Source organism: Citrobacter sp. Cb004 (assembly GCF_030337065.1).
Taxonomy (GTDB): Bacteria; Pseudomonadota; Gammaproteobacteria; order Enterobacterales; family Enterobacteriaceae; genus Citrobacter; species Citrobacter braakii.
On the sequence record NZ_JAOWCH010000070.1, the window covers coordinates 283,818 to 514,503 of the forward strand.

Annotated in this window: 221 protein-coding genes, 4 tRNA genes and 2 pseudogenes (2 of these 227 only partly in view); 88 read left to right on the forward strand and 139 right to left on the reverse strand. The window is 53.2% G+C overall.

Features of this window, described 5'->3' with window-relative positions:
• The 8 genes from OGV65_RS22730 to OGV65_RS22765 form a co-directional block, all read right to left on the reverse strand.
• Window positions 1-302 carry the 5' portion of a phage protein NinX family protein gene (locus tag OGV65_RS22730; RefSeq protein WP_286455468.1) on the reverse strand. Its footprint begins 103 nt before the window's first position, so the window shows 302 of its 405 coding nt (coding positions 1-302); it begins with the start codon at window positions 300-302; its stop codon lies off the left edge, out of view.
• A gap of 70 nt (window positions 303-372) precedes the next feature.
• Complete coding sequence (locus OGV65_RS22735) at window positions 373-615, reverse strand: hypothetical protein (protein ID WP_286455469.1); 243 nt, start codon at window positions 613-615, stop codon at window positions 373-375.
• Window positions 612-1,022, reverse strand: coding sequence for a hypothetical protein (locus OGV65_RS22740; RefSeq protein WP_286455470.1), 411 nt, complete (start codon window positions 1,020-1,022; stop codon window positions 612-614). The genes OGV65_RS22735 and OGV65_RS22740 overlap by 4 nt, the downstream gene beginning before the upstream one ends.
• Entirely contained in the window at window positions 1,019-1,870 is an 852-nt protein-coding gene (locus tag OGV65_RS22745) for an ATP-binding protein (protein WP_129397286.1), read from the reverse strand. The genes OGV65_RS22740 and OGV65_RS22745 overlap by 4 nt, the downstream gene beginning before the upstream one ends.
• Before the next feature lie 2 nt (window positions 1,871-1,872).
• Window positions 1,873-2,760, reverse strand: coding sequence for a hypothetical protein (locus OGV65_RS22750; protein WP_286455471.1), 888 nt, complete (start codon window positions 2,758-2,760; stop codon window positions 1,873-1,875).
• Complete coding sequence (locus OGV65_RS22755; protein ID WP_286455472.1) at window positions 2,753-3,358, reverse strand: GIY-YIG nuclease family protein; 606 nt, start codon at window positions 3,356-3,358, stop codon at window positions 2,753-2,755. Before OGV65_RS22755 ends, OGV65_RS22750 begins: the two co-directional genes overlap by 8 nt.
• Before the next feature lie 33 nt (window positions 3,359-3,391).
• Window positions 3,392-3,691 (reverse strand): CII family transcriptional regulator, encoded by a 300-nt coding sequence (locus OGV65_RS22760; RefSeq protein ID WP_049040445.1) that lies wholly within the window; start codon window positions 3,689-3,691, stop codon window positions 3,392-3,394.
• A 120-nt stretch (window positions 3,692-3,811) separates the two neighbouring features.
• Window positions 3,812-4,024, reverse strand: a complete 213-nt coding sequence (locus OGV65_RS22765; protein WP_048224852.1) for a helix-turn-helix domain-containing protein — start codon at window positions 4,022-4,024, stop codon at window positions 3,812-3,814.
• 97 nt (window positions 4,025-4,121) lie between these two features.
• Between OGV65_RS22765 and OGV65_RS22770 the strand changes: the two genes are divergently transcribed.
• From OGV65_RS22770 to OGV65_RS22870, 21 genes and pseudogenes are all read left to right on the forward strand, one after another.
• The gene (locus OGV65_RS22770; RefSeq protein ID WP_101701389.1) at window positions 4,122-4,811 is read left to right on the forward strand and encodes an XRE family transcriptional regulator; all 690 of its coding nucleotides are present in this window, start codon (window positions 4,122-4,124) and stop codon (window positions 4,809-4,811) included.
• Window positions 4,812-5,252: 441 nt separating this feature from the next.
• Window positions 5,253-5,576: an antitermination protein N gene (locus OGV65_RS22775; RefSeq protein ID WP_286455473.1), complete on the forward strand. Its 324-nt coding sequence runs from the start codon at window positions 5,253-5,255 to the stop codon at window positions 5,574-5,576.
• 41 nt (window positions 5,577-5,617) lie between these two features.
• Entirely contained in the window at window positions 5,618-6,061 is a 444-nt protein-coding gene (locus OGV65_RS22780) for a hypothetical protein (RefSeq protein WP_286455474.1), read from the forward strand.
• A gap of 52 nt (window positions 6,062-6,113) precedes the next feature.
• Window positions 6,114-6,308 carry a hypothetical protein gene (locus OGV65_RS22785; protein WP_286455475.1) on the forward strand — a complete coding sequence of 65 codons (195 nt, stop codon included), beginning with the start codon at window positions 6,114-6,116 and terminating at the stop codon, window positions 6,306-6,308.
• Window positions 6,309-6,363: 55 nt separating this feature from the next.
• Window positions 6,364-6,522 (forward strand): hypothetical protein, encoded by a 159-nt coding sequence (locus tag OGV65_RS22790; protein ID WP_286455476.1) that lies wholly within the window; start codon window positions 6,364-6,366, stop codon window positions 6,520-6,522.
• Window positions 6,523-6,691: 169 nt separating this feature from the next.
• Window positions 6,692-6,946: a DUF7446 family protein gene (locus OGV65_RS22795; protein WP_286455477.1), complete on the forward strand. Its 255-nt coding sequence runs from the start codon at window positions 6,692-6,694 to the stop codon at window positions 6,944-6,946.
• Window positions 6,943-7,101, forward strand: coding sequence for a hypothetical protein (locus OGV65_RS22800; protein WP_185655151.1), 159 nt, complete (start codon window positions 6,943-6,945; stop codon window positions 7,099-7,101). The genes OGV65_RS22795 and OGV65_RS22800 overlap by 4 nt, the downstream gene beginning before the upstream one ends.
• Window positions 7,098-7,304, forward strand: a complete 207-nt coding sequence (locus tag OGV65_RS22805; RefSeq protein WP_047500189.1) for a phage encoded cell division inhibitor protein — start codon at window positions 7,098-7,100, stop codon at window positions 7,302-7,304. The genes OGV65_RS22800 and OGV65_RS22805 overlap by 4 nt, the downstream gene beginning before the upstream one ends.
• 9 nt (window positions 7,305-7,313) lie before the next feature.
• On the forward strand, window positions 7,314-7,517 hold the full coding sequence (locus OGV65_RS22810; RefSeq protein WP_286455478.1) for a hypothetical protein: 204 nt from the start codon (window positions 7,314-7,316) through the stop codon (window positions 7,515-7,517).
• A 93-nt stretch (window positions 7,518-7,610) separates the two neighbouring features.
• Window positions 7,611-7,907 (forward strand): host-nuclease inhibitor Gam family protein, encoded by a 297-nt coding sequence (locus OGV65_RS22815; protein ID WP_286455479.1) that lies wholly within the window; start codon window positions 7,611-7,613, stop codon window positions 7,905-7,907.
• Window positions 7,908-7,909: 2 nt separating this feature from the next.
• Window positions 7,910-8,099 (forward strand): annotated as a pseudogene (locus OGV65_RS22820) (hypothetical protein).
• A gap of 5 nt (window positions 8,100-8,104) precedes the next feature.
• Window positions 8,105-8,413: a hypothetical protein gene (locus tag OGV65_RS22825; protein WP_175542024.1), complete on the forward strand. Its 309-nt coding sequence runs from the start codon at window positions 8,105-8,107 to the stop codon at window positions 8,411-8,413.
• Complete coding sequence (locus OGV65_RS22830) at window positions 8,410-9,033, forward strand: YqaJ viral recombinase family protein (RefSeq protein WP_286455480.1); 624 nt, start codon at window positions 8,410-8,412, stop codon at window positions 9,031-9,033. Before OGV65_RS22825 ends, OGV65_RS22830 begins: the two co-directional genes overlap by 4 nt.
• Window positions 9,030-9,488, forward strand: a complete 459-nt coding sequence (locus tag OGV65_RS22835; RefSeq protein ID WP_286455516.1) for a hypothetical protein — start codon at window positions 9,030-9,032, stop codon at window positions 9,486-9,488. Before OGV65_RS22830 ends, OGV65_RS22835 begins: the two co-directional genes overlap by 4 nt.
• Window positions 9,485-10,036 carry a phage N-6-adenine-methyltransferase gene (locus OGV65_RS22840; RefSeq protein ID WP_286455481.1) on the forward strand — a complete coding sequence of 184 codons (552 nt, stop codon included), beginning with the start codon at window positions 9,485-9,487 and terminating at the stop codon, window positions 10,034-10,036. The genes OGV65_RS22835 and OGV65_RS22840 overlap by 4 nt, the downstream gene beginning before the upstream one ends.
• Entirely contained in the window at window positions 10,033-10,251 is a 219-nt protein-coding gene (locus OGV65_RS22845; RefSeq protein ID WP_234105019.1) for a hypothetical protein, read from the forward strand. The genes OGV65_RS22840 and OGV65_RS22845 overlap by 4 nt, the downstream gene beginning before the upstream one ends.
• A gap of 97 nt (window positions 10,252-10,348) precedes the next feature.
• A complete protein-coding gene (locus tag OGV65_RS22850; protein WP_286455482.1) occupies window positions 10,349-10,561 on the forward strand; it encodes a TraR/DksA family transcriptional regulator in 213 nt (70 codons plus the stop codon).
• On the forward strand, window positions 10,561-11,643 hold the full coding sequence (locus OGV65_RS22855) for a DNA cytosine methyltransferase (protein ID WP_286455483.1): 1,083 nt from the start codon (window positions 10,561-10,563) through the stop codon (window positions 11,641-11,643). Before OGV65_RS22850 ends, OGV65_RS22855 begins: the two co-directional genes overlap by 1 nt.
• Window positions 11,606-11,845, forward strand: a complete 240-nt coding sequence (locus OGV65_RS22860; protein ID WP_063941940.1) for a DUF4222 domain-containing protein — start codon at window positions 11,606-11,608, stop codon at window positions 11,843-11,845. The genes OGV65_RS22855 and OGV65_RS22860 overlap by 38 nt, the downstream gene beginning before the upstream one ends.
• Window positions 11,846-11,854: 9 nt before the next feature.
• Window positions 11,855-12,097, forward strand: coding sequence for a hypothetical protein (locus OGV65_RS22865; RefSeq protein ID WP_286455484.1), 243 nt, complete (start codon window positions 11,855-11,857; stop codon window positions 12,095-12,097).
• Window positions 12,098-12,233: 136 nt separating this feature from the next.
• Window positions 12,234-12,434 carry a helix-turn-helix transcriptional regulator gene (locus OGV65_RS22870; RefSeq protein WP_023294204.1) on the forward strand — a complete coding sequence of 67 codons (201 nt, stop codon included), beginning with the start codon at window positions 12,234-12,236 and terminating at the stop codon, window positions 12,432-12,434.
• A gap of 139 nt (window positions 12,435-12,573) precedes the next feature.
• Here the strand turns inward: OGV65_RS22870 and OGV65_RS22875 are convergent, their stop codons facing one another.
• Window positions 12,574-13,200, reverse strand: coding sequence for an ECs1377 family protein (locus OGV65_RS22875; RefSeq protein WP_053389554.1), 627 nt, complete (start codon window positions 13,198-13,200; stop codon window positions 12,574-12,576).
• Window positions 13,201-13,517: 317 nt separating this feature from the next.
• Between OGV65_RS22875 and OGV65_RS22880 the strand changes: the two genes are divergently transcribed.
• A complete protein-coding gene (locus OGV65_RS22880) occupies window positions 13,518-14,549 on the forward strand; it encodes an isoaspartyl peptidase/L-asparaginase family protein (protein WP_286455514.1) in 1,032 nt (343 codons plus the stop codon).
• Window positions 14,550-14,615: 66 nt separating this feature from the next.
• Here OGV65_RS22880 and OGV65_RS22885 read toward each other — a convergent pair whose 3' ends face one another.
• Entirely contained in the window at window positions 14,616-16,514 is a 1,899-nt protein-coding gene (locus OGV65_RS22885; protein ID WP_016153885.1) for a methyl-accepting chemotaxis protein, read from the reverse strand.
• Between the two features lie 374 nt (window positions 16,515-16,888).
• Here OGV65_RS22885 and OGV65_RS22890 point away from each other — a divergent pair, with 374 nt between their 5' ends.
• Entirely contained in the window at window positions 16,889-17,428 is a 540-nt protein-coding gene (locus OGV65_RS22890; RefSeq protein ID WP_016153886.1) for a DUF2058 domain-containing protein, read from the forward strand.
• A gap of 104 nt (window positions 17,429-17,532) precedes the next feature.
• Here the strand turns inward: OGV65_RS22890 and pgtA are convergent, their stop codons facing one another.
• From pgtA to pgtC, 3 genes are read right to left on the reverse strand one after another with little or no spacing between them, the layout of a single operon-like run.
• On the reverse strand, window positions 17,533-18,780 hold the full coding sequence (gene pgtA / locus OGV65_RS22895; protein ID WP_200046896.1) for a two-component system response regulator PgtA: 1,248 nt from the start codon (window positions 18,778-18,780) through the stop codon (window positions 17,533-17,535).
• Window positions 18,770-20,764, reverse strand: a complete 1,995-nt coding sequence (gene pgtB / locus OGV65_RS22900; RefSeq protein ID WP_170973721.1) for a two-component system sensor histidine kinase PgtB — start codon at window positions 20,762-20,764, stop codon at window positions 18,770-18,772. Before pgtB ends, pgtA begins: the two co-directional genes overlap by 11 nt.
• A gap of 11 nt (window positions 20,765-20,775) precedes the next feature.
• On the reverse strand, window positions 20,776-21,969 hold the full coding sequence (gene pgtC / locus OGV65_RS22905) for a phosphoglycerate transport regulator PgtC (RefSeq protein ID WP_409065454.1): 1,194 nt from the start codon (window positions 21,967-21,969) through the stop codon (window positions 20,776-20,778).
• Window positions 21,970-22,390: 421 nt separating this feature from the next.
• Here pgtC and pgtP point away from each other — a divergent pair, with 421 nt between their 5' ends.
• A complete protein-coding gene (gene pgtP / locus OGV65_RS22910) occupies window positions 22,391-23,782 on the forward strand; it encodes a phosphoglycerate transporter PgtP (protein WP_016153890.1) in 1,392 nt (463 codons plus the stop codon).
• Window positions 23,783-23,865: 83 nt separating this feature from the next.
• On the opposite strand, the gene OGV65_RS22915 is transcribed toward pgtP, so the two are convergent.
• Complete coding sequence (locus OGV65_RS22915; protein WP_016153891.1) at window positions 23,866-24,108, reverse strand: DUF2545 family protein; 243 nt, start codon at window positions 24,106-24,108, stop codon at window positions 23,866-23,868.
• A 442-nt stretch (window positions 24,109-24,550) separates the two neighbouring features.
• Here OGV65_RS22915 and lpxP point away from each other — a divergent pair, with 442 nt between their 5' ends.
• On the forward strand, window positions 24,551-25,471 hold the full coding sequence (gene lpxP / locus OGV65_RS22920) for a kdo(2)-lipid IV(A) palmitoleoyltransferase (protein ID WP_016157070.1): 921 nt from the start codon (window positions 24,551-24,553) through the stop codon (window positions 25,469-25,471).
• Between the two features lie 41 nt (window positions 25,472-25,512).
• On the opposite strand, the gene OGV65_RS22925 is transcribed toward lpxP, so the two are convergent.
• Window positions 25,513-26,127 (reverse strand): lysozyme inhibitor LprI family protein, encoded by a 615-nt coding sequence (locus tag OGV65_RS22925; RefSeq protein ID WP_049281502.1) that lies wholly within the window; start codon window positions 26,125-26,127, stop codon window positions 25,513-25,515.
• Window positions 26,128-26,470: 343 nt separating this feature from the next.
• Here OGV65_RS22925 and ypdK point away from each other — a divergent pair, with 343 nt between their 5' ends.
• Window positions 26,471-26,542: a membrane protein YpdK gene (gene ypdK, locus OGV65_RS22930; RefSeq protein WP_010723117.1), complete on the forward strand. Its 72-nt coding sequence runs from the start codon at window positions 26,471-26,473 to the stop codon at window positions 26,540-26,542.
• Window positions 26,543-26,607: 65 nt separating this feature from the next.
• On the opposite strand, the gene alaC is transcribed toward ypdK, so the two are convergent.
• On the reverse strand, window positions 26,608-27,846 hold the full coding sequence (gene alaC / locus OGV65_RS22935) for an alanine transaminase (protein WP_016153894.1): 1,239 nt from the start codon (window positions 27,844-27,846) through the stop codon (window positions 26,608-26,610).
• A 387-nt stretch (window positions 27,847-28,233) separates the two neighbouring features.
• On the opposite strand from alaC, the gene OGV65_RS22940 reads away from it, so the two are divergent.
• The 4 genes from OGV65_RS22940 (at window position 28,234) to OGV65_RS22955 (ending at window position 31,847) form a co-directional block, all read left to right on the forward strand.
• Window positions 28,234-29,931: a sensor histidine kinase gene (locus OGV65_RS22940; RefSeq protein WP_235116920.1), complete on the forward strand. Its 1,698-nt coding sequence runs from the start codon at window positions 28,234-28,236 to the stop codon at window positions 29,929-29,931.
• Window positions 29,932-29,945: 14 nt separating this feature from the next.
• Window positions 29,946-30,680: a two-component system response regulator YpdB gene (ypdB, locus tag OGV65_RS22945; RefSeq protein ID WP_016153896.1), complete on the forward strand. Its 735-nt coding sequence runs from the start codon at window positions 29,946-29,948 to the stop codon at window positions 30,678-30,680.
• Window positions 30,681-30,695: 15 nt separating this feature from the next.
• Entirely contained in the window at window positions 30,696-31,559 is an 864-nt protein-coding gene (locus OGV65_RS22950; protein WP_235116921.1) for a helix-turn-helix domain-containing protein, read from the forward strand.
• 99 nt (window positions 31,560-31,658) lie between these two features.
• Window positions 31,659-31,847, forward strand: coding sequence for a hypothetical protein (locus OGV65_RS22955; RefSeq protein WP_032931709.1), 189 nt, complete (start codon window positions 31,659-31,661; stop codon window positions 31,845-31,847).
• A gap of 77 nt (window positions 31,848-31,924) precedes the next feature.
• On the opposite strand, the gene ptsP is transcribed toward OGV65_RS22955, so the two are convergent.
• From ptsP to glk, 6 genes are all read right to left on the reverse strand, one after another.
• The gene (gene ptsP, locus OGV65_RS22960; RefSeq protein WP_235116922.1) at window positions 31,925-34,420 is read right to left on the reverse strand and encodes a phosphoenolpyruvate--protein phosphotransferase; all 2,496 of its coding nucleotides are present in this window, start codon (window positions 34,418-34,420) and stop codon (window positions 31,925-31,927) included.
• 23 nt (window positions 34,421-34,443) lie between these two features.
• Window positions 34,444-35,484: an aminopeptidase gene (gene ypdE, locus OGV65_RS22965; RefSeq protein WP_235116923.1), complete on the reverse strand. Its 1,041-nt coding sequence runs from the start codon at window positions 35,482-35,484 to the stop codon at window positions 34,444-34,446.
• Complete coding sequence (gene ypdF, locus OGV65_RS22970) at window positions 35,484-36,569, reverse strand: aminopeptidase (RefSeq protein WP_286455485.1); 1,086 nt, start codon at window positions 36,567-36,569, stop codon at window positions 35,484-35,486. The genes ypdE and ypdF overlap by 1 nt, the downstream gene beginning before the upstream one ends.
• A 17-nt stretch (window positions 36,570-36,586) precedes the next feature.
• Window positions 36,587-37,834, reverse strand: coding sequence for a PTS fructose transporter subunit IIC (locus tag OGV65_RS22975; RefSeq protein WP_047499810.1), 1,248 nt, complete (start codon window positions 37,832-37,834; stop codon window positions 36,587-36,589).
• Between the two features lie 20 nt (window positions 37,835-37,854).
• Window positions 37,855-38,181, reverse strand: a complete 327-nt coding sequence (locus OGV65_RS22980; RefSeq protein WP_003028254.1) for a PTS fructose transporter subunit IIB — start codon at window positions 38,179-38,181, stop codon at window positions 37,855-37,857.
• Window positions 38,182-38,401: 220 nt separating this feature from the next.
• Window positions 38,402-39,367, reverse strand: coding sequence for a glucokinase (gene glk, locus OGV65_RS22985; RefSeq protein WP_016153902.1), 966 nt, complete (start codon window positions 39,365-39,367; stop codon window positions 38,402-38,404).
• A 204-nt stretch (window positions 39,368-39,571) separates the two neighbouring features.
• Here glk and OGV65_RS22990 point away from each other — a divergent pair, with 204 nt between their 5' ends.
• Window positions 39,572-40,807: an ion channel protein gene (locus OGV65_RS22990; RefSeq protein WP_286455486.1), complete on the forward strand. Its 1,236-nt coding sequence runs from the start codon at window positions 39,572-39,574 to the stop codon at window positions 40,805-40,807.
• On the opposite strand, the gene OGV65_RS22995 is transcribed toward OGV65_RS22990, so the two are convergent.
• Window positions 40,808-42,460, reverse strand: coding sequence for an alpha-keto acid decarboxylase family protein (locus OGV65_RS22995; protein ID WP_286455487.1), 1,653 nt, complete (start codon window positions 42,458-42,460; stop codon window positions 40,808-40,810). It abuts the gene before it with no gap.
• Window positions 42,461-42,642: 182 nt separating this feature from the next.
• Here OGV65_RS22995 and mgrA point away from each other — a divergent pair, with 182 nt between their 5' ends.
• From mgrA to OGV65_RS23020, 5 genes are all read left to right on the forward strand, one after another.
• The gene (gene mgrA, locus OGV65_RS23000) at window positions 42,643-43,641 is read left to right on the forward strand and encodes an L-glyceraldehyde 3-phosphate reductase (protein ID WP_016153905.1); all 999 of its coding nucleotides are present in this window, start codon (window positions 42,643-42,645) and stop codon (window positions 43,639-43,641) included.
• A gap of 128 nt (window positions 43,642-43,769) precedes the next feature.
• On the forward strand, window positions 43,770-44,099 hold the full coding sequence (gene ypeC / locus OGV65_RS23005) for a DUF2502 domain-containing protein YpeC (RefSeq protein WP_016153906.1): 330 nt from the start codon (window positions 43,770-43,772) through the stop codon (window positions 44,097-44,099).
• A gap of 402 nt (window positions 44,100-44,501) precedes the next feature.
• Window positions 44,502-46,061: a PTS transporter subunit EIIC gene (locus OGV65_RS23010; RefSeq protein WP_016153907.1), complete on the forward strand. Its 1,560-nt coding sequence runs from the start codon at window positions 44,502-44,504 to the stop codon at window positions 46,059-46,061.
• A 16-nt stretch (window positions 46,062-46,077) separates the two neighbouring features.
• Window positions 46,078-47,430, forward strand: a complete 1,353-nt coding sequence (locus tag OGV65_RS23015) for a class-II fumarase/aspartase family protein (protein WP_286455488.1) — start codon at window positions 46,078-46,080, stop codon at window positions 47,428-47,430.
• A complete protein-coding gene (locus OGV65_RS23020; protein ID WP_200046902.1) occupies window positions 47,423-48,634 on the forward strand; it encodes an N-acetylglucosamine-6-phosphate deacetylase in 1,212 nt (403 codons plus the stop codon). The genes OGV65_RS23015 and OGV65_RS23020 overlap by 8 nt, the downstream gene beginning before the upstream one ends.
• Here the strand turns inward: OGV65_RS23020 and OGV65_RS23025 are convergent.
• The 3 genes from OGV65_RS23025 to OGV65_RS25570 all read right to left on the reverse strand — a co-directional run bounded on the left by OGV65_RS23025 (window position 48,627) and on the right by OGV65_RS25570 (window position 51,567).
• A complete protein-coding gene (locus OGV65_RS23025; protein ID WP_286455489.1) occupies window positions 48,627-50,174 on the reverse strand; it encodes a BglG family transcription antiterminator in 1,548 nt (515 codons plus the stop codon). The genes OGV65_RS23020 and OGV65_RS23025 overlap by 8 nt on opposite strands.
• Window positions 50,175-50,257: 83 nt before the next feature.
• The gene (locus OGV65_RS23030) at window positions 50,258-51,496 is read right to left on the reverse strand and encodes an Nramp family divalent metal transporter (RefSeq protein ID WP_016153911.1); all 1,239 of its coding nucleotides are present in this window, start codon (window positions 51,494-51,496) and stop codon (window positions 50,258-50,260) included.
• Window positions 51,493-51,567 (reverse strand): hypothetical protein, encoded by a 75-nt coding sequence (locus OGV65_RS25570; protein ID WP_422651152.1) that lies wholly within the window; start codon window positions 51,565-51,567, stop codon window positions 51,493-51,495. Before OGV65_RS25570 ends, OGV65_RS23030 begins: the two co-directional genes overlap by 4 nt.
• Window positions 51,568-51,840: 273 nt before the next feature.
• On the opposite strand from OGV65_RS25570, the gene nupC reads away from it, so the two are divergent.
• Window positions 51,841-53,043: a nucleoside permease NupC gene (nupC, locus tag OGV65_RS23035; protein ID WP_016153912.1), complete on the forward strand. Its 1,203-nt coding sequence runs from the start codon at window positions 51,841-51,843 to the stop codon at window positions 53,041-53,043.
• Between the two features lie 153 nt (window positions 53,044-53,196).
• Here nupC and OGV65_RS23040 read toward each other — a convergent pair.
• Window positions 53,197-53,272: transfer RNA gene (locus tag OGV65_RS23040), tRNA-Ala, on the reverse strand.
• A 42-nt stretch (window positions 53,273-53,314) separates the two neighbouring features.
• Window positions 53,315-53,390: transfer RNA gene (locus OGV65_RS23045), tRNA-Ala, on the reverse strand.
• 221 nt (window positions 53,391-53,611) lie between these two features.
• Between OGV65_RS23045 and OGV65_RS23050 the strand changes: the two genes are divergently transcribed.
• Window positions 53,612-53,974 (forward strand): YfeC-like transcriptional regulator, encoded by a 363-nt coding sequence (locus OGV65_RS23050; protein WP_047499824.1) that lies wholly within the window; start codon window positions 53,612-53,614, stop codon window positions 53,972-53,974.
• A 1-nt stretch (window position 53,975) separates the two neighbouring features.
• Entirely contained in the window at window positions 53,976-54,368 is a 393-nt protein-coding gene (locus OGV65_RS23055) for a MerR family transcriptional regulator (RefSeq protein ID WP_016153914.1), read from the forward strand.
• A gap of 56 nt (window positions 54,369-54,424) precedes the next feature.
• Here the strand turns inward: OGV65_RS23055 and gltX are convergent, their stop codons facing one another.
• Window positions 54,425-55,840, reverse strand: a complete 1,416-nt coding sequence (gene gltX / locus OGV65_RS23060; RefSeq protein ID WP_103766598.1) for a glutamate--tRNA ligase — start codon at window positions 55,838-55,840, stop codon at window positions 54,425-54,427.
• A 258-nt stretch (window positions 55,841-56,098) separates the two neighbouring features.
• Between gltX and OGV65_RS23065 the strand changes: the two genes are divergently transcribed.
• Both OGV65_RS23065 and OGV65_RS23070 read left to right on the forward strand, forming a co-directional pair.
• A tRNA-Val gene (locus OGV65_RS23065) sits at window positions 56,099-56,174 on the forward strand.
• A gap of 4 nt (window positions 56,175-56,178) precedes the next feature.
• A tRNA-Lys gene (locus OGV65_RS23070) sits at window positions 56,179-56,254 on the forward strand.
• A gap of 234 nt (window positions 56,255-56,488) precedes the next feature.
• Here the strand turns inward: OGV65_RS23070 and OGV65_RS23075 are convergent.
• The gene (locus OGV65_RS23075; RefSeq protein ID WP_016153919.1) at window positions 56,489-57,415 is read right to left on the reverse strand and encodes a LysR family transcriptional regulator; all 927 of its coding nucleotides are present in this window, start codon (window positions 57,413-57,415) and stop codon (window positions 56,489-56,491) included.
• An 89-nt stretch (window positions 57,416-57,504) separates the two neighbouring features.
• On the opposite strand from OGV65_RS23075, the gene OGV65_RS23080 reads away from it, so the two are divergent.
• Window positions 57,505-58,503, forward strand: a complete 999-nt coding sequence (locus OGV65_RS23080) for a bile acid:sodium symporter family protein (RefSeq protein WP_016153920.1) — start codon at window positions 57,505-57,507, stop codon at window positions 58,501-58,503.
• Here OGV65_RS23080 and OGV65_RS23085 read toward each other — a convergent pair.
• From OGV65_RS23085 to zipA, 3 genes are all read right to left on the reverse strand, one after another.
• Window positions 58,500-58,718, reverse strand: coding sequence for a DUF3820 family protein (locus OGV65_RS23085; RefSeq protein WP_016153921.1), 219 nt, complete (start codon window positions 58,716-58,718; stop codon window positions 58,500-58,502). The two genes, OGV65_RS23080 and OGV65_RS23085, sit on opposite strands and share 4 nt — an antisense overlap.
• A 1-nt stretch (window position 58,719) precedes the next feature.
• The gene (gene ligA, locus OGV65_RS23090) at window positions 58,720-60,735 is read right to left on the reverse strand and encodes an NAD-dependent DNA ligase LigA (RefSeq protein WP_049282268.1); all 2,016 of its coding nucleotides are present in this window, start codon (window positions 60,733-60,735) and stop codon (window positions 58,720-58,722) included.
• Window positions 60,736-60,806: 71 nt separating this feature from the next.
• Entirely contained in the window at window positions 60,807-61,787 is a 981-nt protein-coding gene (gene zipA, locus OGV65_RS23095; protein ID WP_047499827.1) for a cell division protein ZipA, read from the reverse strand.
• A gap of 230 nt (window positions 61,788-62,017) precedes the next feature.
• Here zipA and cysZ point away from each other — a divergent pair, with 230 nt between their 5' ends.
• The 5 genes from cysZ (at window position 62,018) to crr (ending at window position 66,878) form a co-directional block, all read left to right on the forward strand.
• Complete coding sequence (cysZ, locus tag OGV65_RS23100; RefSeq protein WP_286455490.1) at window positions 62,018-62,779, forward strand: sulfate transporter CysZ; 762 nt, start codon at window positions 62,018-62,020, stop codon at window positions 62,777-62,779.
• A gap of 163 nt (window positions 62,780-62,942) precedes the next feature.
• Window positions 62,943-63,914 (forward strand): cysteine synthase A, encoded by a 972-nt coding sequence (cysK, locus tag OGV65_RS23105; RefSeq protein WP_005121957.1) that lies wholly within the window; start codon window positions 62,943-62,945, stop codon window positions 63,912-63,914.
• Window positions 63,915-64,297: 383 nt separating this feature from the next.
• Window positions 64,298-64,555 carry a phosphocarrier protein Hpr gene (ptsH, locus tag OGV65_RS23110; protein ID WP_002913505.1) on the forward strand — a complete coding sequence of 86 codons (258 nt, stop codon included), beginning with the start codon at window positions 64,298-64,300 and terminating at the stop codon, window positions 64,553-64,555.
• A 45-nt stretch (window positions 64,556-64,600) separates the two neighbouring features.
• A complete protein-coding gene (gene ptsI, locus OGV65_RS23115; RefSeq protein WP_016153925.1) occupies window positions 64,601-66,328 on the forward strand; it encodes a phosphoenolpyruvate-protein phosphotransferase PtsI in 1,728 nt (575 codons plus the stop codon).
• 40 nt (window positions 66,329-66,368) lie between these two features.
• The gene (gene crr / locus OGV65_RS23120) at window positions 66,369-66,878 is read left to right on the forward strand and encodes a PTS glucose transporter subunit IIA (protein ID WP_000522253.1); all 510 of its coding nucleotides are present in this window, start codon (window positions 66,369-66,371) and stop codon (window positions 66,876-66,878) included.
• Window positions 66,879-66,954: 76 nt separating this feature from the next.
• On the opposite strand, the gene OGV65_RS23125 is transcribed toward crr, so the two are convergent.
• Together OGV65_RS23125 and pdxK are read right to left on the reverse strand one after the other, a co-directional pair.
• Window positions 66,955-67,194, reverse strand: coding sequence for a hypothetical protein (locus OGV65_RS23125; protein WP_016153926.1), 240 nt, complete (start codon window positions 67,192-67,194; stop codon window positions 66,955-66,957).
• Window positions 67,191-68,057: a pyridoxine/pyridoxal/pyridoxamine kinase gene (gene pdxK / locus OGV65_RS23130; RefSeq protein WP_047499829.1), complete on the reverse strand. Its 867-nt coding sequence runs from the start codon at window positions 68,055-68,057 to the stop codon at window positions 67,191-67,193. The genes OGV65_RS23125 and pdxK overlap by 4 nt, the downstream gene beginning before the upstream one ends.
• Before the next feature lie 82 nt (window positions 68,058-68,139).
• Between pdxK and ptsJ the strand changes: the two genes are divergently transcribed.
• Window positions 68,140-69,432: a MocR-like B6 salvage transcription factor PtsJ gene (gene ptsJ, locus OGV65_RS23135; protein ID WP_279263869.1), complete on the forward strand. Its 1,293-nt coding sequence runs from the start codon at window positions 68,140-68,142 to the stop codon at window positions 69,430-69,432.
• Window positions 69,433-69,445: 13 nt separating this feature from the next.
• Entirely contained in the window at window positions 69,446-70,162 is a 717-nt protein-coding gene (locus OGV65_RS23140; protein ID WP_279263868.1) for a type 1 glutamine amidotransferase, read from the forward strand.
• Between the two features lie 91 nt (window positions 70,163-70,253).
• On the opposite strand, the gene cysM is transcribed toward OGV65_RS23140, so the two are convergent.
• The 7 genes from cysM to OGV65_RS23175 all read right to left on the reverse strand — a co-directional run bounded on the left by cysM (window position 70,254) and on the right by OGV65_RS23175 (window position 76,879).
• Window positions 70,254-71,165 (reverse strand): cysteine synthase CysM, encoded by a 912-nt coding sequence (gene cysM / locus OGV65_RS23145; protein ID WP_279263867.1) that lies wholly within the window; start codon window positions 71,163-71,165, stop codon window positions 70,254-70,256.
• Window positions 71,166-71,287: 122 nt separating this feature from the next.
• Complete coding sequence (cysA, locus tag OGV65_RS23150) at window positions 71,288-72,385, reverse strand: sulfate/thiosulfate ABC transporter ATP-binding protein CysA (protein ID WP_016153931.1); 1,098 nt, start codon at window positions 72,383-72,385, stop codon at window positions 71,288-71,290.
• Complete coding sequence (gene cysW / locus OGV65_RS23155) at window positions 72,375-73,250, reverse strand: sulfate/thiosulfate ABC transporter permease CysW (protein ID WP_016153932.1); 876 nt, start codon at window positions 73,248-73,250, stop codon at window positions 72,375-72,377. Before cysW ends, cysA begins: the two co-directional genes overlap by 11 nt.
• Window positions 73,250-74,083, reverse strand: a complete 834-nt coding sequence (gene cysT, locus OGV65_RS23160; protein WP_003038061.1) for a sulfate/thiosulfate ABC transporter permease CysT — start codon at window positions 74,081-74,083, stop codon at window positions 73,250-73,252. Before cysT ends, cysW begins: the two co-directional genes overlap by 1 nt.
• Window positions 74,084-75,100, reverse strand: coding sequence for a sulfate ABC transporter substrate-binding protein (locus OGV65_RS23165; protein WP_016153933.1), 1,017 nt, complete (start codon window positions 75,098-75,100; stop codon window positions 74,084-74,086).
• A 156-nt stretch (window positions 75,101-75,256) separates the two neighbouring features.
• Window positions 75,257-76,048: an SDR family oxidoreductase UcpA gene (ucpA, locus tag OGV65_RS23170; protein ID WP_016153934.1), complete on the reverse strand. Its 792-nt coding sequence runs from the start codon at window positions 76,046-76,048 to the stop codon at window positions 75,257-75,259.
• A gap of 174 nt (window positions 76,049-76,222) precedes the next feature.
• On the reverse strand, window positions 76,223-76,879 hold the full coding sequence (locus tag OGV65_RS23175; RefSeq protein ID WP_047499839.1) for a FadR/GntR family transcriptional regulator: 657 nt from the start codon (window positions 76,877-76,879) through the stop codon (window positions 76,223-76,225).
• Window positions 76,880-77,023: 144 nt separating this feature from the next.
• On the opposite strand from OGV65_RS23175, the gene OGV65_RS23180 reads away from it, so the two are divergent.
• Window positions 77,024-78,340, forward strand: coding sequence for an anaerobic C4-dicarboxylate transporter family protein (locus OGV65_RS23180; RefSeq protein ID WP_049282274.1), 1,317 nt, complete (start codon window positions 77,024-77,026; stop codon window positions 78,338-78,340).
• 121 nt (window positions 78,341-78,461) lie between these two features.
• Here the strand turns inward: OGV65_RS23180 and OGV65_RS23185 are convergent, their stop codons facing one another.
• The 6 genes from OGV65_RS23185 to OGV65_RS23210 form a co-directional block, all read right to left on the reverse strand.
• Window positions 78,462-79,778, reverse strand: a complete 1,317-nt coding sequence (locus tag OGV65_RS23185; protein WP_016153937.1) for an anaerobic C4-dicarboxylate transporter family protein — start codon at window positions 79,776-79,778, stop codon at window positions 78,462-78,464.
• Window positions 79,779-79,840: 62 nt separating this feature from the next.
• Window positions 79,841-81,217, reverse strand: a complete 1,377-nt coding sequence (gene argH, locus OGV65_RS23190) for an argininosuccinate lyase (protein WP_286455491.1) — start codon at window positions 81,215-81,217, stop codon at window positions 79,841-79,843.
• Window positions 81,218-81,673: 456 nt separating this feature from the next.
• A complete protein-coding gene (gene yfeX / locus OGV65_RS23195; protein WP_049041039.1) occupies window positions 81,674-82,573 on the reverse strand; it encodes a porphyrinogen peroxidase in 900 nt (299 codons plus the stop codon).
• 94 nt (window positions 82,574-82,667) lie between these two features.
• A complete protein-coding gene (locus OGV65_RS23200; RefSeq protein ID WP_286455492.1) occupies window positions 82,668-83,243 on the reverse strand; it encodes an RpoE-regulated lipoprotein in 576 nt (191 codons plus the stop codon).
• A gap of 59 nt (window positions 83,244-83,302) precedes the next feature.
• On the reverse strand, window positions 83,303-83,752 hold the full coding sequence (locus OGV65_RS23205) for a DUF2919 domain-containing protein (protein WP_016157098.1): 450 nt from the start codon (window positions 83,750-83,752) through the stop codon (window positions 83,303-83,305).
• A complete protein-coding gene (locus tag OGV65_RS23210) occupies window positions 83,739-84,164 on the reverse strand; it encodes a GNAT family acetyltransferase (protein ID WP_003038048.1) in 426 nt (141 codons plus the stop codon). The genes OGV65_RS23205 and OGV65_RS23210 overlap by 14 nt, the downstream gene beginning before the upstream one ends.
• Window positions 84,165-84,375: 211 nt before the next feature.
• On the opposite strand from OGV65_RS23210, the gene amiA reads away from it, so the two are divergent.
• Complete coding sequence (gene amiA / locus OGV65_RS23215; RefSeq protein ID WP_016153942.1) at window positions 84,376-85,245, forward strand: N-acetylmuramoyl-L-alanine amidase AmiA; 870 nt, start codon at window positions 84,376-84,378, stop codon at window positions 85,243-85,245.
• Window positions 85,246-85,247: 2 nt separating this feature from the next.
• Window positions 85,248-86,147, forward strand: a complete 900-nt coding sequence (gene hemF, locus OGV65_RS23220) for an oxygen-dependent coproporphyrinogen oxidase (RefSeq protein WP_019077353.1) — start codon at window positions 85,248-85,250, stop codon at window positions 86,145-86,147.
• Window positions 86,148-86,214: 67 nt separating this feature from the next.
• On the opposite strand, the gene eutR is transcribed toward hemF, so the two are convergent.
• The 18 genes from eutR to maeB all read right to left on the reverse strand — a co-directional run bounded on the left by eutR (window position 86,215) and on the right by maeB (window position 103,428).
• Window positions 86,215-87,267, reverse strand: coding sequence for an HTH-type transcriptional regulator EutR (gene eutR / locus OGV65_RS23225; RefSeq protein WP_019077354.1), 1,053 nt, complete (start codon window positions 87,265-87,267; stop codon window positions 86,215-86,217).
• 48 nt (window positions 87,268-87,315) lie between these two features.
• Entirely contained in the window at window positions 87,316-87,846 is a 531-nt protein-coding gene (gene eutK, locus OGV65_RS23230) for an ethanolamine utilization microcompartment protein EutK (protein ID WP_016157100.1), read from the reverse strand.
• Window positions 87,847-87,857: 11 nt separating this feature from the next.
• Window positions 87,858-88,517, reverse strand: a complete 660-nt coding sequence (gene eutL / locus OGV65_RS23235; protein ID WP_016153946.1) for an ethanolamine utilization microcompartment protein EutL — start codon at window positions 88,515-88,517, stop codon at window positions 87,858-87,860.
• Window positions 88,518-88,526: 9 nt separating this feature from the next.
• Window positions 88,527-89,423: an ethanolamine ammonia-lyase subunit EutC gene (eutC, locus tag OGV65_RS23240; RefSeq protein ID WP_016153947.1), complete on the reverse strand. Its 897-nt coding sequence runs from the start codon at window positions 89,421-89,423 to the stop codon at window positions 88,527-88,529.
• Between the two features lie 20 nt (window positions 89,424-89,443).
• Window positions 89,444-90,805 carry an ethanolamine ammonia-lyase subunit alpha gene (gene eutB / locus OGV65_RS23245; RefSeq protein ID WP_003038029.1) on the reverse strand — a complete coding sequence of 454 codons (1,362 nt, stop codon included), beginning with the start codon at window positions 90,803-90,805 and terminating at the stop codon, window positions 89,444-89,446.
• A gap of 11 nt (window positions 90,806-90,816) precedes the next feature.
• Entirely contained in the window at window positions 90,817-92,220 is a 1,404-nt protein-coding gene (gene eutA, locus OGV65_RS23250) for an ethanolamine ammonia-lyase reactivating factor EutA (protein WP_286455493.1), read from the reverse strand.
• Window positions 92,217-93,449, reverse strand: a complete 1,233-nt coding sequence (eutH, locus tag OGV65_RS23255; RefSeq protein ID WP_016153950.1) for an ethanolamine utilization protein EutH — start codon at window positions 93,447-93,449, stop codon at window positions 92,217-92,219. Before eutH ends, eutA begins: the two co-directional genes overlap by 4 nt.
• A 27-nt stretch (window positions 93,450-93,476) precedes the next feature.
• Window positions 93,477-94,664, reverse strand: a complete 1,188-nt coding sequence (gene eutG, locus OGV65_RS23260; RefSeq protein ID WP_016153951.1) for an ethanolamine utilization ethanol dehydrogenase EutG — start codon at window positions 94,662-94,664, stop codon at window positions 93,477-93,479.
• Window positions 94,654-95,493: an ethanolamine utilization protein EutJ gene (gene eutJ, locus OGV65_RS23265; RefSeq protein ID WP_016153952.1), complete on the reverse strand. Its 840-nt coding sequence runs from the start codon at window positions 95,491-95,493 to the stop codon at window positions 94,654-94,656. The genes eutG and eutJ overlap by 11 nt, the downstream gene beginning before the upstream one ends.
• 12 nt (window positions 95,494-95,505) lie before the next feature.
• On the reverse strand, window positions 95,506-96,909 hold the full coding sequence (locus tag OGV65_RS23270) for an aldehyde dehydrogenase family protein (RefSeq protein ID WP_016153953.1): 1,404 nt from the start codon (window positions 96,907-96,909) through the stop codon (window positions 95,506-95,508).
• A gap of 11 nt (window positions 96,910-96,920) precedes the next feature.
• Window positions 96,921-97,208 (reverse strand): ethanolamine utilization microcompartment protein EutN, encoded by a 288-nt coding sequence (gene eutN, locus OGV65_RS23275; RefSeq protein ID WP_016153954.1) that lies wholly within the window; start codon window positions 97,206-97,208, stop codon window positions 96,921-96,923.
• 114 nt (window positions 97,209-97,322) lie between these two features.
• Entirely contained in the window at window positions 97,323-97,616 is a 294-nt protein-coding gene (eutM, locus tag OGV65_RS23280; RefSeq protein WP_003835054.1) for an ethanolamine utilization microcompartment protein EutM, read from the reverse strand.
• A 36-nt stretch (window positions 97,617-97,652) separates the two neighbouring features.
• Entirely contained in the window at window positions 97,653-98,669 is a 1,017-nt protein-coding gene (pta, locus tag OGV65_RS23285) for a phosphate acetyltransferase (protein ID WP_016153955.1), read from the reverse strand.
• Window positions 98,666-99,469 (reverse strand): ethanolamine utilization cob(I)yrinic acid a,c-diamide adenosyltransferase EutT, encoded by an 804-nt coding sequence (gene eutT / locus OGV65_RS23290; RefSeq protein ID WP_049282277.1) that lies wholly within the window; start codon window positions 99,467-99,469, stop codon window positions 98,666-98,668. Before eutT ends, pta begins: the two co-directional genes overlap by 4 nt.
• Window positions 99,470-99,478: 9 nt before the next feature.
• Entirely contained in the window at window positions 99,479-100,183 is a 705-nt protein-coding gene (eutQ, locus tag OGV65_RS23295; protein WP_200108045.1) for an ethanolamine utilization acetate kinase EutQ, read from the reverse strand.
• Window positions 100,161-100,640 (reverse strand): ethanolamine utilization acetate kinase EutP, encoded by a 480-nt coding sequence (gene eutP, locus OGV65_RS23300; RefSeq protein WP_181630103.1) that lies wholly within the window; start codon window positions 100,638-100,640, stop codon window positions 100,161-100,163. The genes eutQ and eutP overlap by 23 nt, the downstream gene beginning before the upstream one ends.
• Before the next feature lie 12 nt (window positions 100,641-100,652).
• A complete protein-coding gene (gene eutS / locus OGV65_RS23305; protein WP_003037995.1) occupies window positions 100,653-100,988 on the reverse strand; it encodes an ethanolamine utilization microcompartment protein EutS in 336 nt (111 codons plus the stop codon).
• Window positions 100,989-101,148: 160 nt separating this feature from the next.
• On the reverse strand, window positions 101,149-103,428 hold the full coding sequence (maeB, locus tag OGV65_RS23310; protein ID WP_016153959.1) for an NADP-dependent oxaloacetate-decarboxylating malate dehydrogenase: 2,280 nt from the start codon (window positions 103,426-103,428) through the stop codon (window positions 101,149-101,151).
• Between the two features lie 280 nt (window positions 103,429-103,708).
• On the opposite strand from maeB, the gene tkt reads away from it, so the two are divergent.
• Entirely contained in the window at window positions 103,709-105,703 is a 1,995-nt protein-coding gene (gene tkt / locus OGV65_RS23315; protein WP_016157105.1) for a transketolase, read from the forward strand.
• Here tkt and OGV65_RS23320 read toward each other — a convergent pair.
• The 3 genes from OGV65_RS23320 to aegA all read right to left on the reverse strand — a co-directional run bounded on the left by OGV65_RS23320 (window position 105,693) and on the right by aegA (window position 109,572).
• Window positions 105,693-106,736, reverse strand: coding sequence for a DUF1176 domain-containing protein (locus OGV65_RS23320; RefSeq protein WP_149382012.1), 1,044 nt, complete (start codon window positions 106,734-106,736; stop codon window positions 105,693-105,695). The two genes, tkt and OGV65_RS23320, sit on opposite strands and share 11 nt — an antisense overlap.
• Before the next feature lie 123 nt (window positions 106,737-106,859).
• Complete coding sequence (gene nudK, locus OGV65_RS23325; RefSeq protein ID WP_016157107.1) at window positions 106,860-107,435, reverse strand: GDP-mannose pyrophosphatase NudK; 576 nt, start codon at window positions 107,433-107,435, stop codon at window positions 106,860-106,862.
• A 157-nt stretch (window positions 107,436-107,592) separates the two neighbouring features.
• Window positions 107,593-109,572 carry a formate-dependent uric acid utilization protein AegA gene (gene aegA, locus OGV65_RS23330; RefSeq protein ID WP_286455494.1) on the reverse strand — a complete coding sequence of 660 codons (1,980 nt, stop codon included), beginning with the start codon at window positions 109,570-109,572 and terminating at the stop codon, window positions 107,593-107,595.
• 263 nt (window positions 109,573-109,835) lie between these two features.
• On the opposite strand from aegA, the gene narQ reads away from it, so the two are divergent.
• Together narQ and acrD are read left to right on the forward strand one after the other, a co-directional pair.
• Window positions 109,836-111,533, forward strand: a complete 1,698-nt coding sequence (gene narQ / locus OGV65_RS23335; RefSeq protein ID WP_103928445.1) for a nitrate/nitrite two-component system sensor histidine kinase NarQ — start codon at window positions 109,836-109,838, stop codon at window positions 111,531-111,533.
• A 184-nt stretch (window positions 111,534-111,717) separates the two neighbouring features.
• Window positions 111,718-114,831 carry a multidrug efflux RND transporter permease AcrD gene (acrD, locus tag OGV65_RS23340; RefSeq protein WP_279265605.1) on the forward strand — a complete coding sequence of 1,038 codons (3,114 nt, stop codon included), beginning with the start codon at window positions 111,718-111,720 and terminating at the stop codon, window positions 114,829-114,831.
• Window positions 114,832-114,906: 75 nt separating this feature from the next.
• Here the strand turns inward: acrD and ypfM are convergent, their stop codons facing one another.
• Window positions 114,907-114,966 carry a protein YpfM gene (gene ypfM, locus OGV65_RS23345; protein WP_001386977.1) on the reverse strand — a complete coding sequence of 20 codons (60 nt, stop codon included), beginning with the start codon at window positions 114,964-114,966 and terminating at the stop codon, window positions 114,907-114,909.
• Window positions 114,967-115,355: 389 nt separating this feature from the next.
• Between ypfM and OGV65_RS23350 the strand changes: the two genes are divergently transcribed.
• From OGV65_RS23350 to OGV65_RS23360, 3 genes are read left to right on the forward strand one after another with little or no spacing between them, the layout of a single operon-like run.
• Window positions 115,356-115,712, forward strand: a complete 357-nt coding sequence (locus tag OGV65_RS23350) for an ArsC family reductase (RefSeq protein WP_286455495.1) — start codon at window positions 115,356-115,358, stop codon at window positions 115,710-115,712.
• 3 nt (window positions 115,713-115,715) lie between these two features.
• On the forward strand, window positions 115,716-116,843 hold the full coding sequence (gene dapE, locus OGV65_RS23355; protein WP_016153967.1) for a succinyl-diaminopimelate desuccinylase: 1,128 nt from the start codon (window positions 115,716-115,718) through the stop codon (window positions 116,841-116,843).
• Window positions 116,844-116,870: 27 nt separating this feature from the next.
• Window positions 116,871-117,071 carry a YpfN family protein gene (locus OGV65_RS23360; protein WP_200051587.1) on the forward strand — a complete coding sequence of 67 codons (201 nt, stop codon included), beginning with the start codon at window positions 116,871-116,873 and terminating at the stop codon, window positions 117,069-117,071.
• 48 nt (window positions 117,072-117,119) lie between these two features.
• Here the strand turns inward: OGV65_RS23360 and ypfH are convergent, their stop codons facing one another.
• From ypfH to dapA, 6 genes are all read right to left on the reverse strand, one after another.
• Window positions 117,120-117,818, reverse strand: a complete 699-nt coding sequence (ypfH, locus tag OGV65_RS23365) for an esterase (RefSeq protein ID WP_286455496.1) — start codon at window positions 117,816-117,818, stop codon at window positions 117,120-117,122.
• A 73-nt stretch (window positions 117,819-117,891) separates the two neighbouring features.
• Window positions 117,892-119,907, reverse strand: a complete 2,016-nt coding sequence (locus tag OGV65_RS23370) for a tRNA(Met) cytidine acetyltransferase TmcA (protein WP_286455497.1) — start codon at window positions 119,905-119,907, stop codon at window positions 117,892-117,894.
• Window positions 119,908-119,922: 15 nt separating this feature from the next.
• A complete protein-coding gene (gene ypfJ / locus OGV65_RS23375; protein WP_016153970.1) occupies window positions 119,923-120,789 on the reverse strand; it encodes a KPN_02809 family neutral zinc metallopeptidase in 867 nt (288 codons plus the stop codon).
• A gap of 128 nt (window positions 120,790-120,917) precedes the next feature.
• Window positions 120,918-121,631: a phosphoribosylaminoimidazolesuccinocarboxamide synthase gene (purC, locus tag OGV65_RS23380; RefSeq protein ID WP_003835086.1), complete on the reverse strand. Its 714-nt coding sequence runs from the start codon at window positions 121,629-121,631 to the stop codon at window positions 120,918-120,920.
• A 111-nt stretch (window positions 121,632-121,742) separates the two neighbouring features.
• A complete protein-coding gene (gene bamC / locus OGV65_RS23385) occupies window positions 121,743-122,777 on the reverse strand; it encodes an outer membrane protein assembly factor BamC (protein WP_016153971.1) in 1,035 nt (344 codons plus the stop codon).
• Between the two features lie 16 nt (window positions 122,778-122,793).
• Window positions 122,794-123,672, reverse strand: coding sequence for a 4-hydroxy-tetrahydrodipicolinate synthase (gene dapA / locus OGV65_RS23390; protein ID WP_286455498.1), 879 nt, complete (start codon window positions 123,670-123,672; stop codon window positions 122,794-122,796).
• 145 nt (window positions 123,673-123,817) lie between these two features.
• Between dapA and OGV65_RS23395 the strand changes: the two genes are divergently transcribed.
• Together OGV65_RS23395 and bcp are read left to right on the forward strand one after the other, a co-directional pair.
• On the forward strand, window positions 123,818-124,390 hold the full coding sequence (locus tag OGV65_RS23395) for a glycine cleavage system transcriptional repressor (RefSeq protein WP_019077363.1): 573 nt from the start codon (window positions 123,818-123,820) through the stop codon (window positions 124,388-124,390).
• Window positions 124,390-124,860 carry a thioredoxin-dependent thiol peroxidase gene (gene bcp, locus OGV65_RS23400; protein ID WP_003835095.1) on the forward strand — a complete coding sequence of 157 codons (471 nt, stop codon included), beginning with the start codon at window positions 124,390-124,392 and terminating at the stop codon, window positions 124,858-124,860. The genes OGV65_RS23395 and bcp overlap by 1 nt, the downstream gene beginning before the upstream one ends.
• A 115-nt stretch (window positions 124,861-124,975) precedes the next feature.
• Here the strand turns inward: bcp and iadA are convergent, their stop codons facing one another.
• The 4 genes from iadA to OGV65_RS23420 all read right to left on the reverse strand — a co-directional run bounded on the left by iadA (window position 124,976) and on the right by OGV65_RS23420 (window position 128,503).
• Window positions 124,976-126,139: a beta-aspartyl-peptidase gene (gene iadA / locus OGV65_RS23405; protein WP_200080342.1), complete on the reverse strand. Its 1,164-nt coding sequence runs from the start codon at window positions 126,137-126,139 to the stop codon at window positions 124,976-124,978.
• 11 nt (window positions 126,140-126,150) lie between these two features.
• The gene (locus tag OGV65_RS23410) at window positions 126,151-126,612 is read right to left on the reverse strand and encodes a YjiG family protein (protein WP_003037948.1); all 462 of its coding nucleotides are present in this window, start codon (window positions 126,610-126,612) and stop codon (window positions 126,151-126,153) included.
• A 1-nt stretch (window position 126,613) separates the two neighbouring features.
• Window positions 126,614-127,273: a nucleoside recognition domain-containing protein gene (locus tag OGV65_RS23415; RefSeq protein WP_016153974.1), complete on the reverse strand. Its 660-nt coding sequence runs from the start codon at window positions 127,271-127,273 to the stop codon at window positions 126,614-126,616.
• Between the two features lie 165 nt (window positions 127,274-127,438).
• Window positions 127,439-128,503: an AI-2E family transporter gene (locus tag OGV65_RS23420; RefSeq protein ID WP_016153975.1), complete on the reverse strand. Its 1,065-nt coding sequence runs from the start codon at window positions 128,501-128,503 to the stop codon at window positions 127,439-127,441.
• A gap of 226 nt (window positions 128,504-128,729) precedes the next feature.
• On the opposite strand from OGV65_RS23420, the gene bepA reads away from it, so the two are divergent.
• Both bepA and arsC read left to right on the forward strand, forming a co-directional pair.
• A complete protein-coding gene (bepA, locus tag OGV65_RS23425) occupies window positions 128,730-130,193 on the forward strand; it encodes a beta-barrel assembly-enhancing protease (protein ID WP_047501595.1) in 1,464 nt (487 codons plus the stop codon).
• 87 nt (window positions 130,194-130,280) lie between these two features.
• Window positions 130,281-130,640 carry an arsenate reductase (glutaredoxin) gene (gene arsC, locus OGV65_RS23430; protein ID WP_046275209.1) on the forward strand — a complete coding sequence of 120 codons (360 nt, stop codon included), beginning with the start codon at window positions 130,281-130,283 and terminating at the stop codon, window positions 130,638-130,640.
• Between the two features lie 35 nt (window positions 130,641-130,675).
• On the opposite strand, the gene OGV65_RS23435 is transcribed toward arsC, so the two are convergent.
• The 4 genes from OGV65_RS23435 to OGV65_RS23450 all read right to left on the reverse strand — a co-directional run bounded on the left by OGV65_RS23435 (window position 130,676) and on the right by OGV65_RS23450 (window position 135,098).
• Complete coding sequence (locus OGV65_RS23435) at window positions 130,676-131,377, reverse strand: DnaA inactivator Hda (protein WP_200049399.1); 702 nt, start codon at window positions 131,375-131,377, stop codon at window positions 130,676-130,678.
• 95 nt (window positions 131,378-131,472) lie between these two features.
• Window positions 131,473-132,762 (reverse strand): uracil permease, encoded by a 1,290-nt coding sequence (gene uraA, locus OGV65_RS23440; RefSeq protein ID WP_016157119.1) that lies wholly within the window; start codon window positions 132,760-132,762, stop codon window positions 131,473-131,475.
• 95 nt (window positions 132,763-132,857) lie between these two features.
• Window positions 132,858-133,484 carry a uracil phosphoribosyltransferase gene (upp, locus tag OGV65_RS23445; protein ID WP_181221322.1) on the reverse strand — a complete coding sequence of 209 codons (627 nt, stop codon included), beginning with the start codon at window positions 133,482-133,484 and terminating at the stop codon, window positions 132,858-132,860.
• 183 nt (window positions 133,485-133,667) lie between these two features.
• Window positions 133,668-135,098, reverse strand: coding sequence for a 6-phospho-beta-glucosidase (locus tag OGV65_RS23450; RefSeq protein ID WP_286455499.1), 1,431 nt, complete (start codon window positions 135,096-135,098; stop codon window positions 133,668-133,670).
• Window positions 135,099-135,393: 295 nt separating this feature from the next.
• Here OGV65_RS23450 and purM point away from each other — a divergent pair, with 295 nt between their 5' ends.
• The 4 genes from purM (at window position 135,394) to ppx (ending at window position 140,895) form a co-directional block, all read left to right on the forward strand.
• Window positions 135,394-136,431, forward strand: coding sequence for a phosphoribosylformylglycinamidine cyclo-ligase (gene purM / locus OGV65_RS23455; RefSeq protein WP_049041569.1), 1,038 nt, complete (start codon window positions 135,394-135,396; stop codon window positions 136,429-136,431).
• Complete coding sequence (purN, locus tag OGV65_RS23460; RefSeq protein WP_016153983.1) at window positions 136,428-137,072, forward strand: phosphoribosylglycinamide formyltransferase; 645 nt, start codon at window positions 136,428-136,430, stop codon at window positions 137,070-137,072. Before purM ends, purN begins: the two co-directional genes overlap by 4 nt.
• A 210-nt stretch (window positions 137,073-137,282) precedes the next feature.
• Window positions 137,283-139,349: a polyphosphate kinase 1 gene (ppk1, locus tag OGV65_RS23465; RefSeq protein ID WP_003835119.1), complete on the forward strand. Its 2,067-nt coding sequence runs from the start codon at window positions 137,283-137,285 to the stop codon at window positions 139,347-139,349.
• A 4-nt stretch (window positions 139,350-139,353) separates the two neighbouring features.
• Window positions 139,354-140,895: an exopolyphosphatase gene (gene ppx, locus OGV65_RS23470; protein ID WP_016153985.1), complete on the forward strand. Its 1,542-nt coding sequence runs from the start codon at window positions 139,354-139,356 to the stop codon at window positions 140,893-140,895.
• Here ppx and OGV65_RS23475 read toward each other — a convergent pair.
• Window positions 140,875-143,145, reverse strand: coding sequence for a sensor domain-containing phosphodiesterase (locus tag OGV65_RS23475; RefSeq protein WP_286455500.1), 2,271 nt, complete (start codon window positions 143,143-143,145; stop codon window positions 140,875-140,877). The genes ppx and OGV65_RS23475 overlap by 21 nt on opposite strands.
• 350 nt (window positions 143,146-143,495) lie before the next feature.
• Between OGV65_RS23475 and OGV65_RS23480 the strand changes: the two genes are divergently transcribed.
• Window positions 143,496-143,699: a YfgG family protein gene (locus OGV65_RS23480; RefSeq protein ID WP_047416419.1), complete on the forward strand. Its 204-nt coding sequence runs from the start codon at window positions 143,496-143,498 to the stop codon at window positions 143,697-143,699.
• A gap of 497 nt (window positions 143,700-144,196) precedes the next feature.
• Here the strand turns inward: OGV65_RS23480 and guaA are convergent, their stop codons facing one another.
• Entirely contained in the window at window positions 144,197-145,774 is a 1,578-nt protein-coding gene (gene guaA / locus OGV65_RS23485; protein ID WP_016153990.1) for a glutamine-hydrolyzing GMP synthase, read from the reverse strand.
• A gap of 63 nt (window positions 145,775-145,837) precedes the next feature.
• Entirely contained in the window at window positions 145,838-147,304 is a 1,467-nt protein-coding gene (gene guaB, locus OGV65_RS23490) for an IMP dehydrogenase (RefSeq protein WP_019077375.1), read from the reverse strand.
• Between the two features lie 160 nt (window positions 147,305-147,464).
• Between guaB and xseA the strand changes: the two genes are divergently transcribed.
• Window positions 147,465-148,838 (forward strand): exodeoxyribonuclease VII large subunit, encoded by a 1,374-nt coding sequence (xseA, locus tag OGV65_RS23495; RefSeq protein ID WP_286455501.1) that lies wholly within the window; start codon window positions 147,465-147,467, stop codon window positions 148,836-148,838.
• On the opposite strand, the gene OGV65_RS23500 is transcribed toward xseA, so the two are convergent.
• The 13 genes from OGV65_RS23500 to OGV65_RS23560 all read right to left on the reverse strand — a co-directional run bounded on the left by OGV65_RS23500 (window position 148,835) and on the right by OGV65_RS23560 (window position 168,546).
• Window positions 148,835-149,050 carry a zinc ribbon domain-containing protein gene (locus tag OGV65_RS23500; RefSeq protein WP_016157125.1) on the reverse strand — a complete coding sequence of 72 codons (216 nt, stop codon included), beginning with the start codon at window positions 149,048-149,050 and terminating at the stop codon, window positions 148,835-148,837. The two genes, xseA and OGV65_RS23500, sit on opposite strands and share 4 nt — an antisense overlap.
• Before the next feature lie 51 nt (window positions 149,051-149,101).
• On the reverse strand, window positions 149,102-150,184 hold the full coding sequence (locus OGV65_RS23505; protein WP_286455502.1) for a Gfo/Idh/MocA family oxidoreductase: 1,083 nt from the start codon (window positions 150,182-150,184) through the stop codon (window positions 149,102-149,104).
• 63 nt (window positions 150,185-150,247) lie between these two features.
• Window positions 150,248-151,789, reverse strand: coding sequence for a peptide MFS transporter (locus OGV65_RS23510; RefSeq protein WP_016157127.1), 1,542 nt, complete (start codon window positions 151,787-151,789; stop codon window positions 150,248-150,250).
• 300 nt (window positions 151,790-152,089) lie between these two features.
• Complete coding sequence (gene der, locus OGV65_RS23515) at window positions 152,090-153,562, reverse strand: ribosome biogenesis GTPase Der (protein ID WP_016153996.1); 1,473 nt, start codon at window positions 153,560-153,562, stop codon at window positions 152,090-152,092.
• Window positions 153,563-153,680: 118 nt separating this feature from the next.
• A complete protein-coding gene (bamB, locus tag OGV65_RS23520) occupies window positions 153,681-154,859 on the reverse strand; it encodes an outer membrane protein assembly factor BamB (RefSeq protein ID WP_016153997.1) in 1,179 nt (392 codons plus the stop codon).
• A 10-nt stretch (window positions 154,860-154,869) separates the two neighbouring features.
• A complete protein-coding gene (locus OGV65_RS23525; protein ID WP_016157128.1) occupies window positions 154,870-155,490 on the reverse strand; it encodes a YfgM family protein in 621 nt (206 codons plus the stop codon).
• A gap of 13 nt (window positions 155,491-155,503) precedes the next feature.
• Entirely contained in the window at window positions 155,504-156,778 is a 1,275-nt protein-coding gene (gene hisS / locus OGV65_RS23530; protein ID WP_016153999.1) for a histidine--tRNA ligase, read from the reverse strand.
• Between the two features lie 110 nt (window positions 156,779-156,888).
• Window positions 156,889-158,007, reverse strand: a complete 1,119-nt coding sequence (gene ispG / locus OGV65_RS23535; protein ID WP_016154000.1) for a flavodoxin-dependent (E)-4-hydroxy-3-methylbut-2-enyl-diphosphate synthase — start codon at window positions 158,005-158,007, stop codon at window positions 156,889-156,891.
• Between the two features lie 26 nt (window positions 158,008-158,033).
• On the reverse strand, window positions 158,034-159,023 hold the full coding sequence (gene rodZ / locus OGV65_RS23540) for a cytoskeleton protein RodZ (protein WP_047501579.1): 990 nt from the start codon (window positions 159,021-159,023) through the stop codon (window positions 158,034-158,036).
• Between the two features lie 284 nt (window positions 159,024-159,307).
• Window positions 159,308-160,474, reverse strand: coding sequence for a dual-specificity RNA methyltransferase RlmN (gene rlmN, locus OGV65_RS23545; protein ID WP_200108053.1), 1,167 nt, complete (start codon window positions 160,472-160,474; stop codon window positions 159,308-159,310).
• Between the two features lie 256 nt (window positions 160,475-160,730).
• Window positions 160,731-161,162, reverse strand: a complete 432-nt coding sequence (gene ndk, locus OGV65_RS23550; protein ID WP_003037710.1) for a nucleoside-diphosphate kinase — start codon at window positions 161,160-161,162, stop codon at window positions 160,731-160,733.
• A 136-nt stretch (window positions 161,163-161,298) separates the two neighbouring features.
• Window positions 161,299-163,611, reverse strand: a complete 2,313-nt coding sequence (gene pbpC, locus OGV65_RS23555; protein WP_200102603.1) for a peptidoglycan glycosyltransferase PbpC — start codon at window positions 163,609-163,611, stop codon at window positions 161,299-161,301.
• Window positions 163,612-168,546, reverse strand: a complete 4,935-nt coding sequence (locus OGV65_RS23560; protein WP_286455503.1) for an alpha-2-macroglobulin family protein — start codon at window positions 168,544-168,546, stop codon at window positions 163,612-163,614.
• Window positions 168,547-168,753: 207 nt separating this feature from the next.
• Between OGV65_RS23560 and sseA the strand changes: the two genes are divergently transcribed.
• Entirely contained in the window at window positions 168,754-169,605 is an 852-nt protein-coding gene (gene sseA, locus OGV65_RS23565; RefSeq protein ID WP_016154005.1) for a 3-mercaptopyruvate sulfurtransferase, read from the forward strand.
• Window positions 169,606-169,827: 222 nt separating this feature from the next.
• Here the strand turns inward: sseA and sseB are convergent, their stop codons facing one another.
• The 11 genes from sseB to trmJ all read right to left on the reverse strand — a co-directional run bounded on the left by sseB (window position 169,828) and on the right by trmJ (window position 178,636).
• Window positions 169,828-170,604 (reverse strand): enhanced serine sensitivity protein SseB, encoded by a 777-nt coding sequence (gene sseB, locus OGV65_RS23570; protein WP_016157136.1) that lies wholly within the window; start codon window positions 170,602-170,604, stop codon window positions 169,828-169,830.
• Between the two features lie 70 nt (window positions 170,605-170,674).
• The gene (gene pepB / locus OGV65_RS23575) at window positions 170,675-171,958 is read right to left on the reverse strand and encodes an aminopeptidase PepB (RefSeq protein WP_016157137.1); all 1,284 of its coding nucleotides are present in this window, start codon (window positions 171,956-171,958) and stop codon (window positions 170,675-170,677) included.
• 60 nt (window positions 171,959-172,018) lie between these two features.
• A complete protein-coding gene (iscX, locus tag OGV65_RS23580) occupies window positions 172,019-172,219 on the reverse strand; it encodes a Fe-S cluster assembly protein IscX (protein ID WP_003037694.1) in 201 nt (66 codons plus the stop codon).
• Window positions 172,220-172,230: 11 nt separating this feature from the next.
• Window positions 172,231-172,566 (reverse strand): ISC system 2Fe-2S type ferredoxin, encoded by a 336-nt coding sequence (gene fdx / locus OGV65_RS23585; RefSeq protein WP_003037690.1) that lies wholly within the window; start codon window positions 172,564-172,566, stop codon window positions 172,231-172,233.
• A 1-nt stretch (window position 172,567) separates the two neighbouring features.
• Window positions 172,568-174,418, reverse strand: a complete 1,851-nt coding sequence (gene hscA / locus OGV65_RS23590; protein ID WP_016157138.1) for a Fe-S protein assembly chaperone HscA — start codon at window positions 174,416-174,418, stop codon at window positions 172,568-172,570.
• A 15-nt stretch (window positions 174,419-174,433) separates the two neighbouring features.
• Window positions 174,434-174,949, reverse strand: a complete 516-nt coding sequence (gene hscB, locus OGV65_RS23595; protein WP_016154008.1) for a co-chaperone HscB — start codon at window positions 174,947-174,949, stop codon at window positions 174,434-174,436.
• Between the two features lie 108 nt (window positions 174,950-175,057).
• Window positions 175,058-175,381 carry an iron-sulfur cluster assembly protein IscA gene (gene iscA, locus OGV65_RS23600; RefSeq protein ID WP_003835203.1) on the reverse strand — a complete coding sequence of 108 codons (324 nt, stop codon included), beginning with the start codon at window positions 175,379-175,381 and terminating at the stop codon, window positions 175,058-175,060.
• Window positions 175,382-175,401: 20 nt separating this feature from the next.
• Entirely contained in the window at window positions 175,402-175,788 is a 387-nt protein-coding gene (gene iscU, locus OGV65_RS23605; RefSeq protein ID WP_002913991.1) for a Fe-S cluster assembly scaffold IscU, read from the reverse strand.
• A 25-nt stretch (window positions 175,789-175,813) separates the two neighbouring features.
• Complete coding sequence (gene iscS / locus OGV65_RS23610; protein ID WP_016154009.1) at window positions 175,814-177,028, reverse strand: cysteine desulfurase; 1,215 nt, start codon at window positions 177,026-177,028, stop codon at window positions 175,814-175,816.
• A gap of 167 nt (window positions 177,029-177,195) precedes the next feature.
• A complete protein-coding gene (gene iscR, locus OGV65_RS23615; protein ID WP_005120405.1) occupies window positions 177,196-177,687 on the reverse strand; it encodes a Fe-S cluster assembly transcriptional regulator IscR in 492 nt (163 codons plus the stop codon).
• A 217-nt stretch (window positions 177,688-177,904) separates the two neighbouring features.
• Window positions 177,905-178,636 carry a tRNA (cytosine(32)/uridine(32)-2'-O)-methyltransferase TrmJ gene (gene trmJ, locus OGV65_RS23620; RefSeq protein ID WP_016157139.1) on the reverse strand — a complete coding sequence of 244 codons (732 nt, stop codon included), beginning with the start codon at window positions 178,634-178,636 and terminating at the stop codon, window positions 177,905-177,907.
• Between the two features lie 118 nt (window positions 178,637-178,754).
• Between trmJ and suhB the strand changes: the two genes are divergently transcribed.
• The gene (suhB, locus tag OGV65_RS23625; RefSeq protein ID WP_046275219.1) at window positions 178,755-179,558 is read left to right on the forward strand and encodes an inositol-1-monophosphatase; all 804 of its coding nucleotides are present in this window, start codon (window positions 178,755-178,757) and stop codon (window positions 179,556-179,558) included.
• An 84-nt stretch (window positions 179,559-179,642) separates the two neighbouring features.
• On the opposite strand, the gene OGV65_RS23630 is transcribed toward suhB, so the two are convergent.
• Together OGV65_RS23630 and OGV65_RS23635 are read right to left on the reverse strand one after the other, a co-directional pair.
• Complete coding sequence (locus OGV65_RS23630; RefSeq protein ID WP_049041547.1) at window positions 179,643-180,623, reverse strand: nickel/cobalt transporter; 981 nt, start codon at window positions 180,621-180,623, stop codon at window positions 179,643-179,645.
• Entirely contained in the window at window positions 180,614-181,252 is a 639-nt protein-coding gene (locus OGV65_RS23635; RefSeq protein ID WP_286455504.1) for a DUF1007 family protein, read from the reverse strand. Before OGV65_RS23635 ends, OGV65_RS23630 begins: the two co-directional genes overlap by 10 nt.
• A 420-nt stretch (window positions 181,253-181,672) precedes the next feature.
• Here OGV65_RS23635 and OGV65_RS23640 point away from each other — a divergent pair, with 420 nt between their 5' ends.
• The 7 genes from OGV65_RS23640 (at window position 181,673) to csiE (ending at window position 189,981) form a co-directional block, all read left to right on the forward strand.
• Entirely contained in the window at window positions 181,673-182,656 is a 984-nt protein-coding gene (locus tag OGV65_RS23640) for an autoinducer 2 ABC transporter substrate-binding protein (RefSeq protein ID WP_003037665.1), read from the forward strand.
• A 103-nt stretch (window positions 182,657-182,759) separates the two neighbouring features.
• Window positions 182,760-184,268 (forward strand): sugar ABC transporter ATP-binding protein, encoded by a 1,509-nt coding sequence (locus OGV65_RS23645; protein WP_016154014.1) that lies wholly within the window; start codon window positions 182,760-182,762, stop codon window positions 184,266-184,268.
• On the forward strand, window positions 184,261-185,250 hold the full coding sequence (locus OGV65_RS23650; protein WP_008785467.1) for an ABC transporter permease: 990 nt from the start codon (window positions 184,261-184,263) through the stop codon (window positions 185,248-185,250). Before OGV65_RS23645 ends, OGV65_RS23650 begins: the two co-directional genes overlap by 8 nt.
• A gap of 1 nt (window position 185,251) precedes the next feature.
• Complete coding sequence (locus tag OGV65_RS23655) at window positions 185,252-186,205, forward strand: ABC transporter permease (RefSeq protein WP_003037658.1); 954 nt, start codon at window positions 185,252-185,254, stop codon at window positions 186,203-186,205.
• A gap of 17 nt (window positions 186,206-186,222) precedes the next feature.
• Window positions 186,223-187,860, forward strand: coding sequence for an FGGY-family carbohydrate kinase (locus OGV65_RS23660; protein WP_003847100.1), 1,638 nt, complete (start codon window positions 186,223-186,225; stop codon window positions 187,858-187,860).
• Complete coding sequence (locus OGV65_RS23665; protein ID WP_047416447.1) at window positions 187,857-188,456, forward strand: KpsF/GutQ family sugar-phosphate isomerase; 600 nt, start codon at window positions 187,857-187,859, stop codon at window positions 188,454-188,456. Before OGV65_RS23660 ends, OGV65_RS23665 begins: the two co-directional genes overlap by 4 nt.
• A 247-nt stretch (window positions 188,457-188,703) precedes the next feature.
• Window positions 188,704-189,981, forward strand: a complete 1,278-nt coding sequence (gene csiE / locus OGV65_RS23670; protein WP_080860033.1) for a stationary phase inducible protein CsiE — start codon at window positions 188,704-188,706, stop codon at window positions 189,979-189,981.
• On the opposite strand, the gene OGV65_RS23675 is transcribed toward csiE, so the two are convergent.
• From OGV65_RS23675 to OGV65_RS23690, 4 genes are all read right to left on the reverse strand, one after another.
• Window positions 189,976-191,124, reverse strand: coding sequence for a 3-phenylpropionate MFS transporter (locus OGV65_RS23675; RefSeq protein WP_019077391.1), 1,149 nt, complete (start codon window positions 191,122-191,124; stop codon window positions 189,976-189,978). The genes csiE and OGV65_RS23675 overlap by 6 nt on opposite strands.
• Before the next feature lie 88 nt (window positions 191,125-191,212).
• Complete coding sequence (locus OGV65_RS23680; protein ID WP_046275224.1) at window positions 191,213-192,055, reverse strand: aldose 1-epimerase; 843 nt, start codon at window positions 192,053-192,055, stop codon at window positions 191,213-191,215.
• Window positions 192,055-193,494, reverse strand: a complete 1,440-nt coding sequence (locus OGV65_RS23685) for a sugar porter family MFS transporter (protein ID WP_046275225.1) — start codon at window positions 193,492-193,494, stop codon at window positions 192,055-192,057. Before OGV65_RS23685 ends, OGV65_RS23680 begins: the two co-directional genes overlap by 1 nt.
• Before the next feature lie 72 nt (window positions 193,495-193,566).
• A complete protein-coding gene (locus OGV65_RS23690) occupies window positions 193,567-196,833 on the reverse strand; it encodes a DUF5107 domain-containing protein (RefSeq protein ID WP_286455505.1) in 3,267 nt (1,088 codons plus the stop codon).
• Window positions 196,834-196,947: 114 nt separating this feature from the next.
• On the opposite strand from OGV65_RS23690, the gene OGV65_RS23695 reads away from it, so the two are divergent.
• Window positions 196,948-198,141, forward strand: coding sequence for an ROK family transcriptional regulator (locus tag OGV65_RS23695; RefSeq protein WP_046275227.1), 1,194 nt, complete (start codon window positions 196,948-196,950; stop codon window positions 198,139-198,141).
• 3 nt (window positions 198,142-198,144) lie between these two features.
• Here OGV65_RS23695 and hcaR read toward each other — a convergent pair whose 3' ends face one another.
• Window positions 198,145-199,038, reverse strand: a complete 894-nt coding sequence (gene hcaR / locus OGV65_RS23700) for a DNA-binding transcriptional regulator HcaR (protein WP_049282296.1) — start codon at window positions 199,036-199,038, stop codon at window positions 198,145-198,147.
• A 135-nt stretch (window positions 199,039-199,173) separates the two neighbouring features.
• Here hcaR and hcaE point away from each other — a divergent pair, with 135 nt between their 5' ends.
• The 5 genes from hcaE to hcaD are packed head-to-tail and all read left to right on the forward strand — an operon-like array spanning window position 199,174 to window position 203,391.
• Window positions 199,174-200,535: a 3-phenylpropionate/cinnamic acid dioxygenase subunit alpha gene (gene hcaE / locus OGV65_RS23705; protein WP_137379384.1), complete on the forward strand. Its 1,362-nt coding sequence runs from the start codon at window positions 199,174-199,176 to the stop codon at window positions 200,533-200,535.
• Window positions 200,532-201,050, forward strand: a complete 519-nt coding sequence (gene hcaF / locus OGV65_RS23710) for a 3-phenylpropionate/cinnamic acid dioxygenase subunit beta (RefSeq protein WP_200080357.1) — start codon at window positions 200,532-200,534, stop codon at window positions 201,048-201,050. The genes hcaE and hcaF overlap by 4 nt, the downstream gene beginning before the upstream one ends.
• Complete coding sequence (gene hcaC, locus OGV65_RS23715; protein WP_016154025.1) at window positions 201,050-201,370, forward strand: 3-phenylpropionate/cinnamic acid dioxygenase ferredoxin subunit; 321 nt, start codon at window positions 201,050-201,052, stop codon at window positions 201,368-201,370. Before hcaF ends, hcaC begins: the two co-directional genes overlap by 1 nt.
• Entirely contained in the window at window positions 201,367-202,179 is an 813-nt protein-coding gene (gene hcaB, locus OGV65_RS23720; RefSeq protein WP_019077395.1) for a 3-phenylpropionate-dihydrodiol/cinnamic acid-dihydrodiol dehydrogenase, read from the forward strand. The genes hcaC and hcaB overlap by 4 nt, the downstream gene beginning before the upstream one ends.
• 9 nt (window positions 202,180-202,188) lie before the next feature.
• On the forward strand, window positions 202,189-203,391 hold the full coding sequence (gene hcaD, locus OGV65_RS23725) for a phenylpropionate dioxygenase ferredoxin reductase subunit (RefSeq protein ID WP_286455506.1): 1,203 nt from the start codon (window positions 202,189-202,191) through the stop codon (window positions 203,389-203,391).
• Window positions 203,392-203,469: 78 nt separating this feature from the next.
• On the opposite strand, the gene glyA is transcribed toward hcaD, so the two are convergent.
• Window positions 203,470-204,723 carry a serine hydroxymethyltransferase gene (gene glyA / locus OGV65_RS23730; protein WP_003835277.1) on the reverse strand — a complete coding sequence of 418 codons (1,254 nt, stop codon included), beginning with the start codon at window positions 204,721-204,723 and terminating at the stop codon, window positions 203,470-203,472.
• Window positions 204,724-205,049: 326 nt separating this feature from the next.
• On the opposite strand from glyA, the gene hmpA reads away from it, so the two are divergent.
• Together hmpA and OGV65_RS25575 are read left to right on the forward strand one after the other, a co-directional pair.
• Complete coding sequence (gene hmpA / locus OGV65_RS23735) at window positions 205,050-206,240, forward strand: NO-inducible flavohemoprotein (protein WP_286455507.1); 1,191 nt, start codon at window positions 205,050-205,052, stop codon at window positions 206,238-206,240.
• Window positions 206,241-206,243: 3 nt separating this feature from the next.
• Window positions 206,244-206,339 (forward strand): annotated as a pseudogene (locus tag OGV65_RS25575) (hypothetical protein); the annotation flags it as partial.
• Here OGV65_RS25575 and glnB read toward each other — a convergent pair.
• The 5 genes from glnB to purL form a co-directional block, all read right to left on the reverse strand.
• Window positions 206,336-206,674: a nitrogen regulatory protein P-II gene (glnB, locus tag OGV65_RS23740; protein ID WP_002914032.1), complete on the reverse strand. Its 339-nt coding sequence runs from the start codon at window positions 206,672-206,674 to the stop codon at window positions 206,336-206,338. The pseudogene OGV65_RS25575 and the gene glnB overlap by 4 nt on opposite strands.
• 60 nt (window positions 206,675-206,734) lie before the next feature.
• Entirely contained in the window at window positions 206,735-208,069 is a 1,335-nt protein-coding gene (gene glrR, locus OGV65_RS23745; RefSeq protein ID WP_304412487.1) for a two-component system response regulator GlrR, read from the reverse strand.
• Window positions 208,069-208,812: a two-component system QseEF-associated lipoprotein QseG gene (qseG, locus tag OGV65_RS23750; RefSeq protein ID WP_049282300.1), complete on the reverse strand. Its 744-nt coding sequence runs from the start codon at window positions 208,810-208,812 to the stop codon at window positions 208,069-208,071. Before qseG ends, glrR begins: the two co-directional genes overlap by 1 nt.
• 22 nt (window positions 208,813-208,834) lie before the next feature.
• A complete protein-coding gene (gene qseE / locus OGV65_RS23755; RefSeq protein WP_181221863.1) occupies window positions 208,835-210,265 on the reverse strand; it encodes a two component system sensor histidine kinase QseE/GlrK in 1,431 nt (476 codons plus the stop codon).
• Window positions 210,266-210,825: 560 nt separating this feature from the next.
• Window positions 210,826-214,713, reverse strand: a complete 3,888-nt coding sequence (gene purL, locus OGV65_RS23760) for a phosphoribosylformylglycinamidine synthase (RefSeq protein ID WP_286455508.1) — start codon at window positions 214,711-214,713, stop codon at window positions 210,826-210,828.
• Between the two features lie 257 nt (window positions 214,714-214,970).
• Between purL and mltF the strand changes: the two genes are divergently transcribed.
• A complete protein-coding gene (mltF, locus tag OGV65_RS23765) occupies window positions 214,971-216,521 on the forward strand; it encodes a membrane-bound lytic murein transglycosylase MltF (protein ID WP_047416469.1) in 1,551 nt (516 codons plus the stop codon).
• 48 nt (window positions 216,522-216,569) lie between these two features.
• On the opposite strand, the gene tadA is transcribed toward mltF, so the two are convergent.
• The 4 genes from tadA to murQ are packed head-to-tail and all read right to left on the reverse strand — an operon-like array spanning window position 216,570 to window position 220,031.
• Entirely contained in the window at window positions 216,570-217,067 is a 498-nt protein-coding gene (gene tadA / locus OGV65_RS23770) for a tRNA adenosine(34) deaminase TadA (RefSeq protein WP_019077403.1), read from the reverse strand.
• Between the two features lie 57 nt (window positions 217,068-217,124).
• Window positions 217,125-217,760 (reverse strand): phosphatidylglycerophosphatase C, encoded by a 636-nt coding sequence (yfhb, locus tag OGV65_RS23775; RefSeq protein ID WP_286455509.1) that lies wholly within the window; start codon window positions 217,758-217,760, stop codon window positions 217,125-217,127.
• Between the two features lie 3 nt (window positions 217,761-217,763).
• Window positions 217,764-219,128 carry a PTS transporter subunit EIIC gene (locus OGV65_RS23780; RefSeq protein WP_286455510.1) on the reverse strand — a complete coding sequence of 455 codons (1,365 nt, stop codon included), beginning with the start codon at window positions 219,126-219,128 and terminating at the stop codon, window positions 217,764-217,766.
• 9 nt (window positions 219,129-219,137) lie between these two features.
• Window positions 219,138-220,031, reverse strand: coding sequence for an N-acetylmuramic acid 6-phosphate etherase (gene murQ / locus OGV65_RS23785; RefSeq protein WP_016154044.1), 894 nt, complete (start codon window positions 220,029-220,031; stop codon window positions 219,138-219,140).
• A gap of 117 nt (window positions 220,032-220,148) precedes the next feature.
• Here murQ and OGV65_RS23790 point away from each other — a divergent pair, with 117 nt between their 5' ends.
• Together OGV65_RS23790 and OGV65_RS23795 are read left to right on the forward strand one after the other, a co-directional pair.
• On the forward strand, window positions 220,149-220,997 hold the full coding sequence (locus OGV65_RS23790) for a MurR/RpiR family transcriptional regulator (protein ID WP_016154045.1): 849 nt from the start codon (window positions 220,149-220,151) through the stop codon (window positions 220,995-220,997).
• A gap of 55 nt (window positions 220,998-221,052) precedes the next feature.
• The gene (locus tag OGV65_RS23795; protein ID WP_003037590.1) at window positions 221,053-221,313 is read left to right on the forward strand and encodes a YfhL family 4Fe-4S dicluster ferredoxin; all 261 of its coding nucleotides are present in this window, start codon (window positions 221,053-221,055) and stop codon (window positions 221,311-221,313) included.
• Window positions 221,314-221,353: 40 nt separating this feature from the next.
• Here OGV65_RS23795 and acpS read toward each other — a convergent pair whose 3' ends face one another.
• The 11 genes from acpS to rpoE all read right to left on the reverse strand — a co-directional run.
• On the reverse strand, window positions 221,354-221,734 hold the full coding sequence (gene acpS, locus OGV65_RS23800; RefSeq protein WP_003037588.1) for a holo-ACP synthase: 381 nt from the start codon (window positions 221,732-221,734) through the stop codon (window positions 221,354-221,356).
• On the reverse strand, window positions 221,734-222,465 hold the full coding sequence (gene pdxJ, locus OGV65_RS23805) for a pyridoxine 5'-phosphate synthase (RefSeq protein ID WP_016157172.1): 732 nt from the start codon (window positions 222,463-222,465) through the stop codon (window positions 221,734-221,736). The genes acpS and pdxJ overlap by 1 nt, the downstream gene beginning before the upstream one ends.
• 15 nt (window positions 222,466-222,480) lie before the next feature.
• Entirely contained in the window at window positions 222,481-223,209 is a 729-nt protein-coding gene (gene recO, locus OGV65_RS23810) for a DNA repair protein RecO (protein WP_016154047.1), read from the reverse strand.
• Between the two features lie 132 nt (window positions 223,210-223,341).
• Window positions 223,342-224,247 carry a GTPase Era gene (gene era / locus OGV65_RS23815; protein WP_286455511.1) on the reverse strand — a complete coding sequence of 302 codons (906 nt, stop codon included), beginning with the start codon at window positions 224,245-224,247 and terminating at the stop codon, window positions 223,342-223,344.
• Window positions 224,244-224,924 carry a ribonuclease III gene (rnc, locus tag OGV65_RS23820; RefSeq protein ID WP_003037579.1) on the reverse strand — a complete coding sequence of 227 codons (681 nt, stop codon included), beginning with the start codon at window positions 224,922-224,924 and terminating at the stop codon, window positions 224,244-224,246. Before rnc ends, era begins: the two co-directional genes overlap by 4 nt.
• A 269-nt stretch (window positions 224,925-225,193) precedes the next feature.
• Window positions 225,194-226,168: a signal peptidase I gene (lepB, locus tag OGV65_RS23825; protein WP_016154048.1), complete on the reverse strand. Its 975-nt coding sequence runs from the start codon at window positions 226,166-226,168 to the stop codon at window positions 225,194-225,196.
• 15 nt (window positions 226,169-226,183) lie between these two features.
• On the reverse strand, window positions 226,184-227,983 hold the full coding sequence (lepA, locus tag OGV65_RS23830; protein WP_003037577.1) for a translation elongation factor 4: 1,800 nt from the start codon (window positions 227,981-227,983) through the stop codon (window positions 226,184-226,186).
• A 215-nt stretch (window positions 227,984-228,198) separates the two neighbouring features.
• The gene (gene rseC / locus OGV65_RS23835) at window positions 228,199-228,663 is read right to left on the reverse strand and encodes a SoxR-reducing system protein RseC (protein ID WP_016157173.1); all 465 of its coding nucleotides are present in this window, start codon (window positions 228,661-228,663) and stop codon (window positions 228,199-228,201) included.
• Window positions 228,660-229,616 (reverse strand): sigma-E factor regulatory protein RseB, encoded by a 957-nt coding sequence (gene rseB, locus OGV65_RS23840; protein ID WP_016154050.1) that lies wholly within the window; start codon window positions 229,614-229,616, stop codon window positions 228,660-228,662. The genes rseC and rseB overlap by 4 nt, the downstream gene beginning before the upstream one ends.
• On the reverse strand, window positions 229,616-230,266 hold the full coding sequence (gene rseA / locus OGV65_RS23845) for an anti-sigma-E factor RseA (RefSeq protein WP_114680834.1): 651 nt from the start codon (window positions 230,264-230,266) through the stop codon (window positions 229,616-229,618). Before rseA ends, rseB begins: the two co-directional genes overlap by 1 nt.
• A gap of 31 nt (window positions 230,267-230,297) precedes the next feature.
• Window positions 230,298-230,686, reverse strand: partial view of an RNA polymerase sigma factor RpoE gene (gene rpoE, locus OGV65_RS23850; protein WP_003037573.1) — the 3' portion only. 187 nt of this gene lie beyond the right edge of the window; only the last 389 of its 576 coding nucleotides appear in the window; its start codon lies beyond the right edge, outside the window; it ends in the stop codon at window positions 230,298-230,300.

The window sequence follows — 230,686 nt, forward strand, 5'->3', positions numbered from 1 at the left end:
CTTTTCGCAGGATGACCAGACTCATTGACCCCCACCCAGTGAAAGAATTTTCCTGTAGCTGGGTCTTTTGACTGGTAGCAACTTACCGGCAGACTTTCCATTAACTCTCCGCATTGCGACCAATCTGTAGATGGAGAAAAAACATATCGGCTATGCCTCTTGGCGCTTTCTCCGCAAAGCTGATGCATTTCATTCAGGTAAACCTGCGCGTCTTGTGGTCGAGTAATTACGCCGCCAAGAGCTAATGCCACGGCAACGTCTAATTGCGTTCCGACCAAATCGGATGTTTTAACTTTCACCATTTCCTCCGGGCATAAAAAAGGCCGACTATCACGGCCACGCTTGCAGATAGCTCTGCTATGTAAGGTTCAGTCATGAGACAGGCCTTTCTTCAAATCCAAAGTGGTTGTAACTGGTTCCGATAGACTCGCGCAGATAAGCAATAACTTTCTTTGCATCCTCTTCGGTTGGGCATGTCCCGGCGGCGCTAGGTATTGTTCCGTCGTCGCTACTCTGGAATCCTATACCTCCCAGCGGGTTGTCATCTTCAGGTAGGTCTGTCAGGTACATTTTTTTGCCAAACTCTATCTGATAAATCAGGTATTCAGTGCTCATGCTCCTAACCTCCCGTAAACCATCATCATTCGCTTTCTCGCATCGCTCTGCATGAACTCAGCCACGACTCCATTCTTCGCCGGGTCGTATGGTGCGAACATCTTCGGGTCGTCGCTGTTGCGCGGCTTTTTCATCCCCTTCGCTTCCTGGCTACTAAGGTTTGCATCGACAGCGCGTTGCCTGATTTCTTCGTAGCCACCACTTTTCAGCCAGTGCTGATAAGAATCTTCACCGGGGAATACGCCGATACCCGGTACGCTGCGCAGCTTGCCCATGAACCGGAGTTGCTTGGCCTCTTCGTAGTACCGGTTACGGCAGATGCCAAGCTCCTTGTAAATCAGATCAACCTTGGCGGGCTGGTTAACTGCTACGTAATCGAGAATGCGTTGCTTTAAGCTGTCCATCATGCGGCCCCCTTCGAACGGTATGAATCCCAGGTGAATGACAGTGTGCAACCACCGCCGTCGCTCATACGGTCTATGACGCGCTCACCAATGAATGCCGCCAGTTCTTCTTTGGTCTGGTTGCTAATCAGGATGGTTGGCTTCATGCGCTCGTATCGAGTGTTGATGATTTCGAACATGATCAGCTTCTCAGCGTCGCTACCGAACTGGACCCCTACCTCATCGATGATCAGCAGGTCTGGCTTTGTGAAGTAGCGGATCACATCGTCTTCAGTGCGCGTTGAGCCCTTCGACCAGGTTGATTTGTACTCTCTGGCAATTTTCAGAGCGGTGGTGAATACGGCTGAGCTTTGATGCTCGGCAATGGCGATCCTGGCGATACCAAAAGCGAGATGGTTCTTGCCGGTTCCAGGCTTGCCACACATAACGAGTCCACCGCCTTTCTTCAATCGCTCAGGCCATCGGTTAGCGTACGCCTGGCAGACTTTCAGAACGCGTTGAGCATCGTCGTTTACTGGCTCGTAGTTCTGTAGGGTGCAGAACAAAAAACGGCTTGGTATGTCTAACGCCTCCATCAGCATTTCGATATTTCTCTTGCGAGATGCCTCATCGATGCGGATTTTTTCAGCCTGTAGTTCGATTAGCTCATCTCGAATGCAACCCGGGCAACGAGACGGGACAGTTGGTATTTTGATATGCGTAGTCGATACGCGACGGCGCTGTTGGAACGGTCCATGTATTTCGCAGGTGGCATCATCAAACTCAACAGTGCTGTTTGGGATTTCTAACGGTGGCTGCGATAGCTCTGAAAGCATCTTTTCCAGAGAGAAAATCTTTTCGTCCAGTGTCATGTTCACTCCTGAGCCCAGGATGGGATTTCTGTTTTTCCGTAGTCCTTCGACGCAAAACCTTCAGACTGAAGGCCATTAGCAACCTTGCGTACCGGTCTGGATAGCGCTTGCTTGTTCTGGTAGCTAAGTTTCTGGCTGGCAGTGATAAACCAGTTCTTTGGCTTCTCATGGCTAAATTCGATATCCAGCTTTTCCAGTTCGTACTTCAGGTCAATGTTCGGATACAGGCGTTTCCAGGCTTCGTAGTCCTTGTGGTTTAACCGAACGATATTTCCTTCGAATGCATAGCGACTTGAAATCTTATGGACATCAGCCTCAGACCCTTCGCAAGTCGCGTCAGCGGCTTGGGTGTTAGAAAGGGAATCAGTATGAGGGATGAGGGAATCAGGAATCAGGTTAAGGGAATCAGCAGGATTTAAATTGTTCTCTACTGGTTCTTGCACTGTGCTTGCATGGTGCTTTTCTGGTGCTTCATTATTTTCAATGACTTGAGGTGCTTCAGTATCCTTCTTGTCTTCCTCTTTGTCGTCCTTGCACTGTTCTTGTCCGGTGCTGTCATTGTTCTCTACCGGTTCTGGTATCTCACTAGCAGCTTCTTTGCAGTGAGGGTTCTGGTGCTTCTTCCAGTTATTTATTTGGATGTATGAGTCGCCATTTACCTGATAGCGGTTGATGAATTTGTGGCTGTGAAGCTGCTGAAGCAGATCATTGCAGTCCACATCATCGAAAGGCAGTACCATTGCTTTAACCTTTTTAGGGCGATCATCCAGCCGCCCTTCTTTGTCTGCAATTGTCCACAGCCCGGCGAAAAGTAGGCGAGCATATGGAGAGCATTCGGCCAGTTCATCATTTGTGAAAAAGCCGGGTTTGATATTTCTGGATCTAGCCATCGTTATCTCCGGGAGTTAAAAGAGTGAACTGCGCATCGAAGAAGACAACAGATCCCCCATCGCGAGTTAAATGCCGTACCACTTCTGATCCGAACATAGCCAAGCGAATTAGAGCGGCCTCGCTATCCCCAAAATGAGTTATACCTAATTGGCTTAGAACGTCAGCAGGACGTAAATCTTTGAATTTTTCGAAGGTTATGACGTTATATTTGTCGATGAGGTCATTGACTTTATTGGCATCACCGTCAGGGATGACTGACCTGCAGATGTGAATGATTTTTTCGATCTTGCATTTGAAAAACTCCCTGCCGTCATTAATTCTGAATCTCGCAAGAAGCCGATGAATTTCTGCCTCATGCTTCTCCGGATGCTGTGTTCTGAATGCTTTAACAACGTGGAATTTTTTCGGAACGCCAGTTCCGCCAGAAAGCTCAGCAGCTCTTTTATCGGGACTGTTTGTTGTCATTCCCACTTTATAGAGGCCAGGCATTGCCTCGTTCTCAAGAACATAAACCCATCCGCGAGGAGAATACCCTTCAGGAAAATCCAACTCATCGCTGACGGGTGGTTCTTGCAACCACAGCTCTATCGGTGTCATAATTACTCCTGTGAATTGATCCAGTTATTCGACTCAGAATTGCATGGTGATTTGATCTGAATCCTCGGTTGCCGCCGGGGATTTTTTCTTTGTGAGCACCGCAGCTACTTCTCTTGCCAACCGCGCCATATCGTCATCAACGACACCCCATTCCAGAACTGCCAGCAGCATTGCCATCTTCGGCAGCCACGTTTCTTTCCAGCGGGTTATCTGTGCCTTATCGACGCCGATCTCTTTAGCTACGTTGTTGCCACCTTTCATAGCGATACGGTTAAGCAACCAGGACTCAATGCGACGGGCATTGACCTTGTTGCGGTTAATTGAGTTTTCCATTTGTTAAATTCCTAGTGTGTTGAAATAGTTAAAGGCCATGCGCAGACACGCAGAGCCATAAGACTTGTTGTTTTGAATCGCCCTTTTTCAGGGCTTAGATGTGATAAGAGCGGGTGTTGCTTAGGCTGCCATATACCGATGCGGGTAGAGAATCTGCATCTCGGAGATCTTCCCTTCGAAGAACTTGGACAACTTTTCAGCTGTCTCCAGAGATGTAACCTGCATACCGCGTTCAATTCGGCTCAGGTTTCCTACATCAATTTCTGTCATTTTGGAAACTTCAGAAATTGTCAGACCTTTCTCTACGCGCATTTTTCTAAGTGGTGTACACATATTGCACCTCCATAATGCGTTAGACGCATATTAATCCATCCGCAAATTTTGCGCAAGGCGCTTTGCGAAGGACGCATAAATGTTTTCTAATGAAGATATGAAAGTAGGTGAAAAGATAAGACTTCTTAGGAAGAAAAATAAATACACATTGAATGAGATGGCGCTTCTTGTAGATAGCGACGTCGGTAACCTTTCACGCCTTGAGCGTGGGATTCAAGGGTATAGTGATCAGCTCCTAAGAAAAATAGCGAAAGCTCTCGATGTTCCTGTAGCTGTACTATTCTCTTCCGATGACGAGGAAAATACTGTAGATTCATACAGTATAGATTCCCTAAGCAGTCGAGAGGAAAAGGATGTGTATAGGGTTGATGTTCTTAACGTTTCCGCCAGCGCAGGCAATGGCTCGCCATCAAAAGATATTGTGGAGGTTGTCCGATCAATTGAGTATGACGTTGACCAGGCTAAGTCTATATTTGGCAGCATCCCTCAAAAATCGGTGAAGCTTATCAACGTTCGCGGCGATAGCATGCAAGGAACCATTGAGCCAGGCGATTTGATTTTTGTGGATATCAGAGTCAATTACTTCGATGGCGATGGTATTTACGTTTTTGATTTCAATGGTGACACTTTCGTCAAACGTCTTCAAAAAGTTAAAAATGATCTGTTCGTGATCTCGGACAATCCAAAGTATAGAGAGTGGAGCATAAGCCCTGAAGAAGCTGCGATGCTTCACGTGTCTGGTAGAGTAATGCTAAGCCAGTCACAGCAGTTCCGCAGACACGGTTAACACAAAATCTCATACCAACAACCCGCTCCGGCGGGTTTTTTTGTGTCTTAAGCAATATCAGTAAATTTTTTAATTCCTTTTGAATCATACGCATAAATTAATTTAAAGCGTAAATCCCCTTATTGCCATAAATATGCGCTTGACGCATTTGCGCATAACGCATACATTAATCCCATCAGCAGGACGCACTACTCACCAGGACGGTGAAGCTCTTAAAAATCTGGCGCTGAAAAAGCGCAGCATTCAAAGCAGAAAGCTTTGGGGTGTGGTGAAACAGGAACTGATTCGCAGGCATCGAACATCAATCGGGAATTGCGGCGCTGCCACCTGTTAGTAAGTCGATGGTGCTTGGCATGATCAACCAAGCGAAAAGACCAGCGGATTTTGTGGTTCGATTCCACATTCACCACACCACCAAAGCTAACTGACAGGAGATCCACAATGGATGCACAAGCACGCCGCCGCGAACGCCGCGCAGAGAAACAGGCTGAATGGAAAGCTGCTAATCCCCTGTTAGTTGGGGTAAGCGCTAAGCCAGATAGTCGCCCCGTTCTGTCGCTGACTCGCAAGCCGAAATCACGCGTAGAAAGCGCTGTGAACCCAATTGATTTAACGGTGCTGGCTGAGTATCGGGAAGAGCTAGAAAAACGCGCTGAAGCCGTTGAGCGCAAGAATCATCGCACCTGGTACAAAGATGCGAACCCGTTCGGAAACAAAATCCATGCGGTGCAGAAATCCCGCGGCAAATCTACGCCACTGATTTAATCGGTTACGGCGCGTTAATTAACTTTATTGAGGGTAACAAAATGAGCACAAATGGTTGGTACTACCTGCACCAGAACGGCGATCTGATTTATAAGCCATCACCTGATGCGATTGTCGATATTCGCGATTCTGACTTTGCGGTTTGTTCGTGGCCATTAGATGTGAAAGACCGCAGAACAGCATGGGAGCTTCTGGTTGAATCTCTCGCCCTTGGCGCTAATAAGTCACGCGTCGAAGAACTGGCTGGCAAGTGGAACTGCACAAACGATGATGCTGACAAGTTTGCCAGTGTCGTGGGTGTAACGTTGAAAGAAGATGGAAATGCCTGGTGTGCGCATAAGTCTGATTTCGTGAACTTGCAGGAATCGCCAGCGGGATTCGGAGATAACAAGCTTGAGGCTCTCGCATCATTAGCAAAAGACCTCGGGTTGACTGGCGGTCACATGTGGCGAAGCACGTTCTCTGATCTGGTCAAGGTCGCCTAGCGCGGCCTTTTCTTTTTGTTACGGCGCGTTAATTAACTTATGAGGTGAGGCAATGGACGGTGCGGAAACGATAGCAATTATTACCACGGAGGGGTGGTTTACATCTAAACCATCACTGTCTGGTGTTGAAGACATTATTGGTTATGTGATTGCGAGAGACGCTTATCTTAAGCCAGATGATGCTGATGGTGACCCGGTAAAGCGCTACGCCGTAGTGTGCCGTGTGACTATTGAAGAGATTGAGTAGGCTGCCTAACTGGCGGCCTTTTTATTAGCTCACGATACAAACAGAGGGTAAGGCGATGGAAGAGAGTCAAAGTTTCGAAGAAGCAGTTAAGCAGGTTATCAAATGGCTTAACGATAACGCTAATCCGCATGCAGTTATCGTCGTTGAAGTTGATGGCGCTGTTCTGTATTCGGGGGAGCGATCGGTTGTAACGGATGAGTTCATCAAAGACTGACTGAAATTTAAGACCCGCTCCGGCGGGTTTTTTATTGCTGATACCACAGCGCCTTCACTAGGGTGCTCTGTTATCACGGCGGCTATCCACCGCTTAATGTTATGCAGCGATGAAAATTGCATGCAGAGGTCTTTACGTTCAGCGGCGCGGCTTAAGCGCGGAGATGATTATGAGCAATCCAATCATGGTGAATCGCAGCGGACTTACCAACCGCATATACGCTGGCAGAGCAAAGCCAGCAAAGAACTTTGCTTTTGGCGCAATGAAATTTGTTGGCGAGAAGTTTGATGTTACTGACCAGGTTCTTCATGCCACAGCTCATTACCTCGCGAAGACCGACGACATAAAAGTATTTTCACTTCCCGATGGTCGTGAAATTCACCTCCGCGCTGACATCAAAGAAAAGCAGGAGGCTAAGTCATGACAGTCACCCACAACGGCAAGCAGTACCACGCATCAAAACTCAACGACAACGAGTGGCAACTCTCATCAGTCGATAAACCTCGCGAGAAAATCACAATGAACCGCTGGCAGATGCGCATTGCCGGGTTATTGCAGCAAGTGGAGGGTAAATCATGAGCCTACATCATTACGGAACGCAGGAAGTTAACCGCGGCGCTGTTCAGCCAGGAATGCTGGTTAAGCACAAAGATGCGACATGGACAGCATCAGCACATAAGCGCGGGAAGCTGTACCTCCATCGCGGATGTGAGCGCACTTATACGAAAGAGTTGCTCGTTGAGGTTTATCTCAGTGGGCTTGGTGGTGGATTGAGTCATTGAGGGGTAGTTATGCAAGAGTTTGAATATTTCGTTATGGATGGTCGTGCAAAATTCGATTTTGACAGCGCTGTAGTGTTTGAGGCCCTGGGTAGACAGTTGCCATCAAATAAACAATTACGCAGAGATTGGGGCGATATGGATGCTGTATTAGTACGATCCCCAGTAGTTAGCGATTCTTCTTGCGGTGATTTCGAGTTAATCCGCGAAATTTAATACCGCTTCAAATACACAATCCACACCCCCATTCCCCCTACTCGTCCGGCTATCGCAGACGGGAAGCGCACAACCAAATTTCAGGAGCCGATTATGGCTGCATATCTCGTTCAAGACCGTATCGAGGCGCAGAACTGGACGCGCCATTATCAGCAAATAGCCAGAGAAGAGTGTGAATCTGAACTGGCTAATGACCTTGAGAAAGGATTGCCACAGAGCAAGCTGGAGTCGTTGTGCGTTGACGAACTGCAACGACGCGGAGCCAGCAAGATGGCCATCTCAAAAGCGTTCGATGATGACGTCGAGTTTCAGGAAAAGGCCGCCGAATTTATTCGCTACATGGCAGAGACAATCGCCAATCACCAAACAGATATTGATGAGGAACAGTAACGATGAGCGAACAGAAAACTCATTACAGAAAGGCATTTGATTCGCCTTATCTAAGTAGTGCAGATATCGTCGAGCCAACCATTCTCACCATCTCCCGCGCAGTTCTCGAAAACGACAAAACCAAAAAGACAAAAGACGTTTTCAACACAGCTTATTTCGAAGAAAAAGAGCTGCGACCTGGGGAAAAATTAAAGCCCATGATTCTTAATGCCACCAACAGCAAGATGCTGAAGAGCATTACCGGATCCCCGTTTCTGGAAGATTGGGCTGGCGTCAAAGTTACCGTGTTTGTTGATAAGAATGTTCGATTCGGCAAGGAGTCCGTAGAGGGGCTGCGTATCAGTCCAGCGCGAGTAACAAAGCCATCGCTCACCCCGGACAAAACTCAGGCATGGAACAACGCCAAAGCAGCGTTTAAGCGTGATGGGAATCTTACCGCTGTGATGTCGAGAATGGATATCTCAGAGGCGCATCGTCAACAGCTAATTAAGGAGTGTTCAGCATGATATGGCATGACGTTGAGCAGAATGGCGATGAATGGGATGCGTTAAGGCTTGGGAAGGCCACTGCATCCAATTACGGAATAATCATGGCTAATGACGGTAAGGCGTTTGGCGAACCTGCCAAGCGCTATGCCCTTCAACTTGCACTGGAGCAGATTAAGGGATGTAAGTCTGAGTTCAGCTTTACCAATGAGCACATGGAGCGCGGGCACGAACAGGAACCCATAGCAAGGATGCTATACGAGGAAATGAATTTCGTCGATGTAGATAATGGCGGCTTCTTTGATCATGAAGTCTATGGCGATAGCCCTGATGGCCTTATTGGCGTTGATGGCGTCATCGAGATTAAATCAGTTATCGCCGCAACGCATTACTCCACCATAACACGCGGTTCATTTGATCCGGCTTACAAGTGGCAGCTAATCGGTCATCTGGATTGCTCAGGTCGCCAGTGGGTGGACTTTGTAAGTTATTGCTCAGACTTCCCTGACGGTAAACAACTCGCCGTATATCGCCTCACAGCCAGTGAATGCGCAGAAGAAATAGAAAGGCTTCGTTCGCGTCGTGCTGACTTCATAAATCTCGTAGCAGAAACCAAAAAGAGAATCATGGAGGTTTCATGAGCGAACTTTGGCAACCGTGGGAAAACCTGTTCCTGCATGACGTCTGCAAAACAATGCCCCTGCCCATTATCGCCGAAAAGCTTGAGCGCACGGAACGCGCCATAGTCACTCAGGCATCGCGTATCGGAGCACCACTACCATCTCGAATGACCGGAAGAGCATGGACACCCGCCGAGCTTCATCTCTTTGGCAGGTTCTCAGAGGAAGAGATAGCCACGGCAACTGGTCGCTCCATTTACTCAGTCAGAAGCAAGCGTGACGCGCTGGCCCGCTCCGGAGGATTAACTATGCGTGAATGGTCAACGGAAGAGTTAGCAATACTCATGCGCTACACCAACGCAGAAGTAACAGAGATTACCGGTCGGAGTATCGAAGAGGTCGGAGATAAGAGGCTGTCTGTGAATATTGAGCGGAATGGATGGGATGTAAGAAATCCTGAACGGGAGGATTCATGACCGATTACACCGGAAGCAACACGCCAGCGGATCAGCGTGATTTGTGGCGCACACCACCGGCACTCTTCACCGCGCTGGATGCTGAGTTCTGCTTTCAACTGGACGCGGCCGCCGCGCCGCACAATACACTGTGTCGAAAGTTCATCACCGCCGAGCAGAACACGCTGGAAACGCCGTGGTTCGAGCATATGCAGACCCCAGGCTACGCATGGTTGAACCCGCCATACAGCGACATCACACCGTTCGTGAAGAAAGCCGCAGCGGAGAGCAAGAACCAGATCGGCACCGTCATGCTGGTTCCAGCTGACACATCGGTTGGCTGGTTCCGGGAAGCTATTCAGTCTGCCAGCGAGGTGCGATTCATCACTGCCGGGCGACTGGCATTTATCAACCCGGTCACCGGTAAGCCTGTAAGCGGCAACAACAAAGGGTCGATGCTCATTATCTGGCATCCGTACCCGCGTACACACTGCCACTTCGCAACTGTGGAACGGGACGAATTAATGACTTTCGGAGCGAAACTTCTCGCTCGCCGGGAGGCAGCGTGACACCAGAGCAAAACAACGTAGTGAGAGCACAGGGACGTAAATGCGTGGCAGAGATTCAGCAGGCACTGAAATGCAGGCCTAAGCCGAAATGGAATGCAGTCGTTCCGCCGATCATCAAGAAGCATCACCAGAAAATTGCGCCGCTTGGTATCAGCCTGGTGGCATTCGTTAGCAGCATCGGTCGGATGACGGGCCGGTACGGAGTGGAATCATGACGCTAACTAAACGAATCACAAGGTCGCTATGTCGGCCTTTTTATTTTCTCGCGTTCACCTTCAACCGAATTAACCGACAGTTCATGGAGCACTGACTATGGCTGACATTATCGATAACGCATCAACGCTTGAAGATTTACAGCGTGAAGCGGCACTGAGCATGCACAGACTCAACCACTCAGCAGTATCAGCTACGCACTGTGAGGAGTGTGGTGACAAGTTACTGGATGCTCGCCGGAAAGCATATCCGGGATGCACGATGTGCGTTAGTTGCCAGGATGATGCAGAGAGACGGAATCGGAGGATGTGATGTCCGCTTATTACAACGAAATTGATTCTTTCGCTGCGCAGTGGCTGCGAAATCTTATCGCCGGCGGACATATCGCTCCGGGTGAAGTTGATGAACGGAGTATTGAAGATGTCACACCTGACGACCTCAAAGGATTTACCCAATGCCACTTTTTCGCCGGGATTGGCGTCTGGTCGCATTCCCTGCGCCTTGCCGGATGGCCCGACGATAAACCAGTCTGGACAGGCTCCTGTCCGTGCCAGCCTTTCAGCGCGGCAGGCAAAGGCGATGGGTTTGCTGACGAGCGGCACCTTTGGCCAGCCTTCTTCCATCTCATCAGCGAGCGCAGGCCTCAGCACGTCTTTGGCGAACAGGTTGCAGCTGGTAACGCAAATGTATGGTTCGACCTTGTACAAGCAGACCTGGAAGGAATGGGATACGCCTTCGGGCTTACTCCGTTTCCGTCTGCGGGCGTCGGTGCGCCGCACATCAGAGAGCGAGCTTACTGGGTGGCCCACGCCAGTAGCGAACACGAATCCGCAGCCAGAAACAAAGCGCGGATTGCAACATGTCTCCGAAGTGGTTCGCTTGACGGGCTGGCAAACGCCGGTGGCGAACGATTCAACGGGATCGACTCATTGCTACAGCGGGAAAAATCAGGACGGGTCACCGAAAGTCTGCCTGAAACTACCGGGCTCGGTTCTGCTTGCGGGATGGGTGACGCCAACAACTCGCGACTGGAAAGACACTTCGGGAATGACGGCACAGCGGGATGGAAAGGAACGGCTGGATCAGTTACCACGCCAGGCTTACACAGCAGGCCCCTTGAGGTTAACGGTTTTTGGCGAGATGCGGACTGGCTCTTTTGTCGAGATGGGCAATGGCGTCCAGTTGAATCCGGCACATTCCCGCTGGTTGCAAGGTTTGCCAAAAGCCTGGGACACGGCAAGTCCTCATTACGAGCAATGGCAGGCCGCAATCGCACAGGCCGACTTAAGGGTTACGGTAACGCTATAAACGCGCAGGCGGCAGCCGCTTTCATTGGTGCTTACATGGAGACTGCCAATGTTCCAGCTAATTCAACGGGGTCAGATATACGCTGACCAGCATAACTGGCCCGTAATAATTCATTCCGTCACATCAGAAATAGTCCGCTACTGGAGACAGGGCCGGATAAACACCGCTTCAATCGACCGCTTTAACAATGATTTCGAGCACCTCGACCCACACGAGGCGGCACAGATACGCGCCGAACTGGAAACAGCAGAACACTTAAAACGCCTCCGCGCTATGCGGGCGGCATGAGGAGAGAGTATGGGGAAGATGACTTTCGTCGTTGAGTATGAGGATGGCAAGGAACCGCCAGTTAGCGCCGATATGGATATTGCCGGTGGTCGAGTTGTTGCTGCGGCATGGAGCGACTATCGCGATGACTTCTTTACTGAGGACGAGAAAGAATCTATCGCGGAAATTTTAGAGGCCTCTGAGTTTAACGACCGTGTTGAGGAGCCTATTGCTGAAGAAATCATGAGGAAAGTCGAATTGCTAACATACTGAACGCAACTGATAGCCAGTTATGAGCTGGCTATTGGGTGCGAATGCACTGCCACGTTATCCCCCATTTGCCCGGCCATAGTGCCGGGTTCTTTTTGCCTGGCTTCCAGGTTCGATTTCCAAACCGGAGATGAAACCCATGCAACACCAATTACAGCCCGATTCACTGGTTGATCTGAAATTCATCATGGCAGATACTGGTTTCGGAAAGACCTTCATCTATGACCGCATCAAAGACGGCACCCTGCCAAAAAGCAAACTCATCCACGGCCGCGCCAGATGGCTATATAGTGAACACTGCGAGTTCAAACAAAAGCTCTTAAGCCGCCTCGATGGGTAAAATTGCGGGTAAAATAGAATCCACTTCTAAAAATTCCCTTTCTATACAATCCCCTGTCATGCCAATTCGATGTATGCAGGGGACACTTTTAATTAAATGCATCCGGCTAAAATCCTTTCATTTACCTGTCAGTTCATCCCTAAGCCAGGCGATAAAACGGTACATTCCTCACCGTTGCAGTAAGATTATCGGACACCATTGTCTGCTCAGTAGCTATCCGCATCCCTGATTTTCTCAGCCTCAGTACGTCAGCAGCAATACGTTGGCTACCAAACCAGAAAAGCCCGTCCAAAGCAGTGACATCAAGGCCTGATTCCAGTGCCAGCTTCAGACGCTCACGCGGTGCTTTTACCGTTTTAGCAATTTGCTGATATGGCGCTTCGCTTGAACCTGCACGATTAATGCGTCGAATACGATGCGACAGGCGGTACTGAAATTCATCCGGTATCCCGCCGAGACTCGCTTTCAGGCTGTAAACACAACCAAAGCGTTTGCCGTTAAAGATTACGTTTTTCTGACTAAGCTGCAGCTCTTCACGAACGCTGGCAATCAGTTGCGGGGTACGGAGTAATAACAAACGGAAAGGCAGCTCAAAGCTGGTCACATAGTCCACATTCAATAAAGCAATACGCAGACGCTCTTCCGGACCCGCCTTCATTTCCCGACATTCAGCAATAACATCAGCCCACTGGCCAGCCAGACGGGAACTTTCAGTCGCCTCAGTAAAGCTGTATTTTTCAGTCTGATAATCAATACGTTCGGTCACTCGGAATTCCCTTCTGGCCACATCTCGGTATTGGTTGCTCACTTTACCAGCGACAGACTGCAACCGGAAGCCCGCGAGTATGGTCAGTGGAATGATAGAAACTACTGCGGAAACGCTTCATTTTTTGATAAATCAATCATTAAAAATATATTTTGACTAAAATCAATTAACCAAAATTATGATTATTGAAGTATAGCCATGATTAATCTTTAGCCAGTTTGTCAGGAATAAGTTCTCCATAAACAGGCTGATTAATACCGGTAATGAGAAACATTATCGGAAATGATTCATCACTCAGAAAAAAGGAATTTATTCATATGATCAGAATCAAGACCAGTATCGCTACTTTGACCCTTTGTACCTTACTGACAGCTCCCGCATGGGGAGACGCGCAATCGCCGATAAGGCTGGTGATCCATGGTGGTGCCGGTACCATTACAAAAGATACCATCACACCAGAACAGGAAAAGCAGTATACAGAAAAACTCACTGAAGCTCTGAATGCAGGTTATGCGGTTCTGAATAAAGGCGGTAGCAGCCTGGAAGCCGTTCAGAAAGCGATTAATGTGATGGAAGATTCTCCTCTCTTCAATGCAGGTAAAGGTGCCGTGTTTACCCACGATGGCCGCAATGAACTGGATGCGTCCATTATGGATGGGAAAACCCGAAAAGCCGGTGCCGTTGCCGGTGTAACCACGGTTAAAAACCCAATTAATGCGGCGTATGCCGTTATGACTCAAAGCCCGCACGTCCTCATGGTCTCGACAGGCGCGGATACCTTTGCAAAAGAACAGGGACTCGCAACCGTTGATCCTGCTTATTTCAAAACAGATTTTCGCTGGCAGCAATTACAGAATGCAATCAAAAAAGAAAAAGTGCTCCTTGATCACGATGGAAAGAGCGCTGCCCTGTTCGCTGACCCAATGATGTATGACTATAAATATGGCACTGTCGGCGCTGTTGCTCTGGATAAAGACGGTAATCTCTCTGCCGGAACATCTACAGGCGGAATGACCAACAAACGTTACGGACGTGTGGGGGATTCACCTATCATTGGCGCAGGAAATTATGCCGACAATGAAACCGTGGCGGTATCCGCAACCGGCTCAGGAGAAATGTTTATCCGCACGCTGACCGCGTATAACATTGCAGCCCAGGTGAAATACCGCAATACCCCTTTAAAAGACGCAGCGCAGAATGCTCTGGATGAAGTTAAGGCGCTGAATGGCAGCGGTGGAGTAATTGTGCTTGATAAAGCCGGTAATTACACCATGTCCTTCAACTCTGAAGGTATGTACCGGGGAACCATAGGCGATGACGGAAAACCCGTTGTAGCCATTTATCGTTAATACTATTTCCCCGCCAGGGGATGAACCGACCCGGTATGTTGTCCGGGTCGGTTAAACGGCGTCAGGTCAGACAACAAAACGATTGACCAGATCCTTCATGGTGACAGACAGATTGTCCAGGCGCTGGCTGTCGCTCGCGGCCTGAGAAACCAACGCCGCGTTTTGCTGCGTGACCTGCTCCATAGGTCGCAGTGCCAGGTTAATCTGAGTTACCCCTTGCGATTGTTCCGTCGCTACACGAGCGATATCCGCAATATATTGCTTCATGCTGGTGGTATTGTCCGCCGCGGCTTCTAGCGCGGTAGCGGACGCCGTAACCCGCTCAACACCCTCACTAATTTTTACCATATTCTGCGCGACCAGCTCGCGGATCTGATTAGCTTCTTTGGCACAACGCTGCGAAAGATTTCGCACTTCACTGGCGACAACCGCAAACCCCCTGCCCATCTCTCCTGCCCGTGCAGCTTCCACTGCCGCATTCAGCGCCAGCAAGTTAGTCTGAAACGAAATATCGTCAATCGAGGTCACAATATTCGAGATTTTCTCACTGGAAGAGCGAATATCCCCCATGCTTTGATTTGCCGCACTGGCGACGTTACTGGCCTGGCGGACCTCTTTTTCCAGCCTGATTGTCAGATGCTCCGCTTCGCGGGCATTGTCTGCCGTTTGCGTAATCGTCGTGGAGAGCTGTTCCATACTGGCCACCGCTTGTACTATTGATGCTGCCTGTTCATCCGTGCGTTGGGCCAGGTCCTGATTACCCGCCGTAATACTGCTGCTGGCATCGGATAAAACCACGGAGCCTTGTTTAATCTCCTGGACGATATGCTGAATACTTTCCAGCATCGTGTTATAGGCGCGATTAAGTGAGGAAAGCTCATCTTTCCCCGGGGTCGCCAGTCGTTGAGTCAGATCGCCGTTCATACCCGCAATCTTGCGGAGCGTGTCACTAAATTGACGATGCATATTGATAGCGATAGCCCCTGCGAACGCCAATGATGCCAGGAGCGCTAACAAGCTGACAATCATATATATTTGCCAGTTTTTTCGTGCATCCTGCGCGAGTTTTTCCGCATTCGCTAACAGAAGATTCGCCGTCACATCTTCTATCTGCCGCATCACTTCAATACGCTGGGTTTGAACCTTGAACCAGACAGTAGGATCGACATCAAATCCACCGTTCGCGGCATGACTAAACGCGGTTTCGCGTAATGAGAGGGCTTTTGACGCTTCTGTGGACTGTAAGCGGCTTTCCAGCATGGCTGCCTGTTCCGGTGGGCTCAGACGCAACGATTGTGCCAGCCAGACGTTCTGTTTACTGACGACATCACTGAGTTGATGTAACTGCCCCTCGGCGAAATGACCGGAGGAAAAGATATTTGACAGCAGCGCGCGTTCAATACCTGCTTGTTCTTTCAAATTCAGCAAGTTGTAGTAGGCGGCGAATGCGTTCGCCATCTCGCCTGAATCCGTCAACTGTCCCAACCTGCCCACAAAACTCAGCACATCAGCAATGACATTAGTATAAAACTTAACGACATCTGAGGCCGGAAGCCCCAATCGCGTGACGTTTTCCCGGATGGTGGCAAGCGACAGAATGTTTTTCTTGAACGTGGTGACAGAATTGGCGGCATCCCCTTCTGGTAATGCAGTATCGGACAGTGAACGCACAAAGACCTCGATCTCGCGATCGGTTAAAGCCCGCTGTGCGGTTAACTCATCTTTGAACGTCTTCCCTTCAGCCCCCAGAAATCCGACGCTCATTCCCCGTTCTTTTTGCAGCTCATGCACCACATTTCCGGCACTACGCGCGAGCGCTGTCAGTTGAGCAATATTTTCCATCTGCCGTTCTGTCTCAATGCGCGTCAATATTCCTGAACCAGCAAACCAACATAACGCCAATAATAGTGGTTGTAGCGCGATTATTAACTTCATTTTCATCGGCATTCGATAAACCCACCACATACCACTTCCCTCCATTGTCCATATTTTCATTATGGTTATCGGCGCAATGAGGCTGCACTTTAAATTTGATCAAGAGACAACTGATTGTTTTTTAGATTAAATACCTGCCAAAATAACTCTATTTGATTATGACAATCAGGATAAATCACTGGAATATTTGTATTTATGATATCTATCCTCAAGTTAGTTAAATCATTCAGCATATTATTTCTTATTAAAAAACGGGTTAACTATCAACACGATTCGGAAAGGGAGTAAGACACAGAACGGTGACGCCTACTGGAGATAACCGTCGTGGCACGGCCATTTTCTGGCATCCCGCCGAACGTTAAGGTTATAATCCTGACAACGATTTTATTGGATTAGAAGCGACGATGACAAAACTTACCCTACAAGAACAGATGCTTAAGGCAGGTCTGGTCAGCAGCAAAAAAATGGCCAAAGTGCAAAGAACGGCGAAGAAATCGCGCGTTCAGGCTCGCGAAGCCAGAGAAGCGGTTGAAGAGAATAAAAAAGCGCAAATTGAGCGCGACAAGCAGCTCAGCGAACAGCAGAAACAGGCCGCGCTGTCTAAAGAATATAAAGCGCAGATCAAGCAACTGATTGAAATGAATAAAATAACCATTACCCGTGGCGATATTGGTTACAACTTTACTGATAATAACCTGATCAAAAAAGTCTATGTTGATAAGGTGACTCAGTCTCAGTTGATCAAGGGCCGTCTGGCCATTGCCCGACTGACGGCTGAAAGCGGCAACGATAGCGAATACGCCATTATCCCGGCTGTCGTCGCCGACAAGATTGCGCAGCGCGATGCAAGTTATATTGTTTTAAATTGCGAGCTGAGCCAGGAAGCGAAGGACGAAGACGATCCGTATGCTGATTTTGTCATCCCTGATGATTTGATGTGGTAAGAAAAACAACCAGATAATCACCTGGACTTCCGTTGCCTATTTCGGTGAACGCCAACGCCGCCACCGAAATACTCTCGACGTCCCTTCTCCCCCAATCCTGGCGACTAAAACTTATAGTGTTCTTTGCTCAGCCCGTATTTTCTCATGCGTAAATACAATTTTTTACGCGGGATTTGTAAATACTCCGCCACTTCATTAATGCGCCCCTGATGAATATTTAGCGCTTCAGTAATGATCTGTCGCTCGTACTCTTCAACCCGCCGATCGAGCGGTGTTGGTTCAGGCAGATGCAGTTGCGGATTCGCGGTTTCAGCCAGCGGGAGTAGCCCAACGGCAAAAAGCTCGGCGGCATTCGCCAGTTCCCGGACATTACTTAACCACACGCGACGCCGCATGCCTTTCAGTAACTCCCCTTCAACCTCGGGCACGGGATGGTTCAGGCGCAGACAGGCTTTCTGCAGGTAATGACGAAACAGCGGCTCAATATCATCCGGACGCTGTGACAACGGCTGGCAACCGATTTGCGTCATCGCAAAACAGTAGTAGAGTTCGGCCACAATCTGGTTGGTTGCAGCCAGTTCCACTAACGATGTGTCACCAATGCCTATCAAACGAAACGGACGCCGCTCCAGGCTTTGCAGATGCACCAGATGGTGCTGCTGTTCACGTGTCAGGCACTCAAGATGGCTCAGGACCAGCGTTCCTCCTTGCGCCTGTGCAATAAGGTCATTGAGTAGTCCCGCGTTCCCGGGCGTCAGTTCACCGCGGATAAACGGCCCATCAGCGCTGCGCCCAAGCTGATGCAAATACCGGGCTCCGGTCATACGTCCCGTTCCCGGCTCGCCATAAAACCAGACGGCAATATCCGTTTCCGCCAGGTGTTGCAGACGTTGACGATACTGATTGACCCAGTCACTGTAGCCGAGCAGTTCAACCTGAAGCTTTTGCTGGCAATAATGGCGACGGGCAATCACGGATCGTCTCTGACGCAGCGCATCCTCTACCAGAGACAGCAGTTTGCCGGGGTCGACCGGTTTTTGCAGAAAGTCCCATGCGCCTTTCTTTACTGCCTCCACCGCCATCGGGACATCGCCATGCCCGGTGATTAGCAGGATAGGGAGCTGATTATCATCCTGATGAAACAACGTCATCAGGTCTATTCCATTGCAGCCAGGCATACACACATCGCTCAGAACAATCCCCGGCCAGTCGGCCTGCAGCCAGTTTCGGGCATCAAAAGGGTTATTGCATGCATAGACACGGTACCCCTCTTGTTCAAGCAACAGAGTGTAAGCGTCGAGAACATCGGCATCATCATCAATCAGCAGAACAGAATAGTCATCACACAACATCGTTTACATCCGTCAGATTAAATTGCAGAACGACGCAGGCATTACGCCCCGGTGTCGACGCCAGGCGCAGTTCGCCGTTCATTTGCCCCATTAACGATACACAAATCGATAAGCCAATACCGAGCCCCACATCCTTACTGGTGGTAAACGGCTTTAACAGTGATGGCAATAACGCCTCAGGCCAGCCGGGGCCGTTATCACAGACAAAGACGCACAATCGGCTGCCCTCAGCCTGCCAGTGAACCTCTATTTGCGCGCCAGTCGGACTGGCATCCAGCGCATTTGCCAGTACGTTTACCAGCACCTGCTGAATACGCACTTCATCACCTGTCACCCATACACTCTGGGCTGGAAGCGTCAGCGTACCCTGCTGAGGCTTATGCCGCATGGCCAACAGTTCCCAGGCGGCGCTGAATGTTTGTCGCAGATCGACCGGATGCAAAGGCGCACCCGGCTCGGCCCGACGTGCAAACTGACGCAGCGAACGGATAATGGCATCAATACGGGTAATCAGCCCCTCCGCTTTGGTTAACGTACTTCTGGCCTGAGCGGATTGTCCTTGTTCAATTGCCCTTCCCGCCGTAAACAGGTACATCGACAGCGCATTCAGCGGTTGGTTAATCTCGTGCGCCAGCGTGGTCATGGTCTGTCCCACCACTGCCAGTTTTGCCGTCTGGATCAGTTCATCCTGCGTTGCCCGGAGATCGGACTCAATCTCCTTGCGCTCTGTCACTTCCTGCTCAAGCTGATTTTTTTGCGCACTCAACTGGCCCAGAGTATGGCGCAGCAATCCTGCGATGCGCCCCAGTTCATCGCGCCCATAAACCGGGATGGTGGCATCCGTTCTGCCAAGACCAATTTGCACCACGGCCTGGTTGAGAGCGGTAAAACGCTTCACCAGACGCGAACGAATAAAGTAATGGTTGAGCCCCCAGGCGAGAAGTAGCGCCAGCAGCGTCGCCAGCAGAATAAGTCCACCGCTGACGCGAACAATTTGTTCCAGCCGCTGGTTAAACATCTGCATTTGCTGATGGCTACTCCCCAACTGTGCCTCAAGCAGTGTTCGAAAGCGCCCGAGCGTTGCCTCTCTGGCATGGTTAGCATCAACGAGCGCTTTTTGCGCGGCGACATAATCGCGCATGGTATCGGGCATTTTATTTTTCATCATCCCGATTTCCAGTAACTCATCAATGGTTTGCCGCAGGGTGATAGTACTGGGCCAGTCATCGAGGGTACGGATATTTTCATCCGCCGTTTTCTTCAGGTTCTCCAGATAGCGGATATGATTCTCCACCAGCATTCCGTCGTCGCTACCCGACTTCAGTTCATTGAGCCTGTCGCGTAAATCATCCACGATCTGATTTTCAATTCTTGCCAGGGTGTAAACCTGCTGCTGCTCGTTTTGTACTTCTCTGGCACGTTTGAGATACTGCGCCGCATCGCCGTTTTTGGCCTCAATTTGATCCAGCAACGTCCCCTGCTGCCAGGTAAAATCCTGCACCAGCGAATTCAGCTCGGTAGTAAAATCATCATGTAGCCAGTCGATGCGCGCGGAGAGTTCACTCACCTTTTCGCGCACGAGGAACATGTTGTAGAGCACCCGGTCCAGCTCCGCCATCAGCGCCCGACTGTCTTGCAAAATCACCGCCAACTGCTGTTGTTCTGCCGATTGTAATCCCCGGCTCAGCACCTCAATTTTGTCCAGATGAGAAATAATTTGATTGCGCAGTTGCAGCCTCACCGTGGTGTTGGGGGCCAACAGGAATTCATTAAGCTGATCCACAACCAGGTTGAGATTTCCTTCTATCAAAAAAGCGGAATGTACGCGCGGGAAGTAATCATCAAGTGAATAGCGTATCTGCGAGCTCTGCTCATGCCAGGAGTACAAACTGACGCAGCTTACGCTCAACGTCAGTAATGCGCCCGTCAGAAACGCTCCCCGCAGGCTGCTGCTGATGCTGAGCTGGCGCAGGCGTTGCAGTATCGAACCACCTTTCATTTTAACTCTTCCAGTTTGGATATCGCCTGACGCTGATTTTTAAGAAACCAGAGCTGCCACTCCATCATCTGCTGTTCGGCTACGCTTTTATTCTCAAATTGCGCAAGCCAGGCCTCATCCTCACTACTTCTGGCATCTATCGGGACGCTGGTCAGTAATGCTCTGATTTCGGGTAGCGGGCGTTTCAGGCGCGCTTCCGCACTGTATAGCGCCCGCCAGGCATCTTTCAGCTGCGCGAGTCGAAAACTGATGGCGGTATCAAACATCCGCTGCACCAACTGTTGCCGCTTAAGGATCAGCCGATAATTAAGCGCGGGCTGGCTCATCAAAATAGCCTGCTGAGCGGCGCGTGGGTTATCAGGCGCGAGCTGCGTGACCGGATATTTCCCCGTGTTCGCATCCGCAAGGATCCGCTGTCCTTCCGGGCTTAACAGATAGCGGATAAAGCGACGCGCTTCGTTGGGGTGCTGGCTATTCTTGAGTACGGCAACATAGGTGGGTGACACCGCCGAGCGAGGGAAATAGGTAAAAGTAAGGTGCGGATCGTTAAGCAACAGGTTGGCATAGTTATCAATAACCGGCCCCGCCCCCCCCAGACCGCTCTTAATTTTGTCGGCCACGCCAAAACTGCGTGATGAAATCGTTACCAGATTACCGGCGCTGGCCAACAACGTCGCCCAGCCCTCTTCCCACCCTTTCTGTTGCAGCAGCGACTCAACCATCAGGTGGTTGGTATCGGAACGCGACGGGCTACTCATCAACAGCGCGTTCTGATATTTAGGCTGCGTTAAATCCCCCCAGTCGGCAGGCGGCGGAAGATGCCGCGCCGCCAGCGCAGAACGATTAATCAACAGGCCAAACCCTGATATCGCCACAGCCACGGAGGTCGAGCGAATCGAGTCTGGCACCAGCCGCTGGCTTTCAGGCAGTGCATTATCGAAAGGAGCCAGCTTCTGGTGCTCCTGAAGATGCTGCAACAGCATGGGTGATGAGGTCAAAATCAGATCGACGTTTTCCGCATTCGCAGTATCCAGCAACTGTTCCAGCGAACCGCTGGTCCGGTTTAACGTGCGAATCATCACTGACCCTGGCTCCGTCTGCCAGCGCTGGATAATCCAGGCCGTGGCCCCTGGGGAAAAGGTGGTCGCCATCACCAGCTCTTTACCCAGGACCTGGCAGCTCGCCGACAGCGACATAAAACAGAGCAAGAATGCCCAAAAACGCCCCCGGCCCAACAGTCTGTTTGTGATCCCGTTCATAATTACCAACATGTACAAAAAATAATATTGAGACAAAACTTACCCGTTTATCACCGCTGGGGGGAAGAATAAGGTTATTCGTAGAATAACCAAACGGAAAGTGACGACATCAGTAAAGAATACCCGAAAATGCAGTCTGAATTTGTTAATACCCGCACACGCCGATGATAAAAATGCCCGTGAAAGAATAGAATTGAAAATCCATTATTAAAAAAGAGTCAAAATCTGCCACGCCGCCCGCAAATTGAGTCAATAGTGACACATTTCATCAATTTGAGTTTCTTTGCCGTCTATTTCACTCTTCACTGCGAAAAATCCTGATATTCACATCAATAAAAAATTAGGTGATGATATGTTATCAATATTTAAGGCAGGACCAGCGGCGAATAAAGTCCCGGCGGAGAAAGTCCAGGCAACTTATGGCCGATACCGCATTCAGGCATTACTCAGCGTATTTCTTGGCTATCTTGCGTACTATATTGTGCGCAATAACTTCACGCTCTCGACTCCATACCTGAAGGAGCACCTGGATCTCAGCGCTACGCAGATTGGTTTACTCAGCAGCTGCATGCTTATTGCCTATGGGATCAGTAAAGGCATTATGAGCAGTCTGGCAGACAAGGCCAGCCCGAAAGTCTTCATGGCATGCGGCCTGATCCTGTGCGCTATCGTCAACGTAGGCCTGGGGTTCAGTACCGGATTCTGGATATTTGCCGCGCTGGTCGTTTTCAACGGTTTGTTTCAGGGGATGGGCGTTGGCCCTTCATTTATTACCATCGCTAACTGGTTTCCACGTAAAGAACGTGGACGCGTTGGCGCATTCTGGAATATCTCACACAACGTTGGCGGTGGTATTGTCGCCCCGATTGTTGGCGCCGCGTTTGCCATTTTGGGGAGCGAACACTGGCAAAGCGCCAGCTATATTGTTCCGGCCTGTGTTGCCGTACTGTTTGCTTTTATTGTGCTGATGCTGGGGAAAGGTTCACCACGCCAGGAGGGTTTACCGGCTCTGGAACAAATGATGCCGGAAGAAAAAGTCGTATTAAATTCCCGACACGCTGTCCAGGCGCCAGAAAATATGAGTGCCTTCCAGATCTTCTGCACCTATGTATTGCGTAATAAGAATGCCTGGTATGTTTCACTGGTAGACGTCTTTGTCTATATGGTGCGTTTTGGTATGATTAGCTGGCTGCCAATTTATTTATTAACCGAAAAACATTTCTCGAAAGAGCAAATGAGCATAGCTTTTCTGTTTTTCGAATGGGCGGCAATTCCTTCCACATTACTGGCGGGTTGGCTCACCGATAAACTGTTTAAAGGCCGTCGCATGCCGCTGGCCATGATCTGTATGGCGCTGATTTTCGTCTGCCTGATCGGTTACTGGAAAAGTGAATCGCTGCTGATGGTCACTATTTTTGCCGCCATCGTGGGTTGCCTGATTTATGTTCCGCAGTTCCTGGCCTCCGTTCAGACCATGGAAATCGTCCCCAGCTTCGCAGTAGGTTCTGCGGTAGGGTTACGCGGATTCATGAGCTACATTTTTGGCGCATCGCTGGGAACCAGCCTGTTTGGCGTGATGGTCGATAAAATGGGATGGCATGGCGGCTTCTATCTGTTGATGGGCGGGATTGTCTGCTGCATCCTGTTCTGCTACCTCTCCCATCGCGGCGCGCTGGAGCTCGAACAACAGCGGAAAAACGCTCAGCAAGAGGAAGCGTCACTCCAGTTGGCTGATGCCCGGTAGCCGATTTCAGTCTCGCAAAAAGTGCCAGCGATGCTGGCACTTCAATACATTCAGATAAAGCATAAATAGCTCAGCGTGATAATTTATTGCTTACCGTAACCCACCATAAAGCGGATGATCAAACCGCATGCTGGGGCAAGAAAAAGGAATAATCCGGTAACCATCTCGTTACCATTGGTCAACTGCATAGTAAAAACGTAAATTAATGCCGTGAGTATGGCCATGCCGATAAAAGCACTTATTGACGCCGCAGCCCCCATAACCTGCCAGATATAGCAACTGACGCTCAGAATGCTCAACGCGAGAAAGATCCAAAAATAGAACATAGCGATACCTCCTGTTTGCCGTAAAAATTTACGTAAGTCCTTACACTCCCTTGAGTTTATATTCTAAGACAGTTCCCAATGGTTCGCAATTTAAGCAACATTTTCGTTACAAAAATCACTCAATCGCTGACTAATAATTTATTCGACTCCCGTTTATTTAATCGTCATAAAAACAACGCATTATATATCGACTCATTTTTGACCTTAATCGCCGTAAAAACATTTACGCATCTTGAGTAATTATTTCTGGCTGACATTAATATTCGGGTGTACATTGAGCGTCCGATCATTCATGCCCCTTCCTGGTTTTGTCCTGACTCAGTTTTACACTCTTTACAGGAACCAATGTCGTTCATGGCGGCCTAACGATCAGTACAGACTGTAAAGCGGCAGACTAAAGAATCTTCGCGATACACCTATTTCGTATCAACAACAGGTGCTTATGTTCCCCCAATGTAAATTTTCACGCGCGTTTTTGCATCCGCGCTACTGGCTCACATGGTTTGGCGTCGGTGTGCTCTGGTTACTGGTACAACTTCCCTATCCCGTATTGTGTTTTCTTGGTACCCGTACAGGAACGCTGGCTCGTCCATTTTTAAAGCGCCGTGAATCTATTGCTCATAAAAATCTCGAACTCTGTTTCCCAAATCTGTCGCAAGAAGAAAGAGACAAACTGGTCGATGAGAACTTCCGTTCACTCGGCATGGCGCTGCTTGAAACGGGTATGGCCTGGTTCTGGCCGGATCGCCGGGTACGCAAATGGTTTGATGTAGAAGGGCTGGACAACCTGAAACGCGCACAGATGCAAAACCGTGGCGTGATGGTGGTAGGCGTACACTTTATGTCACTCGAGTTGGGTGGTCGCGTAATGGGACTTTGCCAACCGATGATGGCAACCTATCGCCCGCACAACAATAAGTTGATGGAGTGGATCCAAACCCGCGGTCGTATGCGCTCCAACAAGGCCATGATCGGCAGAAATAATCTGCGCGGTATTGTCGGCGCCCTGAAAAAAGGGGAAGCAGTATGGTTTGCCCCCGATCAGGACTACGGTCGTAAAGGGAGTTCATTCGCCCCCTTCTTCGCAGTCAAAAACGTCGCGACCACCAACGGTACTTACGTGCTGTCACGGTTATCGGGAGCAGCGATGCTGACCGTAACCATGGTGAGAAAAGCAGATAACTCCGGTTACCGCCTGTTCATCACGCCAGAAATGGAAGGTTATCCAACAGATGAAAGCCAGGCAGCGGCGTATATGAACAAAATTATCGAAAAAGAGATCATGCGCGCGCCCGAGCAGTATCTCTGGATCCACCGTCGCTTCAAAACTCGCCCGATGGGTGAAGCCTCGTTGTACATCTAAAAAGAAAGGCCGAAAGGCCTTTCTTTTTTTCTGCGCCTGAATTACTTCACGCCCCACTTGTTCTGTAATTCAGCCATTCGCTCATTGTAGTTACGGGCTATACACGCTGGCTTATCCTGCTCTTTCCAGCATTCGTTACGCCCTTTCACCCAGCCGCGTTGCTCTGCTTTGAGCGTCGGGTTATTACTCGATTTCACCAGCGCCTGCTTGTAGGACCCGTTCAATGCCAAATCCATGGCTGAGAGCGAAGGACTTTGACAGATAACCTCCTCGATACTGCCCTTTGCTACCGCAGAACAGGAAAAAGAAGGCCCGTTGCTGGTCGATTTCTTTGCCCCTGAAAAGTCGATATTGTCTTCAGGCAGGCAAATCCCGTGCTTACGATTAGGCCCGGTCCAGGAAACGTCCGGATTCCCGTCATCTTTACGGGAGATAGACACGGTATTGTTACCGCTTTTTGCTTCCCAGTAATTTTCATTGAAGGCCTTTACCGTCGCCTTAGTGCCATCAATCCAGATATTGCCTTTACCATCACTATTCACACCACCAATACTTGCGCAGCTGAAATTGAATGCCATCGGCGAGGCCGCCATCGACGTCACTGGCGTAAGAACGAGTGCTAACATCATTAATCTGGTCATTTTTAACCTTTTCATAATCTCATTCCGCGAAAAATTAACCGCATTAACATCATGGAGATATGAGAATTCTCCGAGTAAACATTCCGTCGCTCAATAGCAATTTATTACCGATAGAAATTAAACTGTCGCCGAATCACGACACTTGTAAGTTATTAAAATTAAATAAAAAAATGCCTCTTGTCTCACCTCATTTTTAGGCGTACATTAGCGCCGTCTGGAGCATAAAAGCTCAGAATTCTGAGGTGATGCAGACAAGCAAACGAAGGGAATTCTCCATTTCGTTTACGCGTGCATCAGCTCTCTGTCAGGTTAGCATATGTTCATTTAGACGTACCTCAGGTACGCGGAGAGATGAAAAGTGAAATATTTCTTTATGGGCATTTCTTTTATGGTCATCGTTTGGGCCGGTACTTTCGCCCTGATGATCTAAATTAAAAGACGCAGCAAATAAACAGGAGCCTGATGGCTCCTGTTTGCTTTTGGGGAAACGTGTTGTTAGTCGGTACTTTCAGTGGCCGATTTTGCACTGGCAGGCAGTAAGCCATCGGCGCGGAACATTGCTTTGATGCCACGGATCGCCTGGCGGGTACGGTCGCGGTTTTCAATTAACGCAAAGCGCACGTGCGTATCACCATAATCACCAAAACCAATCCCCGGCGAAACGCATACCTTCGCCTCGTTCAGCAGTTTCTTGGCAAATTCAAGTGATCCCATCGCGGCGTATTGCTCTGGGATTTTCGCCCAAACGTACATCGAGGCCTTGGGCATCTCGACCATCCACCCGGCTTCATGCAGCCCCTTAACCAGCACATCTCGACGACGTTTATATTGCTCAGCAATATCCCGCACGCACTGCTGATCGCCTTCCAGCGCGGCGATTGCTGCAACCTGCAACGGAGTAAAGGTTCCGTAATCGTGATAGCTCTTAATTCGAGCCAGCGCGTTCACCAGCGTTTTGTTACCTACCATAAAACCGATACGCCAGCCCGCCATGTTGTAGCTTTTCGATAGGGTGAAAAACTCCACCGCGACATCACGAGCGCCCGGTACCTCCATAATCGACGGCGCTTTCCAGCCATCGTAGACGATATCGGCATAGGCCAGGTCATGAACCACCAGCACGTCATAGCGTTTAGCCAAGGCCACAACTTTTTCGAAGAACTCCAGCTCGACGCACTGCGCAGTCGGGTTGGAAGGAAAACCTAAGATCATCATCTTCGGTTTCGGGTAGCTTTCGCGAATCGCGCGCTCCAGCTCATTAAAGAAATCGACGCCTTCGACCAGCGGCACTGAGCGTACCTGCGCGCCGGCAATCACCGCGCCATAAATATGGATCGGATAGCTCGGGTTCGGTACGAGGACCGTATCGCCGTGATCCAGCGTGGCCAGCATCAGGTGCGCCAATCCTTCTTTCGAGCCAATCGTCACAATCGCTTCGGATTCCGGATCGATCTCAACGTCATAGCGTTCCTGGTACCAACGGGAAATAGCCCGACGCAGACGCGGAATGCCGCGCGAGGTGGAGTAACCGTGCGTATCCGGGCGCTGCGCCACGGTACAGAGTTTTTCGACAATGTGAGGAGGCGTGGCCCCATCCGGGTTCCCCATGCTGAAATCGATAATATCTTCGCCGCGCCGACGCGCAGCCATCTTCAGTTCAGCAGTAATGTTAAAAACGTAAGGGGGAAGACGATCAATACGCGTAAAGCGACGTTCAGGGCGGGAGTCAGCCATAATATCCTCAGATTAACGTTAGCGCCCGGACCGTCCGAGCGACGCTGCCACGATGGTGGCACGTTTAGAAAATAGCCTGAATAATTTCCTTCTGTCGAGAGGCAAAACAAAATATTTTTTATTGAGATAAAAGAGGAAGTGCCAGAAAAAATGAGGAATTAAAATTTTTCACACTCCGCTTAAAATTACCACCATTTAACATTTTATTGTTAAACATATTACTTTGTGCGCTCCGTTGACAGGACAGGCATTGTAAATACAACAACCATGCAACAATCCCCTTTTAATATTAAGGTTTTTCCCCATTAGCTACAGGCTGCGGGTGTGCTGGTCATCCAGCCTCAGGTTACCTATCATAGAGGTTTAACCCTTGCGCAAGAGTCACCCGTGCACGAAATATTCAATATGCTGCTGGCGGTATTCGACCGGGCAGCGCTGATGCTGTTCTGTCTGTTTTTCCTGATTCGTATCCGCCTGTTTCGCGAACTGTTGCACAAGTCAGCCCACTCCCCGAAAGAGCTGCTCGCCGTTACCGCGATTTTCTCAATGTTTGCCCTGTTCAGTACCTGGTCCGGCGTACCGGTTGAAGGCTCACTGGTTAACGTACGTATTATCGCCGTCATGTCAGGGGGAATTCTGTTCGGTCCCTGGGTCGGTATTATTACAGGCCTGATCGCGGGCACCCACCGCTACCTGATCGACATCGGCGGCGTAACCGCCCTGCCCTGCTTTATCACCAGCATTCTGGCAGGCTGCATTGCCGGCTGGATCAACCGTAGGATCCCCAAAGCGCAGCACTGGCGTGCGGGTATTTTAGGCGGAATGCTGTGCGAATCTCTGACCATGATCCTCGTCGTCGCCTGGGCGCCCACCGCCGAACTGGGGCTGGATATCGTCTCGAAAATCGGCATCCCAATGATTCTTGGTAGTGTCTGCATTGGTTTTATCGTCATGCTGGTGCAAAGCGTGGAAGGCGAGAAAGAAGCCAGCGCCGCGAAGCAGGCTAAGCTGGCTCTGGATATCGCCAACAAAACTCTGCCACTTTTTCGCCAGGTCAATAGCGAATCGCTTCGCCAGGTGTGCGAAATTATTCGCCATGATATCCATGCTGATGCCGTCGCTATTACCAACACCCAGCACGTGCTGGCCTACGTTGGCGTGGGTGAACTTAACTACCGCGATAACGATGATTTCGTCAGTCCGACTACGCAACAGGCGATCAATTACGGAAAAATCATCATTAAAAACAATGATGAAGCGCACCGTACGCCGGAAATACACTCCATGCTGGTGATTCCGCTTTGGGAGAAAGGTGTTGTCACCGGTACGCTAAAAATCTACTACTGTCACGCCCACCAGATAACCTCCTCGTTGCAGGAAATGGCCATCGGCCTGTCGCAAATTATCTCGACTCAGCTGGAAGTCTCCCGGGCGGAGCAGCTACGCGAAATGGCAAATAAGGCAGAGCTGCGTGCGCTACAAAGTAAAATAAATCCCCATTTCCTGTTTAACGCCCTGAACGCAATTTCATCGTCGGTGCGGCTGAATCCAGACACTGCGCGCCAGCTGATTTTTAATTTATCGCGCTATCTTCGCTATAATATTGAATTAAAAGACGATGAGCAGATCGACATCAAAAAAGAGCTATATCAAATCAAGGATTACATCGCCATCGAACAGGCCCGTTTTGGCGACAAGCTGACGGTTATTTATGATATCGATGAAGAGGTAAGCTGTTATATTCCCAGCCTGCTGATTCAGCCGCTGGTAGAGAACGCTATCGTCCATGGGATTCAGCCCTGCAGAGGAAAAGGGGTGGTCACTATCAGCGTTGCGGAGTGCGGTAATCGGGTACGAATTGCCGTGCGGGATACGGGCCACGGTATCGATCCAAAAGTGATTGAACGGGTCGAATCCAATGAAATGCCGGGCAATAAAATTGGTCTGTTGAATGTGCATCATCGCGTTAAGCTGCTCTACGGCGAGGGCCTCCATATCCGCCGTCTGGAGCCAGGCACTGAGATTGCCTTTTATGTGCCTAATCAGCACTCGCCCGCAGCCGCACCGGCCACATTGTTGCTTTAACCAGGAGTGAAGTCGTGAAAGTCATCATTGTTGAAGATGAATTCCTGGCCCAACAGGAACTTAGCTGGCTGATAAAAGAGCACAGCCAGATGGAGATTGTCGGCACATTTGACGACGGTCTGGACGTGCTGAAATATCTCCAGCACAACCGCGTTGACGCCATTTTTCTGGATATCAATATTCCCTCGCTGGATGGCGTCCTGTTGGCGCAAAACATCAGCCAGTTCGCGCACAAGCCCTTTATTGTCTTTATTACCGCGTGGAAAGAGCACGCTGTTGAAGCCTTTGAACTGGAGGCCTTTGACTACATCCTGAAGCCGTATCAGGAATCACGCATCGTCGGCATGCTGCAAAAGCTGGAAGCAGCCTGGCAGCAACAGCAAACGGGAACCTCGCCTGCCAGTCCGGTGACCCGCGAAAACGATACGATCAATCTGATCAAAGATGAGCGGATCATCGTGACCCCGATCAACGACATCTACTACGCAGAAGCCCATGAAAAGATGACGTTTGTCTACACCCGCCGCGAATCGTACGTGATGCCGATGAACATCACTGAATTTTGCAGCAAATTGCCTGCTTCGCATTTCTTCCGCTGCCACCGCTCGTTCTGTGTGAATCTGAATAAAATCCGCGAGATCGAACCCTGGTTTAACAACACCTACATTTTGCGCTTAAAAGATCTGGAATTTGAAATCCCGGTGAGTCGGAGTAAAGTGAAAGAGTTCAGGCAGTTAATGCACTTATAGCGCAGAGAAAGAGCGATGAAAGAGCCAGGCCTCCCCGCAGACCAACAGTTTTTCGCCGATCTGTTCAGCGGCCTGGTATTGAACCCGCAGCGTCTTGGCCGCGTGTGGTTCGCGACCCAGCCCACCACGTTTCCGTCCGGCAGTTTGTGTATTGACCTTCCGCGCCTCGATATCGTGCTGCGTGGCGAATACAGTAATCAACTGGAAAAACAGCAGCATAGTCTACCTGAAGGCGACATGCTGTTTATCCCGGCGAAAGCGGCGAATTTGCCCGGTAGCGATAAGCCCGTGATGCTACTGAGTCTGGTGTTTTCTCCGGCCTGGCTGGGGCTCTCTTTTTACGATAATCGAACGGCATCGCTGTTACGTCCGATCCGCCGTATTGAGTTACCACATCCGCAGCGCGGCGAAGGCGAGGCGATGCTCACCGCATTAACCCATTTAAGCCGCTCTTCTCAGGCCCAGGATATTATTCAGCCGCTGGTGCTTAGCCTGCTGCATCTGTGTCGTAGCGTGGTGAATACCCGCCCTGACACAGAGCGTCCGCGCGCTGAATTTCTCTATCACAGTATGTGTAACTGGGTGCAGGATAACTATGCCCAACCGCTGACCCGGGAAAGCGTAGCGCAGTTTTTTAATATCACGCCCAACCACCTGTCAAAAGTGTTTGCCCAGCACGGCACCATGGGGTTCGTCGAGTACCTGCGGTGGGTCAGAATGGCGAAGGCGCGCATCATCTTACAGAAATACCATCTGTCGATTAGCGAAGTCGCACAGCGGTGCGGGTATCAGGACAGTAATTATTTCTGCCGCCTGTTCCGGCGTCAGTTTGGCCTGACGCCGGGAGAGTACAGCGTACGTTTTCAGTCAGCACGTTAAGTGAGACAACACCAACAGGTTAGTAATATCCGTTTGCATCGTTGTAAAATAACGGCATGTAGCTCCCCCTGCAGGCTTACTCAATAAAGTGAATATGCGATGAAAAACAGACGTGCACTCTCCCTGATGTGTTTTCAGATGCTGGAATCAGGTGCGGATCGTCAGACCGTGAAAAGAGCCCTTACCTCCCGCCGTGTTAAAGCTCGCCAGGCGGTAGTTCTGCTCTGTAAGCAAGAAATGACGCTCTTAAGAGCCGGGAAACTGCCGGTGCCAAACGCGCCGCATTGATGATGTCGCTTTCCGGTCGCGTTCATCCAGCCTGCAACCAGATCGTCGCAGGCTGGAGAGCGCTCTTTCAATGAAGCTTAAAACGTCAGTTCCGCCTCCAGCAACGCGAGAATACTGTCGGCATTTTCAGCGGCAAACAACGACTGGCGGAACGGCTTGTTCACCAGCTTACGCGCCAGCTGCGAGAAGACCTTCACGTGGTTAATGCCTTCATCAGCCCCCAGCGTCAGCATGATAACCAGTTCCACTTCGCCCATCTCTGACTGCCAGTCAACGGGATGAGCAAGCCGGGCAATACTGATGCTGGAATGGCGGATCCACTGGGACTTAGTGTGCGGAATAGCCACACCAAAACCGACAGCAGTGGTGACTATCTCTTCGCGCTGCCAGATATCTTCCTCCAGCTCAAACGGATGTTCAGTTCGCCCATTAACACCCAGATTGCCGCACAGAAACTGAATCACCTGCTCTTTGTTACTCAGAGATTCACCAACAAAGATGTTCTCCCGCGCCAGCAGCGGACGCACGTCTTTCTGCGGTGCAAACTGGTTGAGCAGATCTTCTATCTCTTGAGCGCTACGGCACTCACAGGCCCGTATGGCGAGTTCACGGCATGCCTGGCCCTCCAGTTGACGAAGCTGACTTTTCACCGCCGGAATACGTGGACTGCTCATGCTCAGCTCGTCGAGTCCTAAGCCCAGCAGCAGCGGTAAATAGCGTCCTTCGCCCCCCAGTTCGCCGCAAATGCCCACCCATTTACCACGTTCGTGCGCCACGCGGACAATCTGCTGCAACATTCGCAGGAACGACGGCGTAATCGGGTTGTACAACGGCGAAACGCGCGGGTTATTACGATCGACGGCGTACAGGTACTGGGTCATGTCGTTTGAACCAATACTGAAGAAATCCACCTCATCGCAGAAATGGTCGATGATGTAACACACCGACGGCACTTCAACCATAATCCCCAATGAAATTGTCGGAGCATGGCGTAAACCGTCGGCTTTCAGTGCCACCAGCGCTTTTTGCAGTTCGCTTTTTACCCACAAAATCTGGTCAAGGCTGTGCACCATTGGGATCATCAGCTGCGCATTGCCGAAGGTTGCCGCACGTAAGATGGCGCGCAGTTGCGTGCGAAACAGTCCGGCAAACTCTGGATAAATTCGCACCGCGCGGTAGCCCAGGAAAGGATTCTCTTCCTGCGGAATATTGAGGTAACGGATATTTTTATCCCCCCCAATATCCATGGTGCGAAAGATAACCGGCTTGTCGCCCGCGGCCAATAAGACCTGCTGGTAGGCTTCAAACTGTTCCTGCTCGTCGGGAGCGCTGTCGCGGTCCATAAACAGCATTTCAGTACGAAACAGCCCAATCCCTTCCGCGCCATTGGCAAACGCCCCCGGCGCTTCCAGCGCGGTACCGATATTCGCTGCAACGTCAATACGCTGATTATCTTTGGTCAGCGCGGGCTGAGCGGCATCCAGCGCCTGCCGCCGCTGGCATTCATCGGCCAGCTTCTGCGCAATCGCGTAATAACCGCGAACCGCATCGTCTGGATTGATGGCCAGTACCCCACAGCGGGCATCCAGTACCGCATGCTGCCCTGCATAGCGGCTAATGGCCTCCAGCGGCAAGCCGCTAAGCACCGGTATAGTCGACGCGCGAGCGAGGATCAGGGTATGCGATGTGCGCCCTGTTTTCTCCAGGATCATGCCTGACAGATGCTGCAAATTGAGGCTTAAAAACTGGCTGGGTGTCAAATCCTCAGCGACCAGAATCGTCGGCTTATTCAGCACCAGCGCATTGCGCGGACGTCTTTCAGGCCAGGTGATATGCAGCAGCTGTTCGCTGATATCACGGATATCGCTAACGCGCTCGCGCAGGTAATCGCTACCGGAGGCCGACAGCTTGTCGCACACCTGCTCCATATTGGCGATAATCGCCGCCCCTAACCCCAGATGCTGCTCCAGCATTAAGCGACGAATATTCCCGGCAAACTCGTCGTCCTGAATCAGAGACAGATGGGCGCTGAGGATGGTTTTACTCTCACCCTCACGCTCGCGCAGTTGCTGATTGAGCTGTTCGGCAAGCGTCGCCAGACTATGCTCCAGCCGGGTATTGTCTTCCGCACTCGGCGCAATTGCGCGATAGCTTTCCAGATTATCGCTCTGCCAAAGCGTGAGCGAACCTGCCCCCACGCCTCCTGCCAGCACGGTGCCATAAAGAAGGTCTGGGTTGAGGCGAATCAGCGAACGCGGCAACGGATGCGCCGCCAGTTCTGCCGGCGTCGGCTGAACGCTGTCGCTGTCAATAAACCGGTGCAGGAGGTACTCCTCTAGCGCTCGCCGGGCCTGTTCTTCATCGCGACCGGTGATGGTTAAGCTACAACTGTCATTAAACAGCGTCCCGGTGCCAATCAGCGCCAGCGAGCTTTTCGCATCAGCCCTAGCGTTCTGGCGATGGTTAAGAAATATCACCTCACTTTGCCACTGGCTGCACTGCTCTTTCAGCTCCCACGCCGGACGCGCATGCAGGCCATTGGGTAGCGGGCAAAGAAATTGAATCGTTAGCATAACAACTCCTGTTTAGCGCGAAATCAGCACCTGAAATCCGTCAGATGAACCACGGTTTCGCACGTAAGATGTGAAAGAAGAGCCGACAACAACTGCTGCGTCTGGATGATGTCACGGCAGTCGGCAATCGACGCCGCGCAGTGTCCATGCCGCGTAGCTGGCCCCATGACAACCGTGGGGATCCCCGTGCCGCTTACGTGCACCGCCCCGCCATCAGTGCCGCCGTTACTGAACATGTCAAGCTGCAGGGTAATGCCCGCATCGGTGGCCACGCTTTCAACCCACGCCGTCAGCTTTGGCGAGGCAATCAGCGATTTATCGCTTAACACCAGCATCGGGCCATTACCAATCTGCCGATGGTTGGCCGCACCATGATCAAAGTTTTTGGCCCAGCAGGCGGTATCCAGCACGATCGCCACATCCGGGGCGACCGCACGTGCTGCCGTTTGCCCTCCGCGCAGTCCCACTTCTTCACTGGAACTGGCCACCAGCCAGACCTCACATGGGAGAATGGCGTTATGCCATTCGCGCAGCAGCGCCACCAGCAAATAACATCCAAGTCGATCATCAAAGGCTTTGCCCATGACTCGCTGGTGCGGCAAAACCTGAAACGTCGTGTCAAAGGTGACGCGATCGCCAGGGCGTACGCCGGCCTGAAGTACCTCGTCATAAGACCGCGCGCCAATGTCCACCTGCAGCGCACTGACGTCATTACCGCTGCGATCTCCGTCGAGCAGACCGGGAATTTTGCTCTCTTCACGGGTAGTGATCCGCACCGGCTGCAATTGCCTGGCCGCCATACGCACATTTCCCACCGGTAATACGTCGATCGCTCCTTCGCTGGAAATACTGCGCACGATAAATCCCACTTCATCCATATGCGCGCAGATCATTACCTTCGGACCGGTTGATTCATTCAGACGGATCAGCACCGATCCCAGGCCGTCAAAGCGCACCTCTTTATGCAGACGATCCGCCTCTTCAAGCAGGATCTGCCGCACTTCCTGTTCTGAAGAGGCGATCGCGTCCGCCTCACTCAGCGCCTTCAGTAGCGATAAGTCCATTACGCTTCTCCCGTGTGTAACAATGTTTTCGCCATGGTGTAGAGCACCTCGCCGCCGTCTGGCGTAACCAGCACCACGTCCTCAATACGCACGCCTCCCTGCCCCGGCAGATAAATACCCGGCTCAACTGTGAGCAGCATGCCAACCGCCAGAGGCGTCGCGTCGGTGGGGGAAAAACGGGGATTTTCATGCACCTCAATGCCGATAGCGTGTCCGGTATTGTGACCAAACTCATCGCCATAGCCCGCCTGCGTAATGACCTGCCTGGCTGCGGCGTCAACCTCATGGCAACGCCGACCTGGTCGAATTGCCGCCACCGCCGCACGCTGCGCCGCCAGGACAATCTGATACACGGAAAACAGCGGGCTTTCTTGCGCTGGCTGGTTTGCGTCTGGGATGCGAAAGGTTCTCGTCATATCCGAACAATAGCCCTGATACTGCGCGCCAAAATCCAGAGTGATGAACTCACCCGCCTCGACACGCTTGTCGCTGGCTTTACCGTGCGGCAGCGCGCCGCGCCAGCCGCTGGCGACAATGGTGTCAAAAGAGGGTTTGTCTGCACCGAGCGTGCGCATGTACCACTCCAGTTCAGCGGCGATTTCGCGCTCACTGAAGCCGGGTTGAATAAAGCGGCGAATATGTTCAGCACTAAGGTCAGCTATCCGGCAGGCTTCGCGAATGCAGGCTATCTCCTGCGCCGTTTTTACCTGCCGGAGCACATCCGGCACGGCACTCACTAGTCGGGCACGCAGTTTGCCCGACCATCCATTCACCGTATTCCAGCTTACCTGCTCGCCTTCAAATCCCACCGTCTGCAGCTTTTCGTCAGCAATAATGTGATTCACCCGTGAATACAGCGTCTGCGCGCCATCAAGTAGATGGATCTGATAGCCCTGAGTACGCGTGGCAACATCGGTGTAGTAACGGGCGTCGACCAGAATATGCGCGCTTTGATGGCTGATAAACACAAACCCTGAACCGCTGGAGATCCCCATATGCGGCTGTTTATTCTGCCGCGATGACAGCAGCATCGCATCGAGATGTTGCGCCGTTAGCCAGTCACGCAGCGAGGCAAGTAAGCTCATGGTCACAATCCTTCTAATCAGAGGCTTTCAATCAGCAATTTGCCTTTGCGGTACATCATGTTGCGCAGGAACACCACCATCAGCGCCGTAATCACCGCACCTAACAGGATCCCCGCCATATAGACGCCGAGGTTAGTGACCAGCGGCCATGCCCAGATAGCCGATTCCGGGAACCACTGCACCGCCCCCAGCCAGACGGCAGCCGTCGATCCGACAATAGCGCCAACCATATAGGATGGAATTGCCGTGATGGGGCTTTCCAGCGCAAACGGGATCGCCCCTTCGCTGATGCCCATAAACGCGAGGAACATTGCCGTTTTCCCTTGCGGGTAGAGCTGTGCGCTGAACAGGCGTTTGCCGGTTAAGCGCCGATCGAGAAGCGTAGCCAACCCGAGGCCAATTGGAGGAATCACGATGGCAATAGAGCGTGCGGTTACCGGCAGAACGTGATCGGTAGTAAAGCTGAAGGCGACAAATCCTGCGGCTTTATTAATCGGACCGCCGAGGTCAATCGCCGTTGCCGCAGAAATCCCCATCGCGTACATCAGCGTGCCTTTCTCTCCAGCTGCCGTCAGCAGTGAACGAATTCCGCCGTTGATCCACCCGCCAAACGGCGTTATCACGTAATACATCGCCAACATGACGAAGATCGCGGAAAGAATGGGCAGTAAAAAGGTGGTTTTGAATGCCAGCAGGAAATCAGGCAACTGGATTTTTTGGTTCATCCACTTCACCAGATACCCGGCGACAATCGAGATAATCAGCGCGCCAATAAAGGTTGACGGGACGGGGGCACTGGTTGCCCATTGCAGCGTCGCTGGGTCAAAATTCAGTATCTGTGTGGGCTGAGTGGACATCAGTCCACCAATGAACCCAGCCGGAAACGCCAGCTTACCGCCGATAGAGTTGGCGACAAACGCGGCAAACATCGGAATAGCAAAACCAAACAGCACGCCGCCAAAAGATTGCGACAGCCAGGCAAACTTCAGTAATGAGAGATTAAAACCGCTGAATTTTCCGCTGTTCAGCGCATCCATGATGCCGGTGTCAGCAGGTATATCGAGCCAGCTATAGGCGATCAGTTGCGAGAAGGCGAGAATTACCCCGCCCATAATTAACGTCGGTACCATGCGCGAAATACCCGACATCACATGCTGCGGAAGTTCGCCCCAGAAGCTATTGTGGGAGGCCGGTGGATTTTTTATTGCCGCTGCCGCACCAGATGCGCCAGGCACAACGGTTGCACTGCGTTTTTTAATGGCCATACGTAATTCCCTGTCGATAATTATTGTTGTTCAGCGGCAACCATCTCTTCGATCTCTTTGATGATGCCGGCTGCATTTTTTATCGCGTCCTGTAACGTAATTTCGTAGACGTCACGCGACTCAAAACGCTCGTTATCTTCCGGAGTAACGGCAACAGAATGGATGATCAACGTTGCCTCAGCGATATCCTGCGCCGTCAGGCGATTTTGAATTCCGTCCGCACCCTGGGTTTCAATTTTCACTTCATAACCCGCTTCAACCGCGGCTTCTTCCAGCGCCTGAGCCGCCATAAAGGTATGGGCCAGCCCCATTGGGCACGCGCAAACGGCAATCAGTTTTTTGCTCATAATCATTTCCTCGTAATAGTTAACGAGTGAAATTATGGTCCGGGGAAAGTAACGACCGTTATCAGACAAATAATGCTTTTACTGGACAAATAATCCCGCCATTCGGAAATGTGACGAAGGTCGGAAAGGCGGGCGGCAGGCATAAAAAAACCGCGTAATAACGCGGTCTTGCGGGATATGTGTAAGCCGGATAAGCGCTGTGCACCGTCCGGCGTTGGTCTTACAAAATATGGCCCAGCGTCTGGCGCAGATGCGCACCGGAACCAAGCAGGCCCGGGTTATCATGCACGATCAGATATACCGGAATATCCTGTACGTAGGCTTTAAAACGCCCCTTATCTTCAAAACCACCACGGAAACCCGAAGCTTTAAAGAAGTCGAGGAAGCGCGGTACGATGCCGCCCGCGATGTACACACCGCCAAACGTGCCCAGCGTTAACGCCAGATCGCCGCCAAAACGCCCCATGATGACGCAGAACAGCGACAGCGCGCGACGACAGTCGATACAGGAATCAGCCAGCGCACGCCCGGTGATATCCTTTGGCTGCAGATTTTCCGGCAGGCGCCCGTCTGATTTGACGATGGCGCGATACAGATTAACCAGCCCCGGACCTGACAGTACGCGCTCTGCGGAAACGTGACCAATTTCCGCACGCAGGACCTCAAGGATAATCCCTTCTTCTTCGCTGTTAGGCGCAAAATCCACGTGACCGCCTTCACCGGGCAGGCTAACCCAGCGTTTATCTACATGCACCAAATGCGCCACGCCGAGTCCGGTACCTGCGCCATAGACAGCAATCGGCTTGCCTTCAACAGGCTCCGCACCGCCAAACTGGATCAAATGCTCTTTCTTCAGCATCGGGATCGCCATCGACACGGCGGTGAAATCATTGATGATTTCCAGATGGCTGAAGCCCAGATTTTTTTTCATCTCAGCAATAGAGAATGCCCAGGTATGGTTGGTCATTGCCACCCAGTCACCGGTAATCGGACAGGCAATGGCAATACAACCATCCTCGACGCTGACGCTATGCTCATCCAGGTATACGCGTACTACCGCCTCGAGGCTTGGGTAATCCAGCCCGGAATAGGTTTTTGCCTGCGAAATCTCGCCGCTGGCAATGTCGCACAGAGCAAGACGCGCGTTGGTGCCGCCAACATCACCTACTAAAGCATATTTTGTCATTCTTCCACTGCTCCGCTAAAGTCAGAATAAATCTTTGCCACACTGTAAATTCATGGGGGCATAACAACAACGCCCTGAAGGCTGATGCCCGTGGAAAATCGATCCAGATCACATAATTACTTTATCGTTTCAGCACCATTTGCAGCGATGCGGTTGCGCAGGCTGTGCAAACTATGTCTATGACTCTGTTTTAAGGAATAGAATATGCTTCATCCACGAGCCAGAACGATGCTCTTGCTATCAACTCCTGCGCTAATTATTGGTATTGCCTCCAGCCTGGTGTTGATTGTTGTGATGAAAGTGGCGTCCGTTTTACAGCAATTTTTGTGGGAACGCCTGCCCGTTAGCATCGGTATTGCCCAGGACTCTCCGCTGTGGATTATCGGCATGCTGACGCTCACGGGGATCATGGTCGGGTTAGTTATTCGCTACAGCCAGGGTCACGCGGGACCGGATCCTGCCTGTGAGCCGTTAATTGGAATGCCGGTCCCCACCTCAGCAATTCCGGGCTTGCTGGCAGCGCTCATCCTCGGCCTGGCGGGTGGCGTCAGTTTGGGTCCGGAACACCCGATCATGACCGTGAATATCGCACTGGCTGTGGCGCTCGGCAGCCGTATGTTTCCCCGCATTGCTAAGCTGGACTGGACCATCCTCGCCTCTGCCGGCACCATCGGCGCGCTATTTGGCACCCCCGTTGCCGCCGCGCTGGTCTTTTCACAAACGCTGAATAGCTCGGACAATGTTCCTTTGTGGGATCGCCTGTTTGCGCCGTTAATGGCCGCCGCCACGGGCTCGCTGACCACCAGTCTGTTTTTTCACCCCCATTTTTCACTGCCCATCGCGCACTACACGCAGATGCACGTGATCGATATCCTCAGCGGTGCGGTCGTTGCCGCCATCGCCATTGCCGCCGGGATGGTGGCTGTCTGGTGTCTGCCGCGTTTACACCATTTAATGCATCGATTGAAACACCCGGTCCTGATTCTTGGGGCTGGCGGCTTAATCCTCGGCATTTTAGGCGTTATCGGCGGACCGCTTACCTTGTTTAAAGGTCTGGACGAAATGCAGCAAATGGCATTTAGCCAGACGCTGGGAGCATCGGATTATTTCATGCTCGCCGTGATCAAATTGGCGGCATTAGTGGTTGCAGCTGCGAGTGGTTTTCGCGGCGGGCGAATTTTCCCGGCAGTATTCGTTGGGGTCGCGCTTGGCCTGATGCTGCACGCCCACGTTGAAGCGGTGCCAGCGGCCATTACCGTCTCCTGCGCGATTCTTGGACTGGTGCTGGTCGTCACCCGTGACGCCTGGCTGAGCCTGTTTATGGCAGCAGTGGTGGTGCCAGATTCCACCCTGCTGCCGCTCCTGTGCATCGTCATGCTGCCCGCCTGGCTGCTGCTGGCGGGCAAACCGATGATGGTCGCCGAGCGTACCGATAAGTAGTTAGCCTCCGTTACGCGTTTCCAGCGCACGGGTCACCGTGCGCAATAGCTCAGGAAGATCGGCTTTCGGTAGTACCACCTCAATTAACGACAATCGTTGCGGATGGGACAAACGGGCCAGCACTTCCTCCAGTTGTAACGCCTGCTCCACACGCCAGCACTCCGCCTGACATTCACGACGAAACGCCTGCGGCACCTGCGTCCAGTTCCAGGCGGCGATATCGTTATAGCGCTGATTTGCCCCATGTATGGCCCGCTCCACGGTATAGCCGTCATTATTTAGCAGCAAAATAACGGGAGATTGCCCGTCTCTGAGCATAGAGCCCAGTTCCTGAATGGTGAGCTGCGCCGCACCATCGCCAATAATCAGGATCACCCGGCGGTCCGGGCAGGCGGTTTGCGCGCCAAATGCAGCCGGGAGCGCGTAGCCGATAGACCCCCACAGCGGCTGAACCAGCACCTCCGCTCCACCGGGTAGCGTGAGCGCAGCCGCGCCAAATGCAGCGGTCCCCTGGTCGACGAGGATAATGTCATTGGGCGCCAGATACTGCTGCACCGTATACCAGAAATTTTCCTGCGTCAGAGGTCCCTTCTCAACCTGAATACGTCTAACTGGCGGGCGTTCTGGCGGCAGTGAAAAAGACATCTCCAGACACAGCTCCCGCAAGGTGGTTACCGCCTGCTCCATCGGAACGTTAAACCAAAGGTTTCCAATCCGTGAGGCATGTGGCTGCACCTCAATCGTGCGCTCCTGTGGTAACTGTTGCGTAAACCCGGCGGTCAAAGTGTCAACAAATTGTGTGCCAACACACACTATCGTGTCGGCATCTTCTATCGCCTGACGTACATAGTCGCTGCTGGCTCCAGCGCTGTAGGTGCCGACAAACGCCGGATGACGCTCATCGAATAGCCCTTTGCCCATCAACAACGTGGCGTGGGCCATCGGCGTTTCCGCCATCCAGCGTTGCAATACCGGCTGCAGGCCAAAGCGTTGCGCGAGAACGTCTGCCAGAAGCGCTACGCGCGGGCTGTCCAGTAACCGCTCGCGGGCATGGTAGCGAAACGCTTCTGCCACGCTGCTTTCTGGCTCGCTCAGAGGAACAATTAGGATGTCATTCGGAGGCGTGGTGCGCTGTTTTGCCACATCAGCAGGTAACATCAGATAGCCCGGTCTGCGTTCGATGAGCATTGTTCGCAGCACGCGGTCAATTTCATAACAGGCGTTTTGTTCATCCAGCACTGCGCTGGCCGTCGTCACCGCCTGCTGCATACGATAAAAATGCTGAAAATCACCGTCCCCAAGGGTGTGATGCATCAACTCCCCACGACGTTGAGCACCGCGACAGGGCGCGCCAACAATATGCAAAACAGGAACATATTCCGCATAGCTTCCCGCGATACCGTTAATCGCGCTTAACTCACCTACGCCAAACGTGGTGAGCAGCGCCCCCACCCCGGATACCCGGGCATAGCCATCCGCAGCATAAGCCGCATTCAACTCGTTCGCACACCCGACCCAACGTACGCTGGGATGTTCAATCACGTGATCAAGAAACTGCAAATTATAATCGCCAGGCACACCAAAGAGATGGCCAACACCACAGCCTGCCAGCCTGTCCAGCAGATAATCAGCAACGGAATACGGGGTTTGCATGACAGCTTTCCTTCTGACGGTAACCTCATGTTGAGTATCGAAGAACTGTGATGACTGTCCAGGAAAGTCGCTGTGAAGGGGGTGGAAAGCAAGATGTACAGTTTTCATCCCTAAATTTAATTGCAGCTGGCCTTGTGTAAACGTATACACTCAAAGTCACACCTTATCTGACAGGAGGCTATATGGCTTATCAGGCTGCTGAAAATCGTTATCAGACAATGGAGTACCGCCGCTGTGGTCAGAGCGGCCTCAAGCTCCCGATTGTATCACTGGGGTTGTGGCACAATTTTGGTGATACCACGCAGGTCGAGAACAGTCGGGCGCTGTTACAGCGTGCATTCGATCTGGGGATCACCCATTTTGATCTGGCGAATAACTATGGTCCACCGCCGGGTTCAGCGGAGCGAAATTTTGGTCGCATCCTGCAGGAAGATTTTTTACCGTGGCGAGATGAGCTGATCATCTCCACCAAAGCGGGTTACACCATGTGGGAAGGCCCTTACGGGGACTGGGGCTCACGCAAATACCTGATTGCCAGCCTCGACCAAAGCTTGAAGCGTCTGGGGCTGGAGTATGTCGATATCTTCTACCACCATCGCCCCGACCCTGAAACACCGCTCAGAGAAACCATGCGCGCGCTGGATCATATCGTCCGTCAGGGCAAAGCGCTGTACGTAGGCCTCTCTAACTATCCGGCTGAACTTGCCAGGCAAGCGATTGAAATACTGGACGATTTAGGTACGCCATGCCTTATTCATCAGCCCAAATATTCTATGTTTGAGCGTTGGGTCGAAGAGAGCCTGCTGTCGCTTTTACAGGAAAAAGGCGTCGGTAGTATCGCCTTCTCACCGCTGGCTGGCGGGCAGTTAACCGACCGCTATCTGAACGGTATTCCTGCGGATTCTCGCGCCGCAAGCACCAGCCGTTTTCTGAATCCGGACCAGATCACCCCACAAAAACTGGAAAAAGTTCGAGCGCTGAACGCACTGGCAGAGCGACGGGGACAAAAGCTGTCTCAGATGGCGCTCGCGTGGGTTCTTCGGGAAGACAAAGTTACGTCTGTGCTGATTGGCGCCAGTAAACCGGCGCAAATTGAAGATGCCGTCGGCATGCTGGCAAACCGTCACTTTACGCCTGAAGAGTGCGCGGAGATTGATGCCATTCTGAGTCGGTTGAAATAAAGACACATTTATTAACAAAAAGTGCTCTCACTTGCGATTTAAGAGTTGTGGCGATGAAACGGGGCTTTACTGCCCCGTAATATTACGTTAACAGGCCGGCTACGGCTCGATCGTGAAGGAGAGAAAACATGTTCAGGTCACTGATTCTGGCGGCAGTCTTAATGGCTTTTACACCGCTGGCCGCGAACGCTGGCGAAATCACCCTGCTGCCATCAATAAAATTGCAAATTGGCGATCGCGATAATTACGGTAACTACTGGGATGGCGGCCGCTGGCGCGACCGGGATTACTGGCACCATAACTATGAGTGGCGCAAAAACCGCTGGTGGCGTCATGACAACGGCTACCATCGTGGCTGGGATAAACGCAAAGCTTATGAACGCGGCTACCGAGAAGGCTGGAATGACCGTGACGACCATCGCGGTCGTGGGCGCGGCGGTCACGGGCATCGTCATTAAGAAAAGGAACCTGTGGTAACAGAGAATTTTTAACAATGGCAAAGGGTTCCGTTCACCGTATATTCATTGTTTCTCTGAACCCCTCATTCCCGTAACGGGCAAGGGAGGCTCACCGTCTCCCTTGCCACCCAGGCTTCCGGCAGGAAAAATCGTCACTTCGTGATCCATTCGCCTTATGTCGTCTTCCTTCGGTTCGCTTCAGTACGCTGACTTTCAGTTCAATCCGTTTCGCTTTAATAAAAAATACCTTTGCGGCTAATCAATCCTTAAGTGACCAGCATTAGCCTGCAGGCTGCTTTTTTATGGTCAAATCCTGCGCTTTTTATTTTTCACTATTTGCCCTTGAGCAAAAATCTCCTGAACGTATCTTATCCTCAAGAGAATTCACGTCAGGATTAACTTATGAATGCTAATTTTAAGAATGAAATTCAGACATTCGGTCGATCGCTATTATTACCGATCGCCGTACTGGCGCCTGTGGGGATGGTCATGGGAATTAGCGCTGCGTTAGGGCAGAGCTATATGATTGATAAACTCCCCTTTCTGGGCAATGAAATTTTCAGAGCGATTCTCTCTTCTCTGGGATTAATCAGCAGCGTCGTTTTTAATAATATTCCTTTACTGTTCGCGATGGGTGTCGCCTACGGTATGTCTAAAAAAGAAAAAGGGATTGCTGTATTTGCATCCGTCGTGGCTTACCTGACTCTGCTTATCGCCATGCATGTGCATCTTAAGCTGGCGGGTACGCTGGCGAAAGAGGATATGGCTTTCGTCGGACAGGGAATGGTATTAGGTATTCAGACGCTGAAAATCGAAGCGCTGGGCGGTATTATTGCCGGGCTGCTGGCAGCTAAAATAACCGACCGTTTTTACCGGCTGCAATTACCTCTCGCTTTCGCCTTTTTCAGCGGTAAAAAATCCGTCGCGATCTTAGCCATTGCTTTTTCCATTCCCGTCGGCTTGATCATTCCTTTTATCTGGGATCTGTTTACCGCAGGTATGCGCGCCATATCAACAATAATGATGGCACCCAACATTGGTGCAGGTATCTATATGACGCTCAATCGCCTGCTGATCCCGTTTGGCCTGCACCACGTTCTCAGTTCCACCGTGCGTTTCACCGCGGCAGGCGGTACGTACCTGATTGACGGGCAGACCTATGTCGGTATTTTGCCCGCTATCAATAAAATCCTGTTTGAGCTTGGTCCCACCCATCCGGCCTGGAAAGAGTATATGCCGACGCTCACCAGCTATCTTGCCTCATCACAAATGCTCACGACGCTGTTCCGCGTTCCGGCGATTGGTCTGGCGATGTACCACATGGCCTATTTCAAGAATAAGAAATTTGCCAAAGGGATGATCCTGACCGTGGTGCTGACCGCCATGCTGGGGAATATTACCGAACCGCTGGAGTTCTCCTTCCTGTTTATCGCGCCAAAACTCTTTATTGTCTATGCGGTACTCTGTGGCTTATTGACCATTCCACTGCAATTACTGGAAGTCTCCATCGGCTATATTCGCGGCACCATTTTTGATTTTGGTATTTTCGGTTTGATGTATGAACACACCCAATGGATTAATTTAATTATCCTCGGCGTGATTAACTTTGTTGTCTTCTATTTCGTCTTCCGCTTTGCGATCGGTAAATTTGATATTAAGACCCCAGGCCGCGAGAGTGAAATCGCTGACAGCACCTTACTGAACAATAAAGAGTACGACAAAGTCGCCGAACTGGTGATTCAGGGGCTGGGCGGGACAGACAATATCAAGCGGGTTGAAAACTGCGTTTCACGGTTACGTATTGATTTGAAAGATCAGAAAAAAATGGACATGGCCATTCTTAAAGAATCTGGCTCGCTGGGAACCTTTATCCCCTCCAGCAACCATGTTCATGTGGTATTCGGCCCACACGTAGAATTTGTCCGTAACGCGGTAGACGACCGCCTCGTCGGTGCGAAATAAATTCAAGGAGATAGTAATGCGTGCACTGTATGATTCAAAAAGCAAAACGATCGACGATCGAGGAATGAAATCTCTGCTCGCGCAGCCAGCGCGTGTACAGTCATGGCTCGATGTTGAAGCCGCCCTGGCTCAGGCTCAGGCCGGACACGGCATGATCCCCGCCAGCGCCGCAGTCAATATTACCGCTAACTGCCACGTGGATAAGATTGACCTGACGGAAATGGAACGCCTGCTGCGCGAGATTGGTCACGGCTTCGTTCCGGTCATCAAAGTACTGGTCAAAGCCTGTGACAGTGAAAGCGGAAAATACGTGCATTACGGCGTCACCACGCAGAATATTCAGCAAACCGCACAGCTTTATCTGGCAAAGCAGTTCGATACCATCATGCAGGGTTTTGTGGACGATATTCTGCGTAACCTGGCAAAGATGGCATCTGACCATAAAGCAACGATTATGGCCGGACGTACCCACGGTAAGCACGCGCTGCCCATCACCTGGGGCTATAAAGCCGCCGTGTGGATTGATGAGTTACTGAGCGCCCAGCAGCGCATGCGGGAAGCGGAAAAACGCGTCTTTACCGTGATGATGGGGGGAGCCGTGGGCGCCTTCCACGCGACCGGTGAAACCGGCCGCCGGGTTCAGGATAGCGTAGCCCAAAAGCTGGGAATGCATTCAATGGCGATTCCCTCCCGCAACTCGCGCATTTACCGCACTGAATACATCAGTAATTTGTGCCTGCTGGCGACGACGTTACACAAAATAGCCGAAGAGGTTTATCAGACCTCAAGCGAAGAGTTTGCCGAAGTTTCAGAAGCCTTTACTAAAGGCACCGTTGGCAGCAGCACCATGCCGCAAAAAGTGAATCCTAAACTGGCGAAGGGGATCATCGCCAACGCGCAGAAATTGTACTCAGTAATGACCTCCTGCCTGTATGTCAGCCCACGTCCCTTCGAAGCAGACAGCTCCGCTTACTTTATCTTTGACGGTAATATCCAGGAGAGTATGGAGCTAATGGCTGAGATTGTGATGCGAGCCGAAGAGTTGACGCGAACGCTGGTCATCAATCCTGGGCGTATGCGCCAGAATGTGCAGTTAACGCATGGTCTTATTAATAGCGAAAAAGTCATGATGCAGCTGGTGGAAAGGCTGGGCAAAGATGCCGCACATGAACGCGTCTACCAACTGGCAATGCGCAGCACGCATGAAGGCATCCCCTACGCTGATGTGCTGCGTGATGACCCTCTTATTCGCCAGCACTTTAGCGATTCAGAAATTAATACGCTGCTGGATCCTGCTCACTACATCGGCCTTTGCGCAGAAATCGCCGAGGAAACGGCCGCTCGCGTATGGGAGAAAGACAATGGCTGATCCCCTGCTTTCTCTGGCAAGTGAACGCATTGTCACCCCGAATGGAATCGAAAGCGGCTATCTGCATATTGAAAGCGGACGTATTTCTGGCCTCGACAGTACACCGCGAGGAAAAATCGTCGATTATCGCCATGCCATGCTGATGCCCGGTTTTGTGGATATTCACGTTCACGGCTGGGGGAGAGGGTCGTTTGCCTGGAGAGGTGAACGCCGTTCTTTGCAGGCGATGAGCCGGGATCTGGTTAACGCCGGGGTTACCGCGTGGCTTGCAACATCAGCCACCCAGTCGGAAACGTTCTTGCTGGAGAGTCTTTCCACCGCCGCAGACTGGATTGCAGACGCAAAAGCGGAAGATGGTGCCGAAGCGGTGGGTATTCATATGGAAGGCCCCTTTATTAACCCTGCATACAGCGGAATGCAGAGCAAGGACGCGATTCAACCACCCGGTATCGAAGGATTCAAACGCTATCAGCACGCCGCGAGGGGAAATATCCGTCTGATGACGCTCGCCCCCGAACTGCCGGGCGCCCTGGCGCTAATCCGCTATTTACGCCAGTCAGGCGTCACCGTGTCAGCCGGTCATACCGACGCCACCTTTGATGAAACCACCCTCGCCATTGAAGCCGGTTTAACCCACTTTACCCATGCCTTTAGCGCCATGCGCGGGCTGCATCACCGGGAGCCTGGCGTGGTGGGGGCGCTGATGTACCATCAGAATACGTATGCCGAGGTGGCAAAGCAGAGCGGGATTACGTTGCGACCAGAAGTGTTCGACATTCTCTATCGGTTGAAAAAAGATCGCCGGTTGGTCATGGTCAGCGATTGTCTGGGATATGTGGATTTTCCCGAAGGATCTGAATTCCACCATTACCTGCGCCAGGAGACGTTTCGCATTCACAATCATTGTCTTGAAATCACCGACCACAGCGGAAAGACCCGAACGGTTTCACCCACGGAGTGGTCCGAAGTGTGCAAACTGGAGATGAGCTTTCTGGACTCCGTGAAAAATGTGGTCGACAGGCTGGAAAAAGGCTGGGTTTCAGCCGCGCAGATTGCCTGCCTTAATCCGGCAATCCTGGCGGGTGTTGACGCGAGAAAAGGCAGCCTGACGTCAGGAAAAGATGCCGATATTCTCGTGTTGGGTGCAGAGTTAAACCTGGAAGCCGTCTGGTGTCGCGGCGTTTCGCAACCTCTGGCTAAATAAAAATATCACTGTAATGCATATCAAGAAAAATTTTTAACGCCTCCTGGCTCATTCCCTGAACCTGCTGAATAAATTCCTCAGCAGGTATTTTTTTGCGCGCGGAGGGAAGTCCATTTTCGCGTAATAACAGGAGATCGTCCTGCGTGAGCCAGAAATTCACTTTGACATAATCCAGCCCGGCGAAGCGGAGATGACTCGATATCTTGTTTGTAAAGGTAATCAGCAGGTCGAATTCGAGCTGCTGAAGCCGCGCAATCTCATTGATGTTGATGCAGGCGGGGATTTCAATATGGAAGCGGGAGAAAAGCATCTCTTTAAAATAGCCGACCTTACTCTCTGACGAGTTCGTCACAATAATGACCCGCTTTTTCTTATCGCCAACAACCCGATTTTTGAGCGCATACTTTTTGATAATCAGCACCAGCGTTGCCAGGTGAATAGCAGAAAAGGTCGTTTGCCAGTGATGTTCAATCTCCTTCACCGCATACTGGACATGATCCCATAGCTCAGGATAGCGTCGCTGGACATCATGGAGCTTTTTATCATCGAACCAGAGATGAAATTTATTCTGGATGATGGCGGCATAGATAAAATTATAAATCTCCGCAAACCAGGCGTGCTGATTGTGAATGGTGTTCTCCAGACATCCGGCTAAAGCGTGACAGGTGCGCTTAACGTAAGAGACCAGCCGGGCGTCGTATAATGTGAAGGGGCGATGAGTAAACGTCAGTGAAGCAATCAGCAGATCCAGACAGATATTTTCATCCGCATCAGGCAATACGCCATAAGGAAAGGTTGTCAAAAACTCAGCCGCCGAACTCTCCGTAATTCTGTGTCCCCTGCGGATACGGTGCAGGGCAAGGCTAAGATAGACCAGTAAGTATTTTCTGCCGTTATATCCTAGGGCGATGACCGGACTGATTTTATCTTCGTAATAGTCTGCCGCCTGGTTTATCTCTGCTGCACACTCATGAAGAAACTGTTCGGCAATTGAACGGCCTGTCGGCTCATTGGCCTGGTGGGCGATAAGTCGGTGATCCTCACCAATTTCGACCGTTTTTAATATCGTCATGCACGCCGCCAGCCGCAGCTGGAACTCATCCCCCGCAAGCCGGGATCCTTTACGCGGGATACTTTGCACAATCAGATCGCGTTCCTGCACCAGGCTCATCATGACGGGATTATCATTTTTTACCGTTCCCGCACTGACATAAAATTTTTTGTAATAATCATTTTTATTCACGACATCGTGCAAACAGAGCGCCACAAAGAGATCCTTCACCCTCTCTTCTGCCGTAGTGATATAGCGATTAAACTGGACGCGCGCTAAAAACTGTCGGTATTCGCTGTAGCCAATCCGGGTGGTAATAAACTGATTATCCTGATGTAGCTGGACATTTTCTGGCAGAAGTTCATTGAGCTCTTTCATTGTCCGTTTTAGCGTGGAGAGCGTTTTACCGAAACGCTCGACGGCCTCTTCAACGGGGAGCGGACTGTTGTCCTGGAGATATTTCAGGAAAGAGAGATCAAAGTGATTCATGAACGCCTGCCAGTTAATTATGCAGGGCACATAATAGAGGAAAACCTCAATTAAAACCGTGACCCGTCGCGAGTCACGGTTGATTATAGCCCCATCGCCGTGCCTGCCAGTAGCCAGAGATTGAGCGCCACGACCAGTATCACAATGACCCAGCCAATCTGTTTAACGCAACGACGATTGACCAGATCCCCCATCAGCTTACTGTCGCTGGTGAAGATCAGCAGCGGCACCAGCGCCAGCGCGATACCAAAACTGAGCAACACCTGACTCATCACCAGAATACGGGTCGGATCCAATCCCATCAGAATCACAATAAATGATGGCATCATGGTGACGGTACGGCGTACCCATAGCGGAATGTGAAAACGGATAAACCCTTGCATCACCACCTGCCCCGCCAGCGTACCGACCACGGTAGAAGAGAGTCCCGCAGCCACCAGGCTTAAACCAAACACCGTCGCTGCAGCGTGACTCAACAACGGTTCAAGTGTCAGATACGCCTGATCGAGATCGGCAATACCGGTATGCCCGCTAAAATGAAATGCAGCGGCAGCCGTCGCCATCATCGCCAGATTGACAAATCCGGCAATCGTCATGGCGATAGCCACATCCCATTTAGTGGCCGCATAGCGCTGTTGGCGTGTTCCGCCGTGCAAATGCTGAGTTAAGGAAGAGTGCAGATAAATGACGTGCGGCATGATAGTCGCACCGAGTACCCCAGCGGCCAGGAACACCGCTTCGGAATTAGGCAGGCTTGGGATCACCATTCCCTTACTAAGCTGCGCAAAGTTCGGTTGGGAAAAAACCAGCTCCACAATGTAAGCCGCGGCCACAAACAGCAGCAGGCCGCCAATCACCTTTTCCAGCGGTTTTTGACCGCGACGCTGCAGCATCAGAATTAAGAACGTCGCGATACCGGTGAGTACGGCCCCTTGCAATAAGGAAACGCCGAGGATCAGTTTGAAGCCAATCGCAGCGCCAATAAATTCAGCAAGGTCTGTTGCCATAGCGATAATTTCTGCCTGCACCCAGTAGAACCACACCACCGGGCGAGGATAATGATCGCGAATTTGCTCCGCCAGGTTTTTCCCCGTAGCAATGCCGAGTTTTGCCGACAGCACCTGAATCAACATCGCCATCAGGTTTGCCCAGACCACCACCCACAGCAATTGATAACCAAAGCTGGCCCCTGCCTGGATATTGGTGGCGAAGTTACCCGGATCGATATAGCCGATCGCCGCGATGAACGCAGGTCCCATTAATGCGAGCTTCAACTTGCGCGCTGCCCGCCCACTGCTACTCTCAACGCGATCGTTAGTCATTTTAGTGCCTCAGAAACATAGCCTTTGCTATATTTCAAGCTACGCCTACTGAGAATGATTATCAAATTCATTTTAATGGGTGACGTTGATTTCTCTGATAGCGTTTGTCTATGGATCGATAAGGATTCTGGAAATACCGGCGAGATGTTTAATTATTGTTATGAGAATAGCACAATGACATAACTTTTCACTTCCATACTAAACATAACGGAAGTGTATCACCGATCACTAATTTTGAATCTCGTCACAGGTCCTTATTATAGTGTGTGTTTGATCTCGTTTTCTTTATGGTTGTTACATAGAATGTGCACGAAAACTAAACCTGCCTCATATTTGGAGCAAATATGGACCGCGTTCTTCATTTTGTCCTGGCCCTTGCCGTGGTTGCGGTACTCGCACTGCTGGTAAGCAGTGACCGTAAAAAAATCCGCATTCGTTATGTTATTCAATTGCTTGTTATCGAAGTGTTACTGGCATGGTTCTTCCTGAACTCTGATGTCGGTCTGGGCTTCGTGAGAGGCTTCTCCGAGATGTTTGAGAAACTGCTCGGGTTTGCTAATGAAGGGACAAACTTTGTCTTCGGTAGCATGAACGATAAAGGCCTGGCATTCTTCTTCCTGAAAGTGCTTTGCCCGATCGTCTTCATCTCCGCCCTGATCGGTATTTTGCAGCATATCCGCGTACTGCCGGTAATCATCCGCGCGATTGGTTTCCTGTTATCCAAAGTAAACGGTATGGGCAAACTGGAATCCTTCAACGCCGTCAGCTCTCTGATCCTGGGTCAGTCCGAGAACTTTATCGCCTATAAAGATATTCTCGGCAAAATGTCTCGTAACCGTATGTACACCATGGCAGCAACGGCGATGTCGACTGTTTCCATGTCTATCGTCGGCGCGTACATGACCATGCTGGAACCGAAGTATGTGGTTGCGGCGCTGGTTCTGAACATGTTCAGCACCTTTATCGTGCTGTCGCTGATCAACCCGTACCGCGTTGACGCCAGCGAAGAAAATATCCAGATGTCTAACCTGCACGAAGGCCAGAGTTTCTTCGAAATGCTGGGTGAATACATTCTGGCTGGTTTCAAAGTGGCAATTATCGTTGCGGCGATGCTGATTGGTTTCATCGCACTGATCGCTGCCCTGAACGCTCTGTTCGCCACCGTGACCGGTTGGTTTGGCTACAGCATCTCCTTCCAGGGCATCCTGGGTTACATCTTCTACCCGGTTGCATGGGTAATGGGTGTGCCGTCCAGCGAAGCGCTGCAGGTAGGCAGTATCATGGCAACTAAACTGGTTTCCAACGAATTCGTTGCGATGATGGATCTGCAGAAAATCGCCGCTACGCTCTCCCCGCGCGCAGAAGGCATCCTGTCCGTGTTCCTGGTTTCCTTCGCTAACTTCTCTTCCATCGGTATTATCGCCGGTGCGATTAAAGGCCTGAACGAAGAGCAAGGTAACGTGGTTTCTCGCTTTGGTCTGAAGCTGGTGTACGGCTCTACGCTGGTGAGCGTACTGTCCGCATCTATCGCCGCACTGGTGCTGTAAGCGTAAGACAACGTCGCAGTAATAAGACCGGGGAGATTCATATTCTCCCCGGTTTTTTTATGCCTGCGATTCAGCAAACCGAAGAGATAAAGAGTAAGAACTGGCAGGATGCAGAAACAAAAAACCCCCGCTTTTCAGCGAGGGTTTAAATTTTGGTGGAGCTAAGCGGGATCGAACCGCTGACCTCTTGCATGCCATGCAAGCGCTCTCCCAGCTGAGCTATAGCCCCACGATGCTTTTACGTACGTACCAAATTCATTGGGATTAAATTTGGTGGAGCTAAGCGGGATCGAACCGCTGACCTCTTGCATGCCATGCAAGCGCTCTCCCAGCTGAGCTATAGCCCCATTACGTAAAGCTTGTCGAGTTGACGGGCGGCATCATATGAATTCCCTTCGCGTGTGTCAACGGCAAAATTAACTCATAGAATTCAATCGCTGAAAAAGCAGTCAAATGAAGAACATTGCGTAACAACTCGCATTCAGTAGTTAAACGCGTCACGGTTTCTACTAAAATGGTGCTATAAAATGAACCACTAATTAACCCCACGACTATTCAGGGAATCGTTATGTTCAAGGAACGGATGACGCCAGAAGAACTTGCTAATCTGACCGGATACAGCCGACAGACCATCAATAAATGGGTACGCAAAGAAGGTTGGGCGACATCACCAAAACCAGGCGTTCAGGGCGGTAAAGCCCGGCTGGTTCACGTCACCGAACAAGTTCGTGAATACATTCGCAGCGCTGAGCGTTCAGCCGAAGGTTTATCAGATAACTTATCGATATCCGGCGATACCTCTGTTGAAGCGCTGCTGATTAGGCTCGCCAAAGAAATGACGCCGACAGAACAGAAAATGTTTACCTCACTGATCCTGCGTGAAGGCATTACGGGTTTATTACAGCGTTTAGGGATCCGCGAAAACAAATAATATGAAAAAATTACGCAGCAAAATGACGACCGAAGAGCTGGCGGAATGTCTCGGGGTTGCCAAACAAACCGTCAATCGTTGGATCAGAGAACAAAACTGGACTACCGAAAAGTTTCCCGGCGTTAAAGGTGGTCGTGCAAGACTGATTCATATTGACTCCAGCGTCCGCGCGTTTCTGCTCAATATTCCCGCTTTTCGCAAAGTCCCTGAAGTTTATCAGGCTGAAGAACCGCTGGCAGAATACACCCACGTAGTACGCAGCCACGCGTGTCGCCAGATAATTAGCGCACTGGACAACATGTCCCCAACGGAACAAGAAAAGCTGGCGATGTATATTTCGCGCGAAGGTATTCGCACTTTTCTTACTCGTTTGGGTATTGATGAGTCTGAATAACAGGCAAAAAAAACGGCAGGATACGCTCCTGCCGTTGTTTCATCGGTCAATCAGTCTTATTGCTGGCTTTCACGCTCAGCAATAAACGCCAGCGCTTTATTAATACGCTCAATGCTGCGGGATTTACCAATCGCATGCACCGTAACGTCTAGCGCCGGGGACTGACCCGCGCCGGTAACGGCTACGCGCAGCGGCATCCCGACTTTACCCATACCAACTTCCAGCTCATCAGCCGTTGCCTGAATCGCATGGTGCACGTTTTCTGCCGTCCACTCGCTAATCGCAGCCAGCTTGTCACGAACCACTTCCAGCGGCTGACGCGCAACCGGACGCAGGTGTTTCTTCGCTGCATCAGCGTCGAACTCGGCAAAGTCTTCGTAGAAGTAGCGGCAGCTCTGCGCCATCTCTTTCAGCGTTTTGCAGCGCTCACCGAGCAGTTTAACCAGCTCTGACAGCTGCGGGCCTACGCGGGTATCGATATTTTCCTGCTCAATGTGCCACTGCAGATGGGTTGCTACATATTCCGGCGCCAGCGCATTAATATAGTGATGGTTCAGCCACTGCAGTTTTTCAGTGTTAAACGCACTCGCAGACTTGCTCACCGCACCGAGGGAGAACAGTTTGATCATCTCTTCACGGGTGAAAATTTCCTGATCGCCACTGGACCAACCCAGACGCACCAGATAGTTCAGCAGCGCTTCCGGCAGGTAACCGTCGTCGCGGTATTGCATAACGCTGACCGCACCGTGACGTTTGGAGAGTTTTTTACCATCGTCACCATTGATCATTGATACGTGTGCGTAAACTGGCACCGGCGCGTTCAGCGCTTTCAGGATATTGATCTGACGCGGAGTGTTGTTGATATGGTCTTCACCACGAATAACGTGGGTGATTTCCATATCCCAGTCGTCGACAACAACGCAGAAGTTGTAGGTCGGGGAACCGTCGGTACGGCGAATGATCAAATCATCCAGCTCCTGGTTGCTGAATTCAATCGGCCCACGGATCTGGTCGTCAAAAATAACGGAACCGTCCTGCGGGTTGGCAAAACGAACCACGCAAGGTTCATCAGCAACGTGATGCTCGTGGCCGTGGCGGCAGCGGCCGTCGTAACGCGGCTTCTCACCGTTCGCCATCTGCTCTTCGCGCAGCGCGTCCAGACGCTCTTTAGAGCAGTAGCATTTATATGCAGTGCCTGCTTCCAGCATTTCATCAATCACCGCGTTGTAGCGATCAAAACGTTTGGTCTGGAAGTACGGGCCTTCATCCCATTCCAGATTCAGCCAGTTCATGCCATCCATAATGGCTTCAATAGCTTCCGGAGTGGAGCGTTCGAGATCGGTGTCTTCAATACGCAGCACAAACTCACCGCCATGGTTGCGTGCAAAAAGCCAGGAATAAAGAGCAGTACGCGCACCGCCGACGTGCAGGTAGCCTGTCGGGCTTGGCGCGAAGCGAGTTTTGATTTTCATGAAATGGCCTTACGTTTATAAAGATGCCGACAACCGGCAAATCCAGGGAAGATTATCAGGCTCGTATTCTATCACCGTGGTCTGATTCCTCAATGTTGTTCAGGTTGGAACATTACGCTTTGCCATTTTCGTATACAAATCATGCCGCACGGACTGTTTTGCGATCGTTTTGTTTAAATTTACGACGAACGAACAATTTCTTTAGAAAATGCGTTGACTCATTTTCAACTCTCCCTATAATGCGACTCCACACAGCGGGGGTGATTAGCTCAGCTGGGAGAGCACCTCCCTTACAAGGAGGGGGTCGGCGGTTCGATCCCGTCATCACCCACCACTTCGGGTCGTTAGCTCAGTTGGTAGAGCAGTTGACTTTTAATCAATTGGTCGCAGGTTCGAATCCTGCACGACCCACCAATGTAAAAAGGCGCCCTAAAGGCGCCTTTTTGCTATCTGCAATTTATCAGATTCGAACCTGCAGCAGGTCGAGTCGAACGCAGTGAGACAACGGAGCCGTTTACGGCGACGGCCCGAAGGGCGAGCGAAGCGAGTCATCCTGCACGACCCACCAATGTAAAAAGGCGCCCTAAAGGCGCCTTTTTACTATGCAGAGAAGAACCATTTCCCCTCTGATAACCACCAGTGTGAGCGTTATAACTGATACAACGGATCGCGGGCGCGGGCTGCGGTTAATTCACTGGCCTGCATACGTACCACATCCCACAGCGCCTGAGCAGCGGTTGATAAAGAGCGGTTTTTACGTCGGGCCAGCATCAGTTGCCGTTCAACAACCGGCGTCAGGCGCTTAACCTGCAAGTGACTGCCCTGCGGTAAGGGGAGCGCCAGCGCGGGCAGCACGCTGATGCCAATCCCCGCCTCAACCATCGGAAACAGCGTGGCGGGATGGCCAATCTCCTGAACGATATTGGCATCAATGGAAAAATGGGCCAGCGCAGCGTCGATCAGCGGTCGACTACCGGAAGCATAATCCTGTAGCACCAGGCGTTCGTGATACAAATCCTGCCAGTTCACCCACTCTCGTTGGGCTAACGGATGATCCTGGCGACACAGCAGCAGGAACGGTTCGGACAGCACGGCTTCACACTGCAAATCGGTGACTGCGCCGGGATCAATCACAATGCCAAAATCCACTTCTCCCTGGCGAATACTCTCCAGCACCCATTGCTGTGGCCGGTCGTGCAGCACAAAATCGATAGCCGGATAAAGCTGATTACTCTGGGCAATACACTGCGGAATAAGATGAGCAGAGATCGTCTGGCTGGCGGCAACCCGCACCGTGCCGGTTAACTGCGTTCCTACCTGTCCGGCTTCGCGCAGCGTGCTATGCAATTCATCCAGAATACGTTCCAGCCGCGCCGCCAACTGGTGTCCGGCCTCCGTCAGTACCACTTCCCGCGTCGTTCTGTCCAATAACCGCACACCCGTCTGCCCTTCCAGCTCTTTTACACTATGGCTGACCGCCGACTGGCTTAAGCCGATGATATCCCCCGCCCGGCTAAAGCTTTTGGCCTGAGCGACGGTGACAAAGATACGCAACTGACGCAGAGAGTAATTCATCTATTCGATTCATATATGGATGCAATAAATCAATTTTATTTCTCAAACGGAAAAAAGCAAAATGTTACTACCGAATTTCAGGAGTCTTTATGAAACTTTTTCGTATTCTTGATCCGTTCACGATAACGCTGATAACCGTTGTTTTGCTGGCGTCCTTTTTCCCGGCCGAAGGTGGTTTTGTGCCTTTCTTTGAAGGCTTAACCACCGCCGCCATTGCCCTGCTGTTTTTTATGCACGGGGCGAAACTCTCGCGTGAAGCCATTATTGCCGGTGGTAGCCACTGGCGTTTGCATCTGTGGGTGATGTGCAGCACGTTTGTTGTCTTCCCGGTTCTGGGCGTTCTGTTCGCCTGGTGGGCACCGGTCAACGTTGACCCGATGCTGTACACCGGTTTCCTGTACCTGTGTATTTTGCCTGCCACTGTGCAGTCAGCCATCGCTTTTACGTCGCTGGCGGGCGGTAACGTTGCCGCCGCCGTTTGTTCTGCTTCGGCCTCCAGCCTACTGGGTATTTTTCTCTCGCCGCTGCTGGTAGGGCTGGTGATGAATATGCACGGCGCAGAAGGCAGCCTGGAGCAGGTGGGTAAAATCATGTTGCAGCTGCTGCTGCCGTTCGTGCTGGGTCACCTTTCACGTCCGTGGATTGGAAACTGGGTTTCTCGACATAAAAAATGGATCGCGAAAACGGATCAATCCTCTATTTTGCTGGTGGTGTACTCCGCCTTCAGTGAAGCCGTCGTTAACGGGATCTGGCACAAAGTGGGGGTGGGTTCACTGCTGTTTATCGTGGTGGTCAGCATCATACTGCTGGCAATCGTGATTGGCATAAATGTCTTTGTTGCGCGCAAATGCGGCTTTAACAAAGCTGATGAAATCACCATTGTGTTCTGCGGTTCGAAAAAGAGCCTGGCGAACGGGATCCCAATGGCAAATATTTTGTTCCCAACTTCGGTGATTGGGATGATGGTGCTACCGTTGATGATCTTCCATCAAATACAGCTAATGGTGTGCGCCGTGCTGGCGCGTCGCTACAAGCAACAGACGGACGCATTGCAGGCGCAACAGAAAAGCCGCGCCGCGAAGGCTTAAAGAGGACGTTTCAGGGGCTGCACCAGTTGCGTCAGCCCCTCAGTTTTAATCAGCAGCGTGATTTGCATCAGCTCGCCAAGCTTGCCCGGCGGGAATTCATCCTTACGGGCAAACCACAGCAGATACTCTTCCGGGACATCAATCAACCGACGCCCTTTATATTTGCCAAAGGGCATCACAGTATTAGCGATGTCAACCAGCTGCTCTTTTTCCATCTCAGGCACCCAGTAAGCGGATCATTTCAGCTTCATCGATCACGGCAATACCCAGTTCCTGTGCTTTTGCCAGTTTCGAACCCGCCGCTTCACCGGCAATCACCAGATCGGTTTTCTTCGACACGCTACCGGCCACTTTTGCACCTAACTCGGTCAGTCTCGCTTTGGCGTCATCGCGCGACATCAGGCTCAGACTCCCGGTCAGCACTACCGTTTTACCTGCGAAGGGGCTGTCGATTTCTTCAGCGTTAATGACCACCGGCGCTGGCCAGTGGATCCCCTGCGCCAGCAGTTGAACAATCACCTCGCGGTTGCTCTCTTCGGCGAAGAAATTAAACACGTGCGTCGCCACCACAATGCCGACATCCGGCACTTTTTGCAGCTCTTCAATGGAAGCGGCTTCCAGCGCGTCAAGCGTGCCAAAATACGCCGCCAGACCAGCAGCCGTAGCTTCGCCGACTTCACGAATGCCTAGCGCATAGAGGAAACGGGCAAACGTGGTTTCTTTCGCTTTTTCCAGCGCGTTGACCACGTTTTGCGCCGACTTCGGCCCCATACGATCAAGCCCCGTCAGTTTACCGGCGGTCAGGGTGAAAAGATCCGCCGGCGTGTGGACATACTCTTTCTCGACCAGTTGATCGATAATTTTGTCGCCCATACCGTCAACGTCGAGCGCGCGGCGGGAAACAAAGTGTTTCAGCGATTCCTTACGCTGTGCTCCACAGATTAAACCGCCGGTGCAGCGAGTGACCGCTTCGCCTTCCACACGTTCAACATCAGAGTTACAAACCGGACAATGCGCTGGAAACACAATTTCGCGGGTATCTTCCGGGCGTTCAGAAAGCACGACGTTCACCACCTGCGGGATGACATCGCCCGCACGGCGAATGACGACTTTATCGCCAATACGCAACCCCAGACGCTCGATTTCATCAGCGTTATGCAGCGTTGCGTTACTGACCAGCACCCCGGCAACCTGGACCGGCTCAAGGCGGGCGACGGGCGTAATCGCCCCGGTACGTCCAACCTGAAACTCAACATCGCGTACGAAAGTCATCTGCTCCTGCGCCGGGAACTTAAAGGCCACAGCCCAGCGCGGCGCGCGGGCAACAAAGCCCAATTGCTCCTGCAACGCCATAGAGTTGACTTTGATCACCACGCCATCGATATCAAATCCCAGCGTTGGTCGGTCTTCTTCAACCTTGTGATAGTAAGCAAGTACTTCCTCCGGGGAGTCGCAAAGCGCCACTCTATCGCTTACCGGCAGGCCCCACTCTTTAAATTGCAGCAGGCGGCCCAGATGGGTATCTGGCAGCACGCCGCCTTCCAACACACCAACGCCATAGCAAAAGAAAGTAAGCGGTCGCTTCGCTGTGATACGTGGATCGAGCTGGCGTAATGAACCGGCCGCCGCGTTACGCGGGTTAGCAAACACTTTGTTGCCAGTGCGGCGGGCCTCTTCGTTAATTTTTTCAAATCCGGCCTGTGGCAGGAACACTTCACCGCGCACTTCCAGACGTGAAGGGATGTTTTCGCCACGCAGTTTTAACGGGATTGCGCGAATGGTGCGCACGTTAGAGGTAATATCCTCACCCGTGGTGCCATCACCACGCGTTGCAGCGCTGACCAGCACACCGTTTTCATACAGGATACTCACCGCCAGGCCGTCCAGTTTCAGTTCACAGCACCAGGTCAGTTTATCGGTACTCTTTAGCCTGTCCTGCACGCGCTTGTTGAAAGCGAGAAAACTCTCTTCATCAAACACGTTATCCAGCGACAGCATCGGCACTTCATGGCGAATCTGGCTGAACGCGGTTAACGGTGCTGCGCCAACGCGTTGGGTTGGCGAGTCGGGGGTAACAAGGTCCGGATGCTGCGCTTCCAGCTCGCGCAGTTCGCGCATCAGGCGATCGTATTCCGCATCAGGAATTTCCGGCGCGTCCATCACATGGTAGAGATACTCATGATGGCGAAGCGTGGTTCGCAGTTCTGTCAGTTGTTGTTCGATTGATTCCATATCGCACCATCAATGATAAAAAACCCCCGACAGGCGGGGGTTTAGAAAGGAAATGTCACGCCAGAGGAAAATCAGGCGAGAGATTCTTTAACTTCGCGGATGCGGTCCTGATACTCGCGCAGTTTCTGCGGCGTCATCATGCGACGTTGATCGTCGAGCACCACACCACCCACTTCATCGGCAATGTGCTGTGCGGACTGCAGCATCAGCTTAAAGTTTTGCAGCTCGTCCCCGTAGGACGGAACCTGCATAAAAATAGTCACGCCAGGGGTGCTGAAGTCGCCGGTCATTTCTGGGTCAAACGTTCCCGGATTAACCATATTAGCGAGGCTGAACAGCGACGGACCGCTGCCATCCGGGCTCAAATGACGATGGAAAATATTCATATCGCCAAATTTGAAACCGGCCTGCTGAATGCTGTTGAGCAGCACTTCCCCGTTGAGCTCGCTACCATGATGAGCAGCAACGTTCATAATGATGACCGCTTCTTTACGCTGCGGTTTTTCAGCAACAGGCGCTTCTTCTACTACCGGCTCGGGCTGCGGTTGATGTTCAACGACAGGCTCTGCTGGCTGGAAGGTCTGCGGCGCAGGTTGCGGTGCTTGCTGAGCAGGTTGCTGAACCTGCGGGGCAACAGGTTGCTGCACAGGTGGCTGCTGAACAGGCTGATGTTGCACCGGCTGCTGCGGCTGCTGAACATGCGGCGGCGGTACCGGCGCTTGTGCAGGCTGCTGCGCAGGCTGACGCGGCTGAGCAGACGCATAAGGCGGCTGGTACTGGTGTTGCGGCGACTGAGGAGGAACACCATGTTCCTGCGCATTACCGGGAGCATGATTCACACGATGAACGCGAACTTCGCCCACGCCTTCGTCTTCCTCGACGTTGTCGTCGAACGAATCCTCGTCTTCACGTTTAGACTTCATGCGTTTCAGTGGGCGATCGCGGAATATAGAAGACCGCTCTTTACGGCTAGTCCAAAAACCATGTACCAGTAAAGCGATTATGGCGATCGCGCCAACAATGATTAATATCAGACGCAAATCCTGCATCATTATATTCTCTGTTGTTCTAACACCTTGCCACCACGGCAAACATTTACTCACTAAGAGTATTTGTCGATTACGCCAAGTGCAAGTGTACTCTTGGCTTTCACGGCATAAAGATGAACAAAATTGTGCTTTTTGCTGTTTTTTCGAACATTTCCGAACAGCTTAACGCTCAACAACCCGGTAAGATACGCACAGTTTACCAGAGCTTATATAACAAGGAGTACGTCCTGACCATGGTTTCATCATCTGCAGTTGTACCTCGCAGCGGCCTTTATTACTTTTCTCAGGGATGGAAGCTCATTACCCAACCGGGCATTCGTCGTTTTGTTATTCTGCCTTTGCTGGTGAATATCCTGCTAATGGGCGGCGCATTCTGGTGGTTATTTACACAACTCGGTAACTGGGTTCCCGCGCTGATGAGTCACGTCCCTGACTGGCTTCAGTGGCTCAGCTATTTACTGTGGCCTATTGTGACCATTTCCGTGCTGTTGGTGTTCGGCTACCTGTTCTCCACTATCGCCAACTGGATCGCCGCACCGTTTAACGGTCTGCTGGCTGAACAGCTGGAAGCGCGCTTAACGGGCGCAACACCGCCCGACACCGGCATTCTCGGCATTATGAAAGACGTTCCGCGCATTATGAAACGCGAATGGCAAAAGCTGGCGTGGTATCTCCCGCGCGCCTTCGTGTTGCTGATCCTCTATTTTATTCCAGGCATTGGGCAGACCGTCGCCCCAGTCCTGTGGTTCCTGTTCAGCGCGTGGATGCTGGCTATTCAGTACTGCGATTATCCTTTTGATAACCATAAAGTGCCTTTTAAGGAGATGCGCGTCGCGCTGGGCACGCGCAAAGTGACCAATATGCAGTTTGGCGCATTGACCAGCCTGTTCACCATGATTCCGGTGCTCAATCTGTTCATCATGCCGGTAGCGGTTTGTGGTGCCACGGCGATGTGGGTAGACTGCTATCGTGCTAAGCATGCGTTATGGAAGTAATGCAAAAATGTGTAAACGCGGGCTGGCTTATGCCCGCTCTTATTCCATACTGCTACGCATTATTTCTCATCAGCATATAGATATGCGAATTCCTTACTTCCCCATACTTTCTCAACAGGTATGCTGAAGCGGTATCCCAATTTCATACAGTTAAGGACAGGCCATGAGTAAGATTTTTGAAGATAACTCGCTGACTATCGGTCATACGCCGCTGGTTCGACTGAACCGTATCGGTAACGGACGCATTCTGGCGAAGGTGGAATCACGCAACCCAAGCTTTAGCGTCAAATGCCGTATCGGTGCCAATATGATTTGGGATGCCGAAAAACGTGGTGTACTGAAACCGGGCGTTGAGCTGGTAGAACCGACCAGCGGCAACACGGGGATTGCGCTGGCCTACGTTGCCGCCGCCCGTGGTTACAAACTGACTCTGACCATGCCGGAAACCATGAGTATTGAGCGCCGCAAGCTCTTAAAAGCGCTGGGCGCGAACCTGGTGCTGACTGAAGGCGCAAAAGGTATGAAGGGCGCAATTCAGAAAGCGGAAGAAATCGTAGCCAGCGATCCGGAAAAATTCCTGCTGCTGCAGCAGTTCAGCAACCCGGCGAACCCGGAAATTCACGAAAAAACCACCGGCCCGGAAATCTGGGAAGATACCGATGGCCAGGTTGATGTCTTTATTTCCGGCGTCGGCACCGGCGGCACGCTAACTGGCGTGACCCGTTACATTAAAGGCACTAAAGGCAAAACCGATCTGATCACCGTCGCGGTAGAACCTACTGACTCCCCTGTTATCGCCCAGGCATTGGCGGGTGAAGAACTCAAACCTGGCCCGCATAAAATTCAGGGTATTGGCGCGGGCTTCATTCCTGGCAACCTTGATCTGAAGCTTATTGATAAAGTCGTTGCCATCACCAATGATGAAGCTATTTCTACCGCGCGCCGCCTGATGGAAGAAGAAGGTATTCTGGCGGGGATCTCTTCTGGCGCAGCCGTGGCTGCCGCGCTTAAGCTCCAGGAAGATGAATCCTTTACCAATAAGAATATTGTGGTTATCCTACCGTCATCGGGTGAGCGTTATCTGAGCACTGCATTGTTTGCCGATCTCTTCACAGAGAAAGAACTGCAACAGTAATGCCAGCATGTTAAAAACGCGTAAAAAAGCACCCTTTGGGGTGCTTTTTTGTGGCCTGCTTCAAATTTTCAACTCTCCTGGCATTGATTCAACCCGCCGGAACTGGTATTTAACCAAACTAATTATTTTGATGCGCGAAATTAATCGTTACAGGAAAAGCGCTAGCTGAATCGATTTTATGATTTGGTTCAACTCTTCCTTTCGCGGCATAATGTTTAATGACGAACGAAACGTCAGCGGCAAGAAGTTGCCAGCAACGGATTGCACCGAACTCCTTTTGTGTCGCGTCCAGTTTACGCCGATGCTAACAATACAGGCTAAAGTTGAACCGCCAGGCTAGACTTTAGTTCCACAACACTAAACCTATAAGTTGGGGAAATATAATGTTCCAGCAAGAAGTTACCATTACCGCTCCGAACGGTCTGCATACTCGCCCTGCTGCTCAGTTTGTTAAAGAAGCAAAAGGCTTTACTTCTGAAATTACTGTGACTTCCAACGGCAAAAGCGCTAGCGCCAAAAGCCTGTTTAAACTGCAGACTCTGGGCCTGACTCAGGGTACCGTTGTCACCCTGTCCGCAGAAGGTGAAGACGAGCAGAAAGCAGTTGAGCATCTGGTTAAACTGATGGCTGAACTCGAGTAAGTTCAACGAGTTCTTTTAAATATCAGTCACAAGTAAGGTAGGGTTATGATTTCAGGCATTTTAGCATCCCCGGGTATCGCTTTCGGTAAAGCATTGCTGCTGAAAGAAGACGAGATCGTCATTGACCGGAAAAAAATTTCTGCCGACAAGGTTGATCAGGAAGTTGAACGTTTTCTGAGCGGTCGTGCCAAGGCATCTGCGCAACTGGAAGCGATCAAAACCAAAGCTGGTGAAACGTTCGGTGAAGAAAAAGAAGCCATCTTTGAAGGGCATATCATGCTGCTCGAAGATGAGGAGCTGGAGCAGGAAATCATAGCCCTGATTAAAGATAAGCACATGACGGCTGATGCAGCTGCGCATGAAGTTATCGAAGGTCAGGCCACAGCCCTTGAAGAGCTGGATGATGAATACCTGAAAGAACGTGCGGCTGACGTACGTGACATCGGTAAACGCCTGCTGCGTAACATCCTGGGTCTGGCTATTATCGACCTGAGCGCTATTCAGGAAGAAGTTATCCTGGTAGCCGCAGACCTGACCCCGTCAGAAACCGCACAGCTGAACCTGAACAAGGTGCTGGGTTTCATCACTGACGCGGGCGGACGGACTTCCCATACTTCTATCATGGCGCGTTCTCTGGAACTGCCTGCCATCGTAGGTACGGGTAGCGTCACCTCTCAGGTTAAAAACGACGACTATCTGATTCTGGATGCCGTAAACAACCAGGTTTACGTCAATCCGACCAACGAAGTTATTGAGCAACTGCGCGCCGTTCAGGAGCAGGTTGCTACCGAAAAAGCGGAACTCGCTAAGCTGAAAGATCTCCCGGCTATCACGCTGGACGGACATCAGGTAGAAGTTTGCGCCAACATCGGTACCGTTCGTGACGTTGAAGGCGCTGAGCGTAATGGCGCCGAGGGTGTTGGTCTGTACCGCACCGAATTCCTGTTCATGGACCGTGAATCGCTGCCGACTGAAGAAGAACAGTTTGCTGCGTATAAAGCCGTTGCTGAAGCCTGTGGCTCTCAGGCGGTCATCGTCCGTACCATGGACATCGGCGGCGATAAAGAGCTGCCGTACATGAACTTCCCGAAAGAAGAGAACCCGTTCCTGGGCTGGCGTGCCGTACGTATCGCCATGGATCGTAAAGAGATCCTGCGTGATCAGGTTCGCGCTATCCTGCGCGCCTCTGCTTTCGGCAAACTGCGCATCATGTTCCCAATGATCATCTCTGTTGAAGAAGTGCGCGCACTACGCAAAGAGATCGAAATCTACAAACAGGAACTGCGCGACGAAGGTAAAGCATTTGACGAAAGCATTGAGATTGGCGTGATGGTGGAAACACCGGCAGCGGCAACAATTGCGCGTCATTTAGCCAAAGAAGTTGATTTCTTTAGTATCGGCACCAATGATTTAACGCAGTACACCCTGGCAGTTGACCGTGGTAATGATATGATTTCACACCTTTACCAACCGATGTCGCCATCTGTGCTGACGCTGATCAAGCAAGTTATTGATGCTTCTCATGCAGAAGGCAAATGGACTGGCATGTGTGGTGAGCTTGCAGGCGACGAACGTGCTACACTTCTGTTGCTGGGGATGGGTCTGGACGAATTCTCTATGAGCGCCATTTCTATCCCGCGCATTAAGAAGATTATCCGTAACACGAACTTCGAAGATGCGAAGGTGTTAGCAGAGCAGGCTCTTGCTCAACCGACAACGGACGAGTTAATGACGCTGGTTAACAAGTTCATTGAAGAAAAAACAATCTGCTAATCCACGAGATGCGGCCCAATTTACTGCTTAGGAGAAGATCATGGGTTTGTTCGATAAACTGAAATCTCTGGTTTCTGATGATAAGAAAGACACCGGAACTATTGAGATTGTTGCTCCGCTCTCTGGCGAGATCGTCAACATCGAAGACGTGCCGGATGTAGTTTTTGCTGAAAAAATCGTTGGTGATGGCATCGCTATCAAACCAACCGGTAACAAAATGGTCGCCCCTGTTGATGGCACCATCGGCAAAATCTTTGAAACCAACCACGCTTTCTCTATCGAATCCGACAGCGGCATTGAGCTGTTTGTTCACTTCGGTATTGATACCGTTGAACTGAAAGGCGAAGGCTTTAAGCGCATCGCTGAAGAAGGTCAGCGCGTTAAAGTGGGCGACCCGGTTATTGAATTCGATCTGCCGCTGCTGGAAGAAAAAGCCAAGTCTACCCTGACTCCGGTTGTTATCTCCAACATGGACGAAATCAAAGAGCTGATCAAACTGTCCGGTAGCGTGACAGTGGGTGAAACTCCGGTTATCCGCATCAAGAAGTAATTCTTGCTGCAGAGAAGAATGGCGCCTGATGGCGCCATTTTTTTATCTGGCAGACCTCAAAATCTGCCGGATAGCGCTAAATTTGTGAGGTGACCGGTCGGTAACACGCCTCGCGCATCAGGATTTTCATCCCTTCCGGCCCGCTTTCCAGCATCCGTCGCTCCGAATCCGCCACTAACAGTTCACAATTGTAGCCACCCGCGATGCCAAACATGGCCCGCGCCACACAGATATCTTCCAGCGCCGTTGCCCCGCTGGTGTCAAAATGTCCAACCATACGCCCATTCTGGCGAACCACCAGCCGGTAACTCTTCATCGCGCCTCCCCTGCCGGTGGCAGAATTAACTCATCACAACCGCACAGATTGGTCCATTTCATCACTTCCAGTACGCGCTGAGCTGCATCGTGCGTCGCGGTTGTCAGCGCTTTACCCAGCACAATACCGCTCACCAGCTCAGCACAAAACAGATCGCCAGTTCCCTTCAGGTCCGTTTTAACCCGTGGATGAGCGAACACCTCAACCGTTTCAGCCGTCACTACCGCCACGTTAATAATATCTTCGCTATCCCCCGGCGCGCTGGTGATCACCACCCATTTCAGCGTTTCGGTAAGCAGCGATTGCGCCGCCGTGATGGCTTCATCAAGCGTACGACACGGCTTTCCGCTCAGCATTTGCAGTTCAAACACGTTTGGCGTCAGTCCCTGAGCCAGCGGTAGCAGGTGCTGACGGTAGGCCTGCGGAATTTCAGCTTTTACATACATACCGCTGTCCGTATCGCCAATCACCGGGTCGACCAAAATGCACACTGTCGGATGCGTAGCCCGCACCGTTTTCAGCCACTGTGCTAACAGAGCGATTTGCTCTGCACTGCCCATATAGCCTGTCGTCACCGCCTTCAGCTCGCGCAAAGCATCACGCTCATTCAAGGCGCGGAGATACCCGCTAAACCAGTCGGCCGGAATAACGCCGCCGTAAAATGTTTCATAATGCGGGGTATTGCTGAACAGCACCGTTGGCACTGCCGTCACGCGTAATCCCTGCGCTTTAATGGCCGGAACGGCGATGCTGTTGCCTACGCTGCCATAAACCACCTGTGACTGGACGGCGACGATATCGGTCTGTAACGCCCGATGCTTGTCGCCGAAGAGCACTGACTGAATATCACTCCCCTGCTCCATAAATTTCTCCTCTCGCTGGACAGCGGGCTTACGCCTCACTATTATCGTCATATGCTAAAATTCATTTTGTCATAGGTCAATAATGATCGACGGAAAAACCGCTAACGAAATTTTTGACAGTATTCGTCAACATGTCGCTACAGGCACGTTGGCAGCAGGAGAAACGTTGCCGCCGGTGCGTGAACTGGCAACAGCATTGAACGTTAATCGTAATACTGTCGCGGCGGCTTATAAACGCCTGGTCACCTCCGGGCTGGCACAAAGCCAGGGACGTAACGGCACGGTAATCAAGGGGATTTCAGCCCCCGTTGCGCTGGAAGGCGGCAATCCGGATACCGCGCTTATCGATCTTTCCGGCGGTAATCCAGCCCCCGCGCGTCTTCCCGACCTCAGCCGTTATTTCGCGCAAATAAATAAGAATCCTCGTTTGTACGGTGATGCCGCTGTATCACCCGGCCTTAAGGCGTGGGCCGCACAATGGATGCAAGATGCGATGCCAGCCAAGGGAGAAATTGATATCACCAGCGGCGCCATTGATGCCATTGAGCGGCTGCTGTGCGCCCATTTACTGCCTGGCGACAGCGTTGTGGTAGAAGATCCATGCTTTTTGAGCAGCATCAACATGCTGCGTTATGCCGGATTCTCCGCCAGTCCGGTCAACGTTGACAGCGAAGGCATGCAGCCAGACATGCTGGAAATCGCGCTACAGAAAGGCGCGCAGGCGGTGATTCTGACGCCGCGCGCCCATAATCCGACAGGATGCAGTCTGAGCGCATCCCGCGCGGCGCAATTGCAGGAAATCCTGGCCCGCTATCCGCAGACGCTGGTGATCGTCGACGACCACTTTGCGCTGCTGTCCGCATGCCGTTGGTATCCGGTGATTGCGAAGGAAACCACGCACTGGGCGATTGTTCGCTCAATGTCGAAAACATTAGGCCCGGATTTACGCCTGGCCATCGTCGCCAGCGATCCACTCACTTCCGCGAAACTGCGTTTACGGCTCAACGCCGGCAGTCAGTGGGTTAGCCATCTGCTGCAGGATCTGGCCTGCGCCTGCCTGAGTGACGAGACTTATCAACACACGCTGGCGCAAACTCAGCAGTTTTACGCCGCCCAGCAGCAAAAGCTGGCAGCGGCTCTGCGGCTTCATGGCATTACGCTGCCCGACAGCGACGGTCTTAATCTGTGGCTGCCGCTAGAAGATAACAGCCAGGCGATCGCTTTTGCGCTGGCAAAGTCCGGCTGGCTGGTACGTGAAGGCGAAGTATTTGGCGTCAATACGCCTGCGCATGGCCTGCGCATTACACTGTCAACATTAGCAGACAGCGACATTGATAAGCTGGCGACTGATATCCATCAGGCGCTAAAGCGCTAACAGGAGAGGAAAAGTGCGAGTTCATTTTGTTATTCATGAGTCTTTCGAATCTGCTGGCGCGTACCTGCCGTGGGCCGAATCACGCGGCTATACCATCAGTTGGTCGCGCGTTTACGCCGGAGAAACTGTTCCCGCTAATGCCGATGGCTTCGATATGCTGGTGGTATTTGGTGGGCCGCAGTCACCCCGCACCACGCTCGCAGAGTGCCCATACTTTGACTCTCAGGCAGAGCAGCATCTGATAAACCAGGCGATTGCGGCACGTAAAATCGTGGTGGGGATCTGTTTGGGGTCGCAGTTAATCGGCGAAGCACTGGGCACGAAGGTGTGCCAAAGCCCGGAAAAAGAGATTGGTCACTATCCGATCGCCCTGACCGAGGCAGGCCAACAGCATCCGTTGTTCAGCCATTTCGGCTCACCGCTCAACGTGGGTCACTGGCACAATGACATGCCGGGATTGACCGACCAGGCGACAATTCTTGCCACAAGCGAGGGATGTCCGCGACAAATCGTGCAATACGGTAATTTTGTCTATGGTTTTCAGTGCCATATGGAGTTTACCGCCGAAGCGGTCGAAGGATTAATTCAGCACTCTGAGCAAGAACTGGCCGAAGCGAAAGGGAAACGCTTTATTCGCGCTGTTGAAGAGATGCGCACCTGGGATTACCAGCAGATGAATGAGACGCTGTGGCAATTCCTTGATAAGTTGGTAGAAAAACGTAACGATTGAACAGTGCGGGCCGGAGAAGACGCTTTGCGTCGTCATCCGGCGAGCGTGCCGTACGGTTGCCTGCTAGCGCTACGCTTATCAGGCCGACAAATTAAATACCTAATCCCTGGCTGAAATGCTCTTCGCCAAAGACCCCGGTGGAAAGGTAGCGATCGCCGCGATCGCAGATAATCGCCACCACCACCGCCCCCGGTGTCGCGCGCGCCACGCGTAACGCGCCCGCAACCGCGCCGCCAGAACTCACTCCGCAAAAAATCCCTTCGCGAACGGCCAGTTCACGCATGGTGTTTTCCGCATCGTTCTGATGAATATCCAGCACCTCATCCACCAGCGAGGCGTTGAAAATGCCCGGCATATATTCCGCTGGCCAGCGACGAATGCCCGGAATACTACTGCCTTCTTCCGGCTGCAGGCCAACGATGGTGACGGGTTTTTCCTGTTCACGCAGAAAACGCGATACGCCGGTAATGGTGCCTGTCGTCCCCATACTGGAGACGAAATGGGTAATACGGCCTGACGTCTGCTGCCAGATTTCGGGTCCGGTAGTCTTGTAGTGCGCATACGGGTTATCAGGATTATTAAACTGATCGAGAAGTTTACCTTCTCCGCGCTGCGCCATCTCAAGGGCTAAATCACGCGCCCCTTCCATCCCCTGCTCTTTGGTCACCAGAACCAGTTCAGCCCCGTAAGCACGCATCGCCGCACGTCGCTCCTGGCTCATGTTGTCTGGCATCAGGAGCTTCATGCGGTAGCCTTTCAGCGCGGCAATCATCGCCAGCGCAATACCCGTATTACCGCTGGTGGCCTCAATCAGCACGTCGCCAGGCTGAATTTCCCCGCGCTTTTCCGCTTCAACGATCATCGACAACGCCGCGCGGTCTTTCACTGAACCTGCGGGATTATTGCCTTCCAGCTTGACCCAAATTTCACTGCCGTTATCCGCCGTCAGACGTTGTAATTTCACCAGAGGCGTATTGCCAATTGTTTGTTCTAATGTGTTCACGTTTTCAGCTCAATAAAATGCCGTGTGGCGCTGCGCTTACCCNCCCGGCTTACAGGTCATGCACCACCCGTTAAGCCCGGTAAGCGCAGCGCCACCGGATGATAACTATACGAATTAACCTATCAGGCACTTTGCGCCAGGGCAAGTTCCTCTTCACGCGTTTCAATACGCTGGTCGCCATTATACAAACGCGCATTTTGCAGCCCAACAAACAGACGTTCGCCGCGGTTCGGGGAATCATCGCCCTGCATAATCACCGTCAGCGGTTCGTTATACCACCCCAAAGGTTGCACAACTAATTGGGTGTAGTGTCCTTTCGGACTGGCTTCCAGCACCTGTACCGGCAACGGTGAATCCAGACTGGTACGACGGCTGACGTCCACTTCCCACGGACGCAGGAACAGATCCACCGGACCCTGATAGCCAGGCGTATAGCCCAACGGCCAGCGATGTGCGCCCACGTGGAATTGTCCACCGCGAATCGTCCCTTGCAGGCGGTTAACTTCACCCATAAATTCCAGGACAAAACGGGTAGCCGGTTCGCGCCATACCTGATCGGGCGCATCGGCCTGCTCGATATGACCCTGGCTCATCACCACCACGCGGTCTGCGACTTCCGTCGCTTCTTCCTGATCGTGGGTAACAAACACGCTGGTGAACTTCAGCTCTTCATGCAACTGACGTAGCCAGCGACGCAGTTCTTTACGCACCTGAGCATCGAGCGCGCCAAACGGCTCGTCGAGCAACAAGATCTGCGGCTCTACCGCCAGCGCACGCGCCAACGCCACGCGCTGCTTTTGCCCACCGGAAAGCTGTGCCGGGAAACGGTCCGCCAGATGAGCCAGTTGAACCATCTCCAGCAGTTTGGTCACCTTTGCTTTGATCGTCGCCGCATTCGGGCGCTCCCGCCGTGGCAGAACAGTCAGACCAAAAGCGATATTGTCGAAAACGGTCATATGACGAAACAGCGCATAGTGCTGAAACACGAACCCCACCTTACGGTCGCGGGCGTGCAAACGACTGACGTCAGTGCCGTGGAAACGGATATGCCCACTGGACTGATGCTCCAGCCCGGCGATGATGCGCAGCAACGTAGTTTTGCCCGATCCGGAAGGCCCCAACAGGGCGACCATCTGACCTGAAGGAATATCCAGCGAGATATCGTTCAGCACCTGGGTGCGACCAAAAGACTTCTTAATATTGGCAATCTCAATGCTCATGATTTTCCTCCTGCTGCGCGCGTTTCTCCTGGTTTTCCAGGCGCCATTGCAACATGCTCTTCAAAAACAGGGTAATAATCGCCATCAGCGTTAATAGCGCCGCGGCGGTAAAGGAGCCGACTGTGTTGTAGTCCTGCTCCAGTAATTCAATCTGTAGCGGCAGAGACAAGGTTTCACCGCGAATCGAGCCAGAAACCACCGATACCGCGCCGAACTCGCCAATCGCACGGGCGTTGGTCAGCACCACACCGTACAGCAATGCCCAACGGATATTCGGCAGCGTAACGCGACGGAACATTTGCCAGCCGGAGGCGCCAAGCAGAACCGCCGCCTCATCTTCATGGCTGCCCTGACTTAACATCACCGGCACCAGTTCGCGCACCACAAACGGACAGGTCACGAACACCGTCACCAGCACCATTCCCGGCCAGGCAAACATAATTTGCAGGTTGTGTTCATCCAGCCATCCGCCAAGCGGGCCGTTAGAGCCGTAAAACAGCAGATAGACCAGGCCGGCGACCACCGGTGAAACGGCAAACGGAATATCCAGTAACGTGAGCAACAACTGGCGTCCAGGGAAGTTAAAGCGGGTCACCAGCCAGGCCAGTAACACGCCAAACACCAGGTTTACCGGCACCGCAATCAGCGCAATCAGCACCGTCAGCCAGATGGCGTGCAGCATGTCCGGATCAGCCAGGTTGTGTAATACCGGCATCAACCCCTTGCTGAACGCCTGCACGAAGATGTAAACCATCGGCACCAGCAAAATAAACGCGGATACCAGCATGCCCGTGCCGATCAGAAACCATTTCCCCCAGTTGATGCGGGGTGCGCCATAACGTTTCAATTGGGTAATGTCTGCCATCAGTGACCTACCACGCGTCGACCAAAGCGACTTTGCAGGGTGTTAATTGAAAACAGCAGCAGCAACGAAGCCCCGAGGATCACAGATGCAATCGCGCTGGCGGCCGGGTAGTCAAACTCCTGCAAACGAACAAAAATCATCAGCGAGGTCACTTCCGTTTTCCATGCGATGTTTCCGGCGATAAAGATAACCGCGCCAAACTCACCGAGGCTGCGGGTAAACGAGAGCGCAACGCCCGCGACTAGCGCGGGAGACAGCTCCGGCAGTACCACTTTACGAAAGCTCTGCCAGCGCGTAGCGCCGAGCGTTTCCGCCGCTTCTTCATACTCCGGACCTAACTCTTCCAGCACCGGCTGCACGGTACGCACCACGAATGGAATGCTGGTAAAAGCCATCGCCACCGCAATGCCAAGCCAGGTGTAGGTCACTTTAATATCCAGCTTCGCCAGCCACTCGCCGTAGAAACCGTTGACCGAAAACAGCGATGCCAGCGTCAGACCTGCTACCGCCGTAGGCAGCGCAAACGGCAGATCCATCAGCGCATCCAGCAGCGTACGGCCCGGAAAGCGATAGCGGGTTAAGATCCACGCCATCAGCAAACCAAACACGCCGTTAAAAATCGACGCCACAAACGCCGACAGCAGCGTCACTTTATAAGCCGCCACCACCTGCGGGTTGGTAATCACATCCCAGTATTGCGCCCAGCTCATTTGCGCCAATTGCATCACCAGCGCGCTAAGCGGCAGCAGCAAAATCAGGCAGACAAACAGTAAGCTGGTGCCCAAACTTAAGGTAAAGCCGGGCAGCACGCGTCGGGAAGAAACAGCAAACATTTACTTACGCCCCGCCGCCAACAGTTTGTCCAACTCACCGCCGCTGACAAAGTGCGTTTTCATTACCTCAGGCCACGAGCCAAACCTGTCTTCCACGCGGAAAAGTTCGGTCTGCGGGAATTTATCCTGCAGTTTGTCCATCACCTGCGGATTATTCACGCGGTAGTAGAAATCGGTAATGATGGTTTGCGCCTGCGGGCTGTACAGCCAGTTCAGGTACGCTTTTGCCGCTTTTTCAGTACCGTTAGCCTGCACATTTTTATCTACCCAGGCCACCGGGAACTCCGCCAGAATGTTGACCTTCGGCACCACCACTTCGAAGCCCTGGTCTTCATACTGTTTACGGATGTTGTTCACTTCTGATTCAAAGGTGATCAGCACATCGCCCAGGCCGCGTTCCACGAATGTGGTGGTTGCCCCGCGACCGCCGGTATCAAACACTTCCACGTTTTTCAGAAACTGGGTCATGAACTGTTCAGTTTTGGCTTTATCCCCACCATCCGCTTTATCTGCCGCGCCCCACGCAGCCAGATAGGTATAACGCGCGTTACCGGAGGTTTTCGGATTCGGGAAAATCAGTTTCACGTCCGGGCGAACCAAGTCGTTCCATTCGTGGATATTCTTCGGATTACCCTTACGCACCAAAAACGCCATGGTGGAATAGAATGGCGAACTGTTATTCGGCAGACGGCTTTGCCAGTCGGCCGGAATCAGCTTGCCTTTGTCATGCAGGATCTGTACATCGGTCACCTGGTTATAGGTCACCACATCGGCTTTCAGCCCCTGCAGAATCGCCAGCGCCTGTTTTGATGACCCGGCATGAGATTGTTTAATCGTCAGTTTGTCACCGCCGTTATCCTTCGCCCATTGCTGTTCAAACGGCGGGTTAAGGGCGGCAAACAGCTCGCGAGAGACATCGTATGAACTGTTCAGCAGCTCCGTTGCCTGCGCCTGACCCACCAGCAACAGCATTGCTGCCAGCGTCAGGGTTCTTTTTTTCAGTAAGTTAACGGCCATTGCGCACCCTTATAAATTTAATGACTTTCTTATGGTCATCATATTTATAACCAGTGCTAAAGGAGTAACGGTTTTATATACCGTTTGATGATTTGAAAGTTGAAAAGAGAATAAGGGTACCTCCTCCCCAGCACACGGGGAGGAGACCGGCATCAATCAGACGCCGACGCTAACGCTTTCAGGCAGGGTGCTGCCGCCATCAATCACGTTTTGCGTGCCAGTCAAGTAACTGGACTCATCCGACGCCAGGAATGCCGCCAGTTCACCAACCTCAAGTGGGCAGGCCAAGCGGCGCATCGGGATCGCTTTTGCCATTTCGACTAATACGGATTCAGGATCCTCCGGATTAGACTGACGAGCGATATTTTCCGCCATCGGCGTACGAACGTAGCCCGGGCAAATAGCATTAACGCGAATGCCGGACTGCGCGTATTCCACCGCCAGAGATTTGGTCAAACCGATGATTGCGGCTTTCGACAGCGCGTAGGCCGTTTCGCCCGGATCGGCAACCATATCGCCGGTCACAGAGGACATCATTACGATGCGCCCGTCTTTGCGCGCAATCATCTCCGGCAGAACGGCTTTCGTCACGTTCCAGACGCCTTTAATGTTGATATCAATGTGGAAATCGCGATCTTCATCGCTCATATCAAGGAAGTTGCCGAGGCGACATACGCCCGCATTGTTGACCAGAATATCGATTTTGCCTTCAATCTTCTTCGCGCGTTTTACCGCTTCCGTGACCGACGCAAAATCTCTGACGTCAGCGTGTACGGCGGTGCAACGGTGCCCGCGCCCAGCCAACTCATCCGCCAGTTTTTCAATCTCATCGGAGATATCCAGCAGGATTAGGTTCGCGCCATGGCGGGCAAATGTTCTGGCGATCCCTTCGCCAATACCCTGAGATGCGCCCGTAATCAATGCTGTTTTGCCCGTGAGTTTTCCCATTTCAATATTCTCCTTTTGAATATGAAGCATTCGCTTCATTCACGCAGAAGATACAGCAATAACAAATAAGTGCTGAGGAATAGCTCACTAAATCAGGTTAATCTCAGGTAAAAAAAATCCCCGGCGTTGCGGGGACCCAACGGTAAACATGCTCTGACCAGATTAACAGAAGACTTACAGCCGTTTTTCCAGCAAATGTGCTCTCATCAACTCCGATGCCATCTGCGCATCCCCTTTTTTAATATGAAGCAGTATTTCCCTCTGTTTTGCCGCCGTATCAAGAAAATACTGACGATCGTTCGCAGGTAACGACTCCCTTGTTTTCTCAAAATAAGTAATGAGGACATCAGAGAAAACCTGCAGCACCCGGTTGCCACTCGCCTGTAGCAAGAGCAAATGAAAATCTCTATCGTGACGATCGGCCACCTGGGGGTTATCCGCATTCTCTTCAATAAGCCTTAGCTCATTTTCAAGTTTGGAGAGCATCGCCGGGAAAATTCTACGCGTTGCCAGAGGGATAATCGCGCATTCAATCAGGATCCTCGCCTCTGTAAATTCTGTGATATCAAACCCAGACAAATCAAACTGCATTAACAACTGGTGATTTATGTTGTGCTGTTCCAAATTCTTCAAGACGCTGCCACGACGAGGAGATCGTTCCAACATTCCCATCTGTACCAGTGTGCTAAGCGCCTGACGAACTTTATATCTTGATGTATTAAAACGAACGGCAAGCTCAGTTTCAGTTTCAATGCGACCATCAGCTTTGCGGTTAGCATCATCAAGCAGATAATTTTTAATACTTTCAAACAGTTCGTTTTTGTTATCCATAAACACTCTCGGATTAAAGTGCTGCAAAACTGATGAGTATAAATAATCTAATAAGTTAGATTGCTTAATATACTGTTATGGTAAGATTATAGCCCCTATTATTCAAATTATACCAAGCCATTTGTTAATAAAAAGGAATTAATTATGGTGTTATTCGTAACTCAGTTTGCGATAGTACTTATATGTATCGGTATAGGTGGGCGTTTTGGTGGGATTGGCCTGGGGGCTGCTGGCGGGTTAGGACTCGCTATCCTGACTTTTGGTTTTGGACTCCCTCCCGACTCACCTCCTTTCACTGTTATTTCTATTATCCTTGCGGTTATCACTTGCATCACAATCCTCCAGGCGGCTGGCGGGCTTGATTTATTCGTTACGATGGCAGAACGGATCCTCAGAAAGTGGCCGGGCGCGATCACTTTCCTCGGCCCCGCAGTCGCTTACCTTTTTACTGCTATCTGCGGAACAGGATATGTTGCCTTTTCGGTTTATCCAGTCATTGCTGAAATTGCAGCAGATGCCAGGGTACGGCCAGAGAGAGCCATGTCGATGTCAGTAATCGCTGCCAATTTTGGGCTTATTGCCAGCCCGGTCAGTGCGGTCGTTACAGGGACAATTGCTGTCCTTGCTGGATTACATGTCTCTGCTTTAGATATCTTGTTAGTCACCGTTCCCGGAACGTTCCTTGGCTGCGTTGTCGGCTGCCTGTTCGTCTTTAAAAGAGGTCATGAGCTTAAAAATGATCCGGAATTCCAACGCAGGGTTGCTGAAGGTGAGTTTGAATCAGTAAAAGCTGAAGAGCGAGCAGCCAATATAGTGACAAAAGAGGCGAAGAGAGGATTGCTGATTTTCCTTACCGGTATCATTCTGGTCGTACTTATGGGTTCAATTCCTGAATTACGTCCTGAGTGGAATAACGGTACCGGAATGGAGCGTATGAGTATCCCTACCACGCTGCAAATAGTTATGCTGACAACAGCATGTATTATTATGATGGTATGTCGAATTTCTCCGTCAAAACTCGATTCAGGTTCTGTTTTTAAAGCTGGTCTTGTGGGTGTTGTCGCCATATTTGGTCTGTCATGGATGATGAACTCCTTTTTTGAGGCATGGCACGAATTATTTAACACGGCTTTCCACGGTTTTCAGAATCCAGTCTTGTTCGGCATTATTGTTTTTGGTCTTTCAGCCGTAATTTATAGCCCCGCAGCGACTGCTGTAGCGCTACTCCCCGCTGGCGTGTTAATGGGATATCCGGCAGAAACCCTGGTCGCCCTGCTCCCGCTGACTTGTGGATCATTCATTATTCCAGGGGGGGCACAGATTGGCTGTGTGGCGTTTGATCGTACCGGGACAACTCGAATTGGCAAGTATGTGGTTAATCACAGCTACATGCTACCTGGTCTTGTCACCGTTGTAGCATCAACTCTTTTTTGCTTCCTTTTTTCCAAAATGCTGATGTAGTGAGAGAGCAATTTAATTGTGGTAAACCTTTTCTTCATGGCATCCCCCCCGAATGAATTCAGAGAGGATGCCTGTTACTCACTTCTGAATAGCGCCACTGCAATTTTCCATAGAATGTACTTTACAGAACAACCTGAGCAATGAGATAAGCAAAAATTACCTGAGAGATAACCATCACAAAGCCCGGACGAATATAGCTATGGTTGACAACAAAGCGTCCAATCTTTGTGGTACCTGTTCGATCAAATGCAACACAGCCGATTTGATTTGCTCCAGGTATAATAAAGTCACCACAGGTACAAGCAAAAATAGCGATAAGAAACGGGGCTGGAATACCTAAAGTAACACCGAGTGGCATGATGGCAGCTACCGTCGCCGCCGGGCTCATAATGACCAGCGAGAACAAGAATACAACCACACCAAATAGCATTGGTGCATCATTGACAATGCCACCAAAAACCTTAATCAGTTCTGGCTGATAGGCATCAAAAAACGTCGCCGTCATCCATGAAACACCGAGTATTGCTACCACTCCCATCAAACCTGCACGGAAGACTGAGCCGCTATTCAAGGTACTACTTGGTACTTTACTGACAATCATAATAAACAACGCGGCTGTCAACATGACCATCTGAATAACCATTGGGGTTGACAGTCTTTTTCCATCCCAGGAAGGGAGTAACTCAGTAAAAGAACCTAAAATAAGTACCAGTACCACACCAATCGCAAAGATAACGACACCTTTTTTAGCGCCAGCTGAAGCAACAAATTCTTTTTTCTGCTCAGTATGCATGAACTCATATTCGCCAGCAGCAACTCTCCTCTGGAATTCCGGATCATCCTCCAGCTCTTTTCCGCGTTTATAAACTGAAAAGCTGGTAACAATAGCTGCCATAAAGAATGATGGGAGAGCAATCGTCAGTATTTGTCCAAGGCTAATCCCGGCATATTCATGCAGAATAGCCAGCATCCCCGCGGTTGCCGCACTCATCGGACTGGCAGCAACCGCGACACTTGCCGCAATAACCGTTGCGGACAACGCTCGCTCCGGACGGACCTTTGCTTCAGCAGCAACTTCAGCGACAACCGGATACAAAGAGAAAGCAACGTAAGTAGTCCCACAGAATAGCGTAAATATGGAAGTTAATATGGGGGCAACAAAAGTAATTGCCTGTGGTTTTTTACGGAGTAATTTTTCAGCCACGCGCACAAGATAATCAAGCCCACCAGCGGCCTGTAATACGCTGACAGCGCCAATCACACAAATAATAATTAGCATTGCAGTAATAGATGGTGCGGAGGGTTTAAGTCCAAAACCCAGAACTAATATTGCAACACCAAGTCCTCCACCAGCACCCAGCCCCATTCCGCCATAACGCCCGCCTATACCAATACAGGCGAGTACAATAAATAATTGTATAAAAAATAAAGCATCCATTTTTCACCTCAAAGCGTCTCCCGGATATTGCATCCGGGAGATATTAATTACTATGCTCGGGATTAGTTTAAATATGATTTAGCAATTTCGATCTGTTTTTTAACAGCATCAGTCCCTGTGCCACCATAAGACATTCTTGATTTAATACATGCTTCGAGAGATATACTCTCATAAATATCATTTTCAATTTTATCATCAAATGTGTGGAATTCATCCAGAGTAAGCTCTTCCAACATTTTTCTATGTTTTATACAGTAATTAACAGCACTGCCAACAATATGGTGAGCTTCTCTAAAAGGAATGCCTTTACGAACCAAGTAGTCAGCCATATCGGTTGCGTTTGAAAATCCTCTTGCCGCTGCGCTACGAGTATTATCTGAAAGAATAACCATTTTTTCGAGCATCGGCGCCATAATTTTCAGACTGGTCTGTAAGGTATCCATAGAGTCATAGACCTGCTCTTTATCCTCACTCATATCAGTATTATAGGCCAGAGGGATACCTTTCATAATGGTCAACATCGCCATTAGATTTCCGTACATACGCCCCCCTTTGCCGCGCATTTTTTCAGCCACGTCGGGGTTTTTCTTCTGTGGCATGATGCTGGAACCGGTACAGAAATCATCTGAAAGCTCAATAAATTTAAAATCCTGACTTGAGAATAAAACCAGTTCTTCTGACAAACGGGTAAGATGCATAAAGCACATAGCAGCGGCGGCAGTGAATTCAACCATATGGTCACGATCGCTGACAGAATCAATACTGTTTTCAGTCGGTTTGTCAAAGCCAAGCTCTTTGGCCGTGAAATCACGATCAATGGGGAAAGTAGTACCGGCAAGGGCTGCTGAACCTAAAGGGCATTCCCCCATGCGTTGATAAAGGTCTGCAAAACGAGTCCAGTCACGGCGTAACATCCAATAATATGCCATTATCCAGTGCGACAGAAGAATAGGCTGACCGGTCTGTAAATGAGTATAGCCAGGCATGATCGCATTAATGTTATTTTCAGCCTTGCTGATAATAACTTTTTGTAGATGAACGATATCCTGCTGAATTTCACGAATAGTCGATCTCATGTGCATTTTCGAATCGACAGTCGTCTGGTCATTACGACTGCGGCCAGTATGTAGCTTCCCGCCTACAGGACCAATTATTTCTGTCATACGTCTTTCTATCGCCATATGAATATCTTCATCAACGGTATCAAAAACGAATTTCCCGTCCTCAATCTCTTTATTAACTTGCCTTAACCCGCCAATAATCGCATTCGCTTCATCCTGCGTGATAATCCCCTGACGGCCCAGCATAGTGGCGTGAGCAATACTCCCCTGAATATCAAAAGGGCAGAGACGTTGTTCCAGCATAATTGTCGCATTATAAGATTCGACCAGTTTATTTGTAGGCATATCAAAACGCCCACCCCATAATTTTGTAGACATAAAACCTCCAATGACCCTTTGTTGCAAAATGGTTAAATATGAATTCCGTTATTTTTCGGTCATTTTCAGATTACAAGACAGTCATTTTAATTGTCAACAAATGAAGTCATTAAATCAATTTATAGCGAAATTAATTACACTTATTATTTATTTTATTTTCATAAATTGCATTAAAAAACCTGATCTTCATCACATTTAAATTGTGATTTAATTCAGATATATTCAGAATTTTTAAAGTAATAAATTGGTATTAATAGTTTATTAATTCTAAATAATTCCATTTAATACCGTTGTCATAACCGAGAAACTGGCAGGTAAATAATAATGAACGTGGGAGGTGATTTTTCAGGATGAGCGTCAACGCGAGTGCATCATCAGCATGGCGGACGTTGGGTGATTCGGGGGAGAGCTATATTGTGCCAGATGGCGGCATCAGCGCCATCTGGCATAAAAAAATTACAGGGCCAGCAAACGATCCAGCGATGGCGCGAAATAATAGCCGCCGGTCACCGGTTTAGTGAAGCGCAGCATCGCATCGCGCTTGCCGTCAGTGTCGCCAAACATGCTCAGCAGTTGCTGCTCGATGTTGTGCAAACGGGCGCAATAGGCACAGAAATAGAGGCCGTGCGTACCGCTGGCGGTGCCGTATGGCAGGCTCTGGCGCACAATTTTCAGTCCTTTACCGTCTTCTTTGAGATCGACGCGGCTCAGGTGAGAAGTAACCGGACGGTCATCACCGTCGATCTCTTCGTTGGCTTCCTTGGTACGCCCAATCATCATTTCCTGGTCATGAATGCTCATGCGGTTAAGCTGCTTCAGGTTATGTTCCCAACGCTGCACAAACACATAGCTGCCACCAGCATCCACGCCATCTTTAATAACCGCGACTTCACGGCGCGTTTCAACGCCTGCCGGGTTTTCCGTACCGTCAACAAAGCCGCTGAGATCGCGCTCTTCAACCCAACGGAAACCGTGGATCTCTTCTTTGACTTCAATACTGTCGCCAAAGGCTTCCATTGCCGCCTGTGCAACGGAGAAATTCACGTCATGACGCAAAGAGAGAATATGAATCAGCACATCATACTGGGTGGCTGGGGCAAGACCTTTACCGTAAGGGATAAAGTCTTTTAACTCTTCTGCGCCAACGCCGCCGCTCAGTGTACGCCAGGTGTTGTTGCCAAAAGCAACAACCGCGCCCAGATGCGCATCCGGGAACTTCGCTTCAAAGGTCGCCAGCTTATCGGCGAAGGTTTTGCTGGCCCCACGCAGGGCCTCAACGTCGCCTTTAACATTGGCTTCAATCCAAATCGCCGCACGGCAATGTTCTGGCAAAATGCCACTCTGAACCTGAGACATTGTTCCTCCTGAAAAAAAAGATGCCACGACATCGTGGCATTGATGGGCGCTATTCTACCTGTTTTTTTAACAAGCCGATTTGTTCAGACGCAAATTAACGCCGCCAGATAATTTTGCTTACTTTCCATGCTTTCAACGTATCGTCAGACGGCATTAAGCCCTCAGGCCCGCTCCACTCACCGGAAAAGACGTAGCTAATATGTTGACTTCCTTCTGCTTTACATTCAACACCCGCGCTGTCATCGCCAGTCGCCTTCTGACAATTACCAAAGGCTTTAGTGTAAAGGTCGCTAAACGGTGTACCGATTTCGACACCCGCAGAAGAGGGAATATCGCTGTCGACTACATCAATACGGCTAATCGTTCCCTGATTGCCATTGATGACCATCGCCAGCTTGTCTTCTTTCATCGCTTCATAAAAGCGCACCACATTACCGTTATCGGTCTTCATCCCGCTACGCAGGCGGTAATCACCGTCCAGCGCATCAGCAATGGTTTTTTCATCCAGCGGGGTTGCGCCAGTTAACGCTCCGACGCCCTGCTCAGTGACCTGCGTTGAAGAACCAAACCAGTTCCACGGATTGGCGGCAGACCAGTTCACCGATGACAACGTTGAACACCCGGTCAATAGCAGCGGCATCGCGCATAAAGTCAAACGCAGTGATTTCATTTCACTTCCTTCCTTATTTATCAACGTTGCTTGGAGTCCGGTTTCGCCAAAAAGTGCCGTTATTCTTTCTCGAGGGAAAAACAGGCGCGCAGACGTTGATTAGTTAACAGCCAGATCAGCGCAACGACATCCGCCACCAGCAGCGCCAGCCCGACACCGTTGACCGGATCGCCTGCCAGCCACATCACCGGCTGCCAGCACAGCAGCACCAGTTGAGCGAGGATCAGTAACCCGCGCAGCCAGCGCCATACCACCGGAAACGCAAAGCGTCGCCCGCTGAGTAAAAATGCCAATACCGCAGGAACGCCGGGAAGCAAACCCAGCCAGAAAGCGTCGTGATCGGGATAAAACAGATTCAGCAGCGTGTTGCCCTGCTCACGGGAAGAACCGGCAATCACAAACAGAACCCAGGTGCGCGCCTGCAGCAGCAGCACGCACCAGAAGAGAAAAGGCAGGCGCAGACGCCCATGAGCGTCATAGTCGGCCGGATGAAACTCAGTACTCTTCATCTTCGATCAAACGCTTGCCCAGATTGAGTACATCCGCATGTTCATAGCCCAGACGTTCATACATACCCTGTACGACGTCATTATCGTCACGCACCATGATTTGAATCTTCGGACAACCGCGGGCAATGAGCTTTTTCTCCAGCCGGTTGAGCAGCGCATTGGCAATGCCGCGACCGCGAAACTCAGGATGTACGCCCAGGTAATAGGCCGAGCCGCGATGCCCGTCATATCCTCCCATCACCGTACCGACCACCTCGCCATTCACTTCAGCGACCAGGAACAAGCTGACGTCATGATTGACTTTACGCTCAATGTCCATTTCAGGGTCGTTCCATGGACGCAGCAAATCACAGCGCTCCCAGAGGGTGATCACCTCTTCGAAATCTTCCTGGCGAAAAACGCGTATTTCCATGGTATTGGTTACCTTTTCAGGACGTTAAAAAGCGATTATGGCGCGAACGGCTGATTTAGCCAATATCTGACGCGAAGCGGCGGAAAAAATGGCATAATACGGAATTGTCACGTATTGAAATGAAAAGTAAAACAATTCTTATCCCGATCCGTCGCAACGGACAACGCGATACGATATAACGTTTAGAACCTTTTTTTACAACTCAGGCCGTATGAGCACTTTTAAACCACTAAAAACACTCACATCGCGCCGCCAGGTGTTGAAAGCCGGGCTGGCCGCCCTAACGCTGTCAGGCATGTCGCAAGCCATCGCTAAAGAAGAAGCGCTTAAGACCAGCAATGGACACAGCAAACCGAAAGCGAAAAAAGCCGGCGCTAAGCGCGTTGTTGTCCTTGATCCGGGTCACGGAGGGATTGATACCGGCGCAATTGGTCGCAATGGGTCGAAGGAAAAGCACGTGGTACTGGCGATTGCCAAAAACGTGCGCTCGATTCTACGCAACCAGGGGATTGATGCGCGCCTGACGCGTTCCGGCGATACATTTATTCCGCTTTACGATCGCGTCGAGATCGCTCATAAGCATGGCGCTGACCTGTTCATGTCGATCCACGCCGACGGTTTTACCAATCCGAGCGCTGCAGGTGCATCGGTCTTTGCGTTGTCCAATCGCGGTGCCAGTAGCGCCATGGCGAAGTATCTGTCCGATCGTGAAAACCGGGCCGATGAAGTGGCCGGGAAGAAGACCACCGATAAAGACCATTTGCTGCAGCAGGTGCTGTTCGATCTGGTACAAACGGATACCATTAAAAACAGCCTGACGTTAGGCTCGCATATTCTCAAGAAGATCAAGCCGGTACACCGTCTTCACAGCCGCAGCACGGAACAAGCCGCCTTCGTGGTGCTAAAATCACCATCAATTCCGTCGGTACTGGTCGAAACCTCGTTCATTACCAACCCGGAAGAAGAACGTCTGCTGGGCACGGCGGCATTTCGCCAGAAAATCGCCACCGCTATCGCCAATGGCATCATCAGCTATTTCCACTGGTTTGATAACCAGAAAGCACACTCGAAGAAACGTTAACCATGAAGCCCGATGCACAGCGCGTAAAACAGTTCCTGCTCAGCCTGCAAGATGATATTTGCCAGCAGTTATCCGCCGTAGACGGCGCCGAGTTTGTTGAGGATAACTGGCAGCGTGAAGCAGGCGGCGGCGGGCGCAGCCGGGTGCTGCGTAACGGCGGTATTTTCGAGCAAGCGGGCGTCAACTTCTCCCACGTTCACGGCGAGGCAATGCCGGCCTCGGCTACCGCACATCGCCCCGAGCTTGCGGGACGCAGCTTTGAGGCCATGGGCGTCTCGCTGGTGGTACATCCGCAGAATCCCTACATTCCGACCAGTCACGCCAACGTGCGATTTTTTATCGCGGAAAAACCGGGCACTGACCCGGTCTGGTGGTTTGGCGGCGGCTTTGACTTAACGCCCTACTACGGCTTTGATGAGGATGCGGTTCACTGGCACCGCACGGCGCGAGATCTGTGCCAGCCGTTCGGCGAAGACGTTTATCCCCGTTACAAGAAGTGGTGCGATGACTACTTCTTCCTCAAGCATCGCAACGAACAGCGCGGCATTGGCGGGCTGTTTTTCGATGATTTGAATACGCCGGATTTCGACCACGGCTTCGCCTTTATGCAGGCGGTAGGTCAAGGCTATACCGAAGCGTATCTGCCCATCGTTGAGCGCCGCAAAGCAATGAGCTGGGGCGAACGTGAACGCAATTTTCAGCTTTACCGTCGCGGACGCTATGTGGAATTTAACCTGGTGTGGGATCGCGGCACGTTATTCGGTCTGCAGACCGGCGGCCGTACGGAATCGATTCTGATGTCGATGCCGCCGCTGGTGCGCTGGGAGTATGACTGGCAGCCGGAAGCGAACAGCCCGGAAGCCGCCCTTAGCGAGTTTATTCAGGTTCGCGACTGGGTGTAACCCCAGACAATACCAGCCCCCTGGCCGGATAAAACGCATTTGCGTCGCATCCGGCACATTCATCGCATCATGCCCACTGGCGCATGCGCTGATGCAGCGTCAATGAAGGTTTTTCCGCAAACAGCTGCTGGTAGTCGGTGGCAAATTGCCCTAAATGCCAGAATCCCCACTGCATCGCGGCGTCTTTCACCGTCGTACTCTGCGACCACGGGCTTATCAGCTCGCGACGTACGGCGTTCAGGCGAATGCGTTTTAACCAGGCATTCGGACCGATACCAAGGATCGCATGAAAGGCGTTTTGCAACGTCCGACGGCTGACGTGCAGTTGATTACACAGATCGAGCACGGTCAGCGGTTCTGACATATTTTCCAGCACATATTCGCGCGCACGCGACAGCAGGCGACGATAGCTCTGATGGCTGATGCTCTCAGCCGTGATAATCGGCTGCGCTTCTTCCAGCATAGTGCCCATCGCCAGCAGCAGGTTATCGCCCAGCACTTTGCGTACCGCAGGTTGATGGAGGTTTTCCGGATTTTCGCTAAACGTCGCCAGCGCCTGCTGCACAAAGCCCCATAACGCGGCTTTGTGTTGTTCTTTCACTTCCAGCGCCGACTGGTTGCGCAGCATATGCAGCACTCTTTCCGGGTTATGCAGGAAGTTGGCCTGACGGGCAATCGCCTCTTCCGAAATGACGACGCCCAGAATGGTGTAATCATCCGGCGTACTCAGTTCAAACTCTGTCCCGCCAGGGCGGGTGGCAATTTCAGCGTTCCCCAGACACTGGGTGCCAATAAATCCCTGTTCGCCGCGCGTGGCCGGAATACCAAACCAGAAAGAGTTCGGCCAGACAAGACACGACTGACGCAACGCCAGTCCGGTGTATTCACGGAACACCTGAATATCATCGAGCAGGATTTCCGTGAACTCGCCATGAAATTTTCCCGGATGTAACTGGTCGTAGATCTGCTGCCATGCGGTAATCGTCAGCGCATGCTCATACACATCCGTTGTTCGCCGCTGGTGAACGTTGTCCACCTCCACTTTCGGCGTAAGTTTAACGTCTTCGGGTAATGCTTCATGATAAAGATGGTGCAGGTTTGCAGTACGGTTCTTTTTCATGATCTTTTAAGCCGGAAGCTTCAACGAAGCCCCCGGCCCTCCGACAGGTTAATTTTTTAAGCGATAGCGACTACTGCGTTTACGCAACGCTCCGTCAGAAAAGAGCTGTTCCAGCGCCTTTCTGGCTTCATCAAGTGACCAGCCAAAGTGGGCAGCCACTTCCCCTGCCGTCATTCCTTGACGGACCGATGCCAACAGCGTCAGAAGTTGATCAGAGGATTCAGGCGTCAACGGGGCGTCCTGCGTCTTCTGCGTTTTTACATCTGTTTTCACTTCTGGCTTCTGTTCTGGTTTCTTCGGCTGGCGCTTAAAACCGCCGATCAGCCACTGGGTATCATCGTCCGGTCGGCCGATTTCCTTACGGCTGATAACACGGCCTGTACGCGCAGCAGCGGCGCTGCCGGCATCCAGCGCTGCGCGGCACGCCGCCAGATCGCCTTCCACCACCAGCGTCAACCGGCCAGGATCGAGCACTTCGTGGCTAAGCAGGCGCACGTTCGCGGCTTTCAGCATGGCATCCGCCGCATCCACGGCAGCGACCATGCCATCCACTTCCAGTAATCCCAGTGCATTGATCATCACAACCTCTCTTACGCGCGCTGGATTGGGTTACGGGCAATATCCAGAACGGCATCGGCAAAGGCGTTACATGCAGCTTTACAAGCGGCCTGGCTACCGGTCATAAACGCAGCCGAATAGTTGGTTTCTGACGGCGGCGGAACGTAAGTCACCAGTTGTACATCGGCCGATTTCAGCGCAGCATCAATACCAAATGTCGCTTCCAGCGGCGGCGCCACCAGATACGCCATCGGATCGCCAAGCCGGCATCCTGCGGTCGCCGAGAGATACGAGCCGGTACGCGAAACCACATGCGCCAGGAAGGCGGTATCTTCTGCGTCATTCGCCCACTGAAACGCCGCGCCGCTTTCAATATTGGCTACCATCGCGTCCAGACCTGCGCGAACTTCTGCCGGGTTGGGTCCACCGAGCATAATCAGCACTTCACCCGAAGTTGGAGAGGGACTGTGCGCCGCGCCGGCATACAGCGAGCGGCCATAAACCACTTCCACCATTGCCTGTTTTGTCGCTTCGTCTGCGGCAATATACGCCACGTCATCAGAATCTGCTGTGATGAGTCCGAGGCTACGTATATGTGGCGGTAATTTAAGTTCACGGGCAAAACCGTCATTTACCGAGGCAATCACGCGCATTGCGGTGACTGAAGGTCTAATCAAATCTAATGCTGGCATGATGCCTCCTTAACGGGTCATATTGATGCCGGATGCTTTTTGCTCCAGCATGCGCTTGGCCAAATCCACAATGACCGCCGCCGCTTCAACCGGTGGCGTACCGCCCTGGTGAATGTTCGAGATACAGGTACGGTCAGCTTCAACGGTCGTCGCCACACGCGGCGAATAGACGGCGTAGCAAGAAAGGCTTTCCGACTGGCCCAGGCCCGGACGTTCCCCAACCAGCAGGATCACCGCTTTCGCGCCCAGCAGTTCGCCGATCTGATCTTCGATTTTCACGCGACCATAGCGAACAAAGAACGGCGTCCCGACCTTCAATCCGGCCTGTTTTAAGCCAGACAACAGCGGCGGCAGAATCTCTTCGTAGTTAGCGGTGATAGCGTCCGTAGACAGGCCATCAGAGATAATCACCTGCACATCCGGGTTCATTACACACTGTGATTTCAGCGCTTCAATGGCTTCCGCACTCAGACGGCGCCCCAGATCCGGACGCGTCAGATACAGGTTTTTGTCACTGATTTCCGAGCGCACTTCCAGCAGCCCCTGGGCTTTTACCCACTCTTCCGGCACTTCTTTCAATACCGTATCTTTCGAACGCGAGTGGTCGGCCAGGAAGCGCAGCAGCGCCTGGGTACGCGGACGTGGACCGGCTCGACCGGTACATACACGCGCCGCAGTGCTGCGACGCAGTTCAGTCAACACCTCTGCGCGGTGCGGATTCTCAACGCCAATCCACGCTTTAGCCTCGGCTGAGCCTAAATCCATCGCACAGCTTTCACCGGTCGGCGCGGCGCACTGGGTGGTGCTGCATTGCGCTTGTACTGCCGGCGCTTGCGCCTGCGGCTGCGACTCACCCATTGACGCCATCACGCTGCGTACAATTTCTTCAATCTGTTTTTGATCCATCGTGTGTCATCCCCGCGTCATCAGAAGAACAGTGACGGATCGCCCGCCCGTTTGGTCAGGCGACCGTTTGCCATAATGCCCATGGTTTCCAGCCAGCGTTCAAACTCCGGCGACGGACGCAGGTTCAGCAGCTGGCGCACGGTCGCGGTGTCGTGGAAGGCGGTGGTCTGATAGTTGAGCATGATGTCGTCACCGAGCGGCATGCCCATGATGTAGTTGCAGCCAGCGGTGGCGAGCAGAATCATCAGGTTTTCGTTGAGGTTCTGGTCAGCATCAGCATGGTTGGTATAGCAGCAGTCGCAGCCCATTGAGATGCCGCTCAGCTTGCCCATAAAGTGATCTTCCAGACCCGCGCGAATAATCTGACGGTCGTTATAGAGATACTCCGGCCCGATAAAGCCGACAACGGTGTTCACCAGGAACGGATCGTAGTGACGCGCCAGACCGTAGTTACGTGCTTCCATCGTCACCTGATCGGCACCGAAGTTAGCGCCAGCAGAGAGCGCAGACCCTTGTCCGGTTTCGAAGTACAGGCAGTTTTCCCCGGCGATACGGTTAAACTCAGCGCCCACTGCACGCGCTTCATCCAGCATGGCCAGCTCAACGCCAAACTCTTTTAAGCCTTTCTCGCTGCCGCAGATACTCTGGAAAATCAGCCCACCCGGCGCGCCGCGACGAATGGCTTCGATCTGGGTAGTAACGTGCGCCAGGACGCAGCCCTGGGTCGGGATATTGAATTTGTCGATGACGCCGTACACGGTATCAAGTACGCGGCTTAAGTTTTCCACGTCATCTGTTACCGGGTTAACGCCAATCACCGCATCGCCCGCCCCGAAGGACAGCCCTTCGTAGATTTGTGCCGCAATACTCTGCACGTCATCACGGGTGTCGTTCGGCTGTAAACGACAGCTGAAGGTGCCCGGCAGACCAATGGTGGTGTTGGCCTTTTTGATCACCGGCATTTTCTTACCGCCGTAGATCAGGTCCGCGTTAGAGCAGATTTTTGCAACCGCTGCGACCACTTCCGACGTTAATCCTTTGCGCGTAAACGCAATGTCATCAACGGAGGTTTCATCGCTCAGCACGTACTCGCGCAACTCGCTGATACTCCAGTTTTTGATGCGGTTATAGGCCGTTTCGTTGACGTCGTCCTGAATCAGACGCGTCACGCAGTCCTCTTCATAGGAAATCACCGGGTTGTTGCGGATATCCGCTACCGTCATTTCCGACAGCACCTGTTTGGCCGCCACTCGCTCTTGCGAACTGGTTGCAGCTACCCCTGCCAGCACATCCCCCGAACGCAGTTCGTTGGCTTTTGCCAGCACCTCTTTAACATCCTTAAACTGATAAACATTGCCGAACAATGTGGTCTTTAGTTTCATAAGTCGTTCCCTCAGGAAGGAAATGCGAGTGATTTCACCGTCACCGGCACAACCGATCCGCCAAAAAGAGGCGTACCAATGTCGATATAGTCCCCCGCCCGGACAACCACCTCATCGATGACTGCCAGCGGGTGTTGCTGTAACTGTGGGCGTAACAGCATGCCCAGGGCTTTACCAAAATCCTGCTCGGCTACCACCAGCAGGGGATGCGGATTCGGATGGTGCGCGACAAAGGCCAGTAGCGCATCAATAACCGTTAACAGCGCGGCGTAGCGCACCGGCAGCGAACCGGGTAGCGCCAGCACGTAAGCGTCTGTTTGCGGGTCCAGATCGAGCTGCATCAGCGCTTGTTGCCAGGCGGCCACCAAATCAGCCTCATCAACCGGAATCGCCACCGGCAGATTGCGCAGCGGAAGCGCCACACCTTCCAGCCAGATGGTGCTGCCCGAAAGCGACAGCGTATGCGCACCAGCGCCAATCACCGTGGCGCGCACGGTTTGCGCCGGGAACTGCACGTTCATCTCACGCAGACGCGGATGTTCATGCAGCGCCGTCGCTAACAGCGGCCCAATATCGGAAAAACAGAATGGATCGGCAGGCTGGTTGCGGTAGCACTCGCCCACCCCGCCGGACAACGTAATCACTTCCGGCTTCACACCCGTCGGCAACAGACCGGTTTGCATCAGCGCCTGCGCCAGCGGTGACAGCGTGCCGTCAATCACCTCAACGATCAGCGCCGCCATCCGTCGGGCCACCTGAACAAGCTGCGCCGCATTGAGGGTCCGGGCGTCGGTGCCTGGACCAAATACTTCATCAACAATCATCTGTCCTGGCTGATGCGCATGCACCACCCGCCCCTGACCGTCCGTTTCCAGCAGCCGTCCGCCGACGTTCAGGCAGGCCGAACCGCTGACTTTTCCGGCATCGAACAGGACGTAGTTCGACGTCCCGCCACCGATGTCGATATTCAGTACGCGGCACAACTTCTGCTCTGACAGGGTTTGAGCCCCTGCGCCGTGACCGGCAATCACTGATTCCAGATGCGGACCGGCGCTGGCAACCACGAAGTCCCCCAGCGACTGAGAGAGCGTCATCACCGCTGGTCGCGCGTTGCGGGTTTTGGCACTTTCTCCGGTGATGATGATCGCGCCGGAATCGACGGTCTCAGGCGCAATTCCCGCCGCCTGATACTGGGCGAGGATCAGCGCCTTAAGTTCGGCCTCTTTCAACCCGCCCTGCTTATCAACGGGGGTAAAGAACACCGGGCTTTGCCAGCTAATTTCGCGTTTGATGAATTCGTAACGCGGCACCTGCGACACTGCCGCACGGTTGACCAGCTCAAGGCGCGAGAAGATGACCTGAGTGGTGGTGGTGCCGATATCGATACCGACGCTGAGTAGCTGGCGAGTATTCACGATTGCGCCTCCGGGTTGGTTTCTGCTGGTGCCGGAACATCTTCGTCTTTCGGTACCAACAGCATAGCCACACCAATCGCCGTCACGCCGCCAATCAGCTTGCCGACAATCATTGGGAAGATCATCGCGTTCATGTTGGCCGCGGCGAAACCTAAGTGGTCACCCAGTGCGAAGGCTGCGGAGACCGCAAAAGCGCAGTTGATCACTTTGCCGCGGGTATCCATATTCTTCATCATGCCGAACATTGGGATGTTGTTCGCCAGCGTCGCCACCATGCCCGCAGCCGCGATATTATTGATTTTTAAAAGGTTACCAACGCTCATCAGTGGCTTTTCAAACCAGCGGGTCAGCAGCAGTACCATTGGGTACGCACCCAGCAGCACGCAGGAGATAGAACCGATAACTTCGATGGCGCGCATCACTTCACCCGGCTTGTCACCCGGTGCCATGAAGATAGGATCAAGACCCGGAATCAGTTCCCAGCCGAGCAGGAATTTGATTACCGCTGCCGCCAGACCGATGGTGATCAGCGCCACCAGGAATTTCGCGAAGATCTGGAAGCCGTTGATCATTTTTTCCGGGATGAATTTCAGTCCCAGCGCCACCAGCACGGCAACGATCAGCACCGGGATCATGTTCATCAGGATCAGCGCGAAGGTGAACTCCACCGGCTGCCCGTTGATTTCGACACCGGAGTACATCGCGATCAAACCACCCGCAATACAGCCAATCGGAATGGTGACGATCCCAGCCAGCACGCCCAGCGCCAGATAACGACGGTCGGACGGCTCAATAATCCCCAGCGCAACCGGAATAGAGAAGACCAGCGTCGGCCCCATCATCGCCCCGAGGATCAGGCCGGAGTACAGCCACGCCGCAACGTCGCCGCCCGCCAGTTCCTTCGCCAGGAAGAAGCCGCCCATATCGCACGCCAGCAGCGTTCCGGCAAACATCGACGGGTTCGCGCCCAACATTTCGTACAGTGGAATAATCACCGGCCCGAGCACATGCGCCAGTACCGGTGCCAGCGCGGTCATACCGACCATCGCCAGACCCAGCGCGCCCATCGCCATAAAACCTTCTTCAAACTGGCCGCCCGATCCCTCAATACTCTTCCCGAACTTACCGAGGAAGCGTGCCGAACCGCCGAACTGCGACAGGATCCTGTCCACGGCGGCAATCAGCATAAAGAACATCATGATGTACATGATGATTTCGTTAATTCCCATAACCTTCACTCCCTGTCATATGTGTATTTATTGTGCCGCCGCATACAACGCGATAATGTCGGCCTGCGTGGCGGTGCGTGGGTTACTGCGAATACAAATATCTTCCAGCGCGGCGTGAGCCCATGCGCTGTAATGCTCGGGCTTCGCCCCAACGTCAGAGAGTCGTTTGGTCTGGCCCACTTCGCTAATCAACTCGCTGACGGCGTTGATGGCATCGCGATCGTCCGACTTCTTGTTGGTTAGCGCCCGTCCGATATGGCTGAAACGCTCACGACACACCATGCGGTTGAAACCCATTACTGTGGGCAGCAACATGGCGTTAGCCTGTCCATGTGGGATGTGCAGCGTCGCACCCGGCTGGTGCGCCATCGCGTGACACAGGCCCAGCCCCGCGCTGGAAAACGCCATCCCGGCCATACAGGAAGCCAGTAGCATGCTTTCTCGCGCCGCCAGATCCTGACCATAGCCAACGGCCTTCGGCAGCGATTTACCTATCATCGCAATCGCGCCAATCGCCAGACTGTCGGTAAACGGCGTCGCGTTCAGAGCGCTATACGCTTCAACGGCGTGCGTCAGCGCATCTATCCCGGTCATCGCCGTTACGTGTGCGGGCACACCTTCCGTCAGCGCGGCGTCAAGAATCGCCACATCCGGCATCAGGGTTGCGTGGGCCAGCACTTTTTTAAGCCCGGTCGCAGCGTCGATAATCACCGTGACATTAGTGGTTTCTGAACCCGTTCCGGCGGTAGTCGGTACGGCAATCAGCGGCAGACGCGGGCGTAACGCGCTGCTCTCATCCATGTCTGCCAGCGTCTGGGTGGGATTGGTCACCAGCAACGCCACGGCTTTTGCGGCATCCAATACGGAACCGCCACCAAAGGCCACTACGCCATCGCACTTCGATTCACGCAGTTGCGCGACCGCCGCGCAGACGTCCGTAATGCACGGTTCGCCCACCGGACATGGCCACAGCGTCATCGCCACACCTTTCATCGCCAGGCTGCGTTCCAGTGCGGCGGTCATCCCCGCCTGGTGCAGGAAACTGTCGACCATAACGAACATATGCGTCAGGCCGCGCGTTTGTGCTTCCTGTCCGCAGGTACTTAGCGCTCCCAGTCCACACAACGTAACCGGTGGAACGCTAAACGTTTTTACGCGTTGCAGATTCAGGGTATCGAATGCCTGAAAGAGCGCGGTCTGCAATTCAGCTTGCATAGATTCCTTCCGCTTTTTCTTTTCCGCTATTTGCAATCGCCAGCGGGGTCATAAACAGGCTGTGCTGGGGTAAATGCACCTGCAGTTCCGGGAAACGCTTACGAAACAGTTCATCAACGCCCGGCTGCATACAGGAACCACCGGCCAGCCATAAATCTGCCACGCCCTGTCCGGCAATATGGTGAGCCACAATTTCCGCCATTTTTTCGTAGACCGGCTTAACCACCGGCCAAATTTCTTTACCGTTGCTGCGTTTGTACTGCTCCGCCTCTTCCAACTGGATGCGACGGTTCCCGGCAAGCGTCAGAGAAATGTGGTGCCCGCCGGTCGCTTCATCGGCGGAGTAAGTCACCTTGCCTCGCTTCACAATCGCAATCCCGGTGGTACCGCCACCGATATCCACCACGCCAGCGTTATCAAGCTGCAACAGGTCTGCCACCGCGGTCGGTTCGTCGAGCACATGACTGACTTCAAGCCCGGCAGATTCCAGCACGTTGATCGAGATCCGTGGGTCAGTTCCCGGTGGAAACGAGGTTGCCGCGTGGGTAAAGCGGCAACCCAACTGTTGTTCGAGCGTATCGAGATGGCGACGAACGATGGTCACCGCACCGAAGAAATCCCAGACGATGCCATCGCGCACGACGTCGGCCCAGTCCAGGCAAACCGCAACCGGCTGTCCGTCACTGTCGACAACCATCGACACCACATCACACGTCCCCAAATCCACGCCCAGCCACAGCGGTGAATCGCTCTTTACGGGCGTCTGGTTACATAGCGTTGCCGCTTTTAGCAATCTGGGTGTCAGCCAACGTTGTTCGTCGTGCGCCATGTCGTTCACTCCTTATACAATTCTGAAGGCGTCCACCAACACACAGCGACGCAGACGCACAAACGTGCGTGCGCTGGTCACCCCTTCCCCGGTTGGCGTGGTAATGGTCATCGTGGTCCAGCCTTCGCCGCCGAGTCCAAGACCGGCAATGCACGGTCCGTTCTTAACGAAAATGCTGGTATCAATGGCGTTTGCCATGCGGTTCATGTTGTCGATATTGCGTGAGTGCATCGCCGCCGTATGGTGACAGCCGCCTTCAAGCTTGACCGCCAGTTCAATGGCCTCATCGACGTTGGCGACCCGCACGACCGGCAGAACCGGCATCATCAGTTCGGTTACGGCAAACGGGTGAGTCGCAGAGGTTTCGACGAACAACAGCCGGGTTTGCTCCGGTACGTTCAGACCAATCGCCGCAGCGATTTTTCCTGCGTCGCGGCCTACCCAGTCACGACTGACCGTGCCTTTACCGCGTTCATCGACATTTTTCAGCAGCACCGGTTGCAGCTGTTCGGCCTGAGCCGTGGTCAGCTTGACTGCATGCTGGCTTTCCATCAGACGCATCAGCTCATCAGCGACGCTATCGACCACGATCAGCACTTTTTCGTCAGCGCAGATAATGTTGTTGTCAAACGAAGCGCCTTTGACGATCGACTGCGCTGCGCGTGCCAGATCAGCCGTTTCATCAACCACCACCGGCGGATTTCCCGCACCGGCGGCAATCAGACGTTTGTTGGTGTGCTTACGCGCGGCATCCACTACGGCTTCACCGCCGGTCACCACCAGCAGGCCGATGCCTGGGTACTTAAACAGACGCTGGGCGGTTTCGATATCCGGATTGGCCACGGTAACCAGCAGGTTTGCCGGTCCGCCTGCAGCAACTACCGCTTGGTTAAGCAAAGTGATAGCGCGCTGAGACACGCCCTTGGCAGCCGGATGCGGTGCGAAGACCACGCTGTTGCCAGCCGCAATCAGGCTGATGGCGTTGTTAATAACGGTCGCAGCCGGGTTGGTGGACGGTGTCACCGAGGCCACCACGCCCCACGGCGCGTTTTCAATCAGCGTCAGGCCGTTATCACCGGTCAGAACCTGTGGAGACAGGCATTCCACGCCCGGCGTGGCGCGTGCCTGCGCCACGTTTTTGGCAAATTTATCTTCAACGCGTCCCATGCCGGTTTCTGTGACGGCAAGTTCCGCTAATTCTCGGGCATGTTTTTCGCCCGCCTCACGTAGAGCCGTGATAGCCAGTTGGCGCATGGCAACGCTTTTCAGCCCTTGCTGGGCCAGTTTTGCTGCCGCCACTGCGTCATCCAGGGAGGCAAAAACGCCCATTTCTTGAACGGCACTGACGGGTTGGCTGCTGTCTTTCATTTTCAGCAGTACCGCTTTCACGACCTGTTCAATATCCTGTTGATTCATGATTTTCTGCCTTATTTATGGAAGATCACCTGACCACCTGCCACCACTTCATCAACAATGCCAATCACGCACAGATCGACAGGTGATGATTCGTTACGGTGCGCCTGACGGGCTGAGCTTCCGCTGACCAGCAGCACCCACTCTCCGGTTCCCGCCCCAATGCTGTCGATAGCAACAGCACATTGCCCGTCGGGATTTCCGCAGGCATCAATCATTTCCACCATCAGCAACTTGTCGTGCGCGAGCCCCTGATGGCGTACGGTACAAACAATTTGTCCTGTGACGATTGCCAGTTTCATACGCGCCTCCGTGGCATATTTCAGGTAAAACCTCCCCCTACCCTCCGCAGAAGGTAATGTGAAAAGGAGAGAGGGTGACGCCAGCAATGAAGTCTGTGGCGTCACATGGACGACTTACATGTCGTTGCTGTCGCCTTTAAAGCTGATCGGGAACACTTCTTCCAGATCGCCATGCGGACGCGGGATCACGTGTACGGAAACCAGCTCACCAATACGCTGTGCAGCAGCAGCACCAGCATCCGTTGCGGCTTTACATGCCGCCACGTCGCCACGGACCATTGCAGTAACCAGACCGCCGCCGATCTGCTTCACGCCGACCAGTTTCACGCGTGCCGCTTTAACCATTGCGTCAGAAGCCTCAATCAGTGCAACCAGGCCCCGGGTTTCAATCATTCCTAATGCTTCCATTGTGTTTTCCTCTCATTAAGGGGTCCAGAACGGGACCTAAACAACCAGTGTGTGTGAGGCGTTTTCACGACTCATGTCAGTCTGACGCGGCACTGCTGCCACCAACGCCAGTTCGATAATTTCCTGTACGCTACAGCCGCGAGAGAGGTCATGAAGCGGTGCGGCAAGCCCTTGGATCAACGGACCTACGGCACGATAACCTCCCAGACGCTGGGCGATTTTGTAGCCAATATTGCCTGCCTCCAGCGATGGGAAGACCATCACATTGGCATTGCCCTTTAACGGACTGGCGGGCGCTTTTTGCGCGGCGACATCCGGAACAAAGGCGGCATCAAATTGCAGTTCCCCATCCACGGTAAGCTGCGGGGCACGCTCACGAACGATCTCCGTAGCCTGCTGCACGTTAGCGACGTTGGGATGACGAGCGCTGCCTTGACTTGAAAACGACAGCATGGCCACGCGCGGTTCTTCACCGGTGATCGCCTGCCATGTCTGCGCGCTGGCAATCGCAATATCCGCCAGTTGTGCGGCTGTGGGCTGCGGCACGACGCTGCAATCGGCAAACCCTAATGCCGGCCCGAGGTACTGCGGCAGCATCAGGAAAATTGACGACAGCGTTTTACAGCCTGGCTGTAACCCAATAATGCGTAACCCAGCGCGCAGCACGTTTGCTGTCGACGACAAATTGCCCGCAATACAGACGTCAGCTTTACCCGCGCTAACCATGGCGGCGGCGAACATCAGCGGATCGTTGAGTTTTTCCAGCGCATCTGCAGGCGTTTTATCTCCCGCGCGGGCCAGCCAGCGCAGCGCAAACTCTTCACGCATGGACTGGTTGCTTTGCGGGTCGATAACCTGAATGCCATCCATCGCTACCCGATGGCTGAGGGCAAACTGGCGCAGCGCAAACGGACTGGCGACGAGAACAGGATGTGCCAGACCGTGCTGATGCAGGTAATTTGCCGCTTTCAACACCCGAACATCCAGCGCATCCGGGAACACCACCCGTGCAGGTGAGCGCTGGGCGAGTTGACGAGCACGTTCAATGATCATTGCTTCTCCCCCAGTCGCTGTTGAATTTGGCTAACCGTCAGTGGATGCTTCGCTACGCTCAGAATCATCATCACGTAGACCGTACTGGAAAGGCGATTGAGCGCCTGCATGATGTCCGGTCGCATCACGTCAAAACTACGGGTGATGAATACCTGGGCCGCCACCGTCTCCGTTTCACGGACTTTGGTACGCAGCAGATTAAGCAACGCGCAATCACGGCCATGACTGGCTTCAGGCACCAGATGGTCGTGGTCCAGATAGCGCAGCGGCTGATGCGAAAGCCGGTGTAAATCTTCGTCGCTTAAACCGACAATAGCTTGTGCTGCCAGCGGCTCGTCGATAGCGTCGGCGCGCATAATGTTGCCCAGACGCGAACGGATATCCGCCAGCCACGGCTGCCACGGTTCCGCCAGCTCTATCTGCAACCACACGGCCAGGGCGATGGTGCTGTCCAGCGCGGCGCGAAATCCCAGGCGCGGGTCACTTTTAGCGACCATCTTGTCCGCTGTCAGATGCGTCAGCGTGTCTGCTTTCTTCACCACCGGTTGATGACACAGTTCGCAACTGGCCTGTGGATGCGTATCGCTGCTGGTTAAACCATGCACCGGCTGCGGCTGCTGTTCTTCGTCATCAATAAACAGGCTGCCCTGCTCGTCGATAAACTTAATGCGCAGATGTCGGCTTTCCAGTAATTCCCGGGCAGATGGCGTCAGGCGAGCATCAGCGGGGAGATGAATTTCAGCCCCTTCGCTGAGCGTATGATTCGCTCTGAGCCATGCTTCGGTAATGAAATCCTTCATACATCCGCCTTAGCAGGACTGCCAGTTCGCAGGCCAGGCCACATACAGAAATTTCACCGTCGATGGCGTACCAAATTCGATGCTGGAGCCTTTCGGGATAAACATCACGTCCCCGGCTTTAGCAATCATGGTTTCGCCTTCGTGGCGAACGTGCAGCTCGCCTTCCAGAATCATGTCGATTTCGTCGTAGTTCAGCGTCCATGGGAAAAAAGCGTTATCCCACTGCATGAACCCGGCGGCCATGCTGCTACCGTCCTGGTCGGTCACCAGATCGGTTAAACCCACGCAGTGCGGCTGTGCGCCGTCAAAACGACCAAACTTCACGCTGCTGCCGTCGATGACTTTGACGCCGCCTTTGCCGGTCACCGAGTTAAAGCTCGGCTGCATTCCGCCCTGCTCCAGCGACTGTTTCTCCTTCATGACTTTGTCCATCAGTTGGGCGACCAGGCTTTCGGTAAACTGCCCTTCCGGTAACTGCGCAATGATGGTTTCGCGAATGCGCTGGCTTTCCGTTTTGCCATCATCCACCGCAACCGGTGCGACAGTAGCAGCGGTTGGCGCGGATTCATCGCATTCACTGATGGTGACGCCCAGCAGCTCCGCAACTTCGCGCGCCTCCGGGGTGATGATGCTGGCGCGCAGAACAACCGACATTTCCTGTTCGCCGCGTGCGTGGGCCGCACGAATATCGTTAGCTGTGATGAGTTTTTTCACCTGCCCTTTCCTCCTTTTGGCTGAGCTCAGTCAGATAATCCACCAGGTGCTGCACGCTGCGCGGGTCATGGCTGTTGAGTTCGAAAATCGGCTCCTGGAACCCTATCCCGCGAAGTAGTTGTCGCGTTGCGGCGACGTCGGCATCCGGCATGTCCGTTTTGCTGATAACGGCGATTTGTCGTTTACTGACGCCGATATCCAACAGCCCGGCAGGTAAGCGACTTTCTTTATCATTTGCCGCGTGTATATAAATCAACGTATCAACATCCTGCAGCGTGGTAATTAAGGCGTGATACCAGCGCGGATGGCTAAAATATTCTCCTGGCGTGTCGATATCGCCATTTTCATTAAACTCCACGGCCTGTGTTTTTCTGGCGAGGGAATAATTTCCCTGTAGCGCATTAAAGAGCGTTGTTTTCCCCGCCCCCACCGTACCGACAAACGCAATACGTTTCATCGCCGCCTCTGATTAACTTTTTGTCAGGTTGCACAAAGTGAAATTTAATAACCGACCCAGACCGCTTACCGTCTGTAATAACGCTTCTTCTACCGCGCCTACCGAGCCGTAGATGACCAGCGCACCGCTGAATCGATCGAGAAAGCCGATATGTACATCTGCCGCCTTCATAGCTAAGTCACCGGCAATCATCGCGGTTTCGCCTGGCGTCAGCGTCATGATGCCGATAGCGCCCGCTTCGGGAACGCCGATCTTTTTCGCCAGTTCCTCACCAGGGTGCGCAATGAGATGCGCCAGCGTAACCTGTTTCCCCGGCACAAATTCCTGAATAATGCGTTCTTTTTCCATTGCTCACCGCCTCCGCTAAAACTGCCCTCATCGTGGCAATTTTTTGTCAGAGTAAATAACAAAATTCGGCAACCATGTTTAAAAGGTGAAGTGGATCACTAAGAAAGGGGAAATAAAAAGGCGCGGGAGAAACCCGCGCCGGAAATAAATTAAAGTGAAATTACAGCGGCTGAGTTTGGGCTTCTACGACCGCTAGCGCCACCATATTAACGATACGACGAACAGATGCGATCGGCGTTAATACGTGAACCGGTTTCGCAACCCCCATCAGCACCGGGCCGACCGTTACGCCTTCAGAGCTGGAAACGCGTAGTAAGTTGTAACTAATACGGGCAGCTTCCATATTCGGCATCACCAGAATATTCGCTGAGCCTTTCAGCGGACTGTCCGGCATGCGGTCATGACGGATGCTTTCCACCAGCGCGGCATCGCCGTGCATTTCGCCATCAATCATCAACTCTGGCGCACGCGCCTTAATCAGCTCCAGCGCTTCGCGCATTTTGCTGGCCGACGGACAGTTAGATGAGCCAAAGTTGGAGTGCGACAGCAGCGCTACCTTCGGTTCGATACCAAAGCGACGCACGGTTTCTGCCGCCATCACGGCGATTTCCGCCAGTTGCTCCGGCGTAGGATCGTCGTTAACGTAGGTATCGGCGATAAAGGTGTTACCGCTTGGCAGCAGCAAGGCGTTCATCGCCCCGGCAGTATGCACGCCATCGCGATGACCAAACACCTCTTTCACCACGCTGAAGTGCTCATGGTAGTCGCCTATCGTACCGCAGATCATTGCATCCGCTTCGCCGCGCTGCACCATGATCGCGCCGATCACCGTGGTGTTGGCAATTACCGCACGCTGCGCCTGCTCCTGGGTAATACCACGACGTTTCATAATCTGGTAGTACTCGCTCCAGTACTCCTTAAAGCGCGGATCTGACTCATTGTTGACGATCTCAAAATCGACGCCCGCTTTGATCTGCAGACCCAGTTTCTGGATACGCATTTCGATAACGCTCGGACGACCGATCAGGATCGGTTTCGCCAGACCTAAAGTGATTAGCTCCTGCGTGGCATGCAGTACACGCGCCTCTTCCCCTTCAGTCAGCACCACGCGCTTCGGCGCTTTGCGTGCCAAGGAGAAAATCGGCTTCATGAACAGGTTGGTTTTGTAGACGAATTCGGTCAGCTTATCGATGTAAGCGTCAAAGTCGGCAATCGGACGCGTTGCCACACCGGAATCCATCGCCGCCTTCGCCACCGCAGGGGCGATTTTGACGATCAGACGCGGGTCGAACGGTTTCGGAATGATGTATTCCGGCCCGAAGCTCAGGTCCTGGTCACCATAGGCGGAGGCCACGACTTCGCTCTGCTCGGCGTGCGCCAGCTCAGCAATGGCGTGTACCGCGGCCAGTTTCATCTCTTCGTTAATGGCGGTAGCGCCGACGTCCAGCGCGCCGCGGAAGATGAACGGGAAACACAGGACGTTGTTAACCTGGTTCGGGTAGTCGGAACGGCCGGTGCAAATGATGGCGTCGGAACGCACCTCTTTCGCCAGCGGCGGCAGGATTTCCGGTTCCGGGTTGGCGAGTGCCAGGATCATTGGCGCACGCGCCATCTTCTTAACCATTTCCTGCGTCAGCACTTTCGGACCAGAGCAACCGAGGAAAATATCCGCGCCGTCAATGACATCATCCAGCGTACGCTTACCGTCATCCACCACTGCGTAAGCCGCTTTGGTTTCCGCCATGTTTGGTTCACGATCTTTGTAAATCACCCCTTTGGAGTCGCAGACCACAATGTTGTGTTTCTGCATCCCCAGCGCCACCAGCAGGTTCATACAGGCAATCGCCGCCGCACCTGCGCCGGACACCACCATGCGCACATCAGAGATATTTTTCTCAACCACCCGCAGACCGTTAAGGATTGCGGCAGTACTGATGATTGCCGTACCGTGCTGGTCATCGTGGAATACCGGAATATTCATGCGCTCACGGAGTTTTTGCTCAATGTAGAAGCACTCCGGCGCTTTGATATCTTCGAGGTTAATGCCGCCAAACGTTGGTTCAAGCGCCGCTACCACGTTGATAAATTTATCCGGATCGAGTTCATCAACTTCGATGTCGAACACGTCAATCCCGGCGAATTTCTTAAACAGAACGCCTTTACCTTCCATCACTGGTTTACCGGCCAGCGCGCCAATATTACCCAGACCCAGAACCGCAGTACCGTTGGAAATAACCGCAACCAGGTTGCCGCGTGCGGTGTATTTGTAGGCTGCCAGCGGGTCTTTTTCAATTTCAAGACACGGTGCAGCCACGCCCGGCGAGTAGGCCAACGCGAGGTCGCGCTGGGTTGCCAGAGGCTTGGTCGGAGAAACCTGGATTTTACCGGGTACCGGAAATTCGTGGAAATCGAGGGCGCTTTGTTTTAACTGGTCATCCATCTTGTTGTTCCTTTCACGTATCTATCAAAAAAGTGGCGCGGGTAACCATTCTACTGAGCCGCACATTATCACCTCAGTCAACGGCACAAACTTTGAAGGTCCCCATACTCTCACCATTCAAAGAAAGAATTTGTTATCAATTTATAACATCTATGTTACCTGCTTAAGCCAGCAATACCATGCTTGTCTGCTATGCTTTTTGCTGACAACGCCCGCAATTATCTCAAAAGTGTGAATCACAACACGCATCTAACACTTTACTTTTCAAGGAGTATTTCCTATGACCCGTAAAGAGCTTGCCAATGCCATTCGTGCGCTAAGTATGGATGCCGTCCAAAAAGCTAACTCTGGCCACCCTGGCGCACCAATGGGGATGGCCGATATCGCCGAAGTACTGTGGAACGATTTCCTGCGCCATAACCCGTCCGATCCCACCTGGTACGATCGTGACCGGTTTATTTTGTCCAATGGCCACGCCTCAATGCTGCTTTACAGCCTGTTGCATCTTTCCGGCTACAACCTGCCGCTCGAAGAGTTAAAGAACTTCCGCCAGCTCCATTCGAAGACGCCAGGACACCCGGAAATTGGCTATACGCCGGGCGTGGAGACCACCACCGGACCGTTGGGTCAGGGTTTAGCCAACGCTGTCGGAATGGCGATTGCAGAACGCACGCTGGCGGCGCAGTTTAACCAGCCAGACCACGAGATTGTTAATCACTATACCTGGGTCTTTATGGGCGACGGCTGTCTGATGGAGGGCATTTCTCACGAAGTGTGCTCACTGGCGGGCACCCTGGGACTTGGCAAACTCATCGGCTTTTACGATCACAACGGCATCTCAATTGATGGCGAAACCGACGGCTGGTTTACCGACGATACCGCGAAACGCTTTGAGGCCTATCACTGGCATGTGGTGCACGAGATTGACGGTCATGACCCTGAGGCGGTGAAAAAAGCGATTCAGGAAGCACAGGCCGTTACCGATAAACCGTCGCTGATTATCTGCCGCACGGTGATTGGTTTTGGTTCACCGAATAAAGCCGGGAAAGAGGAAGCGCACGGCGCTGCGCTGGGTGAAGAAGAAGTGGCGCTGACCCGACAGAAGTTGGGGTGGCATCATCCTGCCTTTGAAATCCCCAAAGAGATTTACCGGGCGTGGGACGCTCGTGAAAAAGGCGAGAAAGCCCAACAGAGCTGGAATGAGAAATTCGCCGCTTATCGACATGCACATCCGGACCTGGCGGCAGAGTTTACCCGCCGGATGAGCGGTGGACTGCCGGAAGAGTGGGAAGAAACGACCCAGAAATATATCACCGAGCTGCAGGCCAATCCGGCCAAAATCGCCACCCGTAAGGCCTCGCAAAATACCCTGAACGCTTACGGGCCGATACTGCCTGAGCTGCTTGGCGGTTCGGCGGATCTGGCGCCCAGCAACCTGACCATCTGGAAAGGCTCCACTTCTCTTAAAGAGGATCATGCAGGAAACTACATCCACTACGGCGTGCGGGAGTTTGGCATGACCGCGATTGCCAACGGTATCGCTCACCACGGGGGCTTCGTACCGTACACCGCAACGTTCCTGATGTTTGTCGAATATGCCCGTAATGCCGCACGCATGGCGGCGCTGATGAAAGCCCGACAAATCATGGTTTATACCCACGACTCGATTGGCCTTGGGGAAGATGGTCCCACGCACCAGGCCGTCGAACAGCTCGCCAGCCTGCGTCTGACGCCTAATTTCAGCACCTGGCGACCCTGCGATCAGGTTGAAGCGGCGGTAGGCTGGAAGCTGGCGGTCGAACGCCATGACGGGCCAACGGCGCTGATCCTCTCGCGGCAAAATCTGGCTCAGGTTGAGCGGACGCCTGAGCAAGTGCAGCAGATTGCCCGCGGCGGCTATGTGCTGAAGGATGGCGGCGGTAAGCCGGATGTTATCCTGATTGCTACCGGTTCAGAAATGGAAATCACGCTGCTGGCGGCGGAAAAACTGACCGGTGAAGGTCGTAACGTGCGGGTGGTTTCTCTGCCCTCAACCGATATCTTCGACGCCCAGGATGAAGCGTATCGGGAATCGGTTCTCCCCTCAAACGTCAGCGCGCGCGTGGCGGTAGAAGCAGGAATTGCCGACTACTGGTACAAATATGTTGGGCTGAAAGGGGCGATTGTCGGTATGACGGGTTATGGGGAGTCGGCTCCGGCAGACAAGCTGTTCCCGTTCTTCGGCTTTACGGTGGATAACATTGTCGACAAAGCGCATAAGGTGCTTAACGTGTGATCCACAGCGTGGGCCAGGCATCTGGCCCATGCCAGTTATCGCAGCTTGGCTCTTGGGCATAGCGCACCAGACGAAAACGCTGGCCGTCGTAGCGCCAGCGGGTCTGGATACCGCAATCTGCCAACCCTCGTCCTTTAGCGAGGGTTACCAGCTCGCGCGACTTCTCATCAAACATGGCGTTGGTCAGCTCCATATCGCGACTTTCCGCATCCGTTTTAAAAGGCAGGCTTAGCCGTACCGCCCGTGACGTCAACGGGGTAGTACGTGAAACCACCCACGCCAGATCGATGGTGTTATATGCCCCGGCTTCACAGCCGATCATCAGCAGCGCTTTATCATCCGTTAAGGCCGTGACGCGCATCTCGCGACGCAGCGGATCGATCGAACAGCGAATACCGTTGATCCGCCAGTTACCGTAATCCAGCAATTCACTGCGCTCTTGTTGCGTGAGAGGCGTTGGCGTTGGGTTAATCACAGCCACGCCTTTTAAAGCGGGAGCGGGAGGAACGCTGAGCGGAGGCTCGTCGCCTTTTTCGATCCATGCGGTTTCGCTGCCGACCCGTTTTTGCTGGGCGTCGATAAAAAGCAGCGCGGCTTTTAGCCCGACCAGGGACAGGTTTTGCGTCCCTTTTTGCAGGGTTATTGCCTTTGCGTCCTGTACGGTTGTTAAAAATGCGCTGATGGTGGCCGGATCATCGGTCATCAGCTGCCAGGGGGTAATACGCCAGTGTTCGCCGCGAAGCGGGAGCGGCGCGCCATCCAGTAGCAGACGTGGCGCAATATCGCTCTCTTTGGCTGTAGGCGATTCCAGCCCACCCAGTTCAATACGCAACACGGCGTCGGTATGTGCCCCGGCACTGCGGCTCAAGGTCATGACCAGGCCGTGATGTTCTCCGGTATTGCGCGCCACGCAAAAGTTTTGGTTATTGCACGTCACCTGCCAGTCAGAAAACGTCTGTTGCGCGGGCGCGGCCCACAGCAAACGGACGGGTAACAACCCGAGCAGGAAAAGTAAAATAACGCGATAGCGCATGGACGGTACAACCCCGAAGTCAAAACACACAGCCTAAGCGGTATCTTCCTTGCGCGACTGATGTGGCTCAATAAGAATCGTCGGATTGGCCGAAAATTTGTAAAGAAATATAAATCCCGCGCATTAGTCCATGAGATGCGACGACTGCAAATAGTTCAGCAATAGCACCGTCTTACCGTCACGGATCTCACCCGTTTTAATCATTTCCAGCGCCTGGGTGAACGGCAGCTCCAGAACCTCAATATCTTCATCTTCCACCCCTCCGCCCGCATTTGCCCGCTGGCTGTCGCTGTATTGTGCAATAAAGAAATGAATTATCTCCGTCACGCCGCCCGGCGACATATAGAGTTCAAACAGCTTACGCACTTCACCCACTTCAAAGCCGGTCTCTTCAATGGCCTCTTTCCGAATGCACGCTTCCGGTTCGTCGTTATCCAGCAGCCCGGCGCAGGTTTCAATCAGTTGACCGCTTTCATTACCATTGACCCAGGTGGCGACGCGAAACTGGCGGATGAGCACCACCGTTTTCTTCTCCGGGTTATACAGCAGGATAGTGGCGCCGTTGCCGCGATCGTAAACCTCGCGTTTGTGACGAATCACCTCTCCATTGCTACGGGTCAGGTCATAGGTGATATTGCGCAGGATGAAGTAGTTATCGGAAAGGACTTTATCTTTGATGAGGGTAATTTTTTGCGACATACCGGCTCCACAGCAAGAAGTGAGAAATAATACTACGCCGTGAAACCGGGTTTGTCTTGGTGCAATGTCGGCCTGATAAGCGAAGCGCCATCAGGCAATAAGGCGGCACAGAGCCGGATAGCAACGCTTGCGCGCCTTATCCGGCCTTCTTAGCGACTTAGTGAGATTTGACTGATTTTATGCCCAGCCAGTCGACGATCCCCTGGGCGGCATGCCGTCCTTCCGCCATGGCCGTAACCACCAGATCCGCACCACGTACCGCGTCGCCACCGGCGAAGATTTTCGGGTTACTGGTTTGATAACGGTATGCGCTTTCAACATTGGCGGCTATGCGCCCCCAGTTATCGACCTTAACCCCATGCGTCTCCAGCCACGGCATGCCATGTGGGTGAAAACCAAACGCCATGATCACCGCATCTGCGGGCATGACAAACTCACTCCCGGCGAGGGGAACCGGGCGACGACGTCCCTGCGCGTCTGGCTCGCCAAGCTGGGTACGTAAAAAACGCACGCCGCTGACTCGCCCATCATCATGTAACACCAGCTCAACCGGCTGGACGTTAAACTCGAAGTTCGCCCCCTCTTCCCGGGCGTTCTTCACCTCTTTTTTCGAACCGGGCATGTTGGCTTCATCACGACGATAAGCGCAGGTCACCTGGCGTGGGCCGTGACGCAGCGCGGTACGCACGCAGTCCATCGCCGTATCGCCTCCGCCCAGTACAACCACGTTCAGTCCGGCGGTGTCGATAAACGGCTCTTCAGGCAGTTCATCCAGCCCCATCACCTGCTTGGTGTTGGCAATCAGGAACGGTAACGCGTCATAAACGCCAGGCGCGTCTTCATTCGGCAGATCCGCCTTCATGGAACGATAGGTTCCTACGCCCACGAACACGGCATCGTAATCCTCCAGCAGCGCCGACAGCGCCACATCTTTACCCACTTCACAGTTAAGTTCGAAATGAATACCCATGGCGCTGAAGATTTCACGGCGGCGGGCCAGCAGCGATTTGTCCAGCTTGAAGGCCGGAATGCCGAACGTCAGCAAACCGCCGATTTCAGGGTGGCGATCGTATACGGTGGTGCTGACTCCGCTGCGCGCCAGCACATCCGCGCAGGCCAGACCCGCCGGACCCGCGCCGATGATAGCAACGCGCTTATCCACTTTCTGCACGTGGCTTAAGTCCGGTCGCCATCCTTTGCTCAGGGCCCGATCAGAGATGTAACGCTCAATATTTCCGATAGTGACCGCCCCATGCTCGCTACGCACCGTGCATACCCCTTCGCAAAGTCGGTCCTGCGGACATACGCGCCCGGTCACTTCCGGCAGGCAGTTGGTCTGGTGAGAAAGCTCAACCGCCGCGTCGATATTCCCGGCTTTGACCAGTTCAATCCACTGCGGAATATGGTTATGCAATGGGCAGGTCCATTCGCAAATACTGTGGTCGCCGCATTTCAGGCAGCGGGACGCTTCCCGTTCCGCCTGCGCCGTACGAAACGGCAGATAGATCTCCTCAAAGCTGGTTTTACGGGCCTCAATTGCCAGCTTATCCGGCTCACCACGCGCAGGCGTCGCCTGCATTTGCTCACGTTTGGTAATTGCATGCGAAACGAAATCGGTGGCGTTGGCATGCCAGGGCTGGCTTTCCAGACTGGCGGTGCGTAGCCTGCGCGCTTTTGACAGACCAGTAAGCGAATTTTCCGTCACCAGTTGTAACGCTTGTGCCGGACAGTTCTCTACACAGGCAGGTCCTTGTTCGCGTCCCTGACACAAATCGCATTTGTGCGCAGTGGCTTTCACCTTCCCTTTAGCGACAGGAGTGAGTACGATCTGCATCGTGCCGAAAGGACAAGCAACGACGCACGATTTACAGCCAATACACTTTTTCGGGTTCACCTGAACGCTGTCGTTATCATGGCTGATTGCCCCGTTCGGGCAACTTCTGGCGCAGGGCGCATCTTCACAGTGATGGCAGGTTACCGCACTGCGCTGCTGCTGATGCTTGATGACGGTAATTCGGGGCTGGAAATGCCGTTGACTCAGGACATGCTGCTCGCCATTGTGAGCCATGACGCAGGCGACCTCACAGGCATGGCATCCCAGGCACTGCTGGCTATTAACCATAATAAAACGATTCATGGCTTCCTTCTTTTTTGGTTGCAAAAACCTTATTCTTTATATGAGTGTTGTTATTAACCGACACGGAAGGAAGCGGCAATGTTCATTTGCCCAGGAAGCACAACTATTTATCCAGAACCTGTGGCAGATCAATTTATTTCATCGCATATGAAATTGCGTTTCAGTTACCATCCAGTTTCATGGCGTTTTATTAACATTTATCAAATACACCGCATCGTTCGGGCTGTTTTAAGGCGCGACGTGTATTGTGTGAGGATGCACAAGTGACGGTAAAGCGTCCGGTCTCGGCCAGTCTGGCTAAAGCTTTTTTCTACATAGTGCTGTTGTCGATTCTCTCAACGGGTATTGCGCTGCTCACGCTGACCAGCAGCTTACGAGATGCCGAAGCCATCAACGTGGCTGGCTCATTGCGCATGCAAAGTTACCGTCTGGGTTACGATCTGCAAAGCCAAAGTCCGCAGCTTAACGCTCACCGCCAGCTTTTCCAGCAGGCGCTAAATTCGCCAGCACTACAGAACCTGAACGCGTGGTACGTGCCTCAAGCGGTAAAAAGTCGCTATGGACGTCTACATGCAAACTGGCTGGAAATGAACGCCCGTCTGATCGATGGCGATTTAAATTGGTACCAGAGCAATATCAATAACTATGTCGATCAAATCGATCTCTTCGTGCTGGCGCTGCAGCATTATGCCGAACGCAAAGTGATGCTGGTTTTTGGTATTTCACTGGCAGGCGGGATCGGCATTTTCACCCTCGTTTTCTTTACCTTACGGCGTATTCGCCAGCAGGTGGTGCGTCCGCTGAATAAGCTGGTGGTGGCCAGCCAGCACATTGAACACGGTCAGTTTGACATCCCGTCGCTGGATACCGGTTTGCCCAACGAACTCGGGTTGTTGGGCAAGACCTTCAGCCAGATGTCGAGTGAATTACACAAGCTGTACCGCTCACTGGAAGCGTCTGTCGCTGAGAAGACCCACGATCTCCACGAAGCTAATCGTCGTCTGGAAGTGTTGTATCAGTGCTCTCAGGCGTTAAATACCAGTCAGATTGATGTGTACTGCTTCCGCCATATTTTACAGATCGTCCGCGAGCATGACGCCGCCTATTTCCTGGAACTCACCGTCGGAGATAACTGGCGAATTAGCGAAGGCGCAAAAAGCCCCGAGCTGCCGATGCAGATCCTGCCGGTCACCATGCAGGAAACCGTCTACGGTGAACTGCACTGGCAAAGCCCGAACGTCAATGCTTCTACCCCGTTGCTTAACAGCGTCTCCTCGATGCTCGGTCGCGGGTTGTACTTCAACCAGGCGCAAAAACATTTTCAGCAGCTGTTGTTAATGGAGGAGCGCGCGACGATTGCGCGCGAGCTGCACGACTCGCTGGCGCAAGTGCTCTCTTATTTACGCATTCAGCTCACGCTGCTGAAGCGTTCGATTCCCGAAGATAACGCCCCAGCGCAAAGCATTATGGCGGATTTTTCTCAGGCGCTGAACGACGCCTACCGCCAGCTACGCGAACTGCTCACCACCTTCCGCCTGACTTTACAGCAGGCCGATCTCCCCTCAGCCCTGCATGAAATGCTGGAAACGCTGCAAAATCAGACCTCGGCTAAACTGACGCTTGATTGCCGGTTACCGACGCTGGCGCTGGACGCGCAAATGCAGGTGCATCTGCTGCAGATCGTCCGAGAAGCGGTGCTGAACGCGATTAAACATGCCAGCGCAACCGAAATTGCCGTCAGTTGCGTGACCGCGCCGGATGGTAATCACACGGTTTATATTCGCGATAACGGCATCGGCATTGGCGAGCCGCATGAGCCTTCGGGGCACTATGGATTAAATATTATGCGCGAGCGGGCGGAAAGGCTGAGCGGCACGCTGACTTTCTCTCAACCCTCCGGAGGGGGAACGCTGGTGAGCATCAGTTTTCGTTCGGCAGAATCCGACGGAGAGCTAACGTAAAGAACCGCAAAGCGCCGTCGGTTCTCGATCCAGGCCTGACGGCGTTGGCACGAAAGGTATGCTGTAAACGGGCATGATAATTTACATTATCTTCTTTTTTTCTCCACGTTTGCCCCGTACCTTGCCGCTAAAGTGAAGCAATTCACACCCATAACGATACGCAGAAACACGAGGTCCCCTTTTAATGGCGAATTTTTTCATCGATCGCCCCATTTTTGCCTGGGTGTTAGCAATCCTGTTGTGCCTGACAGGAACCCTGGCTATTTTTTCGCTGCCCGTTGAGCAATACCCCGATCTGGCACCGCCAAACGTGCGGGTAACCGCGAACTACCCTGGCGCGTCCGCACAAACCCTGGAAAATACCGTCACCCAGGTTATCGAGCAGAACATGACCGGTCTCGATAATCTGATGTACATGTCGTCGCAGAGCAGCGGGACAGGCCAGGCGTCGGTTACGCTGAGCTTCCTCGCGGGAACCGATCCTGATGAAGCCGTCCAGCAGGTGCAAAACCAGCTGCAATCGGCAATGCGTAAGCTGCCGCAGGCGGTACAGAATCAAGGGGTCACGGTGCGCAAGACCGGTGACACCAATATTCTGACCATCGCCTTCGTCTCCACCGATGGCTCAATGGATAAGCAGGACATCGCCGACTACGTCGCCAGTAATATCCAGGATCCGCTCAGTCGTATAAACGGCGTGGGCGATATTGACGCCTACGGTTCACAATATTCCATGCGTATCTGGCTCGACCCGGTCAAACTTAACAGCTTCCAGATGACCGCCAAAGATGTGACCGATGCTATCGAGTCACAAAATGCGCAGATTGCCGTCGGGCAACTTGGCGGCACGCCTTCGGTGGACAAACAAGCGCTGAATGCGACGATCAACGCCCAGTCGCTGCTGCAGACTCCGGATGAATTCCGCGCGATTACGCTACGCGTCAATCAGGACGGCTCAGAAGTTAAACTGGGTGATGTGGCGACGGTCGAAATGGGTGCGGAAAAGTACGACTATCTCAGCCGCTTCAACGGCCACCCGGCTTCCGGTCTGGGGGTAAAACTGGCCTCCGGTGCTAATGAAATGGCAACGGCGGAGCTGGTTATCGACCGCCTGAATGAGCTCTCACAGTATTTTCCGCACGGGCTGGAATACAAGGTGGCGTATGAAACTACCTCCTTTGTCAAAGCCTCAATTATCGACGTGGTGAAAACGCTGCTGGAAGCGATCGCGCTGGTATTCCTTGTGATGTACCTGTTCCTGCAAAACTTCCGCGCCACGCTGATTCCGACAATCGCCGTTCCCGTCGTCCTGATGGGTACTTTTTCCGTCCTCTACGCCTTTGGCTACAGCGTTAACACCCTGACGATGTTTGCGATGGTGCTGGCGATCGGCCTGCTGGTCGATGATGCCATTGTGGTGGTGGAAAACGTCGAGCGTATTATGAGTGAGGAAGGCCTCACACCGCGGGAAGCGACGCGGAAATCGATGGGGCAAATCCAGGGCGCGCTGGTCGGTATCGCCATGGTGCTGTCGGCGGTGTTTATCCCGATGGCCTTCTTCGGCGGCACTACCGGGGCTATTTACCGCCAGTTCTCGATTACCATCGTCTCCGCAATGGTTCTTTCAGTTCTGGTGGCGATGATCCTCACCCCTGCCCTGTGCGCCACTCTGCTCAAACCGCTACATAAAGGCGAGCATCACGGGCAAACCGGTTTCTTTGGCTGGTTTAACCGGATGTTTAACCGCAACGCCGAACGCTACGAAAAAGGCGTCGCCAGGATCCTGCACCGCAGCCTGCGCTGGATACTGATTTACGGCCTGCTGCTCGGCGGTATGGTTTTCCTGTTCCTGCGCCTGCCAACCTCCTTCCTGCCGCTCGAAGATCGCGGCATGTTTACCACCTCGATACAGTTGCCCAGCGGCTCCACGCAGCAGCAAACATTGAAAGTGGTTGAGGAAGTGGAGAAGTATTACTTCACCCATGAGAAAGACAACATTACGTCGGTCTTTTCCACGGTCGGTTCTGGCCCTGGCGGGAACGGTCAAAACGTGGCGCGGATGTTTGTCCGCTTAAAAGACTGGGATGATCGTGACACCACCACCGGAACCTCTTTCGCCATCATCGAGCGCGCGACCAAAGCCTTTAATAAGATTAAAGAAGCCCGCGTCTTCGCCAGCAGTCCTCCGGCGATTAGCGGTCTCGGGAGCTCTGCCGGTTTCGATATGGAGCTGCAAGATCACGCTGGTGCGGGCCATGATGCGTTAATGGCCGCGCGCGACAAGCTGATTGAGCTGGCCGGGAAAGACGCGTCTCTGACCCGTGTTCGTCATAATGGTCTGGACGACAGCCCGCAGTTGCAAATTGATATCGATCAGCGCAAAGCCCAGGCACTGGGCGTTTCCATTGATGACATCAACGACACCTTGCAAACGGCCTGGGGCTCCAGCTACGTCAATGACTTTATGGACCGGGGTCGTGTGAAGAAGGTTTACGTGCAGGCGGCGGCAAAATATCGCATGCTCCCGGACGACATCAATCTGTGGTACGTCCGCAATAATAGCGGCGGCATGGTGCCTTTCTCGGCCTTTGCCACGTCGCGCTGGGAAACGGGTTCACCGCGTCTGGAACGCTATAACGGCTACTCCGCCGTCGAGATTGTTGGCGAAGCCGCCCCAGGCGTCAGTACCGGTACGGCGATGGACATTATGGAATCGCTGGTCCACCAGTTGCCGACCGGATTCGGCCTCGAATGGACCGCGATGTCTTACCAGGAACGGCTGTCGGGCTCTCAGGCGCCAGCTCTGTACGCCATTTCTTTGCTGGTGGTGTTCCTGTGTCTGGCGGCGTTGTACGAAAGCTGGTCGGTTCCCTTCTCCGTCATGCTGGTTGTACCGCTGGGGGTCATTGGCGCGCTGCTCGCTACCTGGATGCGCGGTCTGGAAAACGACGTGTACTTTCAGGTCGGGTTACTCACCGTTATCGGGCTTTCGGCGAAGAACGCAATATTGATTGTTGAATTCGCCAATGAGATGAACGAGAAAGGTCACGACTTGCTCGACGCCACGCTGCATGCCTGTCGCCAACGCTTACGCCCAATTCTGATGACGTCACTGGCGTTTATCTTTGGGGTGTTGCCGATGACCATCAGCAGTGGTGCAGGTTCCGGCGGTCAACATGCGGTGGGGACTGGCGTAATGGGCGGGATGATTTCAGCCACTGTCCTGGCGATTTACTTCGTTCCTCTGTTCTTTGTGCTGGTACGCAGACGCTTCCCATTGAAGCCCCGCCCAGAATAATCGGATACAAAAAAGGCGACTTACGTTGAGTCGCCTTTTATTATCCTTTGCAGGATATGAATTTCTTCCAGAAAATTATTTACGAAGCATCACTTCGATAAAGTCTTTCCAGTTCCCCAGTTCACGTTCAATCATAACAACCTCTCTTATTATTATGGGCATTCTACGAAATCATCATCATAAAAAGAAGATCATTTAACCAATGGTTGCGATTACATCCTCCAGTGCTCGGGGGTATATGTAATCACTATGCGCTAACCCCATAAATTTTATGTGACTTACTGCAATATTTTGAAATATTCATACATCATCTACGACTTTGGCAATTCTGATGGAAAAACAGGCTGATGCAAACAGGCAAATTCTGATTTTCAGTTTCTCATGAATTTTGGAACTTTCAGGAATCATTATTCACCATTCAACAACAATGTTATATTTTTCTATAACGGTTCGATGACAATATGTATTATTCATGTTTATAGAACACGAGAATAAATATTCAAATTACGTCAATAAGGATTCAAATGATCATCCTCTACGGCATTAAGAATTGCGATACGATTAAAAAAGCCAGACGCTGGCTGGAAGACAATGGGGTCGACTACCGCTTCCATGATTATCGCGTCGACGGCCTGGACAACGCGTTATTACACGCCTTTATCAGCGAATTAGGTTGGGAGGCGCTGCTCAATACACGTGGAACCACCTGGCGCAAACTGGATGAAGCCACACGTAACCAAATCACCGATGCGTCCTCTGCTGCTGCATTGATGATTGAAATGCCTGCAATTATCAAACGCCCATTGCTCTGCGCGCCGGGTAAGCCTATGCTGCTTGGCTTTAGTGAATCCAGTTATACGCAGTTTTTTAATGAGGTATAGTCTATGTCGTGCCCGGTTATTGAGCTGACACAGCAGCTTATTCGCCGTCCTTCCCTGAGCCCGGATGATGCCGGGTGCCAGGCGTTAATGATTGAACGCCTGCGCGCGGTAGGTTTTACCGTTGAGCGTATGGATTTTGGTGACACACAGAATTTTTGGGCATGGCGCGGCAAAGGTGAGACTCTGGCATTTGCCGGTCACACTGACGTAGTGCCTGTCGGCGATGTCGATCGTTGGATTAATCCACCGTTCGAACCGACTATTCGCGATGGCATGTTGTTCGGGCGTGGCGCAGCCGATATGAAAGGCTCACTGGCGGCAATGGTCGTGGCCGCAGAACGTTTTGTCGCCCAGCATCCGAACCATCAGGGTCGTCTGGCGTTTTTGATAACCTCTGACGAAGAGGCCAGCGCCCAAAACGGCACCGTAAAAGTGGTTGAAGCACTTATGGCGCGCAATGAACGACTGGATTATTGTCTGGTTGGCGAGCCATCCAGCACGGAAATCGTTGGCGACGTGGTGAAAAATGGGCGTCGTGGTTCACTGACCTGCAATCTGACCATTCACGGCGTGCAGGGCCACGTAGCCTACCCGCATCTGGCCGATAACCCGGTACACCGCGCGGCGCCAATGCTCAATGAACTGGTGGCGATTGAGTGGGATCAGGGCAACGAATTCTTCCCGGCGACCAGCATGCAGATTGCCAATATTCAGGCAGGAACCGGCAGCAACAATGTTATTCCCGGCGAACTGTTTATCCAGTTCAACTTCCGTTTCAGCACCGAATTAAACGATGAAATGATTAAGTCCCGGGTGCTGGAGCTGCTGGAGAAACATCAGTTGCGTTATACCGTCGACTGGTGGCTTTCCGGTCAGCCGTTCCTGACCGCACGCGGTAAACTGGTGGATGCGGTGGTGAACGCCATTGAGCACTATAATGAGATTAAACCGCAGTTACTGACTACAGGCGGGACGTCCGACGGGCGTTTTATTGCCCGCATGGGGGCACAGGTAGTAGAACTGGGGCCGGTCAACGCGACCATTCATAAAATTAATGAATGTGTTAATGCCGCCGACCTGCAGCTGCTTGCCCGTATGTATCAACGTATCATGGAGCAACTCGTCGCCTGATGAGTGTTCCTGTAAGAGGAAATGAGCATGGACTGGCTGGCAAAATACTGGTGGATTCTAGTGTTGGTGTTTCTGGTAGGCGTATTGCTGAACGTGATTAAAGATCTCAAGCGCATCGACCACAAGAAATTTCTTGCCAATAAGCCGGAGCTTCCCCCGCATCGTGATTTTAACGATAAATGGGATGACGACGACGATTGGCCAAACAAGGATCAACCGAAGAAATAAGCCAACGCAGGCCGAATGGCGGTTTCACATCGCCATCCGGCCTGCGGGTTAAATCATCTCAATCACATCATCATCGTGAGGCTTACCGCCGCTCAGCGCTTCATCAAAGTAGTGCTTCGGTACGGTAAAACGCAGGTGGTCGAGCGCAAACTGCATACTGCGTTCATCAATGGCGTGCCCCAGATTTTCGACGATATCCAGCGTCACATCCCCACCGGCGCGTATTAACGCCTCCTGCGCGGCAACGGCATGAGATAACTCAATCACCCGGTCTTCACCGCCGTGAATCAAATGCACCGTCGTCGCGGTATTTGCAACCTCCGGCAACGTGGCATAGCGACCATTAAAGGCGATGACCCGCGACGCCAGCCCTGGCTCGGCTTTAATACTCTCAAGCGACATAATCGAGCCCTGAGAAAAACCAATCAGCGCGGTCGCCTGGGGCGAAACGCCGCTTTGCTTCTGCCAGTAGCGAACGGTTTCGATAAAGACCGGCATAATCGCGTCAATACGCGCCTGGCGGTTCTCTTCCGTTATCCCCTGTACCGAAAACCACTGACGCCCGGAAGTCGTACCATAAGGCTCTGCCCCGCCAATGCTGACGATTAGCGCATCCGGAAACAGCGGCGCAAACCAGGAGCCAATTTCGCCCATGGCAACCGGGTTATCGCCGACGCCATGAAACAGCAACAAGAGCTGTTGAGCGGGTTTATCGGGACTTTGAACAACAAAATGGTCATGTTTCATGGCGATCTCCTTAACTGATGAGAATCATTCTACGCCGCTTAACCGCAATGACCATGCCAGGAAATTGAAGAAGTTAGTGAAAAAATTGCCATTGCATAATGCGATTATGTAGCCGTTGTTCACGCTCAGCATCCAGCTGTTTTAAGGCCTGCGCCGCCTCGGCGCGCTGAACTGCCAACAGCGCTTTGCGACCCGATATCTTCAGCTGTTGGCACAATTCGGCATCGCTGCGTTGAGCCTGTATACGCCCGCGCAATGCTGGAAGAGGCAACTCGCTGCGCTCAAGCAAACGACTCAGACAACCTAATGATGTCAGTAATGGTCGATGCGCGAAGGCAAACCCAGCCAGCTCACCCCAGTCATCCTCATTAAGCGTAGTCTCTTTCAGTGGTACCAGCGGAATGCGCTCTGCGTTCCACTGCGCAAGAATCTCCGCATCCCGTCGCAGGCGCTGGTGCGCCCGCCAGGCAAGGCATTTTCCCGCTTCGCTGATGGGCAGCACCGCCATAGCGGTATAACAGCCGCTGCTGGCTTCCCGATGATTGCCCATCCGTACCAGGACAAAACCGCAACGCTGCCAGAAACGCCATAATTCAGCCGTATAACCAAAGCTGACGGACAGATAGTCGCACTGCGTGCAATAGTGCCGGGCCTGCAGAATCAGCTGTTGCCCAATACCTTCTCTTTGACGTGCGGGATGAACCGCAATTCGACTGACCCGCCGCCCGACGAGCGTCGCTGCCAATGGGTCTCCGCCGTGCGCCGCCAGTGACTGCGCAACCAGATTTCCTCTTGGTCGGCGATATCCGGCCCAGACGGCCTGGCTTAATTCTGCGGATAATCCCCCCTCGTCGACCAGCCAGACAGCACCCGCCACCGAGTCAGCAGCCGAAGCCTGAAGAAAATGCTGACCCGGCGCGTCCATCATTCGCCGCAGATCCAGTGGCGAGGTGCGATAATGCGCACCGGAAAGTAGCTGATATACCGCTAACGGCAGCGCCGGGTTTGTCTGCCATGAGAGTTGATCAAATGCCGAGAAGTTAAGCTCCCCTAAGGGGGCATGCGTAAAGGTTTCGTCGTCAAACACCAGCGCATCGCTGACGATTTTCTCCAGCGGACATCCCTGCGCCCAGCGCACGGGTTGTTGCAACTCATAGCGTCGAAGATGGGGAAAGCGGGCGCAGAATTTCAGCAAAAAGCCTCTGCCGGTACCCTCGTAGCCCTGTACGGTGGTGGTTAACAGCGTACGAGGGAAACGCACAACCAGTTGGTGTAGCAGCGGCGCGGGGATCGCGGCGGCTTCATCCACAACCAGCCAGTCTGCGGTTGCAGAACTGCTTAACAGCGCATCCGGGGCCATAAAGCGGTAACCCTCTGCGGCAAATTGCGCCAGCACATCCGTTGCCGCTTTAGCAGGCGCGGTGACAATCGCGGTCCCGTTGATACGTGCTATCAGTTGCCCTGCCAGAGCCGATTTACCCCGGCCACGTGCAGCTGTGACCGCAGCCACGCCGGGAGGCATATCCAGCAACTGGGTTAAAATCATCGCCTGTTCAGGCTGAGGGTCACCGGTTGCCGCGTGCCAGACTGCACGAACAGGAAAACACGGGCTGGAAACTGCGTGATGCTGCTGCCAGTGCAGAGCCTGTCCGTCACGGGAAATCACCCGTTTGACATGTTCAACAAAGTGCGGCGTTGGGATAGGTTCAGCACAGTCGCTCCAGCGCAGTGAATCCACGTCCGGATGCGTGTGCCAGGTATGCCAGGGGGGAGTCAGCAAAACCAGCCAGCTCCCGGCGATCAGCGTTCCGCTTAAGGCGGCAAACGCCGCAGCGTCAAATCCCTGCCCGGCGTCAAAAACCGCATGACGAAACTCGCGGCCTAATAACGTTTGCAGCGCCTGTGGCGTACAGTTTGGCTCAGCAGGGGCGGGGGCGCCCACCCATAACCAGTCGCCGGGTAACGTGTCGCGTAGCGCTAATGCCCGCTCCTGACACCAGTTCCCCTCGCCACTGATAATCAGCAGACGACGGATCCCTTCGTGGGCCATCTGTTCGGTTAACGCGCTCAGCGCCGTATTATCAGACATCCCTGCCTCAGTAGCTTAAATGCCTTTACCAAAAGTATTACATTGTCCCGGATCGCCGCTGTCAAAACCGCGTTTGAACCAGCTAAGCCGCTGCTCAGAAGTGCCGTGGGTAAAGCTGTCTGGCACAACGCGTCCTTGTCCCTGCTGCTGCAGGCGATCGTCGCCAATGGCCTGAGCGGCGTTCAGCGCTTCTGCCAGGTCGCCGGACTCCAGCACGCCCTGCTGCTGCATACTGTTGCCCCAGACGCCGGCAAAGCAGTCCGCCTGCAGTTCCATACGTACGGAAAGACGGTTCACTTCAGCCTGTGAGGCATTCTGCTGCATCTGGCGAACTTTCGGTTCAATACCCAGCAGTTTCTGCACGTGGTGACCCACTTCATGGGCGATAACATAGCCCTGAGCAAAATCACCATCGGCGCCCAGCTTGTTTTTCATGTCATCATAAAATGAGAGGTCGATATACACCGTACCATCCGCCGGGCAGTAAAACGGCCCCATCACCGACTGACCTGCGCCACAGCCGGTACGCGTCGCTCCGCGATACATTACCAGCTTCGGCTGTTGGTAGGTCCGGCCCATTTTTTCAAACTGCTGCCCCCAGGTATCTTCCGTGGTGGCCAGAATCACCGAGGTAAATTTTGCTGCTTCATCATCATTTGGACTGATGGAGTGTGATGATTGCTGTTGGGAAACTGGCTGGCCGGTCATTAATCCGGTGAGATCCACGCCATAATATCCCGCCACCAGCACCACAATCAGCAGGATGATGCCGCCTTTACCACTGGGCAAACGAAAACCAGGGCCGCCTATAGAAGGGCCGCCACCGGAGCTATTTCGTCTGTCTTCCACATTGTCACTTTCACGACGCCCTTGCCAGCGCATAATCACCTCAACTTTTTATTCATTATGATGATGATCGTAGGCGGTTCGGAACAGGATTACCATAAGAAACAGTAATCAAAATCGGCGGGATTGATGAGCCGGAGAGCGATCGCCGGCTCAGGGGAGGATTAGTCTAACTTCACACCCAGACGATGCGCGACGGCTTCATAGGCTTCGATCAGGCCGCCCAGGCTCTGGCGGAAGCGATCTTTGTCCATTTTATCCAGCGTTTCTTTGTCCCACAGACGGCTACCGTCCGGTGAGAACTCATCGCCCAGGACCACTTCACCTTTATACAAACCAAACTCAAGTTTGAAGTCGACCAGAATCAGACCGGCATCATCAAACATCTTTTTCAGCACGTCGTTGGCTTTGTAGGTCAGCTCTTTCATACGCGCCAAATTCTCTTTGCTCACCCAACCAAAAGTTTCGCAATAGGAATCGTTAATCATTGGATCGTGCATAGCATCGTTTTTCAGGAACAGATCAAACAGCGGCGGATTCAGTTCAATACCTTCCTCAACGCCTAAACGCTTAACCAGGGAACCTGCTGCGCGGTTACGAACCACACATTCAACCGGTACCATCTCCAGTTTTTTCACCAGACATTCAGTATCGGAAAGCAGTCGCTCCATCTGGGTAGGAATGCCCGCTTCTTGCAGTTTAGTCATAATGAAATGGTTGAACTTGTTGTTCACCATGCCTTTACGATCAAACTGTTCAATGCGCGCGCCATCCCCTGCTGACGTATCATTGCGGAATTCGAGCACCAACAGGTCCGGGTTTTCCGTGCTGTATACGGTCTTCGCTTTACCACGATACAACTCAGCTTGCTTTTGCATCTTTATTACTCCTGGGTGTGAATTAACGATAAATATTGCGTTTTTCTGCCGACGCACACGTTTGCGTATCATATCAGAAAAAAAGGGCTGGAGTTATCCAGCCCTTTATTTTTACTTACTGAACGCTGCCTGGAAGACGGCGACCAGCGCGTCGTTCTGGCTTTGCGTCAGGGTATGCCCCTTCGGATCGATAAACTGCAAACTACTGCGGTTGTCTAAATCACCGACCTGCAGTTTATAGTCGCCGGATACCAGACCCGGATCGCTTGCGCCCAGCTCCTGCCAGTTGCTATCAGACAGTGGTTTGTAGGTCACGGCGATGCTGCCCTGAGAACGGGTGCTGTCGGTCACTTTCATCCCCACTTTCTCAAGCGCTGCCGGCAGACGCTGCCATACCACGTTGAACGGTCCACGTACCACCAGCATCGGTAAACCGGTGTCATCGGCAGCACTCTGAACATCCATGGTGGCGGCAGAGCGGTTCTGCGCGGCATTCGCGGCGTCAGTGGCGTTCTTATCCAGACCTGCGGAGATAACGTTCATCATCTCAGCGCTGTAACGCTGCATTGATGCTGGATCAGCTACGGGTTTACCCGCCTGCTCGAGGTTAATCAGTTTCACCGTTACCGCTTGCTGATAGCCCTGCGGTTTAACCGAGATTTGATAACGTCCACGGTACTGCTCGTCTTCATCCAGACGGTTCCAGTTAACCCAGTCGGTGGTCAACGTCTGGCTGGCATCATCACGTTTGGTGATCGTGTAGTTTTTAGACTGAATGACGCTAACGACCTGTGGCCACAGCGTGTTGCCACGACCATTTTCCACCAGCAATGTCGACGTATCACCCGCGATCTGAGTGCGAGCACCAGTGACTAGTGCTAACGGCTGAGCCGGCGGGCGAATGTCCAGCGCTTTACCAACGGCACCGCTGCCGTTGGTGACCGGGATATTATAGTCACCCGACATAACCGGCAGAATCATCCCAGCTGGAGCGTGAAGCTCAGCAAGCGGTGCGGCCTCCAGATAGGATTCATCACCGCTCACCTGGCGCTTATAACGCGAGTCAGAACTACAGGCCGCGAGCAACATAACAAGCGAAACACCCGCAACCTTGGCCAGGCGCGACTTTTGTACTGAGTAAGCCATCAAATCTCCCTAAACTTTACAGCAAACCGGCATGCTTAAGCGCCGCTTTGACGATTTCACGAGCATTATCCGTGATTGGCGTCATCGGCAGACGTAGCGTATCGGTCGCCACAAGTCCCAACTCCTTACACGCCCATTTCACTGGGATAGGATTGGGTTCGACAAATAGTTTGTTGTGTAACGGCATCAGACGATGGTTAATCACCCGCGCCTCGGCAAAGTTCCCGGCTGCCGCCAGTTTGCACATTTCGGCCATATCGCGTGCCGCAACGTTAGACGTCACGGAAATCACGCCATGACCACCGAGCTGCATAAAATCCAGTCCGGTCGCGTCATCACCGCTGAGCAGAATAAAGTCGTCTGAAACCAGCTCTTTGATCTGGTGAACGCGACTTAAGTTCCCCGTGGCCTCTTTAATAGCGATAATATTTTTTACTTTCGCCAGGCGACCAACGGTTTCCGGCAACATATCGCAGCCGGTACGGGACGGTACATTATACAGAATTTGCGGCAGGTCAGTATGTTCAGCGATGGCTTTGAAATGCTGGAACAAACCTTCCTGGGTTGGGCGGTTGTAGTAAGGCGTCACCGTCAGGCAGCCGACAACACCACTGTCGTTGAAACGCTGCGTCAGACTAATGGCTTCCGCGGTCGCATTAGCGCCGGTTCCGGCAATCACCGGAATACGCCCGTCGGCCAGCTCCAGGGTCATCATCACCACATCGCCATGCTCATCATGACTCAGGGTGGCAGACTCACCGGTGGTGCCAACCGAAACGATCGCCGAGGTGCCGCTGGCGACATGATAATCAATCAGTTTTTTCAGGCTCGACCGGCAGACTTTACCTTTCTCATCCATCGGCGTAACAAGCGCGACAATACTTCCCGTGAACATGGGCCATCCTCTGTGCAAACAAGTGTCTCAATGGTACGTTTGGTACGACAATAAAAGCAAGCGACCAGAGCCGTTCTGATTGTTGTATGCATGTTTTTTTTATGCTTTCCTTATGATTACCTCACCGCTCAAAGGAAGAACAGGTTTGACATCGTCATCGCAACACTATCTGGTCATTACTGCGCTGGGTGCTGACCGCCCGGGAATTGTGAACACCATCACACGTCATGTCAGCAGTTGCGGCTGTAATATCGAAGACAGCCGACTGGCCATGCTGGGTGACGAGTTCACGTTTATCATGTTGCTGTCGGGCACCTGGAATGCCATTACCCTAATTGAATCAACCTTGCCGTTGAAAGGTGCAGAGCTGGATTTACTGATTGTGATGAAGCGCACGACCGCACGCCCCCGTCCGGCGATGCCCGCTACGGTATGGGTGCAGGTCGATGTTCCTGATTCTCCGCATTTGATTGAACGCTTTACCGCCCTGTTTGACAGCCACCAAATGAATATTGCGGAACTGGTTTCACGCACGCAACCAGCTGAGAACGAAAAGGCGGCACAGCTGTTTATTCAAATTACCGCACATAGTCCTGCGTCACATGATTCGGCAAATATTGAAGATGCGTTTAAAGCACTCTGTACAGAACTCAATGCGCAAGGCAGTATTAACGTCGTCAATTACTCACAGCATGATGAACAGGATGGAGTTAAGTAATGAACCCACTGAAAGCCGGTGATATCGCACCGAAATTTAGCTTGCCGGATCAAGACGGAGAACAAGTAAATTTAACCGACTTCCAGGGACAGCGTGTTCTGGTTTATTTTTACCCGAAAGCCATGACACCCGGCTGTACCGTACAGGCCTGCGGCCTGCGCGATAACATGGATGAGTTAAAAAAAGCAGGTGTTGAAGTGCTGGGAATCAGCACCGATAAACCAGAGAAGCTTTCCCGATTCGCGGAGAAAGAAGTCCTTAACTTCACGCTCCTGTCCGACGAAGATCACCAGGTTTGCGAGCAGTTCGGCGTCTGGGGTGAGAAGTCATTTATGGGCAAAACCTATGATGGCATCCACCGCATCAGCTTCCTGATTGATGCTGAAGGGAAAATTGAGCATGTGTTTGATGACTTCAAAACCAGCAACCACCACGACGTGGTAATGAACTGGCTGAAAGAGAACGCCTGATTTACATTTTGCCGGATAGCGCCTGATGGTGACGCCACGCGTCTTATCAGGCCACCATCCGCATAACTCCGTAGCCGGATAAGGCGTTTACGCCGCCATCCGGCATCAACGTCGTTTATTCAAACGTCCCTTTTACACAGGCTTTTTTCTCTCTGACGACGGCTTTGCCCTTCGCCCACAGGTGATGAACTTCAAGCGCATCATTGAGCACCAAAATGTCGGCATCGCATCCTACCGCCAGACGCCCTTTATGTTCCAGTCCCAAAAATTCTGCGACCGTTCGCGTCAGCGGACACAGCGCCAGTTCCAGCGGTATGGCATGAACCTTCACCAACTGGCGCACTGTTTCAGCCAGTGATTCAAAGCCTGCGACACCGATGCCGGTAAGATTACCGTAGTCATCAAATTCCGGCTGGCTACCGTTGCCGTCTGAACTCAAGGTAATACGCGACAGCGGCACGTTCTGGCGTAGCGCCGTGGCGATAGCCGTGGCCGGGTCGACGGGTTCATCAATGCTGCTGGTAATGTCGATATAACCGCCTTTGCGGGCATACTCCAGCGCCGACTGAAACAGCAGTTCCGCACGATTGACGTGTGTGGGCAGCAGCTTGGTAATCGGTACATCGCAACTGTCGAGGATCTGGTACAACGGCTCCAGCATGCGCGGGCTGTCGCCCATATGGAAGACGCTAATCCCCGGCTTGCGCCCTAACAATCCGCCAACGCGCGACTGCGCCGCCATGTTTGCCAGCGCCGAGGTGTCCGGGGCTGAAGAACGATGGTCCGAAACAGCACATTTCACGCCAATGATTTTATCGATCAGCGCCACATCGCGATCGATACTGCCGGTGATGGTCGGGGAAGGCAGAGAATACGCCCCGGTCAGCATCCATGCGCTGATGCCTTCAAATTCCAGCGCGCGGGTTTTCGCCAGCAGCGATTCAGGGTGACGGGTAATACCATCTGTCCCCAGCAATCCCACCACCGAGGTGACGCCAGCTTCAACCAGCCGCGACAAGCGCACTTCCGGCGTGCGGGTGTGCGGCCCTGCTTCTCCGCCGCCGCCAATCAGATGGACGTGTTGATCGATAAATCCTGGGCACACAATCGCACCGTCAAGATTGATACACTCGCAGCCAGGAAAATCGTCAGGGGAAATCGACGGCGCGATGGCAACAATTTTGCTGTCAGACACCAGTATATCCTGGCGTCCTAAATCTTCCGGCGCGTACACGTGTCCCTGCTGGAACAACGTCAAATTAAGAATGGAACAGTTCATAACCTTCCTTGTCAGGCAATAACCTGCATAACCCAAATAGAGAGCAGCGCATTAATTACGCATACCGCAATAATAAGCGGGTAATAACGGGGATGGACTCCCGCGGTACCCAGACAGCGTCCCACATTTTGCACCGGATTGCCCATCAGGTAGATAGCCGGTAACAGCACCGTAGCATCATGTCCCGAAAGCGTACCGGCGACAACCAGGCTGGCGCAAACACCGACGCCGCCTCCCATACTCATCACCGCCGCCAGCAGTACGGTAGCAGATTCCCCCGGCAGTCCCCACAGCGCCATTACCGGCTCACATACCCGCCCGACAATCTCGAGCAGTCCCGTCACCTTCAGCGCCTGAATAATCACAAACGCCATTACCACGTTAGGCAACAGGCTAGTTGTTGCAATAGTGAATCCGCGCCGTGCGCCATCGATAAACATATCCATGACGTTTTTACGTACTTGCGTTGTCATCTCACGCCTCCTGCTGCGTACGGCGATTTTCCAGCTGCGCAATCCACAAACGCAGCAGGTTCGCACCCACAAATTTGAAGACAAGGATCACCGCCAGCGGCGTAATCACCGGGACGGTAACCATCGTAAACAGCGCAGCACCCGAGGAAAAATAGTTGGTAATACACGCACTGCCGCTGGTTTGCCAGCAGGCAAAAATGGCACGTTCTTGTTCAGTGATAATGCCCTCTTCCGCCATTTCTTTAGTCATCCCTGCCGCAGCATCGGTATTTTGCAAATTCGCAATCAGCGCCAGCGAACAAATACCCGGAATACCGAGTAACGGGCGCAGGACTGGCGTCATCAGTTGCTGTGCCGCACGCAACCCTCCCAGCCCTTCGGTGACGGAAATTATCCCGAGTGAAAGAATGACGGAAGGCGCCAGCTCAAGCGCGAATAAGAAGCCGTCTTTTGCGCCCATACCGCCCGTGCCGCGAAAAGAGACCGCCGTGTCCCCCGCCGCATTAATCTGCCCAAACGCACCGTTGAGAACGGTGAAATCAAAGACTCGCCACCATTCGGTACTTTTCGCAAACATGCCGGAAAAAAGAATAATCGTAATAAAAAAAGCGAGATAACCGCCCCATCCCACCTTCTGCTGCGTGTGTGTGTTGTGACCCATTTTGTTCTCCTGTTGGCCTTATTCCTTGCGTGACTAAAGACATCACGCGGGTCAAGTTAAAGACAAACGCAGAGAAAAACGACACCAGAGGAGATTATTCAGAATGTGTGGATAGAGGTCAGACAAGTTCGGCTCCGGCGACATTGCATCGCCGGAGCAAACAGATTAGGGTTCATCAACGACCTGACCATCCGGCCAGGCATGCATTACCGCTTTGATTAACGTCGCCAGAGGAATCGCAAAGAATACGCCCCAGAATCCCCACAGGCCGCCGAATATCACTACTGAGAGAATAATCACCAGCGGATGCAGATTTACCGCCTCGGAGAACAGCACCGGCACCAGCAAATTACCGTCCAGCGCCTGGATTATCAGGTATACGGCAAAACAGCTCCAGAACTCGGTGCCAAGCCCGAACTGGAACAATGCCACACCGACCACCGGAATAGTGACCACGAAAGCGCCGATATACGGGATCAGCACGGAGAAGCCTACCAGCACCGCCAGCAGCAGCGAATAGTTGAGGCCAAACAGCAGGAAGCCGAGCCAGGTCGCCACGCCAACCACCACCATTTCCAGCACCTTGCCGCGGATATAGTTGGTGATTTGCTGGTTCATCTCTTTCCACACCTGCCCCGCCAGTCCGCGATTACGCGGCAGCACCCGACGCACTGCGTTCAGCATTTGTCCTTTATCTTTGATCAGGAAGAACACCATCAACGGGACGAGAATCAGATACACCGCCAGCGTCAGCAATCCGACCAGTGAAGCCAGCGAATATTTCACCACCGAATCGCCCATGGTGAGCATTCGCGAGCGCATATTCTCCGCCATCGCATCAATAATGCCTGCATCCATCAGCGCCGGATAACGCCGCGGTAAAGTGGCGGCAAAATCAGACAATTTATTGAGCATGCCGGGCATATCGCGGATCAGGTAGATCCCCTGTTGCCATGCAACGGGCATTACCACAAACGCCATCAGCAGCAAAATACCGACAAACACCACCAACACAATCGATGTCGCCCAACGCCGTGAACAACCAATATGTTCCAGCCGTACTGTCGGCCATTCGAGCAGGTACGCCAGCACAATGGCGACCAGCAGCGGCGCCAAAAGACCGCTAAAAAAGAACAGGATGCCAAAACCGGCAACCAGAATAATCAGCAAGGCGATGGCTTCGGGGTCGCTAAAGCGGCGGCGATACCATTGCATCAACATTTCGAGCATAAAACCCTTCCATGAATCCAATAGCGGGATTGCGATCCCGAATTGTATCGAAATGTCACAAAAAAGACTTCGCTTTTTATAGCGGATTACGCAAAGTGAAAAGACATTTTTCCTGGGTGTTCATCGTCAGGTTTCGCAGTTACACTCCCTAAGCTTGCGGAGTGTGAACGATACTTCACGGCATTGGTCAAATGGCTATCTCAAAAAAGAATACAGGACAGAGGTTATGTTCAGGCAGTTGAAAAAAAACCTGGTTGCTACCCTCATTGCTGCACTGACCATCGGTCAGGTTGCGCCCGCATTTGCAGAAACCGCGGACACCCTGCCTGATATGGGAACCTCGGCAGGGAGTACGCTTTCCATAGGACAGGAAATGCAGATGGGCGATTATTATGTACGCCAGCTGCGCGGCAGTGCGCCATTAATTAACGATCCGTTGCTGACGCAATACATTAATGCGCTGGGGATGCGTCTGGTCTCGCACGCCGACTCGGTAAAAACGCCCTTCACCTTCTTTTTGATTAACAACGATGAAATCAACGCCTTTGCTTTCTTTGGCGGCAACGTTGTTTTGCACTCCGCACTGTTCCGCTATTCCGATAACGAAAGCCAACTGGCATCGGTTATGGCGCACGAAATTTCCCACGTTACGCAGCGTCACCTGGCGCGCGCAATGGAAGATCAGAAACGCAGCGCGCCGCTAACGTGGGTGGGTGCGTTAGGGTCAATTTTATTGGCGATGGCCAGCCCGCAGGCGGGTATGGCGGCGCTGACCGGTACGCTGGCGGGTACACGCCAGGGGATGATTAGCTTTACGCAGCAAAACGAACAGGAAGCAGACCGCATCGGTATTCAGGTACTGCAACGCTCGGGATTCGATCCCCAGGCCATGCCGACGTTTCTGGAAAAATTGCTCGATCAGGCCCGTTACTCTTCGCGTCCACCAGAAATTTTGCTGACTCACCCCCTGCCAGAAAGCCGTCTGTCGGATGCCCGTAACCGCGCCAACCAAATGCGTCCGGCTGTCGTCCAGTCTTCAGAAGATTTTTATCTGGCCAAGGCACGCACCTTAGGCATGTACAACTCTGGTCGCAACCAGCTGACCGATGACCTGCTGAGTAACTGGTCGAAAGGCAACATACGTGAGCAACGTGCGGCGCAGTATGGCCGGGCATTGCAGGCAATGGAGGCCAGTAAATATGACGAGGCACGTAAAGCACTGCAACCGCTGCTGGCGGCAGATGCTAACAATGCCTGGTATCTCGACCTGGCAACGGATATCGATCTCGGCCAGAAGAAAACCAGCGATGCCATTAATCGGTTGAAAAACGCCCGCGACCTGCGCACCAACCCGGTACTGCAGCTCAACCTGGCAAATGCGTATTTACAGGCCGGGCAAGCCAAAGAGGCGGCGACCATCCTGAATCGCTATACGTTTAACCATAAGAACGACCCTAACGGCTGGGATCTGTTAGCGCAAACGGAAGCCAACCTGAACAACCGCGATCAGGAACTGGCGGCCCGCGCGGAAGGGTATGCCCTCGCAGGACGTCTGGATCAGGCGATTTCGATGCTCAGCAGCGCAAGCTCACAGGTCAAACTGGGTAGCCAGCAGCAGGCCAGATACGATGCCCGTATCGACCAGCTACGCCAACTGCAAGAGCGCTTTAAACCGTATACGAAAATGTAATTATCGAACCCTTGCCGGATGGCGATATGTAGGCCAGATAAGGTCTTTTGGTCGCCATCCGGCAGGATTGTTATGCAAGGAGAAGTCATGTCAGACGCGATTAAAATCTACCATAACCCACGCTGCTCCAAGAGCCGTGAAACGCTGGAGTTACTGAAGTCTAACGGTGTGGACCCGGAAGTGGTGTTGTATCTGGAAACCCCGGCTGACGCCACAACCCTGCGTGAATTGTTGCAGATGCTGGGCATGTCCAGCGCGCGCGAGCTGATGCGCCAGAAAGAAGATCTCTATAAGTCACTTAATCTGGCGGACGTAAATCTGAGTGAAGATGCGCTGATTCAGGCAATGGTGGAAAACCCGAAATTGATGGAGCGCCCGATTGTGGTTGCCAAAGGCCAGGCGAGAATTGGACGCCCGCCGGAGCAGGTACTGGAAATCATCGGTTAACCTGAAACCTGCCGCAGTCTCTTCGGCTGCGGCGCTTACAGCTTCAGTATCTCTTTTACGAATGGAATGGTCAGCTTACGCTGGGCGGTGATCGATGCATGATCAAGCTGATCCAACGTCATAAACAGCGTACGCATTTCTCGATCCAGACGCTTGAGCAGGAAGCGTCCCACATCTTCCGGCAGTTCAAACCCACGAAGTCTGGCGCGTAATTGCAACGCCTGCAGCTTATCTTCATCGGAAAGCGGCTGCAGCTTGTAGATTTGTCCCCAGTCCAGGCGCGAGGCGAGATCCGGCAACCCCAGATTCAGCTGTCTTGGCGGGCGATCGCCAGTGATCAGCAGACGCGTTTTCCCCGACTCCAGGATGCGGTTGTAGAGATCAAAGATCGCCATTTCCCACAGCGAATCCCCGGCCACACATTCAATGTTATCGATGCATACCAGCGATAAATGCTCCATACCGTCGAGCACCTCGGGGACGAACCAGGTACGCTTGTCGAGCGGCACATAGCCTACCGCATCGCCGCGCGCGGACAGTTCCGCACAAGCCGCATGCAGCAAATGACTACGGCCAGCGCCTTCACGCGACCAGAGATAAATATACCCGCTATGGTCCTGACGCAGCACGTTTTGCAGTGCAGCCAGTAAAGAGGAGTTATCCCCCGGCCAGAAACTTGCGAAAGTTTCGTCGTCAGGAAGATAAAGTGGCAAAGAGAGCTGTGCCGGTGTGTTCAGAGATACCTCAACCCAGGATTTCATAAAATCGCGTTGAGTTTAACACAGAAATACGTCGTGATAGAACCGGGCAGCATCGCCACCCGGTAAGAGATTTACTGTTGCGGACTGTCGGCATCTTCCGCGTCAAGCACGACTTCTTCCGGACGCAGCAGGCTGATAACTTTGAAAATCAGGCTCAGACAAACGCCAACAATGGTCGCCAGCGCCATGCCTTTCAGCTCAGCGGCGCCAATGTGAACTTTCGCACCACTCACGCCGATGATCAAAATAACCGAGGTCAGGATCAGGTTTTGCGCTTTGTTGTAGTCAACTTTTGACTCGATCAGTACGCGAATACCGGAAGCACCAATCACGCCGTACAGCAGCAGCGATACGCCACCCATGACCGGCAGTGGAATGATTTGGATCGCCGCCGCCAGTTTACCCACACAGGAGAGCAGAATGGCAAAAATTGCCGCGCCGCCGATAACCCAGGTACTGTAAACACGAGTAATCGCCATTACGCCAATATTTTCACCGTACGTGGTGTTCGGCGTAGAGCCGAAGAAACCAGAGATAACCGTAGACAGGCCGTTGGCAAACATTGAACGATGCAGGCCAGGATCGCGAATCAAATCTTTTTTCACGATATTCGCCGTCACCACCAGGTGTCCAACGTGTTCAGCGATGACCACCAGCGCCGCCGGCAGGATGGTCAGAATGGCAACCCATTCAAAGCGCGGCGTGTAGAACGTTGGCAGAGCAAACCAGTGGGCCTGTGCAATCGGCGTGGTGTCCACGACCCCCATCACGAAGGAGAGCGCGTAGCCGGCCAGCACCCCAATCAGAATCGGGATAATCGCCATAAAACCGCGGAACAGTACAGAGCCAAATACCGTCACCGCCAGCGTCACCATTGAGATGATGATGGTTTTTGAATCCGGTAATTGTCCCTCTGCTGGCAGTAACCCCGCCATGCCCGCAGCGACGCCAGCCAGCTCCAGACCGATGACGGCAACGATTGCGCCCATCGCCGCAGGAGGGAACATGACATCCAGCCAGCCGGTTCCTGCTTTCTTAACGATGAAAGAAACCAGGCAGAACAGAACGCCGCACATAATGAAACCACCCAGCGCCACTTCATACCCTAACGGCAGCAACAGCAGTACCGGGGAAATAAATGCGAAGCTGGAACCCAGATACGCAGGAATTTTACCTTTACAGATAAAGAGATACAGCAACGTACCAATGCCGTTAAACAGCAGAACGGTAGCCGGGTTGATGTGGAACAGGACTGGCACCAGTACCGTTGCGCCAAACATGGCGAACAGGTGCTGCAAACTAAGCGGGATTGTCTGTAAAAGCGGCGGTCTTTCACTCACCCCGATAGCACGGCGCGTCATAGTGTTTTCCTCTGAGTGTTGTTTGTTATTAGCCTTGGGTTGTTATATTCAAAAAAAAGCCGACTCTTAAAGTCGGCTTCTTTTCACTTATTCGTTTACTTGGTACCAAAAATCTTATCGCCGGCATCGCCGAGCCCCGGAATAATGTATCCGTGCTCGTTCAACCCCTGATCGATGGAGGCCGTGTACAGCTCAACATCCGGGTGCGCTCTTTCCAGTGCCGCGATACCTTCCGGTGCCGCAACCAGGACCAGCACTTTAATGCTGGTGCAGCCTGCATTTTTCAGCAGGTCGATGGTGGCGATAACGGAACCGCCGGTTGCCAGCATCGGGTCAACGATCAGCGCCATACGCTCATCGATGTTAGATACCAGCTTCTGGAAGTACGGAACCGGCTCCAGCGTTTCTTCGTTACGGTACATACCAACCACGCTGATACGCGCGCTCGGAACGTTTTCCAGTACGCCTTCCATCATGCCCAGGCCCGCACGCAGGATTGGCACAACGGTGATTTTTTTACCTTTGATTTGGTCAACTTCAACCGGACCGTTCCAGCCTTCAATGGTCACCTTTTCGGTTTCCAGACCAGCGGTTGCTTCATAAGTCAGCAGGCTGCCAACTTCCGAGGCGAGTTCACGAAAGCGTTTAGTGCTGATGTCGTTTTCACGCATCAGTCCCAGCTTGTGTTTGACGAGTGGGTGTTTGACTTCCACGATCTTCATACTCTTCTCCTTTCCTCAGACGAGTGGCAACCACAAAAAAAATCGCCGGATTATACCGCTTTTCGTCTCTGGCGCAACACTGGATACGCTTGATATGGATCAACCAAAGTCGTTTGCGTCTGGATGATGAGTATAAAACAAGCCCCGCATTATTGGCGGGGCTGGCTGTCAATACTATGAATTTTATAGATATTCAGCATTGGCCTGGATAACGTTTTGATACCATGAAAAAGATTTCTTCGGCGAGCGTACTAACGTTCCGCTTCCGTCATTATTTTTATCAACATAGATAAAGCCGTAGCGCTTTTTCATCTCCCCCGTCCCGGCCGAGACTAAATCAATACAGCCCCACGGGGTATAGCCCATCAGGTCCACGCCATCTTCCACTACCGCTTTTTTCATTTCGCTGATATGTGCGGCCATATAGTCAATACGATAGGAATCATCTACCGAGCCGTCGGCCTGCTGCACGTCAATCGCACCAAAGCCGTTTTCGACGATAAACAGCGGCAGTTGGTAATGATCCCAGAACCAGTTCAGCGAATAGCGCAGACCAACGGGATCAATCTGCCAGCCCCAGTCCGATTTCTGCACGTACGGGTTGGAAACCAGACTTTTCGACTCGTCGTAGTCCAGTTGTGGGTTGTCTGCCGTGGCCTGCGTTGCGAAAGACATATAGTAGCTAAAGCCGATGTAATCGACACAACCCTCAGTCAGCGCCTGACGGTCTTCCTCGGTGATATCAAGATCAAAGCCACGCCGGGCAAAGTAGTTGAGAAGATGCTGCGGGTATTTGCCGCGCACATGGACATCGGTAAACCAGTAACGCCGGTGCATGGCGTTCATCGCCATCATCATATCGTCCGGCGCACAGGTCAGTGGATAGATAGGACACATGGCAATCATGCACCCTATCTGCAATGCCGGGTTAATCTCACGCGCAGCCTTTACCGCCAGTGCGCTTGCCACCAGTTCATAGTGCGCCGCCTGGTACATAACCGGCTCGCGGTCTTCACCGGGCTGATATTTCAGGCCAGAGTTAGTAAAAGGCGCGAAGTCTTCGTGATAATTTGCCTGGTTGTTAATTTCATTAAACGTCATCCAGTACTTCACTTTGTGCTGGTAACGGGTAAAAACCACTGCGGCAAAACGGACAAAGAAATCGATAAGCTTACGGTTACGCCAGCCGCCATATTGCGTCACCAGATGGTATGGCATCTCGAAATGCGACAACGTAATCACCGGTTCAATGCCATATTTCAGGCATTCGTCAAACAGGTCATCATAGAACTGCAGGCCAGCCTCATTGGGTTGCGCTTCGTCGCCTAAGGGGAAAATACGCGTCCAGGCAATCGAAGTGCGAAAACATTTAAACCCCATTTCGGCAAACAGCTTAATGTCGTCTTTATAGCGGTGATAAAAATCGATGGCGTCGTGGTTAGGGTAGTTTTTACCGGCAATCACACCGTCAGTGATTTCACGCGCCACGCCATGCGCCCCCGCCGTCATGACATCGGCAACGCTAATTCCTTTTCCACCTTCCTGCCAGCCACCTTCCAGTTGATGAGCGGCTACGGCACCACCCCACATGAAATCTGCTTTAAATCCTGACATACCCTTCCCCTCTCGTGATTACTCTGTGCCAAACGCTGTTGATGAGGTCTGCAACAGAAAACAGAAACCGGTTTCAGTACGATACTGTGTATTCAGCAGGCAGGTTTCAAGCACAAGACTGTACCCGGTTTCATTTTCGTGGCGCAGTTCAAACAAATAGATAAATGATTGTAAAATGCTGAAAAAATCAGCACATAAAACTTGATGCAGAGCAGGCTCGCAAACGTTTGCTTTCCCTGTTAGAATTGCGCCGAATTTAACTTTTACTGCAAGTAAACATGTGGGGAAGCAGGCAGTGACCGATAAAACCTCTCTTAGCTACAAAGATGCCGGTGTTGATATTGATGCAGGTAATGCTCTGGTTGATCGAATCAAAGGCGTAGTAAAGAAAACTCGTCGTCCGGAAGTTATGGGTGGTCTGGGTGGCTTCGGTGCGCTGTGCGCATTGCCGCAAAAATATCGTGAACCGGTACTGGTTTCCGGCACTGATGGCGTCGGCACAAAACTGCGTCTGGCGATGGATCTGAAACGCCACGACACTATCGGCATTGACCTCGTCGCAATGTGCGTCAACGACCTCGTGGTTCAGGGCGCTGAGCCGCTGTTTTTCCTCGACTACTATGCTACCGGCAAACTGGATGTGGATACCGCAGCCAGCGTCATTAACGGTATTGCCGAAGGCTGTCTGCAGTCTGGCTGTGCGCTTGTCGGCGGTGAAACGGCTGAAATGCCGGGGATGTACCACGGCGAAGATTACGACGTGGCAGGCTTCTGCGTTGGCGTCGTCGAAAAATCTGAGATCATCGACGGTTCAAAAGTGGCTGACGGCGACGTACTGATTGCACTCGGCTCCAGCGGTCCGCACTCCAACGGCTACTCTCTGGTGCGCAAAATTGTGGAAGTCAGCGGTTGTGACCCGGAAATCACCGAGCTTGAAGGCAAGCCGCTGGCCGATCACTTACTGGCCCCGACCCGCATTTATGTCAAATCCATTCTGGAATTGATTGAGAAGGTTGATGTGCATGCCATTGCCCACCTGACCGGCGGTGGTTTCTGGGAAAATATTCCCCGCGTTCTGCCAGACAACACTCAGGCTGTGATCGACGAATCTTCATGGCAGTGGCCAGCCGTCTTCAACTGGCTGCAAACGGCGGGTAACGTCAGCCAGCATGAGATGTATCGCACCTTTAACTGCGGCGTAGGCATGGTTATCGCCCTGCCAGCTTCTGAAGTGGACAAAGCCCTTGCTTTGCTCAATGAGAAAGGTGAAAACGCATGGAAAATCGGTATCATCAAAGCTTCTGATTCCGAACAGCGTGTGGTCATTGAATGAAAAACATTGTGGTGCTCATTTCCGGCAACGGAAGCAATTTGCAGGCGATAATGGATGCCTGCGAACAGAATAAAATCAATGGCACCATACGTGCAGTATTCAGTAACAAGGCCGATGCGTTCGGCCTTGAGCGCGCACGCGAAGCGAATATTCCTGCACACTCGCTGGAAGCCGCCCAGTTTGCCAGTCGCGAAGCATTCGACCAGCAACTGATACAAGAAATCGACGCTTATGCCCCCGATGTCGTGGTGCTGGCCGGTTATATGCGCATTCTAAGTCCGGCGTTTGTTGCTCACTATTCTGAACGATTGCTGAATATCCACCCGTCTTTATTGCCGAAGTATCCTGGCCTGCACACGCACCGTCAGGTTCTGGAAAACGGCGATGAAGAGCATGGCACTTCCGTCCATTTCGTCACCGATGAACTGGACGGCGGACCGGTTATTCTCCAGGCCAAGGTTCCGGTATTTGAAGGCGACAGCGAAGATGATGTCACGGCACGAGTCCAGACCCAGGAACATACCATTTACCCGCTGGTGGTAAGCTGGTTTACTGATGGTCGCCTGAAGATGCGTGATAACGCAGCATGGCTGGACGGCGTTCGTCTGCCGCCACAAGGCTACGCCGCCGACGAAGAATAAAATCAACCTGTAAACCGGATCTCACCATCCGGTTTACAGGCATAAATACCTTTTCCGGTTAACATCTCCGGTATTCATCTACGCTCCCCCTTTCTCTTTGCTATCAGACGGTTTATTGTCATATTTTTCTGGCACTGTTGGACATCTGAGAGCAATGCTCGCCATAATAAATCGGTAGTGTCCCGTGAATGAAACGGAGTAAAAGTGGTAATGGGTCAGGAAAAGCTATACATCGAGAAAGAACTCAGCTGGTTAGCGTTCAACGAACGTGTACTCCAGGAAGCTGCTGATAAGTCAAACCCGTTGATCGAACGGATGCGTTTCTTAGGCATCTATTCCAATAATCTCGACGAGTTTTATAAGGTTCGTTTTGCCGAACTGAAGCGCCGAATCATTATTAGCGAAGAACAGGGTTCAAACTCTCACTCCCGCCATCTGTTAGGTAAAATCCAGGCCCGTGTATTAAAAGCCGATCAGGAATTTGACGGCCTGTACAACGAGTTGCTGCTGGAGATGGCGCGCAACCAGATTTTCCTTATCAATGAACGTCAGTTGTCGGTCAATCAACAGAGCTGGTTACGCCATTACTTCAAACAATATCTTCGCCAGCACATTACACCGATCCTGATCAACCGCGAGACGGATTTAGTTCAGTTTCTGAAAGATGACTACACCTATCTGGCGGTGGAAATTATCCGCGGCGATACGATCCGCTACGCGCTGCTGGAAATCCCTTCCGACAAGGTTCCCCGTTTTGTGAATCTACCGCCGGAAACCCCGCGCCGTCGCAAACCGATGATCCTGCTGGACAACATCTTACGCTACTGCCTTGACGACATTTTCAAAGGGTTCTTTGATTACGATGCGCTGAACGCCTATTCGATGAAAATGACTCGCGACGCCGAATACGATTTGGTGCACGAGATGGAATCGAGCCTGATGGAGCTGATGTCGTCCAGCCTGAAACAGCGTCTGACCGCAGAGCCTGTACGTTTTGTCTATCAGCGCGACATGCCCAATGCGCTGGTCGAGGTACTGCGTGAAAAGCTGACGATTTCTCGCTACGACTCGATTGTTCCCGGCGGGCGTTACCATAACTTCAAAGACTTTATTAATTTCCCCAACGTTGGCAAAGCTAACCTGGTGAACAAACCGCTGCCGCGTTTGCGCCATATCTGGTTCGATAACGAGAAGTTTCGTAACGGCTTTGACGCCGTTCGCGAACGCGACGTGCTGCTATATTATCCGTATCACACTTTTGAGCACGTTCTTGAACTGTTGCGCCAGGCCTCTTTCGACCCGAGCGTGCTGGCGATAAAAATCAACATCTACCGTGTGGCCAAAGACTCGCGCATCATTGATTCGATGATCCATGCTGCGCACAACGGTAAGAAAGTCACCGTGGTGGTGGAGTTGCAGGCTCGCTTTGATGAAGAAGCCAACATTCATTGGGCCAAGCGTCTTACCGAGGCTGGCGTTCACGTCATCTTCTCCGCGCCGGGCCTGAAAATTCACGCCAAATTGTTCCTTATCTCGCGTAAAGAAGGTGATGAAGTTGTGCGCTATGCGCATATCGGGACGGGGAACTTCAACGAAAAAACGGCGCGTCTCTATACCGACTACTCGTTACTTACCGCCGACTCACGCATTACCAACGAGGTTCGTCGGGTGTTTAACTTCATCGAGAACCCGTATCGTCCGGTGACGTTCGATTATCTGCTGGTTTCTCCGCAGAACTCGCGCCGTTTGCTGTACGCGATGATTGACAAAGAAATCGCCAACGCGCAGCAAGGACAGCCTTCCGGTATCACCCTAAAACTGAATAACCTGGTCGATAAAGGCCTGGTTGATCGTCTCTATGCGGCCTCAAGCTCAGGCGTGCCAGTCAATTTATTGATTCGCGGTATGTGCTCTTTGATTCCGAATCTGGAAGGCATTAGCGACAATATTCGCGTGATAAGCATAGTTGACCGCTACCTTGAACACGACCGGGTTTATATCTTCGAAAACGGTGGCGACAAGCAGGTATACCTCTCCTCCGCAGACTGGATGACCAGGAATATCGACTATCGCATCGAAGTCGCCACACCGCTACTGGACCCGCGTCTTAAGCAACGGGTGCTGGATATTATCGATATCCTGTTCAGCGACACGGTGAAGGCTCGCTTCATCGATAAAGAACTCAGTAATCGCTACGTACCGCGCGGAAACCGCCGTAAGGTTCAGTCACAATTGGCGATATACGACTACATCAAATCACTCGAGCAACCTGACTAACGCTATGCCAATACACGACAAGACTCCACGACCGCAGGAATTTGCTGCGGTCGACCTTGGTTCAAACAGTTTCCATATGGTCATTGCCCGCGTGGTTGATGGCGCAATGCAGATTATCGGGCGACTGAAACAGCGCGTTCATCTGGCGGATGGCCTCGGCGAAGATAACAAGCTGAGCGAAGAGGCAATGGAGCGCGGATTAAGCTGCCTGTCGCTGTTCGCCGAACGTCTACAGGGCTTTCCCCCATCAAGCGTATGCATCGTGGGAACCCATACTTTGCGTCAGGCGCTAAATGCGACCGATTTTCTCAAGCGAGCAGAAAAAGTTATCCCCTACCCGATTGAGATTATTTCCGGTAATGAAGAAGCCCGACTGATTTTTATGGGCGTGGAGCACACCCAGCCGGAAAAGGGTCGTAAGCTGGTTATTGATATCGGCGGTGGTTCAACAGAACTGGTGATCGGCGAAGATTTCGAGCCCAAACTGGTGGAAAGCCGTCGTATGGGCTGCGTCAGTTTTGCTCAGATGTATTTCCCGGGCGGCGCTATTAGTCGGGAAAACTTCCAGCGTGCGCGCATGGCGGCAGCGCAAAAGCTTGAAACCTTAACCTGGCAGTTTCGCATTCAGGGCTGGAACGTTGCGCTGGGCGCGTCGGGCACGATTAAAGCGGCACACGAAGTGCTGCTGGAGATGGGTGAGAAAGATGGTTTTATCACCCCTGAACGCCTGGACAAACTGCGAACCGAAGTGCTGAAGCATGCGTCATTCGATGCGCTCAGCCTGCCGGGGCTGTCTGAAGAGCGAAAAGCGGTGTTTGTGCCGGGACTCGCGATTCTGTGCGGCGTTTTTGACGCACTGGCTATCCGCGAACTCCGCCTTTCTGATGGCGCACTACGCGAAGGCGTGCTGTATGAGATGGAAGGTCGTTTTCGCCACCAGGACGTTCGCAGCCGTACCGCGAGCAGCCTGGCGAACCAGTACAACATCGACAGCGAACAGGCCCGGCGCGTACTGGAAACGACGATGCAAATGTACGATCAGTGGCATACGCAGCAGCCAAAGCTGGCCAATCCACAACTGGAAGCGTTGCTGCGCTGGGCGGCGATGCTGCATGAGGTTGGGCTGAACATCAACCACAGCGGTTTACATCGCCACTCGGCGTATATCCTCCAAAACAGCGATTTACCGGGTTTCAATCAGGAACAACAGCTGATGATGGCAACCCTGGTTCGATATCATCGCAAAGCGGTGAAACTGGATGATTTGCCCCGCTTTACGCTGTTCAAGAAAAAACAGTTTCTGCCGTTAATTCAGCTGTTGCGCCTGGGCGTGCTGCTGAATAATCAGCGACAAGCGACCACCACGCCACCGACGCTGACCCTAATTACCGACGACAACCACTGGACCTTACGCTTTCCGCATGACTGGTTTAGCCAGAATGCGCTGGTGCTGCTCGATCTGGAAAAAGAGCAGCAATACTGGGAAGCCGTTACCGGCTGGCGTCTCAAAATTGAAGAAGAGAGCTCACCCGATATCGCCGCATAAGCTCTCAGCAGGTGCCAGTTCTGCTGGCACCTGTTCTTCCAGCATTTCATGCAACGGCTGTGGTTTACCAATCAAATACCCCTGCATGTAATCAATCCCCAGCGAAATTACCGCACTGCGTATTTCTTCGCTTTCGACGTACTCCGCGACCACCAGCATTCTTTTCATCCGCGCCAGATGGCAAATAGAGGCCACGATTTGATAGTCGAGGCTATTCGAAACGATGTTGCGAATAAAGCTGCCATCAATTTTCAGGATATCGGCATTCACATTCTTCAGCCGCGCATAGCTGGCATATCCGGTACCAAAATCATCAATCGCAATCTGACAGCCCAAGGATTGCAGCTGCATTAACGTTGCCTGCGCCTGTTCCGCATTGGTTAAGGCATTGCTTTCCGTTACTTCAAAAATCAGCTGCCACGGTTCAACTTTGTACTTAATCAGCAGCTGGTTGATGTCATGCGGAAGCCGGGCACGGCATACCGATGTGGGAGATAAGTTAATAGCAAACCGACGGGCAGGCATTTTTTCCCGATTCTGCGCCATAAACTTCAGCGTATTTTCAATCACCCACAGATCGATGCTGGATGACAACCCAAACTCATGCGCTACCGGTAAGAAGCTGTCAGGACCGATGGTTTTACCATCATCTCCCTCTAGCCGCAGCAGAATTTCGTGATAAACATCGCCGCGCACGCCTGAAATCGGCTGCGCCATCAGGAAAAAGCGATGGTGCTCCAGCGCCAGTTGCAGACGATTCATCATCGCAACCTTATCTTTCAGGTCACGTTGCAGGTGCATCACGCCTCGGCGCTGCAAATTCTCTGGCGCATTAGTCGCCAGAGAAAGCTCGGCGATGGTGCTTAACTCCCCCAGTAACAAGTAGATGTGGTTAACAGGAGAACGGACATAGCAAAAACTAATCCCCACCTGCGGCTGTAAAGGCATGCCATCCCAGATAAAACGAAACTGCTTGATATGCCTGTCCAGCGCTTCAATACGCTCCTGATGCGACTCGGTGTTAAAACGCAGAACTAAATCATTACCCGATAACTGATAGACATGCTCATCTTGTTTCAGCAATGGCTTTACCCACTGGGCAAGTTTTTGCTTGTACTGGATACGTAGCATAATGCCGTAATTTTTCACCAGCAGTTCCATACCCGGAACACTCAAAAAGCAAAGCACTGACCATGGCGCCTTTCTCAAATCCCGGTTCAAAGCGCGCAAATTCGGAATATGCACCATGGGGTCAAAGAAGGCCAGACGATGAGAATGTCTGGCGACAATTCTCTGGCGCGTTGCCAGTACGGCAATAAAATTCACGATGAAGGAGAAAACCAGGTAACTCGATGAGGTAATGGCAAGCTGCACATCGTAACCCGAATACCAGGGCATATAGCGTTGATAATAATGAATTGCTGTAATGAGTACGAGCATCCATATTAACGAAATAAATTTATAACCGTAACGCATTGCTCCCCATAGCATGACGGGCAGTAGCAGTGACAAGGTATAATTCGTGCTAAATATCGAGCTTTGCTCATCTAACGGCATACACAACAATGTCATTAGTATGGTCAATATAATCAGCCAGACCGCAAACTCTGTTTTGGTAACTTTGGTGTCAAACTGCTGCTTTAATTGAGATAAATAGCCTCTGATATACAAAGGATTACGAATCGTGCGAATGATAAAGTAGCACAGTGGAACCCCAACCAGATTCCCGGCCAGCATAGCCTGATAGTTGATCAACGTGCCGGTATTAAGGGGCATAACGCCCACCATGCCGGATTTGCTCTCATAGACGCCCACAAACGCGGCGAAATGGAAGAATAGCAGAAACAGCGTTGCCGGGCAGAAAACCTGCCAAAACATGTGCTGAAACATCAGGTGGGAGTCACCGTAAGAAACGTTATTCCGCCGGGGAGCAAAAACTTTATACCCTCCCCAACTAAGCACTATCGTAACTATAAAGTGCGAAATTATTGAGAGCATTTCAAATAACCCAACCTGCGGATATTTGTACCAGATGATGGAAATGATAATTCCTGGTAATGCCGCCCAGCCGAAAAACAACATCAGGCTAACCATCAGCGCTAAAGGCAGGTAGAAAAGAATTACGTTCCCGGTACTAATATGGGCATAGGTGTTAGCAGTGCTCAATATAGGCAACAGCAAAGAAGGCAAGATGAGAGGTAACGCCCACCATCTATCTCTAATACCAATATAATTTTTATTGAGTTTCATAGATGCTCAGTAGAATCCCGCACATCCTGCAGGGGGTATTCGGACAGGCATCCCACCTGACGTTAAAACGATAAAGTTAAATACATTAAAATGACTCATCAATTTTAGTTGTCAGCAAAGGGTGATGCTTGATACACATCAATAAATAAGTCCCTCATTAATCAATTATTACTCTTTTCATGGTTTTTTATCGTTATCTCATTATTAATGCAAATAATAATATTAATTTCCATAACATAAATAGATAAAACAACTGAATCAATTTTACATAACGAAAAATTGACCATTCCCTCACAGTATGCCTTAATGTGATTATCGCCCTCAGTTGGGTACACTACAAGGAACCTTTTGTGAGCCAGGTTACCAGCCTACGCAAACGACACCGATTTAACAGTCGCATGATCCGGATCGTACTGCTTATCAGCTTTCTTTTCTTCTTCGGACGCTTCGTCTACTCCGCCATAGGTGCGTGGCACCACCACCAGAACAAAAAAGAATCTCAGCAGATCACCCTGCCGCAACAGGCATCTCCTGCACAAACTGACGTACGCTGATCGCTCGCGCCGATGATACTACAGCATTAAGATTCCTTACCGGATGGCTAATCGCCTGACATTTAACCATCCGGTAAGGGATTTGAGTGATGAAACTTCACGCAGTCTTACCCACCCACACGTGCTGATATATCGGATAATCAACCGTTTTTTTCGCACAAATACACAATCTTTTAATCCCACTACACTGCGCTCAAATTGACGCTAATTAATATCTCCAGAAAATATCACTGACTAAAACATTCATATTTCACATGAAATTAAATGCTTATTTGAATTGTTACCATTATTAAATTCTACAGGGTAATACCATGAGTATTTTTCATTATTTCCGTAAATAAGAAGCGGTGTTGAATGGATCGCAGACATTAAGTGTGTGATTAACCCTACTATCGAGCTGGACAGTCGCATCGATAAAATTCGCGCAATAAAAAGCCCTCTGTAAACAGAGGGCTTTTACATACTACCGGTTCAGAAACCGCTAAACGGGAGGAATATTATTCCCACTCAATCGTAGCTGGCGGCTTACCGCTGATGTCATACACCACGCGGGAAATACCGTTAACTTCGTTGATAATGCGGTTAGAGACGCGGCCTAAGAAGTCATACGGCAGGTGCGCCCAGTGCGCAGTCATAAAGTCGATGGTTTCAACAGCACGCAGGGAAACAACCCAGTCGTACTTACGGCCATCGCCCATGACGCCAACGGAACGTACCGGCAGGAACACGGTGAACGCCTGGCTCACTTTGTTGTACAGGTCAGCGTTGTGCAGTTCCTCAATGAAGATAGCATCCGCACGGCGCAGCAGGTCGCAGTACTCTTTCTTCACTTCGCCCAGCACGCGTACGCCCAGACCCGGCCCCGGGAATGGGTGACGGTACAGCATGTCGTACGGCAGACCCAGCTCCAGACCAATCTTACGCACTTCGTCTTTGAACAGCTCACGCAGCGGTTCAACCAGACCCATCTTCATCTCTTTCGGCAAACCGCCCACGTTGTGGTGAGATTTGATGACGTGCGCTTTACCAGTGGCAGAAGCCGCGGATTCGATCACGTCCGGATAGATGGTTCCCTGCGCCAGCCACTTAACGTCTTCCAGCTTCAGCGCTTCTTCATCGAAGACTTCCACGAACACGCGGCCGATGATTTTACGTTTAGCTTCCGGATCGTTCTCGCCTTTCAGCGCGTCCAGGAAACGCTTTTCACCTTCAACATGAATGATGTTCAGGCCGAAATGGTCGCCGAACATATCCATCACCTGCTGAGCTTCGTTGAGACGCAGCAGACCGTTGTCGACGAACACACAGGTCAGGTTTTTGCCAATCGCACGGTGCAGCAGCATCGCGGTGACAGAGGAGTCAACGCCGCCGGAGAGGCCGAGGATCACTTTATCAGTGCCAACCTGCTCACGAATGCGGGCAACGGCGTCATCAATAATTTTTGCCGGGGTCCACAGCGCTTCACACTGGCAGATGTCGCGCACAAAACGCTCCAGCATGCGCATCCCCTGACGGGTGTGGGTAACTTCCGGGTGGAACTGCACGCCGTAGAAACGTTTTTCCTCGTGCGCCATGATGGCGAACGGGCAGTTGTCGGTGCTGGCAACGGTCACGAAACCTTCCGGAATAGCGGTCACTTTGTCGCCGTGGCTCATCCACACGTCCAGCAGTGGTTTGCCGTCTGCGGTCAGAGAGTCTTCAATACCGCGGATCAGCGCGCTGTCGGTCTGAACTTCAACCTGCGCATAGCCGAATTCACGTTCGTTAGAACCTTCAACATGGCCACCGAGCTGCATTGCCATAGTCTGCATGCCGTAGCACACGCCGAACACAGGCACGCCCGCTGTGAAAACGTATTCCGGCGCACGCGGGCTGTTTTCTTCAGTGGTGCTTTCCGGACCACCGGAAAGAATGATACCGCTTGGGTTGAATTCGCGAATTTGTGCTTCCGTAACATCCCACGCCCACAGTTCACAATAGACGCCCAGTTCACGTACGCGACGAGCAACCAGCTGAGTGTACTGAGATCCGAAATCAAGGATGAGAATGCGATGTTTATGAATATTGTCTGTCATTGACGCTAATTCCGAGGCAAGTGAAACAAATTCGCCCGGCATATAGCCGGGCGCGGAAACTTATCAGGAGCCCATGCGGTAGTTAGGGGACTCTTTGGTGATGGTCACATCGTGAACGTGACTTTCCTGAATACCCGCACCGCTGATACGTACAAACTCTGCTTTTGTTCGCAGCGCGTCGATAGTACCACAGCCGGTCAGACCCATACAGGAGCGCAGGCCACCCATCTGCTGGTGAATGATCTCTTTCAGGCGACCTTTATACGCAACGCGACCTTCGATACCTTCCGGGACCAGTTTGTCAGCGGCGTTATCGCTCTGGAAGTAACGGTCGGAAGAACCTTTGGACATCGCGCCCAGAGAGCCCATACCACGGTATGATTTGTAAGAACGACCCTGATACAGTTCGATTTCGCCCGGAGATTCTTCAGTCCCCGCCAGCATAGAGCCAACCATCACTGCAGAAGCACCCGCAGCGATCGCTTTTGCGATGTCGCCGGAAAAACGAATACCGCCATCGGCAATAACCGGGATACCAGTGCCTTCCAGCGCTTCAACAGCGTCAGAAACGGCGGTGATCTGCGGTACACCTACGCCGGTAACGATACGGGTAGTACAGATGGAGCCTGGGCCGATACCGACTTTAACAGCGCTGCAGCCGGCTTCCGCCAGCGCGCGAGCGCCTGCACCAGTCGCAACGTTCCCCCCGATGATCTGCAGATCCGGGTATTTAGCACGAGTTTCACGGATACGCTGCAGTACGCCTTCTGAGTGACCGTGAGAGGAGTCAATCAGCAGAACATCCACGCCAGCGGCAACCAGCGCGTCAACACGCTCTTCGTTACCCGCACCTGCGCCTACAGCAGCCCCAACGCGCAGACGACCATGCTCGTCTTTACAGGCGTTAGGTTTACGTTCCGCTTTCTGGAAATCTTTAACGGTGATCATGCCGAGCAGATGGAAGCTGTCGTCAACAACCAGCGCTTTTTCGACGCGTTTTTCGTGCATTTTGGCAAAGACAACATCGCGTGCTTCGCCTTCACGAACGGTCACCAGACGCTCTTTCGGCGTCATGTAGACGCTAACCGGCTGATTCAGATCAGTCACAAACCGTACGTCACGACCGGTGATGATGCCGACCAGTTCGTTATCTTCAGTCACTACCGGGTAGCCTGCGAAACCGTTACGCTCGGTCAGTTCTTTTACTTCGCGCAGAGTGGTGGTTGGCAGTACGGTTTGTGGGTCGGTCACGACGCCAGATTCGTGTTTCTTCACGCGACGAACTTCTTCCGCCTGGCGCTCAATAGACATGTTTTTGTGGATAAAACCGATGCCGCCTTCCTGAGCCAGGGCAATTGCCAGGCGCGCTTCCGTCACGGTGTCCATTGCTGCGGAGAGCATAGGAATGTTCAGGCGAATGGTTTTCGTCAACTGGGTGCTGAGATCAGCAGTATTCGGCAGAACGGTAGAATGAGCGGGAACGAGGAGGACGTCGTCAAACGTCAGGGCTTCTTTTGCGATACGTAGCATGGGCAATATCTCACCTGGGAGGTTATTAAATATTGCCGCGGCATTATACAGAGCGTAACCGATTGCATCCACACTTTTTTGCAAAAAAACCTTGCGCTCCTCTGTGAGCATGTTACTTTCGACTGAATAACTTGCTGATTTAGAATTTGATCCCGCTCACATGTTATCCTCTCAGACCACCTCAATTTTTACCGTAAGCCGCCTGAATCAGACGGTTCGTTTGCTGCTTGAACAGGAAATGGGACAAGTGTGGATCAGCGGTGAAATTTCGAATTTCACGCAGCCGTCCTCCGGTCACTGGTATTTCACGCTCAAAGATGACACCGCTCAGGTACGCTGCGCGATGTTTCGCAACAGCAATCGCCGGGTAACGTTCCGACCACAGCACGGTCAGCAGGTACTGGTACGCGCCAACATTACATTGTACGAGCCGCGCGGCGACTATCAGATAATTGTTGAGAGCATGCAGCCAGCGGGCGAAGGTTTGCTGCAGCAAAAATATGAGCAACTCAAGGCCAAACTGCAGGCTGAAGGGCTATTCGATCAGCAGTTCAAAAAAACGCTGCCCTCACCGGCCCACTGCGTCGGGGTAATCACCTCTAAAACCGGCGCCGCGCTGCACGATATTCTCCACGTCCTGAAGCGTCGCGACCCTTCCCTGCCCGTTATTATCTACCCGACCGCAGTCCAGGGCGATGATGCGCCAGGGCAGATCGTTCGGGCCATTGAACTGGCGAACGCGCGGGGCGAGTGCGATGTGCTGCTCGTCGGGCGCGGCGGCGGCTCGCTGGAAGATTTGTGGAGCTTTAACGACGAACGTGTAGCACGGGCGATCTTTGCCAGCCGCATTCCAGTTGTCAGCGCCGTCGGCCATGAAACCGATGTCACTATTGCCGATTTTATTGCAGATTTACGGGCACCTACGCCGTCGGCGGCAGCAGAAATTGTCAGCCGTAATCAGCTTGAACTGCTGCGTCAAATACAGCATGGTCAGCAGCGTCTGGAGATGGCGATGGACTACTACCTCGCCAATCGTACTCGTCGGTTTACCCAGCTTCATCACCGCTTGCAACAGCAGCATCCGCAACTGCGTCTGGCCCGTCAGCAGACCGTGCTGGAACGACTGCGTCAGAGAATGAACTTCGCACTTGAGAATAAGATTAAACAGGCAAATCAGCGTCAGCAGCGCATGCTGCAGCGTCTGAATCAGCAAAACCCGCAGCCGCGTATTTACCGTGCGCAAACACGCATTCAGCAACTGGAATACCGCCTGGCGGAAAATATCCGTGCGCGTTTAAGCGAACAGCGCGAGCGTTTTGGCAACGCGGTTACCCATCTTGAGGCAGTCAGCCCACTGGCCACGCTGGCGCGCGGTTATAGCGTGACGACCGCAAAAGAGGGTGAAGTGCTGAAACAGACTAAACAGGTTACAGCAGGTGATGTGCTCACCACCCGCCTGTCTGACGGATGGGTGGAAAGCGAAGTGAGAGCTGTCACGAAGACAAAGAAAACGCGCAGGAAAAAACAGGATTAAAGCGGCACAAACGCCACGCGTTTCTTCGAGATAAGGCCATGACCGTTCTGGCAGAAATAATCCACCGCACCACAGGCTTTAAGCACCTGCAGTGGCTGATTGCACTCCGGGCAGTGCGCTTCTAACTGAATATCTTTATTACAGTTATCACAGTGCGCCATACCGTTTTGCGGCTCCAGCTCTGCATGACAATCCGGGCAAATAATAGACATAGCGACTCCAGTACAGGGATCCATTACTGCGCTGAGTTTAACACGATGCGTTTAATGCCGCCCGCGTAACTGCTGCTGTAACGTTAACAGGCACTCCACTTCCTCCAGCCTGCGCTGCGTCGTGCGGCTCACTTCCTGTGGACTGCGTTCAAACAGACTTTGCGCGCCCAGAATATGCTCCGCCAGACAATGGGCATATACGCTACCAGGCAGACTCCAGCGTTGTACAACATCACCGTCAATCAATTCGAGCACATCCTCGACACCACGGCGATCATGGCTAATGACACGACCATCGCGCAGACAAAGGCGCAGGCCTTTTTGTCCGCCAGCCGGCCCCGCGTATTTATTCAGCCAGATATCCAGCGGAATGCCGCTAATCTGTCCCTGCAGATGCGCCTCTCCTTCTGCTGTGGTCAGGTCGCCCTCTACAATATTACGTCCCAGACGGTCTTTAGCGCTTTTCACCTGCAAGGTCATACTGTCATTACCGCCCAGGTAACGCACTGTTTCACGCAGCATTGCCAGTACATGTGCGCCAATGTCCAGAATCACACCGTCCGGATGACGAAGCTCACGGGTATCCGGCTCACCGGTGGCAAAGTTTAGCGCAATAGGTTCTCCAACAGCGTTAAACCCGCTCGGTTCCTGCAAAAAACCGTCGATTTTAGCAATGTGTGAAAAGTGAGAGACAAGTGCCTGTTGCGGATTATCGCCTTGCCACTGCGCTCCGAGTTTGCCCAACGCCAGCTGCATTGCGCCATTGCGTGCCATCCAATGGTCGAGTGCCAGCACGCGGTTGGCAGCATCCGGTTGAGCCAGCAGCGTTTTCAGTTTTTCAATTTGGGAAAGCGTGGCGACAATAGGCTTTTCGACCACGATACGAGCGATGGGAGCCGCCAGCGCCTGTTCAAGCACATCAAGGTGATGCAGGGATGCGGTGGTAATAAACAGGGTATCAAGCGGCATTGCAAGAAGTTCAGCGAGCGACGCACAGCGTGTCACGTCTGCGGGCTGCTTTGCGGATTGAACATCAAATCCCACACAGCGTAGTGCATCACCGAACATATTACGTAATGCGGGCAAGTATGCCGTTTCAACGACTGCACCAAGCCCAACAAATCCTAACAGCATGCTCTTACCTCGTTAATTGAATAGCCGGGACATAACGTCTGCCCCGGCACAATCGAGGTGTTATCAGGCGCTAGTTGCCGGTTTTGTTTGCGTATTCTCCAGCATGCGACGAATCGGAACAATGAGGATGATCAGTACCGCAGCGCAGATCAGCAGCGCAATCGAGCAGCGTGCGAAGAGATCCGGCAGCATATCCAGTTGGTCAGCCTTCACATGACCGCCAATCAAACCTGCGGCCAGGTTGCCCAGCGCACTGGCGCAGAACCACAGGCCCATCATCTGCCCGCGCATTCTTTCCGGCGCCAGCAGCGTCATTGTCGCCAGACCGATCGGACTCAGGCACAGCTCGCCAAGCGTCAGCATCAGGATACTGCCCACCAGCCAGAATGGAGAAACGCCTGCCCCGCCGTTACTGAGAACGTTTTGCGCCGCCAGCATCATCAGACCGAAGCCTGCCGCCGCAAAGAGGATACCGATAACAAACTTGGTGATGCTACTCGGGCGAATATTCATGCTTGCCAGCTTCGGCCATGCCCAACTGAATACCGGTGCCAGCAGGATAATAAACAGCGCGTTTATCGACTGGAACCAGACCGCCGGGATTTCAAAATCACCGATCATACGGTTAGTGTAGTCGTTGGCGAACAGGTTGAACGAGGTTGGCTTCTGCTCAAACGCGGACCAGAAGAACGCGGCGGAAACCAGCAGGATAAAGCAGACCAGCAGTCTGGCACGCTCTTTACGGTTCAGACCGGCAAAGATGAACAGGTAGATAAAGTAGAGCGCAACGGAGGCTGCAATCACGTACACCAGCATGCTGGCAACCGCGACCGGATTAATTACAATCACGCCCTGCGCTATCAGCGTAACGATAACCGCCGCACCGACGGCCAGCGCCAGCAGCCACGCGCCCACACCGTTACGTTTCACTACCGGGCTATTCCAGGTGGAGTCGAGCCCCACTTCGCTGTCGTAGCGTTTCATTGATGGAACGGCAAATACACGGAAAATGATCAACGCCACCAACATCCCGATACCACCGATGCCAAAGCCCCAGTGCCAGCCGTGAGTTTTAATCAGCCAGCCGGAAATCAGCGGCGCGATAAACGACCCCATGTTGATGCCCATGTAGAACAGCGAGAAGCCGCCGTCGCGACGCGCATCGCCTTTTTTGTACAGCGTGCCAACCATGACCGAAATACAGGTCTTAAACAGACCGGAGCCGAGCACAATAAACATCAGACCAATAAAGAACAGGTTGTTCCCCATAATGGCGGAGAGCGCAATTGACAGATGGCCGAGGGCAATCAGGATGGAACCGTACCACACCGCTTTCTGTTGGCCGAGCCAGTTATCCGCCAGCCAGCCACCCGGCAGCGCAGCGAGGTACATCGTACCGGCAAAGATACCCACAATCGCCGAGGCATTTTCACGTGCCAGCCCCATGCCGCCGTCATAAACGGTAGCAGCCATAAACAGGATCAGTAACGGGCGAATGCCATAAAACGAGAAGCGCTCCCACATCTCTGTGAAGAACAGCGAGCCGAGCGGATAAGGATGGCCGAAGAAAGTTCGGCTTTCTTTTTGATTAACAGAGGATTGCATAATTCTCCCGAAAGTTATGTCGTCGTGTGTGTAAACACCGCGATGTACGCCAGCCAGTTACGTATCTGACCGATTTTTTACATGCGGCGAAAATTTATTTAACCATTTGATAACCTAAGGCTAGTTTTGTCTAGTACCAGCCCCCGGACTTTAAGACGAAAACTCGACAAATGTCTACTTTCTTAGATTTAAACTTGGTAAAAAATGAATAGTGATTGACATCGCACGGGCTGAGGCTGGCGATGGAACTTCGAAAAAAAACCCGCGACAAGCACGGGTTTTTATCAGCATCAGCAACGGTTACTTGCTTTTTTTGATGTGTTTTATCAAACGCTTACGTTTACGCATCTGCGTCGGCGTCAGCGTATTGCGTTTGTTCGCAAACGGGTTTTCCCCTTCTTTGAACTGAATGCGGATCGGCGTCCCCATTACATCCAAAGACTTACGGAAATAGTTCATCAGATAACGCTTGTAGGAATCTGGCAGGTCTTTAACCTGGTTGCCGTGAATCACCACGATTGGTGGGTTATAACCACCGGCGTGGGCATATTTCAGCTTCACACGACGACCACGCACCAGCGGCGGCTGATGATCTTCTGCCGCCATAGTCATAATGCGCGTCAGCATCGCGGTGCTGACGCGACGGGTGGAGCTGTCATACGCTTCGCGGACCGATTCAAACAGATTACCCACGCCGCTGCCGTGCAGCGCAGAGATGAAGTGTACACGCGCAAAATCAATAAAGCCCAGACGGAAGTCCAAAGTCTCTTTGACCTGCTCTTTCACTTCCTGCGTCAGGCCATCCCACTTGTTGACCACAATAACAAGTGAACGCCCACTATTGAGGATAAAGCCCAGCAGCGACAGGTCCTGATCGGAAATACCTTCGCGCGCATCAATCACCAGCATCACCACGTTGGCATCTTCAATCGCCTGCAGCGTTTTGATAACTGAGAATTTTTCTACTGCTTCGGTAATTTTGCCGCGCTTACGCACGCCCGCGGTATCGATGAGCACATATTCGCGCTCATCGCGTTGCATCGGGATATAAATACTGTCACGCGTGGTCCCCGGCATGTCGTAAACCACTACGCGGTCTTCGCCGAGAATACGGTTAGTAAGCGTGGACTTACCTACGTTCGGGCGACCAACAATCGCCAGTTTGATCGGCAGGTCCTGCGGATTGAAGTCATCTTCAGGCTCTTCTTCGCCGTTCTCTTCGGCTTCCAGTTGCGCCCAATATTCTGCATCTTCATCCACTTCTTCCTGAGGAGCAACGTCATCCATCCACGGCAGCAGAACATGCTCCAGCAGGCTGAGAACGCCACGACCATGGGATGCCGCGATCGGATAAATTTCACCCAGACCCAGCGAGTAGAAATCGACGACCGCCTGATCAGGATCGAGTCCGTCAGTTTTGTTGGCTACCAGGAACGTCGGTTTCTGGCGCGAACGCAGATGTTTCGCAATGGCTTCATCCGCAGGCATCAGGCCAGCACGCGCATCTACCATGAACAGCACAACGTCCGCTTCTTCGATCGCCAACAGCGACTGTTCCGCCATGCGGGTTTCTACACCGTCTTCGGTGCCATCAATACCGCCGGTATCAATACAGATAAACTCGCGGCCTTCAATTTCCGCACGACCGTACTTACGGTCACGAGTCAGACCCGGGAAATCCGCAACCAGCGCATCTCGGGTGCGAGTTAGACGGTTAAATAACGTGGATTTGCCAACGTTAGGGCGCCCGACAAGCGCGACCACAGGTACCATGTTTAAAGCCTCATTTAATAAATCATCAGACAACGGGCATATTTTTTGCGCCGTTGTTAAAAACAGTAAAACGGCCCCTGCACCAGGAGCCGTTTTTCAAAGTGAGCGGCCGGGACGATTAACGCGTAATAGAGTACAGCGTACCGTCTTTCGCCTGGATCAGCAGTTTACCATCAGCAGAGACCGGCTCGGTCAGGAAACCAGAGCTGTCAACTTTCTGCTGGGCGACAAAGCGGCCATCGTCAACGTTAATCCAGTGCAGGTAGCCTTCGCTATCACCCACGACCAGATTGCCGTTATACAATACCGGGGACGTCAGCAGACGGTGCAGCAGATCGCTTTGCGTCCACAGCGTCACGCCGCCATCGGTGGTTAGCGCCAGTACACGGTCGTTCTGGTCAACCAGGTAGATACGGTTACCGTCGACGATGAAATCATTCACTGAGCCCAGTTCACGTTTCCACATGATCTGGCCGCTGCGCAGATCCAGCGCCGTCAGGTTACCATTATAAGCCAGCGCGTAGACAACGCCATTGACGATAACCGGCGTGGTATCAACGTCGCTCAGACGATCGATTTCCGTTGGACCTGTCGCCTGAGAAATACGCTGCTGCCAAATCATCTGGCCCTGCTGCATCAGCACGGCGCTTACGCGGCCGTTATCACCGCCAACGATAGCTGCGCCAAAGGCGGTCGCTGGGGCAGATTCGCCGCGCAGAGACAGAGAAGGCATGTCGAGGTTAACGGTCCATTTGATGGCGCCGTCTGCTTCGTTCAAGGCCTGCAACTGACCGTTACTGGTGTGAATTAATACCACGCCATCGCTCACAACAGGACGAGACAGCGCTTCACCGGCAACTTTCGTCTGCCATGCGGTGGTACCATCGCTGGTGTTCAGCGCATAAACCTGCGCTTTTTCGCTGCCAATGTAAACATGGCCACCGGACACGGTTACACCGCCAGAAAGCTGTGCAGATGCGCGGGAGAACCAGCCGTCTTTCTCACCCAGATTAACAGACCAGACTTCTTTGCCGTCGTCCGCATTTAACGCCTTAACGACGCCGGCGCGATCGGCTGCATAGACAACGTTATCCGCCAGCGCAGGATGAAGATTGGAATAGAAATCACCAATACCGTTACCTACAGAGGTGCTCCAGTCCGTAGACGGAGTAAACTGGTTTTCAACCACCGGTAATGGGGACATCTTAACGACATCTTCTTCGCCACTAAACAGTGAACAGCCGCTCAATAGGGTAACGGAAAGCAGCCCTGGCAGAAGTAATTTACGCAATTGCATCGGGTCCCTCTCAGATGGACAAATTATTGATTTTCATCTGCATCATTTCGCTCAGAGCAGGAGAGGCATCGCTTTTCACGCCCGCTTCCCATGCGCTACGCGCACCTTGTTTATCGCCTTTGCTCAGCAATGCTTCACCGCGCAGGTCGGCAACAATGGCCGTCCACCCTTCACCTTTAATGGTGTCGAGTGTTTTCAGCGCGGTATCAGCCTGTTTAAGCTGAACCTGAACACGAGCCAGACGCAGATTAATCACCGCTTTGAGATTCTCATCGCTGGTCGCTGCTAAGCCTTGTTGCAGCTGGCTTGCGGCTTTCTCAAGTTCATTTTGGTCAACAAACTGCTGCGCCAGTTCCAGTGAAGCTAACGCGCCGTAGGTATTTTTGTTTTCTGCGGCAAATTTCTCTGCAGCAGGAAGACTATCCGGTTTACCCGCGCTAACCGCAGTCACCGTATTTTGATATGCCAGAGAAGCAGAGCGTGCGGACTCCGTCTGATGGCTGGTCCAGTAACGCCAGCCAACCAGCGCGCCAACCCCTAAAATGACCCCAACAGCCAGCGCTTTGCCGTTTTCAGCAAAGAAGCGTTTTACTGCATCAATCTGGTCGTTTTCGTTCTCGTAAATTTCCACGCTGTCCTTCTCCTTAGCCCAGTAGAGTGCGCAAATGCGCGGCAACGCTATCCTGCGCTACTGCCGTTTGCTCACCAGAGCGCAAATCCTTCACTACAACAGTACCGTCAGCCACTTCGGACTCGCCCAGTACCAGTGCAACGCGGGCGCCCCACTTGTCGGCGCGGGCGAACTGTTTCTTAAAGTTGCCGCCACCGTGGTTTGTCATCAGTTTCACACCAGGAACTTCATCGCGCAGACGTTCTGCAAGCCGCATTGCAACCGACTGCGTATCCGCCCCCGAAGCGACCAGGTATATATCGACAACAGGATCTGCGTTAAATTCCGGATTAACTGCCTGAACTAACAAAACAAGTCGTTCCAGACCCATGGCAAAGCCCACGGCCGGCGTTGCGCGACCGCCAAGTTGCTCTACCAGACCGTCGTAACGCCCACCGGCACACACGGTACCCTGAGAGCCCAGGCTGCTGGTAACCCACTCAAATACGGTGCGGTTGTAATAATCAAGACCACGAACCAGACGCTGATTGACGGTGTAGGCAATACCTGCGGATTCCAGCAGTTTGCACAGGCCCGCAAAGTGCTCGCGAGAGTCGTCATCAAGATAGTCACCCAGTGCAGGTGCGTCGTTGAGCAGCGCCTGTACTTCCGGGTTTTTGGAGTCGAGAACGCGCAGCGGGTTAGTGTACATACGGCGCTTGCAGTCTTCGTCCAGTTTCTCTTTGTGCTGTTCCAGGTAGGCGACCAGCGCATCACGGTAGTTAGCGCGGGCTTCAAGCGAACCAATTGAGTTCAGCTCAAGGCTGACATGCTGAGAAATACCCAGCGCGCGCCACCAGCGAGCGGTCAGCATAATCAGTTCAGCATCGATGTCCGGGCCTTGCAGGCCAAACACTTCGACACCCAGCTGATGGAATTGACGATAGCGCCCTTTTTGCGGACGTTCGTGGCGGAACATCGGCCCGATATACCACAGACGCTGTTCCTGATTGTACAGGAGACCATGTTCGATGCCGGCGCGTACGCAGCCCGCAGTCCCTTCAGGACGCAACGTCAGGCTGTCGCCATTACGGTCCTCAAAGGTATACATCTCTTTTTCAACCACGTCGGTGACTTCACCGATCGCGCGTTTGAATAACGGGGTCTGCTCTACAATCGGCAAGCGGATTTCACTGTAACCGTAGCTGCCGAGCACGTTTTTGAGAGTGCCTTCAATGCGCTGCCAGATGGCGGTTTCGCCAGGCAGATAATCGTTCATGCCGCGAATGGCTTGAATGTTTTTTGCCACGTTTATTCTCTTTATGAATATAAAAATGAACCCTCAGCGCTAACCCGAACAATGCGGGCGCCATGCGGGTTCAATCATACACGGGAAGCACGCCGCTTCCCATCACGTTGTTATTTTTCAAGCTGCTGCACGTCAATACGACGCGCTTCGTCCAGGATACTCGCTTTGGCGCGAATGCGGGCTTCAAGCTGCGTAATCATATCGTCGTTATCGAGTCGATCCTTACGCACGCCGTCTTCATACAGACCGCTTTTCTTGTTACCGCCCGTGACGCCCAGCGTAGAAACCAGCGCTTCGCCAGGACCGTTCACCACGCAGCCGATGATCGAAACATCCATTGGCGTAATGATATCTTCCAGACGTTGTTCCAGCGCGTTCACCGTACCGATAACGTCGAACTCCTGACGCGAGCAGGTTGGGCAGGCGATAAAGTTGATCCCGCGCGCACGAATGCGCAGCGATTTCAGGATATCGAAGCCAACTTTGATCTCTTCCACCGGATCCGCCGCCAGAGAGACACGCAGCGTATCGCCGATCCCTTCGGACAACAGCAATCCTAAACCGATCGCTGATTTTACCGCCCCGCTGCGTGCGCCACCGGCTTCGGTGATCCCCAAATGCAGCGGTTGATCGATCTGTTTCGCCAGCAGGCGATAGGATTCTACGGCGAGGAAAACGTCAGACGCTTTAACGCTGACTTTGAATTGATCGAAGTTCAGACGATCGAGGTGATCCACATGGCGCATAGCGGATTCCAGCAGCGCCTGCGGCGTCGGTTCACCGTATTTTTCCTGCAGATCTTTTTCCAGCGATCCGGCGTTGACGCCGATACGGATAGGAATATTTTTATCACGAGCGCAGTCCACTACCATGCGAATACGCTCTTCATTACCGATATTGCCTGGGTTGATACGCAGGCAATCGACGCCGTATTCCGCCACCTTCAGCGCGATACGATAGTCGAAGTGAATATCGGCAACCAGCGGGACATTAACCTGCTGTTTGATAAGCTTGAACGCTTCTGCTGCATCCATTGTCGGTACAGAGACACGAACAATATCTGCGCCGACGCGTTCCAGCGCTTTGATCTGATTAACCGTCGCTTCCACATCTGTGGTACGCGTATTGGTCATAGACTGTACGGCGATGGGCGCGCCATCGCCGATCGGCACGTTCCCAACGTAAATGCGTGTCGATTTTCTACGTTGAATTGGAGCCTGGTTATGCATTAAAAAATCTCCCGCATTGCCGTCTGTTACTGAGCCGGTGATTGTTCGGCATTAACGGTCAGACGCGCAACCTGGTTAGTTCTGATAAAACGACTCAGATCGACAGGTTTACCCTGGAACTGAATCTGCACTGCCGCCGGAGCGCCAATTTTCAGTTTGTACGGCGCCTGACCCGTCAGATTCAGATTGCCGTCCTTACGCTGCATACCACTGAACAGTTTTTTTCCGGTCGCATCGGTCACTTCCAGCCAGCAATCGGCGGTAAAGTTCATTACCAGTGCGTTAGAATCGGCTGCTGGAGTAGTGACACCCGCCTGGTCAGTCGGCAGCGGCGCCGCGGTAGCTGGCGCTGCAGTTGCGGTATCGACGTTAGCCTGAGAAGGTGCCACAACGGCATTCTGCTGCGCATCAGCGGCAGGTGCCGGGGTTGCAGCAACATCTGGCGTAGGCGCTGCGTCCGCCACCGCGCCATCGTCTGGAGCCGGGGTAGTATCCTGGCCCGCTGCGGCGCTGGTATCTAACGGTACGTTCTGCGCACCATCTTTACCGGCATTCAGCTCAGCGGAGGATTGATCGGCCATGGTGGTGATCTCTTCCTGCTGCGCCTTATGGTTCTGCCACCACCAGGCTCCCGTCAGTCCGACAACGACAAACAGCACCAGCCAGGTAAAGGTCATTAACCAGCCGTCACGTTTCTTACGACGCTTACCGAGCGAGAAGCTCTGCATCGGTGCGACTTTGGCTGGGCGAATCGGAGCCTGTTTTTCCAGCCCTGGCAACAGTTCTTCTTCAGGAATATGCACCAGACGCGCATAAGAACGGATATACCCGCGCAGGAATGTTGAAGCGAGATCGGCTGGCGCCTTATCTTCTTCAATATCACGTACCGTGGAGACCTTCAGGCAAAGTCGCTCCGCGACTGCCTGCTGGCTGAATCCGAGTTGTTCACGGGCATTGCGCAGACGAACGCCGGTGGATAGTGCTTCATTTTTGTCGTGCGTGGCTTCAGTATTCATTCGCTACAGCTGCGTAAATTTGGGTTCTGATGCCGGCGAGCCACAATGCTCACCCACACCGCGAAACATCTGGTCAGTTAACCTTCGTCAGACAGTATAAAACGGTCAGACTATCAAAGACAAAACAACGTAAACCTGAGGGCTAAAGGCTTGTTGCGCCGCTACATACTGCCTTAAAGTCGACAAAAACGCACCGTTATTATTGACCTGACGACAACAACAAAAAACCTCATTTGGCTTACGTTGCACTACGGTACATGAATTATACCGTAGTGCACTCAACATCAAACGGTCTTGATATCGATAGCGTCGCCCTGCATACGCTTACGCAGAGTACGCTTGGTACGGTCGATAACGTCACCCGCCAGCTGACCGCAGGCTGCATCGATGTCATCGCCACGTGTTTTACGCACGATGGTAGTGAAACCATAGCTCATCAACACTTTGGAGAAACGATCGATACGGCTGTTAGAGCTACGGCCATACGGCGCGCCAGGGAACGGGTTCCACGGGATCAGGTTAATCTTACACGGCGTATCTTTCAGTAGCTCTGCCAACTGATGCGCGTGTTCAGTACCATCATTGATGTGATCTAACATCACATACTCAATGGTCACACGGCCCTGGTTAGCGTTGGACTTCTCCAGATAACGACGAACCGCGCCGAGGAATGTTTCGATATTGTACTTTTTGTTGATAGGTACAATTTCGTCACGAATTTCATCGTTCGGCGCATGCAGAGAAATCGCCAGCGCGACATCAATCATATCGCCCAGCTTATCCAGCGCAGGGACAACGCCTGAGGTGGAGAGCGTGACGCGACGCTTTGACAGCCCAAAACCGAAGTCATCCAGCATGATTTCCATCGCTGGCACCACGTTGGTCAGGTTGAGCAGCGGCTCGCCCATCCCCATCATCACCACGTTAGTGATAGGACGCACGCCCGTTGCTTTCACCGCACCGACGATTTTCGCCGCACGCCAGACCTGACCAATGATTTCCGACACCCGCAGGTTACGGTTAAAGCCCTGTTGCGCCGTAGAGCAGAATTTACACTCTAATGCACAACCGACCTGTGAAGAAACACACAGGGTCGCGCGATCTTCTTCCGGGATATACACGGTTTCTACGCGCTGATCGCCAACCGCGATGGCCCATTTGATCGTACCGTCAGAAGAACGCTGCTCTTCCACCACTTCCGGGGCGCGAATTTCAGCCACTTCTTTCAGCTTGTTACGCAGCACCTTATTGATGTCAGTCATGTCATCAAAGTTGTCGCTGCAATAGTGGTACATCCACTTCATGACCTGATCGGCACGAAACGGTTTTTCACCCATATCTTTGAAGAATTCGCGCATTTGCTGACGGTTCAGATCCAGCAGGTTGATTTTTCCATTTTTATTTGGAACCGCAGGAATGACGACTTCAGAGGTGTTAACTAATTCAGACATAATTTTTTCCGGCCTCGTTGTTACACGTTGTGGCCCGTGGAGGGTTAAAAAGAAACGCCCCGGCAAGCGTTCTGCTCTTCCGGGGCGTTGCATTGTACAAAGTCTGGCGCAGGTATGCCACGTTTGCACGAAGCATTAGCGAAAATAATATGTAAATCGCTAATTCCTCTCCAAAGGATTTCGCATCGCAGGAAAGCGGCACGTTCGAGCCTCCCCGAAAGCATAGAAAACGATGCGATGTGAAAGACGCAGGAGATTAGCGCGTGCGCGGGCAAACCTCGCCTTCACCGAAGAAATAGGCGATTTCACGCGCGGCAGATTCAACGGAGTCGGAACCGTGAGTACCGTTCTCAGTGAAGCTATCAGCGTAGTCTGCACGCAGAGTACCCGCCAGCGCATTCGCCGGGTTGGTTGCACCCAGCAGATCACGGTGACGCTGTACGGCATTTTCGCTTTCCAGAACAGAAACAACGATCGGACCGGAGGTCATGAATTCAACCAGACCGTCAAAGAACGGCTTACCATCATGCTCAGCATAGAAGCCACGCGCCTGCTCAACGGTCAGGTGCAGCATTTTAGTACCGACAATTTTGAACCCTGCTGCTTCAAAGCGCGCAAAGATGCTCCCAATAACGTTTTTTGCCACCGCGTTTGGTTTGATGATGGAAAAAGTACGTTCAATAGCCATGATTACCTCTGAAAAAGATGTTTTGTTGTTGTTTACCTGGCGCGGATTATAAAGAGCATCCCGGCAATTGACTATTGACGAAGATAACATTTCTTTAAAATAAGATGAATTTTAGCAACAAAAGTCACCTGGTGGTCTACTGCAACGAAAATCTCACCGTCGCCACCTGTCCGGCGTCATCCATCACCAGCAGTTGATAATCCCCTTTGGTCGCCAGCCGTAGCGTAAGACGGCGTCCGCGTTCATCCAGCCGTTCACCGTTAAGAAACCACCAGCGATCGCCAGTCCCACCGCTGGTTTGTACTGGCAATGAGGCCAGCGCAGAACCGGGTAAACGCTTCACGATCGCGCCATCACGAACCCCTGTCAACTGCAACGGCAGCGAAGCATCCTGCCCCAGCGGCGGACACGTGGCAGAAACCGGCGGTAATCTCGCCCCACGGCGCTCTGACTCCGGCAGCCATGGCTCCAGCGGTAAAGGCCAGACGATTAACGTTTGTTCGCGCGCCTGCGGGCAATCCGCCGCCACACGTTTGCCTTCATCATCCAGCCAGACGGGGAAACGAATGCCACTCACGCCCTCCTGTTCGGGCAATAACAACGTGGGCGGCTGGCTGCCGTCCAGCAGCCAGGTTGCCAGACGGCGTCGACAGTTACTGTCTCCGGGCGCAAGTGACTGCCCGCCCGGCCAGCACACTACGCCGCGGCTAACGGATTCAGGGCGCGGATCCTCCGGCTGATTTGTCCCGCGAGAGAGCAAAAGATTGTTGACCTGATTGAGCAGCGGCACGGCGCTGGCAAAACCAAACTGGCCCACCACCGGCGTACCGTCGGGTCTGCCGGTCCAGATCCCCATCACATAACGGGCGTTAACGCCAATCGCCCACGCATCGCGATAGCCATAACTGGTACCCGTTTTCCACGCCAGCGGAACCACTCTGCTCAGCGCGTTATCCGGCAGCGGTTGCGCTTCGTCAGCCATAATGCGGCGAATAATCCACGCCGCGCCTACCGACATCAACGGACGCTCCAGCAGTGGATCGTCTGGCTGCAGGCGCAGTTTTCCCGCTTTTCCCTGACGGGCAAAGGCACTGTACGCCGCCGCCATGTCTTCCAGTCTGGCCCCTGCCCCGCCCAAAATCAGCGACAGATTCGGTGCGGCACCAGCGGGCAGATACAGCGGTAAGCCAACGTTACGTAACGATGCGGCAAAACGCTTCGGGCCATAGGCTTCAAGTACCTGCACGGCGGGTAAATTCAGCGAGCGCACCAGCGCTTCGCTCATACTGACCGGGCCATGAAAACCACTGTCAAAATTCCCTGGTCGATAATCTCCGGTTCGACGCGGCACATCCTGCAACAATGAAGCAGGATGAATTAATCCGTCATCCAGCGCCAGACCATAGATAAACGGCTTCAGCACCGAGCCCGGCGAGCGGATCGCATTCACCATATCCACATGGCCAAAGCGGGAGTCGTCATTCATATCTACCGACCCCACCCAGCCACGCACGCTCATATCCGTGTGATCGACCACAATCATCGCCAGCGAACTGCGCGCAGGTAAGCGGCCCTTCCAGTTTTGCGCCAGCTCTTCCAGTTGGCGCTGCAATCCGGCGTCAAGGGTGGTCACGATTTTATCGCTCCGGCTTTTTCCCAGCATCATGCGCGAGAATAACGGCGCTAACTGCGGCATTTGTCTGGGCGCCAGCCAGACCGGTTCTTCGCGTGACTCCTGCACCTGTCTGGCAGGCCAAACGCCCTGCGTCGCCATGCGCTCAAGCACTTTATTGCGCGCCGCTTCAGCGCGATCCGGCCAGCGGTCCGGGCGCAGACGGCTCGGTGCCTGCGGCAACACGGCCAGCAGCGCGGCATCGGAATAACTCAACTGTGTGGGAGATTTACCAAGGTAGGCCCAGCTCGCAGCACCCACGCCCTGCAGCGTGCCGCCAAACGGCGCACGGTTAAGATATAGCGTCAGGATGTCGCGCTTAGAAAGATGCCATTCCAGCTGCAATGCGCGCCAGAGCTGGCGGAACTTGCCGCCGAAAGTTCGCGGGTGGGGATCGAGTAATCGTGCGACCTGCATGGTGAGCGTACTGCCGCCTGAAACGACACGACCTGAGGAGAGGTCCTGCCATGCCGCGCGCAGCACTGAAAACGGATTGACGCCGGGATGTTTCCAGAACCAGCGGTCTTCGTAGTTGATTAACGCCTCAAGGTAACGGGGGGACACCTCATCAATAGTCACCGGATAACGCCAGATGCCGTCCGCGTCGGCGAAGCGCCATAGCGGCGTACCATCGTAAGCCACCACGACACGTGCCGGATCGACTTCGTGAAGCGGCAGCGGCCAGATTTTATCTGCCGCCCAAACCCCCGCTACCAGCAATAGCGCAACGGCTGCCAGCCAGAGCCAGCAGCCGCGTTTCCCCAACCCGCGCATCATTTACGGTCTGACAATCAAAAGCCCCTCTGTCGCACCGGTCGCGCGCCACTGCGGAACATACATTGACTCCACCTGCGGCACAGGAACCTGATAGGTCCCCGGCGTTACCGCCCGCGCCAGATAGACCAGCGTCACCGGCTGTCCTTCGTTGACCGCTACCGCGGCGACAAAGCGATCGTCACGGAACTCAACGTGCTGGATATCCGCCTGCTGCATCTGATTGAGCAAATTCGCTACCTCGCTGCCGCTGTCCTGCAGGCTGGCGCTGCCGTTGGCCAGATTCTGGTTTTCCAGCTCCAGGCCGGCTGGCAGTAAGTCGACCACCAGCGCATCCGGTACGTTCTGGCTGGCTTTCACCTCCAGCCAGACCAGTACCAGCTCGCCGCTGCGCAGAGAATCCAGCGCTTTGCTGTTCCCGTCGAGCCCCAGGATCTGACGCTCAATGTGCAGGACGTTGCTGGCAGGCGTCGGCGAGGTTTGCGGGTAACCACTCACATCCAGACGCAGCCACAGCGGCAGATTCCCGGTATTGGTGACGTTCAGCGTTGACAGCGCGTCAGCATCCAGATTACGCGTTTGTGATTTCTCCCCGGCTAACGCCTGTTCAGAGAGTGACGTTTGCGCCTGCCACGAGCCAGGCAAGTCCTGCAACGTACGCGCGGCAAGGAACAGCGCATTGTTTTCCTGAGTAGAGAGCCAGCGCTGCCCAAAGGCCTGTTCTGACAAAGTGTTCAGCAGCGTATTCTGCACTTCAGGTTTAAGCTTGTTCTCTTCCAACAATGCCAGCATCAGCGCGTTGTCACGTAGCTGACTGCCGTAATCCGCCATCCACTGCTGCGCATCGCGGCGTGGCGTATTCAACGCCAGCGTCAACGCTTGTTCACTGCGGTTGGCGTCGCCCATGTTTTTCAGCGCTATCCCCAGTTGCAACAGCGGTAAACCGGAAGCCGCCTGCGCACGACGCTCCCAGATCTCACGCAGCGCGCCGAGCGGGGCTTTCTGCTGACGAGCCAGCACCAGCGCGGCGTAGGCCTGTACAGCAAACCGGCTTGCTGATGCGTCGTCGGTATAGCGAATCGACATCATGCCCGGATCCTGCAAATAGCGCAGCAGCCGCTCGTTACCCCGGTTAATCACCTCTGCCGGAACGCTATAGCCCTGTTCATTCGCGCGAACGAGGAAATCCATCACATACGCGGTCAGCCAGTACTCTTCCGACCCGTTCTTATCCCACAGCGCAAAACCGCCGTTATCACGCTGCATTTGCAGTAAACGAGAGATGCCAATCTCTACTGCCGCACGGCGTTTTTCATCGCTGTCGCCCGCGATACCTAACGCCTTCAACTGCGCGGCATTGGTGTATAAGGATGGGAACAACCCGCTCGCCGTTTGCTCGAGGCAACCGTAAGGGTAAGCTTTCAGTTCACGGATATAGCGCGCCAGATTCAGCGGTGGTTTACCGCTGAACAGCAGTTGTCCCTGCATCGTCACAGGAGAGAAATTCGTCAGTTCTTCGCCCGGAATCTGCCAGGTTGCGCCCGGCTGAAGTGCGACGCCGTAATTAACAGTTTGCGCCGGGAACGCCGGTCGCACGCCAATTTTCCACTGTTTATGCTGAACAGGCAGCGTTTCACCCGGTAGATTCAGACCGCTAATTTGCGCCTGAATTTCGCCATCGCCAAAGCCCTCCCGCGCACGCACCGGAATAAACAGCGTAGTCCGTACGCCTGGCGCCAGATTCACCGGGGCGGGATCTTGCCCCATCAGCTCCAGTAAACCGCTGGCCGCGAGATTAATAATCAGCGTTTGCGGTTTGTCAGTCAGGTTGGTCACGTCCAGCGTCAGGCGCGAGGTATCCCCCCCCGCCAGAAAGCGCGGCATGTTCAGTTCAGCAATTACCGGCGCGGCGACAATCACTTTGCTTTCGCTACTGCCAAAGTCATCCGCCGTCCAGGCTTGCGCCATTACCCGCAGCTCGCCGTTGAAATCACCAATTGGTAACGTCACCGTACCTTCGCCCTGCTCGTTAAGCGTCACCGGCAGCGCCTGTTGCGCCACAATATTGACGTGATTAACCGGTGGCTTGCCGCCGCGTTTTAACTCATCGCCATCACCACCAAAGCGCAGCGCCGCCAGACGTCCTTGCCCTTCGATCACCTGGCCGTAAATATCATAAATATCCGCGCCATAGCGTTTTTGCCCGAAAAACGCCTGCCAGGGATCCGGCGTGGCGTAATCGGTAATGTTCAACACCCCGCTGTCAACGGCAGAGACCAGCACGTTAACCTGTTTTGGCACATCGCCATTTTTAACGCTGGCTTTAATCTTGACGGTCAACGACTGATTTGGACGCATTTTTGCCGGGCTTTCCAGCGCCAGCGCCAGACGACGGTTTTCATCGCCTAACGGCAAATGCAGTAAGCCGACTGCCCGCTTTGGCGTTGCCGAACGAGACTTGTCGCCAGGACGAACCACCAGCGCGCTGAGATACAAGTCATGGCGATTCCAGGTTTTATCGACCGGGATGGAGATATCAAGACCATCCGTCGGTACGTCTATCTCTTGCCACCACAGCGGGCCTTCGCTGGACTCCACCATCGCGTAACCTTTGCCAGCCGCGGGTGCGGCAATGTGTAGCTTCATGGTATCGCCGGGACGATAGCCGGGTTTATCCAGTTTCAGGGTCACGCGATCGGGACGCACTGCCCCGCTGCCGTCGCTGTTATCCTGCCAGCTATAACCAGCCCAGAAGCGCACGCTGCTCACCGCATCATTCGGAGCTTTCACTTCCAGGCGATAGGCACCCCACTCGACAGGGAAGCTGACTTTACCGGTCTCATCGGCCTTAAGATCCAGGGTCTGCTCACCCTCAACCAGATCTTTTTGATCGAACTGCGATTGCCAGCCCTCGCCTTCAGACCAGTTCCAGTAATAATCACGGCGTTCACGGATCAAACGCACCTGTAAACCGGACACCGCTTTTTTCTCGCCTTGCGCATCGGCATACACAATATCAAAAGCGGCATTGCTGTTTTCATCAACGCCAGGCTGATTGACGGTGGTATCGGTGCGGTAGTCATAAACGGCTCTCGCCGCAAACTGCGGACGAATACCTGGCAGCGTATCCGCAGGCCAGATGGCTTGTTCAACCCGACGCGTCACCGGACGGCCACCCGACTCCAGCAGGCTGGCTTGCAGAATCACCTGTAACGGAGAATGCGTCTCCTGCCATTGGCTGTTGGTAGCCACTTCGCCGCGACCGTGGTCATCCAGCGTCAACTGAACCTCATCGAGGCTGCGAGAAAGATTTTCTTCGGCAATATTACCAAACTGGAACCCCGGTAATGCCTGCACCGCTTCCCGCAGCGGGCGCAGGAAAAGCTGCCCTTGCAGAGCATTGCCGTTGGCGGGCGCGCCGTACAGGTAGTAGCCCACCACCGAGAACTTCACTTCATCAGTTGGAGCCAGCGGCATCTTATTGGCGGTGAGATTGAGCGCCATCCGCTCAGGCATGAAATCTTCGACGTGGAAATCCCACATCCGCGACTGGTTGTCGCCAGTATTGGCACGAATATGCCACATGCCGGTTGGCGCGCTGCTGTCCAGCGGCCAGCTAAAGCGATACAGACCGTTTTCCGGTTGGCTCACTACCGAGCGTAACACCTGTCCGTCGGGCTTAACGACCTCCAGCTTCACCGGCTGGTCAGGCAGCGTTTTGCCGTCGCTATCTCGCAGTAATCCGTTGAGGATCACCGTTTCGCCAGGGCGATAGAGGTCTCGGGGGCCAAACATAAAGAACTGCTTGCTGTATCCCGGCGCGCCGGCAATATCAAATTCAGCCAGATCCAACGCCGGGAGCTTCAGGTCCAGCAGCGTGGTTTGCCCGTCTTTACGGGCCAGCAATAAGGCCGCGTCTTTATCGGTTTCCAGCTTGACGTGACCCTGCGCGTCACTGGTAGCCTGCGCCAGCGTCTGCCCTTTTTCGTTGAGTAACGTGACCTCAATACCCTGCTGCGCAGCGCCGTTTTCCAGACTCTGCGTAAAGACATCCAGTTGATTGTGGTAACGGTGCGCAGAGACACCAATATCACTGAGCGTAAACAGCGTAGCAGCATTGCTGTAGTTATAGTGTCCGGCCTGATTCATCACCGCAATGTAAACGCCTGCTTGCTGCAACGGCTTGATATCGCTCAGTGGCAGTAGCAGCTTCTCTCGGGTGTTACGCTCAGGATTGAGGTCAAAGCGTCCGGTATAAACCAGCTCCGCCATTTTCAGCAGATTGTCTGACTCCCAGTTTGACAACGAATTACGGTATTCCCACTGGCTGACAAACGCACCGAGCGACTCAGGCTTCACGCGAAAGAAGTTCACATCCACGCTATTAACGTTAAGGGCCATCACCGGTAACCCTTCAATCACTTTTCCCGGCAGCAGCGAGCCGCGACTAGCGAACCCTACGCTTGGCTGGACGTCGCGGGTGGTAATGTTTTTTTCATAATCGATAGCGAACGTCGCTTTATTCAGCGCCAGCAAATCACGCTCAATGGTAACCACCAGTTCCCGGTTAGGTTCGAGATGGCGTAAGCGTAGCTCTTTTAGATTTGGCGCCAGCTCCCAGGCACCATCCACTTTGCCGCTTTTTTTATCAACAACGTGCACTACGCGAGAAAAATCTTGTTCCGGATCGAGGGGAATGGAAAAGGTCAAAACAAGCGTTGCCGCGCCGTCGAGTTGGACCTCGGAGGCATCAAGCAACGTCAGCGACTTGCCCTGGCTTTGCTGAATCAGCTTTTGTAATTGGGCCTTATCTTTTGCTGGCGCAGTCTGCGGTGCAGGCGCATCAGGCTTCGCAGCCGTCGGTGATTTTTCGTTATTATTATCGCACCCAACCAGTGCCAGCATCAGCATACAGGCCGCTACGCGTAAATGTTTCATTTTTCATCCCTGGCCGTAGTGGCCCGTTAGCTACGTAGAACAACTATTATGCGTCAGATTTTCGGCTGTGGAAGCCAGTAACTGTTCCAGGTTGTCCTATTTTTTCGTGATTAATGTGGATTCGCCTGACAAATCAGCCTCTTTTACTTGTCGCATTGCACTAAACATCCGACAATTTGCCAAAACCTGGTAAAAATGGAGATGCCTATGACCACCGCCTTTTTTGTCGCTGCCGACTGGCTTGCCGAACACATTGACGACCCGGAAATACAAATTCTTGATGCCCGGATGGCACCTCCAGGACAGGAAGATCGCGATGTTGGCGAGGAGTATCGTGCAGGCCATATTCCTGGCGCAGTCTTTTTTGATATTGAAGCGCTTTCCGACCATACGTCACCGCTACCGCATATGATGCCGCGACCGGAAGCCTTTGCCGTAGCGATGCGCGAATTGGGCGTTCATCAGGATAAACACCTGGTTGTCTACGATGATGGCAACCTGTTTTCCGCGCCGCGCGCATGGTGGATGCTGCGGACATTTGGTGTCGAGAATGTCTCCATTCTGGCGGGCGGTCTGGCTGGCTGGCAGCGCGATGAGCTAATGCTCAAAGAAGGAAATGAGGATTTACCGGAAGGTGAATTTAACGTGGCATTTACGCCTGAAGCGGTTGTGCGCGTTACCGACGTACTGCTGGCCAGTCATGAAAAAACGGCGCAGATCGTCGATGCCCGACCGGCTGCGCGTTTTAATGCCGAAGTTGACGAGCCGCGTCCGGGCCTCAAGCGTGGCCATGTGCCGGGTGCGCTTAACGTACCGTGGACAGAACTGGTTCGTGACGGTGAACTGAAAACTACCGACGAACTGGATGCTATTTTCTTCAGCCACGGCGTAAGCTTTGACCGCCCCATTATCGCCAGCTGCGGCTCAGGCGTCACGGCGGCGGTGGTTGTGCTGGCGCTTGCCACACTGGGCGTTTCTAACGTCGCATTGTATGACGGTGCATGGAGCGAATGGGGCGCGCGTAACGATTTACCGGTAGAACCGGCTGAGACTCAATAAAATCTGATTTACTCATCTTTTTCACCCACAAAAAAACCGCTCAATGAGCGGTTTTTTTGTGCCAGTCCGGTTCGCTGCCTTTCCAACAGGCTGTGCTGCTTTAGCAAAGCAGGCTCATCGTAGCGCACTAATACTCCCTTTTGAGGGAGAAAAAGCCAACTGAGTTAGCGGCAAAATTATTCAGTGCGCGAGGTATAATCCTTCGTGGCGGCTTTCCTTCACTCAGATAATCCGGTTCTGTTTGAAGTCGCGCAGGAAACCGCCCCAGCGGCGTTCGTAGAACGGTGCGATGTGCTCAGTGATAAAGTGACTCACGCCCTTCTCACCTTTCTTCACCTGGCAGATATCAATGGGTTCATCACCCGGCAACGTATCGGTCGCGACGCTACCCGCAGCATGGATGATCTCTTCAATATCACCTTCAGCTTCAATACCAATCAGCAGATTCGGCTGGGCTTCCGCACTTTCTTTGATTGAGCAGAGAAATGCGCGTTTTACCGGCTTAATGGTTTTAAACAGCGTGGTCAGTGAGTCAATCATCTGCGCCGGAGGTTCAGCGACTTCAGAAAGGATCAGCGATTCACCACCTTCCAGTACTTCCTGGGTGCTTAGCGGATTCCCCTCTTCCCCCATCAGCAGGCTGATTTCACGCGGCATAAACTCTTTGCCGGTCGGCAGTTTAGCGTTGAGAAAGAGCGTTTCGCCAAGCGTCATTTCAAATAGCGTACGCACCGGCATAACGACAAATGCTTGCTCATCTTCAACCGCCTGTTGCAGGGCTTCCAGGGAGGTGAAGAACGGGATCACGGTCGTGCCGTCTTCTTTTTCCCAGTGCTGAAGGTCGAGGGCGCTGTCTTCAACCACCGCCTCGCCTTCTGCGGCAGTACCCGGCACCCAGACGGTGGATTCCAGTAATGTACGGAAAAATGCCGGACGATGCGCAGGTTCTGTCGCTGCTTGCTCCAGCAACGTTTCTAATTCATTTTTTGTTTCGGACATAAGTATCACAAATTGGATGAATACATGTAAGCCGGATAAGCGTAGCGCCATCCGGCAATACAGTCATGAATTATGCGGTCAGCAGATTCGCGATGGTGCGCACACCCAGACCGGTTGCGCCCGCAGACCACTGCTCAACAGGCGCTTTGCGATAGGTTGCAGAGCAATCGATGTGCAGCCAGCCTTGCTGGTAATTTTCCACGAAATGGGACAGGAAGCCCGCCGCGGTGCTTGCACCCGCTGGGTAGGCCGCACTGCCGGTATTATTCAGCTCAGCAAAATTTGACGGCAGTTGGCTACGGTGGAACTCTGCCAACGGCAAACGCCAGAACGGCTCGTTTTCTTGCGCCGCACTTGCCAACAAACGCGCGGCCAGTTGGTCATCAAAGCTAAACAGCGCGTGGTAATCGTTGCCCAGTGCGGTTTTCGCCGCGCCGGTCAGCGTGGCAGCATCAATGATCAATTCAGGTTTTTGCGCACTGGCATCGATCAGGCCATCGGCCAGTACCAGACGCCCTTCAGCATCGGTATTCATCACTTCAACTTTTTTACCGTTGCGATAGTGAATGATATCGCCAAGCTTAAAGGCGTTGCCGCTGATCAGGTTATCCGCGCAGCACAGATACAGCTTCACACGCTTGTTCAGGCCACGGGTGATGGCAAACGCCAGCGCGCCGGTGACCGTTGCCGCACCGCCCATATCGGACTTCATTGAGTCCATAAATGCGCTTTGCTTGATACTGTATCCGCCAGAGTCAAAGGTAATTCCCTTGCCAACCAGGCAGGCATAAACTGGAGCTTCTTTGTCGCCAGTCGGGTTGTAATCGAGCGCCAGCAGCACCGGCGGACGTTCAGAGCCTCGACCCACAGTATGCAGCCCCATGTAGTTCTGCTCGCGCAGATCTTCACCTTTAGTGATACGGTACGAGACGTTGTCGCAGGCCACGCCGCACAGCAGATCTACCGCGCGTTGCGCCAGCTGTTCCGGGCCCAGCTCTTCTGCAGGTGCGTTAATGGTATCGCGCACCCAGTCAATAATCTTCAGACGGTTATCCAGCTCTTTGCGCTGCGCCTCGTCCAGAGCGGCCCACTCAACTTTGCGGGTGCCTTTTGGTCCTTTGTAACCCTGCCAGAACGCCCAGCTACGTTCGGTATCCCAGCCTTCACCATCCAGTTGGACATGTTTAATACCCAGGCCGTCAATTTTACGCGCGGCGCGCTGGATAAGGCTGAGATCATCTTTTCCGTTCAGGTGCAGGGTAATACCGTCATTATTAATGCTGTATGTCGCCTTTTCACCCCAGCGAGCGTCAGCGGGTTGCGTGGAAAGCGTAATTTTCATGGCTTCTGTCATTTTATTTATCCTTATTTCGCGCATACAGGAAAACGGGCCACCCGTGGGCAGCCCGTTGACTTATTCGGCTTCGTCCAGCCAGACCAGTAAAATGGCCTCAAGGATTTTTTCGTTCGATGCCTGTGGATCATCATCGAACTCTTCCAGGTCACAGATCCATTGGTGCAGATCGGTGAAACGAACGGTCTTGGGATCGAGATCGGGGAACGCGTCGTACAGCGCCTCGCCGATTTCGCGGCTATCGGTCCACTTCAGTCCCATACTACCCTCTGTTAATGCTCACGTGCATGATTGATTGTGTAACGTGGGATTTCGACCACTAAATCGTCCTCGGTTACCCGTGCCTGACAGCTTAAACGGCTCTCCGGCTCCAGTCCCCAGGCTTTATCCAGCATGTCGTCTTCTTCTTCTGTGCTTTCCGGCAAAGAATCAAAACCTTCACGTACGATGCAGTGGCAGGTCGTGCAGGCACAGGATTTTTCACAGGCGTGTTCAATCTCGATACCGTTACGCAGGGCAACGTCGAGAATGGTTTCGCCGGTCTCAGCTTCCAGAACTGCGCCATCGGGACAGAGATCCTGATGAGGCAAAATAACAATCTTTGGCATATTAAACCTCGTCCACGGAATGGCCTTTCAGCGCGCTACGGACGGATTTGTCCATACGGCGAGCGGCGAATTCCTGGGTTTGTTTGTCTACGTTTTTAATGGCTTGTTCTATCGCGTCAACATCGTCACCCTGTGCTACCTCGCTCAAGTGCGCGGCGGCGGTGTCGATAGCCTGACGTTCTGCGGCGCTTAACAGCGCGGCATCAGCGTTCAGCGCACCGGATAAACTCTCCAGTACGCGTGCCGCTTCGACTTTCTGTTCTGCCAGCATACGAGCTTTAACGTCCTGCTCGGCAAAACTCATCGAATCCTGAATCATGGAGGCGATTTCACTGTCGGTCAGACCGTAGGACGGTTTGACCTGAATCGAGGACTCAACGCCGGTGGATTTCTCCATAGCGGTGACGCTCAGCAGCCCATCAGCATCGACCTGGAAGGTCACGCGGATATGCGCGCCGCCTGCCGGCAACGCCGGGATACCGCGCAGCGCAAAACGCGCCAGTGAACGACAGTCCTGCACCAACTCACGCTCGCCTTGCATCACGTGAATGGACATCGCGGTTTGGCCATCTTTAAACGTGGTGAAGTCCTGCGCACGCGCCACCGGGATAGTGGTGTTACGCGGGATCACTTTCTCCACCAGACCGCCCATGGTTTCCAGTCCCAGAGACAGCGGGATAACGTCCAGCAGCAGCATTTCGCTGTCCGGTTTATTCCCGACCAGAATATCCGCCTGGATTGCCGCACCGATAGCGACCACTTTGTCCGGGTCGATAGAGGTCAGCGGCGTACGGCCAAAGAATTCACCGACGCGTTCACGTACCAGCGGCACGCGCGTTGAACCACCGACCATTACCACTTCCAGCACATCCTGCGGCTCAACGCCCGCATCTTTCAGCGCACGGCGGCAGGCCAGCAGCGTACGTTTAACCAGTGCGGAAATGAGTTCATTAAAGGTTTCACGGGTGATTTCACCCTGCCATCCCGCCACGTTAACCGTCACAGAATCGGCGTCGCTGAGTGCGATTTTCGCTGCAATCGCGGCATCCAGCAGTTCGCGCTGTACGCGGTTATCGCTGCGATCGGCAACGCCCGCCTGCTCGCGAATATAGTCGGCCAGCAGATGGTCAAAATCGTCGCCGCCGAGCGCGGAATCACCGCCGGTCGCCAGCACTTCAAACACGCCGCGACTCAGGCGCAGAATAGAAATATCAAAAGTACCGCCGCCAAGGTCATAGACCGCGATCACGCCTTCCTGACCGGAATCCAGGCCATAAGCGATCGCCGCAGCGGTCGGTTCGTTCAGCAGACGCAATACGTGCAGGCCCGCCAGACGCGCGGCGTCTTTCGTCCCCTGACGCTGTGCATCGTCAAAGTAAGCCGGAACGGTGATCACTACGCCATCCAGTTCGCCGGACAACGATTCGGTTGCCCGCGCGGCCAGCGCTTTCAGAATGTCAGCGGATACGCGCACCGGATTAAGCAAACCGGCAGCGGTTTCAATCATCGGCAGGCCGTTTTCGCTCGCCTGGAATGAATAAGGCAGATGCGGGTAACGCGCCTGGATATCCGCCAGGGAGCGGCCCATCATGCGTTTTACCGAGCTGACGGTGTTTGCCGTATCCAGCGCAGCATTGGCGCGGGCATCGTAACCGACCGAGTAGCCCTGCTGCTGATAGTGAACCACTGACGGCAACAGGTGGCGACCTTCATGATCTGCCAGCGTTTCGGCCTGGCCGCTGCGTACGGTCGCAACCAGGGAGTTGGTGGTGCCTAAATCGATACCGACCGCCAGACGACGCTGGTGCGGCGCGGCGCTCAGACCAGGCTCACTAATTTGTAATAAGGCCATTTTCGCTTCCGGAAATTAAAAATCGAGCAGTTTTTCTTCGAGTTGTTCTGCACTGCTTCGCAGTTTATCGAGAAAACGCAGCTTACGCACGGTATCTGCCGCTGCGTCCCACGTCTCGCTATCCAGCTGTTCCACCATCAGTTGATGGCGAACGTTGTACATTTCGCTGACGCGTTGCATAAACGCATCCAGCCGTTGATTGTCTTTTGCCTGTTCAATCTCGTCCAGCTCTTCGCGCAGCTCCAGCTGTTCCATCAGGAACGCGGTATCGCGCACCGTGTGCTGCTCGCTGCGGATATCAAAGCCGTGTAAAGACAACAAGTATTCGGCGCGCATCAAAGGATGACGCAGCGTTTGCCAGGCCTGGTTGATAGTGGCGGACTGCGAAACCGCAGCAAGTTGTTCCGCCTGAGAACCGCTGGCGAATTTATCAGGATGATACTGACGTTGCAGATCCTGAAAACGTAGGCTCAGCGCCTGAGTATCGAGCTGATAACGGGCCGGTAAGCCAAAGAGGGTGAAGTAGTCCATAACATTCTCAGGGCATCGATTCTCTGTTGTTCGATGAGGCAAAACCAGAGAGTCAGGTAAAACAAACCCCACGCGCAGGCGACCACGGTGGGGTTATCAGTAAGCGCGTTACACGTGGAAGCTTTCGCCGCATCCACATTCGTCTTTCACGTTCGGGTTAGTGAACTTAAACCCTTCGTTCAGACCTTCTTTGACGAAGTCTAACTGCGTACCGTCGAGGAATTGCAGGCTCTTACCGTCGATCACGACTTTTACGCCTTTGTCTTCAAACACGGTATCTTCAGCCGCCGGCTCGTCAACAAATTCCAGTACATAAGCCATACCTGAGCAGCCGGAGGTTCTCACGCCCAGACGCAGACCAAACCCTTTACCGCGGTTTGCCAGGAAGGTATTTACACGCGCTGCTGCACTGTCGCTTAAGGTAATCGACATAATAAAACCTCAACTCTTAATTATTTTGCTTCACGTTTGCTTTTGTAATCCGCAATCGCGGCTTTAATCGCGTCTTCAGCCAGAATAGAGCAGTGAATTTTCACTGGTGGCAGTTCAAGCTCGTCGGCGATATCGGTATTTTTGATCGCCTGTGCTTCGTCCAGAGATTTCCCTTTTACCCATTCGGTAACCAGAGAGCTGGAGGCAATAGCGGAACCGCAGCCGTAAGTCTTGAAACGCGCGTCTTCAATGATACCCTCATTGTTGACTTTGATCTGCAACTTCATCACGTCGCCACAGGCCGGTGCACCCACCATGCCGCTGCCCACGTTCTCGTCGCTGTTGTCAAAAGAACCCACGTTACGTGGATTCTCGTAATGATCGATTACTTTTTCGCTATAAGCCATGATGAATTCTCCTTATCGGTACCGATTAGTGATGTGACCATTCAATACTGTTCAAATCCACGCCCTGTTTGAACATTTCCCACAGCGGGGAAAGGTCGCGCAGGCGGCCAATGGAGTTGCGAACCAGATTGATGGCGTAGTCAATCTCTTCTTCGGTAGTGAAACGACCTAAAGAGAAACGAATTGAGCTATGTGCCAGCTCGTCGGTCATCCCCAGCGCGCGCAGCACGTAGGATGGCTCCAGGCTTGCAGAGGTACATGCAGAACCGGAGGACACAGCCAGGTCTTTCAGCGCCATAATCAGCGACTCGCCTTCAACAAAGTTGAAGCTGACGTTGAGAATGTTCGGTGCGCCCTGCTCGAGGTCACCATTGAGGTACACCTCTTCCATATCTTTCACGCCGTTCCACAGACGGTTACGCAGAGTGCGCAGGCGCGCCATCTCGGTTTCCATCTCTTCTTTGGCGATACGGTAAGCTTCACCCATCCCAACGATTTGGTGCACAGGCAGCGTACCGGAACGCATACCGCGCTCGTGACCGCCGCCGTGCATCTGCGCTTCAATACGAATACGCGGTTTACGACGAACGTACAGCGCGCCGATACCTTTCGGGCCATAAATTTTGTGGCCGGAGAAGGACATCAGGTCAACTTTCAGTTGGCTCAGATCGATAGGCAGTTTGCCCACGCTCTGGGTCGCATCAACGTGATAGATGATGCCGCGAGCACGGCACATTTCGCCGATGGTTGCGATATCCTGTACCACGCCGATTTCGTTGTTAACGTGCATGATGGAGACCAGAATGGTGTCGTCACGCATTGCCGCTTCAAGTTCTTTCAGGTCGATAATGCCGTTACGCTGCGGGGCGAGGTAGGTCACTTCAAACCCTTCGCGCTCCAGCTGACGGCAGGTGTCCAGCACGGCTTTGTGTTCGGTTTTGCTGGTGATGATGTGCTTGCCTTTTTTCTGATAAAAGTTGGCTGCACCTTTAATCGCCAGGTTATCGGATTCCGTCGCACCGGAAGTAAAGACGATTTCACGCGGGTCAGCGCCCACGAGGTCGGCAATCTGGTTACGGGCGATATCTACCGCCTCTTCAGCCTGCCAGCCGAAACGGTGTGAACGAGACGCTGGGTTACCAAAGTTTCCGTCCAGGGTCAGACACTGCATCATTTTCTCGGCAACACGCGGGTCCACCGGCGTGGTTGCGGAGTAGTCGAGATAGATCGGTAATTTCATTGCTCTATAAACTCCGTACATCGCTTCAATGCAAGGAACCAGGCAACCGGCTGGATGTACGACCGAGTTAACGGGGCGTCTGGCACCCCGGCCTGATTCTGAAATACTTTTTACGCTTCATCTTTCTGGCTGCCTTGATGCAACCAGAAGATATTGCGTAATTTTTATTAGGCACGCAGTTTGACGTCGATAGCGTCTTGCGTGCGGGTGCTGCGTGGAGCGTCATGTGTGTGCTGGCGACCAGACACATCCAGGACTTCCTGATTATTCACCAGTTCGCCCAACGTAATGTTGTTGAGGAAACCGGTCAGACGATCGCTCAGATCGCGCCACAGCGCGTGGGTCAGGCATTTATCGCCGCCCTGACAACCGCCTTTGCCCTGGCAACGGGTCGCGTCTACAGACTCGTCAACAGCGCTAATCACTTCACCTACTGCGATGCTGCCGGCATCTTTACCCAGCAGATACCCGCCGCCTGGTCCACGTACGCTGGAAACCAGACCGTTTTTACGCAAACGGGAAAACAGCTGCTCCAGATATGACAGGGAAATTCCCTGACGTTCAGAAATATCAGCCAACGGTACCGGGCCCGTTTCGGAGTTGAGCGCAACGTCCAACATTGCGGTCACGGCATAACGCCCTTTTGATGTCAGTCTCATGTCTTACTTAGCCTCAAACTCGCCCCTGCCCGGGGTTTTTTATTGTAAAATGGGGGTATTGCATAGCAGGGGCAAGTCTGACATTCCCGACTAAATCAGTCAACTATTTACTTGACTAATTTAGTCAGGTATTTAACCTTCAGTGCCATTTTCATTTACCGGATGGCGCTTCGCTAATCCGGCCTGGAAATCGTGCAGCCATCCGACATCAAGACGCTTACTTGCCTTTATTCTGCTGCTCTATAGAAGCTAAAATTCCGCGCAAAATGTTCAGCTCCTGGCTCTCAGGACGCGCACGAGTGAACAGACGGCGCAGCTTGTTCATCACCTGCCCCGGATGTCCTTCGCGGATAAACCCGGTCGACAGCAGCGTTTGTTCCAGATGACCGTAAAAACGCTCTAAATCATCGACCAGCGGATACTCAGCTTCTTCGTATTCTGCGGTCTTGTCGCTTTCCTGCGTTGCCAGCCAGGCCATGCGAACTTCATAAGAGATGACCTGCACCGCCATCGCCAGGTTGAGCGAGCTGTATTCCGGGTTTGCGGCAATGGCGACGTGATAATGGCACTTCTGCAGCTCTTCGTTGGTCAGGCCAACGCGTTCACGTCCAAACACCAGCGCCACCGGCGAGTTCGTTGCTTCAGAGACGCTTTTTAAACCGCATTCACGCGGATCCAGCATCGGCCACGGCAGCGTACGGGAGCGCGCGCTGGTACCCACCACCAGGCTGCAACCCGCCAGCGCTTCATCGAGAGTGTCGACGATCTGCGCGCTGCCGATCACATCGCTGGCACCAGCCGCCAGGGCGATGGCCTGGGAGTCCGGTTTAACCAGTGGATTTACCAGCCACAGATTAGTTAAACCCATGGTTTTCATTGCGCGGGCCACAGAGCCCATGTTGCCAGTGTGAGAGGTTTCCACCAGCACGATTCGAATATTTTGCAGCATTGTATTTCTTCGGCTAAAGATTATTCGGGCATATTATCATAAAACGAAGACATATTCCGAACTCGCTGCTATACTCTGCGCCGTTTTCCCGTTCTTTAACATCCAGTGAGAGAGACCGATGCATCCGATGCTGACCATCGCCGTGCGCGCAGCGCGCAAGGCGGGTAATGTAATTGCCAAACACTACGAAACGCCAGACTCTGTAGAAACCAGCCAGAAAGGCAGCAATGATTTCGTGACTAACGTCGATAAAGCCGCCGAAGCGATTATTATCGAAACAATTCGCAAATCTTACCCACAGCACACCATCATCACCGAAGAAAGCGGTGAGCATGTTGGTGAAGATCAGGATGTTCAATGGGTTATCGATCCACTGGATGGCACTACCAACTTCGTAAAACGTCTGCCGCACTTCGCGGTTTCCATCGCAGTACGCATTAAAGGCCGTACTGAAGTCGCCGTTGTTTACGATCCAATGCGTAACGAACTGTTCACCGCAACCCGCGGCCAGGGCGCACAGCTGAACGGCTACCGTCTGCGTGGCAGCACCGCACGCGATCTGGACGGCACCATCATCGCCACCGGTTTCCCGTTCAAAGCGAAACAGCACGCCGCGTCTTACATGAAAATTCTTGGCAAGATGTTTACCGAGTGCGCTGACTTCCGCCGCACAGGTTCTGCTGCGCTGGATCTGGCTTACGTTGCCGCTGCACGTGTTGACGGTTACTTCGAAATCGGTCTGAAACCATGGGATTTCGCCGCAGGTGAGCTGATTGCTCGTGAAGCAGGCGCACTGGTTTGCGACTTCACCGGCGGTCATAACTACATGGCGACTGGCAACATCGTTGCAGGTAATCCGCGCGTAGTGAAAGCCATGCTGGCTAACATGCGTGACGAACTGAGCGACGCGCTGAAGCGTTAATTCAGTACAGCCCGGTGGTGTCATGCTTACCGGGCTTACGTGTTGATACAGGCCGGACAAGGCGAAGCCGCCATCCGGCTTTGATTAAAACGGTCTAATCCCTCGCCCCACCGGCACCGCGCTCACCCACATCACTACCGCAGCAGCAATCAGCACCGCACCACCGGCTAATGCCAGCGTCGTCCAGCCAATCTGTCGCCACAGCACCGGCGCTTTATGTCCGCTAAGTCTCACCGCCAGCGAGCGGAAACTGTGTACCAGCAAAGCCAGTGACGTAATCGTCAAAGAGGTTCCGGCCGCCATCGCCAGCGCCGACGCCATGCCCCAGCTAAAAACGCCAACCACTTTGCTAAACAGTAAAACCATAATTGCCCCGGAGCATGGCCGCATTCCCATAGACAAAACGATCATCAGCCGGGCGCGCCAGTCATCACCGCTTTGCAGCTGTTCAGGATCAGGCAAATGCTGATGCCCACAGCCACATCCCTCGTGATGCACATGGTGCGGCGTGAAGGCGATAAATTTCGGGCGACGCAGCAACTGGCGCAATTTCTTCAGCGCACGGACGCACAATAAAACGCCCAACACGCCAACCAGCGCATAACTCCCTTTCTCCAGCCAGAAACTACTCATATGTAGCTGTCGTGCAGGCAACTGCAAAATGGTGAGCACCACAACCACCAGCCCGATGGCGACCAGTCCCTGTAATAAAGATGAGGCCAGCGTCAGGCCAATACTCGACCTCAGCTTCGAGGGATGTGTTGCCAGCCAGGTGGTAATGACGACTTTTCCATGTCCTGGTCCCAACGCATGCAGCACACCATAGAGAAAACTAAACAGCAGCAGCGATCCCCCGGCCTGGGCCGGATTGGCGGCAACGGCTTTCAGCAAACCGCTCATCTGCTGGTTAACGTCGCGCTGCCAGACGACACTCTTCATCATCACCTGCGGCCAGGCCTGCCATAGCCACAGTATGCCGACTGCAGCCAACAGTAAAAACACCGCCAGCGGCCATAGTGTCAGCCAGCGGCGTCTGGCGGCGCGTTGTTGATAAACTACGGACATTGCAGCGTCACCGTCTGTGCAAACTGTTTACCCAACTCCATATCCTCCGGCGGTGCGTCTTCTTTATCCAGCGACTGCGCAAAGCTCAGCATTTGTTCATTCGGCGTCGGCGTATGTACTGAAATACGGCATTGCTGACTTATGGCCTGCGCCAGCCAGGCATCGCTGTCTTTGTCATAGCTCATATCAACGTAGTAGGTGGGGTCGAAGGTTGAAATGGTATATTTTTGACCGCTCAGCGGCTGAGCTTCTGCCAGCGGCAACACGAACGTCAGCACTGCCTGATGTTCTTCACGCTCCATGCCATATTCCGTCGGCCTGTTTTTAAACTTTACCTTTTTCCCGTCGTGCCACACTTCGGTGAAATAGTGCTGCCCGAGGACGTTGGCCATCACTTCTGCCGCCAGTTTTTTCCAGATCTCATCACCAGGCTTGGCATTTCCCGCATCGTAAAGCAGATCTGCCGAGGTGATTTCATCCATCGTCCAGCGCATTTTTAGCGCGACGAACTGGTCATTCTCGCCCACTATCTCGGTTTTCAAATGGATAAAGCTGTGGGGATGCGCACCTGCGCCAAAGGACAGGATCGCGAGAAACAACGTCATAATGATACGTTTAACGCCTTGCATGAGTTCTCCACGAGAAAAATCTACACCGCCACAAATAATGATGCTGTGTTTGGCGAAAGTGTGCTGAGGATACCATTGAACGAAAAAATGTTGAGCCCCCTTTTCCGGTATCGATTCAGTTCTCAATTTCAACAATTTCTTCTTCAGCAACATCCTCTCAAATACCTTTTCGTCGCCACAACTTAAGTAAAATGATAACAATTTGTTAATTTATGGTTTCATTTTAATGTTTTGTTAACACTGAATTTAAATCCCTGAGTGTATTTACGTGCAAATTTAACTAATATTTAACCGTTTGTTTTCCATAAAATTACAACAATGGGCATAGATCACATTCACCAAACTTGTGATTCATTCCCTCTTCCATTCGTTGTTAACTTCACGCCGTGACATGTCCTGCCCCCTACGAAAGGTACAACTATGAAATTCAAACTCGCATTACTCAGTGCAACCCTGGTTTCTGCATGCATGTTGTCCGGCACGTCCTTTGCGGCGGAAAAATATGAAATTGCTGTGGTTGCCAAAGTCACCGGGATTCCGTGGTTTAACCGGATGGAAACCGGTGTTAATGAAGCAGCAAAAAAACTGGATGTGAATGCTTACCAGACCGGGCCTTCCACGCCGGATCCGGCACAGCAGGTCAAAGTGATTGAGGATCTGATCGCCAAAAACGTCAACGCCATCATCGTGGTACCGAATGATGCCAAGGTCCTTGAGCCAGTACTGAAAAAAGCGCGCGATAAAGGCATTGTCGTTCTGACGCACGAATCCCCGGATGAGCAAATTGGCCAATGGGATATCGAAACCATCGATAGTGAAAAATACGCACAGGCCAACGTCGATGAGTTAGCAAAAAACATGGGCGGCAAAGGGGGTTACGCCATCTATGTCGGTTCACTGACGGTGCCGCTGCATAACGCGTGGGCGGATTATGCAATTAAGTACCAGAAAGAAAAATATCCGGAAATGTTTGAGGTCACTTCACGTCTGCCGGTTGCGGAAAGCATCGATAAATCCTACGCCACGACGCTGGACCTGATGAAAACCTATCCACAGATGAAGGGCATTATCGGTTTCGGCTCGCTGGGTCCAATCGGGGCGGGTCAGGCTGTGCAGAAAAAACGCGCCAAAGATAAAATCGCCGTCGTCGGGATCGCAATGCCAGCACAGGCTGCACCTTACCTGATGCGTGGTGATATCAAAAAAGCGCTGCTGTGGGATCCAAAAGACGCGGGCTACGCGCTGGTAACGGTTGCCGATCAGCTGTTGCAGGGCAAAGAAGTTAACGCCGACCTGAGTATCGATGGTTTAGGGAAAGCCGATATCGACACGGAGAAGAAAGTGATCCGCTTTAACAAGATCCTCGAAGTCACCAAAGACAACGCACAATCACTTGGTTTCTAAGGCTTTAGCCAACACCAGGGAACCTTAACGCCGGCCGTCTGGCCGGCGCTATCAACCAAACTAACACTCAGCGTCCATCCGGGCGCTCGCAGGGGTATTGTCCATGGCAGACACCACCGCATTTATCACTCTTGAGAATATCAGCAAACAATTCCCGGGCGTGCTGGCGCTGGATAACGTGAATCTGACGCTGAGAAAAGGCGAAGTTCACTGTCTGGCGGGTCAAAACGGCTGTGGTAAAAGTACCATTATTAAAGTGATCTCCGGAGTTTATCATCCGGAAAAAGGCGCGCAGATTTTACTCGATGGCAAATTGTTCCATCACCTGACGCCGCAGCTCTCTTCCCATTATGGCATTCAGGTTATTTACCAGGACCTGTCGTTGTTCCCTAACTTTAGCGTCGCGGAGAATATCGCGGTCAACCGCTATCTGCCCGGTGGCGATATCTGGGTACGTCGTGGCGCCATGAAGCAGCAGGCGCTGGCAGCCATGAAGCGCATCGGTGTGAACATCGATCCCGATAAAAAGGTTGAAAAACTCTCGATTGCCGACCGACAACTGGTCGCCATTTGCCGGGCGATTGCCGCCGACGCGCGTCTGGTGATTATGGACGAGCCCACCGCCTCACTAACCCGTCAGGAGGTTAATGGCCTGCTACGGGTCGTTAACGAACTAAAAGCTGCCGGAATTTGTGTAGTGTTTGTCAGCCACCGTCTGGATGAAGTGATGGAAGTGGCTGACCGCATCAGCGTGATGCGCGACGGCAAACTGGTGGGCACTTATCCTGCCAGCGAACTCGACAGCCACGAGCTGGCTTTCCTGATGACCGGACAACGCTTCCACTATAGCCCGCTGCCGGAAAGACCCGCTATTGAGCAAGAGCCCCTGCTGGAGCTGCGCAACCTCAGCCGCAGAGGCAAATACCAAAACATTAATCTGTCGCTGCACGGCGGCGAGATTGTCTCCATTGTGGGCCTGCTGGGCGCCGGACGCACCGAACTTTGTCTGAGCCTGTTTGGCATGACGCACCCAGAAAGCGGTGAGATTCGCATTAACGGCCAGCCGGTCACTCTTCGCAATAACCATGATGCCATCAAACATGGGATCGGCTACGTCTCAGAAGATCGCCTGACGCAAGGGCTGATTATGGAGCAGTCGATCTACGACAACACCATCGTCACGGTGTTTGATCAACTGCATACCGGCAGCGGCCTGCTCGATCATCGTAAAGCGCAAAAACTGGTCGCCGACTTGATCCGCGAGCTGAATATCAAAGTGTCCGATCCACACCTGCCGGTTAAAACCCTTTCCGGCGGTAATGCCCAGCGTATCGCCATTGCCAAATGGGTGGCGACTAATCCCCGCATCCTGATCCTCGACTCCCCTACCGTAGGCGTAGATATCGCCAACAAAGAGGGTATTTACCAGATAGCCCGCGATCTGGCGGAACAGGGTATGGCGGTGCTGATGATTTGCGATGAAATCCCGGAAGCGTATTACAACAGCCACCGCGTGCTGGTGATGCGTCGCGGCAGGCTGGTGGCGGAATTTAATCCTCATCAGTGCCGTGAAGAGGAGATTGCTGAAGTGGTCGAGGTAATCAATGAATAAGATGCATCTCTCCCGTTTAATCGGGCAACATGAGTTTTGGCTGGGCCTGCTGGTTGTGGCCCTTGCCGTTGGGCTGAGCATCAGCACCGATGAGTTCTTGTCTTTGGGGAACCTGACGGATGTGGCTACCAGCTATGCGATTCTCGGCATCCTTGCCTGCGGGCTGTTTGTGGTACTGATTTCCGGCGGGATCGACATCTCATTTCCGGCGATGACCGCGATAGCCCAGTATGCGATGGCTAGTTGGGTTATTGGCCACGGCGGCAACTTCGCGTTGGCGTTAATCATCGCGATTGCGGTGGGTCTGCTGCTGGGACTTATTAATGGCTTCCTGGTCTACTGGCTGCGCGTTCCGGCCATCATCATTACCATCGCCACGTTGAACGTTTACTACGGTCTGCTGGTGTACGCCACCAAAGGCACCTGGCTGTACGGCTTTCCGGACTGGTTTATGAACGGCATCAATTGGTTCTCGTTCACCGCGGCGGATGGCTACGACTACGGCTTGACACTGCCCCTGTTGTGCCTGGCGGCTGTGATCATCTTTACCGCCGTGCTGATGAACTATACCCGTCTTGGCCGTCAGGTTTACGCCATGGGCGGTAATCGTGATGCGGCCTCGCGCCTGGGGCTGAATCTGCTGAAGCTGCATTTCTACGTGTATGGCTACATGGGCATTCTGGCAGGCGTTGCCGCCGTGGTTCAGGCGCAAATCACCCAGTCAGTTGCGCCCAATTCGCTGCTCGGTTTTGAGTTGACGGTGCTGGCGGCGGTCGTGCTCGGCGGAACCAGCATGAGCGGCGGACGCGGCACATTAACCGGAACCCTGCTCGGCGTGGTCCTGCTGGCCTTCTTACAAAATGGCCTGACGCTGCTCAGCGTCTCCTCTTACTGGCACACCGTGTTCAGCGGCGCCATTATCCTGGTCAGCATTAGCGCCACGGCCTGGAACGAAAAACGCAAACTGGCAAGGGAGCTTTGAGATGAAAACAATCGCCAGATTTTTACCCGGTGATGCCATCATTCGTCTGCAATGCGTCATTATTGTGGTCGTCGCCCTGGTCTTCTCGGCCCTGCTCGGCAGCCGTTTTTTCAGCGTCGCTAACTTCCAGTCGATTGGCTCGCAGCTGCCGATCCTTGGCATGCTGGCCCTCGGGATGGGCATGACCATGCTGACCGGCGGCATAAACCTGTCGATAATTGCAGGAGCGAATGCCTGCTCGCTGGTAATGGCGGCGATTATCGTCACCCATCCGGATAACCCGCTGTTTCTGGTGCTGGCGCTGCTGGCAGGCGCTGCCGTGGCGGTCGCAATCGGTACGCTCAACGGCGCGCTGATTGCCTGGGTCGGGGTTTCGCCGATTCTCGCCACGCTCGGCACGATGACGCTTATCTCCGGGCTGAATATTCTGCTTTCCAATGGGACGGTGATTTCCGGTTTCCCGACCGCCATTCAATATCTTGGTAACGCCACGATTGCCGGTATTCCGGTAGCACTGCTGCTCTTTTTCCTGGTGGCAATCCTGCTGTGGGTACTGCTGGAGCACACCACGCTTGGGCGCAGTCTGTATCTCGTGGGTTCCAATGAACAGGCTACCCGCTACAGCGGCGTAAATACCGTCCGGGTACAAATTTCCGTGTACGTGATTTCTGCCCTGCTCGGCTGGGTCGCCGCCATTCTGATGATGGCGAAATTCAACTCGGCAAAAGCCGGATACGGTGAGTCATACCTGCTGGTCACCATCCTTGCCTCCGTCCTCGGCGGCATCAACCCGGATGGCGGTTTCGGGCGCATTATCGGCCTGGTACTGGCGCTGATTGTGCTGCAAATGCTGGAAAGCGGCCTTAACTTGCTGGGGGTCAGCAGCTATCTGACGATGGCGCTGTGGGGCGCGGTGCTGATCCTCTTTATCGCATTACAGAATCGTAAAGCCTGATTTCAGGAGAAAAAATTATGGCAAGTTACTTTATTGGTGTGGATGTCGGAACCGGAAGCGCCCGTGCCGGCGTGTTTGATCTCAACGGCAGAATGGTCGGCCAGGCCAGTCGGGCTATCGAGATTTACCGCCCGCAGGCCGATTTTGTTGAGCAGTCTTCCGATAACATCTGGCAGGCGGTGTGTAACGCGGTTCGCGATGCGATTAACCAGTCAGATATCAACCCAATCCAGGTGAAAGGTCTGGGCTTTGACGCTACCTGCTCACTGGTGGTGCTGGATAAAGAAGGTAAACCGCTGACCATCAGCCCGTCCGGGCGCAGCGAACAGAACATCATTGTGTGGATGGATCACCGCGCCATTACCCAGGCTGAACGCATTAACGCCCTGCATCATCGGGTGCTGGACTACGTTGGCGGCATTATCTCCCCGGAAATGCAAACGCCCAAGCTGCTGTGGCTGAAGCAGCATATGCCCAATACCTGGGCCAATGCGGGTTACTACTTTGACCTGCCCGATTTTCTGACCTGGCGCGCAACAGGCGATGACACACGATCATTGTGTTCGACAGTGTGTAAATGGACATATATGGGCCATGAAGACAAATGGGATGCCAGCTATTTCCGCCAGATTGGGCTGGAAGACCTGCTGGAACATGATGCTGCCAAAATTGGTCGCTACGTGAAAACCATGGGCGAACCGCTCGGTCACGGGCTGTCCGCGCGCGCCGCCAGCGAAATGGGACTGATTCCGGGGACCGCGGTCAGCGTCTCGATAATCGATGCCCACGCCGGTACACTCGGTACGCTCGGCGCAAGCGGTGTTTCCGGCGAGGTGGCGGATTTTGACCGTCGTGTCGCGCTAATTGGTGGCACCTCCACCGGACACATGGCAATTTCCAAAGAGCCGCGTTTTATCGGCGGCGTCTGGGGCCCTTACTACTCAGCCGTACTGCCGGAATACTGGCTCAATGAAGGCGGGCAGTCAGCAACCGGGGCGTTAATCGACCACGTTATTCAGTCGCACCCGTGTTACGAAACCCTGCTAACGCAGGCTAAGTCTCAGGGGCAAACCATTTATGAAGTGCTGAATGCGCTGCTGCGCAAAATGGCTGGTGAGCCGGAAGATATCGCCTTTTTGACCCGTGACATGCATATCCTGCCCTATTTCCACGGCAACCGCTCGCCGCGCGCTAACCCCACGCTCACGGGAGCAATAACCGGACTGAAGCTGTCCCGCACGCCGGAAGATATGGCGCTCCAGTACCTCGCAACCATCCAGGCCATTGCGCTGGGAACGCGCCATATCATTGAAACGATGAACCAAAGCGGCTACACCATCGATACAATCATGGCCAGCGGCGGCGGGACGAAAAACCCGATCTTCGTTCAGGAGCATGCCAACGCCACCGGTTGCGCCATGCTGCTGCCTGAAGAGAGCGAAGCCATGCTGCTGGGCGGCGCGATGATGGGGACTATCGCCGCAGGCGTGTTCGACACGTTCCCGGAAGCGATGTCGGCGATGAGCCGGATTGGTAAAACGGTCACCCCGCAGACCAATCGCATTAAGCAGTACTACGATCGCAAATATCGGGTATTCCACGAGATGTATCAGGATCATATGAAATACCGCCAACTGATGCAGGAGGACGCATGAGTAACTCCTGGTCTCAGGCCATCGGCGTATTTCAGCTCTATAGCGATGCCCTCGCAGGTCTGGGACAGCATCTGACTGAACCGGTCTGGCAGTCGCTAATGGCGGAGCTGCGCGGTTGCCAGGGGAAAATCGTCGTCACTGGCGTCGGTACATCCGGTATTGCGGCGCGTAAAGTCGCGCACATGCTCGCCTGCGTGGAACGTCCGGCGATTTACCTCAACGCGACGGATGCGGCGCATGGCGATCTCGGTTTTTTACGCGCCGACGACCTGGTCATTATGCTATCACGCGGGGGAAATTCGGATGAACTCACTCGGCTGCTGCCCGGACTAGCTGCGAGAAATGTGCCCATCCTGAGCGTGACTGAAAACGCCGACTCAGCCATTGCTAAAGCGTCAAGGCTGGTGATTTCCACCGGCGTCCAGCGTGAGGCCGACCCGCTGAACATGTTGGCCACCACCTCAATTTTACTGGTCCTGGCTATCTTTGACGCCGCCTGCGCCTGTCTGATGAGCGAAAGCGGTTACTCAAAAGAGACGCTATTGTCTGTACATCCTGGCGGTGATGTGGGATTAACGCTGAGCCGCGAGCAGTAACACCAGACCGCGCATTTCCACTCGTCTTCTCAACCCGTCACCCTCAGGCGGGTTTTTTTATGTCTCAATAGAAGATAAAACAGTGAAAAAGCCAGTTAACGCGCTGCGTTCCACTCCTGCTATCTGTTCCGCACGTTAAAAATTCTGTGACGCTCTCCAGCATTCCTGGTGGAAAGCATTCCATTCTCCAAATCTATGAGCAAACTTTAGCTATTCTTATCAAACATACTTACGGGAGATCCTGCAGATGATGTCAACGCTTGCTCCACCATCTGTACTTTCCGCTCCCCAGCGCCGTTGCCAAGTGCTGCTGACGCTTTTCCTGCCAGGGCAAATCGCTACAGCTCAAACCTTCAGTAGCCTCAATGGCGTTGATGATGCCACTGTTGAGGAAGATATTATTGGCGCAGGACTCGAAATCCAGCGCTATCACCGGCTCGCGATTACCACCGCGCTGAATGGCGGCTATACGATCGAAGGGACCCCGCTAAATCAGCGCCTGTGTCTGTTGCAGTGGCTGCGCCGCGGTCTGCGGATCTGCCCGACTTTTATCGCCCAGCATTTCACACCCGCATTAAAAATGGCGCTGAAACAACAAGGTATCGCGCGTACGCTGTATGACGACACCAATCTGCATGCGCTCATTAATCTGTGCTCCCGGCGCTTGCAGAAGCCGTTTGAGTACCGTGACATCCAGTTCCTGCGCCTGTATTTACAGTATTGTCTGCTACAGCATCACGCGGGAGTCACCCCGGAATTTAATCCGCTCCAGCAACGCTGGGCGCAATCCTGCGCAGAGTATCCGCTCGCTGAGGAAATTGGCCGCCACTGGCAGCGCCACGTCATGCAGAGTGCGCCGCCGGGCGAATCGCTGTTTATGGCGTTGCTGTTCTCAATGCTCCGTATCCCCGACCCAGTGCGCGATAACCACCAGCAGGATCGTCGCCTGCGCCTTGCTATTGCACGGCTGGTGCTGCGTTTTCGCGAGTATGGCAATGTGCGCTTCAGCGATGAGCAAGGACTGAACGATCAGCTGTATATTCACCTTGCCCAGGCGCTTAACCGCAGCGTGTTTGCCATTGGCATAGATAACACGCTGCCGGAGGAGTTCAGCCGACTTTATCCCCGTCTGGTTCGTACTACCCGCGAGGCGATACATGGCTTCGAAGCGGAGTACGATGTGCAGTTTTCAGAAGAAGAGATCGGGCTGGTCGCCGTTATTTTCGGTGCCTGGCTGATGCAGGAGAAGGATTTGCACGAGAAGCAGATTATCCTGCTGACCGGCAACAATGAACAACTTGAAACGCATATTGAGCAACAGCTGCGCGAACTGACGCTGCTGCCGCTCAACGTAAAACATATGCCGATGCAGGACTTTCAAAAACAGGGTTCGCCGCGCGGAGTCACGTTGATTATTACGCCGTATACCACGCCACTGCCGCTGTTTTCTCCGCCGTTGATTCATGCGGATCTGGCACTTACGCCGCATCAGCAGCAGCAGATCCGCAAAATCCTCGAATCATAACGTTGCAGGCTGCGCCACCACCTTCGGGCGCAGAAAGATTGCCGGTAGCGCCACCAGCGCCATCACCCAGAATACGCCGTTGCCCAGATTCTGGTACAGGTAGCCTGCGAATACGGTCATGATGGCGATGCTGCCGCCCATCGCCACCGCAGAATACACCGCCTGCAAACGTATCACTTCGCTGCCCTGGCGCGTCGCGATATAGCGCATTGCCGCCAGGTGGCAGACGGTAAAGGTTCCGCAATGGAGGATTTGCACCACAATCAGCCACGGTAGCTCAGTGCTCCAGCCCATCAAACCCCAACGTGCCACGCCGCAAACAGCGGAAAGCAGCAGCAAATCGCGCGCGCTAAAGCGGCGGAATAGCTTGTGACTGAGCGCAAAAATAATCACTTCCGCCACCACGCCTAATGACCACAAATAGCCCACCGCCGAAGCGGAATATCCGGCAGACTGCCAGTAGATGGCGCTGAACCCGTAATAAGCGGCATGCGCACCTTGCAACAGACTCACGCAGGCCAGAAAACGCCAGCTTTGGGTTATCAACGCACGCCAGGCGGGCCATCCCGCGCTCTCCTGCTGACGGTTTTCCCCTGCTGGCTGCACGCTCGGGCGGATCATCATCCCCAATAGCATCGACGCGACGCCAAGCGACAGCAGGACCAGGATCACCCGATAGTCAAACAGGCTCACCAGCTTACCGGTCAGCGCGGAGCCAATCACAAAGGCAACGGATCCCCACAGCCTTACCCGACCGTAGTCCATGGTTATCTGTTTTTGCCAGGTGTTGGCCAGCGCGTCGGTCAACGGCACCAGCGGCGAGAAAAACAGGTTAAAGCCGACCATCACCACCATCAGCCACGCCACGTTGGTGCCTGCCCAGAAGGCCAGCGCAAACACCAGCGTCAACAGGGCCAGAATACGTAAAGCGGAGATCAGACGAGAGGGATCGCTTACGCGCGGCGCAATCAGCAAACTGCCGAGAAAACGGGCAATCAGCCCCGCGCCCAGCAGTAAACCGATGGTTTCCGGCGTCAGCCCCAGCCCTTCGAGCCAGACGCTCCAGAAAGGCAGAAAAATACCGTAGCTAAAGAAGTAGGTGAAATAACCGAGCGCCAGCCAGCGCGTGGAATGCAAAGCCATGAATCCCTCCCGTTTGGAGGCGATAGTCTGGCGACAAACGCAGGCTGGCGCAAGAGAGCATTAACAGGCAGATAACATGATTTTTGCCCTATTCGACGCAAATCTGCATCGCAAAATGGCAGCGTTCTCCCTGCGCTAAAACCTGCAATCCCGGCTGCCCCTGCATGTGGTGGGCATTCACCGGATGCGTTTGCGGCTCCAGGCACAGGAACTCCTCACCCGACATTCTGAACAGCATCAACCATGGAGTTTGCGCTAAAATCGTGACTTTCATCACATCTCGCTGAATAACGGCCCGCCCGCTCCAGCCAGAATATCCAACGTTCAGCCAGCTATCCTCGCCGTATTGCGCGTACATGAAATCCGCCGCAGGAGGGATTTCACGTTGCCATTCCAGCGGCAGATGCTGTTCCCCCTCCGGCCAGTAGCCGCCGGTGGTGAATTGCGCCGTGCTGTGCTTATCAAAAGCGAAAAACGGATGGAACCCACAGCCATAAATCATCGGCTGTTCACCGCAATGGGTGAGCGTCAACGAGACGTGCAGGCTTGAGGTTTCCAGTTGATAGCAAAGTTGCGCCGTATAGTCATAGCCACAGGGATGCCAACTGCGCAACTGCAGCAAACAACCGCTTTGGGTCACGGTGATAACCTGCCAGCGTTGCAGCCAGCCGTCACCGTGCAGGAAAAAGGTGTCATCTGCGCCATGTTGAGGTAACACCACCTCTTCACCGCGCAGCATAAAACGATTTCCCGCCACCCGATTCGCGACCGGCAGCATCGGGAACAGGCCGCAATCACCGGGCTGCTGACCATGACCTTCGCGTAAAATTGCCTGTTGATGTTGTAACGAAACCAGACTTAATAGCGAACCGCCCTGCGGATCTACGCACATCCGCAGATGTGCGTTTTGTAGCATCAGCAGACCATCCATTAGCGAGCGCTTCGTTGTTGGGCTGATGCGCCAACTTTCGTATGCTGCGCCGCCAGCTGCTCTTCCAGCGCTTCCAGCGTCACGCCTTTGGTTTCCGGAACATTACGCAGAACATACATGAATCCCATCGCGCAAATCACACCGTACAACAGGAAGCTTCCCGACGCGCCCAGACTCGCATTGAGCAGCGGGAAAGTATAGGTCAGCAGGAAGCAGGCAATCCACAGAGCTAGCGTACCGAGCGACATCGCCAGCCCGCGGACGCGGTTAGGGAAAATTTCAGACAGCAGCACCCAGGTCACCGGGGCCAGCGTCAGGGCATAAATAGCGATCGCCGCCAGCACCAAAACCAGAACCGGCCAGCCCATAATGCCCAACCCGTACGCCCCGGCAATCAGCATATAGATAACCGTTAATCCTGACGCCCCGAACAACATCAGTTTACGGCGACCAATTTTGTCTACTAACGGCAGAGCGGCAAGGGTAAAGACCAGATTGATGATCCCTGTCGCCACGATCGATTTTAACGTACCGTTGATGTCGAATCCGGCAGAGGCGAAGATCTCCTGCGCATAGTTGAAAATAACGTTGATCCCACACCACTGCTGGAACACTGCCAGCACCATTCCAATAATCACGATCGGTTTGATCTGCGGTTGTAACAGCGTTGACCACGCGACCTTGTGATTATCTTTTTGCAACGTATGTTCAATCTCTTTCAGCGTTTGACCAGCATATTCCGCGGAACCAATGCGCTGCAGCATGGTACGCGCACGATCGGCTTTGCCTGCTTTCACCAGCCAGCGCGGCGATTCAGGTACAAAGAACATCAGCACCAGGAAAATTATCGCGGGCACTAATTCAGCGCCAAACATCCAACGCCAGCCCGTCTGACCGTTCCAGCTTTCCACAATCGCCTGCTGCGTAGCGCCTGAGGCTACTGGTTCGGCAATCATCAGGTTGATAAGCTGCGCCGCCAGTACGCCAATCACGATAGTGAGCTGGTTAACGGCAACAAAGCGCCCACGCTTTTCAGCCGGGCTAACCTCGGCGATATACAACGGGCTTAGCGCAGACGCCAGACCAATCCCCACGCCTCCAACGATGCGATAAACAATAAACATGTCGAAATTACTGGCGACGGCAGTTCCCCAGGCGGAAGCGCTAAAGAGGATCGCCGAGAGAATCAGCGGCATCTTTCGGCCAAACTTATCGGCGCACCATCCGGAAATCAGCGCGCCAAAGATACAACCGACCAAAGCCGAACTCATCGCCCAGCCGGATTGCGCCGGATCGGTAATCGAGAAATAGGCTTCATAGAAGGGTTTTGCCCCACCGATCACCACCCAGTCATAGCCAAACAGTAAACCACCGCAGGCCGCAACCAGGCAGATAGTCCAGACGTAACCAATCTTTAAATGTGTCTGCGCGTTATTCATTATGATTCCTCTTTCAGGGAAACGCAGGGGACAGTAGGTTTCGGGTGAGGTTGCCCCCACCCATTTCGGGTGTTACTGGAAAAGCCTTACGTTAATGGCGTGACGTAGCAGTAATGCCTTGTCATGCGCCGGATTGAGTTGCAGGAGTGCGTCAAGATCGCGCTGGCAAGCAGCACTATTTCCCAACCCCAGATGCCCGAGCACACTGATAAACAGGCAGTGTTGCTGGTGTTTTGCTTGTGCTGAGGTATCCAGCACCACCAGATCGGGTAGCGATACGGCAAAGAAATCGACATCCGGGACATTGTCGCGATGCGATTCAACCCATTGCAGGAAGCTATTAAACAGAGCGTTCGCCTGAGCATCATCGCCAAGTTTTCTCTGCGCCATACCCTGCCAGAAGAGATAATCCACAGGCTGGTCGTTGTAGTAACGGCCAGCATCCAGTGTGCTACCGCCGCGTGTCGCACGGGAGAAGTAACGCTGGGATTCATCAAAACACCCCTGCTGCTGCGCGCAATGTCCCAGTAAATACCAGATATCGTTATCCGTTTGTCCGGGTAAACGCCCCTCCCCGAGGTTTTGCGGGTAGTGCAACGCCTGTTGCAACTGCGCGATGGCGGTTTGCGGGTCGCCGGACTGAATGGCAGCCAGCGCACGATGCATCTGATTCAGCAGATATTGCCCTGTGGCTTTGCCTTCACCACCTTCCCACGGATGGAACACGCGCTCACGTAATACTGCTGCGGCATCGTCGTAACGCCCTAATCCATTCCACAGACTGAGCAGTTCCACCGTCAGATCATCACGATGGAAGACAATCTCTTTGCTGGCTTCCAGTCGCTGCAGGCGCAGCTCAGCCGGTTGCGCCATCAGCTTCTTGAGATAGTCGAGTTCAAACAGGAAACGGGCATTTTGCGGCTCCAGTGCCACGGCCTGCGACAGATACTGCATCGCCTGCTGCGCATCATGCAGTTTGTTCCAGGCATAGATCCCCAGTAAGCGGTGTACAGGAGCGAAATCCGCTTCCTGCGCAAGGGTAAACTGCCAGCAGGATACCGCTTCGGCATAACGCCGTTTGCTGTACCAGAAACAGCCAAGTAAATAGCGGGCAAAAGCGCTCTGTTCGAGGGTTTGCAGCATCTGCACTTCATCCAGCGTATTGGGGAAACGAACGCGGTTTTGCAGGCATTCGCGGGCACGTTCGATGAAGGGTTGTGGGTTGTCACTTAGCGAGGCGCGCCACAGCATAGGCAGCGTTTCCTGGCTGTCGAGCAGTTCCAGCACACCACGGGCAGCATCCTTTTGCCCCAAAGAGATCAGCCAGCCTGCCAGTTCACACGCGTTGGTACCGCGCCGCCCGGTAATCGAGATCAGCGCTTGCGCCGTCGCCTCGTCCTGACAGATGGCCCAGCGCGCATAGTGCAGGGTGTAGCTCAGAGGATAATCAACCAGCTGTTGGCGAATGTAGTCCAGGGCTTGCGGAATGCGATCAAGTTTTGCCAGCGCCAGCGCTTTCAGTCCCATCGCCAGGTTATTACTGCCGTTAAAGCGCAGGCTCTGCTCGACCTTTTCCAACGCGCCAACGTAGTCCTGACGCTTCATCGCCAGACGCGCTAACGACCAGAAAGCCGCATCCCGACAGTTGCCGCTCCAACTGGCCTTATAATAATTATCCCAAGCGCTGTCATTGTCGCTCTGACGTTCCTGTGCGGCGGCCAGCAGCATGCTCGCCTCGCCATCACGCGGATTTTTATTGAGCTTATGCGCCCGTTCCAGCGCCTTACCCGCACAATGCGCCGCCAGCGCCCAGTCCGCGCGGTTTAGCGCCAGCGTCCCCAGGGCCACATTATTGCGGTAATCCAGCGGATCAACATCCAGCGCGCGGCGATAATAATCTTCAGCATAGCGGCTGGCATGGTTGTACTGCTCCAGATGCTGACCAATAAAATAGAGTTCATCGGTATTAGAGAGTGCTTCTGGCTGTGCTGGCGCGACGGCCGCCGAAGGCAGCGGTAACTCTTGCGCAATGTGCTCTTCGTACTGCAAAAGCGTAGTGCCATCGGCGTTAGTGACGGTCATTGTCACCCGGGTATGGCCATTGTCTGACACATCAGTCAGCCAGCTCTGTCCCGGCTCCAGAGTGAGTGTATTTTCATAGAATGGCTGCCCGTGTGCGGCAAGCGTAACCTGAACATCGCGTAACGGCGCAATCGCATAAATGCCCACAGAAAGCTGGCGACTCTCACGCACCAGACGAAGCGCCAACTGCGTGCTGGCGTTTTGCACCATACCCAGTTCGCTGTAAGGCAGGAAGTTTTGCACGAAGACTTTCTCTTCGTACGGCGCAAGCCAGGTGAAATCCGGCTGGTTATCGGTAAAGACCCCGGTCATAAGTTCGATATACGGACCGTTGTCATCAGTGAGATTACGATCCCAGGCAACGCCAAAGTCGCCATAACCCCAAGTCCATTGTTTTTTCCCTGGCGAAACGTGGTGATCGGCCACATGCAGCAACCCACCGCGCTCGCCGTGATGCCAGGCACCAACAAAATCATAATCAGATTTTTCAGCCATATAGGAGGTTGGCACTGGTACGTTTTTGTAGCGCGAGATATCCACGCCAGCCGAATAGTCCACTTTGTAGTATGTGCCGGTGGCGATGGGAAACGCAGAGACATCGCGCTTACCGTGGTCGAATACCGCCGTCACATCCGGTGGAAACACGCTTTGGTGATCGTCGCCGCCCTTCACCGCCGGATTCGCCCACCATAAGAAGTGGCGCGGGGTAGCGTTACCGTTAAAAACCTTCCCGGTTATCTCGATCAACGCGCGATCCGGATACAGCGTGAATCCGGTCATGACCTGTAAACCACGCATGGGCTCTACCTCGCCCATCCAGACGGTGTATTCGCCCTGCTCACCCTGCTGTTGCGTAAAATCCACCGGCATAAAGGTGGTCGGGCGATGATGTTGCGGCCAGTTAAACTCAATGCCGCCAGAGATCCACGGCCCAAGCAGACCGACCAGCGCAGGTTTTACCACTTCGTTGTAGTAGACGAAGTCGCGCTGCTGCACTTTGTCATACGCTCGATGAATGCGTCCGCCTAACTCCGGCAGCAGCATGATGCGAATGAAGTCATTCTCCATCCATACCGCCTGATAGTCGCGCATTTCACGTTTGCCGGTCAGCGTATCAATCACGCCATAGGGATAAACCGCTCCTGAAGACCCCTGATAAACTCGCTTTTCCAGAAACATTGGGTTGGCGTCTTCTTCACCCGCTGTCCACGTGGGGAGGGTGATCGTTTCCTGCCAAACTTTTACTGAACCGTACATGCCGCGCTCCACTTAATAAACAAAAGTAAAAATTCAACTTGATGCTATTCTGCGGCAGTTAAGTGGCGTTAAAATGCGCAATGCTCACGCAATATAGTTAAGGGAGTTAAGTGAATGCAGCGTTCGGGGTTCAACAACGCCAGGGTACGTCAGGCGAATAAACAGATTTTTTTGTCACATCTGTGGCGAGAAAAGCAGCTCAGCAAGTCACAGCTGGCGCAGCTCACCAGCCTGTCGATCCCGGCGGTTAGCAATATCCTCGAAGAACTGATGGATGAAGGAAGAATCAGCCATTCACGAGAAACTTTAAGCCAGCGCGGTTTGAGCAGTGGCAGCTATCATTTGCCAGAAAAAGGTGCCTGGACGCTGTGTATCAACGTCACCCCCACCAGCATCACCAGTCAACTGGCGGATGCTCGGCTGGTTGCCGTCGGCGACTGGCAGCATGAAGTCATCAACCCCGAATCGCCAAAAGCGCTGCTGACAGCATTGGCGGCGCACTGGCGGGAATATCGTCGACAATTTCCCGAGGTCACGATTAATCTGGCGCTTGGCGTTCACGGTCAGGTTGATCCGATAACCGGCGCATCAAAAACCATGCCTCAGGCGCCGTGGAAAACACCGGTGGAAATAAAATATCTGCTGGAGGAGATGCTCGGCGTACAGGTCCGGCTGGATAATGACTGCGTGATGCTGGCGCTGGCGGAAAAATGGCAAAACCCGGCGGCTAACGGTGATTTTTGCGTGATTAACGTTGATTACGGTATTGGCTCATCGTTTGTGATTAACGATAACATCTGGCGCGGGAGTCTGTATGGCAGCGGTCAGATTGGACATACCATCATTCATCCCGATGGGATCGCCTGTGACTGTGGCCGTTATGGCTGTCTGGAAACAGTGGCGTCATTGAGCGCGTTGAAAAAGCAGGCCCGCGTGTGGATGAAATCGCAGCCGACATCCCTTTACGACCCGGAAACGCTCACCACCGACCAGCTTATTACTGCCTGGCAACACGGAGATGTTCGCATTCAGGCCTGGGCCGAACATGCCGCCAGCGCCATCGGCCTGAGTCTTTATAATTTTTTGAATATACTGAACATTAATCAAATATGGTTGTATGGTCGTAGCTGTGCATTTGGCGATAGCTGGCTCAATACGCTGGTACAGCAAACCGGGTTTAATCCGTTCGATCACGGCGATAACCCGCGTGCCAGAGCAACTCAGATAAGCTTCGGTCAGCTTAATCGCCCTCAGCAACTCATGGGAATTGGCTATCTTTATGTCGAATCACAGCTTAGCGAGCTGTAGTCATTACTCCGCCAGGCTCACGGCTAAACGTTCATGCACAGTGGCGATAAAATCGGTCAATGCCGGTTTGATTGGCCCTTTTTTCCACGCCATCAGCAGGGCAATGGTCGGAACATCGCCAACAATAGGCCGAAAAACCACCTGCCCGGTATTAAAATTATTCATATAACCGGGTATCAAAGTCACCCCCAGCCCCATGCCGACCAGATTCATGGTCACCAGAATATTGGTCGCTACCTGCACAATGTTGGGCTGGCTTTTCTGCTGCTGAAACCAGTTTTTGACAATCATCGCTAGCGCCCCGGAATAAGCGGGATCGGTACTGACAAAATTTACGCCGTGTAACTGTTCTGCGGAGATCGCTGGCTCATTGGCTAACGGATGATTCACCGGTAACACCACGACCAGCGGCTCATGAATCAGCTCCAGATAATCCAGCTCCGGGCTGTACACCGGGTGACGCATTAAGCCCACATCCAGTTCTCCGTTGAGGATCCTTTCTTCCTGTTCGGTGGTTATCAGGCTTACCAGCTCAATGTGCGTATCCGGTTGTTTTAAACGAAATAAGGGCAGCACTTTCGGGAGCAAATTCACCTCAGCGGAAGGGACAAAACCAATAGAGAAATGATTATCTTCCTGCCCCGTTTTACGGGCGCGAACTTTGGCATTTTCCGCCTGCTCAAGGATCGACAGCGCGTCCTGTAAAAAGCACTCCCCGGCCGCCGTCAGCGCAACTTTTCGCTTGTCCCGCACCAGTAACGGAACGCCCACGCAGGTTTCCAGATCGCGGATCTGGCTGCTTAACGACGGCTGAGAGGTATGCAGCTTTTCTGCCGCCCGGGTGAAATTCAGCGCCTGCGCCACCGCCACAAAATAGCGTAAGTGCCTCAGTTCCATGCCCTTCTCCTTGTTATCGAAAAAATGTCTCAACTGGTAGAAATTTACTATTTCACAAATTGATAACTAACCAGCAACATCCTTATGGCACAAAAATAGAAGGTCAATACATCTTATCTTTCAGGATTAAAAAATATGACCACACCCTCAAATTTAGACATCTACCAACTGATCGACACGCAAAACGGTCGTGTAACCCCACGGATTTATACTGACCCAGAAATTTACCAACTAGAGCTGGAGCGCATCTTCGGGCGCTGCTGGCTATTTCTCGCCCACGAAAGCCAAATCCCCAAAGCCGGTGATTTTTTTAACACCTACATGGGCGAGGATGCGGTCGTGGTGGTTCGCCAGAAGGACGGCAGCATCAAAGCGTTTCTCAACCAGTGCCGCCACCGGGCGATGCGCGTCAGCTACGCCGACTGCGGGAACACTCGCGCCTTTACCTGCCCGTATCACGGCTGGTCGTACGGTATCAATGGCGAGCTGATCGACGTCCCGCTGGAGCCTCGCGCTTACCCGCAAGGGCTATGCAAATCGCACTGGGGACTGAACGAAGTTCCTGGCGTAGAGAGCTATAAAGGGCTGATTTTCGGCAACTGGGACACCACCGCGCCCACGCTACGCGATTATCTCGGCGACATTGCGTGGTATCTCGACGGCGTGCTTGACCGCCGCGAAGGCGGCACAGAAATCGTCGGCGGCGTACAGAAGTGGACCATCGACTGTAACTGGAAATTCCCCGCCGAACAGTTTGCCAGCGATCAGTATCACGCATTGTTCAGTCATGCCTCCGCTGTGCAGGTGTTGGGGGCAAAAGACGACGGTAGCGATAAACGCCTCGGTGACGGACAAACCGCTCGCCCGGTGTGGGAAACCGCCAAAGATGCACTACAGTTCGGCCAGGACGGGCACGGCAGCGGCTTCTTCTTTACCGAAAAGCCGGATGCCAACGTGTGGGTCGACGGCGAAGTCTCCAGCTACTACCGCGACACCTACGCGGAAGCTGAACAGCGTCTGGGTAAGGTTCGTGCCCTGCGTCTGGCCGGTCACAACAACATTTTTCCAACGCTTTCCTGGCTCAATGGTACCGCTACGTTGCGCGTCTGGCATCCGCGCGGTCCTGATCAGGTTGAAGTGTGGGCGTTCTGTATTACCGATAAAGCCGCCTCTGATGAAGTGAAATCCGCATTTGAAAACAGCGCTACGCGCGCTTTTGGCCCCGCCGGATTCCTTGAACAGGACGACTCGGAAAACTGGTGTGAAATTCAAAAACTTCTGAAGGGCCATCGGGCGCGTAATAGCAAACTGTGCCTGGAAATGGGGTTAGGTCAGGAGAAACGCCGTGAAGACGGCATTCCGGGGATCACCAACTACATATTCTCAGAAACCGCCGCCCGCGGCATGTATCAGCGCTGGGCTGATTTACTCAGCAGCGAAAGCTGGCAGGAAGTGCAGGAAAAAACCGCCGCTTACCAGCAGGAGGTGATGAAATGAGTGCTTTAGTTTCCCTGGAACTGCATCACCGCATTACGCAGTTTCTCTACCATGAAGCCAGCCTGCTGGATGACTGGCAGTTTCGCGACTGGCTGGCACAGCTGGATGACGACATTCGCTATACCATGCGCACAACGGTCAATGCCCAGACGCGCGACCGTCGCAAAGGCGTGCAGCCGCCAACCACCTGGATTTTTAACGACAACAAAGATCAGCTTGAACGCCGTATTGCGCGACTGGAAACCGGAATGGCCTGGGCAGAGGAGCCGCCGTCGCGTACCCGACACCTGATCAGCAACTGCCAGGTCAGTGAAACCAAAGTGCCGGATGTGTTCGCCGTGCGCCTTAACTATCTGCTGTATCGCGCGCAAAAAGAGCGCGATGAAACCTTTTACGTCGGCATGCGCATGGACAAAGTGCGCCGTTTACCGGGCGATGAGTGGCGCTTACTGGAGCGTGAGATCGTGCTGGATCAAGCGGTGATCACCTCCCATAACCTGAGTGTATTGTTCTGATGAGTCGTATTTATGCCTGCCCCGTAGGGGATTTGCCGGAGGGTGAAGCGCTCCGGCTCGACACCTCGCCCGTCATCGCGCTGTTCAACGTTGGCGGCGAGTTTTATGCCATTAACGATCGCTGTAGCCACGGTAATGCCTCGATGTCGGAAGGTTATCTGGAAGACGACGCGACGGTGGAATGCCCGCTGCATGCCGCCAGTTTCTGCCTGAAAACCGGTAAGGCGTTGTGTTTACCTGCCACCGATCCGCTGACCACCTACGCGGTGTACGTGGAAGGTAGCGATGTGTTCGTTGATATTCCAGAGGACGCGAGATGAGCGATTTACGCGATAACGTGGTCTTTATCACCGGCGGCGGCTCCGGTCTTGGCCTGGCGCTGGTCGAGCGTTTCATTGAGGAAGGCGCGCGGGTCGCCACGCTGGAACTTTCGCCAGCCAAAGTCGCCAGCCTGCGCCAACGTTTTGGCGAACATGTGCTGGCAGTAGAAGGCAACGTCACCTGCTACGCCGACTATCAGCGCGCGGTGGATCAAATTCTGGCGCGCTACGGCACGCTGGACTGTTTGATCGGCAACGCCGGGATATGGGATCACAACGCCTCGCTGGTCAATACGCCAGCAGACGCGCTGGAGAGCGGCTTTCATGAGCTGTTTAACGTCAACGTGCTGGGCTATCTGCTGGGCGCAAAAGCCTGCGCCCCTGCGCTTATCGCCAGCGAAGGCAACATCATCTTTACCCTTTCCAACGCGGCGTGGTATCCCGGCGGCGGCGGTCCGTTGTATACCGCCTCTAAACATGCCGCCACCGGGTTGATTCGCCAGTTAGCCTACGAGCTGGCGCCAAAGGTGCGCGTCAACGGCGTCGGTCCGTGCGGTATGGCGACCGATCTGCGCGGCCCACAGGCGCTGGGCCAGGGCGATACGTCGATTATGCAGTCGCTGACGCCGGAAAAAATCGCCGCCATTTTGCCGTTGCAGTTTTTTCCTGAGCCAGCGGATTTTACCGGCCCGTATGTGATGCTGGCGTCAAAGCGCAACAATCGCACATTGAGTGGCGTGATGATCAATGCCGATGCCGGTTTGGGTATTCGCGGTATTCGTCACGTTGCCGCCGGACTGGATCTCTGAGGAGGCGTTATGAGCCATAAAATTATCGCTATCGTCGGCGGTGGTCAGGCTGCGGCAATGGCCGCCGTCGCACTGCGTCAGCAAGGATTTAACGGCGAATTGCATCTGTTTTCCGATGAGCCGTATCTGCCCTATGAACGCCCTCCGCTCTCCAAAGCGATGCTGCTGGACGAAAATCCACAGCGACAGCCGATCCTGAACGCTGACTGGTGGCTGGAGAACAACGTACAGTTGCATCTTGGCGTCACGCTGCGTCAGATTGACCGCACCTCGCGCACGCTGATGCTCGCCGATGGTCAGTCTTACCGCTGGTCGCAGTTGCTGTTGGCGACCGGGGCCGCCGCCAGACCGCTGCCGCTACTGGATAAACTGGGCGAACGTTGCTTTACCCTGCGTCACGCCACAGATGCCGAGCGTCTGCGCGGTGCCTTGCTGCCGGGCAAGGCGATTGTGATTGTCGGTGCGGGCACCATTGGCCTGGAATTAGCGGCCAGCGCGATCCAACGCGGCTGTCGGGTGACGTTAGTGGAGCTGGCCTCAACGGTAATGGGCCGCAACGCCCCTGCTCCGGTGCGCGACTATCTGCTAAACCGCCACCGACAGGCAGGGGTGCGGGTGCTGCTCAACAGCGCCATTGAGCACGCTGAAGCGGGAGAGTTTCTCTCGCTTACCCTGCAAAACGGCGAGACGCTACAGGCCGATGCGCTGGTTTATGGAGTCGGCATCGTGGCGAATGATGCGCTGGCTCGCGAAGCGGGGCTGGAGACGGCTAACGGTATTATCGTTGACTCCGCCTGCATCACCTCCGATCCCGCGATTTTTGCCGCCGGTGATGTGGCGATAACGCGCCAGCCCGACGGTTCGTTAGAACGAGTAGAAAGCTGGGAAAATGCCAATAACCAGGCACAGATTGCCGCTGCCACAATGCTCAACCTGCCGTTGCCGGAGAAGACGCCAGGCTGGTTCTGGACCGACCAATTTAATGACAATCTGCAATTTGTTGGCGATATGCAAGGGCAAACATGGTTATGTCGTGGCAATCCGGATGACAGCAAGGCTATCTGGTTCCACCTGCGTGATGGGAAGCTAATTGGCGCAGTAGCGCTCAACAACGGACGCGAAGTGCGCGCACTGCGTAAGTTAATTCATTCAGGACGAGTGGTAAGCGAGGAAGCACTGTGCAATGAAAGCGTGCCGCTGAAGTCGTTGTGATAGCAGCCTGATAAGCGCAGCGCTATCAGGCATTAAAAAAGGCCGCATCAGCGGCCTTTCGTTTTGCGTAAAGCAGAATTACGCGTAAACCGGGAAGCGTGCGCAGATATCCAGAACTTTACCTTTGACGCGCTCGATAACGGCTTCGTCATTGATGTTGTCCAGAACGTCACACATCCAGCCAGCCAGCTCTTTCACTTCCGCTTCTTTAAAGCCACGGCGAGTTACAGCCGGAGAACCGATACGGATACCGGAAGTCACAAACGGGCTCTTCGGATCGTTCGGCACGCTGTTTTTGTTAACAGTGATGTTAGCGCGGCCCAGTGCGGCGTCAGCTTCTTTACCGGTCAGGTTTTTATCAACCAGATCCAGCAGGAACAGGTGGTTTTCAGTACCGCCAGAAACCACTTTGTAGCCACGGTTCAGGAACACTTCCACCATCGCTTTGGCGTTTTTGGCAACCTGCTGCTGGTAAACCTTAAACTCAGGCTCCATCGCTTCTTTCAGCGCCACGGCTTTCGCCGCGATCACGTGCATCAGCGGGCCGCCCTGCGCGCTTGGGAACACCGCGGAGTTCAGCTTTTTGTACAGCTCTTCGTCACCGCCTTTCGCCAGGATCAGGCCGCCGCGCGGACCCGCCAGGGTTTTGTGGGTGGTGGTGGTCACTACGTGTGCGTGTGGAACCGGGTTCGGGTAAACGCCTGCGGCTATCAGGCCCGCAACGTGCGCCATGTCAACGAACAGGTATGCGCCAATGCTGTCGGCGATTTCACGCATTTTTGCCCAATCAACAACGCCGGAGTAAGCAGAGAATCCGCCGATGATCATCTTCGGCTTGTGCTCTTTGGCCTGCTTAGCCATATCTTCGTAGTCAATTTTACCGGACTCATCAATACCGTAAGGGATGATGTTGTACAGCTTGCCAGAGAAGTTAACCGGGGAACCGTGAGTCAGGTGGCCGCCTTGCGCCAGGTTCATACCCAGAACGGTATCACCCGGTTGCAGCAGAGCGGTGTAAACAGCGAAGTTAGCCTGGGAGCCGGAGTGCGGCTGTACGTTAGCGTAGTCAGCGCCAAACAGCTCTTTTGCACGATCGATAGCCAATTGCTCAACGATATCAACGTACTCACAACCGCCGTAGTAGCGCTTGCCCGGATAACCTTCAGCGTATTTGTTGGTCAGCTGAGAACCCTGCGCCTGCATAACACGCGGGCTGGTGTAGTTTTCGGAGGCGATCAGTTCGATGTGCTCTTCCTGACGTACTTTTTCCTGCTCCATAGCCTGCCACAGTTCGGCATCATAATCGGCAATGTTCATTTCACGCTTTAACATCCGCATCTCCTGACTCAGCTAACAATAGAATTTCGGCCTAAAAAGGCAGTCCCGTTGGACGACGGCGAACAGTATAACCGAATCATTCTTCGATAACAGGTCTTGACAAAGGATTTTACGCAAACGATTACCTTCACGGCACGCAAGGCTTTGGAGAACAAAGGTCTGCTGAATTTCAACGGATTTCTTTTCAGGTTTGTGATGCAGATTTTTCACGATGTAACCTTTACAACGCAAAGTGACAAAGAACCATTTACAATGCAGGGGTATTTTTTATAAGATGCATTTGACATACATCATTAAAATTTCAGATAAAGGAAGACCGTATGCTTGACGCACAAACCATCGCTACAGTGAAAGCCACCATTCCCCTGCTGGTTGAAACAGGCCCGAAGCTGACCGCCCATTTCTACGATCGCATGTTTACGCATAACCCAGAGCTGAAAGAAATCTTCAACATGAGTAACCAGCGTAATGGCGATCAGCGTGAAGCGCTGTTTAACGCTATTGCCGCGTATGCCAGCAATATCGAGAACCTGGCGGCGCTGTTGCCTGCCGTTGAGAAAATCGCGCAGAAGCATACCAGCTTCCAGATTAAACCGGAGCAGTACAACATCGTAGGTGGCCATTTGCTGGCAACGCTGGACGAAATGTTCAGCCCGGGCCAGGAAGTTCTGGATGCATGGGGCAAAGCATACGGCGTGCTGGCGAACGTTTTCATCAACCGTGAAGCGCAGATCTACAGTGAAAATGCCAATAAAAATGGCGGCTGGGAAGGTACCCGTCCTTTCCGCATCGTGGCAAAAACCCCACGCAGTGCGCTTATCACCAGCTTTGAATTTGAACCTGTCGACGGTGGCGCAGTGGCTGAATATCATCCGGGGCAATACCTGGGCGTCTGGCTGAAGCCGGAAGGTTTCCCGCATCAGGAAATTCGGCAGTACTCACTGACCCGTAAACCCGATGGCAAAGGCTACCGTATTGCTGTGAAGCGTGAAGACGGTGGTCAGGTTTCCACCTGGCTGCACAACCATGCGAATGTGGGCGACGTCGTTCACTTAGCTGCACCTGCGGGCGATTTCTTTATGGACGTCGCGACCGATACCCCAGTGTCTCTGATTTCAGCAGGCGTAGGTCAGACCCCGATGCTGGCGATGCTGGATACGCTGGCAAAAGCGAATCATACGGCGCAGATTAACTGGTTCCACGCGGCAGAAAATGGCGATGTACATGCCTTTGCCGATGAAGTGAATGAACTGGGCAAAACGCTGCCACGCTTTAGCGCACACACCTGGTATCGTGAACCAACCGAAGCCGATCGCGCGAAAGGTGCGTTTGATAGCGTTGGTCTGATGGATTTGAACAAACTGGAAGGCGCAATCAGCGATCCGGCGATGCAGTTTTATCTGTGCGGTCCGGTTGGCTTTATGCAGTTTGCCGCGAAGCAGCTGGTCGGTCTTGGCGTGAAAAACGAGAACATTCATTACGAATGCTTCGGCCCGCATAAAGTCTTGTAATTACTCATGCCTGATGGCGCTGCGCTTATCAGGCCTACGGGATATTGTAGGCCTGATAAGGTGTTTACACCGCCATCCGGCAAGCACGGCGCGGCTTAGATTGCCGCGTCGTCTTCTTCACCGGTGCGAATACGAATCACGCGTGCCACGTCGAAGACAAAAATCTTACCGTCGCCGATTTTACCGGTCTGGGCAGTACGAATAATGGTGTCGACGCAGGTATCGACGATGTCGTCGGTGACCACAATTTCAATTTTTACCTTCGGCAGAAAATCCACCATATATTCCGCACCACGGTACAGCTCAGTATGGCCTTTCTGACGGCCAAACCCTTTCACTTCTGTTACAGTCATACCGGTAATGCCGACTTCAGCCAGCGCTTCGCGGACGTCGTCCAGCTTGAAGGGTTTAATAATCGCATCAATCTTTTTCATGCTATTCCTTGAAAAGGTCGCCTGTCTTTTGATCGAATAAAACTAACATAATCCGCAGATTTATTCTTTGAAATCGTTTGCATCCAGCTCATGGCGAGAGAGCAACTTGTAGAATTCGGTGCGGTTGCGCCCCGCCATTCGCGCCGCATGAGTCACATTGCCCTTGGTGATTTGCAACAGCTTACGCAGGTAGTTGAGTTCAAACTGGTTACGCGCTTCAACAAAGGTCGGCAGCGCGGTGTTCTCCCCTTCCAGCGCCTGCTCCACCAGCGCGTCGCTGATCACCGGCGAAGAGGTCAACGCCACGCACTGCTCAATCACGTTAACCAACTGACGCACGTTACCAGGCCAACTGGCGGTCATTAACCGTTTCATGGCATCGGTCGAAAAGGCGCGCACGAACGGTTTGTGTCGTTCAGCAGACTGGCGCAGCAGATGGTTTGCCAGCAGCGGAATATCTTCCGTACGCTCGGCCAGCGCCGGGATCTTCAGGCTCACCACGTTGAGGCGATAGTACAAATCTTCGCGAAATTCCCCCCGAGCCATCGCTTTGGGTAAATCACGGTGGGTCGCGGAAACGATCCGCACATCAATATCGATATCGCGGTTACTGCCCAGCGGCCTGACTTTTCGCTCCTGCAATACACGTAGCAATTTAACCTGCAACGGCGCGGGCATATCGCCAATCTCATCGAGAAACAGCGTCCCGCCTTCCGCGGCCTGAAACAGCCCTTCACGATTGCTCACCGCACCGGTAAAAGCGCCGCGCGCATGACCAAACAGTTCGGACTCCAGCAGTTGTTCCGGCAATGCGCCGCAGTTAATGGCAATAAAGGGCTTGTGGCTGCGCGGGCTGGCGTTGTGAATGGCCTGGGCAAAAACTTCTTTCCCGGTTCCGCTTTGGCCGTTGATCAATACGCTTACGTCCGATTGCGCCACCATGCGCGCCTGTTCCAGCAGGCGCAGCATCAGTGGGCTGCGGGTGACGATGGACTCACGCCAGCTGTCATCAGCGGCAGGCGCAGACTGTTCCAACGCCCCGTCGATCGCATGGTATAACGCGTCTTTATCCACCGGCTTAGTGAGAAAGCTGAACACCCCTTGCTGGGTCGCCGCAACGGCGTCGGGGATGGAACCGTGAGCGGTAAGGATAATAACCGGCATTCCCGGCTGCACTTTCTGGATTTCAGTAAACAGCTGCATGCCGTCCATTTCATCCATGCGCAGATCGCTAATAACCAGATCCACTTTTTCACGGTTAAGCACCCGTAGTCCTTCCTGCCCGCTTTCTGCGGTTACGACGCTGTAACCTTCGCTGGTCAGGCGCATTCCAAGTAATTTCAACAGGCCGGGATCGTCATCCACCAGCAGCAGATGCGCGGGCTTACGGCTTATCATGGCGTGACCTCATCGGCAGACGGCGCTGCGCCTTCCTCGTTATCAGGTAGGGTGACTTTTTCGTTCCCGTGCGGCGCATCAGGGTTGTAACTACCGGCAGGTTTGCGCGTGGAAAGCTGGCGTTCAATATCGGTTAGATTCTCCAGCTTGCGGGTCGTGAGATCGAGCTGAGACTGCAAGTGTTGTTGCTGCTGACGTAACGTATCAAGATCGCTGTCTGATGCCTGCTGAAGCTTGCTGTAGCGCATACGCTCTTCGGCCAGTTGCAACTGCAACGTCTGACTGCTGCGCCAGACCTGATACAGCGGGCGTACCTGTGGCGGAATTTGCGGGCTTAATGCGTCGAGGCGCGTAACCGTCTCCCGCCTTTCAGGCGGCGTAATGCTGGCGTTATCAAGCAGGATCCCGCGCCTGAAAGCCCCCTGCCAGGTATCAGGCATCATCGTGCTGGCTTCACTACGCGCCTGTACCGGCATCAGGCGATTGGCGCAATCCATCGCCCGCAGCCAGTACAGCGGATTGGTCTCTGTGGGCTGACCAGACAGCGACCAGATATCGCTACAGTCGGTTGCAAGGTAGTCCGCCAGTTGATGAGGCGGAATTTTCTCCTGCGAGGGGTCGCCGATAATATGATTCACCGCGTTCGGGACGCAGCCTACCAGCGCCAGACACGGCAGGCTTGCGAGGATGACGCGACGGAAAAAATGTCGTTTAAGCATTCGGACAACAACGTATGGCATACTCACCAGACTTAGGTTTATTTTAGTGATTTTTCGCTGCAGATAGCGGCAGTTCTATGCGAAAACAAACGTTTTGCGCATGCTCATCAACCAGATACAGTTTGCCCCGCATACGGCGGATGCAATCTCTGGCAATGCTCAGCCCCAACCCGCTTCCTTTTACCGCCCCTTTTCGCTGATGGCTACCCTGGAAAAAAGGCTCGAAGATCATGGTCTGTTCTGCTTCTGGAATCGGTGTGCCGGTATTCATTACATCAATGTATACCATTGAGCCATGCAAACTGCTGCGGATCCAAATGTTACCGGATTCAGCGCCATAGTGCACCGCATTGGAATAAAGATTGTCCAGCACGCTCATCAATAGCATCGGTTCTGCCAGGCAGGCGTTCACCGCAAGCGCAACATCAGTATGTATCATTTTGGCGCGAGCGGGCAGGCTATGTGCAGAAACAACGCTTTCCACCAGCGGCGCGATTTCCACACATTCAAGCTCAACCTCGTCATCCGCCAGCTTGCGGTTGTAATCGAGCAGTTGCTCAATCAGTTTTTGCAGGTTGCGGCTACTGTCATCGAGAATACCGACCACCTCTTTTTGCTCTGGCGTTAACGGCCCAACGACCTGATCGGCTAACAGCTCGGTACCTTCGCGCATACTCGCCAGAGGCGTTTTCAGCTCATGAGACAGGTGGCGTAAAAACTGATGTCGTTGTGACTCCAGCCAGGAGAGACGTTCGCTCAGCCAGATAATGCGCTGCCCCACGGAGCGCAGCTCCCGGGGTCCCGTAAATAATACGCTATCGCCCAGCGAGCGCCCTTCCCCCAGACGATTGATCATTTTTTCTATGCCCTTCACCGGACCGATTATCATGCGGGTAAACAGCAACACCATCGCCAGGCTGACAAGAAACAGCACCAGCGCCTGCCAGCCAAAGAACTGCCCACGTTCGGCTATTTCCTGCTGTAGCTGCTGCCCACGAGAAAAGACGACCGTGCGCGTCGCTTGTACCATTTCAGTATTGGCACTGGCGAAAGCGTCCAGCCGCGCCGCCGCCACGCTATCAGGACCACTGTTGGTGCACTGTAACTGCGCGAGATCGTTGAGGTCCTGACGCAGTGCCTGATAAAGCTTGGTATCCGGCAACACGCCCGCATGCGCATCCAGCATGTCGCTGTAGCGTTTACGTTGGCTCTGGTAAACCTTAGCCAGCGTTGGGTCATCAAGCACACAGTATTGCCGGTAGCTACGCTCCATCTCCAGCGCGGCATTGGTCATCGCTTCGCTGCGTCTGGCGTCAATCAGCGTGGTTTGGTTCGTCAGCGCCGCCTGCGCGCTCAGGGCATTCAGACTTTGCCACGCCTGCCAGGCCAAAACTAACAACGGCAGCAGGATAAGCAAAAATGCCAACGTAACCAATTGACGTAAAGATCGGGGGAAAACAGACCAGCGCTTCAAGGCGTTACTCTCAATGGACAGGAATAGGTTGATGCTAACTGAGGGGAACGTCAGATACAACAAAGCCGGGATTAACCCGGCTTTGTTGTGGAATAAGGCGGTGCCTAACTCGACGTTTCGCCCGAAGGTTGATATGAGCGATGCTAATATCAGATGTTGGACGGCAGGCACCTTGTTGTGCGTCATTCGAAGTTTATGTAGCACGTCCCGAAGGGGCTGACATAAGAAGGTGAATGAGCCACTGGGCTATATTATGCAGCATCTGTGCCAATATTCAAAACACTTTATTAACACAATGATAAATATGGAAAATGTTCTTATTCATATGAAAAATGATTTTGGCTATTTTTCACCCTTACTGTCGCCAATCAGCAACACCCACAGCACTTAAAAACAAATTCATTGTAAATCATATAATTAAATGTCTCTTTTTAGCGACAGCGTAACCCCACCTATGTCGGGATTTCCCGACACTTAAACGCATTGTCGGATAGCGGCATACAAAATGACTGACAAAAAAAAGCCCCTCACGCAGAGGGGCTTAAAGGTTATCGAGCTGATTACCCGAGCTGTTTACGCGCGTTGCGGAAGATACGCATCCACGGGCTGTCCTCGCCCCAGTTTTCCGGGTGCCAGGAGTTGCTCACGGTACGGAATACGCGTTCCGGGTGCGGCATCATAATGGTGACGCGACCATTTTCAGTAGTAACGGCAGTAATTCCGTTCGGCGAACCGTTCGGGTTAGCCGGGTAGGTCTCGGTCACCTTACCGAAGTTATCAACGTAGCGCAGCGCCACCAGCCCCTTACTCTCCAGCGCGGCCAGATGCGCGCCGTCACGCACTTCCACACGGCCTTCACCGTGAGAAACGGCAATCGGCATCATCGAACCAACCATATCGGCAAGCAGTAAAGACGGGCTTTGCGTCACTTCGACCAGGCTGAAGCGGGCTTCAAAACGATCGGAGTGGTTACGCACAAAGCGCGGCCACAGCTCGCTTCCCGGGATCAGTTCACGCAGGTTAGACATCATCTGGCAACCGTTACACACCCCGAGCGCCAGCGTTTGCGGGCGATGGAAGAAGGTTTCGAACTCATCACGGACGCGGTTGTTGAACAGAATCGACTTCGCCCAGCCTTCCCCTGCACCGAGCACATCGCCGTAAGAGAAACCGCCACAAGCGACCAGCGCCTGGAAGTTACCCAGACCGATGCGTCCGCCCAGCAGGTCGCTCATATGCACATCGATGGCGTCAAAGCCCGCACGGTGGAAGGCAGCCGCCATTTCGACGTGGGAGTTCACGCCCTGCTCGCGCAGTACGGCCACTTTTGGACGCGCGCCGGTAGCGATGTACGGGGCGGCAACATCTTCGTTGATATCAAACGACAGTTTAACGTTGAGGCCAGGATCGGCATCGTTGGTTTTCGCGTCGTGTTCCTGATCGGCACACTCCGGGTTGTCGCGCAGACGCTGCATCTGCCAGGTGGTTTCCGCCCACCACATGCGCAGCGTGGTGCGGCTTTCGCTGAACACCGGCTGACCGTTGGCGCTCAGGGTGAAACGGTCACCCGTTAACGCCTGGCCGAGATAGTGCACGCAATCTGCCAGGCCATGTTGTGCCAGCAACACCTCAACCGCTTCACGGTCAGCAGCGCGAACCTGGATCACTGCGCCCAGCTCTTCATTAAACAGCGCCGCCAGACGATCGTCACCCAGAGAGTGGATATCAGCGTCAATACCGCAGTGACCGGTGAAGGCCATTTCCGCCAGCGTAACCAGCAGTCCGCCGTCGGAACGGTCATGGTAGGCCAGCAGCTTACGCTGCGCGACCAGCGCCTGAATGGCGTCGTAGAAGCCTTTCAGTTGCTCAACGTTACGCACGTCGGCAGGCTTATCGCCCAGTTGACGATAAACCTGTGCCAGCGCCGTCGCGCCCAGCGCGTTGTGACCAAGACCGAGATCAATCAGCAGCAGGGCGTTGTCTTCAGTAGAGAGCTGTGGGGTTATCGTGTGGCGCACGTCTTCCACGCGGGCAAAGGCGGTGATCACCAGCGACAGCGGCGAAGTCATTTCACGCTGCTCATTACCTTCCTGCCAGCGGGTTTTCATCGACATAGAGTCTTTGCCCACCGGAATAGTCAGGCCAAGCGCCGGACATAATTCTTCCCCAACGGCTTTTACCGCTTCGTACAGCCCGGCATCTTCACCGGGGTGACCCGCAGCAGCCATCCAGTTGGCCGACAGTTTAATGCGTTTGATATCGCCAATCTGCGTTGCCGCAATGTTAGTCAGCGCTTCACCTACCGCCAGACGCGCAGAGGCCGAGAAATCCAGTAGCGCAACTGGCGCACGCTCACCGATAGACATCGCTTCACCGTAGTAGCTATCCAGGCTTGCGGTGGTGACCGCGCAGTTGGCTACCGGGATCTGCCACGGACCAACCATCTGGTCACGCGCCACCATGCCGGTAACGGTACGGTCGCCGATCGTCACGAGGAACGTTTTCTCAGCGACAGTCGGCAGATGCAGCACGCGGTTAACCGCATCTGCAATCGAGATTTCGCCACGATTCAGGGCGTCGCCTTTGGCTTTCAGCGTCTGCACATCGCGGGTCATTTTCGGGGTTTTACCCAGCAGCACATCAAGCGGCATGTCGATCGGCTGGTTATCGAAGTGGCTGTCGCTCAGTGTGAGATGCTGTTCTTCGGTGGCCTCACCGATCACCGCATACGGCGCGCGCTCGCGCTTACACAGTTCGTCAAACAGCGGTAGCTGGTCAGCGGCAACCGCCAGCACATAGCGCTCCTGGGATTCGTTACACCAGATTTCCAGCGGGCTCATACCCGGCTCGTCGCTAAGGATATCGCGCAGCTGGAATTTACCGCCGCGACCGCCATCGCTTACCAACTCCGGCATGGCGTTAGACAGACCGCCCGCGCCAACGTCATGGATAAACAGGATCGGGTTCGCATCGCCCATCTGCCAGCAGCGGTCGATAACTTCCTGGCAACGACGTTCCATTTCCGGGTTGTCGCGCTGTACCGAAGCGAAATCAAGATCGGCATCAGACTGGCCGGAAGCCATAGAGGAGGCCGCCCCGCCGCCAAGCCCGATGTTCATCGCCGGGCCGCCGAGGACGATCAGCTTGGCGCCAACGACGATCTCACCTTTTTGCACGTGATCGGCACGGATGTTACCGATCCCGCCCGCCAGCATGATCGGTTTATGGTAACCGCGTAGCTCTTCGCCGTTGTGGCTGTTGACCTTTTCTTCGTAGGTGCGGAAGTAGCCGGTCAGCGCCGGACGACCGAATTCGTTGTTAAACGCCGCGCCGCCCAACGGACCTTCGGTCATGATATCGAGCGCGGTAACAATACGGTCCGGCTTACCAAAGTCTTCTTCCCACGGCTGTTCAAAGCCAGGAATACGCAGGTTGGAAACGGAGAAGCCCACCAGCCCGGCTTTCGGTTTTGCACCGCGACCGGTTGCACCCTCGTCGCGGATTTCGCCGCCGGAGCCGGTAGCCGCGCCCGGCCACGGAGAGATAGCCGTCGGGTGGTTGTGGGTTTCAACCTTCATCAGGATGTGGGCTGGCTCCTGATGGAAATCGTAGCGGCCGGTTTTGTGGTCGGCAAAGTAGCGGCCCACTTCAGAACCTTCCATTACCGCGGCGTTGTCTTTATAGGCAGACAGCACGTGGTCCGGCGTGGTTTCGAAAGTGTTTTTAATCATCTTGAACAACGACTTGGGCTGCTGTTTACCGTCGATAACCCAGTCGGCGTTAAAAATTTTGTGGCGGCAGTGCTCGGAGTTAGCCTGCGCAAACATGTACAGTTCAATGTCGTTCGGGTTGCGTCCCAGTTTGGTAAACGCATCCTGCAGATAGTCGATTTCGTCTTCCGCCAGCGCCAGACCCAGACGCAGGTTAGCGTCGATCAGCGCCTGGCGTCCCTCACCCAGCAGATCAACACTGGAGACCGGCGCAGGCTGGTGATGGACAAACAGTTTTTCGGCATCGTTCAGCGCAGAGAAAACCGTTTCCATCATGCGGTCGTGCAGTTCGTCGGCAACCATCTGCCACTGCTCAGCGGTCAGCGTAGAGGCTTCTACATACCAGGCAATGCCACGTTCCAGACGGCTAATCTGTTGCAGGCCGCAGTTGTGGGCAATATCAGTCGCTTTAGAAGACCACGGGGAGATGGTGCCAGGGCGAGGCGTAACCAGCAGCAGTTTGCCTTCAGGGGCATGGCTGTGAAGAGCAGGACCATATTTCAGCAGGCGTACAAGCTGGGCGTGCTCATCCTCATTCAACGGTGCATTCAGATCGGCAAAATGGACGTACTCGGCGTAAATATTGTGGACCTGGAGGTTGGCAGCCTGAAAACGTGCCAGCAGTTTGTTAATACGGAATGCAGACAGTGCAGGTGAACCACGCAGAATTTCCATCATAAGTCTCTCGTCTTCTAAGCTTTCGGTGTGCCCAAGTGGGGGAAACGGGCGTCATTATAAAGAATCTACCGCGCCGACGAAACCGTTTGCGTCGAAATAAAATCACGACCTTCTCTTATCATCAAATGCGGTCTGGTTTCTGAATAAGTTGCCAACTGACGCAAGTTTAAGCAAAATGCCGCTCATTAATGACGACTTCACTTCTTAATCATCACCACAGCAGGCAGAGACAACGTACGGTTCAGAGAATTAACTAATTGAAAAAATTAAAGATTAATTATCTGTTCATCGGCATATTAACGCTGTTGTTGGCAGCGGCCCTCTGGCCATCTATTCCCTGGTTCGGTAAAGCCGAAAATCGTATCGCCGCCATTCAGTCGCGGGGAGAACTGCGCGTCAGTACCCTCGACTCGCCGTTAACTTACGCGACCCTCAACGGTAAGAAATTCGGCCTGGATTATGAACTGACTCAGGCGTTCGCCAACTATCTGGGCGTGAAGTTAAAAGTCACCGTGCGCCAGAACATCAGCCAGCTTTTTGACGACCTGGATAACGGCCATGCCGATCTGTTAGCCGCAGGCCTGGTATATAACAGCGAGCGGGTGAAAAATTACCAGCCCGGCCCAACCTACTATTCGGTTTCACAACAGTTGGTGTATCGGGTTGGGCAATACCGCCCGCGTACTCTTGCCACCGTGAACGAAAATCAACTGACCATCGCCCCGGGGCACGTGGTGGTTAACGATCTCCAGTTACTTAAAGAGAATAAATTTCCCGATCTGAGCTGGAAGGTGGATGACAAAAAGGGCACTACTGAACTGCTTGATGATGTTATCGCCGGGAAGCTGGATTACACCATTGCCGATTCCGTCGCCATCAGCTTATACCAACGCGTACATCCTGAACTGGCCGTAGCGCTGGACGTATCTGACGAACAGCCGGTGACCTGGTTTAGTCGCCTGGACGATGACAACACGCTGTCTGCCGCCCTGTTGGATTTTTTTAACACCATGAATGAAGACGGCTCTCTGGCGCGGCTGGAAGAAAAGTATCTCGGACATGGCGATGATTTTGACTATGTCGATACCCGCACCTTTTTGCGCGCCGTAGACAGCGTATTACCGGACCTTAAGCCGCTGTTTGAGAAATATGCTCAGGAGATAGACTGGCGACTGCTCGCCGCAATCTCTTATCAGGAGTCACACTGGGACGCGCAGGCCACTTCCCCGACCGGCGTACGCGGGTTGATGATGCTGACCAAAAATACCGCTCAAAGTCTCGGACTTACCGACCGTACCGATGCCGAACAAAGCATCAGCGGCGGCGCACGGTATTTGCAGGATATGATGAGTAAAGTGCCCGATACCGTCCCCGAAGGGGAACGCATCTGGTTTGCGCTCGCAGCCTACAACATGGGTTATGCGCACATGCTGGATGCACGGGCGCTGACCGTGAAAACCAAAGGCAATCCGAACAGCTGGTCCGACGTAAAACAGCGTCTGCCACTGCTCAGCCAAAAGCCGTATTACAACAAGCTGACCTATGGTTATGCGCGAGGCCACGAAGCCTACGCTTATGTAGAAAATATCCGTAAGTACCAGATTAGCCTGGTGGGGTATCTGCAGGAGAAAGAAAAACGGGCGCTTGAAACGCAGCAACTGGCGCAGGATTACCCGGCGGTGACGCCGGCAGAGCTAATAGGTAAAGATGAATTGCCGCTTTCGTCGTTTTTGTCTCAGACGTCGTCAAATTACCTGTCGCACTCCCCTTCCCTGCTGTTTTCACCGCAGAAAAAAGAGGGCAAGTAGCCTCGTAGGCCTGATAAGCGCAGCGTCATCAGGCAATCAGACCGGCATTTACAAATTGGCGTTTTTTTTCAGCGCTTTGATTTCCTGACGACGCATGCGAAAGAAATCACTGAGCAACGTGGCGCATTCATCCCGTAGCACCCCTTCGGTCACCTCCACCCGATGATTCATTCCAGGGTGATGCAATACATCCATTAATGACCCGGCTGCCCCCGTTTTCGCATCGCGCGCGCCAAAAACGACCTGACCGATACGGCTGTGCACCATCGCGCCTGCGCACATCACACACGGCTCCAGAGTGACATACAGCGTGGTATCCAACAGACGGTAGTTTTGCAGCACCAGGCCGCCCTGACGCAGCGCCATAATTTCAGCGTGGGCAGTCGGATCATGGTGACCAATCGGACGGTTCCAGCCTTCGCCAATCACGCGGTTGTTATGTACTAATACCGCGCCCACCGGGACTTCACGCTCATCCCAGGCGCGCTTAGCCAGCGTTAAAGCATGACGCATCCAGTATTCGTGGCTAAATTCAACTTCAGACAAAGGGGGTAACTCCAGTAATCAAAGCGGGCGCATTATACACAGACGCTATCGTTTACTCTATTCGAGTTGTTGTAGCTCTCCGCGCGGCGTGACGCGCCAGCGATGCTGGCAAAAAGAGAGCAGAGGATTGTCCTGATTACTGTCGCTGTAGCCACTGTAAAGCTGAAGCGGCGCACCAATGTGGCGTTCCAGTTGCGTCACTTTCTCATGGCCCAGACAGCGCAGAGGCAGCACCCACCCGCCGTATCCCCGCGCCATTTTACTGGCGATCAGATTGACTCGCGGTAGCCACGGCGTGTCGAAGTACACCTGCTCGACCAGCGACTGCGGGGAGCCAGTGATAAGCCAGATTTCGGCGTCAGAGCTTAACAGGTAGGTTGTCAGGCGCTGCTGCACGAGCGGAAAGGCCGTCACGTTACTGCGAAACCAGCGCACAAAGTCAGCCTGATGCCCTTTCAGACGCGCCTCGCTACGACCAAAAGTGCATCCCCACAACAGCAGGCTCATTGGCCAGCGGGCGGCGCGCCCTTGTATCAGCAGCGCCAGCGCAATCACCGGTAGCAGAGGCAGCACAAGCAACGCGTTCAGCGGCTGGCGACGCAGCAGATAACGTATAAAGCTACCGAACATATCCTGCTGGTGTAACGTGCCATCCAAATCAAAAAAAACAACGCGGCGCTGGTGATTGGTCAAACCTTATTCCTCTGGATCGTTGAACCCCAATAGCCAGGTAAACAGGAACCCGGCGATAACTGCTACCAGATAGCCTAACAGATAGAACATCACTTTTCCGGCAACAATCGTCAGTGCCAGCGGCAAACCGGAGATGCCAAAGGTGATAACCGTCGCCACCTTCCAGTAGCTAATCAGCGCCCCGCCTACCGCTCCGCCAAGACAGGCACCGATAAACGGTTTACCCAACGGCAGCGTGACGCCAAAAATAAGCGGCTCGCCAATGCCCAGCAGCCCGACCGGCAGCGCTCCTTTGATCACTTTCTTTAGCCGCGCATTGCGGGTTTTCATCAACACCGCTATCGCAGCCCCTACTTGTCCAACGCCTGCCATCGCCAGGATAGGAAAGAGCGCGTTATAACCGTGTGCCTGTACCAGCTCAACGTGGATGGGCACCAACCCTTGATGAAGTCCGGTGAGCACCAATGGCAGGAAAGTTCCCGCCAGTATGGCACCAACCAGGAAACCGCCGCGGTCGATAGCCCAGGATGCGCCGTGAGCGATAGATTCAGAAATCCAGCCTCCAAGCGGTTGTAGCGCCACAATCGCGATGGCCCCGGTAATGATGGTGGTCAGCAGCGGGTTAAGGATAAGCTCCAGCGATTCCGGCAACAGCTCGCGGAATTTGCGCTCGATCCAACACATCAGCGCAACCACCAGCAGCACTGCGATCACCCCGCCGCGCCCCGGCTGCAACGCTTCGCCAAACAGGGTAATCTGCGCCAGCTGCGGACTGGAGAGGATCCCCGCCATCACCCCACCCATCGCCAGAGAGCCGCCGAAGACTTTGGCGGTATTCACCCCAACCAGAATATTCATGATGGCAAACACGGCGCTACCAAATATGCCCATCAGCCCCAGCATATTCGGATAATGGGTCGCAAAATCCCCCACGATATCCGGTCGCTTAAGGATGTTAATAATGCCGGTAATCAAACCGGAGGCGATAAACGCCGGAATAAGAGGGATAAAGACGTTCGCCAGCTTGCGCAGCGCATCGCTCATTGGCGCTTTGTACTTCGCTTTGGCCTCTGATTTGGTGCGCTCGATATTATTCACATCTGCACGCTCGCCGCCATCGGCAATCAGGGAGCGCATGGCATCCACCACCTTGGCAGCTTTACCGGGGCCGACGATTATCTGATGCTGCGCGCCCTGCTTCACGTAACCGCTAACACCGGGCAGTTGCCTGAGACGGGGAATATCAATCTGACCGTCATCCTGAACTTCCACCCTGACACGAGTCATACAGTTTTCCAGGCGCAGAATATTTTGCTCTCCGCCTACGCCCAGCAGAATGTCGCTGGCCAGCACCGCCGTATTATCCATATACACCTCTTAGTGTTCTAACGCCGCGCGTAAAAAACCCTGGTGAGCGGCAAGCTTTTCACGGGCGGCAGCGGCATCCAGGCCGGTGAGCGCCATTAAAATCGCTGGCTTAACGTCAAAATCAGTCTGCTTTAACAGCGCTTGCGCCTGTTCACGCGCAATGCCGGTGGCTTCAACCACCATACGGCACGCCCGATCGACCAGTTTGACGTTGGTTGCCTGCATATCCACCATCAGGTTCTGGTACACCTTGCCAAATTTCACCATCGCACCGGTGGAGATCATATTGAGCACCAGTTTTTGCGCGGTGCCGGATTTCAGTCGTGTTGACCCGGTCAACGCCTCCGGTCCCACCACCGGGGAGATCGCAATATCCGCTTCATGCGCGACAGGAGAATCCGGATTGCAGGAAATAGCCGCCGTCGTACAACCCACCGAACGCGCATATTTCAGCCCGCCAATCACATACGGCGTGCGACCTGAAGCCGCCAGACCAACCACCAGATCCTGTGCGGTAAGGTTGAGTGCGCGCAGATCGTCCTCGCCTAACTGCGGGTTATCTTCCGCGCCTTCTACCGCCTTGAGCAGCGCGCCCGGCCCCCCGGCAATCAGCCCAACCACCAGACCATGCGGTACACCGAAGGTCGGTGGGCACTCAGACGCGTCCAGCACGCCAAGACGTCCGCTGGTACCTGCGCCCATGTAAATAATGCGTCCACCGGCTTTTAACGCGTTAGCTGCCGCATCGACCGCGCACGCAACTTGAGGCAGAGTTGCTTTTACTGCTTCCGCTACCAGCGTATCCTGTTGATTAAATCGATGAACCAACTCCAACGTTGAGAGCGCATCCAGATCCATGGTCTGTGGATTGCGGGTTTCTGAAACTAATGCACCGAGATTCATTTTTTGTTCCTTAGGAATTTTTAATTCATAATAATCTGTCATAATGGAATATTATATTCATCCAGGCGAGTGAAATTTTGTTTTGCAATCGCCATCACGTTTTCGCCAGGAGACAGCATGAACTGTTTAATTCGCATTCGTCAGCGTTACCCGGACCTCGCGCAAAGCGATAAAAAACTTGCGGATTATCTTCTTGCTCAGCCGGATACCGCGCGTCATCTCAGCTCACAGCAGCTGGCCTTTGAAGCAGGCGTCAGCCAGTCCAGCGTGGTGAAGTTCGCGCAAAAGATGGGCTTTAAAGGGTTTCCGGCGCTGAAACTGGCGATTAGCGAAGCGTTGGCCAGCAATCCCAACCCTCATTCCATTCCGGTGCATAATCAGATTCGCGGTGACGACCCCATGCGTATGGTGGGCGAAAAACTGATTAAAGAAAACGTGGCCGCGATGCATGCGACGCTGGACGTCAACAGCGAAGAGAAACTGATAGAGAGCGTCACAATGCTGCGCTCAGCCCGGCGCATTATCCTGACCGGGATTGGCGCATCGGGTCTGGTAGCGCAGAATTTTGCCTGGAAACTGCTAAAGATTGGTTTTAACGCGGTGGTTGAACGCGATATGCACGCCCTGCTGGCGGCGGTGCAGGCGCTTTCACCCAACGATCTGCTGCTGGCCATTTCGTATACCGGAGAACGCCGCGAACTCAACCTGGCTGCGGATGAAACGTTGCGCGCCGGAGCCAAAATTCTCGCCATCACCGGATTTACCCCTAACGCCCTGCAACAGCGCGCAACTCATTGTCTGTACACGATTGCTGAAGAACAGGCCACGCGCAGCGCAGCGATTTCCTCTACCCATGCGCAAATGATGCTCACTGATTTACTGTTTATGGCGCTGGTGCAGCAAGATCTGGAGCATGCTCCGGAACGCATTCGCCACAGCGAAGCACTGGTAAAAAAACTGGTCTGAGCAAAGAATGCGCGTATAATGCCCGCCCGATTTGTGATGTTTTGAGAGTTTCCTGATGGCCCTGTTAATCACTAAAAAGTGTATCAATTGCGATATGTGCGAGCCCGAATGCCCGAATGAGGCGATTTCGATGGGTGACAGCATTTACGAGATTAACAGCGACAAGTGTACGGAATGCGTAGGCCATTACGACACGCCAACCTGCCAGAAGGTGTGCCCGATCCCTAATACTATTTTGAAAGATCCGGCACATGTCGAAACGGAAGAGCAGCTGTGGGATAAGTTTGTACTGATGCACCACGCCGATAAGCTGTAACGTTGCCTGATGACGCTATGTTTATCAGGCCGACGAAACGTTAGCTCTCGATAATCACCGTGGCGCAGGCGTAGTGACGCTCATCGGCCAGCGTCACATGCATATGTGCGACGCCGAGTTTTTCCGCCAGTTTTAACGCCTCCCCCCATAACCGCAGACGCGGCTTACCGAGTTCGTCGTTAAAGACCTCAAACTGATTAAACGCCAGACCGTTGCGAATACCGGTACCAAAGGCTTTTGCTGCCGCCTCTTTGACCGCAAAACGCTTCGCCAGAAAGCGCACCGGTTGCTGATGCGTCTCCCAGATTGCCCACTCGTTGTCGCTGAGCACGCGTCTTGCCAGACGGTCGCCGGAACGGGAGATCACCGCTTCGATGCGGGCAATCTCCACGATATCCGTACCTAATCCCAGAATCGCCATTAGCCACGCGCTTCCAGCATCAGGCGCTTCATTTCGACTACTGCATCTTTCAGACCGCTCATCACCGCGCGGCCGATAATGGCATGGCCAATGTTCAACTCGTGCATTTCCGGGATCCGCGCGATGGCTTTAACGTTGTGGTACGTCAGGCCGTGCCCCGCATTCACCTTCAGACCAAGGCTGGCGGCAAAGGTCGCCGCTTTGGCGATACGCGCCAGTTCGCTGGCCTGTTCAGCGTCGGTTTTCGCATCGGCGTAACAGCCGGTGTGAATTTCGATGTAAGGCGCGCCGACTTCAGCAGCGGCCTTAATCTGTTCGTCATCAGCATCGATAAACAGCGAAACCAGAATGCCTGCGTCCGCCAGGCGTTTGCAGGCATCACGCATCTTGTCACGCTGACCGGCGACGTCCAGGCCACCTTCAGTCGTCACTTCCTGACGTTTTTCCGGCACCAGGCAGCAAAAATGCGGCTTAGTCTCAACGGCAATCGCCAGCATCTCTTCGGTTACCGCCATTTCCAGATTCATACGCGTATCCAGCGTCTGGCGCAAAATGCGCACGTCGCGATCGGTAATATGGCGACGGTCTTCACGCAGGTGCACGGTAATGCCGTCTGCGCCCGCCTGCTCAACGATAAACGCCGCCTGAACCGGGTCAGGGTATGCGGTGCCGCGTGCATTACGTAAAGTGGCAATGTGGTCAATGTTGACGCCTAACAGTAATTCGGCCATGGCAATCCATCCTCGTTAATCATTTTTTGTTTTTACTGCGCGTTTTGGCATAAATTGCCGGAACAGTTCCCGGCTTTTTAACGGCTTACCACCAAGATACGGCTTTAACGCCATGCGGGTAAAGCGTTTCGCGGCGCGAAGCGTATCAGCATCCGGAAATTCCCGCGATTCGAGTGCTTTCAGATGGCGTCCGGTAAAGGTGGCGTTATCAATCACTACGCTTGCGATAAACCCTTTTTCTTCCCGGTAACGATAGGTCATGGTGTCGTCCACCGGCTCGCCACTACCCGCACAGTGGGTAAAATCGACGCCGTACCCCAGATGTCCAAGTAAGGCCAGCTCAAAGCGACGCAGCGCAGGCTCTGGCGAACCCGTCGCGCCAGCCAGCGCCTGAATACAGTTCAGGTAGTCGAAAAAGAGTTCAGAAAAGCGGGTCTCATACTCAAGTACACGAGAGATAAGCTCGTTGATATACAAGCCGCTGTACAGTGTGATACCGCTAAGGGGGAGAGCCAGAGAAACGGCTTCGGCACTGCGTAAGGTTTTGACCTCACCACGTCCACCAAAGCGAAGCAACAACGGAGTAAAAGGCTGGAGCGCGCCTTTGAGATTAGAACGTTTGGAGCGCGCGCCTTTAGCCACCAGGCGCACACGACCCGATTCTTCCGTGAAGACGTCCAGCACGAGACTGGTTTCGCTCCACGGGCGGCTATGCAGGACAAAAGCGCGTTGCCATCCTTCCATCATACCCGCCGTCTTTCAAGCTGCAGGTGTGTTGGCTGCGCCCACTCACCCCAGTCACTCACTTGAGTAAGCTCCCGAGGATCTGCGGTCTTGCCGCCTTCCTGCACCTCGAAAGCCATAACCTATGAAAAATTAGACGTCGTCGCCGTAACCGAGGCTACGCAGCGCGCGCTCGTCATCGGCCCAGCCGGATTTCACTTTCACCCACAGCTCGAGGTGAACGGGCGCTTCGAACATCTCCTGCATGTCTTTACGCGCTTCGATGCCGATGGTTTTAATTTTGGCCCCTTTGTTGCCAATAACCATCTTCTTCTGCCCTTCACGTTCAACGAGGATCAGACCGTTAATATCGTAACCACCGCGTTCGTTAGAGATAAAACGTTCAATCTCCACGGTAACGGAGTACGGCAGTTCAGCCCCCAGAAAACGCATCAGCTTTTCACGGATGATTTCAGACGCCATAAAGCGCTGAGAACGGTCGGTGATGTAATCTTCCGGGAAGTGATGAATGGCTTCCGGCAGGTGCTTACGCACGATGCCCGCAACGGTATCAACATTCAGACCGGTTTCGGCAGAAATCGGGACAATATCAAGGAAGTCCATCTGGCTTGCCAGGAACTGCAGGTGCGGCAGTAAATCGGCTTTTTCCTGAACGTTGTCCACTTTGTTCACAGCCAGAATAACCGGGGCTTTACCGTCGCGCAGCTTGTTGAGCACCATTTCGTCGTCCGGCGTCCAGCGGGTGCCTTCCACAACGAAAATAACCAGTTCAACATCACCAATCGAGCTGCTTGCCGCTTTGTTCATCAGGCGGTTGATCGCCCGTTTTTCTTCCATATGCAGGCCCGGGGTATCAACATAAATCGCCTGATACGCACCTTCGGTATGGATGCCAACAATACGGTGACGTGTTGTCTGAGCCTTACGTGAGGTTATGGAAATCTTCTGCCCAAGCAGATTATTCAACAGGGTGGATTTGCCGACGTTCGGGCGACCGACGATGGCAATAAATCCGCAGTAAGTTTTCTCTTCGCTCATTCCAGCTCCAGTTTTTTCAACGCCTGTTCGGCGGCAGCCTGCTCAGCCTTACGACGGCTCGAACCTGTGCCAACCACCGGTTCACTCAGGCCGCTGACCTGGCAGTGGATAGTAAATTCTTGATCGTGTGCTTCACCACGAACCTGCACCACCAGATAGGACGGTAGCGGCAGGTGGCGACCCTGCAAATATTCCTGCAGGCGCGTTTTCGGATCTTTTTGTTTATCGCCTGGGCTAATTTCATCCAGACGAGTCTGATACCAGTTCAGGATCAGTTGTTCAACGGTTTGAATATCGCTGTCGAGGAAGACGCCGCCGATCAAAGCTTCAACGGTATCTGCCAGGATCGATTCACGACGGAAACCGCCGCTTTTCAGCTCGCCTGGCCCCAAACGTAAACATTCACCGAGGTCAAACTCACGGGCTAATTCAGCCAGCGTATTGCCGCGAACCAGCGTCGCGCGCATGCGACTCATATCACCTTCATCCACACGCGGAAAACGGTGATACAGCGCATTAGCGATAACAAAGCTCAGAATAGAGTCGCCTAAAAATTCTAAACGCTCGTTATGTTTGCTGCTGGCGCTACGGTGAGTTAATGCCTGCTGCAACAGCTCCTGATGATTAAAAGTGTAGCCCAGCTTCCGTTGAAGCCGATTAATTACGATGGGGTTCATGCGATACCAATAAATGAATGCGTCAACAATTCAGCACACGAAACAGACCTGATATACGCATTTCGCTTAGCCATCCCGCTTCGGCTGAATGCATTTATACACAAACCAACGCTGTTTCGTGTGCCGTGGCAACCTGTCGGTGCCAACCTCAAACTTCGGGGGAATATTCTATACACAACGACAAGGGATGTCGTTAGTCTGCGGGAATTTATCCGAGAAATAATTCACGTTGTCGCCATAATGACGACAACGTGAACGATTATCAGCGATTAGTGAATGCCACCAATACGGCTCAAACGCACACCGGTCGGCCATTCGCCTTCTTGCTTATCGAAACTCATCCAGATAGCGGTCGCTTTACCAACCAGATTCGCTTCCGGCACAAATCCCCAGTAACGGCTGTCCGCGCTGTTGTCACGGTTATCACCCATCATGAAGTAGTGTCCCGGCGGGACGATCCAGGTTGCCAACTGCTGGCCTGGCTGGCGGTAATACATCCCCACCTGATCCTGCGCGATTGGCACGGTCAGAATGCGGTGCGTTACCTCACCCAGCGTTTCTTTACGCTCAGAGAGGCGAATACCGTTATCTTTCGTTTCATTCAGCGGAACCTCAAAGAAGCCGCTGGTCGCTTCACCGCCGTTACGACGCGCAAAGGTCTGCACAAAATCACTTGGCTGAACATCAGAGTACGTTACCGGCAGCGCGTTTTCACACGCCTGACCGGAACTGCATCCAGGCTGAATAGTTACCTCTTTTGCCACCGGATCGTACGTCACTTTGTCTCCCGGTAAACCGACAGCACGTTTGATGTAGTCCAGACGCGGATCTTCCGGGTATTTAAACACCACGATATCACCACGTTTCGGATGGCCGGTTTCGATCAGCGTTTTCTGGTAAATCGGATCTTTAATCCCGTAGGCGAATTTCTCCACCAGGATAAAGTCACCGATAAGCAGTGTCGGCATCATCGAACCAGACGGGATCTGGAACGGCTCATAAATAAATGAACGCACCACCAGCACAATAGCTAAAACCGGGAAAACGGATGCCCCGGTTTCCAGCCAGCCCGGCTTAGGGGCCACTTTTTTCAGCGTTGCTTTATCCAGTGAATCACCTGCAGCAGCTTGCGCTGCGGCCTGACGCTCCCGGCGTTTTGGCGCGAAGATGAATTTATCTACGCACCATAAAATGCCCGTCACCAGTGTGGCAATCACCAGAATCAGGGCAAACATGTTCGCCATGCCAACTCCTTAAGATTATTTGCTGTCTTTACCGACATGCAGAATGGCGAGGAAGGCTTCCTGTGGCAGTTCGACGTTACCGATCTGCTTCATGCGCTTTTTACCCTCTTTCTGTTTTTGCAGCAGCTTTTTCTTACGGCTGATATCGCCACCGTAGCATTTCGCCAGAACGTTTTTACGCAGCTGCTTAACCGTTGAACGCGCGATGATGTGCGTACCAATGGCCGCCTGGATCGCGATATCAAACTGCTGGCGAGGGATCAGATCTTTCATCTTCTCGACCAGTTCACGACCACGGCTCTGGGAGTTGTCGCGGTGGGTAATCAGCGCCAGCGCATCGACACGTTCGTTGTTGATGAGAACATCAACGCGCACCATGTCAGACGCCTGGAAACGTTTGAAGTTATAGTCCAGCGACGCATAGCCGCGAGAAGTTGACTTCAGACGGTCGAAGAAGTCGAGTACCACTTCCGCCATCGGAATTTCATAGGTCAGCGCCACCTGGTTACCGTGGTAAACCATGTTGGTCTGTACGCCGCGCTTCTCGATACACAGCGTGATGACGTTACCGAGGTAAGCCTGCGGCAGCAGCATATGACACTCAGCAATCGGCTCACGCAGTTCGTAAATGTTGTTCAACGGCGGCAGCTTGGACGGGCTATCGACGTAGATCGTCTCTTTCGCCGTGGTTTCGACTTCGTAGACTACGGTCGGCGCGGTAGTGATCAGATCCAGATCGTATTCACGTTCCAGACGTTCCTGAATGATCTCCATGTGCAGCAGACCGAGGAAGCCACAGCGGAAGCCGAAGCCCAGCGCGGTTGAGCTTTCCGGTTCATAGAACAGGGAGGCATCGTTGAGGCTCAGCTTGCCGAGCGCGTCACGGAAGTTTTCGTAGTCGTCAGAGCTCACCGGGAACAGACCGGCGTAAACCTGCGGCTTCACTTTTTTAAAGCCTGGCAGCGGCTTGTCCGCCGGGTTACGCGCCTGCGTCAGGGTATCGCCAACCGGTGCGCCCAGGATGTCTTTAATCGCACAAACCAACCAACCCACCTCGCCGCATTTCAGCTCGGTACGGTCAACCTGTTTTGGCGTGAAGATGCCCAGACGGTCAGCGTTATAGACCTGACCGGTGCTCATCACTTTAATTTTGTCGCCTTTACGCATGGTGCCGTTTTTAATACGCACCAGTGACACGACGCCCAGGTAGTTATCGAACCAGGAGTCGATGATTAGCGCCTGTAACGGACCTTCCGGGTCGCCTTCCGGCGGCGGAATGTCGCGCACCAGACGTTCAAGAACGTCAGTGACGCCAACGCCGGTTTTCGCCGAGCAGCGAACGGCATCCGTCGCATCGATACCGACGATATCTTCGATCTCTTCCGCCACACGCTCAGGATCGGCGGCTGGCAGGTCAATTTTGTTCAGTACCGGCACCACTTCCAGATCCATTTCCATGGCGGTATAGCAGTTAGCCAGGGTCTGTGCTTCGACGCCCTGTCCGGCATCAACCACCAGCAATGCGCCTTCACAGGCGGCAAGCGAGCGGGAAACTTCATACGAGAAGTCAACGTGGCCCGGGGTGTCGATAAAGTTAAGCTGATAGGTTTCACCATCAGATGCTTTGAAATCGAGCGTCACGCTCTGCGCTTTGATAGTAATACCGCGCTCACGCTCAAGATCCATCGAGTCGAGAACCTGCGCTTCCATTTCACGGTCAGACAGGCCACCGCAGATCTGGATAATACGGTCAGACAGCGTCGATTTACCGTGGTCGATGTGAGCTATGATTGAAAAGTTACGTATGTTCTTCATATAGTGTAATTATTGTGCCTTACGCCCGCCTGAGCAGGCTCTGAGAAGTCGCTGATCTGAGCTTAACGTCTGTTTAAGTGAAACGCCGCATTCTACACTACAACGCTGAGGCGAGGAAATGTTCATAGAGCAAGGATAGCGGGAACTGGAAACAACTTTGCAAAGTCAGTGAAACTTTTGCCGGATGGCGACACAAGCGCCATCAGGCAAAGCTATCACTGTTGGGTTTCGACGCGAATGAGATCGGGTGGAAGAGCAACGTTCAGAATGACCGGCTGCCAGGCTTCGCGCTCAGCAAGCTTACGAGAGTATCCACGGGCAATCAGGAATCCGCCCACGCCCCCCAGCACGGCTCCGCTTAATGCCGCAAGGTCGGAACCAAACAGCACCTGGAATAGCGCTGCGAAGAGAAAGAGCCCCGCCAACGGAGACATGTAGACCAACATCGCTGAACCCAGCAGGCTACCCTCGGCAATACCCAGTTCAACTTTTTGACCGGGCGCTAAGGGTTCGTCGCTGGGCACCACGATGGTATGCGTGGTCTGCGGCCCAAGTTTGTTCAGCACGCGGCTCCCGCATCCGGCCCGCGAAGCACAACTGCTACATGATGCTTTAACATCACAGCTGACCGTCGCCAGACCATTTTGCCAGGAGACGACTGTCGCCCACTCTTTAATCATTGTGCAGCCCTGAACTTAATATTGTCCGCGATACGCTTCGCCGTTTGCGGTGGAAGCTCGCCCACAATCGTAATTTCCGCGTTATCACGCACGCTGGTGCTAACCGTTCTACGCCCGGTTCGCAACAGCTGATCGGCGCTGTTTTGCATCGCACGGTTTACGTTCACGGAGAAACTGAACAGGCCATCAGAATATAGGCGCGATTCGATCGGCATGTTATCCATCGTCGGCAGCGGACGTCGACTGCTGGAAACTTCGCTGAAGCCTTGCGGCAACCACGACGGACTCCAGTTGAAGTTGGTTTTCTCGCCCGCAGGAACTGACAGCAACGGCGGTAGATTGGCTTTCGCCAGCGCCTGCATGCTATCGCTAACGCCGTTGTTTACGGTAAAGGCGATAACACGGAACTGTTCCAGCGTCTCACCATCACGGTCGAGAAGATCGACGCGCATCGGCAGCTTAGTCTCCGTGTCCATCCAGACGATATAGCTGTAACGCGTACCGTCACGGGCGACTACGCGGATCACTTCACAGAGCCGATCGGCAATGCGGGTGCGACCTACTGAGATAAAGTCATAGTAGGGAGCAAGACGTTTGAAGTCGGTGTAAATCAGAGAGGGCAGAGAGTCAACGATATAGTCGCCGTTCAGCGTGAACGGTTCGAGACCAGGCTCAAAATAGCTGATTTCATTGCCACGCTGCACCACTTCCCGGCGCGGTCCATCCATTTGCAACAGTTGCGCTAGCGGACGGTTATCCAGGCGAGCATGGCGATAACGTAGGGATTCAACACCCTGCTTATTGATGCTGACAAATGACAGCTCATAGGTTAGCGACTGGCTGGCCAGATTCATCTGCTGCAACAACGCCCCGGACGCAGGATTGGCCGAGGCGTTTACAGAGAAAAACAGGCTACCAGCCACAAGTGACATGGCAAACCAAAGTTGCTTCATTACTGCGATTGCGTTCCTAAAGTTTGAATTCCTGGCACCTGCACAGCGGCTTGCTGTGTTTGGGCCTGCTCAAACTGAAGCTGTTCAGAGTGCAGTCGACGTTGCAGTTCGTAGTCCTGCAACATGGCATTAATACGACGACGCTGCTCCTGTACCTGCTGTTGCTGACCGCCGCTGGCCGTCGCGTCAGAGGGTACACCCAGGCTTACCGGACTGGCTTTACCCATCATTGGTAATGTATTAAATACCGGCGTTTCGGGCTGCTGGGACGTTTCAGATTGCCCATTATAGTGCTGGACGCCAACAATAACTGCAAGTGATACACACGCGGCCACACCCATTTGGGTAAGCTGCGCGGCCCACGGACGCATTTTCTTCCAGAATGGCATTTTCTGCCACTGGTGCGGTGCTGGCTGGGCCTCAGGAATCAATGGCACCGTCTGACGTACTGGCTCATCCTGGATGGCAGCCATTACGCGGGCGGAAATATCGAAATGGAGAACGTCGGCGGTATCACCTCGCATGGAATCGCGAATCAGGTGATAACTCTCCCAGGTTTTTTGCATTTCCGGGTCATGAGTCAGCTCTTTGAGTAACTCAGTATCCAGCGTTTCGCCATCCATTAAAGCGGAAAGTTTTTCTTTCTGCATGCCTAATACCTTTTCCAGTATCCCGCTATCGTCAACGCCTGATAAGCGGTTGAACTTTATTATCAATAGCTTCCCTCGCTCGGAAGATACGTGAACGCACCGTACCTACCGGACAATCCATGATAGCGGCTATCTCTTCATAGCTCAGGCCATCCAGCTCCCGCAAGGTTATTGCCATGCGTAAATCTTCCGGGAGGGACTCAATAGTCCGGAAAACTATCTGTCTCAGTTCTTCTGACAACATTAAGTTCTCAGGGTTCGAAATTTCTTTCAGCGCACCGCCACTTTCGTAATTTTCTGCTTCAATCGCATCAATATCACTGGAAGGTGGACGACGCCCCTGAGCGACCAGGTAATTCTTCGCTGTATTGACTGCAATACGATACAGCCAGGTATAAAAAGCACTATCTCCCCGGAACG

Excerpts from the sequence above, each read along its gene's own strand:
- OGV65_RS23780 (WP_286455510.1), bottom strand. The coding sequence starts at position 219,128 with ATGGATAATACGGCGGTGCTGGCCAGCGACATTCTGCTGGGCGTAGGC.
- maeB (WP_016153959.1), bottom strand. The coding sequence starts at position 103,428 with ATGGATGACCAGTTAAAACAAAGCGCCCTCGATTTCCACGAATTTCCG.
- OGV65_RS23695 (WP_046275227.1), top strand. The coding sequence starts at position 196,948 with ATGCAGCGTTCGGGGTTCAACAACGCCAGGGTACGTCAGGCGAATAAA.
- OGV65_RS23690 (WP_286455505.1), bottom strand. The coding sequence starts at position 196,833 with ATGTACGGTTCAGTAAAAGTTTGGCAGGAAACGATCACCCTCCCCACG.
- OGV65_RS22975 (WP_047499810.1), bottom strand. The coding sequence starts at position 37,834 with ATGGCCATTAAAAAACGCAGTGCAACCGTTGTGCCTGGCGCATCTGGT.
- OGV65_RS22815 (WP_286455479.1), top strand. The coding sequence starts at position 7,611 with ATGGCTGCATATCTCGTTCAAGACCGTATCGAGGCGCAGAACTGGACG.
- rseC (WP_016157173.1), bottom strand. The coding sequence starts at position 228,663 with ATGATTAAAGAGTGGGCGACAGTCGTCTCCTGGCAAAATGGTCTGGCG.
- ptsI (WP_016153925.1), top strand. The coding sequence starts at position 64,601 with ATGATTTCAGGCATTTTAGCATCCCCGGGTATCGCTTTCGGTAAAGCA.
- pdxK (WP_047499829.1), bottom strand. The coding sequence starts at position 68,057 with ATGGAGCAGGGGAGTGATATTCAGTCAGTGCTCTTCGGCGACAAGCAT.
- gltX (WP_103766598.1), bottom strand. The coding sequence starts at position 55,840 with ATGAAAATCAAAACTCGCTTCGCGCCAAGCCCGACAGGCTACCTGCAC.
- OGV65_RS23180 (WP_049282274.1), top strand. The coding sequence starts at position 77,024 with ATGGTGTTATTCGTAACTCAGTTTGCGATAGTACTTATATGTATCGGT.
- bepA (WP_047501595.1), top strand. The coding sequence starts at position 128,730 with ATGTTCAGGCAGTTGAAAAAAAACCTGGTTGCTACCCTCATTGCTGCA.
- OGV65_RS22795 (WP_286455477.1), top strand. The coding sequence starts at position 6,692 with ATGAGCAATCCAATCATGGTGAATCGCAGCGGACTTACCAACCGCATA.
- OGV65_RS23790 (WP_016154045.1), top strand. The coding sequence starts at position 220,149 with ATGAACTGTTTAATTCGCATTCGTCAGCGTTACCCGGACCTCGCGCAA.
- eutL (WP_016153946.1), bottom strand. The coding sequence starts at position 88,517 with ATGCCAGCATTAGATTTGATTAGACCTTCAGTCACCGCAATGCGCGTG.
- ndk (WP_003037710.1), bottom strand. The coding sequence starts at position 161,162 with ATGGCTATTGAACGTACTTTTTCCATCATCAAACCAAACGCGGTGGCA.
- OGV65_RS23360 (WP_200051587.1), top strand. The coding sequence starts at position 116,871 with ATGGACTGGCTGGCAAAATACTGGTGGATTCTAGTGTTGGTGTTTCTG.
- OGV65_RS23050 (WP_047499824.1), top strand. The coding sequence starts at position 53,612 with ATGTTCAAGGAACGGATGACGCCAGAAGAACTTGCTAATCTGACCGGA.
- bcp (WP_003835095.1), top strand. The coding sequence starts at position 124,390 with ATGAACCCACTGAAAGCCGGTGATATCGCACCGAAATTTAGCTTGCCG.
- OGV65_RS22745 (WP_129397286.1), bottom strand. The coding sequence starts at position 1,870 with ATGACACTGGACGAAAAGATTTTCTCTCTGGAAAAGATGCTTTCAGAG.
- iscX (WP_003037694.1), bottom strand. The coding sequence starts at position 172,219 with ATGGGACTGAAGTGGACCGATAGCCGCGAAATCGGCGAGGCGCTGTAC.
- sseA (WP_016154005.1), top strand. The coding sequence starts at position 168,754 with ATGACCACCGCCTTTTTTGTCGCTGCCGACTGGCTTGCCGAACACATT.
- guaB (WP_019077375.1), bottom strand. The coding sequence starts at position 147,304 with ATGCTACGTATCGCAAAAGAAGCCCTGACGTTTGACGACGTCCTCCTC.
- OGV65_RS23510 (WP_016157127.1), bottom strand. The coding sequence starts at position 151,789 with ATGCAATCCTCTGTTAATCAAAAAGAAAGCCGAACTTTCTTCGGCCAT.
- OGV65_RS23475 (WP_286455500.1), bottom strand. The coding sequence starts at position 143,145 with ATGAAACTCAATAAAAATTATATTGGTATTAGAGATAGATGGTGGGCG.
- OGV65_RS22785 (WP_286455475.1), top strand. The coding sequence starts at position 6,114 with ATGGACGGTGCGGAAACGATAGCAATTATTACCACGGAGGGGTGGTTT.
- suhB (WP_046275219.1), top strand. The coding sequence starts at position 178,755 with ATGCATCCGATGCTGACCATCGCCGTGCGCGCAGCGCGCAAGGCGGGT.
- iscU (WP_002913991.1), bottom strand. The coding sequence starts at position 175,788 with ATGGCTTATAGCGAAAAAGTAATCGATCATTACGAGAATCCACGTAAC.
- OGV65_RS23410 (WP_003037948.1), bottom strand. The coding sequence starts at position 126,612 with ATGACAACGCAAGTACGTAAAAACGTCATGGATATGTTTATCGATGGC.
- OGV65_RS23420 (WP_016153975.1), bottom strand. The coding sequence starts at position 128,503 with ATGCTCGAAATGTTGATGCAATGGTATCGCCGCCGCTTTAGCGACCCC.
- eutP (WP_181630103.1), bottom strand. The coding sequence starts at position 100,640 with ATGAAACGTATTGCGTTTGTCGGTACGGTGGGGGCGGGGAAAACAACG.
- bamC (WP_016153971.1), bottom strand. The coding sequence starts at position 122,777 with ATGGCTTACTCAGTACAAAAGTCGCGCCTGGCCAAGGTTGCGGGTGTT.
- pgtP (WP_016153890.1), top strand. The coding sequence starts at position 22,391 with ATGTTATCAATATTTAAGGCAGGACCAGCGGCGAATAAAGTCCCGGCG.
- OGV65_RS22810 (WP_286455478.1), top strand. The coding sequence starts at position 7,314 with ATGCAAGAGTTTGAATATTTCGTTATGGATGGTCGTGCAAAATTCGAT.
- OGV65_RS22980 (WP_003028254.1), bottom strand. The coding sequence starts at position 38,181 with ATGAGCAAAAAACTGATTGCCGTTTGCGCGTGCCCAATGGGGCTGGCC.
- OGV65_RS23125 (WP_016153926.1), bottom strand. The coding sequence starts at position 67,194 with ATGAAGAGTTACCGGCTGGTGGTTCGCCAGAATGGGCGTATGGTTGGA.
- OGV65_RS22990 (WP_286455486.1), top strand. The coding sequence starts at position 39,572 with ATGCTTCATCCACGAGCCAGAACGATGCTCTTGCTATCAACTCCTGCG.
- ptsJ (WP_279263869.1), top strand. The coding sequence starts at position 68,140 with ATGATCGACGGAAAAACCGCTAACGAAATTTTTGACAGTATTCGTCAA.
- mgrA (WP_016153905.1), top strand. The coding sequence starts at position 42,643 with ATGGCTTATCAGGCTGCTGAAAATCGTTATCAGACAATGGAGTACCGC.
- OGV65_RS23205 (WP_016157098.1), bottom strand. The coding sequence starts at position 83,752 with ATGAAGAGTACTGAGTTTCATCCGGCCGACTATGACGCTCATGGGCGT.
- eutH (WP_016153950.1), bottom strand. The coding sequence starts at position 93,449 with ATGGGAATTAACGAAATCATCATGTACATCATGATGTTCTTTATGCTG.
- lepB (WP_016154048.1), bottom strand. The coding sequence starts at position 226,168 with ATGGCGAACATGTTTGCCCTGATTCTGGTGATTGCCACACTGGTGACG.
- OGV65_RS23640 (WP_003037665.1), top strand. The coding sequence starts at position 181,673 with ATGAAATTCAAACTCGCATTACTCAGTGCAACCCTGGTTTCTGCATGC.
- arsC (WP_046275209.1), top strand. The coding sequence starts at position 130,281 with ATGTCAGACGCGATTAAAATCTACCATAACCCACGCTGCTCCAAGAGC.
- ypfJ (WP_016153970.1), bottom strand. The coding sequence starts at position 120,789 with ATGCGCTGGCAAGGGCGTCGTGAAAGTGACAATGTGGAAGACAGACGA.
- ptsP (WP_235116922.1), bottom strand. The coding sequence starts at position 34,420 with ATGCTAACGATTCAATTTCTTTGCCCGCTACCCAATGGCCTGCATGCG.
- hcaC (WP_016154025.1), top strand. The coding sequence starts at position 201,050 with ATGAGTCGTATTTATGCCTGCCCCGTAGGGGATTTGCCGGAGGGTGAA.
- OGV65_RS23505 (WP_286455502.1), bottom strand. The coding sequence starts at position 150,184 with ATGCTGTTAGGATTTGTTGGGCTTGGTGCAGTCGTTGAAACGGCATAC.
- iadA (WP_200080342.1), bottom strand. The coding sequence starts at position 126,139 with ATGAACTGTTCCATTCTTAATTTGACGTTGTTCCAGCAGGGACACGTG.
- hscA (WP_016157138.1), bottom strand. The coding sequence starts at position 174,418 with ATGGCCTTATTACAAATTAGTGAGCCTGGTCTGAGCGCCGCGCCGCAC.
- pgtA (WP_200046896.1), bottom strand. The coding sequence starts at position 18,780 with ATGTTGTGTGATGACTATTCTGTTCTGCTGATTGATGATGATGCCGAT.
- OGV65_RS22750 (WP_286455471.1), bottom strand. The coding sequence starts at position 2,760 with ATGGCTAGATCCAGAAATATCAAACCCGGCTTTTTCACAAATGATGAA.
- OGV65_RS23085 (WP_016153921.1), bottom strand. The coding sequence starts at position 58,718 with ATGGAAAAAGAGCAGCTGGTTGACATCGCTAATACTGTGATGCCCTTT.
- glk (WP_016153902.1), bottom strand. The coding sequence starts at position 39,367 with ATGACAAAATATGCTTTAGTAGGTGATGTTGGCGGCACCAACGCGCGT.
- cysW (WP_016153932.1), bottom strand. The coding sequence starts at position 73,250 with ATGGCAGACATTACCCAATTGAAACGTTATGGCGCACCCCGCATCAAC.
- pta (WP_016153955.1), bottom strand. The coding sequence starts at position 98,669 with ATGATCATTGAACGTGCTCGTCAACTCGCCCAGCGCTCACCTGCACGG.
- hcaR (WP_049282296.1), bottom strand. The coding sequence starts at position 199,038 with ATGGAACTGAGGCACTTACGCTATTTTGTGGCGGTGGCGCAGGCGCTG.
- ypeC (WP_016153906.1), top strand. The coding sequence starts at position 43,770 with ATGTTCAGGTCACTGATTCTGGCGGCAGTCTTAATGGCTTTTACACCG.
- eutK (WP_016157100.1), bottom strand. The coding sequence starts at position 87,846 with ATGATCAATGCACTGGGATTACTGGAAGTGGATGGCATGGTCGCTGCC.
- OGV65_RS23025 (WP_286455489.1), bottom strand. The coding sequence starts at position 50,174 with ATGAATCACTTTGATCTCTCTTTCCTGAAATATCTCCAGGACAACAGT.
- lepA (WP_003037577.1), bottom strand. The coding sequence starts at position 227,983 with ATGAAGAACATACGTAACTTTTCAATCATAGCTCACATCGACCACGGT.
- OGV65_RS23200 (WP_286455492.1), bottom strand. The coding sequence starts at position 83,243 with ATGAAATCACTGCGTTTGACTTTATGCGCGATGCCGCTGCTATTGACC.
- bamB (WP_016153997.1), bottom strand. The coding sequence starts at position 154,859 with ATGCAATTGCGTAAATTACTTCTGCCAGGGCTGCTTTCCGTTACCCTA.
- OGV65_RS23650 (WP_008785467.1), top strand. The coding sequence starts at position 184,261 with ATGAATAAGATGCATCTCTCCCGTTTAATCGGGCAACATGAGTTTTGG.
- ucpA (WP_016153934.1), bottom strand. The coding sequence starts at position 76,048 with ATGGGAAAACTCACGGGCAAAACAGCATTGATTACGGGCGCATCTCAG.
- OGV65_RS22955 (WP_032931709.1), top strand. The coding sequence starts at position 31,659 with ATGAAAAACAGACGTGCACTCTCCCTGATGTGTTTTCAGATGCTGGAA.
- hcaE (WP_137379384.1), top strand. The coding sequence starts at position 199,174 with ATGACCACACCCTCAAATTTAGACATCTACCAACTGATCGACACGCAA.
- pdxJ (WP_016157172.1), bottom strand. The coding sequence starts at position 222,465 with ATGGCCGAATTACTGTTAGGCGTCAACATTGACCACATTGCCACTTTA.
- OGV65_RS22775 (WP_286455473.1), top strand. The coding sequence starts at position 5,253 with ATGGATGCACAAGCACGCCGCCGCGAACGCCGCGCAGAGAAACAGGCT.
- OGV65_RS22800 (WP_185655151.1), top strand. The coding sequence starts at position 6,943 with ATGACAGTCACCCACAACGGCAAGCAGTACCACGCATCAAAACTCAAC.
- OGV65_RS22925 (WP_049281502.1), bottom strand. The coding sequence starts at position 26,127 with ATGAAAAGGTTAAAAATGACCAGATTAATGATGTTAGCACTCGTTCTT.
- OGV65_RS22740 (WP_286455470.1), bottom strand. The coding sequence starts at position 1,022 with ATGATGGACAGCTTAAAGCAACGCATTCTCGATTACGTAGCAGTTAAC.
- OGV65_RS22860 (WP_063941940.1), top strand. The coding sequence starts at position 11,606 with ATGTTCCAGCTAATTCAACGGGGTCAGATATACGCTGACCAGCATAAC.
- hscB (WP_016154008.1), bottom strand. The coding sequence starts at position 174,949 with ATGGACTACTTCACCCTCTTTGGCTTACCGGCCCGTTATCAGCTCGAT.
- purN (WP_016153983.1), top strand. The coding sequence starts at position 136,428 with ATGAAAAACATTGTGGTGCTCATTTCCGGCAACGGAAGCAATTTGCAG.
- yfeX (WP_049041039.1), bottom strand. The coding sequence starts at position 82,573 with ATGTCTCAGGTTCAGAGTGGCATTTTGCCAGAACATTGCCGTGCGGCG.
- pbpC (WP_200102603.1), bottom strand. The coding sequence starts at position 163,611 with ATGATGCGCGGGTTGGGGAAACGCGGCTGCTGGCTCTGGCTGGCAGCC.
- upp (WP_181221322.1), bottom strand. The coding sequence starts at position 133,484 with ATGAAGATCGTGGAAGTCAAACACCCACTCGTCAAACACAAGCTGGGA.
- murQ (WP_016154044.1), bottom strand. The coding sequence starts at position 220,031 with ATGAATCTCGGTGCATTAGTTTCAGAAACCCGCAATCCACAGACCATG.
- eutM (WP_003835054.1), bottom strand. The coding sequence starts at position 97,616 with ATGGAAGCATTAGGAATGATTGAAACCCGGGGCCTGGTTGCACTGATT.
- rlmN (WP_200108053.1), bottom strand. The coding sequence starts at position 160,474 with ATGTCTGAATTAGTTAACACCTCTGAAGTCGTCATTCCTGCGGTTCCA.
- OGV65_RS22790 (WP_286455476.1), top strand. The coding sequence starts at position 6,364 with ATGGAAGAGAGTCAAAGTTTCGAAGAAGCAGTTAAGCAGGTTATCAAA.
- OGV65_RS23560 (WP_286455503.1), bottom strand. The coding sequence starts at position 168,546 with ATGAAACATTTACGCGTAGCGGCCTGTATGCTGATGCTGGCACTGGTT.
- rnc (WP_003037579.1), bottom strand. The coding sequence starts at position 224,924 with ATGAACCCCATCGTAATTAATCGGCTTCAACGGAAGCTGGGCTACACT.
- nudK (WP_016157107.1), bottom strand. The coding sequence starts at position 107,435 with ATGTCGCAAAAAATTACCCTCATCAAAGATAAAGTCCTTTCCGATAAC.
- OGV65_RS23675 (WP_019077391.1), bottom strand. The coding sequence starts at position 191,124 with ATGGCTTTGCATTCCACGCGCTGGCTGGCGCTCGGTTATTTCACCTAC.
- OGV65_RS22950 (WP_235116921.1), top strand. The coding sequence starts at position 30,696 with ATGAAAGAGCCAGGCCTCCCCGCAGACCAACAGTTTTTCGCCGATCTG.
- pepB (WP_016157137.1), bottom strand. The coding sequence starts at position 171,958 with ATGACAGAAGCCATGAAAATTACGCTTTCCACGCAACCCGCTGACGCT.
- ispG (WP_016154000.1), bottom strand. The coding sequence starts at position 158,007 with ATGCATAACCAGGCTCCAATTCAACGTAGAAAATCGACACGCATTTAC.
- cysK (WP_005121957.1), top strand. The coding sequence starts at position 62,943 with ATGAGTAAGATTTTTGAAGATAACTCGCTGACTATCGGTCATACGCCG.
- ligA (WP_049282268.1), bottom strand. The coding sequence starts at position 60,735 with ATGGAATCAATCGAACAACAACTGACAGAACTGCGAACCACGCTTCGC.
- OGV65_RS23370 (WP_286455497.1), bottom strand. The coding sequence starts at position 119,907 with ATGTCTGATAATACGGCGCTGAGCGCGTTAACCGAACAGATGGCCCAC.
- OGV65_RS23655 (WP_003037658.1), top strand. The coding sequence starts at position 185,252 with ATGAAAACAATCGCCAGATTTTTACCCGGTGATGCCATCATTCGTCTG.
- OGV65_RS23270 (WP_016153953.1), bottom strand. The coding sequence starts at position 96,909 with ATGAATCAACAGGATATTGAACAGGTCGTGAAAGCGGTACTGCTGAAA.
- lpxP (WP_016157070.1), top strand. The coding sequence starts at position 24,551 with ATGTTCCCCCAATGTAAATTTTCACGCGCGTTTTTGCATCCGCGCTAC.
- iscR (WP_005120405.1), bottom strand. The coding sequence starts at position 177,687 with ATGAGACTGACATCAAAAGGGCGTTATGCCGTGACCGCAATGTTGGAC.
- der (WP_016153996.1), bottom strand. The coding sequence starts at position 153,562 with ATGGTACCTGTGGTCGCGCTTGTCGGGCGCCCTAACGTTGGCAAATCC.
- OGV65_RS22885 (WP_016153885.1), bottom strand. The coding sequence starts at position 16,514 with ATGTGGTGGGTTTATCGAATGCCGATGAAAATGAAGTTAATAATCGCG.
- OGV65_RS22755 (WP_286455472.1), bottom strand. The coding sequence starts at position 3,358 with ATGACACCGATAGAGCTGTGGTTGCAAGAACCACCCGTCAGCGATGAG.
- guaA (WP_016153990.1), bottom strand. The coding sequence starts at position 145,774 with ATGACAGACAATATTCATAAACATCGCATTCTCATCCTTGATTTCGGA.
- tkt (WP_016157105.1), top strand. The coding sequence starts at position 103,709 with ATGACCCGTAAAGAGCTTGCCAATGCCATTCGTGCGCTAAGTATGGAT.
- cysA (WP_016153931.1), bottom strand. The coding sequence starts at position 72,385 with ATGAGCATTGAGATTGCCAATATTAAGAAGTCTTTTGGTCGCACCCAG.
- OGV65_RS23350 (WP_286455495.1), top strand. The coding sequence starts at position 115,356 with ATGATCATCCTCTACGGCATTAAGAATTGCGATACGATTAAAAAAGCC.
- OGV65_RS23415 (WP_016153974.1), bottom strand. The coding sequence starts at position 127,273 with ATGGGTCACAACACACACACGCAGCAGAAGGTGGGATGGGGCGGTTAT.
- acpS (WP_003037588.1), bottom strand. The coding sequence starts at position 221,734 with ATGGCGATTCTGGGATTAGGTACGGATATCGTGGAGATTGCCCGCATC.
- OGV65_RS22850 (WP_286455482.1), top strand. The coding sequence starts at position 10,349 with ATGGCTGACATTATCGATAACGCATCAACGCTTGAAGATTTACAGCGT.
- OGV65_RS22865 (WP_286455484.1), top strand. The coding sequence starts at position 11,855 with ATGGGGAAGATGACTTTCGTCGTTGAGTATGAGGATGGCAAGGAACCG.
- OGV65_RS22915 (WP_016153891.1), bottom strand. The coding sequence starts at position 24,108 with ATGTTCTATTTTTGGATCTTTCTCGCGTTGAGCATTCTGAGCGTCAGT.
- OGV65_RS22770 (WP_101701389.1), top strand. The coding sequence starts at position 4,122 with ATGAAAGTAGGTGAAAAGATAAGACTTCTTAGGAAGAAAAATAAATAC.
- OGV65_RS22890 (WP_016153886.1), top strand. The coding sequence starts at position 16,889 with ATGACAAAACTTACCCTACAAGAACAGATGCTTAAGGCAGGTCTGGTC.
- acrD (WP_279265605.1), top strand. The coding sequence starts at position 111,718 with ATGGCGAATTTTTTCATCGATCGCCCCATTTTTGCCTGGGTGTTAGCA.
- hemF (WP_019077353.1), top strand. The coding sequence starts at position 85,248 with ATGAAGCCCGATGCACAGCGCGTAAAACAGTTCCTGCTCAGCCTGCAA.
- ptsH (WP_002913505.1), top strand. The coding sequence starts at position 64,298 with ATGTTCCAGCAAGAAGTTACCATTACCGCTCCGAACGGTCTGCATACT.
- OGV65_RS23685 (WP_046275225.1), bottom strand. The coding sequence starts at position 193,494 with ATGAATAACGCGCAGACACATTTAAAGATTGGTTACGTCTGGACTATC.
- dapE (WP_016153967.1), top strand. The coding sequence starts at position 115,716 with ATGTCGTGCCCGGTTATTGAGCTGACACAGCAGCTTATTCGCCGTCCT.
- OGV65_RS23450 (WP_286455499.1), bottom strand. The coding sequence starts at position 135,098 with ATGTCAGGATTTAAAGCAGATTTCATGTGGGGTGGTGCCGTAGCCGCT.
- recO (WP_016154047.1), bottom strand. The coding sequence starts at position 223,209 with ATGGAAGGATGGCAACGCGCTTTTGTCCTGCATAGCCGCCCGTGGAGC.
- purC (WP_003835086.1), bottom strand. The coding sequence starts at position 121,631 with ATGCAAAAGCAAGCTGAGTTGTATCGTGGTAAAGCGAAGACCGTATAC.
- hcaF (WP_200080357.1), top strand. The coding sequence starts at position 200,532 with ATGAGTGCTTTAGTTTCCCTGGAACTGCATCACCGCATTACGCAGTTT.
- qseG (WP_049282300.1), bottom strand. The coding sequence starts at position 208,812 with ATGCCATACGTTGTTGTCCGAATGCTTAAACGACATTTTTTCCGTCGC.
- OGV65_RS23680 (WP_046275224.1), bottom strand. The coding sequence starts at position 192,055 with ATGGATGGTCTGCTGATGCTACAAAACGCACATCTGCGGATGTGCGTA.
- csiE (WP_080860033.1), top strand. The coding sequence starts at position 188,704 with ATGATGTCAACGCTTGCTCCACCATCTGTACTTTCCGCTCCCCAGCGC.
- purL (WP_286455508.1), bottom strand. The coding sequence starts at position 214,713 with ATGATGGAAATTCTGCGTGGTTCACCTGCACTGTCTGCATTCCGTATT.
- glnB (WP_002914032.1), bottom strand. The coding sequence starts at position 206,674 with ATGAAAAAGATTGATGCGATTATTAAACCCTTCAAGCTGGACGACGTC.
- OGV65_RS23080 (WP_016153920.1), top strand. The coding sequence starts at position 57,505 with ATGAAACTTTTTCGTATTCTTGATCCGTTCACGATAACGCTGATAACC.
- nupC (WP_016153912.1), top strand. The coding sequence starts at position 51,841 with ATGGACCGCGTTCTTCATTTTGTCCTGGCCCTTGCCGTGGTTGCGGTA.
- OGV65_RS23320 (WP_149382012.1), bottom strand. The coding sequence starts at position 106,736 with ATGCGCTATCGCGTTATTTTACTTTTCCTGCTCGGGTTGTTACCCGTC.
- OGV65_RS22780 (WP_286455474.1), top strand. The coding sequence starts at position 5,618 with ATGAGCACAAATGGTTGGTACTACCTGCACCAGAACGGCGATCTGATT.
- eutS (WP_003037995.1), bottom strand. The coding sequence starts at position 100,988 with ATGGAAAAAGAACGCATTATTCAGGAATTTGTGCCGGGGAAACAGGTT.
- OGV65_RS23635 (WP_286455504.1), bottom strand. The coding sequence starts at position 181,252 with ATGCAAGGCGTTAAACGTATCATTATGACGTTGTTTCTCGCGATCCTG.
- OGV65_RS23020 (WP_200046902.1), top strand. The coding sequence starts at position 47,423 with ATGGCTGATCCCCTGCTTTCTCTGGCAAGTGAACGCATTGTCACCCCG.
- eutG (WP_016153951.1), bottom strand. The coding sequence starts at position 94,664 with ATGCAAGCTGAATTGCAGACCGCGCTCTTTCAGGCATTCGATACCCTG.
- OGV65_RS23795 (WP_003037590.1), top strand. The coding sequence starts at position 221,053 with ATGGCCCTGTTAATCACTAAAAAGTGTATCAATTGCGATATGTGCGAG.
- hcaB (WP_019077395.1), top strand. The coding sequence starts at position 201,367 with ATGAGCGATTTACGCGATAACGTGGTCTTTATCACCGGCGGCGGCTCC.
- OGV65_RS22830 (WP_286455480.1), top strand. The coding sequence starts at position 8,410 with ATGATATGGCATGACGTTGAGCAGAATGGCGATGAATGGGATGCGTTA.
- OGV65_RS23665 (WP_047416447.1), top strand. The coding sequence starts at position 187,857 with ATGAGTAACTCCTGGTCTCAGGCCATCGGCGTATTTCAGCTCTATAGC.
- OGV65_RS22735 (WP_286455469.1), bottom strand. The coding sequence starts at position 615 with ATGAGCACTGAATACCTGATTTATCAGATAGAGTTTGGCAAAAAAATG.
- OGV65_RS23055 (WP_016153914.1), top strand. The coding sequence starts at position 53,976 with ATGAAAAAATTACGCAGCAAAATGACGACCGAAGAGCTGGCGGAATGT.
- ypfH (WP_286455496.1), bottom strand. The coding sequence starts at position 117,818 with ATGAAACATGACCATTTTGTTGTTCAAAGTCCCGATAAACCCGCTCAA.
- zipA (WP_047499827.1), bottom strand. The coding sequence starts at position 61,787 with ATGATGCAGGATTTGCGTCTGATATTAATCATTGTTGGCGCGATCGCC.
- OGV65_RS22995 (WP_286455487.1), bottom strand. The coding sequence starts at position 42,460 with ATGCAAACCCCGTATTCCGTTGCTGATTATCTGCTGGACAGGCTGGCA.
- ypdE (WP_235116923.1), bottom strand. The coding sequence starts at position 35,484 with ATGGACTTATCGCTACTGAAGGCGCTGAGTGAGGCGGACGCGATCGCC.
- hcaD (WP_286455506.1), top strand. The coding sequence starts at position 202,189 with ATGAGCCATAAAATTATCGCTATCGTCGGCGGTGGTCAGGCTGCGGCA.
- eutJ (WP_016153952.1), bottom strand. The coding sequence starts at position 95,493 with ATGGCGCACGACGAACAACGTTGGCTGACACCCAGATTGCTAAAAGCG.
- OGV65_RS22870 (WP_023294204.1), top strand. The coding sequence starts at position 12,234 with ATGCAACACCAATTACAGCCCGATTCACTGGTTGATCTGAAATTCATC.
- OGV65_RS23010 (WP_016153907.1), top strand. The coding sequence starts at position 44,502 with ATGAATGCTAATTTTAAGAATGAAATTCAGACATTCGGTCGATCGCTA.
- OGV65_RS23185 (WP_016153937.1), bottom strand. The coding sequence starts at position 79,778 with ATGGATGCTTTATTTTTTATACAATTATTTATTGTACTCGCCTGTATT.
- eutC (WP_016153947.1), bottom strand. The coding sequence starts at position 89,423 with ATGGATCAAAAACAGATTGAAGAAATTGTACGCAGCGTGATGGCGTCA.
- cysZ (WP_286455490.1), top strand. The coding sequence starts at position 62,018 with ATGGTTTCATCATCTGCAGTTGTACCTCGCAGCGGCCTTTATTACTTT.
- rseA (WP_114680834.1), bottom strand. The coding sequence starts at position 230,266 with ATGCAGAAAGAAAAACTTTCCGCTTTAATGGATGGCGAAACGCTGGAT.
- aegA (WP_286455494.1), bottom strand. The coding sequence starts at position 109,572 with ATGAATCGTTTTATTATGGTTAATAGCCAGCAGTGCCTGGGATGCCAT.
- OGV65_RS23630 (WP_049041547.1), bottom strand. The coding sequence starts at position 180,623 with ATGTCCGTAGTTTATCAACAACGCGCCGCCAGACGCCGCTGGCTGACA.
- OGV65_RS23175 (WP_047499839.1), bottom strand. The coding sequence starts at position 76,879 with ATGGATAACAAAAACGAACTGTTTGAAAGTATTAAAAATTATCTGCTT.
- alaC (WP_016153894.1), bottom strand. The coding sequence starts at position 27,846 with ATGGCTGACTCCCGCCCTGAACGTCGCTTTACGCGTATTGATCGTCTT.
- OGV65_RS23500 (WP_016157125.1), bottom strand. The coding sequence starts at position 149,050 with ATGTCTATTATTTGCCCGGATTGTCATGCAGAGCTGGAGCCGCAAAAC.
- iscS (WP_016154009.1), bottom strand. The coding sequence starts at position 177,028 with ATGAAATTACCGATCTATCTCGACTACTCCGCAACCACGCCGGTGGAC.
- argH (WP_286455491.1), bottom strand. The coding sequence starts at position 81,217 with ATGTCTACAAAATTATGGGGTGGGCGTTTTGATATGCCTACAAATAAA.
- rseB (WP_016154050.1), bottom strand. The coding sequence starts at position 229,616 with ATGAAGCAACTTTGGTTTGCCATGTCACTTGTGGCTGGTAGCCTGTTT.
- eutN (WP_016153954.1), bottom strand. The coding sequence starts at position 97,208 with ATGAAACTGGCAATCGTCACAGGACAAATTGTTTGTACCGTACGCCAT.
- OGV65_RS23210 (WP_003038048.1), bottom strand. The coding sequence starts at position 84,164 with ATGGAAATACGCGTTTTTCGCCAGGAAGATTTCGAAGAGGTGATCACC.
- OGV65_RS22855 (WP_286455483.1), top strand. The coding sequence starts at position 10,561 with ATGTCCGCTTATTACAACGAAATTGATTCTTTCGCTGCGCAGTGGCTG.
- rodZ (WP_047501579.1), bottom strand. The coding sequence starts at position 159,023 with ATGAATACTGAAGCCACGCACGACAAAAATGAAGCACTATCCACCGGC.
- OGV65_RS23165 (WP_016153933.1), bottom strand. The coding sequence starts at position 75,100 with ATGGCCGTTAACTTACTGAAAAAAAGAACCCTGACGCTGGCAGCAATG.
- sseB (WP_016157136.1), bottom strand. The coding sequence starts at position 170,604 with ATGTCCGAAACAAAAAATGAATTAGAAACGTTGCTGGAGCAAGCAGCG.
- cysT (WP_003038061.1), bottom strand. The coding sequence starts at position 74,083 with ATGTTTGCTGTTTCTTCCCGACGCGTGCTGCCCGGCTTTACCTTAAGT.
- OGV65_RS22760 (WP_049040445.1), bottom strand. The coding sequence starts at position 3,691 with ATGGAAAACTCAATTAACCGCAACAAGGTCAATGCCCGTCGCATTGAG.
- eutT (WP_049282277.1), bottom strand. The coding sequence starts at position 99,469 with ATGAAGGATTTCATTACCGAAGCATGGCTCAGAGCGAATCATACGCTC.
- OGV65_RS22765 (WP_048224852.1), bottom strand. The coding sequence starts at position 4,024 with ATGTGTACACCACTTAGAAAAATGCGCGTAGAGAAAGGTCTGACAATT.
- trmJ (WP_016157139.1), bottom strand. The coding sequence starts at position 178,636 with ATGCTGCAAAATATTCGAATCGTGCTGGTGGAAACCTCTCACACTGGC.
- eutR (WP_019077354.1), bottom strand. The coding sequence starts at position 87,267 with ATGAAAAAGAACCGTACTGCAAACCTGCACCATCTTTATCATGAAGCA.
- ypdF (WP_286455485.1), bottom strand. The coding sequence starts at position 36,569 with ATGAGCTTACTTGCCTCGCTGCGTGACTGGCTAACGGCGCAACATCTC.
- uraA (WP_016157119.1), bottom strand. The coding sequence starts at position 132,762 with ATGACGCGCCGTGCTATCGGGGTGAGTGAAAGACCGCCGCTTTTACAG.
- OGV65_RS22835 (WP_286455516.1), top strand. The coding sequence starts at position 9,030 with ATGAGCGAACTTTGGCAACCGTGGGAAAACCTGTTCCTGCATGACGTC.
- OGV65_RS22825 (WP_175542024.1), top strand. The coding sequence starts at position 8,105 with ATGATTCTTAATGCCACCAACAGCAAGATGCTGAAGAGCATTACCGGA.
- glyA (WP_003835277.1), bottom strand. The coding sequence starts at position 204,723 with ATGTTAAAGCGTGAAATGAACATTGCCGATTATGATGCCGAACTGTGG.
- OGV65_RS22840 (WP_286455481.1), top strand. The coding sequence starts at position 9,485 with ATGACCGATTACACCGGAAGCAACACGCCAGCGGATCAGCGTGATTTG.
- eutB (WP_003038029.1), bottom strand. The coding sequence starts at position 90,805 with ATGAAACTAAAGACCACATTGTTCGGCAATGTTTATCAGTTTAAGGAT.
- ppk1 (WP_003835119.1), top strand. The coding sequence starts at position 137,283 with ATGGGTCAGGAAAAGCTATACATCGAGAAAGAACTCAGCTGGTTAGCG.
- OGV65_RS23030 (WP_016153911.1), bottom strand. The coding sequence starts at position 51,496 with ATGACTAACGATCGCGTTGAGAGTAGCAGTGGGCGGGCAGCGCGCAAG.
- hmpA (WP_286455507.1), top strand. The coding sequence starts at position 205,050 with ATGCTTGACGCACAAACCATCGCTACAGTGAAAGCCACCATTCCCCTG.
- era (WP_286455511.1), bottom strand. The coding sequence starts at position 224,247 with ATGAGCGAAGAGAAAACTTACTGCGGATTTATTGCCATCGTCGGTCGC.
- OGV65_RS23075 (WP_016153919.1), bottom strand. The coding sequence starts at position 57,415 with ATGAATTACTCTCTGCGTCAGTTGCGTATCTTTGTCACCGTCGCTCAG.
- xseA (WP_286455501.1), top strand. The coding sequence starts at position 147,465 with ATGTTATCCTCTCAGACCACCTCAATTTTTACCGTAAGCCGCCTGAAT.
- OGV65_RS22805 (WP_047500189.1), top strand. The coding sequence starts at position 7,098 with ATGAGCCTACATCATTACGGAACGCAGGAAGTTAACCGCGGCGCTGTT.
- OGV65_RS23645 (WP_016154014.1), top strand. The coding sequence starts at position 182,760 with ATGGCAGACACCACCGCATTTATCACTCTTGAGAATATCAGCAAACAA.
- OGV65_RS23660 (WP_003847100.1), top strand. The coding sequence starts at position 186,223 with ATGGCAAGTTACTTTATTGGTGTGGATGTCGGAACCGGAAGCGCCCGT.
- fdx (WP_003037690.1), bottom strand. The coding sequence starts at position 172,566 with ATGCCAAAGATTGTTATTTTGCCTCATCAGGATCTCTGTCCCGATGGC.
- dapA (WP_286455498.1), bottom strand. The coding sequence starts at position 123,672 with ATGTTCACGGGAAGTATTGTCGCGCTTGTTACGCCGATGGATGAGAAA.
- OGV65_RS22880 (WP_286455514.1), top strand. The coding sequence starts at position 13,518 with ATGATCAGAATCAAGACCAGTATCGCTACTTTGACCCTTTGTACCTTA.
- iscA (WP_003835203.1), bottom strand. The coding sequence starts at position 175,381 with ATGTCGATTACCTTAAGCGACAGTGCAGCAGCGCGTGTAAATACCTTC.
- amiA (WP_016153942.1), top strand. The coding sequence starts at position 84,376 with ATGAGCACTTTTAAACCACTAAAAACACTCACATCGCGCCGCCAGGTG.
- crr (WP_000522253.1), top strand. The coding sequence starts at position 66,369 with ATGGGTTTGTTCGATAAACTGAAATCTCTGGTTTCTGATGATAAGAAA.
- OGV65_RS23015 (WP_286455488.1), top strand. The coding sequence starts at position 46,078 with ATGCGTGCACTGTATGATTCAAAAAGCAAAACGATCGACGATCGAGGA.
- ppx (WP_016153985.1), top strand. The coding sequence starts at position 139,354 with ATGCCAATACACGACAAGACTCCACGACCGCAGGAATTTGCTGCGGTC.